The organism is Vibrio metschnikovii CIP 69.14 (assembly GCF_000176155.1).
GTDB classification, from domain to species: domain Bacteria; phylum Pseudomonadota; class Gammaproteobacteria; order Enterobacterales; family Vibrionaceae; genus Vibrio; species Vibrio metschnikovii.
Map to the genome: position 1 here is coordinate 1,614,804 of NZ_ACZO01000006.1, position 230,686 is coordinate 1,845,489.

Annotated in this window: 187 protein-coding genes, 20 tRNA genes, 2 rRNA genes, 1 other RNA gene, 8 pseudogenes and 1 riboswitch (3 of these 219 cut by a window edge); of the genes and pseudogenes, 71 read left to right on the forward strand and 147 right to left on the reverse strand. The window is 44.9% G+C overall.

What is annotated here, in order from left to right; all coding sequences use genetic code 11:
- Positions 1–24: the 3' portion of a LysR family transcriptional regulator gene (locus tag VIB_RS10620; RefSeq protein ID WP_040904675.1), read on the forward strand. It extends 837 nt beyond the left edge of the window; 24 of the gene's 861 nt are visible here — the last part of the coding sequence; the start codon falls outside the window, past its left edge; its stop codon occupies positions 22–24.
- Here VIB_RS10620 and VIB_RS10625 read toward each other — a convergent pair.
- The 22 genes from VIB_RS10625 to rsmI form a co-directional block, all read right to left on the reverse strand.
- Positions 1–739, reverse strand: partial view of a TSUP family transporter gene (locus VIB_RS10625; protein ID WP_040904676.1) — the 5' portion only. Its footprint begins 47 nt before the window's first position; the window shows 739 of its 786 coding nt (coding positions 1–739); it begins with the start codon at positions 737–739; the stop codon falls past the left edge of the window. The genes VIB_RS10620 and VIB_RS10625 overlap by 71 nt on opposite strands.
- A gap of 206 nt (positions 740–945) precedes the next feature.
- Positions 946–4,176, reverse strand: coding sequence for a carbamoyl-phosphate synthase large subunit (gene carB / locus VIB_RS10630; RefSeq protein WP_004395939.1), 3,231 nt, complete (start codon positions 4,174–4,176; stop codon positions 946–948).
- A gap of 16 nt (positions 4,177–4,192) precedes the next feature.
- Positions 4,193–5,332 carry a glutamine-hydrolyzing carbamoyl-phosphate synthase small subunit gene (gene carA, locus VIB_RS10635; protein ID WP_040904677.1) on the reverse strand — a complete coding sequence of 380 codons (1,140 nt, stop codon included), beginning with the start codon at positions 5,330–5,332 and terminating at the stop codon, positions 4,193–4,195.
- A 478-nt stretch (positions 5,333–5,810) separates the two neighbouring features.
- Positions 5,811–6,620, reverse strand: coding sequence for a 4-hydroxy-tetrahydrodipicolinate reductase (gene dapB, locus VIB_RS10645; RefSeq protein WP_040904912.1), 810 nt, complete (start codon positions 6,618–6,620; stop codon positions 5,811–5,813).
- 92 nt (positions 6,621–6,712) lie between these two features.
- Positions 6,713–7,111: an 8-oxo-dGTP diphosphatase MutT gene (gene mutT, locus VIB_RS10650; protein WP_004395942.1), complete on the reverse strand. Its 399-nt coding sequence runs from the start codon at positions 7,109–7,111 to the stop codon at positions 6,713–6,715.
- Positions 7,112–7,182: 71 nt separating this feature from the next.
- Positions 7,183–9,894 carry a preprotein translocase subunit SecA gene (gene secA, locus VIB_RS10655; protein WP_040904679.1) on the reverse strand — a complete coding sequence of 904 codons (2,712 nt, stop codon included), beginning with the start codon at positions 9,892–9,894 and terminating at the stop codon, positions 7,183–7,185.
- 449 nt (positions 9,895–10,343) lie between these two features.
- The gene (lpxC, locus tag VIB_RS10660; protein WP_004395944.1) at positions 10,344–11,261 is read right to left on the reverse strand and encodes a UDP-3-O-acyl-N-acetylglucosamine deacetylase; all 918 of its coding nucleotides are present in this window, start codon (positions 11,259–11,261) and stop codon (positions 10,344–10,346) included.
- Between the two features lie 95 nt (positions 11,262–11,356).
- On the reverse strand, positions 11,357–12,571 hold the full coding sequence (gene ftsZ / locus VIB_RS10665; RefSeq protein ID WP_004395945.1) for a cell division protein FtsZ: 1,215 nt from the start codon (positions 12,569–12,571) through the stop codon (positions 11,357–11,359).
- 30 nt (positions 12,572–12,601) lie between these two features.
- A complete protein-coding gene (gene ftsA / locus VIB_RS10670; RefSeq protein ID WP_004395946.1) occupies positions 12,602–13,864 on the reverse strand; it encodes a cell division protein FtsA in 1,263 nt (420 codons plus the stop codon).
- Between the two features lie 14 nt (positions 13,865–13,878).
- Entirely contained in the window at positions 13,879–14,637 is a 759-nt protein-coding gene (locus tag VIB_RS10675; protein ID WP_040904680.1) for a cell division protein FtsQ/DivIB, read from the reverse strand.
- A gap of 178 nt (positions 14,638–14,815) precedes the next feature.
- Entirely contained in the window at positions 14,816–16,279 is a 1,464-nt protein-coding gene (gene murC, locus VIB_RS10680; RefSeq protein WP_004395948.1) for a UDP-N-acetylmuramate--L-alanine ligase, read from the reverse strand.
- 3 nt (positions 16,280–16,282) lie between these two features.
- A complete protein-coding gene (gene murG, locus VIB_RS10685; protein ID WP_040904681.1) occupies positions 16,283–17,359 on the reverse strand; it encodes an undecaprenyldiphospho-muramoylpentapeptide beta-N-acetylglucosaminyltransferase in 1,077 nt (358 codons plus the stop codon).
- Positions 17,346–18,533 (reverse strand): cell division protein FtsW, encoded by a 1,188-nt coding sequence (gene ftsW / locus VIB_RS10690; RefSeq protein WP_004395950.1) that lies wholly within the window; start codon positions 18,531–18,533, stop codon positions 17,346–17,348. The genes murG and ftsW overlap by 14 nt, the downstream gene beginning before the upstream one ends.
- Before the next feature lie 5 nt (positions 18,534–18,538).
- The gene (murD, locus tag VIB_RS10695; RefSeq protein ID WP_004395951.1) at positions 18,539–19,870 is read right to left on the reverse strand and encodes a UDP-N-acetylmuramoyl-L-alanine--D-glutamate ligase; all 1,332 of its coding nucleotides are present in this window, start codon (positions 19,868–19,870) and stop codon (positions 18,539–18,541) included.
- 18 nt (positions 19,871–19,888) lie between these two features.
- The gene (gene mraY / locus VIB_RS10700; protein ID WP_004395952.1) at positions 19,889–20,971 is read right to left on the reverse strand and encodes a phospho-N-acetylmuramoyl-pentapeptide-transferase; all 1,083 of its coding nucleotides are present in this window, start codon (positions 20,969–20,971) and stop codon (positions 19,889–19,891) included.
- Complete coding sequence (locus VIB_RS10705) at positions 20,968–22,329, reverse strand: UDP-N-acetylmuramoyl-tripeptide--D-alanyl-D-alanine ligase (RefSeq protein ID WP_004395953.1); 1,362 nt, start codon at positions 22,327–22,329, stop codon at positions 20,968–20,970. Before VIB_RS10705 ends, mraY begins: the two co-directional genes overlap by 4 nt.
- A complete protein-coding gene (murE, locus tag VIB_RS10710; RefSeq protein ID WP_004395954.1) occupies positions 22,326–23,813 on the reverse strand; it encodes a UDP-N-acetylmuramoyl-L-alanyl-D-glutamate--2,6-diaminopimelate ligase in 1,488 nt (495 codons plus the stop codon). The genes VIB_RS10705 and murE overlap by 4 nt, the downstream gene beginning before the upstream one ends.
- Positions 23,814–23,849: 36 nt before the next feature.
- Entirely contained in the window at positions 23,850–25,583 is a 1,734-nt protein-coding gene (locus tag VIB_RS10715; RefSeq protein WP_004395955.1) for a peptidoglycan glycosyltransferase FtsI, read from the reverse strand.
- Entirely contained in the window at positions 25,580–25,897 is a 318-nt protein-coding gene (gene ftsL / locus VIB_RS10720; RefSeq protein ID WP_004395956.1) for a cell division protein FtsL, read from the reverse strand. Before ftsL ends, VIB_RS10715 begins: the two co-directional genes overlap by 4 nt.
- A gap of 9 nt (positions 25,898–25,906) precedes the next feature.
- Entirely contained in the window at positions 25,907–26,857 is a 951-nt protein-coding gene (gene rsmH, locus VIB_RS10725; protein ID WP_004395957.1) for a 16S rRNA (cytosine(1402)-N(4))-methyltransferase RsmH, read from the reverse strand.
- Between the two features lie 185 nt (positions 26,858–27,042).
- An RNA gene (gene rnpB, locus VIB_RS17065) (RNase P RNA component class A) lies at positions 27,043–27,436 on the reverse strand.
- Between the two features lie 90 nt (positions 27,437–27,526).
- Positions 27,527–28,390, reverse strand: coding sequence for a 16S rRNA (cytidine(1402)-2'-O)-methyltransferase (gene rsmI / locus VIB_RS10735; RefSeq protein WP_004395959.1), 864 nt, complete (start codon positions 28,388–28,390; stop codon positions 27,527–27,529).
- A gap of 69 nt (positions 28,391–28,459) precedes the next feature.
- Here rsmI and VIB_RS10740 point away from each other — a divergent pair, with 69 nt between their 5' ends.
- From VIB_RS10740 to VIB_RS10755, 4 genes are read left to right on the forward strand one after another with little or no spacing between them, the layout of a single operon-like run.
- A complete protein-coding gene (locus VIB_RS10740) occupies positions 28,460–30,265 on the forward strand; it encodes a penicillin-binding protein activator (protein ID WP_040904915.1) in 1,806 nt (601 codons plus the stop codon).
- Positions 30,252–30,620, forward strand: a complete 369-nt coding sequence (locus VIB_RS10745; protein WP_040904683.1) for a YraN family protein — start codon at positions 30,252–30,254, stop codon at positions 30,618–30,620. Before VIB_RS10740 ends, VIB_RS10745 begins: the two co-directional genes overlap by 14 nt.
- Before the next feature lie 7 nt (positions 30,621–30,627).
- On the forward strand, positions 30,628–31,218 hold the full coding sequence (locus VIB_RS10750) for a phosphoheptose isomerase (RefSeq protein WP_004395962.1): 591 nt from the start codon (positions 30,628–30,630) through the stop codon (positions 31,216–31,218).
- A 3-nt stretch (positions 31,219–31,221) separates the two neighbouring features.
- On the forward strand, positions 31,222–31,803 hold the full coding sequence (locus tag VIB_RS10755) for a BON domain-containing protein (RefSeq protein WP_004395963.1): 582 nt from the start codon (positions 31,222–31,224) through the stop codon (positions 31,801–31,803).
- Positions 31,804–31,886: 83 nt separating this feature from the next.
- Here VIB_RS10755 and sspB read toward each other — a convergent pair whose 3' ends face one another.
- The 5 genes from sspB to zapE all read right to left on the reverse strand — a co-directional run bounded on the left by sspB (position 31,887) and on the right by zapE (position 35,505).
- On the reverse strand, positions 31,887–32,342 hold the full coding sequence (gene sspB / locus VIB_RS10760; RefSeq protein ID WP_004395964.1) for a ClpXP protease specificity-enhancing factor: 456 nt from the start codon (positions 32,340–32,342) through the stop codon (positions 31,887–31,889).
- A 10-nt stretch (positions 32,343–32,352) separates the two neighbouring features.
- Entirely contained in the window at positions 32,353–32,988 is a 636-nt protein-coding gene (gene sspA / locus VIB_RS10765) for a stringent starvation protein SspA (protein ID WP_004395965.1), read from the reverse strand.
- A 244-nt stretch (positions 32,989–33,232) separates the two neighbouring features.
- Positions 33,233–33,625 carry a 30S ribosomal protein S9 gene (rpsI, locus tag VIB_RS10770; RefSeq protein WP_004395968.1) on the reverse strand — a complete coding sequence of 131 codons (393 nt, stop codon included), beginning with the start codon at positions 33,623–33,625 and terminating at the stop codon, positions 33,233–33,235.
- Positions 33,626–33,640: 15 nt separating this feature from the next.
- On the reverse strand, positions 33,641–34,069 hold the full coding sequence (rplM, locus tag VIB_RS10775; RefSeq protein WP_004395969.1) for a 50S ribosomal protein L13: 429 nt from the start codon (positions 34,067–34,069) through the stop codon (positions 33,641–33,643).
- A 332-nt stretch (positions 34,070–34,401) separates the two neighbouring features.
- Positions 34,402–35,505: a cell division protein ZapE gene (gene zapE, locus VIB_RS10780; protein WP_004395970.1), complete on the reverse strand. Its 1,104-nt coding sequence runs from the start codon at positions 35,503–35,505 to the stop codon at positions 34,402–34,404.
- A gap of 151 nt (positions 35,506–35,656) precedes the next feature.
- On the opposite strand from zapE, the gene zapG reads away from it, so the two are divergent.
- The 3 genes from zapG (at position 35,657) to degS (ending at position 38,996) form a co-directional block, all read left to right on the forward strand.
- Positions 35,657–36,097, forward strand: a complete 441-nt coding sequence (gene zapG, locus VIB_RS10785) for a Z-ring associated protein ZapG (RefSeq protein WP_004395971.1) — start codon at positions 35,657–35,659, stop codon at positions 36,095–36,097.
- Positions 36,098–36,280: 183 nt separating this feature from the next.
- Positions 36,281–37,648: a DegQ family serine endoprotease gene (locus tag VIB_RS10790; protein WP_004395972.1), complete on the forward strand. Its 1,368-nt coding sequence runs from the start codon at positions 36,281–36,283 to the stop codon at positions 37,646–37,648.
- A gap of 286 nt (positions 37,649–37,934) precedes the next feature.
- On the forward strand, positions 37,935–38,996 hold the full coding sequence (gene degS / locus VIB_RS10795; protein ID WP_004395973.1) for an outer membrane-stress sensor serine endopeptidase DegS: 1,062 nt from the start codon (positions 37,935–37,937) through the stop codon (positions 38,994–38,996).
- Positions 38,997–39,089: 93 nt separating this feature from the next.
- Here the strand turns inward: degS and rplS are convergent, their stop codons facing one another.
- From rplS to ffh, 5 genes are all read right to left on the reverse strand, one after another.
- The gene (rplS, locus tag VIB_RS10800; RefSeq protein ID WP_004395974.1) at positions 39,090–39,443 is read right to left on the reverse strand and encodes a 50S ribosomal protein L19; all 354 of its coding nucleotides are present in this window, start codon (positions 39,441–39,443) and stop codon (positions 39,090–39,092) included.
- 42 nt (positions 39,444–39,485) lie between these two features.
- On the reverse strand, positions 39,486–40,226 hold the full coding sequence (gene trmD / locus VIB_RS10805; protein ID WP_004395975.1) for a tRNA (guanosine(37)-N1)-methyltransferase TrmD: 741 nt from the start codon (positions 40,224–40,226) through the stop codon (positions 39,486–39,488).
- 26 nt (positions 40,227–40,252) lie between these two features.
- Positions 40,253–40,807 (reverse strand): ribosome maturation factor RimM, encoded by a 555-nt coding sequence (gene rimM, locus VIB_RS10810; RefSeq protein WP_040904685.1) that lies wholly within the window; start codon positions 40,805–40,807, stop codon positions 40,253–40,255.
- Positions 40,808–40,827: 20 nt separating this feature from the next.
- On the reverse strand, positions 40,828–41,076 hold the full coding sequence (rpsP, locus tag VIB_RS10815; RefSeq protein WP_004395977.1) for a 30S ribosomal protein S16: 249 nt from the start codon (positions 41,074–41,076) through the stop codon (positions 40,828–40,830).
- A 238-nt stretch (positions 41,077–41,314) separates the two neighbouring features.
- Entirely contained in the window at positions 41,315–42,685 is a 1,371-nt protein-coding gene (gene ffh, locus VIB_RS10820) for a signal recognition particle protein (protein ID WP_004395978.1), read from the reverse strand.
- Positions 42,686–42,897: 212 nt separating this feature from the next.
- Between ffh and VIB_RS10825 the strand changes: the two are divergent.
- A pseudogene (locus VIB_RS10825) lies at positions 42,898–43,395 on the forward strand (cytochrome C assembly family protein); the annotation flags it as partial.
- Between the two features lie 53 nt (positions 43,396–43,448).
- Here the strand turns inward: VIB_RS10825 and VIB_RS10830 are convergent.
- Entirely contained in the window at positions 43,449–44,369 is a 921-nt protein-coding gene (locus tag VIB_RS10830; protein ID WP_004393905.1) for an IS5 family transposase, read from the reverse strand.
- A gap of 79 nt (positions 44,370–44,448) precedes the next feature.
- Here VIB_RS10830 and VIB_RS10835 point away from each other — a divergent pair.
- A pseudogene (locus VIB_RS10835) lies at positions 44,449–44,754 on the forward strand (cytochrome C assembly family protein); the annotation flags it as partial.
- A gap of 306 nt (positions 44,755–45,060) precedes the next feature.
- Positions 45,061–46,335 carry an HlyC/CorC family transporter gene (locus tag VIB_RS10840; RefSeq protein ID WP_004395980.1) on the forward strand — a complete coding sequence of 425 codons (1,275 nt, stop codon included), beginning with the start codon at positions 45,061–45,063 and terminating at the stop codon, positions 46,333–46,335.
- A 93-nt stretch (positions 46,336–46,428) separates the two neighbouring features.
- Here the strand turns inward: VIB_RS10840 and luxS are convergent, their stop codons facing one another.
- The 26 genes and pseudogenes from luxS to cysP form a co-directional block, all read right to left on the reverse strand.
- Positions 46,429–46,947, reverse strand: a complete 519-nt coding sequence (gene luxS / locus VIB_RS10845) for an S-ribosylhomocysteine lyase (RefSeq protein WP_004395981.1) — start codon at positions 46,945–46,947, stop codon at positions 46,429–46,431.
- A gap of 116 nt (positions 46,948–47,063) precedes the next feature.
- The gene (gene gshA, locus VIB_RS10850; protein ID WP_004395982.1) at positions 47,064–48,632 is read right to left on the reverse strand and encodes a glutamate--cysteine ligase; all 1,569 of its coding nucleotides are present in this window, start codon (positions 48,630–48,632) and stop codon (positions 47,064–47,066) included.
- Between the two features lie 269 nt (positions 48,633–48,901).
- Entirely contained in the window at positions 48,902–51,754 is a 2,853-nt protein-coding gene (locus VIB_RS10855; protein ID WP_004395983.1) for a M16 family metallopeptidase, read from the reverse strand.
- A 9-nt stretch (positions 51,755–51,763) separates the two neighbouring features.
- Positions 51,764–52,225 (reverse strand): YqaA family protein, encoded by a 462-nt coding sequence (locus VIB_RS10860; protein WP_040904687.1) that lies wholly within the window; start codon positions 52,223–52,225, stop codon positions 51,764–51,766.
- The gene (locus VIB_RS10865; RefSeq protein WP_004395984.1) at positions 52,219–53,169 is read right to left on the reverse strand and encodes an NADP-dependent oxidoreductase; all 951 of its coding nucleotides are present in this window, start codon (positions 53,167–53,169) and stop codon (positions 52,219–52,221) included. Before VIB_RS10865 ends, VIB_RS10860 begins: the two co-directional genes overlap by 7 nt.
- 166 nt (positions 53,170–53,335) lie before the next feature.
- On the reverse strand, positions 53,336–54,466 hold the full coding sequence (locus VIB_RS10870; protein ID WP_004395985.1) for a sodium ion-translocating decarboxylase subunit beta: 1,131 nt from the start codon (positions 54,464–54,466) through the stop codon (positions 53,336–53,338).
- Positions 54,467–54,476: 10 nt separating this feature from the next.
- A pseudogene (oadA, locus tag VIB_RS10875) lies at positions 54,477–56,256 on the reverse strand (sodium-extruding oxaloacetate decarboxylase subunit alpha).
- Positions 56,257–56,278: 22 nt separating this feature from the next.
- Positions 56,279–56,536, reverse strand: coding sequence for an oxaloacetate decarboxylase subunit gamma (locus VIB_RS10880; protein ID WP_040904689.1), 258 nt, complete (start codon positions 56,534–56,536; stop codon positions 56,279–56,281).
- A gap of 464 nt (positions 56,537–57,000) precedes the next feature.
- Positions 57,001–57,077, reverse strand: a tRNA-Arg gene (locus VIB_RS10885).
- 64 nt (positions 57,078–57,141) lie between these two features.
- Positions 57,142–57,218, reverse strand: a tRNA-Arg gene (locus tag VIB_RS10890).
- A 33-nt stretch (positions 57,219–57,251) separates the two neighbouring features.
- Positions 57,252–57,328: transfer RNA gene (locus VIB_RS10895), tRNA-Arg, on the reverse strand.
- A 65-nt stretch (positions 57,329–57,393) separates the two neighbouring features.
- A tRNA-Arg gene (locus tag VIB_RS10900) sits at positions 57,394–57,470 on the reverse strand.
- A 34-nt stretch (positions 57,471–57,504) separates the two neighbouring features.
- Positions 57,505–57,581, reverse strand: a tRNA-Arg gene (locus VIB_RS10905).
- 65 nt (positions 57,582–57,646) lie between these two features.
- Positions 57,647–57,739: transfer RNA gene (locus VIB_RS10910), tRNA-Ser, on the reverse strand.
- A 25-nt stretch (positions 57,740–57,764) separates the two neighbouring features.
- Positions 57,765–57,841: transfer RNA gene (locus tag VIB_RS10915), tRNA-Arg, on the reverse strand.
- A gap of 48 nt (positions 57,842–57,889) precedes the next feature.
- Positions 57,890–57,982 (reverse strand) — tRNA-Ser (locus VIB_RS10920).
- Positions 57,983–58,247: 265 nt separating this feature from the next.
- Positions 58,248–58,445 carry a carbon storage regulator CsrA gene (gene csrA / locus VIB_RS10925; protein ID WP_004395986.1) on the reverse strand — a complete coding sequence of 66 codons (198 nt, stop codon included), beginning with the start codon at positions 58,443–58,445 and terminating at the stop codon, positions 58,248–58,250.
- A 90-nt stretch (positions 58,446–58,535) separates the two neighbouring features.
- Positions 58,536–59,723: an aspartate kinase gene (locus tag VIB_RS10930; protein WP_004395987.1), complete on the reverse strand. Its 1,188-nt coding sequence runs from the start codon at positions 59,721–59,723 to the stop codon at positions 58,536–58,538.
- A gap of 221 nt (positions 59,724–59,944) precedes the next feature.
- Positions 59,945–62,527 (reverse strand): alanine--tRNA ligase, encoded by a 2,583-nt coding sequence (gene alaS / locus VIB_RS10935; protein WP_004395988.1) that lies wholly within the window; start codon positions 62,525–62,527, stop codon positions 59,945–59,947.
- 131 nt (positions 62,528–62,658) lie between these two features.
- The gene (recX, locus tag VIB_RS10940) at positions 62,659–63,159 is read right to left on the reverse strand and encodes a recombination regulator RecX (protein WP_004395989.1); all 501 of its coding nucleotides are present in this window, start codon (positions 63,157–63,159) and stop codon (positions 62,659–62,661) included.
- 61 nt (positions 63,160–63,220) lie between these two features.
- A complete protein-coding gene (gene recA / locus VIB_RS10945) occupies positions 63,221–64,270 on the reverse strand; it encodes a recombinase RecA (protein WP_004395990.1) in 1,050 nt (349 codons plus the stop codon).
- A 131-nt stretch (positions 64,271–64,401) separates the two neighbouring features.
- Positions 64,402–64,893 carry a CinA family protein gene (locus tag VIB_RS10950; protein WP_004395991.1) on the reverse strand — a complete coding sequence of 164 codons (492 nt, stop codon included), beginning with the start codon at positions 64,891–64,893 and terminating at the stop codon, positions 64,402–64,404.
- 99 nt (positions 64,894–64,992) lie between these two features.
- A complete protein-coding gene (locus VIB_RS10955; RefSeq protein WP_004395992.1) occupies positions 64,993–66,120 on the reverse strand; it encodes a sulfate/molybdate ABC transporter ATP-binding protein in 1,128 nt (375 codons plus the stop codon).
- Positions 66,117–66,980, reverse strand: coding sequence for a sulfate ABC transporter permease subunit CysW (gene cysW / locus VIB_RS10960; RefSeq protein ID WP_004395993.1), 864 nt, complete (start codon positions 66,978–66,980; stop codon positions 66,117–66,119). The genes VIB_RS10955 and cysW overlap by 4 nt, the downstream gene beginning before the upstream one ends.
- A 10-nt stretch (positions 66,981–66,990) precedes the next feature.
- Entirely contained in the window at positions 66,991–67,836 is an 846-nt protein-coding gene (cysT, locus tag VIB_RS10965) for a sulfate/thiosulfate ABC transporter permease CysT (protein WP_004395994.1), read from the reverse strand.
- Positions 67,837–67,913: 77 nt separating this feature from the next.
- Positions 67,914–68,915: a thiosulfate ABC transporter substrate-binding protein CysP gene (gene cysP, locus VIB_RS10970; RefSeq protein WP_004395995.1), complete on the reverse strand. Its 1,002-nt coding sequence runs from the start codon at positions 68,913–68,915 to the stop codon at positions 67,914–67,916.
- Positions 68,916–69,183: 268 nt separating this feature from the next.
- Between cysP and cysM the strand changes: the two genes are divergently transcribed.
- Both cysM and mutS read left to right on the forward strand, forming a co-directional pair.
- Positions 69,184–70,074 (forward strand): cysteine synthase CysM, encoded by an 891-nt coding sequence (gene cysM / locus VIB_RS10975; protein WP_004395996.1) that lies wholly within the window; start codon positions 69,184–69,186, stop codon positions 70,072–70,074.
- A gap of 161 nt (positions 70,075–70,235) precedes the next feature.
- Positions 70,236–72,819 (forward strand): annotated as a pseudogene (gene mutS / locus VIB_RS10980) (DNA mismatch repair protein MutS).
- Positions 72,820–72,881: 62 nt separating this feature from the next.
- Here the strand turns inward: mutS and rpoS are convergent.
- From rpoS to folB, 11 genes and pseudogenes are all read right to left on the reverse strand, one after another.
- Positions 72,882–73,858, reverse strand: a pseudogene (gene rpoS / locus VIB_RS10985) (RNA polymerase sigma factor RpoS).
- A 72-nt stretch (positions 73,859–73,930) separates the two neighbouring features.
- Positions 73,931–74,899 carry a murein hydrolase activator NlpD gene (nlpD, locus tag VIB_RS10990; RefSeq protein ID WP_004395998.1) on the reverse strand — a complete coding sequence of 323 codons (969 nt, stop codon included), beginning with the start codon at positions 74,897–74,899 and terminating at the stop codon, positions 73,931–73,933.
- Positions 74,899–75,525 carry a protein-L-isoaspartate(D-aspartate) O-methyltransferase gene (locus VIB_RS10995; RefSeq protein WP_004395999.1) on the reverse strand — a complete coding sequence of 209 codons (627 nt, stop codon included), beginning with the start codon at positions 75,523–75,525 and terminating at the stop codon, positions 74,899–74,901. Before VIB_RS10995 ends, nlpD begins: the two co-directional genes overlap by 1 nt.
- A 3-nt stretch (positions 75,526–75,528) precedes the next feature.
- Positions 75,529–76,284, reverse strand: coding sequence for a 5'/3'-nucleotidase SurE (surE, locus tag VIB_RS11000; protein WP_004396000.1), 756 nt, complete (start codon positions 76,282–76,284; stop codon positions 75,529–75,531).
- Positions 76,277–77,323: a tRNA pseudouridine(13) synthase TruD gene (truD, locus tag VIB_RS11005; protein ID WP_004396001.1), complete on the reverse strand. Its 1,047-nt coding sequence runs from the start codon at positions 77,321–77,323 to the stop codon at positions 76,277–76,279. Before truD ends, surE begins: the two co-directional genes overlap by 8 nt.
- A gap of 162 nt (positions 77,324–77,485) precedes the next feature.
- Positions 77,486–77,962 (reverse strand): 2-C-methyl-D-erythritol 2,4-cyclodiphosphate synthase, encoded by a 477-nt coding sequence (ispF, locus tag VIB_RS11010; protein ID WP_004396002.1) that lies wholly within the window; start codon positions 77,960–77,962, stop codon positions 77,486–77,488.
- A complete protein-coding gene (gene ispD / locus VIB_RS11015; protein WP_040904921.1) occupies positions 77,959–78,648 on the reverse strand; it encodes a 2-C-methyl-D-erythritol 4-phosphate cytidylyltransferase in 690 nt (229 codons plus the stop codon). Before ispD ends, ispF begins: the two co-directional genes overlap by 4 nt.
- A gap of 11 nt (positions 78,649–78,659) precedes the next feature.
- Positions 78,660–78,941, reverse strand: a complete 282-nt coding sequence (ftsB, locus tag VIB_RS11020) for a cell division protein FtsB (RefSeq protein WP_040904691.1) — start codon at positions 78,939–78,941, stop codon at positions 78,660–78,662.
- A gap of 306 nt (positions 78,942–79,247) precedes the next feature.
- Positions 79,248–80,051, reverse strand: a complete 804-nt coding sequence (locus VIB_RS11025; RefSeq protein WP_004396005.1) for an undecaprenyl-diphosphate phosphatase — start codon at positions 80,049–80,051, stop codon at positions 79,248–79,250.
- A gap of 9 nt (positions 80,052–80,060) precedes the next feature.
- Positions 80,061–80,564, reverse strand: a complete 504-nt coding sequence (gene folK, locus VIB_RS11030; protein ID WP_040904692.1) for a 2-amino-4-hydroxy-6-hydroxymethyldihydropteridine diphosphokinase — start codon at positions 80,562–80,564, stop codon at positions 80,061–80,063.
- On the reverse strand, positions 80,561–80,914 hold the full coding sequence (gene folB, locus VIB_RS11035) for a bifunctional dihydroneopterin aldolase/7,8-dihydroneopterin epimerase (protein ID WP_004396006.1): 354 nt from the start codon (positions 80,912–80,914) through the stop codon (positions 80,561–80,563). Before folB ends, folK begins: the two co-directional genes overlap by 4 nt.
- Before the next feature lie 517 nt (positions 80,915–81,431).
- On the opposite strand from folB, the gene plsY reads away from it, so the two are divergent.
- Entirely contained in the window at positions 81,432–82,025 is a 594-nt protein-coding gene (gene plsY / locus VIB_RS11040) for a glycerol-3-phosphate 1-O-acyltransferase PlsY (protein WP_004396007.1), read from the forward strand.
- A gap of 54 nt (positions 82,026–82,079) precedes the next feature.
- Here the strand turns inward: plsY and tsaD are convergent, their stop codons facing one another.
- Positions 82,080–83,096, reverse strand: a complete 1,017-nt coding sequence (gene tsaD / locus VIB_RS11045; RefSeq protein ID WP_004396008.1) for a tRNA (adenosine(37)-N6)-threonylcarbamoyltransferase complex transferase subunit TsaD — start codon at positions 83,094–83,096, stop codon at positions 82,080–82,082.
- A gap of 74 nt (positions 83,097–83,170) precedes the next feature.
- On the opposite strand from tsaD, the pseudogene VIB_RS18360 reads away from it, so the two are divergent.
- The 6 genes and pseudogenes from VIB_RS18360 to VIB_RS11070 all read left to right on the forward strand — a co-directional run bounded on the left by VIB_RS18360 (position 83,171) and on the right by VIB_RS11070 (position 88,103).
- Positions 83,171–83,378 (forward strand): annotated as a pseudogene (locus VIB_RS18360) (hypothetical protein).
- Positions 83,369–83,584 carry a 30S ribosomal protein S21 gene (gene rpsU / locus VIB_RS11050; RefSeq protein ID WP_004396009.1) on the forward strand — a complete coding sequence of 72 codons (216 nt, stop codon included), beginning with the start codon at positions 83,369–83,371 and terminating at the stop codon, positions 83,582–83,584. The pseudogene VIB_RS18360 and the gene rpsU overlap by 10 nt, the downstream one beginning before the upstream one ends.
- 28 nt (positions 83,585–83,612) lie before the next feature.
- Positions 83,613–84,056 (forward strand): GatB/YqeY domain-containing protein, encoded by a 444-nt coding sequence (locus VIB_RS11055; RefSeq protein WP_004396010.1) that lies wholly within the window; start codon positions 83,613–83,615, stop codon positions 84,054–84,056.
- Between the two features lie 95 nt (positions 84,057–84,151).
- Positions 84,152–85,915, forward strand: coding sequence for a DNA primase (dnaG, locus tag VIB_RS11060; protein WP_004396011.1), 1,764 nt, complete (start codon positions 84,152–84,154; stop codon positions 85,913–85,915).
- Positions 85,916–86,012: 97 nt separating this feature from the next.
- Positions 86,013–87,884, forward strand: a complete 1,872-nt coding sequence (rpoD, locus tag VIB_RS11065) for an RNA polymerase sigma factor RpoD (protein WP_004396012.1) — start codon at positions 86,013–86,015, stop codon at positions 87,882–87,884.
- Positions 87,885–88,027: 143 nt separating this feature from the next.
- A tRNA-Ile gene (locus tag VIB_RS11070) sits at positions 88,028–88,103 on the forward strand.
- A 286-nt stretch (positions 88,104–88,389) separates the two neighbouring features.
- Here the strand turns inward: VIB_RS11070 and VIB_RS11075 are convergent.
- Complete coding sequence (locus VIB_RS11075) at positions 88,390–88,809, reverse strand: ACT domain-containing protein (protein ID WP_040904695.1); 420 nt, start codon at positions 88,807–88,809, stop codon at positions 88,390–88,392.
- A gap of 707 nt (positions 88,810–89,516) precedes the next feature.
- Between VIB_RS11075 and leuE the strand changes: the two genes are divergently transcribed.
- Positions 89,517–90,155, forward strand: a complete 639-nt coding sequence (leuE, locus tag VIB_RS11080; RefSeq protein WP_004396014.1) for a leucine efflux protein LeuE — start codon at positions 89,517–89,519, stop codon at positions 90,153–90,155.
- A gap of 90 nt (positions 90,156–90,245) precedes the next feature.
- The gene (locus tag VIB_RS11085) at positions 90,246–92,003 is read left to right on the forward strand and encodes a lysophospholipid acyltransferase family protein (protein WP_004396015.1); all 1,758 of its coding nucleotides are present in this window, start codon (positions 90,246–90,248) and stop codon (positions 92,001–92,003) included.
- Between the two features lie 90 nt (positions 92,004–92,093).
- Here the strand turns inward: VIB_RS11085 and VIB_RS11090 are convergent, their stop codons facing one another.
- From VIB_RS11090 to VIB_RS11115, 6 genes are all read right to left on the reverse strand, one after another.
- Positions 92,094–94,148: a BCCT family transporter gene (locus VIB_RS11090; protein WP_004396016.1), complete on the reverse strand. Its 2,055-nt coding sequence runs from the start codon at positions 94,146–94,148 to the stop codon at positions 92,094–92,096.
- A 231-nt stretch (positions 94,149–94,379) separates the two neighbouring features.
- On the reverse strand, positions 94,380–94,931 hold the full coding sequence (locus tag VIB_RS11095; protein ID WP_040904697.1) for a molecular chaperone TorD family protein: 552 nt from the start codon (positions 94,929–94,931) through the stop codon (positions 94,380–94,382).
- A 140-nt stretch (positions 94,932–95,071) separates the two neighbouring features.
- Complete coding sequence (locus tag VIB_RS11100; protein WP_004396017.1) at positions 95,072–95,884, reverse strand: dimethyl sulfoxide reductase anchor subunit family protein; 813 nt, start codon at positions 95,882–95,884, stop codon at positions 95,072–95,074.
- Positions 95,885–95,887: 3 nt separating this feature from the next.
- Entirely contained in the window at positions 95,888–96,505 is a 618-nt protein-coding gene (locus tag VIB_RS11105; RefSeq protein WP_040904699.1) for a DMSO/selenate family reductase complex B subunit, read from the reverse strand.
- A 12-nt stretch (positions 96,506–96,517) separates the two neighbouring features.
- Positions 96,518–98,956 (reverse strand): DMSO/selenate family reductase complex A subunit, encoded by a 2,439-nt coding sequence (locus VIB_RS11110; protein ID WP_004396019.1) that lies wholly within the window; start codon positions 98,954–98,956, stop codon positions 96,518–96,520.
- A gap of 130 nt (positions 98,957–99,086) precedes the next feature.
- Positions 99,087–99,611, reverse strand: coding sequence for a 4Fe-4S binding protein (locus VIB_RS11115; protein WP_040904923.1), 525 nt, complete (start codon positions 99,609–99,611; stop codon positions 99,087–99,089).
- 213 nt (positions 99,612–99,824) lie between these two features.
- On the opposite strand from VIB_RS11115, the gene VIB_RS11120 reads away from it, so the two are divergent.
- Complete coding sequence (locus VIB_RS11120; RefSeq protein ID WP_004396020.1) at positions 99,825–100,955, forward strand: glycerophosphodiester phosphodiesterase; 1,131 nt, start codon at positions 99,825–99,827, stop codon at positions 100,953–100,955.
- A 105-nt stretch (positions 100,956–101,060) separates the two neighbouring features.
- On the opposite strand, the gene VIB_RS11125 is transcribed toward VIB_RS11120, so the two are convergent.
- Positions 101,061–101,807, reverse strand: a complete 747-nt coding sequence (locus tag VIB_RS11125) for a glycerophosphoryl diester phosphodiesterase (RefSeq protein ID WP_004396021.1) — start codon at positions 101,805–101,807, stop codon at positions 101,061–101,063.
- A gap of 336 nt (positions 101,808–102,143) precedes the next feature.
- The gene (locus VIB_RS11130; RefSeq protein WP_004396022.1) at positions 102,144–103,778 is read right to left on the reverse strand and encodes a P-loop NTPase family protein; all 1,635 of its coding nucleotides are present in this window, start codon (positions 103,776–103,778) and stop codon (positions 102,144–102,146) included.
- Between the two features lie 460 nt (positions 103,779–104,238).
- On the opposite strand from VIB_RS11130, the gene VIB_RS11135 reads away from it, so the two are divergent.
- Together VIB_RS11135 and yidZ are read left to right on the forward strand one after the other, a co-directional pair.
- Entirely contained in the window at positions 104,239–105,447 is a 1,209-nt protein-coding gene (locus VIB_RS11135) for an MFS transporter (RefSeq protein WP_040904700.1), read from the forward strand.
- Complete coding sequence (gene yidZ / locus VIB_RS11140; RefSeq protein WP_004396024.1) at positions 105,422–106,378, forward strand: HTH-type transcriptional regulator YidZ; 957 nt, start codon at positions 105,422–105,424, stop codon at positions 106,376–106,378. Before VIB_RS11135 ends, yidZ begins: the two co-directional genes overlap by 26 nt.
- A 742-nt stretch (positions 106,379–107,120) precedes the next feature.
- Here yidZ and VIB_RS11145 read toward each other — a convergent pair.
- From VIB_RS11145 to VIB_RS11200, 12 genes are all read right to left on the reverse strand, one after another.
- Positions 107,121–107,984, reverse strand: a complete 864-nt coding sequence (locus tag VIB_RS11145; protein ID WP_004396025.1) for a hypothetical protein — start codon at positions 107,982–107,984, stop codon at positions 107,121–107,123.
- The gene (locus tag VIB_RS11150; protein ID WP_004396026.1) at positions 107,981–109,642 is read right to left on the reverse strand and encodes an AAA family ATPase; all 1,662 of its coding nucleotides are present in this window, start codon (positions 109,640–109,642) and stop codon (positions 107,981–107,983) included. Before VIB_RS11150 ends, VIB_RS11145 begins: the two co-directional genes overlap by 4 nt.
- Before the next feature lie 15 nt (positions 109,643–109,657).
- Positions 109,658–111,415, reverse strand: a complete 1,758-nt coding sequence (locus tag VIB_RS11155) for a restriction endonuclease subunit S (protein WP_004396027.1) — start codon at positions 111,413–111,415, stop codon at positions 109,658–109,660.
- Complete coding sequence (locus tag VIB_RS11160; protein ID WP_004396028.1) at positions 111,415–112,947, reverse strand: class I SAM-dependent DNA methyltransferase; 1,533 nt, start codon at positions 112,945–112,947, stop codon at positions 111,415–111,417. The genes VIB_RS11155 and VIB_RS11160 overlap by 1 nt, the downstream gene beginning before the upstream one ends.
- Before the next feature lie 28 nt (positions 112,948–112,975).
- Complete coding sequence (locus VIB_RS11165; protein WP_105977581.1) at positions 112,976–113,194, reverse strand: DUF6471 domain-containing protein; 219 nt, start codon at positions 113,192–113,194, stop codon at positions 112,976–112,978.
- A gap of 755 nt (positions 113,195–113,949) precedes the next feature.
- Positions 113,950–115,593: a hypothetical protein gene (locus VIB_RS11170; RefSeq protein WP_004396030.1), complete on the reverse strand. Its 1,644-nt coding sequence runs from the start codon at positions 115,591–115,593 to the stop codon at positions 113,950–113,952.
- On the reverse strand, positions 115,590–117,125 hold the full coding sequence (locus tag VIB_RS11175) for a TnsD family Tn7-like transposition protein (protein WP_004396031.1): 1,536 nt from the start codon (positions 117,123–117,125) through the stop codon (positions 115,590–115,592). Before VIB_RS11175 ends, VIB_RS11170 begins: the two co-directional genes overlap by 4 nt.
- Position 117,126: 1 nt before the next feature.
- Positions 117,127–118,776: an ATP-binding protein gene (locus VIB_RS11180; protein ID WP_004396032.1), complete on the reverse strand. Its 1,650-nt coding sequence runs from the start codon at positions 118,774–118,776 to the stop codon at positions 117,127–117,129.
- The gene (locus tag VIB_RS11185) at positions 118,769–120,874 is read right to left on the reverse strand and encodes a Mu transposase C-terminal domain-containing protein (protein ID WP_004396033.1); all 2,106 of its coding nucleotides are present in this window, start codon (positions 120,872–120,874) and stop codon (positions 118,769–118,771) included. The genes VIB_RS11180 and VIB_RS11185 overlap by 8 nt, the downstream gene beginning before the upstream one ends.
- Positions 120,861–121,727 (reverse strand): TnsA endonuclease N-terminal domain-containing protein, encoded by an 867-nt coding sequence (locus VIB_RS11190; protein ID WP_004396034.1) that lies wholly within the window; start codon positions 121,725–121,727, stop codon positions 120,861–120,863. Before VIB_RS11190 ends, VIB_RS11185 begins: the two co-directional genes overlap by 14 nt.
- Before the next feature lie 143 nt (positions 121,728–121,870).
- Positions 121,871–123,703, reverse strand: a complete 1,833-nt coding sequence (gene glmS / locus VIB_RS11195; RefSeq protein ID WP_004396035.1) for a glutamine--fructose-6-phosphate transaminase (isomerizing) — start codon at positions 123,701–123,703, stop codon at positions 121,871–121,873.
- Positions 123,704–123,786: 83 nt separating this feature from the next.
- Entirely contained in the window at positions 123,787–124,548 is a 762-nt protein-coding gene (locus VIB_RS11200) for a DeoR/GlpR family DNA-binding transcription regulator (protein WP_040904702.1), read from the reverse strand.
- 429 nt (positions 124,549–124,977) lie between these two features.
- Between VIB_RS11200 and pykF the strand changes: the two genes are divergently transcribed.
- A complete protein-coding gene (gene pykF / locus VIB_RS11205) occupies positions 124,978–126,390 on the forward strand; it encodes a pyruvate kinase PykF (protein ID WP_004396037.1) in 1,413 nt (470 codons plus the stop codon).
- A gap of 106 nt (positions 126,391–126,496) precedes the next feature.
- On the opposite strand, the gene VIB_RS11210 is transcribed toward pykF, so the two are convergent.
- The 3 genes from VIB_RS11210 to VIB_RS11220 all read right to left on the reverse strand — a co-directional run bounded on the left by VIB_RS11210 (position 126,497) and on the right by VIB_RS11220 (position 130,201).
- Positions 126,497–128,338, reverse strand: coding sequence for a sensor domain-containing diguanylate cyclase (locus VIB_RS11210; RefSeq protein WP_004396038.1), 1,842 nt, complete (start codon positions 128,336–128,338; stop codon positions 126,497–126,499).
- Positions 128,339–128,465: 127 nt separating this feature from the next.
- On the reverse strand, positions 128,466–129,164 hold the full coding sequence (locus VIB_RS11215; protein ID WP_004396039.1) for an oxidative stress defense protein: 699 nt from the start codon (positions 129,162–129,164) through the stop codon (positions 128,466–128,468).
- 140 nt (positions 129,165–129,304) lie between these two features.
- Complete coding sequence (locus VIB_RS11220; protein WP_004396040.1) at positions 129,305–130,201, reverse strand: LysR family transcriptional regulator ArgP; 897 nt, start codon at positions 130,199–130,201, stop codon at positions 129,305–129,307.
- A gap of 123 nt (positions 130,202–130,324) precedes the next feature.
- Between VIB_RS11220 and VIB_RS11225 the strand changes: the two genes are divergently transcribed.
- On the forward strand, positions 130,325–130,954 hold the full coding sequence (locus VIB_RS11225) for a LysE/ArgO family amino acid transporter (RefSeq protein ID WP_040904703.1): 630 nt from the start codon (positions 130,325–130,327) through the stop codon (positions 130,952–130,954).
- A 77-nt stretch (positions 130,955–131,031) separates the two neighbouring features.
- Here the strand turns inward: VIB_RS11225 and mscS are convergent, their stop codons facing one another.
- The 5 genes from mscS to VIB_RS11250 all read right to left on the reverse strand — a co-directional run bounded on the left by mscS (position 131,032) and on the right by VIB_RS11250 (position 137,756).
- Positions 131,032–131,895 (reverse strand): small-conductance mechanosensitive channel MscS, encoded by an 864-nt coding sequence (mscS, locus tag VIB_RS11230; RefSeq protein ID WP_004396042.1) that lies wholly within the window; start codon positions 131,893–131,895, stop codon positions 131,032–131,034.
- A 213-nt stretch (positions 131,896–132,108) separates the two neighbouring features.
- Positions 132,109–133,185 carry a class II fructose-bisphosphate aldolase gene (fbaA, locus tag VIB_RS11235; protein ID WP_004396043.1) on the reverse strand — a complete coding sequence of 359 codons (1,077 nt, stop codon included), beginning with the start codon at positions 133,183–133,185 and terminating at the stop codon, positions 132,109–132,111.
- Between the two features lie 152 nt (positions 133,186–133,337).
- Positions 133,338–134,501: a phosphoglycerate kinase gene (locus tag VIB_RS11240; RefSeq protein ID WP_040904704.1), complete on the reverse strand. Its 1,164-nt coding sequence runs from the start codon at positions 134,499–134,501 to the stop codon at positions 133,338–133,340.
- A gap of 147 nt (positions 134,502–134,648) precedes the next feature.
- Complete coding sequence (gene epd, locus VIB_RS11245; protein WP_004396045.1) at positions 134,649–135,674, reverse strand: erythrose-4-phosphate dehydrogenase; 1,026 nt, start codon at positions 135,672–135,674, stop codon at positions 134,649–134,651.
- 126 nt (positions 135,675–135,800) lie between these two features.
- On the reverse strand, positions 135,801–137,756 hold the full coding sequence (locus VIB_RS11250; RefSeq protein WP_004396046.1) for a TonB-dependent receptor domain-containing protein: 1,956 nt from the start codon (positions 137,754–137,756) through the stop codon (positions 135,801–135,803).
- A 142-nt stretch (positions 137,757–137,898) separates the two neighbouring features.
- On the opposite strand from VIB_RS11250, the gene VIB_RS11255 reads away from it, so the two are divergent.
- Positions 137,899–138,801: a LysR family transcriptional regulator gene (locus tag VIB_RS11255; protein WP_004396047.1), complete on the forward strand. Its 903-nt coding sequence runs from the start codon at positions 137,899–137,901 to the stop codon at positions 138,799–138,801.
- A 74-nt stretch (positions 138,802–138,875) separates the two neighbouring features.
- Here the strand turns inward: VIB_RS11255 and tkt are convergent, their stop codons facing one another.
- Entirely contained in the window at positions 138,876–140,870 is a 1,995-nt protein-coding gene (gene tkt / locus VIB_RS11260; protein ID WP_004396048.1) for a transketolase, read from the reverse strand.
- Between the two features lie 444 nt (positions 140,871–141,314).
- On the opposite strand from tkt, the gene metK reads away from it, so the two are divergent.
- The 7 genes from metK to ruvX all read left to right on the forward strand — a co-directional run bounded on the left by metK (position 141,315) and on the right by ruvX (position 146,942).
- Positions 141,315–142,469 carry a methionine adenosyltransferase gene (gene metK, locus VIB_RS11265; protein WP_004396049.1) on the forward strand — a complete coding sequence of 385 codons (1,155 nt, stop codon included), beginning with the start codon at positions 141,315–141,317 and terminating at the stop codon, positions 142,467–142,469.
- A 93-nt stretch (positions 142,470–142,562) separates the two neighbouring features.
- Entirely contained in the window at positions 142,563–143,051 is a 489-nt protein-coding gene (locus tag VIB_RS11270; protein ID WP_040904929.1) for a SprT family zinc-dependent metalloprotease, read from the forward strand.
- An 85-nt stretch (positions 143,052–143,136) separates the two neighbouring features.
- Positions 143,137–143,850 (forward strand): endonuclease, encoded by a 714-nt coding sequence (locus VIB_RS11275; RefSeq protein WP_040904705.1) that lies wholly within the window; start codon positions 143,137–143,139, stop codon positions 143,848–143,850.
- 300 nt (positions 143,851–144,150) lie between these two features.
- A complete protein-coding gene (rsmE, locus tag VIB_RS11280; protein WP_004396051.1) occupies positions 144,151–144,882 on the forward strand; it encodes a 16S rRNA (uracil(1498)-N(3))-methyltransferase in 732 nt (243 codons plus the stop codon).
- A gap of 14 nt (positions 144,883–144,896) precedes the next feature.
- Positions 144,897–145,853 (forward strand): glutathione synthase, encoded by a 957-nt coding sequence (gene gshB, locus VIB_RS11285; RefSeq protein ID WP_004396052.1) that lies wholly within the window; start codon positions 144,897–144,899, stop codon positions 145,851–145,853.
- Positions 145,854–145,892: 39 nt separating this feature from the next.
- A complete protein-coding gene (locus VIB_RS11290; RefSeq protein ID WP_040904706.1) occupies positions 145,893–146,456 on the forward strand; it encodes a YqgE/AlgH family protein in 564 nt (187 codons plus the stop codon).
- A 60-nt stretch (positions 146,457–146,516) separates the two neighbouring features.
- On the forward strand, positions 146,517–146,942 hold the full coding sequence (ruvX, locus tag VIB_RS11295; RefSeq protein WP_004396054.1) for a Holliday junction resolvase RuvX: 426 nt from the start codon (positions 146,517–146,519) through the stop codon (positions 146,940–146,942).
- Between the two features lie 2 nt (positions 146,943–146,944).
- On the opposite strand, the gene VIB_RS11300 is transcribed toward ruvX, so the two are convergent.
- Both VIB_RS11300 and VIB_RS11305 read right to left on the reverse strand, forming a co-directional pair.
- Positions 146,945–148,051 carry a PilT/PilU family type 4a pilus ATPase gene (locus VIB_RS11300; protein ID WP_004396055.1) on the reverse strand — a complete coding sequence of 369 codons (1,107 nt, stop codon included), beginning with the start codon at positions 148,049–148,051 and terminating at the stop codon, positions 146,945–146,947.
- A gap of 10 nt (positions 148,052–148,061) precedes the next feature.
- Positions 148,062–149,099: a type IV pilus twitching motility protein PilT gene (locus VIB_RS11305; protein WP_004396056.1), complete on the reverse strand. Its 1,038-nt coding sequence runs from the start codon at positions 149,097–149,099 to the stop codon at positions 148,062–148,064.
- Positions 149,100–149,125: 26 nt separating this feature from the next.
- Between VIB_RS11305 and VIB_RS11310 the strand changes: the two genes are divergently transcribed.
- From VIB_RS11310 to hemW, 6 genes are all read left to right on the forward strand, one after another.
- Positions 149,126–149,842 (forward strand): YggS family pyridoxal phosphate-dependent enzyme, encoded by a 717-nt coding sequence (locus VIB_RS11310; RefSeq protein WP_004396057.1) that lies wholly within the window; start codon positions 149,126–149,128, stop codon positions 149,840–149,842.
- An 82-nt stretch (positions 149,843–149,924) separates the two neighbouring features.
- Positions 149,925–150,743 (forward strand): pyrroline-5-carboxylate reductase, encoded by an 819-nt coding sequence (proC, locus tag VIB_RS11315; protein ID WP_004396058.1) that lies wholly within the window; start codon positions 149,925–149,927, stop codon positions 150,741–150,743.
- Positions 150,744–150,795: 52 nt separating this feature from the next.
- Entirely contained in the window at positions 150,796–151,353 is a 558-nt protein-coding gene (locus tag VIB_RS11320; RefSeq protein ID WP_040904707.1) for a YggT family protein, read from the forward strand.
- Positions 151,353–151,646, forward strand: coding sequence for a DUF167 family protein YggU (gene yggU, locus VIB_RS11325; protein ID WP_004396060.1), 294 nt, complete (start codon positions 151,353–151,355; stop codon positions 151,644–151,646). The genes VIB_RS11320 and yggU overlap by 1 nt, the downstream gene beginning before the upstream one ends.
- Before the next feature lie 92 nt (positions 151,647–151,738).
- Positions 151,739–152,344 (forward strand): XTP/dITP diphosphatase, encoded by a 606-nt coding sequence (locus tag VIB_RS11330; RefSeq protein ID WP_040904708.1) that lies wholly within the window; start codon positions 151,739–151,741, stop codon positions 152,342–152,344.
- Positions 152,338–153,507, forward strand: a complete 1,170-nt coding sequence (gene hemW, locus VIB_RS11335) for a radical SAM family heme chaperone HemW (protein WP_040904709.1) — start codon at positions 152,338–152,340, stop codon at positions 153,505–153,507. The genes VIB_RS11330 and hemW overlap by 7 nt, the downstream gene beginning before the upstream one ends.
- Before the next feature lie 56 nt (positions 153,508–153,563).
- Here hemW and glsB read toward each other — a convergent pair whose 3' ends face one another.
- Both glsB and trmB read right to left on the reverse strand, forming a co-directional pair.
- Positions 153,564–154,484, reverse strand: coding sequence for a glutaminase B (gene glsB, locus VIB_RS11340; RefSeq protein ID WP_004396063.1), 921 nt, complete (start codon positions 154,482–154,484; stop codon positions 153,564–153,566).
- Positions 154,485–154,675: 191 nt separating this feature from the next.
- The gene (gene trmB / locus VIB_RS11345; protein WP_004396064.1) at positions 154,676–155,395 is read right to left on the reverse strand and encodes a tRNA (guanosine(46)-N7)-methyltransferase TrmB; all 720 of its coding nucleotides are present in this window, start codon (positions 155,393–155,395) and stop codon (positions 154,676–154,678) included.
- Between the two features lie 209 nt (positions 155,396–155,604).
- Between trmB and mutY the strand changes: the two genes are divergently transcribed.
- The 12 genes from mutY (at position 155,605) to VIB_RS11405 (ending at position 159,603) form a co-directional block, all read left to right on the forward strand.
- A complete protein-coding gene (mutY, locus tag VIB_RS11350) occupies positions 155,605–156,660 on the forward strand; it encodes an A/G-specific adenine glycosylase (RefSeq protein ID WP_004396065.1) in 1,056 nt (351 codons plus the stop codon).
- A 20-nt stretch (positions 156,661–156,680) separates the two neighbouring features.
- The gene (locus VIB_RS11355) at positions 156,681–156,956 is read left to right on the forward strand and encodes an oxidative damage protection protein (protein WP_004396066.1); all 276 of its coding nucleotides are present in this window, start codon (positions 156,681–156,683) and stop codon (positions 156,954–156,956) included.
- Between the two features lie 95 nt (positions 156,957–157,051).
- Entirely contained in the window at positions 157,052–158,182 is a 1,131-nt protein-coding gene (gene mltC, locus VIB_RS11360; protein ID WP_004396067.1) for a membrane-bound lytic murein transglycosylase MltC, read from the forward strand.
- Between the two features lie 108 nt (positions 158,183–158,290).
- A tRNA-Phe gene (locus tag VIB_RS11365) sits at positions 158,291–158,366 on the forward strand.
- Between the two features lie 53 nt (positions 158,367–158,419).
- Positions 158,420–158,495 (forward strand) — tRNA-Thr (locus VIB_RS11370).
- 6 nt (positions 158,496–158,501) lie between these two features.
- A tRNA-Phe gene (locus VIB_RS11375) sits at positions 158,502–158,577 on the forward strand.
- Between the two features lie 12 nt (positions 158,578–158,589).
- Positions 158,590–158,665, forward strand: a tRNA-Asn gene (locus VIB_RS11380).
- Between the two features lie 438 nt (positions 158,666–159,103).
- A tRNA-Phe gene (locus VIB_RS11385) sits at positions 159,104–159,179 on the forward strand.
- A 53-nt stretch (positions 159,180–159,232) separates the two neighbouring features.
- Positions 159,233–159,308 (forward strand) — tRNA-Thr (locus VIB_RS11390).
- A 16-nt stretch (positions 159,309–159,324) separates the two neighbouring features.
- A tRNA-Asn gene (locus VIB_RS11395) sits at positions 159,325–159,400 on the forward strand.
- A gap of 36 nt (positions 159,401–159,436) precedes the next feature.
- A tRNA-Thr gene (locus VIB_RS11400) sits at positions 159,437–159,512 on the forward strand.
- Positions 159,513–159,527: 15 nt separating this feature from the next.
- A tRNA-Asn gene (locus VIB_RS11405) sits at positions 159,528–159,603 on the forward strand.
- A gap of 134 nt (positions 159,604–159,737) precedes the next feature.
- Here the strand turns inward: VIB_RS11405 and djlA are convergent.
- On the reverse strand, positions 159,738–160,586 hold the full coding sequence (gene djlA, locus VIB_RS11410; protein ID WP_004396068.1) for a co-chaperone DjlA: 849 nt from the start codon (positions 160,584–160,586) through the stop codon (positions 159,738–159,740).
- Positions 160,587–160,732: 146 nt separating this feature from the next.
- On the opposite strand from djlA, the gene lptD reads away from it, so the two are divergent.
- The 6 genes from lptD to apaH all read left to right on the forward strand — a co-directional run bounded on the left by lptD (position 160,733) and on the right by apaH (position 167,695).
- Positions 160,733–163,090, forward strand: coding sequence for an LPS assembly protein LptD (lptD, locus tag VIB_RS11415; RefSeq protein ID WP_004396069.1), 2,358 nt, complete (start codon positions 160,733–160,735; stop codon positions 163,088–163,090).
- A gap of 227 nt (positions 163,091–163,317) precedes the next feature.
- Positions 163,318–164,613, forward strand: coding sequence for a peptidylprolyl isomerase SurA (gene surA / locus VIB_RS11420; protein WP_004396070.1), 1,296 nt, complete (start codon positions 163,318–163,320; stop codon positions 164,611–164,613).
- Positions 164,603–165,592, forward strand: coding sequence for a 4-hydroxythreonine-4-phosphate dehydrogenase PdxA (pdxA, locus tag VIB_RS11425; RefSeq protein WP_004396071.1), 990 nt, complete (start codon positions 164,603–164,605; stop codon positions 165,590–165,592). Before surA ends, pdxA begins: the two co-directional genes overlap by 11 nt.
- 13 nt (positions 165,593–165,605) lie before the next feature.
- Positions 165,606–166,421 (forward strand): 16S rRNA (adenine(1518)-N(6)/adenine(1519)-N(6))-dimethyltransferase RsmA, encoded by an 816-nt coding sequence (rsmA, locus tag VIB_RS11430; protein ID WP_004396072.1) that lies wholly within the window; start codon positions 165,606–165,608, stop codon positions 166,419–166,421.
- Positions 166,422–166,488: 67 nt separating this feature from the next.
- Positions 166,489–166,869: a Co2+/Mg2+ efflux protein ApaG gene (gene apaG, locus VIB_RS11435; RefSeq protein ID WP_004396073.1), complete on the forward strand. Its 381-nt coding sequence runs from the start codon at positions 166,489–166,491 to the stop codon at positions 166,867–166,869.
- A 10-nt stretch (positions 166,870–166,879) separates the two neighbouring features.
- Positions 166,880–167,695 carry a bis(5'-nucleosyl)-tetraphosphatase (symmetrical) ApaH gene (gene apaH, locus VIB_RS11440; protein WP_004396074.1) on the forward strand — a complete coding sequence of 272 codons (816 nt, stop codon included), beginning with the start codon at positions 166,880–166,882 and terminating at the stop codon, positions 167,693–167,695.
- Between the two features lie 3 nt (positions 167,696–167,698).
- Here the strand turns inward: apaH and folA are convergent, their stop codons facing one another.
- The 6 genes from folA to rplU form a co-directional block, all read right to left on the reverse strand.
- On the reverse strand, positions 167,699–168,199 hold the full coding sequence (gene folA / locus VIB_RS11445) for a type 3 dihydrofolate reductase (protein ID WP_004396075.1): 501 nt from the start codon (positions 168,197–168,199) through the stop codon (positions 167,699–167,701).
- Between the two features lie 28 nt (positions 168,200–168,227).
- Entirely contained in the window at positions 168,228–168,701 is a 474-nt protein-coding gene (locus VIB_RS11450) for a threonine/serine exporter family protein (RefSeq protein ID WP_040904931.1), read from the reverse strand.
- A gap of 2 nt (positions 168,702–168,703) precedes the next feature.
- A complete protein-coding gene (locus VIB_RS11455) occupies positions 168,704–169,465 on the reverse strand; it encodes a threonine/serine exporter family protein (RefSeq protein ID WP_004396077.1) in 762 nt (253 codons plus the stop codon).
- Positions 169,466–169,596: 131 nt separating this feature from the next.
- Positions 169,597–170,766: an Obg family GTPase CgtA gene (cgtA, locus tag VIB_RS11460; protein ID WP_004396078.1), complete on the reverse strand. Its 1,170-nt coding sequence runs from the start codon at positions 170,764–170,766 to the stop codon at positions 169,597–169,599.
- Positions 170,767–170,973: 207 nt separating this feature from the next.
- Positions 170,974–171,231: a 50S ribosomal protein L27 gene (gene rpmA / locus VIB_RS11465; RefSeq protein WP_004396079.1), complete on the reverse strand. Its 258-nt coding sequence runs from the start codon at positions 171,229–171,231 to the stop codon at positions 170,974–170,976.
- A gap of 20 nt (positions 171,232–171,251) precedes the next feature.
- Entirely contained in the window at positions 171,252–171,563 is a 312-nt protein-coding gene (gene rplU / locus VIB_RS11470; RefSeq protein ID WP_004396080.1) for a 50S ribosomal protein L21, read from the reverse strand.
- 273 nt (positions 171,564–171,836) lie between these two features.
- Here rplU and ispB point away from each other — a divergent pair, with 273 nt between their 5' ends.
- Positions 171,837–172,808, forward strand: a complete 972-nt coding sequence (ispB, locus tag VIB_RS11475; RefSeq protein WP_004396081.1) for an octaprenyl diphosphate synthase — start codon at positions 171,837–171,839, stop codon at positions 172,806–172,808.
- A gap of 89 nt (positions 172,809–172,897) precedes the next feature.
- Here ispB and VIB_RS11480 read toward each other — a convergent pair whose 3' ends face one another.
- Together VIB_RS11480 and mdh are read right to left on the reverse strand one after the other, a co-directional pair.
- Positions 172,898–174,304 carry a basic amino acid/polyamine antiporter gene (locus VIB_RS11480; RefSeq protein WP_004396082.1) on the reverse strand — a complete coding sequence of 469 codons (1,407 nt, stop codon included), beginning with the start codon at positions 174,302–174,304 and terminating at the stop codon, positions 172,898–172,900.
- Positions 174,305–174,901: 597 nt separating this feature from the next.
- Entirely contained in the window at positions 174,902–175,834 is a 933-nt protein-coding gene (gene mdh, locus VIB_RS11485) for a malate dehydrogenase (protein WP_004396084.1), read from the reverse strand.
- A 439-nt stretch (positions 175,835–176,273) separates the two neighbouring features.
- On the opposite strand from mdh, the gene argR reads away from it, so the two are divergent.
- The 5 genes from argR to VIB_RS11510 all read left to right on the forward strand — a co-directional run bounded on the left by argR (position 176,274) and on the right by VIB_RS11510 (position 182,061).
- The gene (gene argR, locus VIB_RS11490) at positions 176,274–176,744 is read left to right on the forward strand and encodes a transcriptional regulator ArgR (RefSeq protein ID WP_004396085.1); all 471 of its coding nucleotides are present in this window, start codon (positions 176,274–176,276) and stop codon (positions 176,742–176,744) included.
- Between the two features lie 379 nt (positions 176,745–177,123).
- Complete coding sequence (locus VIB_RS11495; RefSeq protein ID WP_004396086.1) at positions 177,124–178,092, forward strand: TAXI family TRAP transporter solute-binding subunit; 969 nt, start codon at positions 177,124–177,126, stop codon at positions 178,090–178,092.
- A 360-nt stretch (positions 178,093–178,452) separates the two neighbouring features.
- A complete protein-coding gene (locus tag VIB_RS11500) occupies positions 178,453–181,035 on the forward strand; it encodes a TRAP transporter permease (protein ID WP_004396087.1) in 2,583 nt (860 codons plus the stop codon).
- Between the two features lie 68 nt (positions 181,036–181,103).
- A complete protein-coding gene (locus VIB_RS11505) occupies positions 181,104–181,541 on the forward strand; it encodes a universal stress protein (RefSeq protein ID WP_040904710.1) in 438 nt (145 codons plus the stop codon).
- Positions 181,542–181,659: 118 nt separating this feature from the next.
- Positions 181,660–182,061 (forward strand): DUF2061 domain-containing protein, encoded by a 402-nt coding sequence (locus tag VIB_RS11510; RefSeq protein WP_004396088.1) that lies wholly within the window; start codon positions 181,660–181,662, stop codon positions 182,059–182,061.
- A gap of 37 nt (positions 182,062–182,098) precedes the next feature.
- Here VIB_RS11510 and VIB_RS11515 read toward each other — a convergent pair whose 3' ends face one another.
- The 27 genes and pseudogenes from VIB_RS11515 to VIB_RS11645 form a co-directional block, all read right to left on the reverse strand.
- Complete coding sequence (locus VIB_RS11515) at positions 182,099–182,890, reverse strand: glycosyl hydrolase 2 galactose-binding domain-containing protein (protein ID WP_040904711.1); 792 nt, start codon at positions 182,888–182,890, stop codon at positions 182,099–182,101.
- Between the two features lie 139 nt (positions 182,891–183,029).
- Positions 183,030–183,452 carry a ribonuclease E inhibitor RraB gene (rraB, locus tag VIB_RS11520; protein ID WP_004396090.1) on the reverse strand — a complete coding sequence of 141 codons (423 nt, stop codon included), beginning with the start codon at positions 183,450–183,452 and terminating at the stop codon, positions 183,030–183,032.
- 132 nt (positions 183,453–183,584) lie between these two features.
- Positions 183,585–185,031 (reverse strand): annotated as a pseudogene (gene tldD, locus VIB_RS11525) (metalloprotease TldD).
- Positions 185,028–185,861 carry a carbon-nitrogen hydrolase family protein gene (locus VIB_RS11530; protein ID WP_004396091.1) on the reverse strand — a complete coding sequence of 278 codons (834 nt, stop codon included), beginning with the start codon at positions 185,859–185,861 and terminating at the stop codon, positions 185,028–185,030. The pseudogene tldD and the gene VIB_RS11530 overlap by 4 nt, the downstream one beginning before the upstream one ends.
- A 15-nt stretch (positions 185,862–185,876) precedes the next feature.
- On the reverse strand, positions 185,877–189,743 hold the full coding sequence (locus VIB_RS11535) for a YhdP family protein (RefSeq protein WP_004396092.1): 3,867 nt from the start codon (positions 189,741–189,743) through the stop codon (positions 185,877–185,879).
- 12 nt (positions 189,744–189,755) lie between these two features.
- On the reverse strand, positions 189,756–191,225 hold the full coding sequence (gene rng, locus VIB_RS11540) for a ribonuclease G (RefSeq protein WP_004396093.1): 1,470 nt from the start codon (positions 191,223–191,225) through the stop codon (positions 189,756–189,758).
- A 22-nt stretch (positions 191,226–191,247) separates the two neighbouring features.
- Positions 191,248–191,814 (reverse strand): Maf family protein, encoded by a 567-nt coding sequence (locus VIB_RS11545; protein WP_004396095.1) that lies wholly within the window; start codon positions 191,812–191,814, stop codon positions 191,248–191,250.
- A complete protein-coding gene (mreD, locus tag VIB_RS11550; protein ID WP_040904712.1) occupies positions 191,811–192,299 on the reverse strand; it encodes a rod shape-determining protein MreD in 489 nt (162 codons plus the stop codon). Before mreD ends, VIB_RS11545 begins: the two co-directional genes overlap by 4 nt.
- Positions 192,286–193,176: a rod shape-determining protein MreC gene (gene mreC, locus VIB_RS11555; protein WP_004396096.1), complete on the reverse strand. Its 891-nt coding sequence runs from the start codon at positions 193,174–193,176 to the stop codon at positions 192,286–192,288. The genes mreD and mreC overlap by 14 nt, the downstream gene beginning before the upstream one ends.
- Before the next feature lie 177 nt (positions 193,177–193,353).
- The gene (locus tag VIB_RS11560; RefSeq protein WP_004396098.1) at positions 193,354–194,397 is read right to left on the reverse strand and encodes a rod shape-determining protein; all 1,044 of its coding nucleotides are present in this window, start codon (positions 194,395–194,397) and stop codon (positions 193,354–193,356) included.
- 159 nt (positions 194,398–194,556) lie between these two features.
- The gene (locus VIB_RS11565; RefSeq protein WP_004396099.1) at positions 194,557–198,996 is read right to left on the reverse strand and encodes a DUF6701 domain-containing protein; all 4,440 of its coding nucleotides are present in this window, start codon (positions 198,994–198,996) and stop codon (positions 194,557–194,559) included.
- Complete coding sequence (locus VIB_RS11570) at positions 198,989–199,432, reverse strand: MSHA biogenesis protein MshP (RefSeq protein ID WP_083797770.1); 444 nt, start codon at positions 199,430–199,432, stop codon at positions 198,989–198,991. Before VIB_RS11570 ends, VIB_RS11565 begins: the two co-directional genes overlap by 8 nt.
- Positions 199,407–200,186 (reverse strand): PilW family protein, encoded by a 780-nt coding sequence (locus VIB_RS11575; protein ID WP_004396100.1) that lies wholly within the window; start codon positions 200,184–200,186, stop codon positions 199,407–199,409. The genes VIB_RS11570 and VIB_RS11575 overlap by 26 nt, the downstream gene beginning before the upstream one ends.
- Positions 200,186–200,758, reverse strand: coding sequence for a prepilin-type N-terminal cleavage/methylation domain-containing protein (locus VIB_RS11580; RefSeq protein ID WP_004396101.1), 573 nt, complete (start codon positions 200,756–200,758; stop codon positions 200,186–200,188). The genes VIB_RS11575 and VIB_RS11580 overlap by 1 nt, the downstream gene beginning before the upstream one ends.
- Positions 200,748–201,230, reverse strand: a complete 483-nt coding sequence (locus tag VIB_RS11585; RefSeq protein WP_004396102.1) for a type II secretion system protein — start codon at positions 201,228–201,230, stop codon at positions 200,748–200,750. The genes VIB_RS11580 and VIB_RS11585 overlap by 11 nt, the downstream gene beginning before the upstream one ends.
- A 126-nt stretch (positions 201,231–201,356) precedes the next feature.
- Positions 201,357–201,824: a prepilin-type N-terminal cleavage/methylation domain-containing protein gene (locus tag VIB_RS11590; protein WP_004396103.1), complete on the reverse strand. Its 468-nt coding sequence runs from the start codon at positions 201,822–201,824 to the stop codon at positions 201,357–201,359.
- A 47-nt stretch (positions 201,825–201,871) separates the two neighbouring features.
- Positions 201,872–202,474, reverse strand: a complete 603-nt coding sequence (locus VIB_RS11595; protein ID WP_050782740.1) for a prepilin-type N-terminal cleavage/methylation domain-containing protein — start codon at positions 202,472–202,474, stop codon at positions 201,872–201,874.
- Between the two features lie 168 nt (positions 202,475–202,642).
- Positions 202,643–203,863 carry a type II secretion system F family protein gene (locus VIB_RS11600; protein WP_004396105.1) on the reverse strand — a complete coding sequence of 407 codons (1,221 nt, stop codon included), beginning with the start codon at positions 203,861–203,863 and terminating at the stop codon, positions 202,643–202,645.
- Positions 203,864–203,878: 15 nt separating this feature from the next.
- Entirely contained in the window at positions 203,879–205,603 is a 1,725-nt protein-coding gene (locus VIB_RS11605) for a GspE/PulE family protein (protein WP_004396106.1), read from the reverse strand.
- Positions 205,593–206,726, reverse strand: a complete 1,134-nt coding sequence (locus VIB_RS11610) for a tetratricopeptide repeat protein (RefSeq protein ID WP_004396107.1) — start codon at positions 206,724–206,726, stop codon at positions 205,593–205,595. Before VIB_RS11610 ends, VIB_RS11605 begins: the two co-directional genes overlap by 11 nt.
- Positions 206,723–207,568: an ExeA family protein gene (locus tag VIB_RS11615; protein ID WP_004396108.1), complete on the reverse strand. Its 846-nt coding sequence runs from the start codon at positions 207,566–207,568 to the stop codon at positions 206,723–206,725. Before VIB_RS11615 ends, VIB_RS11610 begins: the two co-directional genes overlap by 4 nt.
- Before the next feature lie 45 nt (positions 207,569–207,613).
- Positions 207,614–209,224 carry a pilus (MSHA type) biogenesis protein MshL gene (gene mshL, locus VIB_RS11620; RefSeq protein ID WP_004396109.1) on the reverse strand — a complete coding sequence of 537 codons (1,611 nt, stop codon included), beginning with the start codon at positions 209,222–209,224 and terminating at the stop codon, positions 207,614–207,616.
- A gap of 12 nt (positions 209,225–209,236) precedes the next feature.
- Positions 209,237–209,554 (reverse strand): MSHA biogenesis protein MshK, encoded by a 318-nt coding sequence (locus VIB_RS11625; RefSeq protein WP_233268194.1) that lies wholly within the window; start codon positions 209,552–209,554, stop codon positions 209,237–209,239.
- Positions 209,547–210,197 (reverse strand): type 4a pilus biogenesis protein PilO, encoded by a 651-nt coding sequence (pilO, locus tag VIB_RS11630; RefSeq protein ID WP_004396111.1) that lies wholly within the window; start codon positions 210,195–210,197, stop codon positions 209,547–209,549. The genes VIB_RS11625 and pilO overlap by 8 nt, the downstream gene beginning before the upstream one ends.
- Positions 210,197–211,639, reverse strand: coding sequence for a hypothetical protein (locus tag VIB_RS11635; protein WP_040904713.1), 1,443 nt, complete (start codon positions 211,637–211,639; stop codon positions 210,197–210,199). Before VIB_RS11635 ends, pilO begins: the two co-directional genes overlap by 1 nt.
- A gap of 6 nt (positions 211,640–211,645) precedes the next feature.
- Positions 211,646–213,637, reverse strand: coding sequence for an RNase E specificity factor CsrD (gene csrD, locus VIB_RS11640; RefSeq protein WP_004396113.1), 1,992 nt, complete (start codon positions 213,635–213,637; stop codon positions 211,646–211,648).
- Positions 213,638–213,782: 145 nt separating this feature from the next.
- A complete protein-coding gene (locus VIB_RS11645) occupies positions 213,783–214,301 on the reverse strand; it encodes a single-stranded DNA-binding protein (RefSeq protein WP_004396114.1) in 519 nt (172 codons plus the stop codon).
- A 282-nt stretch (positions 214,302–214,583) separates the two neighbouring features.
- On the opposite strand from VIB_RS11645, the gene VIB_RS11650 reads away from it, so the two are divergent.
- The 4 genes and pseudogenes from VIB_RS11650 to VIB_RS11665 all read left to right on the forward strand — a co-directional run bounded on the left by VIB_RS11650 (position 214,584) and on the right by VIB_RS11665 (position 221,262).
- Complete coding sequence (locus VIB_RS11650; protein ID WP_004396115.1) at positions 214,584–215,234, forward strand: LuxR C-terminal-related transcriptional regulator; 651 nt, start codon at positions 214,584–214,586, stop codon at positions 215,232–215,234.
- A gap of 323 nt (positions 215,235–215,557) precedes the next feature.
- A complete protein-coding gene (gene galU / locus VIB_RS11655) occupies positions 215,558–216,427 on the forward strand; it encodes a UTP--glucose-1-phosphate uridylyltransferase GalU (protein WP_040904714.1) in 870 nt (289 codons plus the stop codon).
- A 144-nt stretch (positions 216,428–216,571) separates the two neighbouring features.
- Positions 216,572–219,397 (forward strand): excinuclease ABC subunit UvrA, encoded by a 2,826-nt coding sequence (gene uvrA, locus VIB_RS11660; RefSeq protein WP_040904715.1) that lies wholly within the window; start codon positions 216,572–216,574, stop codon positions 219,395–219,397.
- 108 nt (positions 219,398–219,505) lie between these two features.
- Positions 219,506–221,262: pseudogene (locus VIB_RS11665) on the forward strand (PglL family O-oligosaccharyltransferase).
- A gap of 136 nt (positions 221,263–221,398) precedes the next feature.
- Here VIB_RS11665 and VIB_RS11670 read toward each other — a convergent pair.
- Entirely contained in the window at positions 221,399–222,526 is a 1,128-nt protein-coding gene (locus tag VIB_RS11670; RefSeq protein WP_004396119.1) for a pyridoxal-phosphate-dependent aminotransferase family protein, read from the reverse strand.
- 228 nt (positions 222,527–222,754) lie between these two features.
- A riboswitch (Lysine riboswitch) is annotated at positions 222,755–222,931 on the forward strand.
- A gap of 110 nt (positions 222,932–223,041) precedes the next feature.
- Here VIB_RS11670 and lysC point away from each other — a divergent pair.
- Positions 223,042–224,391, forward strand: coding sequence for a lysine-sensitive aspartokinase 3 (gene lysC / locus VIB_RS11675; RefSeq protein WP_004396120.1), 1,350 nt, complete (start codon positions 223,042–223,044; stop codon positions 224,389–224,391).
- A gap of 53 nt (positions 224,392–224,444) precedes the next feature.
- On the opposite strand, the gene metH is transcribed toward lysC, so the two are convergent.
- A complete protein-coding gene (gene metH, locus VIB_RS11680) occupies positions 224,445–228,125 on the reverse strand; it encodes a methionine synthase (RefSeq protein WP_040904717.1) in 3,681 nt (1,226 codons plus the stop codon).
- A 192-nt stretch (positions 228,126–228,317) separates the two neighbouring features.
- On the opposite strand from metH, the gene VIB_RS11685 reads away from it, so the two are divergent.
- Entirely contained in the window at positions 228,318–229,604 is a 1,287-nt protein-coding gene (locus VIB_RS11685; RefSeq protein WP_004396122.1) for a cation:proton antiporter, read from the forward strand.
- Positions 229,605–229,883: 279 nt separating this feature from the next.
- Here the strand turns inward: VIB_RS11685 and VIB_RS11690 are convergent.
- The 4 genes from VIB_RS11690 to VIB_RS11705 all read right to left on the reverse strand — a co-directional run.
- Positions 229,884–229,960: transfer RNA gene (locus VIB_RS11690), tRNA-Trp, on the reverse strand.
- A 49-nt stretch (positions 229,961–230,009) separates the two neighbouring features.
- Positions 230,010–230,086, reverse strand: a tRNA-Asp gene (locus tag VIB_RS11695).
- A gap of 86 nt (positions 230,087–230,172) precedes the next feature.
- Positions 230,173–230,288: ribosomal RNA gene (gene rrf, locus VIB_RS11700) — 5S ribosomal RNA — on the reverse strand.
- A gap of 106 nt (positions 230,289–230,394) precedes the next feature.
- Positions 230,395–230,686 (reverse strand): 23S ribosomal RNA (locus tag VIB_RS11705); it runs 2,600 nt beyond the window's last position.

Genomic DNA, 230,686 nt, shown 5'->3' on the forward strand with positions numbered 1-230,686 from the left:
GCAGTTTTAGCGCCATCAGCATAGACATAGTGATCACCAGCGGGCGGATCCAACGCTGACCTTGGCTGATCACCACTTTTGCCCCCATACGGGCACCGATAAACCCGCCGACCGCCATGGTTAAACCTATCTGCCAAATCGGTAAACCAGCGATTAAGAAGAAGGTCAACGCGGCAATGTTGGAAGTGAAATTGAGTACTTTAGTGCGCGCGGTGGCTTCCACCAATCCAAAATGGCCTAAAGCGACAAAACAGACGGTAAAGATTGAACCGGTACCGGGGCCAAAAAAGCCATCATAAAACCCAACCCCAAACCCGATCGTGAAAGCAAAAGCCGTTTCCGATAAGGGAGCGGAACCGGTATGATTTTTTGTTGCTGGGGCAAGTAGGAAATAGAGCGAGATGGCAATCAATAACACGGGTATTAAACTGGTCAACAAAGAGGCATCAATATATTGCACCGCTTCTGCGCCAAGTGCCGCACCGACAAAAGTACACGCAATCGCCAGGCGCATCGCTTTTAGACTCACTAAGCCTTGGCGGACAAAATAGAAAGTGGCCGAAAAGCTTCCAAAGGAGCTTTGCAGTTTATTGGTCGCCAAGGCTTGAGTCGGAGGAACCCCAGCCGCCAGCAAGGCTGGTAACGTTAGCAAACCACCACCACCAGCCATGGCATCAATAAATCCCGCAACGCCCGCCACTAAAAACAGCAGGCCCAATACTTCCAGTGAAAGTTCCATTTCTAATCAACATCTTGAATGACAAAGCTTAACAGTATCACTACTCAAAATATCAAAACAGCGAAACACAAGACAACAACCTATTCCATTTATTCATCGATATAAGCTTGGGAGATCTCTGGGTATTGTAGCTGATAAAAAAGCCCGCTTAATTCAGCGGGCAATGAGGTTGTCTGATAAGTCTTAACGACTTACCTTAATTGTTATTAGGCTAAGCTGGCTTTGACTTGCTCGTGTAACTCTTGTACAGAGATGACCGATGCTTTCGCGTCAGCGGTATGTGACATACAGGTTGCAAATGCCGCATTTAACGTCGTGGTGTAGTTAACTTTTTCGGCTAGAGCACCACGGCGCAATACTTTTGAATCTTCAATCGCTTGACGACCTGCCGCCGTATTGACGATATAGGTGTACTCATTGTTTTTGATTCGATCCAAGATATGCGGACGCCCTTCATGCACCTTATTAACTAGGCGAGGGTTAATCCCAGCTTCACCGAGAATCACCGCGGTACCATGAGTTGCATCTAGCTGATAGCCAAGTTTGATCAACTTAGAAGCTAAATCGACCACGCGCTCTTTATCTTCTTCACGTACCGACAATAACGCACGACCACCATCAGGATATACATTACCACAGCCGAGTTCTGCTTTAGCGTAAGCTTCAGCAAACGTTGCTCCAACACCCATCACTTCGCCAGTGGAGCGCATTTCAGGGCCAAGCAATGGGTCAACACCAGGAAACTTATTAAAGGGCAACACGACTTCTTTGACTGAATAATAAGGAGGAATGATCTCTTTGGTAAAGCCTTGCGACTCAAGTGACTGACCAGCCATAACACGTGCGGCAATTTTTGCCAGCGGTGCGCCGGTAGCTTTGGATACAAACGGAACCGTTCGTGCAGCGCGAGGGTTAACTTCAATCAGATAAACTTGGTTATCTTTCACCGCAAATTGGGTGTTCATCAAACCGCGCACGCCCAATTCAAAGGCTAACTTCTCAACTTGTTCACGCATCACATCTTGGATTTCTTGGCTTAGCGTATAAGCCGGTAGTGAACACGCTGAGTCACCGGAGTGAACACCCGCTTGTTCAATGTGCTCCATGATGCCGCCAATCACGACTCGCTCGCCATCACAAATCGCATCGATATCCACTTCAACCGCATCGTCTAAAAAGCGATCGAGCAAAACAGGTGACTCATTCGATACGCTGACCGCTTCGTTAAAGTAACGACGCAAATCTTGCTCATCATAGACAATTTCCATCGCCCGACCACCAAGCACATAAGAAGGACGAACCACCAACGGGAAGCCAATCTCTCTTGATTTTTCAATTGCTTGTTCCATGGTGGTGACCGTGGCATTTTCTGGTTGCAGTAACCCTAAACGCTCTACCGCTTGCTGGAAGCGTTCACGATCTTCCGCGCGATCAATCGCATCTGGGCTAGTACCGATAATCGGCACTCCGGCCGCTTCCAAGGCGCGTGCCAGTTTTAACGGCGTTTGGCCGCCATATTGGACAATAACCCCTTTTGGTTTTTCGACGCGAACAATGGCTAACACATCTTCCAGTGTTACTGGCTCAAAGTAGAGGCGATCTGAGGTATCGTAGTCAGTAGATACGGTTTCAGGGTTACAGTTAACCATGATGGTTTCATAACCATCTTCACGCAGTGCAAGTGAAGCATGAACACAGCAGTAATCAAATTCGATACCTTGACCGATACGGTTTGGACCACCACCGAGCACCATGATTTTGTCTCTGTCGGTCGGCTGCGCTTCACACTCTTCATCATAGGTTGAGTACATATACGCGGTATCGGATGAGAATTCCGCGGCACAGGTGTCAACTCGTTTGTAGACCGGATGAATATTGTACTGATCGCGCAAGCGACGAATTTCACTTTCTGCCACGCCTAATAAAGCTGAGAGACGCGCATCTGCAAAACCTTTGCGTTTCATTTTACGCAGTACATCGGCGTTTAACCCAGCAAAACCGCCGGCTTTGACGTCTTGTTCCATCTTGACCAGTTCTTCAATTTGCACCAAGAACCAGCGGTCGATGTTGGTCAAGTTAAACACTCCGTCGACCGATAAACCAGCACGGAAAGCATCGGCGATGTACCAAATACGCTCAGCACCCGCTTCTTTCAGTTCATGGCGAATTTTGGTCAATGCGTCAGGCGCATCAAGATCGACCATTTCATCTAAGCCATTCACACCAACTTCTAAGCCACGCAATGCTTTTTGCAGCGATTCTTGTTGGTTACGACCAATCGCCATCACTTCACCTACCGACTTCATCTGTGTGGTTAAGCGATCATTAGCACCAGCGAATTTTTCAAAGTTAAAGCGTGGGATCTTGGTCACCACGTAGTCAATCGTCGGCTCAAACGAGGCAGGAGTCGCACCGCCAGTGATGTCGTTCATCAGCTCATCAAGCGTAAAGCCAACCGCCAATTTAGCCGCCACTTTAGCAATCGGAAACCCCGTCGCTTTTGAAGCCAGAGCCGAAGAACGAGAAACACGTGGGTTCATCTCGATGATCACCATACGACCATCTTTCGGGTTGATACCAAACTGTACGTTTGAACCACCGGTTTCGACACCGATTTCACGCAGTACGGCTAGCGATGCGTTACGCATCAATTGGTACTCTTTATCGGTCAGTGTTTGCGCGGGGGCTACTGTGATTGAATCACCAGTATGAATACCCATTGGATCGAAGTTTTCAATCGCACAAACGATGATGCAGTTATCGTTTTTATCACGCACCACTTCCATCTCGTACTCTTTCCAACCGATCAGAGATTCATCAATCAATAGCTCATTGGTTGGCGATAAGTCGAGGCCGCGGCGACAAATTTCTTCAAACTCTTCTTTATTGTACGCAATACCACCGCCCGTTCCGCCCATAGTAAATGAAGGGCGAATAATACAAGGAAAGCCGACCATCTCTTGTACTCGGTAGGCTTCTTCCATAGTTTTTGCCGTATCAGCGCGAGGACAAGCTAAACCGATCGATTTCATTGCTTTATCAAAACGAGAGCGATCTTCGGCTTTATCAATCGCATCAGCGGTTGCGCCAATCATTTCTACGCCGAATTCAGCTAATACGCCGTGTTTTTCTAGCTCCAGCGCACAATTCAATGCAGTTTGGCCCCCCATGGTGGGTAATACCGCATCTGGGCGCTCTTTTTCGATGATTTTACGTACCACTTCCCAGTGAATAGGCTCAATATAAGTCGCATCGGCCATATCTGGATCAGTCATGATCGTCGCCGGATTCGAGTTGACGAGAATCACTCGATAGCCTTCTTCACGTAACGCTTTACAAGCTTGGGCACCGGAGTAATCGAACTCACAAGCCTGACCAATGACAATCGGGCCTGCACCTAAAATTAGAATACTGTTAATGTCAGTACGTTTTGGCATTGTCTACTACTCCGAATTAGGCTGTGTGCTGTTTAATTAATTCAATGAAATGATCAAAGAGAGGTGCGGCATCGTGGGGACCGGGGCTTGCTTCTGGGTGACCTTGGAAGCTAAATGCAGGTTTATCAATACGATGAATGCCTTGTAAAGAACCATCAAACAGTGATTTGTGTGTTGCGCGCAGCGTATCTGGTAAGCTTGCTTCATCGACAGCAAAGCCATGATTTTGTGCAGTAATCATCACTACGTCACGCTGTAAGTCTTTAACTGGATGGTTGGCACCATGGTGGCCAAATTTCATTTTTACTGTCTGCGCACCAGAAGCCAAGGCTAGAATTTGGTGTCCTAAACAGATCCCAAATACCGGTAATCCTTTCTCTAAGAACACTTTAGTGGCTTCAATTGCATAAGTACACGGAGCTGGGTCACCAGGGCCATTTGATAAGAAAACACCATCAGGCTTCAGTGCCAATACTTCTTCGGCTGAAGTTTGAGCCGGTACAACGGTTAAGCGGCATCCGCGGTCAACCAGCATACGCAGGATGTTACGTTTGGCTCCGAAATCGTAGGCAACGACGTGATAAGGCAGTTCGCTGTGGTCTTTTGCTTCAGGAAGTCCACCTTCCAACGTCCACGAACCTTGTTGCCATGCATACGCTTCTTGTGTTGTAACCTCTTTCGCAAGATCCATTCCTTTTAAGCCAGGGAAATCTTTCGCTTTCGCTAACGCGAACGCTTCATCACAATGCTCACCAGCCATAATACAGCCATTTTGCGCACCTTTTTCACGTAGAATACGTGTCAGTTTACGCGTATCAATATCCGCAATACCGAGAATATTTTGTGATTTAAGATAGTCAGAGAGAGAAAGTTGATTACGGAAGTTAGAAGCGATAAGAGGAAGATCGCGAATCACAAGGCCTTGTGCATGAATAGAAGAGGATTCTTCGTCTTCAGAGTTGGTTCCGGTATTACCAATGTGGGGATAAGTGAGAGTAACAATTTGTTGAGAATAGGAAGGATCAGTGAGAATTTCTTGGTACCCCGTCATCGAAGTATTAAAAACAACTTCACCAACGGAAAAACCCTCTGCCCCAATGGACACTCCGTGGAACACTGTCCCATCTTCTAGGACCAACAGTGCTGGTTTACTCAAGACAACCTCCAGAATAAAAATGCATTAAATATAAATTAAATCGCAAATCTGCCTTCCTGTTCGCAGCGATACGTTGCTTGAGGCTATATTAGACAAATTGGCGGTATTCTAAAGTTCACACTAATCTCTGTCAACAATCGTTGATAAATTAAATTTTTATTTATCAGCTTGCCAACAAAACTAACACCAAAGCCATCAAAACAACACTTTTCTCTCCACTTTACTGCTAATAATGATGAAATAAATAAAAACCCTGGAAAACACGCCGTATAAAAAATCACTAAAAAACCAAAAACAAAAGCAAACGATAAACAAAGGACAAAACAAACAAAAATAGAGCTTACAAAACAAAAGCCCATCAAGACCTTCATTTTAATACACTAAAAATCGATAAAAAGGCTTTTAGAAAAAAGGAAACACGGGAGTTTAACTTGGGTAAAAAAAATGCGCCAACCTAAGTTAGCGCATAATTATGTAATTAAAGCTCATTCAAATTGAGCACATCGGTCATCGAATAAAGTCCAGCGGGCTTATCGGCTAACCAGATAGCCGCTTTGACGGCCCCATTAGCAAAGGTCATGCGATCGGTCGCTTTATGAGTGATTTCTACTCGCTCACCGATATCGGCAAACATTGCTGTATGTTCACCGACAATATCTCCGGCACGAATTGTGGCAAAACCGATTTCATGACGAGCCCTCTCGCCAGTGATCCCTTCACGTGCATAAACCGCAACATCACTGAGATTATTTCCCATCGCGTGAGCAATCGCTTCTCCCATACCAATCGCCGTTCCAGAGGGAGCATCCACTTTATAGCGATGATGAGCTTCAATGATCTCGATATCGCAATAATCCCCCATCACTTGCGCGGCTTTTTCCAATAACTTAAACACCAAGTTAACCCCAACGCTGTAGTTCGGAGCCATGACAATTGAGACCTGTTGCGCGGCAAGCTTAATTTGCGCTAACTGAGACTCATCAAATCCAGTTGTACCAATGACTAATTTTTTATGGTGTTTTTCGCACAGTTCAATATTGGCTAACGTACTAGAGGGAGCAGTAAAATCAATAATTACATCGAAATCATTCACGGCTTGCTCTAAGTTATCAACTAAAGCAACATCAAAGCGTCCTTCTCCACACAACTCTCCAATATCAACACCGACTAGTGAAGATTCTGGACGCTCAGAACCTGCACCGACGATAGTATTGGGGTTATAATAACTTGCCTTGACGAGATTGCGTCCCATACGACCAGCTGCACCTGCAATCGCAATTCTTATCATTGCTTCTTTCTCCATTTCTCATTCCATGGTTCGCGATAGACGATTTATCCATTGCCCTTAAACTAACAACTATCCTCGATGCTGGCTAGCACTTAGAGTAACTCTTTCATTACTCGCTCAACAATCACCACATTAGCCTCTGGGAAGGAATGGCGAGCTAATTCACTGATCGCTACCCATTTACCTTGTTGGCCTTCTTTACCAAAAGGCTGTCCCTCAAAATGGGTCACCAGCATAAAATCGAACATTAAGGCTTTATCAGGGTAATCAAACTCAAGGTGTTCAAACAAGGCCTGCTCGGTAACCGTGATACCAATCTCTTCATGCAATTCACGACCCAAGGCTTGCTCGATACTTTCACCGACTTCAACCTTTCCTCCAGGAAACTCCCATAAACCACCTTGATGTTTATCATCAGGACGTTTCGTTATATAAATCTGTGAGCCTTCAGAATTAACAATAATCCCAGCAACGATATGAATGCGTTTCATGCGTTTTCCCATACGATATAGATTTAAAAAAAGAGTCGCCTAAGCGACTCTTTTTACTGGATTAAATAAAATTAATCAATTTTACCGTGGCACTGTTTGTATTTTTTGCCACTGCCACAAGGACAAGGTTCGTTACGTCCTACTTTACGCTCTTCACGCACCATCGGATGATGCCCATCGTCTTTGTTTTGGTTATCGCTACTTGCATGTTGCGCTTGAGCACGACGAGCAACTTCTTCTGCTTGAGCAATACGTTGAGCTTCCATACGTTCCACTTCATCTTGCTGCTGCACGCGAACTTTCGACAAAATAGCAATCACATCGGATTTTAGCGAATCAAGCAAACCTTCAAACAGTTCAAACGATTCACGCTTATATTCCTGTTTTGGGTTTTTCTGCGCATAACCACGTAAATGGATCCCTTGACGTAGATGGTCCATGGCTGCAAGATGCTCTTTCCATAACGTGTCCAGTGTTTGCAACATGACCGATTTTTCAAAGTTACGCATGACTGAAACGCCAACCGCTTGCTCTTTCTCTTTGTACACGGTAGCCGCTTGTTCCAGAATCCGTTCACGCAACGCTTCTTCATAAAGCTTGTCATCTTCATCTAACCAAGTTTGAATCGGTAGAGAAAGATCAAAGTCATTTTTCAAGCGCTCTTGCAAACCTTCGATATCCCACATCTCTTCTAACGATTGTGGTGGGATGTAGGTATCAATCACCGAGTTAAACACATCAACACGATTGTGTTCAATCATGTCACTGATATCATCGACTTTCATTAGCTCATCACGAAGCTCATAAACCACTTTACGTTGATCATTGGCTACGTCATCGTATTCCAGTAGCTGTTTACGTATATCAAAGTTACGACCTTCAACTTTACGTTGTGCCTTTTCAATTGAGCGAGAGAGCATTTTGCTTTCAATCGCTTCGCCTTCATCCATACCACTCTGAATTAAACTCGCCATACGATCTGAGGTAAAGATGCGCAGCAAACTGTCTTCCATTGAGAGATAGAAACGCGAAGAACCCGCATCACCTTGACGCCCAGAACGACCACGCAACTGGTTATCAATGCGACGAGATTCATGACGCTCGGTACCAATAATATGCAAACCACCGGAGGCCAAGACTTGATCATGCACTTTTTTCCACTCAGCCTTGATTTGATCAATCTGCTCTTGAGTTGGGTTATCTAACATCTCAATGTGTGCTTGCCAGCTCCCACCGAGGACAATATCCGTACCTCGACCCGCCATGTTGGTTGCAATGGTGACCGCGCCAGGTTTACCTGCATCGGCAACAATTTCTGCTTCTTTCTCATGAAACTTCGCATTCAGCACGTTGTGCTTGATCTTAGCTTTTTTCAGCGCATTAGAAAGTAGCTCTGATTTTTCAATCGAGACCGTACCAACCAGTACTGGCTGACCTTTTTCTACTCGATATTTAATATCTTCAATGATCGCGGCAAACTTCTCTGCTTCGGTGCGATACACGACATCCGGCATATCGTCACGAACCATTGGTTTATTGGTTGGAATAACCACCGTTTCCAAACCATAAATCGACTGAAACTCGAAAGCTTCTGTGTCAGCGGTTCCCGTCATACCAGATAATTTTTCATAGAGGCGGAAGTAATTCTGGAAGGTAATAGAGGCTAAGGTTTGGTTCTCATTTTGAATTTTGACCCCTTCTTTCGCTTCAACCGCTTGATGTAAGCCATCAGACCAACGACGTCCTGGCATCGTTCGTCCGGTATGCTCATCAACAATAACTACTTCACCATCATCGGTAACAATATAATCGACGTTTTTCTCAAATAAGACATGTGCGCGCAGTGCCGCATTCACATGATGCAATAAGCTAATATTGGTCGGAGAATATAAGGTATCCCCTTCTTCCATCAAACCATTACGAATTAACAACTCCTCAACAAACTCCTGCCCAGTTTCGGTCAGGTAAACCTGCTTGGATTTTTCATCCACGGTATAGTGACCATCACCACGATAATCTTCAGAGTCTTCTTTATCTTGCTGTTGGAGATTGGGAATCAGTGTATTGATTCGTGTATATAATTCAGAGCTATCTTCAGCAGGGCCAGAGATAATCAATGGCGTACGCGCTTCATCGATTAAGATCGAGTCCACCTCATCCACTACCGCAAAAAAGCGTTCACGTTGAACTCGGTCTTCCATACGGAAAGCCATGTTATCGCGCAAGTAGTCAAAACCGAATTCGTTGTTGGTGCCGTAAAGAATATCAGCAAGATAGGCTTGTTTTTTCTCATGAGGTGGCATATTCGGAACGTTAATCCCAACGGTCATGCCCAAAAACTCGAATAAGGCACGGTTGGTTTCCGCATCACGTTTAGCTAAGTAGTCATTGACGGTAACGATATGTACGCCCTTACCCGCTAACGCATTAAGATAAGCGGGTAATGTTGCGGTGAGTGTTTTACCTTCACCAGTACGCATTTCGGCGATTTGCCCAGCATTGAGTACCATACCACCAATTAATTGCACATCGAAATGACGCATGCCAAACACACGCTTAGAGGCTTCACGTACCGTGGCAAAGGCTTCGGGTAACAGTTGATCCAACGATTCTCCCTGCTCAATACGCTGACGAAACTCGATAGTTTTCGCTTTTAGCTCATCATCAGAAAGCGCCGTAAATGCAGGTTCAAAGTTATTGATCTCTTTAACAATTTTTCTTAAACGGCGCAAGGTTCGGTCGTTGCGACTGCCAACCACCTTTGTCAGTAGCTTAGTTATCATCTTTTATATATCTCTCTTTACTTGGATCGTCCCGATCTGCTTTAAATATTTCCAGTCTATCTATCTTCAACTAAGGATACTGAGATAAATCATGTTCCTTCGATATTGTGCTGAAGATGTTTATTTTCAAGACACTAAGCCAATTAAGTCATGCTCAGTGTAAGGATTTTTCTCGATAATCATCAATGGTCATAGCACCAAAGGCGTAAGATACCATTTTACTTAATCAGAACGAAGTCTGTTATGGCAACTAAACGCCATTAACATGGTCATCGCGATTCCAATCTCAAGCGGCAAAATGTGATTAAGTACCCTAAGAGGCAACTTATTACCGCCGTTCTTCTAATAGATTGCCGCTTTAGATAACCATAAAATAGGTAGGATGCTGTTCAAGATGAGTAATAAATAAAAAAGCCAGACTGAGTCTGGCTTTTTTATTTATTCGTCGTTCATGCGATAACCATATTCGGCTCAGCGAAAGCAACCGGAGATCCTGCTTCTTCTTCGAATGTTGCCCATTCCCACGCTTCTTGGTCAGCCAATAGCGCACGAAGTAACTGGTTATTTAGACCATGTCCTGATTTGTAAGCTCTGAACTCACCGACAATCGCATGGCCACACATGTAAAGATCACCAATAGCATCCAACACTTTGTGAGTGACAAATTCGTTAGCAAAACGCAAACCTTCTTCGTTCAGAATACGGTAATCATCAAGCACGATAGCACAATCAAAACTCCCACCGAGGCAGAGGTTTTGAGATTGTAAATATTCAATGTCACGCATAAAACCAAACGTTCGAGCGCGAGAAATCTCTTTTACAAAACCTTGCGAAGAGAAATCAAACACCAGATGTTGCTCGTCACCATCAATCGCTGGATGATTAAACTCGATCTCAAAATCCATTTTAAAGCCATTGTGGGGACGTAACTCTGCCCATTTGTCTTCATCTTGGAAACGTATTGGTTTTTTGATACGAATGAAACGCTTAGGCGCATTCAGTTTTTCAATACCAGCCTGCTGCAGTAAATATACAAATGGGCTAGCACTGCCGTCCATAATAGGAATTTCCGGAGCATCTACTTCAACAATAACATTGTCGATTCCCATGCCAGCCAAAGCCGCATTGAGATGCTCAACGGTTGAGATACGAATACCATCGTCATTCACTAATGCTGTACATAGCATAGTATCTCGGACTGATGCCGGATCAGCAGGAAAATCAACAGGTGGATTAATATCAGTACGGCGATAAATAATACCCGTGTTTGCAGCAGCAGGGCGAAGAGTAAGCGTGACTTTACGACCAGAGTGAAGGCCCACTCCAGTTGTTTTCACTATTTCTTTCAGAGTACGTTGTCTGATCATCTACTTGCCTCTATTTCGATGCCACAAAGCTCGACCGATAAAAACCGACCGACATCTTACCAAAATTTTGAACGGTGTCAAATTGTGGCGCTATTTTAATCAGCCTGACGACGTAAAAAAGCCGGAATATCCAAATAACCGCTCTCTTTTTCTGGCTTAGGTGCCGTACTTTGGCCTGCAGAAGAAGCACTACTCGTCGTTGATGCTGACTGAGTTTTCACTTCTACCTTTTCCTGCAAAGGCTGTGCCATTCTCTCTTCCACTTTAGCCGCCGAAACAACGTTCTGTGGTTGAGCAATGGCGGTGGTTTTCGGTTTGCTACCACCAGCAACTAATGTGATATCTGGCTTTCTCTCGTTACCAATACCGGTTGCTACGACTGTTACACGAATTTCATCGGCCATATCTGGATCAAGTGAAGTACCAATCACGACTGTCGCATTGTCTGATGCAAAAGCTTTAACCGTGTTACCCACCGTTTCAAACTCATCAAGACGCATATCCAAGCCAGCCGTAATATTAACCAGTACGCCACGAGCTCCTGCTAGATCGATGTCTTCTAGAAGCGGACTTGAGATGGCCATTTCTGCCGCCTCTTCTGCTCTATCTTCACCTCTAGCCACACCGCTACCCATCATGGCATGACCCATTTCAGACATTACTGTTCTTACATCAGCAAAGTCGACGTTAATCATACCTGGACGAGTAATTAACTCAGCGATGCCTTGTACGGCATTTTTAAGTACGTCGTTCGCGCTGGCAAAGGCTTCAAGTAGGGTAATACCACGACCCAATACTTTGAGCAGCTTCTCGTTAGGGATGGTAATTAAAGAATCAACATGTTTCGATAGTTCTTCAATCCCTTGCTCCGCAAACGCGAGGCGCTTTTTACCTTCAAAGCTAAATGGCTTGGTCACTACAGCAACCGTTAGAATGCCGAGTTCTTTTGCCACTTCTGCAATCACCGGAGCAGCACCAGTTCCAGTACCACCACCCATACCAGCGGCGACAAATACCATATCGGCGCCAGAGAGAATTTCTTTAATTCTTTCTCGATCTTCAAGAGCAGCATCACGCCCCACCTGCGGGTTAGCACCCGCGCCGAGTCCTTTAGTAATGTCACCACCAATTTGGATAACCGTACTGACATTGCTTTTACGAAGTGCTTGCGCATCTGTATTGATACTGATGAATTCCACGCCTTCGATGGACTCACGCACCATGTGTTCTACAGCGTTACCGCCACCACCACCCACTCCAACGACTTTGATTACCGCATCGTCAGACATTTCCATCATCGGTTCAAACATGTGTTATCTCCGTTTTTCCTGCTTATCAGGTTAAAACTCTTTTTGTATCCAATTACGCAAGCGGCTGAATAAACTCGATACTGATTGGCGCTTAGGCTCTTGATAATCAGTATCATCACTTATTTGGCTATCTCTTGCGTAATGAAGTAAACCCACCGCCGTAGAATGATACGGCTCTTTTACATAATCGGTTAGACCACTCACTTCGAGCGGTTTCCCCACCCTAACTTGATTACGGAATACTCGCTCTGCACAGTCGACTAATCCTTCAATTTGCGCAGCACCGCCAGTCAATACCACTCCGGCAGCGAGATGGTGTTTAATACCATCTTTGCGCAACTTATCTTGCACCGTGTCGATGATCTGATTCACTAACCCCATTAACTCAGTGTAGCGAGGCTCTATCACTTCCGACAAGGTTTGTCTTTGTAAACTTCGTGAGGGACGTCCACCAACACTCGGAACGTTAACCGTATCATCCTTGCTCACCAGTTCACTTAATGCGCAACCATATTTTACTTTGATCTCTTCAGCATCGCTCACAGGCGTACCAAAAGCAAACGCAATGTCACTCGTCACCGCATTACCAGCATAAGAGAGCACTTCAGTATGTCGTAACGCCCCCCCCGTCCAGATAGCAATATCCATGGTACCGGCGCCAATATCGATCACACAGACACCAAGTTCACGCTCATCTTCGGTGATCACCGCATGACTAGCGGCTAATCCTGAATACACTAACTGTTCAACTTTCAGCCCACAACGTTCCACGGCTTTAATAATGTTTCGAGCCATATCGTTGTGACAGGTGATCAGGTGGACGCTCACTTCCATACGAACCCCTGATAATCCTAGTGGATTTTTAATCCCTTCTTGATAATCAATGGTAAATTCTTGAGGAATAACATGTAAAATCCGTTGTTCTTCGCCAATTTTAATCGATTTGGCAGTATGGATTGCTCGATCCATATCGTCTTGGGAGACTTCTTCATCAGAGATGGTTCCCATGCCTTTCTCTATACGGCTTGCAATATGTCGGCCAGATATAGATAAAAAAACGTGACTTATTTGGCATTCTGCCATTAATTCAGCTTGATCGACGGCGCGTTGTACCGATTTGACGACAGATTCCAGATCGTTAACGCCGCCTTTATCCATACCTCGTGATGGGCTACTGCCCGCACCGATGATATTAATTTGACCGTCAGGTAGGATCTCACCGACCAACGCGGACACCGTTGCGGTACCAATATCTAATCCAACTACAATGCTATCATTGGCCGATTTCGTCATTTAAACTCTCTTTGTCACTCTTGCTCTGAGAACCAACCTACTGCGGCACCTGTATCGTATCTGAGATCGATATAACTGACTCGCTCAGCATCTTGCCCTAATCGCTTATAAAGTAGGAAAAAACGGGCAATACGCTCATCTAATGACTCTTTACCTAATTCTAAGCGGATACCATTATCCAAAATAATTTGCCAAGCACGGCGCTCATTCAATAGTAGGGAAGAAATATTTAACCCTAACGCTTGAAACTGTGGATTATATTGTCGCCACACAGCGAGTACTTGCGGACCACTGTCATCGGGGCCATACAATTTAACATACTCTTGTTTTACCGCGGCGATATCGCCATTGAAAACCTTACCTTTATCGTTGAGCAGTGCATTACCATTCCAAATCGCAGCCACTTGATGTTCGGTTAAAAAAACCTTAATGGTGTCTGGCCATTGTTTACGAATAGAAGCATGCGCAACCCAAGGGATCGCTTGTGCTCGGCTCTGTAAAACATCAATATCTTGCGACATAAATGTGCCAATATGGTCTAACTCAGCAAAGGCGCGCTGGACATCGAGTGTCGAAACATAATGTAAATCGCCCTGCAAGACTAATTGGGAAAGGGGCAGACGATGCTCATCCCACATCCAACTGATCGTTGAGTACAACAAAGCGCCTATCAACAGCAGCACCATCAGGAAAAAGCACCCTGAAGCGGTATGCTGTTTCACTTGAGATGAAGTGGATAAGCGACGACTTTCGGTTAACACATGGTTAATCAAAGTCCGATGATCCTGATGTCGACTAGCAATGTGATTCCCTATATCGTTGCTCAATAAAGGTAAAAGCACTGACGTTAACCCTCGAATTATACTGAGCCGATGAAAAGTATCAAATACTCAAGTAAAGAAATCGGTGCTTAATGGTCATTTATTTGCCATAAGTGCTCAGTTATGCAACTTATAGACACTGTTGCATCTGCTCAATATCCAATTTCAGTGCAGCAAGTTGTTTGGCTATTTTACCAATATCACCCGCACCTTGCGTCAATACTAAGTCACCATCTTGCAGAATATTGGCTAAAACTGCAGGTAATGCTGCACTATCTGGAATAAAGATCGGATCTATTTTTCCACGGCGGCGAATCGTTCGGCACAATGAGCGTCCATCAGCTCCAGCGATCGGCTTCTCTCCTGCAGAATAGACATCCAACATCAGTAAAACATCGACCTGCTCAAGTACATGAGCAAAGTCATCGTACAGATCACGCGTACGGGTGTAACGATGAGGTTGGAAAATCATCACTAAACGTTTTTCTGTCCAACCATTACGAGCAGCCTTAATGGTTACATCAACTTCAGTAGGGTGATGACCATAATCATCCACTAACATAACATGGCCATTACCTGTGGCAAACTCACCTAAGTGGTCAAAACGACGCCCAGTGCCTTGAGTACTCGCCATCGCACGTAAAATCGCATCATCGTCAATATCATCTTCACTGGCAACGGCAATCGCGGCAGCCGCATTTAATGCATTATGTCGACCAGGAATATTTAAGGTAATCGCCAGATCCGCCTTATCTTGGCGCAGCACGGTAAAATGACCTTGCTGACCTTGTTGGTGGTAATCGGCAATCCGCACATCGGCATCCTCCGAAAATCCATAAGTAATCACATGGCGACTGATACGAGGGATAAGCTCTCTGACTACCGGATCGTCAATGCATAATACCGCTTGACCATAAAAGGGCAGATTATGTAAAAAATCGACAAACGTCTGCTTAAGAGTTTCAAAATCACCACCATAGGTATCCATATGGTCAGCTTCAATATTAGTAACAATCGTCACCATCGGTTGCAGATGTAAAAACGAAGCATCACTTTCATCCGCTTCAGCAATTAATATCCGGCTCGACCCCAAACGTGCATTAGTTCCTGCACTTTTTACCAATCCACCGTTGACAAAAGTCGGGTCCAGACCCGCTTCAGAGTAGATTTGCGTGACTAAAGCCGTCGTCGTGGTTTTGCCATGCGTTCCAGCCACAGCAATACCGTGTCGAAAACGCATTAATTCAGCGAGCATTTCTGCGCGTCGTACGACAGGAATTCGCTTTTCTCGAGCAGCAATGATTTCAGGGTTTTGCTCATTAATTGCCGTTGACACGACAACCACACTTGCTTGCGATACATGTTGTGCTTGGTGACCAAGATAAATCGTTGCCCCTTTGTTGGCTAAACGCTCAGTCACCGCATTACTCGATAAATCAGAACCAGTTATATGATAGCCTTCATTGAGTAGCACTTCTGCGATGCCACTCATTCCCGCGCCGCCAATGCCAATAAAATGAATACACTTTACTCGACGCATTTCTGGAACAAGGGCACGAATTTGCGCCAAGTCTTGAGTATGTTTAATTGTCATTGATCATTTCTCATGTTTATCTGCAGTGATGGCGATAATCGCCTCGGCAACCACTTTATCCGCATTCAGCTTAACCGCTTGTCTGGCTTGCTTAGCCATCGTCAACAATTGTGATCGGTCGAGATTGACGATGGTACTCGCTAATCGTTCGCTGGTCAGTTCAGGTTGTTCGATCATTAACGCCGCGCCACTTGAAACAAGATGATCCGCATTAAGCGCTTGCTGACGATCTTTATGCATAAAAGGAATAAAAATAGCCGCCACTCCCGCGGCTGACACTTCGGAAACAGTTAACGCACCAGAACGACAAACGACTAAATCAGCCCATTGATAGGCATCTGCGACATCATCAATAAATTCCGTCACCTCAAACTGAGTACAACCTAAATCTGTGTAAGCTTGCTCGACTTCAGAATGATGATGTTTACCCGCTTGATGGCGTATGTGGTAACCGTCACCCAAGATTGCCATGACCTCTGGCAGGGTTTGATTTAAGACCTGTGCACCTTGACTTCCACCCATGACCAAAATCCGAATCGGACCTTGTCGTTCCGCTAAGCGCTCTGTTGGTTCAGCAATTTGAGTGACATCCGTTCGCACAGGGTTACCCACTACCGAAGCATCACTGAACGCACCAGGAAAAGCTTGGAATACCTTAGTGGCTATTTTCGCTAGCCATTGATTGGTTAAGCCTGCGACAGCATTTTGTTCATGGAGAATCACCGGAATCCCCTGCAACCAAGCAGCAATCCCACCAGGTCCACTGACGTAGCCTCCCATTCCCAATACCGCATCAGGCTGCCACGCTTGCAAATGACGGCGCGCTTGGCAAACAGCATTTAAGATTTGCCATGGCGCTTTTAGTAAACGCAATACACCTTGGCCGCGTAACCCTTTAACGCGAATAAAGTCAATCGCAATGCCATGCTTGGGAACCAGTTCAGCTTCCATGCGATCAGCAGTACCTAACCAACGAATCTCCCAACCTTGCTGTTGGAGCTGTTTTGCCACCGCCAAGCCGGGGAACACATGTCCCCCAGTGCCACCAGCCATGACCATTAAACGTTTATTTTTCTTCATGATGTCTATCTTTTCTTCTATCTTGCAAACGACATTCGTGATCAATTCTTAATAAAATCGATACCGCGACGGACATAACAATCAAGCTTGAACCGCCGTAACTGATCAATGGTAGCGTTAGCCCTTTGGTAGGCACCATGCCTGAAGCGGCGCCGACGTTAACTAAGGTTTGAAAAGCAAACCAAATACCAATCCCAAACGCCAAATAACCACCAAATTGCTGATCATGTTCAAAGGCTTTTCGACCAATCAACATCGCCTTAAGTACCAAACTAAAAATCAACATCAGTACTAAGCTAACGCCAATAAATCCTAACTCTTCGCCCATTACCGCAAAAACAAAGTCAGTATGGGCTCCCGGTAAATATTCTAATTTTTGAATCGAGTTACCCAGACCTTGGCCCCACCATTCGCCACGACCAAAGGCCATTAAGGATTGAGTGAGCTGATAGCCACTGCCAAAAGGGTCTTCCCACGGGTCAAGAAACGAGGTAACACGACGAATACGATAAGGCTCTGCCGCAATCAAACCAACGACGACTAACACGCCTGCGACGACTAATGCCAAAAATTGAGATAATTTAGCACCAGCAATAAACAACATGCCAAATAACGTAACCAGCATGACAATCACTGTACCTAAATCTGGTTGCAACAGCAGCAGCACCGCTAACGCGGCAAAGACCATGATCGGTTTCATGAAGCCACCAAAAAAAGTGGCGCGCACTTCATCTTGTTTACGAACCAAATAGCTAGACATAAAAATAAATAGCGCTAGCTTAGCCACCTCTGCAGGCTGGAGATTAAACAAACCAAGTGGGATCCAACGTGAGGCCCCATTAACCGATTTACCCGCGACCAAAACCACAATCAGCAATACAAAGGCGAGGGCAAGAAACACCGAGCTATAACGCATCCAACGCTCAACCGGGATCTGCAAAATAATCGCCGATGTCCCCAGAGCTAAAATCAAAAAAATCCCATGCCGAAACATAAAGTGAAAGGGTTGATCGGTTAAACGAGAGCTGATCGGAAAAGAAGCCGACGTTACCATGACAAGGCCAATCAACATCAATCCTAACGCAAGCCAAACTAACTGCCGATCAAACAGCGCTGTCGGTGACGGTGTTTTTAGCCAATGAACGAAAGCGCTTAGCGTGCTTGAGATGGACACAGAGATTACCTTTTTGTATAGGCGTAGTGTTTAGCTAGCGCCGCGAAAGCGTCTCCCCTAGCCATAAAGTTGTTAAACTGATCAAAGCTGGCACAAGCCGGAGAGAGTAAAACCATATCCCCCGCTTTCAATTGCGGATGAATCTCTTCAAGGATCGCGGATAAACTTGGGTAATACCGCGCTGAAGGATGTAATGGCATAAATTGTTGCCCATCAACACCAAAACAGCATAATTTAACGGGTAACGTCGCCAAAACAGGCTTCAAAGGAGTGAAGTCCGCACCTTTTCCTACGCCACCAACCAGCAAATAAAGATCACCGTCTACCGCAAGGCCCGATAAGGCGGCCAAGGTACTGGCTAAATTAGTCGCTTTAGAATCATTGACCCAGCGAATGCCATCATACTCTACAACCAGTTGGCAACGGTGTGTCAATCCAGTGTAAGACTTTAACGCCTCTAATGCGTGGGTATACTCTATATTCAAGGCATCTAAGAGTGCGAGAGCCGTTAAGGCATTAGCGATATTATGTCGCCCAACAAGGCTCAGTTGAGAAACCGCCAGCACAGGCGTACCTTTAACCGATAAATATTCCTCACCCTGATGTATCTCTAGCGAGTAATCGGCAGCGCCGTTTAAACCAACGCTGAGTATTGGCCCTGAAAAATCATCCGGTAACGTTTGTCGATCATCAGCATTAATCACCGCGGTTTTAGCATGGTTAAAAATACGTAGCTTGGCTTGGCGATACTCTGCCATTCCAGAGTAGCGATCCATATGATCTTCGGACAAATTTAAAAATGCCGCCGCAGCTATTGATAAATGATCCGTCGTTTCCAACTGAAAGCTCGATAACTCTAAAACATAGAGATCAGCCGCTTCCGCTAATAGATCGAGCGCGGGCACACCAATGTTGCCCCCTACCGCCGCTTTCACGCCCGCCGCTTTCGCCATTACTCCAGTTAAGTCGGTCACCGTACTTTTACCGTTCGATCCAGTAATGGCAATCACTGGCTTATCAACATGCCAAGCAAATAGCTCAATATCACCAACAACAGGAATGCCAGCAGCAAGCGCTTGCTGTATTTCAGGCGTCGCCAATGCAATACCCGGATTGGTGACAATCAAATCCGCATCGAGTAGCCAGCCCATATGCCAGCCACCACAGTGCAAAGCGACGTCCGGTTGCAAAGACTCTTGACCTGGAGGCGAGAGTCGAGTGTCAATAACCTTAACCTGAAGCGCGGGGTGATAGCGATGTAAATAATTGACCACTGAAAGGCCAGTAATGCCTAGCCCAACCACCACAACTTGCTGAATGTCTTGCCAACGATCCATGACTCTTGCCTCTACGGATTAGCGTACTTTTAAGGTCGCTAGACCAATCAAAACTAGCACAATAGAAATAATCCAAAAACGCACAATCACTCGCGGCTCTGGCCAGCCTTTCAATTCATAGTGATGGTGAATGGGTGCCATTCTAAAAATACGCTGACCACGCAATTTATAGGAACCGACCTGCAAGATAACCGAGATGGTTTCCATCACAAATACCCCGCCCATGATCACCAATAACAGCTCTTGTCTGACCAAAACTGCGATAATACCGAGGGCCCCACCCAAAGCTAATGAGCCGACATCGCCCATAAAAACTTGCGCTGGATAAGTGTTAAACCATAAAAAGCCAAGGCCTGCGCCAACAATGGCGGTACAAACGACAACCAGCTCTGAGGTATAAGGAATATGGGGGATATGCAAATAATTGGCAAAATTGACATTACCGGTTGCCCAAGCAATGACCGCAAAAGCAGCAGCGACTAAGATGGTCGGCATAATAGCTAATCCATCTAATCCATCCGTTAAATTTACCGCGTTACTGGTACCAACAATCACAAAGTAAGTTAATACGATATACAGTAAGCCAAGCTGTGGCATCACATCTTTGAAGAAAGGCACAACTAACTGAGTGGCTGCGGTATCGTGACCATGGGCATAAAGAGCAAAAGCGACCACGAGAGCAATAACCGATTGCCAAAAATACTTCCAACGCGCAATCAAACCATCGCTATTTTTACGTACCACCTTACGATAATCATCAATAAAACCAATGACTCCAAAACCTAACAGTACCGCCAATACGGCCCAGACATAAGGATTACTTAAATTGGCCCACAGTAACACCGTGATACTGATCGAGGCTAGAATCATCACTCCGCCCATGGTTGGCGTACCACGTTTGCTAAAATGCGACTCAGGACCATCATTACGAACCACTTGACCAATTTGCAGCACCTGAAGACGCTTAATTAATCTTGGTCCCATCCAAAGAGATAAACTCAATGCGGTCAAAATACTTACAATGGCCCGAAAGGATAAATATTCAAACAAACGAAAGAATGAAAAATAGGGCTGGAGTAACTCCGCAAGCCAAATAATCATGAGAATTTCTCCTTAAGTGCAGCAACAATCTTACTCATACCTGAACTGTTCGCTCCTTTCACTAACAACACATGAGATTGAGAAGCGCGAACTTCGAGTTGCTGCTCAATAAACGTCAGCATGTCTTGATGCGTTGAGAAGTGCTGTCCCTGACACTGTTGGCTGATCACTCGCGCATCCTCTCCATACGTCAAAACATAGTCAAATTGGAATGGGGCAGCATGTTCACCGACTTGTTGGTGAAGTGCAAGACTTTCTGTGCCTAATTCCGCCATATTACCTAAAATTAACCAACGACAACCAGAGAAAGAAGCCAGCAGTTCAATGGCAGCTTTCATAGCCGGAACGCTTGCGTTATAGCTGTCGTCAATCAGGCGAATCATCGGTGTTAACTGGCTAACGTCAACTCGCCCCTTCACTGCAGATAACTGGGCAAGTCCAACGGCTACCTCTTCTATACTCGCGCCCATCTCCATCGCTAATGCGCTAGCAGCGAGTGCATTGCTGACATTATGTTGGCCTAAGATTCCTAATGTTACGGGCTGTTCACCTTGTGGTGTATGCAAGATAAAACTGGCTTCTCCCGCTTGATTTAACGCTATTTGCGAGGCAAAAAAGTCAGCGTTCTGCTGGTTAACGGAAAAGGTTTTGACGTGTTTATCGACCAGCACCTGACTCCATAACTCACCGCCATGGCTATCCAAGTTAACCAGTGCCGTTTTCCCTGGAGCGAGACCTTGATAAATCTCTCCTTTGGCTTGTTTCACGCCATCCATCGAGCCAAAACCTTCCAAATGAGCCGCAGCAACATTATTAACTAACGCCACATCTGGCTTAACCAACTGGGTCGTATAGGCAATTTCACCAATATGATTAGCACCCAGTTCAATCACCGCAAAATCATCTTTTTGGCTCGAGCGAAGTAAGGTAAGTGGTACACCAATATCATTATTGAAATTACCAGCGGTATACAACACCTGACCTTTAGCACTTAAAATACTGGCGACCATTTCTTTGACTGTGGTTTTTCCACAGCTTCCAGTAATCGCGATGGTTGGCGTTTGACACTGTTGATGAACCCAACACCCCAGTTTACCTAACGCTTGTTTGGTATTGCTGACGACAATTTGCGCAACATCCACATCGAGAGCTCGTTCAACCATTAATGCTTTAGCGCCAGCATCTATCGCTTGCTGCGCAAACTGATGAGCATCAAAACGTTCACCGACTAAGGCGATGAAAAGCCCTTCAGGCTCAATCCGACGCGTGTCGGTTGAAACAGACGAAATAATGCTATCCGCGCCCAGTAATTGACCTTGTACTACGTGGCTGATCGTCGATAATTGAGTGCTGATCATACGGTTAACCCTAAAAGTTGTTGAGCTGACTCTCTGTCCGAATAATGAACGGTTTGATCGGCCAGTACTTGGTAATCCTCATGCCCTTTACCCGCTAACAAAATAATATCATCGGCATTAGCATGAGCGAGGGCATACTGCAAGGCCTGATAACGATTATGTTCAACGTGCGCTTGCCGGTGGCTTAATCCTGCTAGCATATCTTGTACAATAGCGTGCGCAGACTCACTGCGTGGATTGTCGTCAGTAAAAATGATTTTATCGGCAAATTGTTCGGCGATCGCGGCCATCATCGGACGCTTACCAGTATCACGATCACCACCACAACCAAAAATCACCCACAATTGTCCCAGACAATGAACACGCAAAGCGCAAAGGGCTTTCTCTAACGCATCAGGCGTATGTGCATAATCGACAACCACTTTCGCTTTGCCCGGTACGCTAAATAGCTCCATTCGTCCTAAGACTGGCGTTAACTGCGCTGCAGTATCCAGCAAAGCTGGCTTGCTAAAGCCTAAACTTAATAACGTTGCCAACGAAAGTAGCAGATTACTGGCATTAAACTCACCGATTAAGGCGACGTGTAAGTGGCCTACGCCCCAACTGCCATCAAAGGCTAAGTGAATACCTTGCTCGGAATAGCTGACCGACGTCGCCCATAAGCAACGTTCTGTCTCCGGCTGTTGATACAATGATACACCAACTAGCCTGGGCCATTGATGAGTCGCCCATTGTGCACCGACCGGATCATCAACATTCAAGATCGCTTGCTGACAATCATGTTCAGTAAATAGTGATTGCTTCGCTTTGGCGTACTCTTGCATCGTACCGTGGTAATCAAGATGGTCGCGACTTAAATTAGAAAAAACCCCCGCAATAAAAGGGAGTGCTTTTATTCGTCCTTGAACCAAACCATGAGAAGAAACTTCCATTGCGGTATACCGGGCCCCTTGCTCCGCCAGTTGACGCAACGTAGCCTGTACTTCCAATGCATTGCCAGTGGTATTGAGCGCTGGCTGTAATTGATTTAAAAAACCATTGCCTGTGGTGCCCATCACGGCGGCACGCTCTCCCATCAATTCGAGCCATTGAGTGATTAATTGACTGATGGTCGTCTTACCATTGGTTCCGGTTACGGCGATCACTCGGTTAGTATGATCGGCATAGAAACGACCCGCTAATGCCGATAAATGCTCATCCAACGACGCTAAATAGATGATCGGTTTGCTATCGATATCGCTCACCGTACCATGAGGACGCTGTTCATCGGCTTGGGCTAATACGAGATTAGCGCCACGAGCCAACGCATCGGCGATGAACTGTCGCCCATCAACAGCATGTCCGGCAACCGCCACAAACGTATCGCCTGGTTGTATTTTCCGACTATCGAGCTGCAAGTGCTGAATGGTTAACGAATTGAGTTGCGGATCATCAATCTTCATCCATGGTGCAAGCAATGTGGGTAAACCTTGAGTTATCTTCATGTCGATTTCATTTTTTCATTTTGATTTGAATAAACATTAGCGTTGAAAACGATTCTCATCAGGTGCGACATTTAAGATTTGTAACGCCCCTTTGATTATTTCAGCAAACACTGGACCAGCAACAGCGCCACCATAGTAAGTATCCCCTTGCGGCTCATTAACCATGACCACTAGAGCAATACGAGGGTTACTGACCGGAGCGACCCCAGCGGTGTAAGCGAAATACTCGTCACTGTATCCTCCAGCGACGGCTTTACGTGATGTCCCCGATTTAGCGGCAATCCGATATCCCGGAACGGCAGAACGAACCGCGGTTCCTCCCGGTTGAGTGACGGTTTCCAGCATCTCTAATACTTGTCTGGCGTATTTTTCTTCTACGACTCGCTGAGATAAGTCTTGACGATTACTATCAATCAGATAAATCGGCTGATAGACACCAAGATTGCCTAATGTGGCATAGGCATGCGCCAATTGAATCGGCGTCACCGATAAGCCATAACCATAAGCTAATGTGGCAATTTCAAAAGGAGACCAGCGGCGGCGATTGGGGAAAATACCACTGCTTTCTCCGACAAGATTGAGCCCAGAAACTTCACCAAGCCCAACAGCACGATACATATCTAAGGTATCTTCCAAAGGCATATCCAGCGCCAGTTTAGCCACACCAATATTACTCGACTTTTGTAAAATCACCTGCAAACTGGCTTTTCCGACCCGAGAAACATCTCGCACTCGGCTCCCACCGACTTGCATAATCCCATTACCCGTATCGATAATCGTATTTTCATCGGCCGTTCCATTCGCTAACGCCGCAAGGACGACAAACGGTTTGACGGTTGACCCTGGCTCAAACGCATCCGTGATCACTCGATTACGCATTTGAAAGCTTTGCCAATCACTACGATTATTAGGGTTATAAGAAGGCGCATTCACCATCGCTAGCACCGCTCCGGTTTTTACATCAAGCATCACCGCAGAAGCAGAAGTGGCACGATAATCGGCCATTGCTTGTTTTACCGCACGAAACGCAATAGCTTGCAAACGCTGATCAATGGTCAATTGCAGGGGTTTGCCTTCTTCCCGCTGTTCAAGGGCAATATTTTCAACCACTCGACCATACCGATCTCGGCGAATGATGCTCTTGCCTGCCTCACCGGTCAGCCATTTATCATAGCTACGTTCAACCCCTTCCAAGCCATGACCATCAATTCCGGTCACGCCGATCAGATGCGCACTGACTTCTCCTGCCGGATAGTAACGACGTGATTCTGATTTAAGACCAACCCCTACCAGTTTAAGCTCACGAATGTACTTGGCCATCGCAGGACTGACTTGGCGCTGCAAGTAAACAAAACGTCGCGTGCTGTTATCTTGAATTTTTTGCAGCATGGCTTGCCTATCTAGCCCCAAGACATCGGCGAGTGCGTGCCAACGTTCAAGTTCGTTAAAGCCACCCTCTCTAAAAATCACTAACGGATCCGCCCAGACCGCTTCGACTGGTACGCTCACCGCAAGCGCCTCACCATTTCGATCAGAAATAATCCCACGTGCTGAATGTAAGGTCAGCGCACGAATCGAGCGTAAATCACCTTGCCGGATCAAATTGTCCGGTTCAATCACTTGAATAAACGCGAGCCGAGCGATCAATAAACCAAAAATCAGCACCACAAACGAGAGTAATAAATATAAACGCCAGTGGATCAAAACTGGCGGCGTTGACTTGGTCGGTGAGCTAGCGGCTAGCGCTTTTTTGGTCGGCTGTTTACTCATTTAAGCTTAATCACTACTTCTTTATCGGCATCTGGACGCTTCATCTCTAATTCACGACTGGCGACATCTTGCACTCGACTATGCTCAGACAGCGCGGTCTCTTCTAAAATCAAATTACGCCACTCATTATCCAGATAGTCACGTTGCTGCATGGCCTCATTTTTTTCGGCAATCGCTTGACGAGTATGATGAGTGGTAAATACCACGCCCATCGCGGTTGTAAAAATCATCAATAACAAACACAGAGGCCATCGACCAACCGTAAACAGGTCAATCACAATCAATTTGGCAAGGTTTGGCTTAGAGACAGACATAGTGAATGATTACAACTTTTCTGCAATCCGTAGCACTGAGCTACGAGAACGCGGATTAAGCGCCACTTCGTGATCGCTTGGCTTAATCGCTTTACCGATCGCTTTTAACTTCGCGCTACCTAAGGCTTTAATTTGATCTTGCGTGAGTGGTAAACCATGTGGCACATCGGGCCCTTTACTCTCTTTGCGGATAAAGCGCTTAACCATACGATCTTCTAATGAATGGAAACTGATCACCGATAAACGTCCTTGCGGTGCTAAAATCGAAGCGGCTCCTTGCAAAGCAATATCAATTTCTTCTAATTCACTGTTAATGTAAATACGGAAAGCTTGAAAAGTCCGGGTCGCGGGGTGTTTTTTTTCTTTAAAACTTTTTGGTGCCGCTTCCGAAATTAACTTCGCTAACTGACTGGTTCGAGTCAGAGGCTCGTTGTCTGGATTGTCACGATGAGCAACGATCGCTTTAGCAATCCGTCTTGCATGCTTATCTTCGCCAAATTCACGAATCACCCAAGTAATATCATCCAATTCTGCGGTTAATAGCCACTGCGCGACCGAAACTCCTGAATTGGGGTCCATTCGCATATCCAACGGACCATCTTTCATAAAACTGAATCCGCGTTCAGCATCATCGAGTTGTGGAGATGACACCCCTAAATCAAATAACACGCCATCAACCTGACCCTGCAGGTTATAACGCTGTGCGTATTCTGCAATACCAGAAAAAGGGCCATGAATAATCGTAAACCGTGGATCATCAATTTTACTCGCCTCAGCGATGGCCTGAGGATCACGATCAATACTGTATAAGCGCCCTTCTGGACCTAATTGAGCTAATATAGTGCGGCTATGACCACCTCGGCCAAAAGTCCCATCGATATAAATACCATCCGGTTTGATCGCTAACCCATCGATGGATTCATGAAGCAGTACAGATACGTGTTGGAAAGATTCAGTCATAATATTCTCGTTTCGCTGAACAAAGCGCGATTGATGCTTAGTTAGTGTACCGTTTTCACACTCGACCGCTACCCATAAGCATAGACAGGACGTGACATTGCGCTAAGTTTAATGGTTTTGCTATCAGCTAAGTCAATAAAAAGCAAAAAACCCATCATAACCGCGAAGCTATGATGGGCCTGAAAAGGTGGAGTCGACATATAAGCCGGGTTCTGTTCCGCTTGCGCGGCGGTAGCCATTCCTCTAGGCCAGCAATCGCTCACTGGCTCAAGCAACCTACCCGCCTCCTAACGCGAGCAACGTTATGTGGAAGCCTATTTGGTCTTGCTCCGGGTGGAGTTTACCTTGCTACGAACTGTTGCCAGACGCACGGTGCGCTCTTACCGCACCCTTTCACCCTTACCTGATCCCCAAAGGGCCATCGGCGGTCTTCTCTCTGTTGCACTTGTCGTAGGCTTGCGCCCCCCAGGCATTACCTGGCACCCTGCTCTATGGAGCCCGGACTTTCCTCCCCCTTATCAGTCTCCCTAACACAAGGTTAAGGGACGTCAATAAGGCAGCGGCTACCCAGTCAACTCCGGTCACGGATTCTATAGATAAGCGTAGAGGCTGTCTAGCAACAATCTCTAACCCGTCTATAATTCGACGCAACCGCTCAAAAAGCCAGCATTAACTTAAGTTTTCAAGGCCCCATTTGTACAAGGCATTTTTCTTGACGTTATAGATTTCAGCCGCCAAGGCCGCCGCTTTCTTTAAGGGTAACTCTTTACTTAAAATAGCTAAGCTTCTTAATGCCTCTTCCGGTAACGCTTGATTCGATGTTTCCCTCACACCATGAATCAATAGAACCATCTCTCCGCGTTTGCGGTTTTCATCTTGATTAATCCATTCAATTAACTCACCAAGTGGTAACCCTTGGATGGTTTCAAAGGTTTTGGTCAGTTCACGAGCCAAAACCACCTGGCGATCCGGACCTAAAATTTCCAGCATGTCCTGCAACGATTCGTTGATTCGATGCGGTGATTCATAAAAAATACACGTTCGCTCAACTTTGGCTATTTCTAAAAATTTATCTTTACGCCCTTTGCTTTTCGCCGGTAAAAAACCTTCAAAACTAAACCGATCTGAAGGTAAACCAGAAGCACTCAGTGCCGTAATAACCGCACAAGCACCAGGAAGAGGGACAACTTTAACACCCGCTTGACGACATTGATTGACTAAATGGTAACCTGGATCACTGATCAGCGGTGTGCCCGCATCTGAAACGAGCGCTATCGACTGACCCGATAATAATTTATCAACTAATGCTTGAGCTTTGTGCTGTTCATTGTGATCATGCAAAGCGAACGTTTTAGTTTGGATATTGAAGTGAGCAAGCAGTTTACCTGTGTGGCGTGTATCTTCAGCGGCGATAACATCGACCTGAGCAAGCACATCAAGGGCACGTTGGGTGATATCACCTAGATTGCCAATTGGCGTCGGGACAATATAGAGGGTTGCTCCCTCTGCGGACACGGTTTTGTTATCTGTCATTTGTTTACCATCACTTCAACGATTAATATAGAGACAATTTTACACGGAATAATGAAAGAACCCATGGCTATGAAAAACCATCAGAGATGCAGTGTAACACGCTTACTCACTCCCGTTGCATTGGCAATCATGCTAGCGGCTTGTTCAACCACACCGTCAGTACCAACGTCTGTACAGATCACCGATAAACCACAGCTATCGGCACAAACCTATTTAATGCGTGCAGATAGCAGCCAAGGCAGCTTACAAAATGATTGGCTCATTATGGCACTCAAAGCTGCCGTTGCCGACAATGATTCCGCACAGGCAGAATTATTGATTCGCCGTATCTCAAAACAAACCTTGAGTGAGACTCAACAGGCAGAGTGGCAACTTGCTCGCGCTCAGTTATCTTTTAATCAACAGCAATACCAAACGGTCTTATCGCGGCTCAGTTTCCCTACGGATTGGCGGTTAGACCCGCGACAATGGCAGAAGTACTATCAGCTGAGGGCTGACAGTTTGCTCGCGCTGGAACGTGCCTTTGACGCGAATCGAGAACTCGTTGGGTTGTATGAACATTCGACGCCTGACCAGCAATCGATGATTGCACAACAAATTTGGCAGAATTTTGATGGGTACTCTAGCTCAACCATTACAACGCTAAGTACTGGAGCGGATGAAGAGATTCTCGATGGTTGGTTACAACTGGCTATCTATGTCAAAACGCTCGGTAGCGATTTACCGCAATTAAAAAATACTTTAGAAAAATGGCTAAAAGAAAACGCCTCACATCCTGCGGCTCGTTACACCCCTCAAACGATCAGTGATATTTTAGCGTTAGATCTCGTTCAACCTACTCACACCGCCTTACTACTGCCACTCAGTGGTCGTTTTGCTAAGCAAGCAGAGCTGATTCGTGACGGCTTTATCATGGCAATGATGAACGATCCTCAGCGCGATCCTAACGCCACCCTGACCATTTTGGACACCAATACTGAAAGCTTAGAAAATGTTGATGCGATTTTGGCAGAAAAACAGGTCGATTTTGTCGTTGGCCCACTGATTAAAAGCGATATCGAAAAGTTACAAGCTTTTCAGAAAAAACGCGGCCAAGCGATCCCAACCTTAGCGCTGAATATTCCGGACAAGATTGAGCCGTCCAGTACAACTTGCTATCTCACACTCTCTCCTGAGCAAGAAGTTGCTCAAGCCGCCAAGTATTTGTTCAGTCAAGGCTACCGATACCCATTAATTTTAGCACCACAGGGTAGCTACGGAGATCGTGTGGTTGAAGCCTTCAATCAAGAATGGCGTCAATACAGTACCAATAAGGTCGCGGTGAACTTATTTGGTGACAAACGACAGTTACAACGCAATATCAACAACGTTTTCGGTCTTCAAGCAAGCCAACAGAATATTGCCCAAATGAACTCATTATTGGGTATCAGCTTAGAGAGCCAGCCTCGTAGCCGACGCGATATTGATGCGGTATACATTGCAGCGGGTATTGCTGACCTCACGTTGATCAAACCTTTTATTGAGGTCGCCATTAATCCAGATACCCGTCCTCCTAAGCTGTTTTCTAATTCAAACAGCAACAGCGGAGGTCGTCAATTTGAAGATCTCACCGGGATCACTTATAGCGATATTCCACTGTTGATCGAGTCAGCTAACCCAGTTGCCACTCAAGCGGCTGAACTTTGGCCACGAACGTCCAATGCCGATCGTCGTTTGCAAGCGCTCGGGATGGATGCCTATCAACTGATGTTGGAACTCCCACAGATGAAAGCCGTCAAAGGATATACCATTTCTGGCCAAACTGGTGTGCTTGGTATTGATCAAAACTGTATAGTACAGCGTGAAATTAGTTGGGCGGAGCATGGGGCTCTTTAGTCGCCGAAATACGGGACTGCATTATGAACAAGTGGCGGCAGATTACCTCAGCCGCCACGCACTACGTTTACTGGAAAAAAACTTTACCACTCGCGTTGGCGAAATTGATCTGGTGATGCGCGATGGCTCTTGCTTAGTCTTTGTTGAAGTAAAATATCGTAAAAATCAATCTTACGGCCATGCCGCAGAGATGGTCACTTCGCATAAAAAAACTCGCTTGATCAAAGCTGCGAATTGGTGGATGCTCAAGCACGGACTCAGTGTCGATAATACCGATTTTCGTTTCGATGTCGTGGCCATTCATGACAACGGTCAGCACATTGAGTGGATAAAAAACGCAATAACCCAAGGATAATCAATCAATGCTCGATAGCATTAAAGATAGCTTTACTGAAAGTATTCAAATTCAAATCGCCGCCGCCGAGGCCTTACCAGATGCGATTATGCATGCCGCGCAAGCGATGGTCGTCACGCTACTGAATGGTCAGAAAATCCTCTGCTGTGGTAATGGAGGATCGGCCGCCAATGCTCAGCAGTTTGTCTCTTGTTTACTGAATCGTTTTGAAACTGAGCGTCCCAGCTTACCCGCGATGGCACTCACCGCCGACAATACGACTTTGACCGCTGTCGCCAATGACTACCATTACCAAGAGATTTTCTCTAAACAAGTCCGAGCATTTGGTCAAGCGGGTGATGTACTGCTAGCCATATCTACCAGTGGTAATAGTAAAAACATCATCAAAGCGATGGAGGCCGCGGTGACACGCGATATGACCATTATTGCCTTAACGGGTAAAGATGGTGGAGAAATGGCAGGGTTACTTGGGGAGAATGATGTCGAGATTCGTATTCCTTCCCATCGCACCGCCCGTATTCACGAAGTGCACATGGTCACTTTACACTGTTTATGTGACTTAATTGACCAAGTGTTGTTTCCAGCTCACGAAGAGTAACCCATGAAAAACGCCCGGTTCAACTTATTCGCTCTACTTGCCCTACTGTTTATCTTACCGCTGTCTGGCTGTGCTGGTTTTTTAGTCGCAGGAGCGGCAGCAACGGTTAACATTGCGACAGATCCTCGTTCAACGACTGAACAATGGCAAGATAAAAACCTTGAATTAGAAATCACAGGGTTAAGTAATAAACCGCCTTTCCGTAGTCAAATGCGTATCACGGCCAGCTCATTTCGAGGCACGGTCGTCTTGATTGGTCAATCGCAAACCAATGAGTTACTCGAGCAATTTATTGGCCAAATCGAGCAACTTAAAGGGGTGAACCACTTACACAATCAAGTCAAAATACAAGCGCCGTTAACCGTCGGTCAAGTCAGTAATGACAGTTGGATCACCACCAAGGTCAAATCAGCCTTGTTGGCTAAATCAGAGCTGCGCGGCGTGAAAGTCTCAGTGATCACTGAAAATAGAGAAGTATTTTTGCTCGGTTACGTTACTCAAGAACATGCAGAAATAGCGACTGATGTTGCACGTCATGTATCAGGAGTTAAGCAAGTCATCAAAGCGTTTGAATACGCCGATTAAGCTTAATCAAATAATAAATCGCGCCAAATAAAAAAAGCAGCGTCATCGCTGCTTTTTTTATTATCGTATTTTATCATCGAAGGTTATTTGACTACTCGAAGGCTTGGTCTACCTTGAGGTTTTGATGGTTCAGTATCGGTAGGTTGCTCATCAGCACCACTGTCTTGAGCAGCAATAGCACTCTCAGTCACCTGAGTCAGCGTTTGCTGATAAGCCGGCTCTGGTTCAAACATGGTGCCTGCCCCGTTCTCACGGGCATAAATGGCTTGCACCGCATAAAGAGGAACAATCACTAAGTGAGGGCGTCCACCAAAGCGAGCACTGAACGTGACCTCATCATCACCTAACTCTAAATTACCCACCGCGCGAGGAGCGATATTGAGGATGATCTGTCCATCTTGGACGAACTCCATCGGTACTCGTACCCCTTGCAGAGTCGCATCAACCACAAGGTGTGGTGTTAATTCATTGTCTAACAACCAATCATAAAACGCACGTAGCATGAAAGGTCGACGAGGTGTCATTTTTTCAATATCCATAACACACCGATTAACGCGACAGGCGCATCTCACGCTCAGCTTCTGTCAAAGAGGCTAAGAATGAATCACGCTCAAATACACGATTCATGTAGACTTTTAATTCTTTAGAACCAGGACCAATTAATTCAATACCTAAGACTGGTAAACGCCATAGTAATGGCGCGAGATAGCAGTCAATTAAGCTGAACTCTTCGCTCATGAAGTATTCGTATTCGGCAAATACCGGCGCAAGCGTTAATAAGTCGTTACGCAGTTTATTACGAGCCGCTTCCGCTTCGCTAGCATTACCACGAATCACTTTATCCGCTAATGAATACCAGTTTCTTTCGATACGATAGATCATTAAACGACTATTACCACGAGCGACCGGATAAACTGGCATCAAAGGTGGATGAGGAAAACGCTCATCTAGGTATTCCATAATGATTTTTGAATCGTACAGCGCAAGCTCACGATCAATCAGCGTTGGGACCGACTTATAGGGATTCAGTTCGATAAGTTCAGCAGGCAGATTATCTTCATCAACCAGTTCAACTTCAACACTGACACCTTTTTCAGCCAGCACAATACGTACCTGATGGCTATACATATCAGACGCACTCGAAAATAGAGTCATCACAGAACGTTTATTGGCAGCTACAGCCATGGAGCCCTCCAGCACACACTTACAAGTATAAAAACAATGGAGGCTTAGCCTCCATTGATGATTCGAATAATCAAAAATTAGCATGGCATAATAGCATATTTCGTGCTCATCACGCTAATGTTCTTTCTTAAGCGTAATAACACTCGCCATGTAATCCGTTATTACCAATACAAAAAAGCCCAGCAAATGCTGAGCTTTTCGAACCACAATCCAGCCGAAGCTGAAGGATAATCTTTGAAAAAGATTAACGCTTAGAGAATTGAGGTTTACGACGTGCTTTACGTAGACCAACTTTCTTACGTTCAACGCAACGAGCGTCGCGAGTAACGTAGCCAGCAGCACGTAGTGCAGGACGTAGTGATTCATCGTACTCCATAAGAGCGCGAGTGATACCGTGACGGATAGCACCAGCTTGACCAGAAATACCACCACCTTTAACAGTGATGTATAGGTCAAATTTCTCTGTCATTTCAACAAGCTCAAGTGGCTGTTTAACCACCATGCGCGAAGTTGGACGACCGAAGTATTCATCAAGACTGCGCTTGTTGATTACGATGTTGCCGCTGCCTGGTTTAATAAAAACACGTGCAGCTGAGCTTTTGCGACGGCCAGTGCCGTAGTATTGATTCTCTGCCATTTCCGAAATCCCCAATTAGATGTCTAGTACTTTTGGTTGTTGAGCAGCATGGTTGTGCTCAGCGCCAGCGTAAACTTTCAGCTTACGGTACATAGCACGGCCTAGAGGACCACGTGGAAGCATACCTTTAACCGCTAGTTCAAGAACCATTTCTGGCTTACGATCGATCAGCTTTTCAAAGCTGATTGATTTCAGGCCGCCAGGGAACTCAGTGTGACGGTGGTAGATTTTACCTTTAGCCTTGTTACCAGTTACAGTAACTTTCTCCGCGTTTACAACGATGATGTAATCACCAGTGTCAACGTGTGGAGTATATTCAGCTTTATGTTTGCCACGTAGGCGAGATGCAATTTCACTTGCAAGACGGCCAAGAGTTTTACCTTCAGCGTCTACAACGTACCAGTCGCGTTTTACAGTTTCTGGTTTAGCAACGAAAGTTTTCATGCTAACAATAACCCGTTAATTAAAATTTACACTTAAAGGAGCATTTGCTCCCACTGTCTAAGAGCCCAGACATCACCCCTTCGAGTGGATGGCACTCTGGCCTAAAAGGCCGCAGTAACGGTGGGTTGCAGGATTATAGAGAAGAGAGCGGAAAAAATCACCTTTTTTTGCTTAAAATCACAAAAAACTCTGCCAATCACTATCTCGCTTCGAAAATCAGTCAATAAACAACAAATAGCATTACATAAAGTGAATTAATGAAGGTTCATCCGCATCGAGAATAGTCACCATCAATTTCAATCAACATAATCGCGCAGCGTTTTGGGCTCTTTTTAAGGTAAATGTGCTTTCGCCAAATACTCATGGGTTTGCATTTCAATCAATCTTGACTGACAGCGTTTAAACTCAAAACTTAACCGCTCTCCAGCATAGAGCTCTTCTAACTTCACCTGCGCCGAAATAATCAGTTTGACATGACGCTCATAAAACTCATCCACTAAAGCGATAAATCGACGAGCAGCATCCTCAGTGAGTGGCCCCATCTGAATTACCTCAGCCAGTAAGACGGTATGATAAACACGAGACAGTTCAATATAGTCATTTTGACTACGAGCCGTTTGGCACAATTGAGCAAACGTCGCATACAATACGCCATCACTGGCTTTGACCACTGTTAATTGGCGATGATTGATGGCAATTTGCGTCTGGAACTCTTTATCACTACTCACCAACTGAGCGTAATACTTGTCTAAATTATGCTGCGCTTGTTCATCTAATGGCGAATGATAAATTTCGGCTTGCTGTAGCGTTCGCAAGCGATAATCTACACCACTATCAACATTCAAAATGTGGCAATGCTGCTCAATCAGTGCAATAGCGGGTAAGAAACGAGCCCGCTGCAAACCATTACGATAGAGCTCTGCTGGCGGAATATTCGAGGTTGCAACCAAAACCACACCGCGAGCGAATAGTCCTTGCAATAAAGTGGCTAAGATCATCGCATCGGTAATGTCTGAGACAAAAAATTCATCAAAGCAGATCACGACGGCTTCTTGGCTAAATTTTTCAGCGACCGATTCAAGAGGATCGCTGATTTCGCCCAATTGCTTTAATTCATCATGCACACGATACATAAAACGATGGAAATGGACGCGCATTTTCTTCTCGGTCGGTAAAGCATCAAAAAAGGTATCCATAAGATAGGTTTTCCCTCGCCCGACGCCTCCCCAAAAATACAGTCCCTGAGGCACGGTCATCGTCGGTGATGTAATACCCAGCCATTTTTTCCAACGCGAAGGTCGAACCACCGGTTGATTAATAAATTCACATAACTGATGATGGAGCGCATCCAACGCCTCGACGGCGAGAGCTTGCGCGGCATCGTGTTGAAATCCTGAGCGTTTTAAATCTTGTTCGTATCGCTGTTTCGGTGTCATGATTACTTACTGTATCTCTAAGGAATAAAAACTGCCATCAGGCGCACATGCATTTTGCTTTATCGAATATCACTCTCATAGTAACATGTCACTACAGCATGTGTAACCAACCCGTAAAAAACATGTTAAATAACAACAATAAGGAGTCGTTATGCCTTGGATTTATGCCGTTGTAGGCCTAATAGTGGGGATGGTTGTCGGAGTCGTTATTGCACGCTTGACCGCTGACAACTACAAAAACCAAAAGTCTCTGCAAAAAGAGCTGGATAACGCAAAATTTGCCATGGACCAACAGCGCCAAGAGCTGGCTGATCATTTTGCTCAAACCGCAGAAATGCTTGATACACTCGGCAAAGATTATACCAAGCTCTATCAACATATGGCGAAAACAGCCACGGAGCTACAGCCTAATCTTCCAGAACAAGATAATCCGTTTATGAAAAAAATGGCTCAACATAAAGACAACGAGCCAAAACAAGAACTCGTTGAGCAGCCGCCTAAAGATTATGCACAAGGGGCGACCGGGTTATTAAAAAATGAACCGAAAACCATCCTACGTTCTTCAGATGTTATTCACAGTAAAGTGAATTAAACCTTTTGCTCCCTCCAATAGATTGATCAGGGAGCATGCAATGGGTACTGAAGACTCAATTCGCAACACAATGATGAACTTTGTAAAGGTTTTTAAGTCATAACTTTCACTCAGCCTATTGAAGTTTTTTTGTTCAAGACAAATATTACTTTCATGAAGCATTTATTTACGAGGATTGTTACGATGAAAAAACCTTTGCTTGTTTTAACGGCTCTCTCTTTAAGCTTAAGTTCCCTCATCACACCATTGCAGGTTAATGCGGCATTACCCATTGCAATACAAGGCCAAACACTGCCTAGCCTGGCTCCGATGCTAGAAACGGTGACACCCGCCGTAGTCAGTATCGCGGTAGAGGGGACTCAAGTTGCTCGCCAGCGTATCCCTGATCAATTTCGTTTCTTTTTTGGTCCTAATTTCCCAACGGAACAGTTTCAAGAACGCCCTTTTCGAGGGCTCGGTTCTGGGGTCATTATTAATGCCAGTAAAGGTTATATTGTTACCAACTATCACGTAATTAATGATGCAGAAAAAATTCGCGTCAAGTTGTATGACGGCAGAGAATTTAATGCAGAATTGGTTGGCGGTGATCAGATGTCTGATGTGGCTTTACTGAAAATCAACACCACCACAAATCTTACTGAGATGCCAATCGCCGATTCCGATCAATTACGCGTCGGTGACTTTGCGGTCGCGATTGGTAATCCCTTCGGTCTTGGACAAACGGTGACTTCTGGCATTATCTCGGCGCTGGGCCGTAGCGGCTTAAATTTAGAAAATTTTGAAAACTTTATTCAAACCGATGCAGCGATCAACAGTGGTAATTCTGGTGGTGCATTAGTGAATCTCAATGGCGAATTGATCGGTATTAATACCGCTATTTTAGGTCCTAATGGGGGTAATGTAGGGATTGGCTTTGCGATCCCATCCAATATGATGAAAAACCTCACCGATCAAATCATTGAGTTTGGAGAAGTCAAACGCGGCATGCTTGGTGTACAAGGGGGAGAGATTTCTTCTGAACTGGCGGAAGCTTTAGGCTATACCTCAAGCAAAGGAGCGTTTGTGAGTCAAGTCGTCGCAGACAGCGCAGCGGATAAAGCCGGAATTAAAGCTGGTGATATCATCGTCTCAATCAATGGCCGGAAAATCGATACTTTCTCCGAATTGCGAGCCAATGTCGCCACACTGGGACCGGGTAAAAAAGTGAAGCTAGGTGTGGTTCGTGATGGTAAAGACAAAACCTTCACCGTGACCTTAGAAGAGCAAGTGGTTAATAAAACCAAAGCGGATAATCTGCATCAAGGATTAACCGGTGCAGAACTGTCCAACACAACCGCAAGTGATAGTATTCAAGGGGTTAAAATCACTCAGGTAGAAAAAGGCTCGACCGCTGAAGCTTATCAACTACAACAAGATGACATCATCATTGGGGTTAACCGTAAACGAGTCAGAAATATCGCCGAGTTCAGAGCGGTATTAGAGCAATCACCAGCGATACTGGCGCTGAATATACAGCGCGGTGATAGAACACTCTATCTTGTTATACGTTAATCACTCAACAACGAGCATCTATCTTTCAAAGGCAGCGATCACTACGCTGCCTTTTGTTATTTCGGCTAGTGATGGTATCCTTAAAACACGCCTCTCATTACACCTCAACCCGCATTACAGGAAGGTACCAATCATCGGCAAATACTGTCAGCCTCTTGGGACTATCTCATTTGGTCTGATGAAGTTAATCAAGATAGTGCATCATTAATGCCGCATTGTCAGGTTTTTTAGTTAGCGACATCGTATCCATGTTAAGTTCAGTGGCATGAATATATTTGGGGAAAACATGCTGATTTATCTGATTCGCTCTATTGGGCTTGGGTTGGTTATCGCACTCGCGGTGATTGTAGTCACGCCTTCATTACGAGCTCATCTGGTCGTTAAACCGAGCGCTCAACCCGCTCATATTGCCTCGTTACAAATTTCATTTAATGATGCGGTACGCCGAGCGGCTCCAGCCGTAGTGAATATCTACAGTCGAAAATATTCAGAAAACGATCGCAGCAAATTATCGACACAAGGGCTCGGCTCCGGCGTTATTGTCAGTGAAAAAGGTTATATCATTACCAATTACCATGTGATCGCTCAGGCCGATCAAATTATTGTCGCCTTGCAAGATGGTCGAGTTGCGGCGGCACAATTGGTGGGCCAAGATCGACGCACCGATATCGCTATTTTACAAATTGAAGGCAATAACTTACCCGTCATTCCTCAAAACCCTAACTATCATGCCAAAGTGGGAGATGTGGTACTCGCCATTGGCAATCCCTATAACTTAGGCCAAACCACGACCTTCGGCATTATCTCTGCAACCGGTCGATCATCGATCAGTGCTGATGGCAGACAAGCCTTTATTCAAACCGATGCGGCAATTAATGAAGGTAATTCAGGGGGGGCTTTAGTCAACACGCAAGGTGAGTTAGTCGGCATTAATACCGCCTCTTTTCAACAGGCGACTGAATTAGAGACCTATGGAATTTCTTTTGCCATTCCGTTTGTTCTGGCTAATAAAATCATGGAAAAAATCATCGCCGATGGGCGAGTGATTCGGGGCTATATCGGCGTTGATGGACAAGATATTAATGCCGTGACTTCGCGTCTACTCGGTAGTGATCATATCGGCGGTATCGTGGTTCTCGGGGTTGATCCCAATGGACCTGCCGCCCAAGCGGGATTTATGGTTCGTGACATTATTTTAAAAATCGACGGGCAAAAAGTTAACGGTCGGCAGAGCGTCATGGATATGGTTACCGATCTGCGCCCTGGCAGTGTGATTGAGTTTACCCTGCTACGTAAAGGGCAAGAAGTGATTGTGCCAGTGACGATTGCCGAAGATAGCCGAGAATAAGCTCACTGTTTAATTGATTCTCCCACAGCAAAAACAGATAAAAAAACGGAGCCGTTAGGCTCCGTTTTTTCAATGAGAACGCGAGTTCTAGCATTATTTCTTAGTAAGCTTCTCTTTAATACGAGCTGCTTTACCAGATAGATCGCGTAGGTAGTACAATTTGGCACGACGTACTGCACCACGGCGCTTCACTTCAATGCTAGCGATGATTGGAGAGTGAGTTTGGAACGTACGCTCAACACCTTCACCGTTAGAAATCTTACGTACAGTGAAAGCTGAGTGTAGACCACGGTTACGGATAGCGATTACAATGCCTTCATAAGCCTGTAGACGCTCACGATCACCTTCTTTTACCTTAACTTGAACCACAACAGTGTCACCTGGTGCGAATTTAGGTAGGTCTTGTTTCATTTGCTCTTGTTCTAGAGCCTTGATGATATTACTCATGTTTTTAAATTCCTAGAATAAACTGATACTAAATTTAATAGGTTACTGTTGAGTCTCTTTAATGTACTCAGCCAGTAATTGTTCCTGTTCGTCAGTCAGAGCTAGGTTTTCCAGGAGCTCTGGTCTTCTTAGCCAAGTGCGGCCTAACGACTGTTTCAATCGCCAGCGACGAATTTCCTGATGATTACCAGACATCAATACCGCAGGTACGGTTTTTCCATCCAATACTTCAGGGCGCGTGTAGTGTGGGCAATCTAGTAAGCCATTAGCAAAAGAATCTTCTTCTGCTGACGCGAAATCACCTAATACACCCGGAATAAAACGGGAGACGGTATCAATCAACGTCATGGCTGGAATTTCACCCCCAGTCATTACAAAATCACCGATTGACCATTCTTCATCAACCTCTGATTGTATAACGCGCTCATCTATCCCTTCGTAGCGGCCACAAATGAGCAATAAATTGTCATTCTTCGCCAGCTCTTCTACCCCTTGCTGATCGAGTTTACGACCTTGAGGGGAGAGATAAATCACTTTCGTCTTGCCCGGTGCGGCTGCTTTGGCTGCATGTATGGCGTCACGCAAAGGTTGCACCATCATTAACATACCAGGACCACCACCGTAAGGCTTATCATCGACCGTATGACGTTTGTCGTGAGCGAAATCGCGTGGATTCCAGTTCTGTACGGATAATAACCCTTTTTTTACCGCTTGGCCTGTGACTCCAAAATCCGTTACGCTACGGAACATTTCAGGAAATAGGCTAATAATGCCAACCCACATGTGTTCTTCGCCTTATCGATTTAGAGTTAAAACGCAGGATCCCAGTCAACTTCGATCCGTTGAGCGGTGCGATCAATCTGTTTGATCACTTGCTCTTCAAGAAACGGAATTAATCGTTCCTTTTGCCCAAAAGCATCTTTAAGATTCGCTTTCACTACGAGAACATCGTTGGAGCCAGTTTCTAACATATCGACAACTTCACCAAGGTCATAACCTTGCGTTGTCACCACTCGCATTCCAAACAATTCACGCCAGTAGAATTCATCTTCTGACAGCTCAGGTAATGAAGCTGGGTCAATTGAAATTTCAAAGTTAGTCAATAGATGAGCATCTTCACGCACATCAAGACCTTCAAGTTTAGCCACCAAACCTTTGTTATGGCGCTTCCAACTTTCTACTTTGTACTCAACCCATTCACCATTTTGGTTTACCAACCAAGGGCTATAATCGAAAATGCTTTCAGCATTGTCTGTGTAGGACAAAACTTTAAGCCAGCCACGAATGCCATAAGAAGCACCAAACTTGCCTACAACAATTTTCTCGCCTTGCTCGCTCATTGTCTGTTTGCCTTTCATCGACATAAACTAGTTGCTACTGGTCATTAAGCCGCTTTTTGAGCGTCTTTAACTAGTTTAGCTACGCGATCAGATAGAGATGCGCCTTGTGATACCCAATGGTTCACGCGATCTAGATCAACACGTAGGCCTTCTTCTTTGCCCGCTGCTGTTGGGTTGAAGAAGCCAACTTTCTCAATGAAACGGCCAGTTGCTGAGTTGCGGCTATCAGCTACAACGATTTGATAAAATGGACGCTTTTTAGCGCCGTGACGTGCCAAACGAATGGTTACCATGTCGTCCTCTTTGCTTTCTCAAAAATAAAATTAACCCCAGAAACTATTTACTTAAAACAGTTTGGGGTCTCGTGCCAAAATAAAGCCTCGGAATTTTACTCTTATTCCGAGGCTTTGCAAGGGGTTTAGCTACTTTTTCACCAGCATAAATTGCATTTTAACTTTGTGATTTAGGTAACAGCTTTAAAAAGAGGCAAAAAAACAAACCGGCTTAAAGAAAACTCAAGCCTCGCTTTTTTTAGCGACCAAACGGGTTAAAACCACCGCCGCCCATCATGCCTTGCATATTACGCATCATGCCTTTCATGCCACCTTTTTGCATTTTTTTCATCATTTTTTGCATTTGGGTAAACTGTTTTAGTAACCGGTTAATATCTTGTACTTGTGTTCCTGAGCCTGCCGCAATGCGCTTTTTACGAGAGCCTTTGATTAGATCGGGATTTTGTCTCTCTTTCATGGTCATCGAATTGATGATGGCTTCCATTTGCTTGAACATGCGGTCATCGACTTTATCTTTTACCCCCGCAGGAAGCTGTGACATTCCGGGAAGCTTATCCAGCATTCCCATCATGCCACCCATATTTTTCATTTGACCTAATTGTTCGCGAAAATCTTCTAAATCAAAGCCTTTTTTCTCTTTGAATTTTTTGGCCAACTTCTCAGCTTTGTCTTGATCAACATTACGCTGCAAATCTTCAATTAATGATAAGACATCGCCCATACCTAGAATACGCGAGGCAACGCGATCCGGATGGAAAGCTTCAAGAGCATCGGTTTTTTCTCCGACCCCTAAAAACTTAATCGGTTTTCCGGTCACATGACGTACCGACAAAGCCGCACCGCCACGTGCATCACCATCAACCTTGGTTAAAATCACCCCGGTGAGTGGTAGAGTATCACCAAACGCTTTGGCGGTATTCGCGGCATCTTGTCCTGTCATTGCGTCAACGACGAACAACGTTTCTACCGGATTAATGGCGGAATGAAGGGCTTTGATTTCTGCCATCATCACTTCATCAACCGCTAATCGCCCCGCCGTATCGACAATCAAGACATCGTAAAATTTCTTCTTAGCGTGATCGACTGCAGCGTTAGCAATATCAATCGGCTTTTGATCCGCTGATGAAGGGAAGAAATCGACGCCTAAGTCATTGGCTAACGTTTCTAACTGTTTGATTGCCGCAGGACGGTAAACGTCTGCAGAAACCACCAGTACTTTTTTCTTATCACGCTCTTTAAGTAACTTAGAGAGTTTACCGACACTGGTCGTTTTACCTGCGCCTTGTAAACCCGCCATTAAAATGATCGCTGGAGGCTGCGCCGCGAGATTCAACGCTTCATTCGCGGCTCCCATAACGGTCTCAAGCTCATGACGAACAATTTTAATAAACTCTTGCCCAGGCGTTAAAGACTTGGAAACCTCAACCCCCACTGCACTCTCTTTTACTCGACTAACGAAGTCACGCACCACCGGCAAAGCAACATCAGCCTCGAGTAGCGCCATACGAACTTCGCGCAGGGTATCTTTTATATTGTCTTCGGTAAGACGACCTTTACCACTAATATTCTTTAGGGTTTTAGATAAACGATCGGTTAAATTTTCAAACATGTTTTTCTCTTCGCGATTAGGCGACCAATGCGCCTGAGTATACCTTAGCCAACCGCTTAGGCATACCCATTGCAAGCTAGCTGTCGAGTTTCTTTATTAGATTGGGTTATCTGTCGATATCTCAACTCTCAAAAACGATTGCGATCCAACGTAGCTCATTAAGGTTTGGCAAGGTATAATTCGCCAACTCAGCCACCAAATTTGTGACCAGCATGGATAACCTAATCGCTATTGTTGCCGCTACGCTTTATTTTTTATCGATTGCCACGATTATCCCTGGACTGCTTAACCAAACGGGTATTAAGGCAAAGACTGTTTTTATTAGCGCCACATTGGGGCTTTTTTTTCATGCCTGGTTACTCAGTGGCTTAATTTTTCACAGCAGTGGACAAAACCTCAGTATTCTTAATGTCGCATCACTGATCAGCTTTATCATTGCTTTGGTGATGAGCTTAGCGATGTTCAAGGTACGCTTATGGTTTTTACTGCCGGTGGTATACAGCTTCTCAGCGATCAATTTATTCTTGGCAACTTTTCTGCCGAGCACCTTTATCACTCATTTAGAGCGTGAGCCAGAGCTAATGGTCCATATCGCCTTAGCCCTTTTTTCTTATTCAACCTTATCCATTGGTGCATTATACGCTTTACAGCTCGCTTGGCTTGATTACAAATTGAAAAAAAAGAAAGGCTTATCCATCAACCCTAATTTAGGCTTTGTTGCTTAATTCAGAGAAAAGGCATACCAGCCCATAATGCTTCATTTTTAAACAACATACTGAGTTTCAGGCATACCTAGCCCCGTAAGCTTGTTCAGCGCTTTGATCATTGCGTAAGTCTCGCCAACCTGAGCGTTGTAATTTCTTAGGCTTAATTTCCCACCTAACAACTGTTTCACTCGATGCATGGCTGTCTCTGATAGAGAGCGCTTATGATAACCATACCGCTTTTTCCACTTTTTGTTTGAGCCGTAGAGCTTCTGACAACCTACCGCCAAATTGCGAGGATGTCCTTGCTCCCAGAAAGCTGCCCCTTCTCGTGGCGGGATGAGCGGAACTGCTCGCTTGATTCGTATAGCTTCATGGCAGCTTCTTGTGTCATAAGCTCCATCACCTGATACTTCAATGATTTTACGACGTGTCTGCTTAAGTAAGTTGGGAAGCACTTCAGCATCGGTTACGTTAGAGAAACTCAGTTCTGCTGCGACTATTTCGTGAGTGCTGGCATCTACTGCAATATGCAGTTTACGCCAAACTCTACGCTTCCCGTCAGTACCATGCTTCTTAACCTTCCATTCACCTTCGCCATAAACCTTGAGACCAGTGGAATCAATGGCTAGATGTTGTATCGCTCCTCTGGTTTTAGTTTTAAATGAAACATCAACTTCCTTAGCTCGACGACTTATGCAGGTGTAATGCGGACAAAATAGCGGGATATTAGCCAGTTTAAATACTGAGTCTATAAATCCTTGCAGCGCTCTCAATGGCATAGAGAATACTCGTTTCACCATTAATGCAGTCGTAATGGCTAAATCACTGAATTGGCGTGGTCTACCACGCTTGCCTTGTTTGCTTTGCTTCCACTCAGCTATCGCTTCCTCATCAACCCAAAAGGTCAGTGAACCACGATTAATTAAGGCTTTATTGTACTGCTTCCAGTTGGTTGTTTTGTAACGAGGTTTAGGCATTAGGCTACGACGATTAATGGATGTAGCCGATCAGATCGTAGCTTCTTGATTTAGTTCCATCGATTTAAGCAACAAAGCCCCTAATTTACCGCCCTTGATGATGGTCGAGCGCCAATTATTTAAAATTATTTTAATCGGCAATGTTCTGCTGACCGGGACATTATTAACCGGTGCTCTTTTTGTGCAAGATATGTTTGCTCAAGGTAAAGCACATAAAGGCATTTTATCGTTCATCGCTTGGATCATTTACTCGATTTTATTATGGGGTCATTATCAAAAAGGATGGCGAGGACGTAAAGTTACTTGGTTTGCCGTTGCTGGAGCGACATTACTTACCTTGGCTTACTTTGGCAGTCGATTTGTCAGAGAGATTATTCTGCGCTAAGGTCTGTTTATTCATGACTTCCTCAACCTATCATTATGGTAAATAACGCCTATTTAGATCTAACTATGGATGAAAACGGTGGACTTAATCCCCATATAAACTCAGAGTATTGTATTGCGAGATAAAAATTCATCCTCAAACCACTTGGAGTAACAGGTAGACAGCCTGTGAGTAAGCTGCCCTCACAAACAGAGATAACAATGTGAATGGGGTCAAGCCAACACGGCTAGCACCGATATAACTTCCAGTAGGAAGCGGATACTATCTTCTTTTTATTATTGATCATCTATAAGGAAACAAAGCGTTTTGGACGACATATCAACGGGTATCTTATTTGCGCTACTCGCGTGTCTTATCGTTATATCTGCCTACTTCTCCGGCTCAGAAACGGGCATGATGGCGCTTAACCGCTATCGTCTTAAGCATCTAGCGAGTACTGGTCATAAGGGCGCTAAACGCGTTGAACGGTTACTCAGTCGTCCAGACCGTTTAATCGGCCTGATCCTGATTGGCAATAACTTAGTCAATATCCTCGCCTCTGCGATTGCCACGATCATTGGTATGCGATTGTACGGTGACATTGGTGTCGCCATAGCAACCGGCGTATTAACTCTTGTGATTCTCGTCTTCGCGGAGGTGACCCCGAAAACGCTAGCTGCGATTTATCCTGAGCGGGTATCTTATACCAGCAGTGTTGTGCTGACCTTTCTAATGAAAGTGCTTTCTCCATTAGTGGTTTTTATCAATTTCATTACCAACGGTTTTATCCGCTTATTGGGTCTTAATGCCAAACACACACGCGATGACCCTCTCAGCTCTGAAGAACTACGCACCATTGTTAACGATGCTGGACGGCTTATTCCTCGTCGTCACCAAGATATGCTGTTATCCATTCTTGATTTAGAACATGTGACGGTGAATGACATCATGATTCCACGTAATGAAATTACGGGTATCAATATCAATGATGATTGGAAGTCGATCATTCGCCAACTGACCCACTCCCCTCACGGTCGAGTAGTGCTGTATCGAGACAATATTGATGAAGCCGTCGGTATGCTGCGCTTACGCGAAGCGGCACGATTAATGTTAGAAAAAAATGAATTCAATAAAGAAACGCTCTTTCGGGCCGCTGACGAAGTGTATTTTATTCCCGAAGGGACACCGCTTAATGTCCAGCTACTAAAATTCCAACGTAATAAGCAAAGAGTAGGCCTGATCGTCGATGAATATGGCGATATTATTGGTCTGATTACCTTGGAAGATATTCTGGAAGAGATTGTCGGTGAATTTACCACTTCAATGGCGCCAAGCTTAGCAGAGGAGATCACGCCACAAGGTGATGGCAGCTTCTTAATCGAAGGCAGTGCTAATATTCGCGATATTAATAAAAGCTTAAAATGGAAATTACCAACCGATGGACCAAGAACCCTGAACGGACTGATTTTAGAGCATTTAGAAGAAATCCCAGAAACCCACTTAAGTGTTAAAGTCGCTAATCATCCGATGGAAATTGTCCAATTAGAAGAAAACCGCATTAAACTGGTGCGAGTCTACCCGCGGAAAATCAAAAAATTTTAACCTCTGTTAACGTTAATAATCTCGATAATGGACCGATAAAAAATGGGCGGTATTGATTACCGCCCATTTTTATTGCCTTAACCTTTCAAGGGGTTAATTCACTTGTAGGTTTTTTAGCATCGACTCAGGTAAAGCAAGTTGATCATTTTTATTCACCCCAATACCGCTACTTAATACTTGCTGAGCAATCGCTTGTGCTTCCAATAAAGAGTGCATCGCTGCGGTACCACACTGGTACTCATTGAGTTCTGGAATATCCTTTTGATCCTGCACTTTCAAGACATCTTCCATCGCGGCTAACCACGCTGTAGCAACTTGCTGCTCCGTAGGTGCACCAATCAAACTCATATAAAACCCCGTACGGCAGCCCATTGGGGAAATATCAATAATTTCTACCTGTTCGCTATTAAGATGATTACGCATAAACCCCGCATAAAGGTGCTCTAGAGTATGAATTCCTTTTTCAGACAAAATAGCTTGATTAGGTAGAGTAAAACGCAGGTCAAACACAGTGATCGTATCACCTTTCGGTGTTTGCATGGTTTTCGCTACGCGTACAGCGGGAGCTTGCATACGAGTATGATCAACAGTAAAGCTATCTAATAATGGCATGAAACTTATCTCCTTGTTTAACCCTTAAAATACCGATTTGTACGCTGAGCCCAATTCACTAGCGATCTCAGTCTGCGTAGCAAACGAACGACATTTTCTTATTCATACGTCACTGATTATGACTCTAAATAGCTAAAATAGTCAGCTAAAAATGCATCGAAACTCAGCGTGTCTTGCTGCTCGATCTGTAACTGAGCTTCGCGTGAACGCATCACTTCTTGCTTCATTTTCTGTTCAGAATAGACTTGGTAAGCATGTTGTAAGTTATCATTACGGTAACGCTCACCAAGATAACGTCCAACTTTACCTAAACCGCCCAATTGCTGAGTTTTATCCAGTAAACGAGCCGATAAGGTGTGCTGAGGATTATCAATCCAGCTAGCAAGCTCTCGACACACCTCTTGATAGGCATTACCGCCACACGCGGCGTCCATTTGCTCAGCAATCAAACTCAGGTCAGCAAACACGCGTTTCGCCCATGCCGTCAGAGTCAATTTTTCACCATGACAGCCAATTTGCAATTCTAGCCCTGGTTTTCGTCCTTCAAGGACAACTTTACTCCAGTTATCGCGCCAACACTGTAACTCACAATTATCCATCGGGTCTGAATCGGATAACGCAGTCCATGTGAGGAACAAATCTAAAAAACGTACTTGCTGTTCAGTAATCCCGATCGGACTGAAAGGATTGACATCCAATGAGCGCACTTCAATGTATTCAACCCCGCCACGCGCCAGTGCTTCTGACGGCTTTTCACCATTGTTTGCGACACGTTTCGGACGAATCGGCGCATAGAGCTCATTTTCAATTTGTAAAATATTACTATTCAGTTGACGGTATTCACCATCAACCTTGACTCCAATATTAGCAAAAAGCTCAGAAGGCGTTCTGATCGCTTGATTTAAGCCAGTTAAATATTGCTCTAAGCTATTAAAGCCTATCTTGAGGCTACTTTGCGCATCATTGGTATAACCCAAATCACTCAATCTCAACGAGGTTGAATAAGGCAGATAGAGCGTTTTACCTATCGATTCGAAAGGTAACTGCGTTTCTCTTCCTTGGATAAATGAAGAGCACAGCGCCGGAGAGGCACCAAAAAAATAAGGGATTAGCCAACCAAAGCGGTAATAGTTACGGATTAAGCCAAAATAGGCTTGCGACTGGCTAGCTTGACGCTCTTGTTCCGTTTGCTGACCATATAAGGCATCCCAAAATGTGCTTGGAAATGAAAAATTAAAATGCACACCAGAGATGATCTGCATTAGGCTGCCATAACGCTGTTTTAATCCCGTGCGATATAAAGTTTTCATTCGTCCGGTATTAGAAGTACCGTATTGAGCAAGCTGAATGTCTGCTTCACTACCAACATAACAAGGCATAGAGAGTGGCCAGAGCTTTTCATCACCGATATTAGCTTGCGCAAAATGGTGAATGTCGGCTAATTGAGCCATTAAGGTATCGACGTTGTTCGACACTGGCGTAATAAATTCCAGTAATGATTCAGCAAAATCGGTGGTAATCCAAGCATTAGTTAATGCTGACCCCAAGGCTTCTGGGTGCGGTGTTTGGGCAATGCTGCCATCGACGGTATAACGTAAAGTTTCACGTTCAACACCGCGGCCAAACTGCTGAAATATTTCTGGTTGATTAGCAACTCGTGCTAGTCGCTCGGCAAAATTAGTCAAAATAAAATTCGCTTATAAATAGATGATGTTTTAGATATCGCTACCGTCGGCCCACTGAATCCCGATAGGGTCTGTTCAGAAGAAACAGACTCAATCCATTGATCATCACTTTGTCACAGCAACTAAGGCCACGTAATGTTTTTGTGGCCTTAGTTGCTCAAGTAACGATGTAGAACGCGATGCTTGATACGCGACATTAAGCCCCATGGCTCATCGAATCGGCTCAAAAGCCTTATTTTTTCTTCTACGTTGCGTTATATATGCATGCTCTACTGGATTATTTCAAGCTCTTCAATCGGAATTGATAATTTTTCTAATTGTGGCCTTAAGCTTTTAGCATCGCCAACCACAATAATTTGATAATCCTCTGGGACAAACCATTTCGCAGCCAATTCATTCAATGTCGACTTATTCACCGTTTTCAATAGGCGATTACGCTGCTGGAGATAATCTCGGTCTAGATTATTAGTCAACATTTGGCCAATCAATTGCGCTTTTTGCGAGGGGGTCTCGTAACTCAACGCCTCTTGCTGACCAACGGCAAGACGTAAAAAGGCCATTTCATCCGTAGTTAAACCATACTGACTAAAATGAGTCAGTTCTTGGATGATTTCTTGAATCGCCGGTAACGTTGCATTAGCTCGCACTTGTGCATTAAAGACTATCGCCCCAACTTCACGATTACTGGATAAGTAACCACTTGCACCGTAGGTATAGCCTTTATCTTCACGTAAATTTTGATTAATACGGCTATTAAAGTTACCCGCTAAATTAAAATTCGTTAATTGAGTGAGATACATTTCTCCCGTGGCATCGAAAGGCAGTCCACGACGAACAAAACGCACCACACTTTGCGGTGAATCGGGTTTATCGACCAAAAATAGACGCTGCTCAGTGAGCGTCGGGATCACTTGCGGACGGAGTATTGGCGCTGGTTGACCATGCCAATCGGTGAAAAATGCCAGTTGTTCACGTACCTGTTGAGGTTCAATATCACCGACGACAATCACTTGAGCACCGTGTGGTGTATAATGTTGCCGATAAAAGTCTTTAACCTCATCCAATGTCAGTGCAGCAATCGAGGCTTGTGTACCGTCACTCGAGCGAGCAAACACCGAGTCTCCAAACAACACTTGACGCATCGCTTGGCCAGCTAACCAACTTGGTTGTTGATGCTGATAAACGACACTTTGCAGCATTTGTTGCTGAAGACGCTCAAAATCTTCTTGTTTAAATCCCGGTGTTAATAACATCTCTTGAGCAATACGCAACGTTTCTGGCAGATGTTTGGTTAAGCTTGAGATAACAACATTGGTCGAATAAGCTCCAGTATTGAGACTGATTGTCGATCCCAGCTTATCGAGCTGAGCTTGAATATCTTCCACATTGCGTATCGCTGAGTCCTGCTTGATTAGAGCTGCCGTTAAGTTCGCTAAACCTTCTTTGCCCGCTTCAACATGTCGCTCTCCTGCCGGTAAACGGATCTCCACTTGTACGGTCGGAGTCTCACTGCTCACCGTTCCTATTAACTCCGCGCCATTATCAAAATGGATTTCATATAACTCAGGCATATTAATTTGCACAGCTTGCGCAACGGCTGGCATCACTGAACGATCAAAATTGTCCACTACTTGACGATACTCAAGCTGTTGTTCTGTTATTTTTTGATAAACGGGCAATAAACGCTCAGGAGTGACAAAGGTTGCTTGACGAACAGCGAGTGATGTACGGCCTCGTGGTACAACACTTAATATGACTTTGGGTTTACCGTGTAGATAAGTCTGAAAAACCTGAGTCACTGATTGTGGAGTAACCGCCCTTAACTGTGCTAACTGCGCCTCAATACGATCGGGTTGATCATAGAAAGTTTGATTACTTGCCAACTGGGTTACCTTACCTTGGACACTTTGTAGCGCAAAAATAGCATTCGCTTCAGCCATACCGGTGATTTGTGCTAAACGATCATCACTAACACCTTGCTGCTCAAACTGCGCCAACGTTCGCATGATTTCTTGATACAGCGGTGTCAGTTGAGCACGTTGTCCTGAGGGAGCCATGGCATAGATATAAAAAGTACACGCCAGTTCTGCGCAATCTTGAAAGGCACCAGCATCGACCGCTTTCTGGGTTCTGACTAGATTTTGATACAACAAACTATTACTACCACTACCGAGTACTTGCGCTAGAGCATCTAGTGAAGCTTGTTGTTCAGCACCTCGATAAGCCGTTGGGAAGCCAATTAATACCATCGGCTGCTGAATGCGATCTTCTAGAGTAATATAACGATCTTCCGCTAATGTAACGGGTTGCTTTTCAGCCTTATCAACCTCTGGACCTTTAGGAATGGAACCAAAATAGCGATTAACCCAAGCTAAAGTTTGTTTAACATCAATATCCCCACCAATGGTCAGAACAGCATTATTCGGTCCATACCAACGTAAGAAAAAAGCTTTCAAATCATTCACATCGACTCGGTCTAAATCTTCGACATAACCAATCGTCTGCCATGAATAAGGATGGTCTTGTGGATACAGCGCCTCAGCCATTCTTTCCCAAATTAATCCATAAGGACGATTATCATAATTTTGCGCTCGCTCATTTTTCACCGTATCGCGCTGTATTTCAAACTTACGCTGCGAAACAGCATCGAGTAAAAAGCCCATTCGATCGGCTTCTAACCACAAAACTTTTTCTAGTTGATTAGCAGGAACGGTTTGGAAATAATTGGTTCGATCACGATTGGTGGTGCCATTTAAACGTCCGCCTGCTTCGGTAATCAATCGAAAATGTTCTTGATCAGCGACATGCTTAGAACCTTGGAACATCATGTGTTCAAAAAAATGAGCGAACCCTGACTTACCAAGCTCCTCGCGAGCAGACCCCACGTGATAAGTCATATCTACATGCACCAAAGGATCGGAATGATCCGGTGATAAAATCACGGTTAACCCGTTATCTAAACGATATTTACTGTAGGGAATCATCACTTTATCAGGCTGTGCTTCGACCTCTTCCAGTAAAGTGACGCCTGAAGGTAAGGATGAAAAAAAAGATAACGCAGTAGGAGTAGAACAGCCAGAGAGAGCCAGCAGCGCGAGTGCGCCCAGCCAAATTTTCTTCATACCATCACCTTAAAAAAGACCGTAGAAAATCGCAGTTAACAAGCAGTAGCGAAGCATTTTCCCAACCAGAATCATGCAAAAGACCACGCTACCACGCATTCTTAACCACCCTGCAGCTAAACAAAGTGGATCACCAATAATCGGTAGCCAACTGAATAATAATGCCCAATAACCATGTTTGTTTAGCCACTTTAACGCATTATGACCCTGTTTTTCCTGTTGAGTTCGGTTTGGAAGCAATAAACCTAACCAATAATTCGTCATACCTCCGAGCGAATTACCAAGCGTTGCGATCAAAATGATCAACCATGGAGAGTGTTGACCAAGAGCAAGTGTTGCGATGAGTACGGCTTCAGAGCCACCAGGCAGTAAGGTAGCACTCAGAAAACTAACAACAAACAATACCCAAAGTGCAGAAGTAGAAAACAGCTCCGCCAAATAAGCAAAGCTGGTATTAAACAGTTCTAGCATTGCATATTAAGCAAGATTTTACCTCGCGTGTGTCCAGTCGCGATTTGCTCATGTGCTTGTTGTACTTCTTGCAGAGGATAAATACGCTGAATTTCTATTTTCAACAATCCAACCCCAACCATATATAGCATGGTATCTAACTGTTCAGGATTAGGATCAACCAACATACCGCAAGCGTCAAAACCCAGTAATTTGGCTTTTTCACAGATAAGTTCAGCGCTAAGTGTCGGCACTGTGACCACTCTGGCGGCATCTTTCAAACATTTAAGAGCATCGAGAGCAGCATCGCCACCAACAAGATCGATCAAGACATCAACCTCTTCCAAACGCTGAGAAACAGGAGCAAATTGATAGTTAATCGCATGGGCACCTAATGTGGCAAGATAATCTAGATTAGCTTCACTGCAAGTGGTATAAACTTCGGCTTTCGTAGCTAGCGCTATCTGTAAAGCAATATGCCCAACGCCTCCTGCACCGGCAAGGATCAAAACGCGATCGCTCTCTTTAATCTGGGCTTTACTTAAGGCTTGAGCCGCGGTTTGTCCAGCTAATGGTAATGCAGCGGCAGCTTCTAAAGTCACCGAGTCAGGTACGATACTAAGATCTTTTTCTGCAACACAGACATATTGACTATAACCGCCGCCTCGCAGTGGAAAACCAATAAAGCCGGCTACATTCATCCCTTGCCGCAACTCGTCAACTCCTGGGCCAACATTGACAATTCGTCCTGATATATCGTAACCCGGTACCCAAGGTAGCTTATCTTTATTTTGCTCTGCAGCCCAACCTAAACCGGCGCGAGTTTTGATATCAATAGGATTCACACTGGCAAAAGCAACTTTGACCAATACCTCCCCTTCTTGTGGCTCTGGAATGCTTGATGATTGAATCGCGAGCACTTCTGGCCCACCGAATTGGGTAATGACGATCTGCTTATTGTCCATGTCCTCGGTTCCTATTGCTAGCAAGTAAAAAGAGATGCCGAAGCATCCCTTTGAATATATATCATTTTATAACAGATTGTGAACTATATCTCCCCGAACGGCTTGGTGAGAGATGACCTCAACATTAGGGCTTAAGCGCTTCATGCTTAGGGTGAATGGTATGAGATCATCCAACCAAGGCGAGCAATACTCCAGCAGCAACGGCTGATCCTAGCACCCCTGCCACGTTCGGCCCCATCGCATGCATCAATAAAAAGTTTTGCGGGTTGGCCTCTAAACCAACTTTATTGACCACTCGAGCAGCCATGGGGACTGCAGAAACACCAGCAGCACCGATCAGGGGATTGATATCTTCTTTAGAAAATTTATTGAGCAATTTGGCCATCAATACACCGCCAGCAGTACCAATACTGAAAGCGACGGCACCAAGCAATAAAATCCCCAGCGTCGAAACATTAAGAAATTTATCCGCTTGCAGTTGAGACCCAACCCCCAAACCTAAGAAGATAGTCACGATATTAATCAGCTCATTTTGCGCTGTTTTTGATAATCGCTCCACCACTCCCGCTTCACGCATTAAGTTACCTAAGCAGAACATGCCAACTAAAGGCGTGGCAGCAGGAAGAAATAAGATTGCCATCAACAACACTAATAACGGAAAAACTATTTTTTCACGTTTACTGACGTGTCTCAGTTGTGCCATCTTAATTTGACGCTCTTTTTCCGTGGTCAACGCTCTCATGATCGGCGGTTGAATGATCGGCACCAGCGCCATATAGCTATAAGCAGCAACGGCAACGGCCCCTAATAAATCCGGAGAGAGTTTACTGGTCAAAAAAATCGCGGTTGGACCGTCAGCCCCACCAATGATCGAGATAGAAGCGGCATCTGCCATGGTAAAACTGATCCCCGGCACATAATTGAGTAGAATTGCCCCAAATAAGGTAGCAAAAATCCCAAACTGCGCCGCAGCACCCAGCCATAACGTTTTCGGGTTTGCAATTAAGGCACCAAAGTCGGTCATGGCTCCGACACCAAGGAAAATCAATAAAGGGAAAATCCCCGATGCAATACCAATGTTATAAACGTAATAGAGTAATCCGCCAGGATCGGTAAAACCAGCGTTAGGAATGTTGGCTAAAATCGCCCCAAAACCAATCGGGAGCAATAATAACGGTTCAAACCCCTTACGAATGGCTAAAAATAGCAATCCCACGCCAACCAAAATCATGATTAATTGGCTGAGTTCAAAATTGGCAATCCCGGTTTCATTCCATAGAGTCAATAATCCGTCCATGTGATAACCCTTATGCCAGACTTAAGATTGGCGTACCAACAGAGACGCTATCGCCTTCTTTGACATGCAGCACTTGAACAACCCCGTTACGTGCAGCACGCACTTCTGTCTCCATTTTCATTGCTTCTAAAATGACTAATACATCACCTTCAACCACTTCACTTCCCGGCTGAACTTGAACTTTAAAAATATTACCCGCGAGCGGCGCTGGCACCGCCTCAGCCGTTGATGCCAAAGCAGCCGCTTGAGGAGAAGCTTGAGTCGCCACGGAGGTCAGTTGTCCCTGAGGGCCAACTTCGACTTGATAAATCTGACCATCAACTTTAACGCTGTAAGTCTCGACACCTTTTTGCATGACCTCACTAGGTCGATTGTCTGTCGATACAGAAGGCTGAGACTCAACGCTTGGTGCGGGTTCAAACGCTGACGCATCGCCACGATGTTTTAAAAACTTCAAACCTACCTGAGGGAAAAGGGCATAAGTCAGTACATCATCGACGGTATCCTCAGCGAGAGATATCCCCTCAACCTTCGCCTTCTCTAATAACTCGCTCGTTAAGTTAACCATCTCGGCTTGTAAAAGATCCGCAGGGCGACAAGTGATCGGTTGCTCACCAGCGAGTACTTGTTGCTGCAGTTGATGATTAACCTCGGCAGGTGTCGCGCCATATTCCCCTTTCAACACTCCAGCCGTTTCTTTGGTAATACTTTTATAACGTTCCCCAGTTAAAACGTTAATCACCGCTTGAGTGCCGACAATTTGTGAGGTAGGAGTGACCAAAGGGATATAACCGAGATCATGGCGTACTCTTGGGATCTCTTGCAGAACTTCATCAAGACGATCAGCCGCCCCTTGCTCTTTTAACTGACTCTCCATATTGGTCAACATACCACCGGGAACCTGAGCAATCAGGATCCGTGAATCAACCCCTTTTAATTGCCCCTCAAATTGAGCGTACTTTTTACGTACTTCACGGAAATAGGCAGCAATTGGCGCTAATTGCTCGAGATTAAGCTGTGTATCACGCTCTGTCCCTTGCAGCATCGCAACAACGGTTTCCCGTAGGTGTATGACCATAGGTTTGACTCATCGACGAAATCGCGGTATCCAGAATATCTACCCCAGCTTCAACCGCTTTAATTGCGGTTGCCGTCGACAGCCCAGTGGTTGCATGACAATGCAAGGCTAGAGGCACTGCGCAAGACGCCTTAATCCGCGAAATCAGTTCTTCCGCTTCATAAGGTTTCAGTAGCCCAGACATATCTTTAATACATAAAGAGTGACAGCCGAGATCTTCTAAACGTTTCGCAAGATCGACCCATGTCTGAGTATTGTGAACTGGGCTAGTAGTATAAGAAAGTGTCCCCTGAGCATGAGCCCCGACGTCAATCGTTGCTTTGACTGCTTGTTGAAAATTACGTACATCGTTCATCGCATCAAAAATACGAAATACGTCCATACCATTGGCATGGGCACGCTCAACAAATTTCGCTACGACATCATCGGCATAATGACGATACCCCAACAGATTTTGACCGCGTAGTAACATCTGCATCGGCGTATTAGGCATCGCTTTTTTTAATGCTCGTAAACGATGCCAAGGGTCCTCACCAAGAAAACGAATGCACGCATCAAATGTCGCACCACCCCATGTTTCCAGTGACCAGTAACCGATCTTATCTAACTCTGCCGCAATCGGCAGCATATCTTCCAAGCGCATACGAGTCGCAAATAATGACTGATGCGCGTCACGTAGGACCACATCGGTAATAGCAAGTGGTTTAGACATGCTGATTAACTCCTTTTAATTCTTACTGTTGGATTGCTGAGTGTCGGTATTGGTGCACCGCAGCAGAAATCGCCGCAACCACCTGAGGGCTTGGAGTTGTGACTGAAGAGGCACTTTTATTAACGGGAACTGGCGTCGTTGCTGGCAATGCTTCATCGCGAAGACATGTCGACATCAGTCGAACCAGATAGACTAAAATAGTTAAAAAAATAAAGACCACCGCCATTCCTGTACCCATTAAGGTTGCGGCATCGATAAGCAGGCTTCCAATATCAATCATCTTGCTTCCTTTCTCTGTCATCCTGACAATCTGCTTGAGAAATTATATTGACGGCTACAGCGTCTTGGCCTCACTTAGAGCATTATCATTGGTGATAAAAATGCCTATCAGCGATTGAGATGACTTACTCAAAGCTTAGATACAAGTGAGGTGAATAAGGATTATCTCGACTGGTGGAAAATTGTCAATTTGCTTTAAACATCTTTGACCTAATCGAGACGTTCAAGTCATAGAAGCGTCACATGAATCACATAAACGAGTGTAATATTCGCTAAAAACGGCAGGGATTATGATCAAAATTGCGAACTTGGCGAGTTTTCATCGCTCAATAGGCGATATTGACATCAATTGCATAAAGCACTTATTGAAAACAAAGAGTTGTAAATTAAAACAATAAAAATTGTTAATAAAAAGTTAAAAATAGAGACAATAAAAAACCCCGCTTAAGCGAGGTTTTCATAATATGGCGCGCTCAGGAGGATTCGAACCTCCGACCGCCTGGTTCGTAGCCAGGTACTCTATCCAGCTGAGCTATGAGCGCGCAGATTTTTACTTATTCATTCGCATGGTTATTCCATGAAAATCGGTGATTACTCACCGTAATGTGGCGCGTCCTGGAGGATTCGAACCTCCGACCGCCTGGTTCGTAGCCAGGTACTCTATCCAGCTGAGCTAAGGACGCAGACTAATGATTATTATCACCAGTTTAATAATATGGCGCGCTCAGGAGGATTCGAACCTCCGACCGCCTGGTTCGTAGCCAGGTACTCTATCCAGCTGAGCTATGAGCGCGCAGATTTTTACTTTATTCATTCGCATGGCTAGCCAATGAAAATCGGTGATTACTCACCGTAATATGGCGCGTCCTGGAGGATTCGAACCTCCGACCGCCTGGTTCGTAGCCAGGTACTCTATCCAGCTGAGCTAAGGACGCAAGACTAATGATTATTATCACCAGTTTAATAATATGGCGCGCTCAGGAGGATTCGAACCTCCGACCGCCTGGTTCGTAGCCAGGTACTCTATCCAGCTGAGCTATGAGCGCGCAAAAGTGATTTTCACCACTAACTACTTCTTTTAAAACAAAAATGTTGACCCGAGGTCAACAAATGGCGATGAGGGAGGGATTCGAACCCTCGATACGGCTACAAACCGTATACTCCCTTAGCAGGGGAGCGCCTTCAGCCTCTCGGCCACCTCACCACATGTTCACATTCCAAAAGAAATATGGCGCGTCCTGGAGGATTCGAACCTCCGACCGCCTGGTTCGTAGCCAGGTACTCTATCCAGCTGAGCTAAGGACGCGCTGTCGCTTATTGTATAAATTTCTTTATATTCTTAAGCACCACAATATGGCGATGAGGGAGGGATTCGAACCCTCGATACGGCTACAAACCGTATACTCCCTTAGCAGGGGAGCGCCTTCAGCCTCTCGGCCACCTCACCGTCTTGCGGAGGCACATATTACGATTTACCCAAAATATGTCAAACACTTTCTTGGTAAAAAAAACAAAAACCACATCAACCGTTGGCAATTTAACCAAAGCGTCGAGAATTTGCGCTTTAGAAAAACTCTAGGTAAAAACAAACACCTAAATAATATCATCCACGAATTACGGAATCGTAGTCAAAAACACACGACTCTAATTACCATTCCAGTCCGTCAAAAACCAGAAAGGCTGACATTAGTCAGCCTTTCTCAGTTCAATAATTAGTAGTTGCCAGGTGTGGCAGTACTATTACCTTTTTCAGCTTGAATGCGCATGTAGATTTCTTCACGGTGCACAGACTCCTCTTTCGGAGCATTCACACCAATACGTACTTGGTTACCTTTTACGCCCAGAACTGTTACGGTTACTTCATCACCGATCATCAGTGTTTCGCCAACGCGGCGAGCCAAAATTAGCATTCTTTGCTCCTTGAGTATTCTCTGTATTATCTTGCAACAACACTATTATCTACTAAAAGTTATATTTTCGTAAACTCTCTACTCTCTAAATCAGCCTAAAAAGGCTTGTTTAGCCTGAAACTGCAATAAAGTATCCGAATGAATATAAGCTTCGTGCAAAATATTAGCCGCACTATCAACCTTGTCCGGCGCAAGCATTAACATTAACGAGTGTGAGGTGTTAGAAACATAATGCACATTAATACCGTTTTCGGCTAATAATGTACAGGCATGATCCATCAAAGCAGGGGCTTGCAAACCAACTGTCGTTAGTAAACTCACCTGCTCACTATTACGGATTTTATCGCGGAACACCAGATCCAACTTCGCATAAGCATCGCGTTTTATGACTACGCCTGCCCATTCTGTCTCCTCGATCACATTCCACAGTTCAATCGCTAGCATCTGACACTGTTTAATTAAGCCAGCTAAGCTATCGTGAGGAACAGTGACTAAAGCCATATCGCGCTGTATTGCTACGCCACAGACCTTTTGTGTCCCGACCTCACCCTTAATTAAACTGCCATGATTAACATCGAACGTCGATAACACTCGTAAAGGCACTTGATGCTTCCATGCATATTGTACGCAAGGTAAATGCAACACTTTAGCGCCTTTACGCGCCATCTCTTCCATAGATGGGAAATCTATCACGTCTAGTTTTTTAGCAGTAGGTACCACTCGTGGATCACAAGTGTACACACCATCAACATCCGTGAATATTTGACACTCATCAGCTCTCAGTGCTCCCGCGAGTGTTACTGCACTCGTATCGGAGCCTCCTCGTCCTAAAGTGGTGATATCCCCATTATCATTAATACCTTGAAAACCAGCCACTATCACAATCTGATCTTGCTCTAGTAGCTCTGTAATCGTTTGAGTATCAATGTTCTTAATCGTTGCGTCATTGTGTTGATTATCCGTCACAATCTTCGCCTGAGCTCCGGTTAGTGAGCGTGCTGCATAACCCAATTTATTTAAGGTCATTGCCAGCAGTGCCATCGACACTTGCTCACCAGCAGAGAGCAAAACATCAAGTTCTCGAGCAGTAGGAACGCTATCGATTTGTTGGGCGAGACCCAATAAACGATTGGTTTCTCCTGACATTGCCGAAACGACAACAACAACTTGATTACCATCATTCTTCGCTTTAATGATGTGCTCGGCTACGGTATGCATTCTTTCAATTGAACCAACCGACGTTCCGCCGAACTTTTGCACGATAAGAGGCTTTTTCACCAGTATTCACCTTCCCAAGACCAAAGTCTCATTAGGTCCAAACAATATCATAATCAACCAGTACACTAATCAACCTATTGATTATTCGTTTGGAGAGTATAAACAACAAAACCAAGTGAGTAATTGGTTACGGTTAAAATAACGTCAATTACACCACTTGGTTAACCAGATAAAGTTACGCTCAATCAAAAAATAGTGATTGAGCGTAAGTTATCATTACTTTATAAACGCTCAGCAATCCAAGCGTCTACCGACTCTAAAGCCAATGGCAATGCCTGTGCATCGCTCCCTCCAGCTTGTGCCATGTCGGGACGACCACCACCTTTACCACCGACTTGCTGGGCAACGAGATTAACCAGCTCCCCCGCTTTGACTTTGGCGGTCAGATCGTTAGTCACGCCAGCAATTAAACCAACTTTGTCGTCAGCAACATTACCAAGCAAAATAATCCCGCTACCTAATTGGTTTTTAAGCTCATCCACCATACCACGTAAGGCTTTATTATCCGCGCCATTCAATTGCGCCACGAGGACTTTGACACCGGCGATTAATTTAACTTGATCGATCAAGTTGGCACTGGCTTGTGAAGCTAACTTATCTTTCAGTTGCTGGATTTCTTTTTCCAGCTGCTTAGTTTTTTGCATCGCTTCCGATAATTTCTCTTCGTACTTGTGCTGCTGAGTTTCCAATGCATCCAGTGCGGCTTCACCCGTTACAGCTTCAATGCGACGAATCCCTGCAGCAACCCCCCCTTCAGAGAGAATCTTAAATAGGCCAATATCACCGGTATGTGACGCATGAATACCACCACATAATTCGGTCGAAAAATCACCCATCGACAAGACACGAACTTGTTCATCGTATTTCTCGCCAAACAGCGCCATCGCGCCTTTTTGCTTAGCGGACTCGATGTCCATCACATGAGTTTCAATTACATGATTCAAGCGAATTTGCGCGTTGACTAAACGTTCAACTTGCTTAATTTCTGCTGCGGTCATGGCTTCTAAATGAGAGAAATCGAAGCGCAAATTTTCGGCTCTAACCAGTGAACCTTTTTGGGTCACATGCTCACCGAGTACTTGACGTAACGCAGCATGCAATAAGTGTGTCGCTGAGTGATTGAGTGAAATCGCATTGCGACGTTTTTCATCCACCAGAGCTTCAACATGATCGCTACTCGCTAATACGCCTTCTTGCATCACACCATAATGGGCAATGGCATTACCCAATTTCTGGGTATCTTCTACTTTAAACACACCCGAAGCGGTTCTCAGTAAGCCAGCATCACCGCATTGACCACCGGATTCAGCATAAAACGGCGTCGTTTCCAAAACCACAATCGCTTTATCACCCGCTGATAGCGCCGAAACTTCTTGTCCATCGACAAACAAGGCAGATACCGGACTCATTTTCTGGGTCGCGCTATAACCACAAAATTCCGTTTCTCCATCAACCTTAATCAGGCTGTTGTAATCGGTGCCAAAATTGCCTGCATCGCGCGCACGCTGACGCTGCTCTTCCATCGCAGCTTCAAAGCCTTCTTCATCAATGGTGAAACCACGCTCACGCGCGACATCATTGGTTAAATCCGCCGGAAAGCCGTAAGTATCATAGAGTTTGAATACGGTATCACCGTCTAAAACCGAACCTTCAACCGCATCCAATGCATCGTTGAGAATCGCCATACCGCGCTCTAGTGTACGACCAAAGTTTTCTTCTTCGATACGCAGTACTTTTTCCACTAAAGCGTGCTGTCTTTTCAACTCTTCGCCAGCACTGCCCATCACCTCGGCTAACGGTGCCACAAGCTTATGGAAGAAAGCCCCTTGTGCTCCTAATTTGTTACCATGACGAACTGCACGGCGAATGATGCGGCGCAGCACATAACCACGACCTTCATTCGACGGCATCACACCATCAACAATCAAAAAGGCACAAGAGCGAATATGGTCAGCGACAACGCGTAATGATTGATTAGCGAGATCTTGGTAACCAATCACTTCTGCCGCGGCTTTGATTAACGTTTGGAAGACGTCAATCTCATAGTTGGAATGAACCCCCTGAGTAATCGCCGAAATACGCTCAATACCCATTCCAGTGTCAACCGAAGGCTTAGGCAGCGGTTCCATTTTTCCGTCAGCGTGGCGATTAAACTGCATAAAGACTACGTTCCAGATTTCAATAAAACGATCGCCGTCTTCTTCAGCTGAACCTGGAGGACCACCCCAAATATGCTCACCATGATCGTAGAAAATTTCCGTACAAGGACCACAAGGTCCGGTGTCACCCATTTGCCAGAAGTTATCCGACTCGTAAGCTTTACCACCTGGCTTGTCGCCAATACGAATAATACGATCTTGTGGAATGCCAATTTGCTGATGCCAAATATTAAACGCTTCATCGTCGGTTTGATAAACGGTGACCAATAGACGCTCTTTAGGAAGCTTAACCACTTCGGTTAAAAACTCCCACGCATACTGAATGGCATCTTCTTTGAAATAATCGCCAAAACTGAAGTTGCCTAGCATTTCAAAAAAAGTGTGGTGACGAGCAGTAAAGCCAACGTTTTCTAGATCGTTGTGTTTACCACCAGCACGAACGCAGCGCTGAGCTGTCGTTGCGCGAGTATAGGCGCGTTTTTCTAGGCCTAAAAAGCAGTCTTTAAATTGGTTCATCCCAGCATTAGTGAATAGCAGGGTCGGATCGTTTGCAGGCACCAATGACGAACTGTCAACGATTTGGTGTCCTTTACTTTCAAAGAATGAGAGGAACGCGCGGCGAACCTCATCGGTGCTCATAAACATGCAGCTCTTCCTGAATGACTCAAGTTAGAATTTTGCGTATTGTAAAGCATGGATAAGGCTTCGCCTAGTTTTCTTAAATAAAAGCCGCTGATGACAATAAAAAAGAGGCGTGATAGACGATTAATTAACGTTTAGTTTGTCTCTTCTTGATCACTCAAAGCGTAGTGAATCTGTTCAAAACTGAATCCTCGAGACTGTAAAAATCGCACCCGCTTTGCCTGTTCTTTGGCTTCAATCGCAGGTTGAGCTTTAAACTTCTTCTCTGCTAGCTGTTTGGCTAGCTCAAACCAATCGGGGACAAGCTGCTCTAACGCGATATTGACCACGTCATCGGCAACTCGATTTTGCTGCAATAACTGACGAATTCTCCGCTCACCATGGCCTTTGTTCATGCCTTGGCGAATAGCACTCAAGGCATAACGTAAATCATCAAGATAACCATAATCTTGGCAATACATCATCACCGGTTGTATCTCTTCACGGCTAAAACCTTTAAGGAGTAATTTTTGAATAAGCTCGTATTCGCTGTGATCTCGACGCGACAATATCCGAAGAGCGGTTTCTTTAAGATGACTCGGTGATGAGGCACGTTTATTTCGATTGGGGTAGCGCGAGGATGAAGGGCAATGCATCGATTTAGCTCCAATAAGAAAGCCCTGCAAAGCAGGGCTTAAAGATAGGTCAGGGATTAGGTTACAGCTCTTCTTCCTGCTCAGGTATGACACCAAATTCAGGCTCATCGAGCGGAACTTGTTCAGGGCTGAGCAGCATCTCACGCAATTTGCTATCAATCGCCTTGCTGGCTTCAGGATGCTCACGCAAGAACTTACAAGCATTGGCTTTACCTTGGCCAATTTTATCGCCATTGTAGCTGTACCAAGCACCGGATTTTTCAATCAGCTTATGTTTAACCCCTAAATCGACCAACTCACCCTCACGGTTAAACCCTTGTCCGTACATGATTTGAGTATTGGCTTCTTTAAACGGGGCGGCGATTTTATTTTTAACGACTTTAATGCGAGTTTCATTACCGACCACTTCATCGCCTTCTTTAATCGCGCCTGTACGACGAATATCTAAGCGAACCGAAGCGTAGAACTTCAGCGCGTTACCACCCGTTGTGGTTTCTGGGTTGCCAAACATCACACCAATTTTCATCCGAATTTGGTTGATGAAAATACACATACAGTTCGACTGCTTCAAGTTACCCGTCAGCTTACGCATCGCTTGAGAAAGCATACGAGCTTGGAGGCCCATGTGGCTATCACCCATTTCACCTTCAATTTCGGCTTTCGGTGTTAGCGCAGCCACAGAGTCAACAACGATAACGTCGACCGCACCAGAACGCGCCAGTGCATCACAAATTTCTAGTGCTTGTTCACCAGTATCTGGCTGAGAGACGAGTAGATCGTTAATCTTCACACCCAGCTTCTGAGCATAAATAGGATCAAGAGCGTGTTCAGCATCAATAAACGCACAAGTTTTACCTTCGCGTTGCGCAGAAGCAATTAACTCAAGAGTTAAGGTTGTTTTACCCGAAGATTCAGGACCGTAAACTTCAACAATCCGCCCCATCGGTAGACCGCCAGCACCCAAGGCGATATCGAGAGAAAGAGAACCGGTTGAAATCGTCTCGACGTCCATCGTGCGGTTATCACCCAGCAGCATGATAGAGCCTTTACCGAATTGCTTTTCAATTTGACCAAGCGCTGCGGCTAAGGCTTTTTGTTTATTCTCGTCCATTACTTTCTCCAGACTGTCACCTTACGGTGAAAGGTTTCGCGATTGAGTGCGACGTTATCGTCAACTTGCCACTTATTATACTGTTGATTCATACAGTGTCCAGAGCTGTATGAAGATTTTTGCGCCTCAGCTCAAATCATTGAAGATAAATGGTCACTGATGATTTGCAATGCATGGATGATCGCTTGCTCGCGAACACTCGCCCTATCTCCTTGAAAATAAAATGTTTCCACTCTCTGCCAACCTTGATTGCTCGCCCAAGCAAAACACACGGTGCCGACGGGCTTGTCCTCCGTCGCCCCTGATGGCCCAGCGATACCACTGATCGCTACTCCGATGGTCGCTTGTGAATGCAACAGTGCTCCGTGGACCATTTCCACCACTACCGGTTCAGAAACCGCGCCATATTCAAGCAACGTTTGTGAACGTACACCGAGCATCTCTTGCTTAGCTTGATTACTGTAAGTGACAAAAGCGCGATCAAACCAAGCCGAGCTGCCTGCTGTCTCAGTGATAGCATAGGCTACCCCACCTCCCGTACATGATTCTGCGCTAGTCATCATTTGCTGAGCAGCCAATAACTGCTGTCCGACTTGTTGGCTTAGTGCGACGATGTGGTTCATGCTACCCCCTACTTATTTTCAATCCAATCATCCAACATCATAAAACATAATGGGCACCATTCGGTACCCATTGATTCACACCACACACCCTAATGATCGTTAAATCTCAAACATCAAACTGTCTGCATCGAGGAACGGCCAGCGAATCACATGAGGAGACTGGCTCTGTTCGTCAAAAAAATACCCCACCTGTGGCGTAGCAAACACTTTGTCACCGCGAGCAATAGGCTGCTCATTTAAAGCACGATGAGTCAGTTTCGCTTCCCATGGTTCAGGGCTTTGCCAACCGATAGGTGCAAGCTCGACTCGTACCTCCGCACCAACAGGATTAATCGACAAGACTTCACAAGGTAAACACGCTTGACTGTTTTCTTTGAGAGAAACACTCAACTCATGACTACGGACGTAAAGCGTCCCAGCTTGTTGAATCGCTCTCTGCTGAGGCGGCAAAATAAAAGCCTGCTCATTTTGCCAATGGGGATCCTGCCACTGAGCAGGAAAAACATTTACATTACCAAAAAAGTCGAACACAAAACGACTGTTTGGCTCAGCGTATAACTGAACAGGGGTATCGACTTGCTCAATTCGACCATTACTCATCACCACCACACGATCCGAAAGCTCCAAGGCTTCATCTTGATCGTGGGTGACGAAAACGCTGGTAAAGCCGAGCTCATCATGCAAACTACGTAGCCAGCGACGCAGCTCTTTACGAACTTTGGCATCGAGCGCACCAAACGGCTCATCCAATAACAACACTTCTGGTTGAGTGGCCAATGCTCGAGCTAATGCGATACGCTGTTTTTGTCCACCTGACAACTGCTCTGGATAGCGATCGGCCAAATGACCAAGTTGAACAATCTCAAGCAGTTGTTTGACTCGTCGAGCGATTTCAGTCGACGTTGGACGTTGACGACGATCCATCACTTGTAAACCAAAGGCCACATTATCCGCAACCGTCATATGCCGAAACAGGGCGTAATTTTGAAACACAAACCCAACTCGGCGTTCACGAACATGAACATGGGTCACGTCACGATCACGAAAATGAATGTGTCCAGTGTCCGCCCCTTCCAAGCCAGCGATAATACGCAATAAGGTGGTTTTTCCTGAGCCAGATGGGCCTAATAAGCCTATCATTTCGCCATCATCGATGTGTAAAGAGAGCGGTGATAAAGCCTGAAAGGCTCCAAAGTTTTTGGAAATATTATCTAAACGAATACTCATACCGTCTCTTGCTCACTCTTGGTTTTGCTTTGATTATGTTCTTGTCGCCACTCAACAATCGCTTTTAATACTAATGTTAACAAGGCGATAAATGCCAATAATGACGCACTCGCGAACGCCGCTTGTGATTGGTAATCTTCATACAAGACTTGGACATGTAAAGGAAGCGTATTGGTCTCACCACGGATATTGCCAGACACCACCGCCACTGCACCAAATTCGCCAATCGCTCTGGCGTTGGTTAATATCACCCCGTAAATAAGGGCCCATTTTATGTTCGGCAACGTCACTCGACGAAACAGTTGCCACCACGATGCGCCCAAAATCACCGCCGCTTCTTCATCCGAACGGCCTTGCTGTTGCATCAGAGGAATCAGCTCTCGGGCAACAAATGGGCAGGTAACAAACACCGTGACCAATACGATACCCGGCCAGGCAAACATCACTTGTAAATCACGTTCAAACAGCCATTCACCTAACCAGCCGTTGCTGCCATAGAGCAGTAAATACAACAAACCGGCAACGACGGGAGAAACGGCAAAGGGAATATCAATGATCGTGGTCAGTACTTTACGTCCTGGAAATTCAAAACGCGTGACCGCCCAAGCGAGCAACACCCCAAACACTAAATTAATCGGCACCGTCAACAGGGCAACCAATAACGTCAAACTGATCGCATGGCGCGTATCGGGTTCGAGTAAATGACCAATATAAGCCGATAACCCACTTGCGAACGCTTGCTGAAAAATACTGACTAATGGGATCACTAAAAGTAAAGTGACCCAAAATAGCGCCAATCCAATCAGGCTCCATTTCACCCAAGGCGTTTCACCGACTCGTTTCGGCTGTAATCCTTTCATCGCCTTTTCCTTAACGCCCATGAATACGACGTAAATAAGCACCTTGCCATACATTGATCGTCAACAGTAATAACAAAGAAGCAAGTAGCACTACAGAAGCAATCGCGCTCGCCGCAGGAAAATCAAATTCTTGCAAACGCACAAAAATCATTAATGACGTAATTTCACTCACATAAGGCATGTTGCCAGCAATGAAGATCACCGCGCCAAACTCTCCTAAACTGCGCGTAAATGAAAGCGCAACGCCAACCAGCAGAGCGGGCTTTAACGACGGCATGATCACTCGCCAAAATACCGCTCGATCCGTCGCACCAAGGGTCATACCAGCTTCTTCCTCCTCTTTAGAAATCTCTTCTAACACAGGCTGAACCGTACGAACCACAAAAGGCAAACTGGTAAACACCATTGCTAATACAATCCCTAAAGGGGTGTAAGCGACCTTGATCCCGAGTTCACTAAGCACACTTCCTACCCATCCATTGGTTGAGTACAGCGTCGCTAAGGTTATTCCTGCCACTGCCGTGGGGAGCGCAAAGGGTAAGTCGACTAACGCATCCAGGATCCGTTTGCCATAAAAGTCATAACGAACCAAAACCCACGCCAGCAATAGTCCTAGCAAGCCATTAAATAACGAGGCAATCAACGCGGCTCCAATGGTAACTTTATAACTGGCCACCACTCTTGGGTCGGCGATCACCTGCCAATATTCTGCCCAAGACATATTGCTGGTTTGGATAATTAAGCCACTCGCCGGCAGTAATAAAATTAAACTGATAAAAAATAGCGAGGTCCCGAGACTGACCCCAAAACCGGGCAATACTCGTTTATGACGTGGTCGCGTGAGAGAACGGCTCATAAACCCTCTGCAAAAACTTAAGCGTAAGTAAAATAGCCACTGAGTTAGATTAGTGAAACTAAGTGGCGAATAATCGGTTAACGACGTTGTAACTGATCCATTTTAGCGCCATTGGCAAAATGATCTTGCATGGCTTTTTCCCAACCACCCGCGATAGTCTCTACCGTTAATAGTTCGACATCAGGAAAACGATCGGCAAACTCGGCTTTCACTTTTTCATCATGAATTCGATAGCTGAAACCAGCTAATAAACGCTGTGCCTCTTCACTGTACAAATGAGAAAGGTATTCGTGAGCAACCTCATAAGTACCTTTACGTTTAGCGGTACGCTCGACAACCGCTACCGGAAATTCAGCCAAAATAGAAGTTTTAGGCACCACGACTTGATAATCATCCATACCGTACTGCTGACGAATATTATTAACTTCAGATTCAAAGGTAATCAATACGTCCCCAAGACCACGCTCAACAAAAGAAGTGGTTGCCCCTCGACCTCCGGTATCAAATACCGCGACATTAGCAAGAAACTGTCTTAAAAATCGGTCTTGTTCCGCTTGATTATCAATACCAAATTCTTGCTGGGCAAAACCTAACGCGGCCAAATAGGTGTAACGCGCATTACCGGAAGTTTTCGGATTCGGGAATACGGATGACACATCGTCGCGAGCCAAATCATCCCAGTTCTGAATATTTTTCGGGTTACCTTTGCGAACTAAAAATGCGGTTGTTGAATAATAAGGTGAGCTCGCATTAGGAAATTTATCTTGCCAATTAGCGTCGATTAATTTTCCCCGATCATGCAGAACTTGGACGTCGGTAACTTGGTTGAAAGTCACCACATCCGCTGCAAGCCCTTGTAAAATAGAACGAGCTTGAGCGGAAGAACCGCCATGAGATTGGCGTATTTCTACCGTTTGCCCAGTTTTTTCTTGCCAATGCTTAACAAATAGCGGGTTATAAGCATTGAAAAGCTCACGAGCGATATCATACGATGAGTTAAGAATGGTTTGATCGGCGGCTGAAACATTCAATGATCCAACCATGAGTAATGTGGCTAACGCCGACTTAATAAACTTCATATTTGATACTCCACAATTCCCGTTGCCAGCATGGCTTCCTATTGCTTAGAGTATTAGGTAAATGAATTATAACAAAGCTTATTAATAGAACTTTTTGGAATAAAATCTAGCAATAAATTGTATGTCGATTAAACCGTGAGTTTTATAATAGACAGATGACCGAAGTATGATAAAACAGCTTAGTCTGAACGATACCTCCATCACTCAGACAACCAGACAACCTGCGGTGTACTGCTTAATCAAAAGATAAATGACTAAGGATAAACATGTGACTGATTTTCCAACCATTGAAGCGTATGTCGGACAAACGCCATTAGTTCGTTTACAAAGATTAGCTCAAGATAGCTCGAGCACCGTTTTAGTCAAACTGGAAGGCAACAATCCGGCAGGTTCAGTCAAAGACCGTCCGGCGTTGAATATGATTGTTCAGGCTGAGAAGCGCGGTGATATTCATCCTGGAGATAGGATCATCGAAGCCACCAGTGGTAATACAGGTATCGCGTTAGCCATGGCTGCAGCCATCAAAGGCTACAAAATGACCCTAATCATGCCTGATAACGCAACCCAAGAGCGTAAAGACTCCATGCGTGCCTATGGCTGTGAATTAATTCTGGTCAGTAAAGAACAAGGCATGGAAGGCGCTCGTGATTTAGCTCTGCAAATGCAAGCCCAAGGTCAAGGCAAAGTGCTGGATCAATTTAATAATCCAGATAATCCTTTGGCGCACTTTCAGTCAACCGGACCTGAAATTTGGCAGCAAAGCCAAGGACTGATTACTCATTTTGTCTCTAGCATGGGGACAACCGGCACCATCATGGGTACGTCACGTTATCTTAAACAGCAAAACTCACAAATCCAAATCATCGGCCTGCAACCGTCTGAAGGCAGCTCGATTCCTGGAATTCGCCGCTGGCCAAAGGAGTATCTACCGGGGATTTTTGAACAGTCTCGGGTCGATGTGGTGATGGACATCAGTGAACAGGATGCTGTTCAAACGGCGCGAGCATTAGCAACTCAAGAAGGGATCTGCGCTGGTGTAAGCTCTGGTGGCTCCGTATTTGCCGCGTTACAAATCGCTAAACAGAACCCTGGTTCGGTGGTTGTCGCTATCGTGTGTGATCGCGGCGATCGTTATCTCTCTTCTGGTCTATTTTCTTGAAACCAAAAGAGTATTTTTAAATGACATGATGAGCCTGTTCATCATGTCATTCACTACCTGCCCCATCGGTTGATTGCTCATTAATAGTGAAGTTTGTTATCCTCTGCGGCTGAGTTATTGACGCTCAGAACAAACAACTGGCTAACCGAGTAACTAATACCATGAGTACATCCAACGCTTCTTGCATCGAGTCTTCCTCATCTCATACCCCGATGATGAGACAGTATCTTAAACTCAAAGCAGAAAACCCCGATATTTTGCTGTTTTATCGCATGGGTGATTTTTATGAACTGTTTTATGATGATGCAAAACGTGCCTCGCAATTATTAGATATCTCTCTCACCAAACGCGGCGCTTCTGCCGGTGAACCTATCCCCATGGCCGGCGTACCTTACCATGCTGTGGAAGGCTACTTAGCCAAACTAGTGCAGCTGGGAGAATCCATCGCTATTTGCGAGCAAATAGGCGATCCGGCAACCAGTAAAGGGCCGGTTGAACGCAAAGTGGTACGCATTATTACCCCTGGCACCATCACTGACGAAGCCTTATTGTCTGAGCGTAGCGATAACTTGATTGCGGCGATTTATCATCAGGGCGGTAAATTTGGTTATGCGACCTTGGATATCACCTCTGGCCGTTTTCAACTCTCTGAACCAGATTCGGTAGAATCAATGTGTGCTGAACTGCAACGCACCGCACCGCGCGAATTGCTCTTTCCTGAAGATTTTAGCCCTGTACAGGTTCTAGCCAACCGCAAAGGTAACCGCCGCCGCCCGATTTGGGAATTCGAACTCGACACCGCAAAACAACAGTTGAATCAACAATTTGGCACTCGTGACTTGGTAGGTTTTGGTGTAGAAAAAGCCAAACTCGGTTTATGTGCAGCAGGCTGCTTAATTCAATACGTAAAAGATACTCAGCGCACTGCCCTACCCCATATTCGTGCTCTGACTTTTGATCGCCAAGATCAATCGGTTATTTTAGATGCTGCCACTCGTCGTAACTTAGAATTAACCCAAAATTTAGCGGGCGGACAAGAGCACACCTTAGCGGAAGTCTTAGATCACTGTGCAACCGCGATGGGCAGCCGTATGCTCAAACGTTGGATTCACCAACCTACGCGTCATATCGACACCATCAATCAACGTTTGGGATGGGATAACCGAGCTCAAACAAGACGCGCTATTTGCTGAACTTTCCCCAATATTAAAACAAATTGGCGATATCGAGCGTATTTTGGCTCGTTTAGCACTGCGCTCTGCTCGCCCACGTGATTTAGCTCGCCTGCGAAATGCACTGCAGCAGTTACCTGAGCTCAACCAGCAAATGGCATCACTGAAACACCCGTATTTATGTCAACTACGTCAAGATGCTCAGCCAATTGAAGTACTCTCTCAACTGCTGGAGCGAGCGATAAAAGACAACCCTCCAGTGGTGATCCGTGATGGTGGCGTGATTGCTGATGGTTATGATGCGGAACTGGACGAGTGGCGTAAATTGGCCGCTGGTGCTACCGAGTATCTCGATCAATTAGAAGCCGATGAACGTGAACGTCACGGTATTGACAGCTTGAAAGTCGGTTACAACAATGTGCACGGCTTTTATATCCAAGTCAGCCGCGGACAAAGCCAACTGGTGCCTCCGCACTATGTTCGTCGCCAAACCTTAAAAAATGCTGAGCGCTATATTATTCCTGAGCTCAAAGCACATGAAGACAAAGTATTAAATTCCAAATCAAAAGCTTTAGCATTAGAGAAACAGCTTTGGGAACAATTATTTGATCTGTTACTGCCTCATTTAGAGCGTTTGCAGGCGTTAGCTTCAGCCCTTTCACAGTTGGATGTACTACAAAATTTAGCCGAAAGAGCAGAAAGTTTAGATTATTGTCGGCCAACCTTAACTGAGAATATTGGTTTACAGATTCAAGCTGGTCGCCATCCGGTGGTTGAGCAAGTGATGAAAGATCCCTTTATTGCCAACCCAATCACGCTCCACCAGCAACGTAAAATGTTGATCATTACCGGGCCGAACATGGGGGGTAAATCGACTTATATGCGCCAAACCGCCTTGATCGCCTTGATGGCACATATGGGCAGTTATGTGCCAGCGCAATCGGCGACAATTGGTTTGTTAGATCGGATTTTCACTCGGATTGGTGCCTCTGATGATCTGGCTTCAGGTCGTTCCACGTTTATGGTTGAAATGACCGAAACCGCGAATATCCTGCATAATGCAACGCAGCATAGTTTGGTATTGATGGATGAGATTGGCCGAGGCACCAGTACTTATGATGGACTCTCTTTAGCATGGGCCAGTGCCGAATGGTTAGCCACTAAAATTGGGGCGATGACTCTGTTTGCTACTCACTATTTTGAGTTAACTGAACTGCCCAGCACTTTACCGCACTTGGCGAATGTTCATCTCGATGCGGTTGAGCATGGTGAAAACATCGCCTTCATGCACGCCGTACAAGAAGGGGCGGCCAGTAAATCCTACGGTTTAGCCGTCGCGAGCTTAGCGGGCGTACCTAAGGCTGTGATTACCAATGCCAAAAACAAACTCGCACAGCTTGAGCAACAGCGAGAGACGACGAAGAAACCATCAGCATCACTGGCTATAACTGATCAAATGAGCTTAATTCCTGAACCAAGTGAAGTTGAACAGCTACTCGCCGGTATTGATCCCGATGAGCTGACGCCACGTCAAGCATTAGAAGCCCTATATCGCTTAAAAAAATGCTTATAGATGCAGCAGTATTAAAGCAAAAAGGCACCGTCGAGGTGCCTTTTCTACATCATTAAAGCCAATTAATTGTCGTTATCGACATTAAACAACGCTTCCATATTCAGCCCTTGTTTAACGAGGATCTCGCGTAGGCGACGTAAGCCTTCTACTTGGATCTGTCTGACTCGCTCACGGGTAAGATTAATTTCTCGCCCGACTTCTTCCAGCGTTGAAGGTTCATAACCCAGTAATCCAAACGGCGCGCCAAGACTTCTTTTTGCTTTGGATTGAGCTCATCGAGCCAATTAAGCAAAGATAAGCGAATATCTTCATCTTGAGTCGACACTTCTGGATCCGAGTGATTAGAGTCAGGCAGAATATCCAATAATGCTTTATCACCATCGCCACCAATCGGAGTATCAACAGAACTGATTCGCTCATTCAAACGTAGCATTTTATTGACATCTTCAACTGGCTTGTCCAGCTCAGCGGCAATTTCTTCTGCCGTAGGTTCATGGTCCAAACGCTGTGAAAGTTCACGAGCTGTGCGCAAATAGATATTGAGCTCTTTGACGACATGAATCGGTAGACGAATGGTACGAGTTTGATTCATCAGCGCCCGTTCGATGGTTTGACGAATCCACCACGTGGCATAAGTCGAAAAACGAAAGCCTCGTTCTGGGTCAAACTTCTCAACCGCTCTGATCAAACCTAGATTGCCTTCTTCAATCAAATCGAGCAACGCTAGACCACGGTTACTGTAACGGCGAGAGATTTTCACCACCAAGCGTAGGTTACTTTCAATCATTCGCTTGCGCGCGGCCTCATCGCCACGTAATGCACGTCGAGCGTAGAGAACTTCTTCTTCGGCGGTTAAAAGGGGTGAAAAACCAATTTCACTCAAATACATCTGTGTTGCATCTAAGCTTTTGCTCGATGCATCGTATTCTTCTTTGAGGTTAATGGCGGATAGTTGCTCAACGTCAGACTCCGCTGCGTTGATAACTTCAGGATCAAAATCAAAATCTTCGACTTTAGTGACTGAATTGCTGATACTCATAACGCCTCCCCTGGCGAGCTAGCAAGACATTACAACTTCAAATGTCGGCTACATAACTCATCACAAGCATGTTTATGGTAAGTAGCGTTGTGGATTCACTGGCTTACCTTGGTAACGAATTTCAAAATGTAAGCGAACACTGGTGGTTCCTGAGCTGCCCATGGTCGCAATTTTTTGACCGGCAGTTACATTCTGACCTTCTTGAACCAGCAGTTGATCATTGTGAGCATAGGCACTTAGATAGTCATCATTGTGCTTAATAATGATCAAATTGCCGTAGCCGCGTAGCGCATTACCTGAATACACCACCGTCCCAGCCGCGGTAGAAACAATCGATTGACCTCGCTGACCTGCAATATCAATACCTTTGTTTCCTTGATCTCCTGCGGAGAAACCTTTAATTACTCTCCCTTTGGTTGGCCATAGCCACTTAGCGATTTTATCGTTATTTTGTGTCGGTTTAGTGACAGGCTGATTAGTAACATTCACTTTAGGTGTAGATTCAACATACCTGTTTGTTTTCGGTTGTTCAATAGCCGTTGTAGGCGATTTGCTGACCGTTGTAGGGAGTTTCTTACTGTTTTGAGAGATCGATACAGGATTAGAGTCTTTGCTCTTCACGGACACCGAGGGAGCGATAACAACAGGCGTTGGCACAACCACAGGAGTCGATGCTGAAGCAACGCTACCAACCGAACTGACATTCGCTTTAGGCCGAGGACCAGCGCCCGTTCCAGCATAAGCAGGAGGCGTATAAGCCGGCCCCCATAAACGCAACTTTTGCCCAGGATGGATCACATAAGGTGCTTGCAGGCGATTAAAACGGATAATATCGTTAACATCTTTATCGGTGATGTAAGAGATAAAATATAAAGTATCGCCTTTTTTTACCTCATAGTAACTGCCTCGATAACTGCCACGAGGTATTGAGTTATAGTCTTTGTTCAGCCCCGAAACTGGCGCAGGAGTGTTAACCGCACAGCCAAGCAGTAAGCAGCACAAACCAATCAGCCATCCATTTCGACACTGCCGCTTCTTCATTAAGCTAATTCACCTGCCACTAAAGGTACAAAACGTACCGTTTCTACGCTTTGAGTTATCCACTCATCACCTTGACGAATAATGCACAGCAATTGCTGCTCTTCCTCTCCGACTGGAATCACTAAACGGCCACCATCGGTTAACTGCTCAAGTAAAGCTTGCGGAACTATCGGAGCAGCCGCAGTGACGATAATCGCATCAAAAGGCGCTTTAGCCGCCCACCCTTGCCAGCCATCGCCATGTTTAGTTGAGACATTATAAATATCCAATTGTTTCAAACGGCGTTTCGCTTCCCATTGTAAAAATTTAATACGTTCAATCGAAAAAACGTGATCAACCAATTGAGCAAGTACGGCCGTTTGATACCCCGATCCGGTGCCAACTTCTAAAACTCGGCTATGTGGCTTTAAAGACAATATTTGAGTCATTTTGGCCACAATGTAAGGTTGTGAGATCGTTTGTCCAAGACCAATCGGTAACGCATGGTTATCATAAGCTTGATGCATCATCGCTTGTGACACAAACCGCTCTCTCGGTAAAGCGTGGATGGCAGATAATACCGCTTGATCATCAATTCCTTGCCGCACTAAATACTCAATCAGTTTATCCGCCTTAGGATTACTCATCTTTTATACCTTTAACCACGTCGCCATTACACCGAGCGACTCATGAGCAGTTAAATCAACCAGTATCGGCGTCACTGACACACATTTTTGCTCAACCGCATAAAAGTCGGTGCCTTCTCCCGCGTCTTGCTCTCTTCCTGGAGGTCCGAGCCAGTAGATCTCATGCCCTCGTGGATCTTTTTGTTTGATCATATTTTCAGCATGATGACGAGCGCCAAGTCGGGTGACTTGCGTTCCGGTTAATTGATCAAAAGGAACATCTGGAATATTTATATTAATCAATCGATTCGTTGGAATGGGTGAGGATAAGTGCTGCAAGACGATTTGACGAGCAATCTTACCTGCTGTCGCGAAATGGGTATTACCGACCAAAGAGAAGGCAATCGACTGTACGCCCAGAAAATGCCCTTCCATGGCCGCAGCAACCGTCCCAGAATAAAGCACATCATCCCCTAAGTTAGCTCCATGATTAATCCCGCTTAATACTAAATCGGGTAAATCATGTTTGAGTAATTCGTTAAGAGCAAAATGAACGCAGTCGGTTGGCGTACCTTGTACAGAATAGGTATTCGGCTCAATTTTTGTTACTCGTAATGGTTGCTCTAAAGTCAGAGAATTTGAGGCACCTGAGCGATTTCTATCCGGAGCAACAATGATAATCTCAGCCAAATCGGCTAATGCATAAGCCAGCGCCCGAATACCTTCGGCATAGACACCATCATCATTACTCAATAAAATTTTTAATTTTTTATTAGTCATAAACTCGTTCAACTGGAATTTCTTCAATTAATTCACGGACGACAGAGGTCGCAAAGCTGCCCGCATCCAAAGTAAAGCTAAGCAATATATTATTATTGTCGACTTGCCACTGAAGTTGCTGAGGATGTAAAGCAATCACTCGTCTGTCGTGACGCATCCGGTTGCCGCGAATCAGTTTCATTAGATCCGGCTCTGCATCGAGTGCTTGTTGCTCCAAGGCTTGCGCAGTACCTTGAGTGGGCAAAGCATTATCTCCCGCCAGTGCCGCGGTAATTTGGACTTTCTGATCAGCTAACTGTTGATTGAATTCCGTCAGTTGTTCGTCGCTAACCAGTTCAGAGACTCCGTCTTTTAATGCTATATCACCCTCAATAAAAGACTCAAAACATCCAGACTGAATTCGAGCTGAGACAATATGATTAAAAATCCACGAACGGGCAGCAGATAAATACAGACTACGTTGATTTTGATTACGAGAGCGCACATTGTCACGCCCCCAGCGCCGCGCTTCATGGAGATTGTTGCCATCTTTACCAAAGCGCTGTTGACCAAAATAATTAGGTACGCCCTGCTCAGCAAGCACCTGCAAACGCTGCACAACATTATCGATATCGGTCACTTCGCTGAGTGTCAATTCAAAGTGATTTCCCTGCAAATCACCGGGACGCAACTTTTTATGATGACGAGTCATCGCCAGCACTTGAATACTTGGGTATTGCTTTTCAAATGCGGTCAAATTCGGTAATTTTCCATCCGGGAGATAGACACTAAGCCACTGTTCCGTCACAGCATGTCGGTCTTTGAGCCCTGCCCAACCGATATCTTTGGATTTAACACCACACGCCTTGGCCAGTTCATTCGCAACAAAACTGGTATTTTCTCCGGTTTTCCTAATACACACCATGACGTGCTCGCCTTCACCAGAAAAGGAATACCCCAAATCTTCGGTGACTTTAAAGTGTTCTGGTCGTGCTTTAATTTTTGCTTTCGCCGTTGGCTGACCACATAAGTACGCCAGAGAAGAGAGAAGATCAGTCATTTTTTATTCCAATATCTGCCTACTCAACGCTCGTTAACGAAAACCTGAATTCATGGTAGGCAGTGAATGTATCCCATCGCTATCGTTAGATAACAATCTAGGAGTAAGATAAACAGACGGTATACGACTCCACATTCCATCATGCGGAGCGTTCACCAAGTCTTAAGCTTTTATTAATAATACCACGGCTTCGCAAGCGATCCCTTCTTTACGGCCAGTAAAGCCTAACCGTTCGGTGGTGGTTGCTTTGACATTAATGTTACTCGTTGCTGTTTGTAAGTCCTCAGCGATCACTTGACACATCGATTCAATATAAGGCGCCATTTTCGGCGCTTGAGCAATCAGCGTAATATCGGCATTGCCCAACTGATACCCCTGTTTGAGAACACGTTGATACACATCGCGCAGTAAAGCTCGACTATCAGCACCTTTCCATTGCTCATCCGTATCGGGGAAATGACGGCCAATATCACCGGCGGCAATCGCGCCTAAAAGCGCATCACACAAAGCATGCAACGCCACATCACCATCAGAGTGAGCAATCAGGCCCTGCTCATAAGGGATAGAAACACCACCAATTATCACCGGGCCTTCACCGCCAAATTTATGCACATCAAAACCGTGGCCAATACGTATCATGCTGTTTCCTTTTTTCGACTTAAATAGAACTCAGCCAATGCCAGATCTTCTGGCTGAGTAATTTTAATATTATCCGCTCGCCCGCTCACTAAACCTGGAGATAAACCTTGCCACTCAAAAGCAGAGGCTTCATCGGTAATGATCGCTTTTTGTTCTAAGGCTTGTTGTAGCGCCTGTAATAAAGGCTGGCAACGAAACATCTGCGGCGTTAGCGCATGCCATAACGCTTGACGTTCAACGGTATGCAAAATATTACCGTCCCCGTCACCACGCTTCATCGTATCGCGGACAGGGCTAGCAAGTATCGCCCCTACCGGATGAGATAATGCACGCTGAATTAACTGCGTAATATCACGCTCAGTGACGCAGGGTCTTGCCGCATCATGCGCCATCACCCATTCGCCTAATTGCTGTTCATCCACCAAACGTAGCGCGTTGAGTACCGACTCTGCACGCTCTTTTCCGCCATTGACCACCTTCACTCGGGGATGACTTGCTAATGATAAGGAAGAAAAGTAAGGGTCTTGCTGACTGATAGCAATAACAACCTGTCCTATCTGTGGGTGAGCCAATAACTGCTCAACCGTATGCTCTAATACCGTTTTTCCATTAAGCAGGAGATATTGCTTAGGACGATCAGCCTGCATTCGACTGCCAATCCCAGCGGCGGGAACAATGGCGGTAATTAATGGAACGTTCAAGGCGTTACCTCACCGATAATCCGATAAAAGGTTTCATTGTCTTTGACCATTCCTAACTCATGGCGGGCGCGCTCTTCAATCGCATCAAGCCCCTGCCGTAAATCATCGATTTCAGCAAACATCTCTTGGTTTCGTTGGTGCAAATTACTGTTCACTTGTTCTTGTACGTTAATTTCACTCGAGACCATTCGAAAGTCTACGATGCCATTTTTACTTAACCATAAATGGTATTGTAGCCAGCCAAATAGCAAAAATAAGGCTATCGCCAATACTCGCATCTTTTTCACCTTACTGATGGGAGCGGTACCTAATGAGAAGTACCGTCTACATTGACTGTTTACTTGCCCGCTTACTTATATCATAAGCGCCAAAATCAGGCGAGTAAGCTCACGCTTTAAGTCGTTGTCAATGAACAACTATCTCGAACGATTTAACCGACAATCTCCAAACGACTTAGATCTGAAGCGAGACGACAAGTTAGGCAATCACTACTCACATGAAAACCCTATCTGAGTAGCATTAACGATCCTAGCTCCTAGCCAACACCACCGCGCTTAATACGGATGGCTGCTGACTAAAAAGTATTAATTCATCGATAAAAACAGAAGTAATCCAAAACCTAAAATTAAACGATAAATCACAAAAGGAGTCATCCCCATTCGAGAAATGAGCTTTAAGAAAAAGAAAATACACAAATAGGCGCTAATAAACGAGGTGATCACGCCAGTAATTAAGAAATTAATCTGAATCGGTTCACCGCTCGTGATTAACTTAAGACCTAGGTATCCACCAGCTAAAGTAATAATTGGAATCGACATTAAAAATGAAAATCGCGCCGCAGCCTCGCGGGTAAAACCTAAATACAGCGCAGCCGTAATGGTTGCACCTGAGCGTGATGTACCGGGAATAATCGCTAACGCTTGTGCGACACCAACAAAAAGAGCCTGCTTCCATCCCGCTTGATACTCATCTTGGGCAAGACGAGCGTGCCTATCCACATACAAAAGCAGTAAGCCAAAAATGATCGTCGTTGTGGCAATCACCCACGCACTACGCAGATACAGCTCAACAATATCTTTCATTAATAAACCAAAAATACACGCGGGAATGGTCGCGAGAATGATCAACCAAGCCAGTTTTGCTTCTTTGCTGCGATCACCTTTGAAAATGGACGCAAAAAATGCTCGTAATAAGCTCACCACTTCATGGCGAAAATAAATGATCACCGCAGCTAAGGTGCCAACATGCACTGCCACATCAAAAGCTAAACCTTGATCTTCCCAGCCTAAAATAGCCGAAGGCAAAATAAGATGAGCAGAGCTAGAGATGGGTAAGAATTCAGTTAAGCCTTGGATCAACGCCAATATAAACGCTTCAAAATAAGTCATGATTATTCTCTAATTAACGGATTTACGGATGGAAAACCACAAAGGAATGGGGGTTAAAGAATCGAGATCTGGCGTTGCTTGCCACACCTCTTGAACCGTTTGCTCGCTGCCAGGAATCAGCAACTGGGGCGACAATTCGTACAAAGGTTGGATAACAAAAGGATAATGATAAATATCCCGTCTTGGCAAGACGGGCGCTTCGCTCGAGACTTGCTCACCATAAAGTAGTAAATCCAAATCTAACGTTCGATCTTGAAACTTCTTTGCGTTAATCTCTCTTCCCCAACGCCGTTCTATATCCCGTAATTTCTCTAGCAAAACGGGTAAAGAGAGCGTGGTAGTGATCTCCGCAACCAGATTATAAAAAGCATGGCTATCAAAGCCGACAGATGGGCACTCATAAACCGACGATAAGCGCAGTCGATCCGTTAACGTCGCTAATTCACGACATCCAGCTTCAATATGTCGATGGCGTTGAACATTGGAACCAATACCAACATAGCAAGTTATCATGCCTGTCCTCGTTCAATCACCACACCAACCCCTTTTGCTTGTGCCACCGCTCCCGGCTTGGTTAAACGGACCTTAACCCAAGGCACAGAAAAACGCTGCATAATCAGCTCTGCCACTTCTTCGGCAACTCGCTCTACCAATAAAAAACGTCCCTGCTCAATATGCTCAATCACCGCTTGACTGACTTGGGCATAATCCAATGCATCAGCCACATCATCGCTTTTGCCAGCAGGTTGATTATTATGAGCCATCTCCAAATCAAGCACTAATTTTTGCTTAATGGTCTGCTCCCAGTCATAAACACCAATGGTTGTGATCACAGTTAACTGCTCGATAAAAACTTTATCCATGGCAATATTGCCTCCTTTTTGCTGGTCGGATATCCAAATTGAGTAAAAAAACGGACTATTGGGGTTTATCACGATATCATATACCCAAACCACCTATTGATGCGAAACTCTCAAGATTTTTTGTTTCTTCATTGCCTTAATGACTATTTTTCAGGCTATTTAACAATTGCTTGCAATGATAACCGGCAACGCATGCCATTATTAAAAAACCGTCAGGTTGTCATTTTTTATCAGCAGGAAAAGTTAACGTGATGACCGCATCCAAGACAACTTTTATCAGGTTTGGGTCACGTTAAAAATAAAGAAATCCTGAGACTATACCCAAACGACTTGGGGTTGCACGCCGTCGGCAAGTGAGTACATCGCCATGATATGTGATTGGGATAAACGAACGCAGCCAACACCGCTGTAGCTTCAATTAAGAAGGGGATATTCGTCGCATTAGAGAGAGTCCCCCGCTAAACATTGGCTTACCTTACAAACAATACGTAGCCAAACAACGACGGTAGAGGCCGCTATGACGCCACTAGCACTGATCATGATTATTTGCGCCTATTTACTGGGGTCAATTTCCAGTGCGGTATTGATCTGCCGATTACTGCGTTTGCCTGATCCTCGCGGCGTAGGCTCTCATAATCCCGGAGCCACCAATGTACTGCGCATTGCCGGTAAGAAAACCGCCTTGGCAGTACTGATTTGTGACATGCTCAAAGGAACGATTCCTGTCTGGGGCGGCTATTACCTCAACATTGATCCTCTCATGCTCGGCTTAATCGGTATCGCGGCCTGCCTTGGCCACATGTATCCCCTATTTTTCCATTTCAAAGGCGGTAAGGGCGTGGCGACAGCACTAGGCGCCATTGCACCAATAGGCTTAGAATTAACCGCCATGGTCATTGTAACTTGGTTAGTGGTGGTCTTTATTTTCCGTTATTCCTCCCTTGCCGCACTGGTCACCGTTTTATTGACGCCTTTTTATACCTGGATGATCAAACCACACTATACATTGCCCGTCGCGATGCTCTGCTGCTTAATCGTGCTTCGTCATCAAGAGAACATTAAGCGCCTTTTTATCGGCACAGAGCCGAAAGTGGGCGAGAAAAAACCATAAAAAAACGGCCATGGCTATGACCGTTTCCAATGAGAACCGTTACTGCTTGATTGATTAAGCAATCGGAGTGAGTTGGTCAATCGGCCAACGAGGCCGCGCTTGAACGCTGAGCTCTGTAACATCACCATTTTTTAAGCGTTGCATACCCGCATACGCAATCATCGCGCCATTATCGGTACAAAATTCGGTACGTGGATAAAACACCTCACCGCCAATTTTCTCGGCTAGCTTCGCTAAATCGGCACGTAACTGCTTATTCGCACTCACCCCACCAGCAATCACAATACGCTTCATTCCCGTTTGCTCGAGTGCACGTCGACATTTGATCACCAAAGTATCACACACTGCATCTTGGAAAGCATAAGCAATATCAGCTCGAGTTTGCTCATCGTCACCATTGGCAGCAATGGTATTGGCAGTAAAGGTTTTTAAACCTGAAAAACTCATGTCTAAGCCTGGGCGATCCGTCATAGGGCGAGGAAACTTAAAGCGTCCAGGCGTGCCTTTTTCTGCCAAGCGAGCCAGCATCGGTCCTCCTGGATAATCGAGCCCCATCAACTTAGCCGTTTTATCAAACGCTTCGCCTGCAGCATCATCAATCGATTCACCCAAAATCGTATAATCGCCAATTCCCTTAACTTCTACCATCATCGAGTGGCCACCAGAAACCAATACCGCAACAAAGGGAAACGGCGGTGGATTATCTTCCAGCATTGGCGCCAACAAATGCCCTTCCATATGATGAACCGCCACCGCAGGGATATTCCAAGCATACGCCAAACTACGACCAATCGTCGCTCCGACCAATAAAGCGCCCACCAAACCGGGGCCAGCAGTATAAGCTATGCCGTCGATATCGGCGGGAGTCAGCTTAGCCTCCGCCATGGCGGCTTTAATCAGTGGAATGGTTTTTTTCACGTGATCACGCGAAGCCAGCTCCGGTACCACACCACCATAATCGGCGTGCAGTTTTACTTGGCTATACAATTGATGAGATAAAAGACCTTTCTCATCATCATAAATCGCGATTCCAGTTTCATCGCAAGAGGTTTCAATTCCAATAATGCGCATAGTATTCTCAGCATGCTGTCTGCTAGAAGCTGTTGACCGTGGTCGAACAGCCGCCAATAATCAAAATTCCGCTCATGTTACCTCGGCTTGGCATGACAAACAAACTTTGTACAGACAGTAAACAACAAAGTACTTTACAAAGCGGTCACGATAGGATTAAAATTCCGCACCATTTTTGATCAAGCTGGTTATCGCTCTAGTCGACAAGCTATCTTGTTACTTTGGCCACAAAATACCAGCGTTAACGAATTAACCCCTGAGGTGAAAGGCATATGCCAATAGTTAAAGTACGTGAAAACGAACCGTTCGACGTAGCACTACGTCGTTTCAAGCGCTCTTGCGAAAAAGCAGGTATCCTTTCTGAAGTGCGTCGTCGTGAGCACTACGAAAAGCCAACTACTGTTCGCAAACGTGCTAAAGCAGCAGCTCAAAAGCGTCACGCTAAGAAGCTAGCTCGCGAAAACGCTCGTCGCGTTCGCCTGTACTAATAACTGATTCCAAAAAAGGAATAAAGTTATGGCTCTGATTGACACTCTCAAAGAAGAGCAAAAATTAGCGATGAAAGCCAAGGACAAAGCGCGCCTTGGCACTATTCGTTTGGCCTTAGCCGCCATTAAGCAACGTGAAGTTGACGAACAGATTACTCTGAACGACGACGACATTTTGGCTGTGCTGGTGAAAATGGTTAAACAACGTCGCGACTCTGTTACGCAATATGAAGCCGCTAATCGTCAAGATTTAGCAGATGTGGAAAAAGCGGAAATCACCGTTCTTGAGGAATTTATGCCTCAACCATTGAGTGAAGAAGACGTTATCGCCCTGATTGACAGTGCGGTGGCCGAATCTCAAGCCAGTGGCATGCAAGACATGGGTAAAGTGATGGCGCTGATCAAACCACATATTCAAGGGCGTGCAGATATGGGTAGAGTAAGCAGTTTAGTTCGCGCTAAACTCGTTTAATCCCACACCCAAATGCATCAAGCCGTGCTATCCTCTGGTAGGCACGGCTTGTTCGTATCTACACTTTTGGTTTTTCTCTCTTTCTTTTAGGTTGTATGGCAGGACAAATTCCTCGTAGTTTCATTGATGATCTCCTTGCTCGACTCGATATTGTCGACATCATCGACGCACGTGTAAAACTTAAAAAAAAGGGCAAAAACTACGGCGCTTGCTGTCCATTTCATAATGAGAAAACCCCTTCGTTTAGCGTCAGCCAGGAAAAGCAGTTTTATCACTGCTTTGGTTGTGGTGTGCATGGCAACGCGATTGATTTCCTTATGGAATACGAGCGACTGGAATTCCCTGAAGCCATTGAAGAGCTTGCTTCTTATCTAGGATTAGAGGTTCCACGCGAAGAGCGCTACAACAACAGTCAGTCGGCATCAAATTCAACACCGCGCGTTAATAACGATGAAAAACGCACGCTGTATGATTTACTGAGTAACATCGCACAGTTTTATCGTCAGCAATTAAAAACCCCAGCCGGGCGAGGCGCAATCGAGTATCTCAAAGATCGAGGCTTATCCGGTGACATTGCACAACAGTTTGGCATTGGTTATGTACCTGACGAGTGGGACTTAATACGTCGTAATTTTGGCCAACACCCGCAAGCTCAAGAGATGCTGGTGACTGGCGGAATGCTGATAGAGAACGAGAGTGGCAAACGCTACGACCGTTTTCGTGGTCGAGTCATGTTTCCGATTAGAGATCGCCGAGGTCGCGTGATTGGCTTTGGTGGTCGAGTGATTGGTAATGGCACACCTAAATACCTTAACTCGCCAGAAACACCGATCTTCCATAAAGGTAAAGAGCTTTACGGCCTGTATGAAGTGATGCAAGCCCATCGCGATCCAGTACAGATACTGGTCGTTGAGGGCTATATGGATGTGGTCGCTTTAGCCCAATATGGTGTTGATTATGCGGTTGCCTCACTGGGTACCGCGACCACTGGCGACCACTTACAACTGCTGTTTCGTCAAACCAATACCGTGGTCTGTTGCTATGATGGTGACCGAGCCGGTAGAGAAGCGGCCTGGCGAGCTTTAGAAAATGCGCTAAGCTATCTTAAAAGTGGCAATATTCTTAAGTTTCTTTTCTTGCCCGATGGTGAGGATCCTGACAGCTACATCAGAAAGCACGGTAAAGAAAATTTTGAACACGCTGTACAGCATGCGAAGCCTCTCTCGAGTTATCTTTTTGAAAACCTGATTGAGACCCACAAACTCAACTTAGGTACCGTAGAAGGGAAATCAACCCTGCGCACCTTAGCGAATGAGTTGATTAATAAAATCCCAGATATTGGCTTTCAACAAGAGTTGGATGAAAAGCTCGATAAACTCACGGGCTTTATGAGCCATGGAAAACAACGTCGAACTCAACCAACAAGCGAGCGACCACAACCGCACAAAGAGCTAAAACGCACCCCAATGCGTGAAGTTATCGCTTTGCTTGTGCAAAATCCGAGCTATGCTGAAATGGTGCCGGAACTGTCGAGTGTCAAACACTTAGCCATTCCCGGTTTAAGTTTGCTGGTCAATGTGGTTGAAAATTGTCAGCAACACCCCCATATCACTACCGGTCAATTGCTCGAGCATTGGCGTAATAATGAACATGAAGCACTGCTGTCTCGTCTGGCAAGTTGGGAAATCCCCCTTGTCGAAGACAACCAAGAAGAACTATTTTTAGACTCATTGGACAAAATTCTTGCCCAGTGTGTAGAAAAACAAATTGAAAACTTGCAGGCGAAAGAAAGAAGCGTCGGTTTATCAACCGATGAAAAAAGGGAGCTCATAGCATTAATGCTAGAATTGAAAGCGTAACCCAGTTTAAATAGTCAGCAACGAATAAATTTGTTAATATACATGGTTTGCATTTCGCACACTATTCTTTCACCAGATACGAAGTTGGATACCGTCTATGGATCAAAATCCGCAGTCACAGCTAAAATTACTTGTCATCAAGGGCAAGGAACAAGGCTATCTGACCTACGCCGAAGTAAATGACCACCTACCTGCTGAGATCGTCGATTCTGAGCAAGTGGAAGATATTATTCAGATGATCAACGACATGGGTATCAAGGTAGTAGAAACTGCTCCTGATGCCGATGATCTCGCTTTAAGCGACGATAACACGATCACTGATGAAGATGCCGCTGAAGCCGCTGCCGCAGCGCTTTCAAGCGTAGAAAGCGAGATTGGTCGAACTACCGATCCTGTACGCATGTATATGCGTGAAATGGGAACCGTAGAGCTGCTAACTCGTGAAGGTGAAATTGATATCGCTAAACGCATTGAAGAAGGTATTAACCAAGTTCAAAGCGCCGTTGCTGAATATCCCGGTACGATTCCTTATATTCTTGAGCAGTTCGATAAAGTTCAAGCAGAAGAGTTACGCCTAACCGATCTGATTTCCGGTTTTGTTGACCCGAATGAAGATGAAACTACTGCGCCAACGGCGACGCACATCGGCTCAGAGCTGACTGGTGCTGATCTCGATGACGAAGATAGTAAAGACATCGATGAAGACGAAGATGAAGACGAAGATGGTGACAGCACCGACGATGCCGAAGAAGATACTGGTATCGATCCTGAACTGGCACTAGAAAAATTCACTGAGTTACGTAATAAATATCAAAACTTACAGTTAGCGATCAACGAACACGGTAATGACAGCTCAACAACTCAGCAAGCTTCTGAGTTAGTACTGGATATCTTCCGCGAGTTTCGTCTAACGCCTAAGCAGTTTGATCATTTAGTCACTACACTGCGTAACTCAATGGAACGTGTTCGTACTCAAGAACGCTTGATCATGAAGACTGTGGTCGAAGTCGCTAAAATGCCGAAAAAGTCATTCATCGCCCTATTTACTGGTAATGAATCGAGTGAAGCATGGCTAGATCAAGTCCTTGCGACCGATAAGCCTTACGTTGAAAAAATTCGCGCCAATGAAGAAATGATCCGTCGTTCTATTCAAAAGCTGCGTATTATCGAACAAGAAACCTCACTTGATGTGAATCGCATCAAAGACATTAGCCGTCGCATGTCAATTGGTGAAGCGAAAGCTCGCCGAGCGAAAAAAGAGATGGTAGAAGCCAACCTACGTTTGGTTATTTCGATTGCTAAGAAATACACCAACCGTGGTCTACAATTTTTGGATCTGATCCAAGAAGGTAACATTGGCCTAATGAAAGCGGTGGATAAATTTGAATATCGCCGTGGTTATAAGTTCTCAACCTATGCAACGTGGTGGATTCGCCAAGCAATCACTCGTTCTATTGCTGATCAAGCGCGCACCATTCGTATTCCAGTTCACATGATCGAAACGATCAATAAACTGAACCGAATTTCGCGCCAGATGCTACAAGAGATGGGTCGTGAGCCTCTGCCTGAAGAATTAGCGGAACGCATGCAAATGCCGGAAGATAAAATTCGCAAAGTGCTCAAAATCGCCAAAGAGCCAATCTCAATGGAAACGCCAATAGGTGATGATGAAGATTCACATCTAGGTGATTTTATTGAAGATACTACGCTTGAACTGCCTCTAGACTCAGCCACGGCAACGAGCCTAAGAGCCGCAACAAGAGACGCTCTGGCTGGCTTAACACCACGTGAAGCTAAAGTTTTACGGATGCGTTTTGGTATTGATATGAATACAGACCACACTCTTGAAGAAGTGGGCAAACAGTTCGATGTTACTCGCGAACGTATTCGTCAAATCGAAGCCAAAGCACTGCGTAAACTTCGTCACCCAAGCCGCTCAGAAACTCTACGCAGCTTCCTTGATGAATAACTAAAAACCAACGTGTTTAAAAGGTGAGCAAATGCTCGCCTTTTTTTATTACCCCAAATGCTAAGTGAATAAAAACTAAGCGCTATTACCCTATTTTCCGGCTAGACAGACACCCAGCCTTCCCCTATAATCACACACCTATCGGCCCCTTAGCTCAGTGGTTAGAGCAGTCGACTCATAATCGATTGGTCCGCAGTTCAAGTCTGCGAGGGGCCACCAAATTCCAGAAGGTTAGTAAGCGTAGTGTTTACTAACCTTTTTTTATACCTGACGATTTTGGGTCAGGTAAGCCCCGCTCACACACTCTTCTCTTTCTCACTCAAGCTACTTTTTAGTACTCTGTATCATTACCGATGAGAGCGGAGATTGTGCTTATTGATAACCGCAAGAGAGAAAGGTTTTGCGCCAGATTCAAGAGCTTGTGCCAATTCTGAGACCTTTCGGTAATAAGTTACTCTTCGCCCCGATAAAGTGGTGAGCTTTAGTGCTACTGGTTGATGTGCTTTCATTGTGTGTTCTCATTACCTGTTTGCTGAGTAAATTCTTGCAAGGCCTGTAGCGCCTTTTCAGCCAGAGTGCTTTGCACAAAAATATGGTCATGATAATAACCAGCAATCACATTAGCACTGATCCCATAAGACGCTAACTTAGTCGCGAACGCAGCGGTTAAACCTACCGCCTCTAAACTAGAATGCACGGTAAGTGTGATTAAGCTAAAAACACTATCAAACTTGAGTTGGGCAGCTTTGGCTTGTTGTTCTAATAACACTAAGGTTAACCCCTCTTGCTCTCGACATGTTGCGATTGGATCTAAGTGCCAATACTCAGATAACGGCCCCTTCACGGTACAAAATACGTAATTGCCCTCGATGATCTGTGGTGACATCGACTTTAGTAATACCTCTAACTCGCTAATTGCTGACATTTTCTAACCTTATCTACTACCTACAAACGTGAAGAATATACGGTGAAATAAAATAAGTTTAATTCATAATATTAATCAAACATTAGGAAAGATAATATCCAGCACCCAATAGGAGAAAGAGAGGAATAGATTGCTGTTACATGGTTGCTTTAACGTTTGGCTACGACAAAAAACTTACTTATCATCATTACAATCATTCACTCAACAATGGATTCCAACAGGATAAAAAACTGAAAAATACAGATTAAATAGCATTTAAAATAAAGAATACTTCACAAAACAAACGCCCACCAAATCCAGGTTAATTCTTGAAATTAAGATTCAAAATAAAATCAATAATCAGACTTTAATTTCAATTAAAAACAAAAAACCAGATAAAAACACCAATAACAACAAATCAAGCAGTCACATATTCCAAATTTTTAAAAGCGCGTTATGATACACGAAAATGACCTAGAAATGAGCCATCTCCAAGGGCACCTAGCCACTCCTTCAGGGCCTTTTGAACAATAAAATCTATTTTTATTAAATGGTTATATACCCAAACGACTTGAAATTGCAGGTAGGCGGCCAGTGTGTGAATCCCCATGAGCATAGACAAACTATGTGATTGTGGGGTGAACGAGCACAGCCAACACCGCTTTAGCTTCAACAAGTAGGAAGGGTATACCGATGTACTTTGATTGAAATTATTGGGTAAGAATCATATGTTGGAAAGCATTGGCATCGTCAACCTTTGGGCCTATTTGGTCGGCGTTTTTTTAATTGTTATTGTTCCAGGGCCAAATTCTATTTTCGTGCTAACGGCTAGCGCAAAGTATGGTGTGCGTGGCGGATATAAAGCAGCAATGGGCGTCTTTACTGGTGACGCACTGCTGATTTTTTTAGCCTTTTTGGGCGTGGCTACCGTGGTCAAAAACTCACCGGCCCTGTTTCATGCCATTCAATATTTGGGTGCGGCCTACCTACTTTATCTCGGTATAAAAACCATTACCCAGAGTTTACGAGTTAAAGAATCTCAGCCTGAAGTGAAATCAGTTCAAAGCAGTAAAGGGATCTATTTTAAAGCGTTAGGACTGAGTATCCTCAATCCTAAGATGATTATTTTTTATGTCTCATTTTTTATTCAATTCATTGATTTTAATGCGCAAAGTACCGGTCTATCGTTTTTAGTTTTGGGCGCAATTTTGCAGCTGTGTAGCATGCTTTATCTCTCGCTACTGATTTTTGCTGGTTTTGGGATCACGAATAAAGTTAAACAACATAAAAAACTAGCGACGCTATCCAATACTTTTATTGGCTCACTGTTTGTTATGTTTGCGCTAAGACTGGCTTTAACCGCTTAATCTTTCGCCATAAAAACTTCATCACAATGCCGCCTCGCTGACACAAACCCCACTTAGCATAACGTCAACATCACAGTTTGTGAGGACGTTATGCTATCTACGAGCCCTTTTAAATTACCCCGAAAAACCCCTTTTGGACTGGCTGAACACTTTGCAGAATGGGCAACAGGATTAAGTCAACTCGATAAATTTTATCATCAGCGTCCCGCACAGTGCTCCAGCGCGGAATTTTTACGTTTTACCTTAGAGATATTAGGGATTGATTATCGCGTCACTAAGGGCTGTGTATCACAGATACCAACAACGGGCACGACCATTGTTGTCGCTAATCATCCTCTCGGATGTGTTGAAGGCATTATCCTTGCTGAACTGCTGCTATCGGTTCGTAATGACGTCAAAATTCTCGCCAATCACTATTTAAAAACGGTGCCAGAGATCGATGAGCTGTTTATTGGTATCGATGTATTTGCCAGCGAGAATGCCAGTCATGCCAATCTCTCTGCGTTACGTCAAGCTCATCAGCATCTTGCCAATGGGGGCGTTTTATTGATGTTTCCTGCTGGGGAAGTCTCACGGTGGGTAAACAATAAACCGCAGCGAGTCGAGGATAAAGAGTGGAGCCAATCAGTCAGCCGTTTAGTGAAAAAACATCAAGCCACCGTCTTACCAATCTATATTGATGGCCAAAACTCAAAACGATTCTATATGGCTGGAAAAATACACCCATTACTTCGCACACTCTTACTGGGTAGAGAGCTACTCAACAAACAACAAAGTTGTATTGAAATAGCGATTGGAGAGACCATTGCTTGCTCAGAAATCGCTACCTTAGATGATCAACAACTGGTTAATTATTTACGCTTAAACACCTATTTACTACAAAACCAACGCTGGATAACTCGTGATAAAACGCAGCAAGATCGAAGCCTACCGCCTATCGTTGAACGGCTAAGTCTCGAGATGTTACAACAAGATATTGATACCCTGCCTCAAGAATGTCATTTGTTGGATCATCAAAACTTTGCCGTATATTGTGCCAGTGCCGAGCAAATTCCGGCAATCTTGCATGAAATTGGTCGAGTCAGAGAATTGAATTTTCGCCACGTCGGTGAAGGAACTGGACTGGCCTTAGATATTGATCACTTTGATCGCGATTACCTGCATCTTTTTATTTGGGATCGGACAGCACATGCGTTAGTTGGCGCTTATCGTCTCGGATTGGTCGATAAATTAGTCGAGCGACACGGTATGCATGGCTTATACACACGCACTTTGTTTCATTACGATCAGAGTTTTATCGATAACATGGGTAAATCTATTGAGATGGGGCGTTCGGTGATCGACAGAACTTATCAAAAAAGCGTCGCGCCATTACTGCTGCTCTGGAAAGGCATTGCAACCTATATTGATCGCCACCCTGAATACACACACCTTTTTGGCCCAGTCAGCATCAGTAGCGATTACAGTGAACTTGCGCGTCAACTATTAGCTGACACCATGACACTGCACTACTACGATCAAGAGCAGGCCAATTTAGTCAGTGCCAGCCACCCGCTATCAAGTACCCATCAGCTATGGAATGCCAGCTTACTATCAGCCTTAGCTGATCTTCAGCTTTTATCACGAGTGATCGCGCGTATTGATGATGGTAAAGGGATTCCTGTATTGCTGCGCCAATATTTAGGCTTAAATGGTCGCTTAGTTTGCTTTAACGTTGACCCTGATTTTAATGACTCATTAGATGGGTTAATTATGGTCGATTTACGTCAAGTTCCGGTAAGAACGCTCGCCCGTTATATGGGGGTTGAAGCCGCTCATCGCTATTTAACGCGATATAAAATGGATTAAAAAACAGGCACGCCTATAAAATGGCGTGCCTGATTATTATATTTTTAATCTATAGTAGCTCTTTGCTAGCATGACCAACCGACACTCTCATTAGGTGGACGATGTCGCTGTACTAGGATCTTCGCTTTGTAAATCATCATCATGCTCTTCCATTCGCCAAGGCAAACTCCCCGGTGAAATATGTAAAAAGTGCAGATACTTCTCAAATTGATCCAAAATATCATTGATGATGTCGCGCTCTTCATAACCGTAGACATCGTAAGCTTGGCCTCCGCGACGAAGAAACACTTCCGCTCGATAATAGTAATCATCATCGATTTGTTTCTCTTGCTCGGAAGCAAACTCGGGCATCTCATAAGCACGCAGGCGAATCTCATAAATAAACTCCACTTCGCCCGCTTTCTCAACATCAATAATGCAGCGAGTATTGAGATCATCAAAGGTCACTTTTGCTTGCCAACCTTTATTTTCAAGCTCCTGCTTAACCGTATTCATTGCGGTAAGGCCAGTCTGCTCAATAAATTTCTCCACACTGGTTTTAGATGGGAAATCAATAAGATGCGACAGTCGCTTTTTCCAATTGGTTTTACCTTGTAGATGCACAGGTAACTTCATATCGTGCTGTAAACTGGTCTCATGATGCCCTTCAATCACTAACGCTCGCCACATACCAATGCCACCGATTAACATGATAATTGCAAATGGTAAGGCACTCACGATTGATGCCGTTTGCAAAGCGCTGAGCCCTCCTGCCAGTAGTAGCACCGAGGCAACCAGTCCTTGCGTCACTACCCAAAATGTACGCTGCCAGACTGGCGTATGCATTGCACCACCCGATGCAAGTGAATCAATCACCAATGAACCGGAATCTGAAGAGGTGACAAAGAAAGTGATGATCAGTAATACCGTAATAAAAGACACTACGGAAGAGAGAGGCAACAGCTCAAATAACTGAAAAAGCGCGACAGCATGATCGGCCTGAACATAGGTAATCAGCGAGCTATAGCCTTCAACCATAATTAAATGCAGTGCGGTATCGCCAAAAATAGAGAACCAAAGAAAGGTAAAGATAGACGGAACCAACATGACTCCAACCACAAATTGTCGAATCGTTCGACCGCGACTTATTTTGGCAATAAATAAGCCGACAAATGGAGCCCAAGCTATCGTCCAGCCAAAAATAAATAGGGTCCAGTTACCAATCCAGTCACTCGATTCATAAGCTTGCAAACTAAATGTTCGTTCAACAATATTACTTAAATAACTTCCCGTATTTTCTAAAAAGGTCTCTAATATAAAGATGGTCGGTCCAACGACAAATACAAATAGCATCAAACTGATTGCTAACAGCATATTAATAATCGATAAACGCTTAACACCTTTATCCATACCTGCGAGCACTGAAAATAAAGCTAAGCAAGTAATCACCGCAATCGCACCAATTTGGAAAGGTACTCCCACTTCGACACTTGGCCATAAATAATTGACTCCGGCATTAATTTGGGCAACCGATAAACCTAATGTCGTAGCAATACCAAATAAGGTACCAAGAATAGCGAAGATATCGACAATATGACCAATTGGACCATGAATACGTTCACCAATCAAAGGATATAAGGTTGATCGCATTGATAAAGGCAAACCATGCCGGAAAGCAAAATAGGCTAAACACAAGCCGACCAAACCATAAATAGCCCAAATATGAAATCCCCAATGGAAATAGGCAATTTGCATGGCTTGTTTAGCCGCTTCAATGGTTTCACCGCTGCCTGTCGGTGGTGAGGCATAATGCAATACTGGCTCGGCGACACCAAAGAAAAGTAAAGCAATACCGTATCCTGCGGAGAAGAGCATCGCGAACCAAGCTGGAAAGCTATATTCAGGCTCCGCATGATCGGGACCAAGTTTTATATTTCCCCAGCGCGTAAAAGCTAACGAGACAATAAAAATTAAAAATAGGGCCACCGCTAACATATAGAACCAACCAAAGGTTTCGGTTATATAGGCTAGCGTCGTCGAAAAAACGTTACCCGCGAGACTAGGATTTGATATGGTTCCTACTACCATTAGTGCTATGACAATTACCGCCGGAATAAAAACCGGAATAAGCACTGTCGAGTTAGATTTCTCTAACTTATCTATCATAAAGCCTCCTGCTTTATTAGTTCTTATTGAAAAAAAACCTCCTCATCATATAACATTTTGCCTCTCACTGCGAATAACACTATCAATTCAATAAAAATAACCATCATAAAAACAAGCATCAACAACAATTAAATTCTTTTTAAAACAGTGGGTTAAACAAAATTAGCGTGTCATTTTAAAATAATCAAACTCAGGCAATAAATAGCTATATTTACAGGTAATATTATGCAATTACTCGGAATTATCACTCGATAACTCCGCTACAAAATATTCCGCTAACACTGCTAAATAATAATAAAAATCATCTTCATCACAGGTGGATTTTAAGCGTTGTAAATAGAGTGTCGCCCAAGGAAAAAGATGATCCGTTAATAACTCAATAACCGCAGATTCTTGACCTTGTTCGAGGAAATGAGCAAGGGCTAATAACATTAATCCAAATTGATCTTCTGGTTCCTGACGGGCGAGTTGCACCGCTAAACCATGACGCTGAAGAAATTGACGATAAGCCAAGGTACTTTCGCCCATCACGATATGCTCAGGATCTAAGTATACCGATCCCCAAGGCGGAGCGGGCATATCCCCTAGCCCTTCAAATAGTACACTAAAGCGCTCAGGTTGTGGTTCCGGTAGACGATGACACAGGGTTTCGATCGCCTTAGGATCGCTCCAAGAGAAATAATGGGCTAATTGAGGCAGATCGTGTAACGCATACTGCGCAGGCTCACTCTGCGGTGGATAGTAAAATAAACTACCAAGGATTCGAGGAACAATGGCTAACATTGGCTTTCCTTTCTGTTGTAAAAAGTGCTCAGCCCGTGAGCCAACTCCCAGCGTATTCGCTTAAGGTCGCCGCTCTCACAGGCTGAACGGTACATGCTGTTTAGGAGAAGAATACGCTCAAAGTATCCTCCCAACTGCCACTACATGGTTATCCACCATAAGTTATAGAAGGTAATACGTGAAGCCAGCTCGCCAAGGATCATCAGTGCCGCACCGCTAAAAAGCAAAGGTTTAACGGCTTGTTTTTTCAGTAAGACCCACAAAGCAAGTACCAGCGCGATAGCCATCGCGAACAAATAGGTGTACCAAAACATCGTTTGTGCATTCACTAAATGCGGTACTTGCTCGGTTAAAAACGCCATATAACCGGTACGAGTCGCAAACGAAATCGCTGCCCCAACGATGACCGCTAACGCACCGAGTCGTTTAGCACCGAGTGCTAAAGCACACATCCCACCAGAGATAGCAACGGTTAGCCACAAATGTAGCGACGTATAATGGCTATTCCAAGCCGGGACGGTGGCCAATTGATAAACCTGCGTAATCGACCAAGCAAACGCAAGGCCTAATAATACCGCAATCCCATTCAACCATTGGTGCAATGTATCGGTAACGGTAACGTTAAACTTGGTTTTCAGTATATCGCGTAGGCGAGGTGCACTGAGTGCTACCGTTAAAAAAGCACAACCAAAATAGAGACCACTTAAAACAATTTCATTACTCATCGGTGAACGGAATAAACCAAACAGCAAGTTAAACGCACGCTGAGGTTGTCCCATATGTAAGCCACCAATTGCCATGCCTACAGCAAATAAAATTACGGCAACCAGATTGATTTTATGACGCTGAGCATTGGTAATTTGTCCAACAAGACCAGCAAGAAAAGCCAATAACATCATACCAACCGCGGTTTGGCCTAACACCGTAAAAAAGACTAAAGGTAATTCATGCATCTTTTACACCTCTGAAGGGTTTTGAACAGCACCGGTTTTATCACCAGTCATACGGGCATCCGCGTGCGCTTTGATGACTAAACTGGGTTTGGTCAGCTGCGGATCCGGTAAGGGTGCGACCGCATTGGTATCGCCATATTTGGCGCGTAATGTGGCTATCTCATCAAAATCAAGCGCGCGCTGTGGGCAAGACTCGACACACACGGGTTTTAAACCTTGAGCCACTCGCTCATAACAGCCATCGCACTTCGACATCACTTTCTTTTGTTCATCAAACTGCGGCGCACCATAAGGACAACGCATTTCACAATAGCGACAACCAATGCATTTATCTTGATCAACCACCACTAAACCATCTTGTTTCCGCTTATGCATCGCTCCTGTCGGGCAACCTTTCACACACGTTGGTTCAGCACAGTGATTACAGGAGATGGATAAGTAGTAGTTGAAGGTATTTTGCTGCCAAGCATTGCCTACTTTCTGCCACTCACCACCACCATACTCGTATACTCGGCGATATTTGGGGCCTACCTCTTGCGCCTTCTCATCTTTACAACTGATTTGGCACGTTTTGCAGCCAGTACATTTGGATGAGTCGACAAAAAAGCCATATTGTTTCATTTAAAAATCTCCTCAGATGCGCTTAACGTCGACCAAATTGGTGTGTTGTGGGTTACCTTTAGCTAACGCCGTTGGCCGTAGCGAGGTGAGGCGGTTGATACAGCCACCAACATCAACACCTTGTTTATTAGTCTGCGCCCATGCGCCCTCTGGCATCGCCGTTACACCGGGCATGATTCGTGGTGATACCTTCGCTTTAATTCGCACTCTTCCTCTGTCATTAAAGACTTCGACAAAGTCATCATTGTGAATACCTCTCGCTTGTGCATCGATGGGGTTGATCCACAAAACATCCGGCGCAACTTCTTTCAATTGAGCAACGGACGAATACGTTGAGTGGCAATGGCCTTTGGTATGAAACCCTGTCAATTGCAACGGATATTTATTCAGCATCGGTTTATCTTCGATACCTTCGACGGCTGGCCAGTATTCTGGGATCGCCGAAATTTTATCTCCGGGCAGTAATTGCCATTGAGTCGCCAATTCTGCTAACTGCTCTGAATAAATCTCAACTTTTCCTGATGGCGTTTTCAACGGATGTTGCAAAGGATCATCACGAAAATCTTTCAACGCAATATGTTTACTGCTATCTGCGATCCGGCGATCAATCACGCCCATACCATCGGTTTGCTCAAACGGAGGCAAATGCGGTTCTTGTTTACGCACTTGGTTATAAGCGTGTTCAATCCACTCTTGGTAGGTGCGACCTTCGGTAAACGCCTCTTTCAAACCCATTTTATCGGCGATTTCTGCCAAGACATCGTAAGTCGGCCGATTTTCCCACATCGGCTCAATCGCTTTTTGTAAGCGAACCAAATAATGATAAGAGCCTGATTGATAAGAGTTATTAATTAACTCATCGGATTCTAAGGTTGAAACATCGGGCAATAATAAGTCGGCATATTTAGCGCTGGCTGTCATGTGGTTATCCCATACCAGAATAAATTCACACAAAGACTCATCACGCAGCACTTTATCGACTTGGTTAAGATCCGAATGCTGATTAGCGGTGATATTAGACGCGTAATTCCATAGAAACTTCACATTGGTCGTTAAACGATCACGACCTTTGATGTAATCTTTTTCTGGTGTCATCTCGGTGCCGCGAGTAATCGCATCGACCCAGCTAAAACATGGAATCGACACTTTGACTGGGTTTGGTATCGCCAGACCCGCTAGTGGATAATTGACACTGCCTCCCCAAGTACCAATATTGGTTCCAGGACGACCAAACTGCCCGGTCATAATTGGTAGCATCATGATCGCGCGCGCAGCATGCTCACCGTTTTGTGTGCGTTGCACTCCCCAACCTTGAGAAATCCACGCCGCTTTAGCGCTAGCAATTTCACGAGCCAACTGACGAATACGTTGCGCGGGAATTTCGGTCAATGCTTCCGCCCATTCTGGCGTTTTTTCAATCTTGTCTTCCCCAAGACCGAGAATATAAGCTTTATATGATGAGTTCGCTGGCGCACTGGCGGGTAAGGTTTCTTCACTCCACCCTACCGTATATTGGTTAAGCATAGCCTCATCGAGCAGATTTTCTTTGATTAAGGTATGGCCAATTGCCGCGACTAACGCCGCATCGGTTCCCGGGCGAATCGGTAACCATTCGGCATTAAATGCCGTCACGCTATCGGTGCGGCGAGGATCTATCAAAATAACCTTCGCGCCGCTTTGTTCGAGAGCATGATAAATTTCCGCAATTTGTCCGCCCCCTGACATGCGTGTTTCTGCCAAGTTTTGACCAAACATCACCACTAAATCAGAGTTTTTGATCTCAGCAAAAAGCGTTTGTTGCTCAGTGCCGTAAATATTCCCTGCTTGTCCAAAAACAAACGGCTGAATCCGGTTAAGTTGAGCTTCTGAATAGGTATTGTGCATATCTAAGAAGCCACCAGCTAAATTAAGCAGGCGCTTACACGTATTACGGCCTTGTAAATTCGCCCCTGTCGTTCCACTACCATATTGATAGTAAATGGCTTCATTACCATAAGTGTTGATCACTCGTTGCAATTGCTCAGCCACAATGGTGGTGGCTTCATCCCAACTGATGCGCTTGAATTTACCTTCACCACGTTCACCGACCCGCTTCATTGGGTACTTTAAACGGTCAGGGTTATAGGTACGAAAACGAGCTGAGCGCCCCCGTAAACAAGGGCGAATTTGATGCTGACCAAAAATAGCTTCATTGACCCCATCTTCTGGAGAGATCTTAACGGCCACACCATCGCGCACATGAACTTTAAATGGACAACGACTGCCACAGTTCACTAAACAAGCGCTATAACGGATCTGTTCTGGGCTCAGCGAGGATGATGGTGTTGGTGCAGCCAGCGCATTAAATGGCAAGCTGATCGAACTGGCAGCAATCGCTGCGCCAGAAGCAACCGCAGAGCTTTGTATAAACTCACGGCGCGTAAATAGTTTTTTGATTATTGATGTGGACATAGACCCTCCAATGTATCGGCCTATTATCCAAACCTTGCATGATCTTCCCTATGATCACTATCAATGAAAATGTAATTAGCGGTTACACTTTTAAACATTTACTACCAAATAGTAACAATAATAGTTATCATTATTTTTCTGTTGATTTACGAAATTGCCACTCAATCGCATTAGCAGGACAAATCGGACGGCATTGACCGCACCCATTGCATAAGTCCTCATTCACTACGGGTTGTTGATTCGGCTCGCACTGAATCGCTTGAGTTGGGCACTGCTCAATACACAATTCACAATAACCCAATAAACGATTATGACACTGATAAGCAAAGGTCGGTAAGAGCTCAGTTTTCGTGGCAGGCAGCAGCGCCCCGGTTGGACACACTTGCGCGCACTGAGTACACAATTGGCAATGATTGTAATCTAGACATAACTCAGGCCACTGGCCTGTTAACTGGATAACGGAGCTTGGGCACGCTTCAACACACAGACCACAGCCATCACATAACTGCCTGAACGTTGCCTCTGCTAATGCCCCCGGTGGACGAGGTATGGCGCGTTTCGGCTGATCATCCACCTCATGATAAGCGGCCTTACCTCTGGCAACTAAACCACGAAAAAGATCACGGCGACTAAAATTACGGGGACTCTGACTCATCATCACCAAGCTACGATAAACAACACTCTTCAATCATAGCGCGAAAAGACGTAAAGCTAAAAGTCTTGTTCATGTTCAAAAAGCAGATGACCTTGCTTGCGCTTACTGACTTGCGACAATTTTGAATATTTGCTCTATTTATGTTAAAAAACAAGTCAAAGCATACACCAAAACTAGGTTATTTAGCCTCATTCAACTAAAAGGAGTATTACGTTGAATCTTTCTTCGCAGCACCATACCGCTCGTAGCGCATTAACGAGCCTGACAACACCATTTATCTACACCACATTAGGCGTTATTGGCGCACTCTCATTATCAGGCTGCTCAAGCACATCATCGACACTGTCAGCACCGCTTTCTATTCCAGACAACGCGATTATTGCTCATCGCGGCGATTCTTATAACGCACCAGAAGCGACCTTACCGGCTTATCAATTAGCCTGTGAATTTGGGGCAGACTACCTTGAAGTCGATCTACAACGCAGTAAAGATGGCGTTTTAATTGCCGTACATGATAATAATTTACGCAATAAAACCAATATTGCGGAGATTTACCCAGGACGAGCCGATAGTCCAGTAAGCAGTTTTACTTGGGCTGAATTAGAGAAATTAGATGCGGGATCTTGGTTCAATAGCGCCTATCCAGAACGCGCAAGAGAAAGTTATCGTGGCTTGCAATTAATGACCTTAGATCAAGTCAGAGAGGTTGCTGAAAATTGCTCACATCAACCTGGCCTTTATATCGAAACCAAATTACCTGAACTGTTTCCAGGTATCGAAGCGGATCTGAGAGCGAACTTGCAACAGCACGGCTGGCTAGATAAGGAAATGAAAGGTAAGGTTATTTTGCAAACTTTTGAAAAAGAGAGCTTAATTCAACTGCAAGCGGAAATGCCTGATATCCCTAAAGTCCTTCTGCTATGGACTGGCGACGGTTATATCGATATGAAACCCACAGAGCCAAAACAAGATGATGAAAGCTGGGCGGCTTACTACGCACGAGTGCAAGTCGCATCAAAATCGGCTTATGAAGAATGGATAGATTTTGCTAAAGACAATGGCGCGATTGGCGTTGGCCCATCAGGAACTCAAACCAACTTTGCTGACTCGTGGTCGAGTAATTTTAGTTATATGGATCTCGCTAAACCTTGGATGATAGAGATGAATCAGCAAAAAGGGTTAGTGACTCATATTTACACCTTAGATGATGCTGAAGATCTTATCCGCTATCGCGATCGAGGAGTCACCGGCTTTTTCACTAACCGTCCTAATCTCGCCGTCGAAGTGTTAACTGGACGTCCAGCGAAAAACGTTACCGCAACGCTAGTGAAACTTGGTTATTAATCTCAATCAACGTTGATGGTTTCTATAAAAAAATCCCGTATCAATACGGGATTTTTTATTTATCTGGCAATAACTTGCTTCACTCAAGCTACCGATTTAACGCGGCTAATTGGTCGCAGAGAAGAATGAACGAGGGAATGTCTGAGCGATATCGGTAAAGACACCATCCACGCCCCAGTTAAATAATTGGTTGGCTCTTAGTAGGCTATTGACGGTATAAACGTTCACTTTGTAGCCTTTGGCTTTAAAAGCAGCAACCTGCTCACGAGACAATCCTTCATTTTCTGGGTGAATATATTCAGCTTGGCATGCCTGTAAAATGGATTCCCAATCTTCCGACAGTGTCTCTTTAGTAAATAAACAAGCGGTCGGATAGTGCGGCGCACGCCGTTTAAATTCATAGAGAGCAATATGATTAAAACTCGAAATGATCACTTTTCTGTCACTATCAAGCTGTTTTAGTCCCTCAATCACGCCCTCAATTAATTTGAGCGTTTTCTCCCACCCTGCCGTACAGGATTTTATCTCAATATTAGCGTCGAGTTTTAGCTCATTAAGCAGTTCAATAAATTGGCGAAAGGTCGGGATCGGCTCACCAGCAAACGCATCAGAGAACCAGCCACCAGCATCAATATTCGCTAGATCCTGTTGACTCAATTCATACAGGCTACCACTGCGATTGGTGCAACGATCTAATGTGTCATCGTGAGAGATCACTATCGTATCATCACCAAGGATATCAACATCACATTCCAGCCACTGCACCTTATGTGTATGGCAAAGACGAAAAGCAGCTAAGGTATTTTCAGGGGCTAACGATGACATGCCACGATGGGCAAAAAGTGTGTTCATTTTCAATCAACTCTCTGTGAATTGTTGCATTTCGAGCGCAGATAATCGCTCGTTCGAGCTTGAAATGCACTATACCGGAGTCAAATTGTTAACAATAGAGTGGACGGTTCAGAAATGTGATTAGCCGTTGAAAATCAGCCAATACACAACGCAACCTAAGCTGTAGGACAGAAATAAAGTATCATACTGATTGTCTTGAGCATCACAATTGATCATCCACTGCCTTGGCACGTTTCTGGACAAAAGTGAGTCAGTGAAATACCTAATTTAGATAGTTCAGGATTAGCTAAATTATGGAGTAGTAAAGCTCGAATAGCTCTCCAAAAGTTATCGAATTCAGAATTTACCGATTCGGAGATCGTTCAATGGGCTAGACTTTCCTATTTCATTTATAGCCCCACCAATCTTCTCAGCTAGCTCTTGGCTACCAGAGGATAGTAACTTACAGGCTCTGATATATAATGTTAGGTCTTCCCCCTTAAATCCTTTGAATAGCTCAACAAACTGCTCCTGAGAAAGCTTATTCAGCACTTCAACTTCTGACGAGTTATAGCTATTAGTGCCTTTCCTCAACTCAAGAATTTCCATAACCATTGGTTCAGGTTTTAACTTTAGGTACTGCTCCCTTAGCTTTTCTTCGAACTTCTTATCTTCAATACCAAAAGGATTTGCATCTATGCTATCAACATTAAACACTTCTGGATTATCTTTTCTAGATTCGATGAAGAATTTAATAAGCTCATCAGCTTTATCGTTTCGCCCAATAGTTCGTAAGACCGTCAATCCAGAGCTATATTGAGAGACCGAAGCATTAGGTCCTATATCTCGCATTCCATCTTCAAAAGCTAAAGCAATATCGTTTTCGTTATTGTCAAAAGAACCGTGAAATAGCTTCCAAGCCTCATCCCACTTAGCACTAGCATGTTGAATTTCAAACTCTTTCTGCTTATGCTTACAAAGAGGAATCAACTTTTCTTTGTCAAGAAAACCTTGCTCAATACCACGAGCAACAGCCAAGTCGATTTCATCGGTATATACGTAACCATATCGATTTAACGTCATATTCCAACGAACGGTTTTTTCTGGCGTCCATCCCAATTTTTCGTTTTCCTTTCTAGTCCCTGATTGGTTTACAAACGCAAAATCTGGAATGTACGCCTCATCAGCACCATGGCAGTAGTAACACCAACTGAGCACTATAGTGGAGTGAATCACTTTCTTCTTGATACTTTCATCGAAGCCATCAACAAGCTCCAAAAACTCATTTGTGTGCTCGACTATTTTTCTGATGACTCGTTTGTTTTTGATGTTCAATCCAATACAGCAATCACGAACATAATCTCTAAACTCGAAGTTTTCAGCACACATTATATCGAAGCACTGTTCAGCGGTTGGTTCGAAGTGAAGTTGTCTATCTACGATTTTCTCTTTGTACTTCCTGTAATCTTTGAAAGTATTGTCACCAGCATCCTCATTAAGCAACAAGACAACCTTGCAACCTTTTTGCTCCTTGAAGAAAGAAACTAACCCCATGAAGTCTTTGATAGTGATTCCCTCGCTATGACGCTCTAAGTCATCAAAGCAAATTATTGTCTTGTTCATCGCCAGCTGAGAAATTGAATTAATAAGACTGCCAATACCCCCAACATACTTACTCACATAGGGAATTTTTGTATCCTTCACCAAGTCAGCAACTTTCTTTGAATAGCCTTTGATGTTAGGCGCTTCTCCAATTCGATTTGTATCAATCGTGTTTAAGAACGTAGTTTGCTTTAGCTCAGCAATAGAATTAATCCCAAACAATGAAACGTAGGAGTATGATTTTAAAGCGCATTCAATTTTGAACTCTTCGATGTACTGTTCCCAACTATAAGTCTTACCGACCCCCCAATCGCCTTTGATAGCAAGTACTTCGGGAGTATCGGTGGAAAGAAACCTTCGTACTTGCTCTTTAACTAATTCAACTGACATGTATGCAAATTTCCTTACAAAACAGAATGGTACTCCGACAACTATAAGCCTGTTAATCAATATATTGAATAGAAAAAGGTGTGTTCATAGGCATTTATCAAAAAAGCGCAGGGGAGCAGATCTTTTGTTTGTCCATTATTTTTAGTATGGAAAAAACCGACAAGCAGAATAAGGTGTATTATCGTTCTAACTCACTTTGGGGCAAAAGTGTTTTTGAATTTTTAACAAATTAGCAACCCCGTATTAGGTTGATTATAGCAATCGCATAGTAGCTCAAGGAAAAATCAAGCATGTATGAAAAACAGGCTCACAGGAGCCTTATCAACGTTAACTCCTGAGATACCCATACATTTCATTTACTAATGTCGTAAATGGAAATACCTGTTGTCATAAAGGTAACGCGCCAAGTTCAGATATGTCTCATATTATCCTCGTAACCCCAACCACTTATGAGACCACCATGAAACCTGCGGCTAATGTATCCCGATATCTGCTATGCAGCTTTGCCTTTGTGCTGCTCTATCCCACAGCCATCGATCTCTATTTGGTTGCCTTGCCACAAATTGCCAACGATCTTTCTGCAAGTGAATCCCAACTTCATATCGCCTTTTCTGTTTATCTTGCGGGTATGGCTTCTACTATGATGTTTGTAGGACGAGCTGCTGACCGTTTTGGCCGTAAACCTGTCGCCATGTGTGGGGCAGTGATCTTCTCGCTTGCTTCGACGTTGGCGGGTTCAGCTGAAACCAGTGATAGCTTCCTAGTTATGCGATTCTTCCAAGGCGTTGGAGCGGCATGTTGCTATGTTGTGGCCTTCGCTATTTTGCGTGATACCTTAGATGATCAAAAGCGCGCTAAAGTGCTTTCAATGCTTAATGGCATAACTTGTTCTATTCCCGTGCTAGCACCTGTTATCGGTAATCTGATCATGATTAAGTTTCCGTGGCCCGTGTTATTCACCGCCATGACGATGATGGGTGTTGCGATAGGTTTAATTGCTTGCTTTGTCTTGAAAGAAACCTTGCCGAAAGCCAAATGCACCGTTTTAGTTGTTAGTGAAGGCTCGAACGAATCTCTGTGTAACCGCTTTTTTATCTCGCGCGTTATTTATACTTCTTTAGGCGTCACCGCGATTCTCTCTTATGTAAATACATCACCAATGATCATAATGGATTTACTTGGCTTTACTCGAAGTGAATACTCAACGGCAATGGCACTACTCGCGATAGTAGGTATGACAACATCGTTTTCAGTGCCATTTGCTCTGTCTTACTTCAAACAAACCACATTAATGTTCGCAGCACAAATCTCCAGTTTGCTGTCGGCTATCGTTATTCTTGCGGCTCACTTGAATAGCGATAGTTCGACACTCTATATGGTAGGATTTATTTTGGTCAGCATGAGTTTTTCAATGGGATTTGGCGTGGCGATGAGTCAGGCGTTAAGTCAGTTCTCTCGCAAAACTGGACTGGCAAGCTCTATGCTTGGCATAGGACAGGTTTCTTGGTCTGCATTTTACATTTGGTTCATGGCAACATTAGGTGTGTCGGCCGTGATGATGTTAATGATAGCGTTGGTTGCGAGTGGAGTTATTGGACTCTCTATAATATTATTATTTCCAAATCATAACGTTAGTGAGCTTCATGAAGAAATCTCTTGCCCGACTTGATCTCAATTTATTGCTCACTCTGCAGTTGCTCTTGCAAGAGCAAAGTGTCACGAAAACGGCGAAAAAACTGAATGTAACCCCCTCATCGGTGAGTAAGTCACTGGCTAAATTACGTGATTGGTTTGACGACCCTTTATTTGTGAACACACCGCTGGGACTTAAACCAACAACGCTTGCAACGAGCATGCAAGAAAGCTTGTCAGACTGGATGCAAATCGGTAATCAGATTGCATCGCGACGCGGTGATGATGCGCCGAGTGGTGTGAAGTTTCACCTTGGCGTCGAGTCGCCATTGTCACTCATTATGGTGGATGAACTGACTAAACGAATTCATGACACGTATCCCGATTCTAAAGTGAAGTATCACAATTGGGATTACGATTCATTAGACGCGATTACGCGCGGTGAAGTGGATATCGGTTTTACGGGGCGTGAGAGCCATCCTCGCTCTAAGGAGTCGCTAGAACTGCTGCCATATTTCATCAATTTTGAAGTTCTATTTTCCGACCTGCCTATGGTGTATATCCGAAAAGACCATCCAGCGCTCAAGCAAGAGTGGAATTTAGATACTTTCTTAAGCTATGCCCATATCAATGTTACATGGGAGAAAAATGACAGTTGGGCATTGGATGAGATCTTGGCTGAGCAGGGGTACACCCGAAATGTTAGATTAACAATGGCGAGTTTCGAACAAGCTTTGTTTGTTGCCGAAAAGCCCGACCATCAAATGTTAACTACGGCACCAAAGTATTGTCAGCGGTACTGCGAGCAGATTCACCCTAATTTGCTGGCGTTGCCTATCCCAATTACGGAAGATTGTCAGCATAAACTACTGATCCCGTTTACTATGATTTGGCACAAACGTAATAATCAGAATCCTAAAATCGTATGGTTGAGGGAGACGATTAAGAACCTATATGGCACAAGTTAAACTATTAATTTTGAAGTAAAGTAATGAACAGCCTCCCACCTTGATGCTATCAATAGCCGTAGGAGTGAGGTCTTGCCTTCCATTAGATTAAGTATTTTAAAATCTTGAACTCCATTATCCACTTCGACGTTGGTCTCAGCTCATTTTGGGGGCATAAACGTTTTAAAAATGGCAGCGTACCGATGTGAACGCTGCCATTTTTGTATGATACGTGAATACTCAGTATGAGACTTTATTCCTCTCCTACATCAGCTGTAAACACACAAAAAAGTATCATACTTTTTTGTGTCATAACTCATTGATTTATAATGATGGGATTTTCGAGTCAATTTAAAAAGTATCATACTTTCATTCTCGATTCATACTAACACCAAATAAACTTATGACAAAAAAGTATCACACTTTTTTATCACATTGTATTCGAACAGAATTAGAGCGAATGGTTGTCTTACATCGGAGAAGGATAAATTGTCCTTAACACTTCAAGCATATTATGCATACTATTCGTTACTAACTAGTCAACAAAATACTGGTCTCACTGTTGAATACTCCATCCAACTCTCGAACCACACGCAGTATAGAATCAAAGCTCTGCAGATCGCTGGTGCGAATTAAATCCCTAAGATCAGTACTGAATCCACTTGAGTTTTTTCAAATAAATTGCATGTGCCCATGAACTGAGACTTTTCAATAGGTGAGGCAGGATAGGCAAAAATCGATTGTAAATTAAATTGCTTGGAATTTATAAATAAACTGCATCAAGTACGCCTTCATATTCGGGTTTATGCATGAATTCATCCATGTAAGCTATACAAAAACTGGAAAATGGAGCTTCTTTGCTGCGCATTTTGCACAAGCGGTAAATTGCTTGCTCATACGCGAGGTCATTGTCTGCGTCGCCAGTCTCTAATTTGTTGAAGTACCTCTTTGCAGCACTAACGTCCTTATCAATTTTGTTACGTAATTCAATGCGGCAACGAACGAAATCTGAGTGATTGAGGTTATAAAATACAATCGATTGGTCTGCACGCATAAACTTACGAGCATGTTTTTCTTTAGAAAACCGGGGCATAGCTTCACCATCAGGCTTAAATTGTAGCAACTGCACATCGGTAGCTTTCAGAGGATCAAGCAGTACGGCTTGTTCATCCTCTAAATCGCAGTCAGGAGTCTGAGCTCGCTTGCTTTCATCGCAAAGCGGGAAGTGGTCGGCTTTGCCGCCAGTCACGCCAGTTACCACATCGGTTCGGCGCCGATTTGCAACTATACAGCTGTATCGATAATTTTGAAGGCAGAATGCTAACCACCAGTAACCCTCATGAGGTGTTACTGTCGATAGTGTTTCTTGCACACGCTTCTTAGGACGAAAATGGTCGACATCAACATCTGTCCCCTGCTGAGGTGCTTCTGTGTACCAGCATTTATAGTTGAACAGGGAGGCTAATAATGGTTTAACCACTTTCCAGTGATCCTGATTCTTATTTATAATATCAGATCGTTGTTTTTCATTTTTTGCATCTCTCAGTGAGTCTGAAAGCTGCTGAGCTTTATCTCTCCAGCCTTGCGGAAGTTCGAGCTGGCTGAAATCAATGTCTAAGTGCCTCATTTGCTGTCTTCTTCCTCTTCGGCAGCCAGCATCCGCTGAACAATCGCTTTGGCTCGCTCCTTTCGAATCTGTTTAAGTTCTGGCGTTTCAGTAACGACTTCAGATTCCCGTTCCACTTCTCTGCGCATACGCAAATATTGTGCATATTCTTCATCCCAGTGGGCAGTGGTGAAACCTAAACCTTCTATTGCTTTGTCGATCTTCCTCAAACGCCCTGCCTGAATAGGTGATAATTCAGTCTTTTCGGTAAAACGTCGACGTAAGCGAAGTAATCGCTCTGTTGAATTATCCAGCGTTGTACGCAAACCAAACATATCACTAGTGAGTATTCCGCCGTATCCCATACCTCTGGGGCTTTCTTCGGGTTCTTGAGCATATACCTGAAGGCTAGAATCACGCCACATGACCTGCACTTGCTCCTTCTTTAATTCAGCAATAGCAAGTGGGTGATGTGTCACCATCAGCAAATGGCTGGTTTCGTGGTTAGGCACAAACTCGCTCAGAAATTTAAGATATTTCACTGCCCATGAGGGGTTGAGATGAGTGTCCGGCTCGTCAAGTAAAAACAAGGAGTCTTTTCCTCCAGTAAACTTGAGCAAACCTAATACGGTAAGAAGTTGTTGCTCACCTTCACTGAGCTCTCGGAAAGTGAGTGGCTCTTTGCTACTAGATACCTTCACCCTAATACTTACTTCAGAGATGATTTCGGAAAGTAGTGTACTTTCGAGCATTTTAAACAGTTCATCAGGGCTAAGGTCTTTGGCAAACTCTCTGAGTGCGTTTACATCGGACAAAAACAGGTGAAAGAACTCATTGCGAATATTGCTGCCAGTCAAAGAGGTGTCTTCTTGGCGCGTGACCTTAACGGGTGACAGCGTGTACTTTATCAGCTCATCTAAAAAGCGACGAACAACGCCTCGTGCACCCCAGAACAATTCACCTTTCTGTTTGGCCCAACCGGGTTGGCGCATCACAAAATGAATACTATCTAGGCCTTCGATATCTAGGTGCTCGCGCAAAAAGGCTTTTTCTGCGCTGTCTTGCTCAGACAAGAAAAAAGCTAATAGAACAAATTGACTGTGATGGGGTTTGGCATAGAACAGCGGACGTATATCACCTTTAAGGTCAAGTTCATCTTTTAATAAACGACGGTAAAAATCGGTGCGATGTTTCTTAAAATGGTTTTCCAAACGATCACTGGGGCCTGAATAGTAGGCAAATACATAATTTGGCAAATACGGAGCTTTACCTTCTTTGTCGCGCTTCACTTTTGAAAACGGAATGGCGCTGCCTGAAGGTTTCTCACCAAACATGTCATCATCTGTGTCATCTGCTAATAAGTCGCGCACATGTACTTGGTACTGCTTGGCGGTTGTGCCACGTGTTGGGTCGGCATCAATCGTTATTTCCAGCCAGCGCTCACTGGGCTGCTTGGGTTTGTGGGGTTCGCCAAGCCGATAAACTAACTCGTATGAAAACGGTGGTACTTCCCCCAAATCGAGGTTACGAAATATCGCGACCAAGGCTTCCAGCACGTTGGATTTACCCGAGCCATTACGGCCTACCACAACAGTCATCAGGTGGTCTTCGTCAAAGTCCACAGTTACGTTTTCAAGGTTTTTAAAACGGGAGCGAATATGTAATTTATCGACTTTCATGGGCGGTCCTTAGCGCTAAGCCTTGTTCATTTCTTCTGTTTCAGCTAAAGCAAACCAATCTTGGCCATTGTCACTGCGCTCAAGCTTGACAATAGACTTTTCGATAGCAAGAGCGTTACGAATATCTAGAAAGAACGATTCAAGTTGATCGGTGCTGCTGTCGCTGGGGTAGCCAGCTGCCGCTAACAATTGCTGGCCACTAAGCGGCTTTCCAGTTTGTTTTAATGCTTCAACTACTTTTATAATCTGTTTGTTCATGCGGTTACCTGCCTTCTTTTTTGCAGTGGTTCGTTTCAGCTTAGGTTGCTTTTCGATAGCTCCACGTTCGGCTTTTATTTTTTCTAACAAGGCCTTAGCGCTATTTTTACCGCTGATCAACTCTGGGTTAGCGCTACGCCAATCGGCGGTTAGGTCCCCGCGAAAGGCTTTGGTGAAAATGGATTGAGGAAGATTATTCACTAGCTCTGTAGCCATATTGACTTTTTGCTCAATATTGTCAGCACAAGCAAAAAGCTCTTCAACTCGACGGACGATTTCAACCTGTTCGTCAATTGGAGGAATAATTGCGAACAATGAGTAGTGCGCCGTAATAGGAACAAAGTCTCTTGTTGTTTGGGACTTTATAGCATCTACTTGTGATGTAAATGCATTAGACTTGAGCATTAGTGCATAATATTGATTCAAAACATATTTTTGGTTTAATCTTATGTATGTAGTTTGAGGGTTTAAAACAGATGCTCTGTCTGCGATACCTACTTTACCTATAGTTCCTTTATGAGAATAAATGACATCTTCAGCCTCAGAAAAACCTACTTTTAACTTCTCTAAAGGTTTTCCAGAAACCTTCGGGGCTCCATCATAATCAATCTTGCCATTGTCGCTCATCTGAGCCGCGGTAATAAAAGGAAGCCCTTTTTCAGTAAACTCTAATGATTTTGGATGGTTGGACCCATGATTGCCATCTTTAAGGTCTATTATTACGCCCTTACGTAACAATGATGCTACTGAAAGAATACTCCAACTTTCAGGGAACCTAGATTCTTTTAGTGCATCAGGTAACGCAACACTATCTGGCAATCCTCTTCTCGTTTTATTGTTTTCTGGTAGTTCACGAACAGTCCAAGCCGATTTTAAACTAGAAGCTCGCCAATTCCCTGTCAACTTGCCACTCACCGCAGCAGTGAGGATAGATTGGCGAAAGGTTTTTAGAATGTTGGGAATGCGTTCGAGACGAACTTTGGTGGTCGCCACCTGTGCCAGCATGAGGTCGAGTTTGTCGGCGATGGCTTTTTGTTCGGCTAAAGGGGGGAGTAGGAACGGTAACGTTTTTGCTACGGCACCGGAGATTTCCTTAAAGGTAGTACCTGTTCCTAAACTCTCTGCTAAATCCCTTATACTTCTTAGGTAGTAATACGCATAGTCCGAATCAACCCCACAGGGAAAAACGAAGTTCTTAAACCCTTGATTGGTTGATATATCATTTTGTGCGATAGCAACATATCCAATCGGCGCACGGCTGCTGAACAGTAGGCTACCTTTCGGCAATATTTTCGCAGAGCTTGAATTGTATCCTTGGTGGCTCAAGTCTCTGGCACCCAAACTAATATATTTTCTTGTATAACCACTCAAGTCCGCTGGTGTTAACCAAGCAATTCCGGTCCCAGGTGTTTTAAAGTTATCAGGGTTACCTGCTTTCGGAGTGCCACCTGCTACAACTTCCGCGACTTCGCCAATTTTTAGCTCGATCCAGTTGTATGAATTGACTGAACTCATCAATTCATCTCCAAAGCGGTTAGCAATCCGTCGAGCTCCCTCAGAGCTGCTTCCAATTCTTCTTTTGCCTCTTGCGCCAATACGTCCGGCTCTGACAAACCGGTTACATCAATACTGTTTTTATCTTTCAACCAACTGATATCTAGCGAGTCGCCTTTGGTGTTGGCAATCCACTTGCGGCTAAAGCAACGCCAGCGGGAATGAGCGAGTCGGTCATCGCCCCTCTGGTTTTCTTCCACGGCATCTTTATCGACCTCGATCTCCTGTGCGCCGAAGCTGAATTCACCTTCGGTGCGTTTGCTAGTGCCGTCAGGCTTATCACCAAACACTTTCTCAAAGGCCCCCATGTGTGGGTCTGTGCCCAACTCTTCTGGCGTAAAGCCAATATCAGAATTGCCAAAGGGGGTTCGCTTGCCAAAGCTTGGCATATTGGTACGTAGATCGTAGACCCAGACATTCTGAGTGCAGCTTTCTTCCTGATATTTGTCTTTGACTGATCCCTTGGTGAAAAACAGCACATTGGTATTTACGCCCTGAGCGTAAAAGATACCGGTGGGCAAGCGCAAAATAGTGTGCAGGTTGCACTTGTTCATCAGGTCGCGGCGCACCTCGGTGCCGACACCGGCTTCAAATAACACGTTGTCAGGCAATACTACGGCAGCACGGCCACCGGGTTTGAGCCCCAAATAAATATGCTGTAAAAAAGCAAGTTGCTTGTTCACATTCGGGAATGGAATATCGTTACGCAAAGGACGTTGCCCCCCAGCTTTATTACCAAAAGGAGGGTTAGCTATGATTACATCTGCTTCTGCCAATTCAGCCACGTCATCAGTCAGTGCATCACCATAAATAATATTTGCATCTAATTCATGTAGGAATGTATTCATTAAGCAAATTCGACGAGTATTTTTCTCTATTTCCACCCCTTGATATTTAGGAGGATTAGCTTTGTATTTTTCTCGTAAATATTTGTTTCTAATATAGCTGTCAGCAGAAACCAAGAAGCCACCGCTTCCGGTTGCAGGGTCTTGAATTAATTCACCAAGGTTGGGCTGTATTAATCTCACTATAGTGTTAACTAAAGAGCGTGGAGTGAAGTACTGACCAGCTCCAGAACGAGTATCCTGAGCACTCTTATCAATTAACCCGCTGTATACGTCACCAAACCCATCTTTTCCTACTTGGTGCCACTCTATTTTTGAAATGCCATCTATTACAGCTTTTAAATTCTCGGAGTGTGAAAAAACTGTTGTAGGAAAAGCATAAATTGCCTTTACAACTTCATTTTCAACAGAAGCACCTAAGTGAGTAAGCATTTCTTGATAAAACCCTAATAGCCCATCTCCTTTATAAGATTCCAGATCTACCCAGCGATAACCTTTAGGTATCAACTTTTCTGAACCATTTTCCTGAGCAATTTTAAGAAACAGCAGATAACTTAGTTCAGATACATACTGGTAATAAGTGATCCCATCGCCACGAAGTATGTTACAGAGGCTCCATATCTTTTGAATGATGTTATCTTGCTTCATTAGCAACTCCAATCTATTAATATTCGATTTATAGTCGAAATTCTTTTACATCAAGAACCTTCATGCATTGCATAAAAAAAACGAAGCTAAATGTTCCTCTATTAATTTTATTAGCCACACCTTTATAACTCTCATTAACACCAATAATTGCTAAACGTCGGCATAATTCGGCATAACCGACACCCGCGCGTCGCAACTCTGCTTTGAGCAAATTTGAAGCTCGAATATTCAATGCATCCTTATCCATCGTCATTACATAATGTACAATAATGACCTCAATATACCACATATATGTAGATATATCAACGTAAAAATACAATAAATCTACATATATGTGGATTTATTGTAACCATTTTGTGAGTAGACTTTGCTGAACAAATAGAATGAATTTATGCCACAACAGCTGATCAGATCCCGAGACAATGGTCTTGCTCATATCCAAGAAGCTTGCCAAAACGCAACTGAAAGAGAAACCAAAGTACAAGGAATTCAACTAGCCAGTGTATAAAAGAGCTTTCTAATACATAGGCTTGGTAACCTTCTGGCTGGATGAACAGGCACTGTCCAATTGGTGATATACACAACCTAACGGCAAACGTGGGTGGGACTTATACCTACTGTGATTTAGCAAATCAGACCTTTCTGACGCTTTAGGGAGTGATGCTGAAAAGCCCCGATTACAGTACGTCAGCAAACAAGTGGGTATCAAGCCCCAAAATTCAAAAGTACGGTTACTCACCTCGTGTTGGATGTCACCGACCTAATGGTTTTTGGCGAAGGGGAATGCAAGGTGCGTAAAAATGGCAAAGAAAGGCACCGTACATCGCGCAAAGCACACTTGGCTGTAGATGCTGCTAGCCAGCAAATTCTTTGAGCCAAGATGTCTTTGGATAATATCGGCAACAACTGCAAAAAAATTGGCAAAGTATCCGACGACGTTACCTATAATACCAAAGCCTGCTATCAAAACGAGCAGCGCAAAGGAGCAACAACTAATACAATTTATAACACTAATATTTTTTCTGCAGACCTAGCCACCCAGGACTCAAGCGCTTCATTTTCACTCTTTACCTTATTATCCGGATGCCCAAGATAAGAGCATACTTTGGTATTTGCTGAATTAAATTGTCGCTTCCAGCTCATAGCATTGAGCCCTTTGTCTTTATCTCGGCTCATCAATTCTTCAAGTATATTTTGGCAGCCAGTTCCGGAATTTTTCGTTCGGAAGAACAGAGTTGATAAACTTTCATCTTTGGTTAACTCAATTTCCAAAATTTGAACGGTTGTCGTGTCATCACGTTGGATAGTTGCGTGACAAAACTGCCGGGGCCGACCGTCAATCAAATGAGCACTACGACAACTCTGCTTCGGTACATCACCCATTTGATAATCAATCTTCCAACTATATTTGGATTCAAGTTGCTCAAGCATAACTTGGAAAAATGCTATTTTCTCAGGCGATTCGATTAACTTGGGAGGTTCTAGATTATCAACATCGGCACGTACGCCTTTACCGGTATCTTTCCCTTCTTGTAAACTCGCTAACTCTTCCTCTGACTGCTCCTGATTATCATCCAATTCAGGTTTCGTATATGGTGGTAATGCTCTTACATGGCGAGGGCTTCTTCTATAATCAGGCTCAACATCAAAGTTCAAACCAGATCTTCCCAGTTTGACAAGATACCGTTTTTTACTCGCTTTAGGATTGCCATCCGGATCAAGTTCTTTGATATTAACAAGTGGTTTATTCGGTTTTCGGGGCTTATCTCCATTATCAGGCTCTTCCGAATCAGATTCGATATAAAGAACATCATCAGGATGTGAGAATACTACGGTATATAATTCTGGGGATTGTAGACCCGAAATGGAGCGGATTTCACGGATATAAATGTGCTCGTTTGACTCACCGCCAGTAAATCCAGCATACGAAATTTCACAATTCCCTAGGTCAGGAGGTGAAAAATCAAACGTCCACCTTTCTCCGTTATCAATATCTCTTGCTGTTCGGTTTATTTGTGCAAAGATAGAGCAAAAACTTTCCTCGGCTTCAGGAACAAAGAATAACCAAGTGAAAAACTTTCTAAACTGCAAGCTATTCAGATATCTAATAGGTATATTAGAGGACAACTCAACCTCCCCAATCCAATCCTGAGCGGATGACTTACCTAATTGCCAAGTATTTCCCTGATACACAGAAGCTCTTGCCACTTCTGCTGAATGGAAAAATAGCATTCGCGCCAATTCAATAGCAGGTAGCCAATAAGTTCGTCCCGCTGAATCAAGGCGATAAACAACCAAATCATCAACTTGTTCCGAATACTGTCCGGCCCGGTGTAAAGAACTGGGAATATCCCCATATCGGAATTTTTTCCAGTGACTGATACCGGGGACTTGAAATGTCCCACTCCATCCCTGAGCGACATTCTCAATTGACTCTCTTGGGAATTTAGTGCCGGCCGTTAGGGTTGGCAGCATATCAATCGGTAACGGTTTACGAATCGTATGCTTTTCATCATGCCAAAAATAGCAGACGACCTGCCAGTCATGCCCAGATTTTCGATACCAATCACCGAGTAATACAAGCTTTGAACCTCTGGGAATGCTACGAATTCCAACCTCATCCAACTCACTCATTTCTGACGTCATCTTATCCCCAACATTTCCAACGCGATAATTTCTAGTTCAATTCTTTCAGTAACTAATTCTTCTCTAATGTTCGCTGCTCTAATCAGTTTCCAGCGTTTGATTGTTTGATTCTGTTCGAGCAAATGATGAAAAGCCGATTTAAGCCTAATTATTTGATAGTCTTCTAATGATTCAGAATGTAAATCCAACCACTGCTTAGTCAAAGGTAAATCGACCAAATGTTTCTGAACTGAATTTGCTCTTGGCAACTGCTGAATCAAATGACTTGCAGTCAAACGTGGTCGTCCTTCAACTTGAAATAAATGTTCATAAATGACCGTCAATGCCTTTACATTTTTTCTGTCCCAACCAGGATAGTCGACGTTTCTAAATAATTCAAAAGCGGGGTATTTTTCAGGATGATGGCACATTAACCATGTATAGTCGTTGCGGTATAACCACGCATAAACACGGCCACCTGAATTAAGTTTACGTAATTTCTTCACCCCAAAATCAGAATGTTCGGCCATCAATTTAACCCATGCATTTCTATGTACTTTAATTTCTGCCGAAGACTTACCAGTAGCGATGAACACTGGTGTAAATCGTTCTTGCTCAGCAGGAAACTGTTTCACCTGCTTTAATATTTTGGACAAACTTTTATCCGGGGTTAATGCAGCTATAACCATAAGATGACGGAGCGGATTAAATGATTTTCGATGCTTACGAAACAGATTGATGAGCCAACTTTTTTCGTTCATTTCAGGTAAAAATGAATCCAAGAATGAGTTTTCCCAAACTTGTTTTAGGCTCTGATGAATGTCTTGATGTTGAACACGACTTTTATGAGTAAACCCAAGATCGTTAGCAAGTTGTTGGTAATATAGTGACCAACGGTTTACCCCTAAACCTTCCAAAGAAGATGTATTCAGTAGTTCTTGGTGATATTCAATGACCCGTTTTTCCGAATGTGTGAGATCAACACCTAGCGTCTGGCGCGAATGGCATTCAATAATAGCGGCGTGATAATGGTGCTTTTCTTGGGGATGAAAGGGAGCTGTGGTATCTTCAAGTTTACAGTGATGATCAATACAAACATCAATACCAGGCAATTGATGCATACGCCTCCAATAAGGTTCTCCCAATTCAACTAATTGCTCTTCGAAACATTGTGGACAATATCGAAAATAGGCAGGTATCGGCACACGACTCGCCACTATACCCACACGCGTATGAATTCCCCCCCCATCCTCAGACCCCATTGAGGAAATAACACCTCTTGTCTGCTGATCAGATAAGAATGGAAAATACAACGGTGCTAACGTAAATTGAGTAATCAGCTCTTTGATACTGATTTGCCAAACAGCTCCAGCATTATCAATGAAATATTGTAAATGGCTAGGCAAATCAGGAATAGCCACTGCACTATCAGTTCCCCAAACATCTCTGACTACAGCTTTTTGGTTATGCGCTTGCCCGGTATGACACCCATAACGGGCAATACAGCTATAAAGCAGCTCATCTTCATATGGTACGGGGAAATAAGTTAGCATCTTAACCAGCCAGCAATTCGTCGATCGGATAAATCAACTGTCGCTCTAATAATGCTTCGTACTGCGATCCTGTTTTATCAATATAAATTTTCCTTAAATCATGATCGGATAATTGCCCCCAATCACTTGAACTCGTATAGACAGGTTTCTCTTTCTTTTTCTTCGCGTTAACTGGTTGATGAGCATCTTGAGTTAAAGAAGTCGTCACCAATTGCATTAAATGAAGAAGTTGGAGGTCTGGGTTTCTGGCCAAGGCATCGGTAACTAAAGGGCGAGCAATATCTTCTGCAACTCCCATAGAAACGATTGCACTAATCGCTGAGTTAGCCACATTATTTTCAGAGGAATCACCAAGCTCGACGGGTTTCGGTTTTGGTAATGGTTGAGAGACAAGTCTATCAAAAGCACCGATTATGCTTTCTTCCAATTTAGGAAAAACAAGATCATTGCACTCTTCAACTTTCTTCTTATTCCCACTTCTTAACGCTTCCAACATCGGTCGGACAATTGAAAATTCCTCTTCAAACACATCATTGAATAGTTCAACAGACAACATCTCGTCTTCGGCGCTGCCTGCTAACAAAATGGCACGCGCCTGAGCCAAACAAAACAGTTTTACAACAATATCCGGGATGCCCTGACTCAGTTCATAAAGCTTATTGGTTAAGGGTTCTGTTCTTTCTACTTTGTTGTTCAGCCATTGATAGGGCCAGAGTTCGGTCAGAAAGTCCTCCCAGCTTTCATCAAATGGCAATCGGTCCCAAACAATACTTCCATCACCGCTCGCTCGGCGGGCTTGGCGAAACTCACTGGTAAAGAGCCTCAACGCTTTGGGAGTGCCAATTAGAACCACTGAAACCTCAACAACGTTAACCAATGTGACCAGAAAATTAATCATTTTCTTTTCACCGCCACTCTTAGCAAGATTCATGTGCTGAAACTCATCAATAACGAGCAAGCCAATCGCATGGATCAGGCAAAGGTCTGCAACATCTGCCATCATTTTACCGATAGTTGGTCGGCCAGAAGCATATTTAGCCCGATAATCAATATTTAGGCGTCGCCCTAAAGCGATAAAGAAGCTCAGACAAAAATCCGAAAGTGATCCGTCGTGTGGGCAATCAATTTTTAACCATGGAACCTGAAGTAAATGATACTCAGGATGATAAATTACTCGATCGTAAGTATTAAGTACCAGATTTACAGTAGTCGATTTACCCGCTCCTGATATACCAGCAATAGCCATAGAAGATGCAGGAGAGTCGACTTCATCATGAATATAAGCGGTTAAATCTTCACGTTGAACTAAATCTCTGATCGTATTGAGCTTACGTTTAAAAGTGGCCGTATTCGGATTTCTGTTCAGGTAGCTGGAGCGAATTAACTTAGACAGTTTTTGCTCCACAACAATATGATTGGTCTGCGGTACAAAAAACGACCTAGTCAACCGGTTAATCGCATGCGTTCGAATATGGCTTTCCAAATTCAATTCAGCAGAATGATAGTCAGGTCGTTTCCTTAGAGTTTTAGCTACATCAACGGGACTCATAATTATCGGCAAAGCAGCAATAAGCGGATTATCATTGTATTCTGGTAATCCTTGATCTTTATAATCAGCTTCAGGATAACGAGTGTTATTATAGTTATTCATCTGAGTCATCCTCTTTAAGCAAATCTTTTAATCTCGTTGGCAACTTAAAGCTTTTCTGAGCTGGTTTTGCTCCATGAATCGGTGTAACCGTTGCTAATGAATCACCAGATTCCTGATCATTCTTGGCCGACTTTTTGTCTCGCTCATATTGTCTTTCGCTACTTTTATTACCCGAGATACCTTTCGCTCTTTGTGCTTTTTCTGCTTTGGTGTACTTAGGTTGCTTTGCTTTTGCTTCATCAGCAATTTGTTCAAGATCAGTCACCAGGTTAACGGAACCAGCTCGGGCTTTTAATCTAGATGTCGCCGCTGCCGTGTTTTGCTCATCACGAGTAGTCCAAAGCTCCCACATTGTCATGTTGGCAAATGCTCGGCTCCGCTCAGTAAGGTGTGCAGGAATAAAATCAGCATAAGAGTCAGATGGTCTCAAATAAATCGTATTTGTGGTATACAAGTCATACGCCACTGTAACTGATTTGGGGCCTAGATAATTACCTTCGAACCATCCCCAATCTAACGCCTCTTTACAACTGTAGTAACAACCAAAAAGCTTTAGTCCATGTTCAGTGATAGTCGCCGTAGTATGCGGTAGCAGATTTACGTTAACTAACTTCGGATCTGGTCTACGAAGTAAGCCGGTCCGATATTCAATCCCCCAGTTCCACAGAGTAAGAGGATTTGCCGGCAGATCTTTAGGAATGCCAGAATCAATATCGTAAGTACTAATCACATGCTCATTGTTGTAGAAAAGAACAATCTTAATCATCATCTTAGTGAATTCTTTCAGGGTAAGAATTCCATCCTGACGATAGTCGTTGCCATGCCGTTTTTTACCTATCGGATTTTTTGTCACATACCCTTCAACAAACGGCTTCATCTTGGTTTGAGTGGTCCGGAAATATCGTTCAACAGACCCTTTCCAATCTGCGCGAAAAGACGGAGTATTTTGAATATCTACATGAAAAGCTTTACTGAGCACTTCTACATGCCGTCCCAGTATTTCACCTTTATCACCAATAAGATTTTCAGGTAGTCCTTGCATCGGCCACATATCTGGAGTGATCTCGATATCAAACTGGGCGCAATATTCGACCTTGTCGGCCATCGACGCACTGAGTGCCTCCATAGCCGCAACCCACGATGGATTCTCCAAACCGATATACATTCCAACGATAGCGCGACTGAAAACATCCACAACAAAATAGAGAGTTGGACGACCTATTATTTCTTCACGATTTAGCTCTGAAACCAGATAGACATCAGCAATAGTCGCATCAATTTGATATAAATATCCCGGACCGGGAACTTCCGCTGTTGATGTACTGAGAACAGGCCGATGATCTTTTAGGTAACTAATTTCTCCTTCTCTTTTTCTAGTCACTTCGATAGATGTGTACTCTTTTTTATAAAAGTAACCAAATTGCCTTTCAGTCGGTACATCAATTAAATCTTCTGGCTTACAAGGTAACTTTATACCGTAAGCAATAAGTAATTGATTGTACGCGTAATCAAATTCATATTTACCCTGATTTAGCAGGCACTTTTCAATCACAACTCTAAAAAGCGACTTCATTTGCTCGGTAACTGGCACCCCCTCCCCAGAGGCTCTAGTACGACGACGACCGTTACGTTTATCTTGAAATTTTTTAGATTTACCAAGGCCACCACAGAGATAATACCGCCCACTTAATGCATTTTTGCACATGCCAAACTGCCAGTAACGTCTAAGCCACCGATATATCGTCTGCTTAGTTGCCCCTGATTGCTCCAGTACTTGATTGAAAAGTTCGCCTCTGGTTTTTCTCTGATATATAGCTGGCTCAGCTTTAATCACCAAGCCAATAGCATTCCAGGCTTTTTCCTGAACAGCTTCAGCCTTTGAACCTGTTTTCGGGGAAGTCATACTGAATTTGATATAAGGATCGGCTATGGACAGCAGTTCTCTCCTTGCCATAAAATGTTCAAAATCAGATTTTGACGCAATCTGTGGAAGGGCACGGTCATCGTCAATGTCTATCCAGAAGATAGCTTGCTGATTACTCCACAAAATTCGGATTCTTTTTTCATCCCAGGCGTAGACATCGTTAGGCATGAACATATTGAGCATCCTTTCCTAACCAATACTCTGAAGCAATGATATTTTTAGCTTTTAAGCTTGTGTGCAGGTAATTCTGCATGTCCCACTGGAAAGCGTTTTGTGCGGCAAGATGCCTGAAATATTTTAGGTTTGTACCGCGCTCAAGTCCTTGTTTTTGATCCAACTCGCTAAGCACCACTGGGAGCTTTTCTTCCCGGTTGGCATCCAGCATCTGAAGGATACTCTCAAATACGAACATTCTTCGAGAGTCATCAAGATCATAGCTGTGCATGTGGGGAGCCAGCCAACGGATATTTTTCACAAAATGAACTGGCACTTCATGTTCAGTGAAGATAAACCATTCGATGCCTTCTCCCTCCCAAAATCGCCGTTCCAATTCTAGCTTCTCAATTGTCCGTTCATCTTCAAGATCCTGCGCATACTTGACCGATATTGCTTTGCTCAGCTGCTGCTCATCTGAATTGAAATCAACAAGTAAGTCAGTTGTCATTACTTGGATAACACCTTGATAGGCTGGGTGTTTAATCCCCAACCGTTTTGCTATAGAAATCGTTGCTTCAGGATTAAGAGGGAATTGCTCTCGGATATCGATAACCGAGTGTTGCCAGTCGAAGATAAGAAATGCTGCTAATTCAAGATCAGAAAGTAAATGAACAATACGATTATGAGTAAGAGCTGGTCGTCGATGAACCCTTCCTTTACTGGGAACATCCCGAACGGTAAGGAACGGCTTGTAATGTTTGCCAACTCCCTGACCTAGCTTCTCTTTTTGTAAACGCTTGAGAATAGCAGGTTCGAGTAGATTAGTGATTTCCCGAGGATGAGGGGTAAGAAACGAAGTGTCTTGTTTCATCTTATAGTATCCGAGCTATGCTTATTTATTAAGCATAGCTCGGAAAGACTAAAGTATGATAATTTTTTGTTCAGTGTGATACTTTTTTGTAAGTATGATAATTTTTTGTATATCTACATCAGCTCAGCATCATCGAAGCATGATTATTCCACCGTCACCGCTTTGGCGAGGTTACGTGGCTGATCAACATCTGTCCCTTTGATCAAGGCGACGTGATAAGACAATAACTGCATCGGAATCGTGTAATAGATCGGCGCAGTAATGGTACTAACAGGCGGCATAGTAATGATTTTCATCGTCGCATCTTCAGCAAAACCAGCGTCTTGATCGGCAAAGACATACAACAAACCACCACGCGCTCGCACTTCTTCGATGTTTGATTTGAGCTTTTCAAGTAAATCATTACTTGGAGCCACAACAACGACTGGCATATCAGCATCAATCAGCGCGAGTGGCCCATGTTTTAACTCACCCGCCGCATAAGCTTCTGCGTGAATGTAAGAGATTTCTTTGAGTTTTAATGACGCTTCAACGGCAATAGGGTAAAACTCACCACGGCCTAAAAATAGCGTGTGGTGTTTATCGGCAAACTCTTCGGCAATCGCTTCAATCTGTTTTTCACAGCCAAGGGCTTGCTCTATTTGTCTTGGTAGAGCATGGAGAGCTTGGACAATCTCCGTCTCTAGTACACGATCTATCACTTGCTTTTGTTTGCCCAATGCTGTGACTAACATTAATAGAGCGGCGAGCTGAGTGGTAAAGGCTTTGGTTGATGCAACACCAATTTCCGTTCCGGCACGAGTCATAAAGGCAAAATCAGACTCGCGCACTAAAGATGAACCCGCGACGTTACAAATCGTCATCGCCGCCATGTAACCTTTCTCTTTCGCTAGACGCAGTGCTGCCAGTGTATCGGCGGTTTCGCCTGATTGAGATAAGGTGATTAATAGGCTATTGGGGCGAGTAACAAATTTACGGTAGCGAAATTCAGAGGCAATTTCCACATCGCAGCTCACGCCGGATAAAGCTTCAAACCAGTAACGAGCCGTCATACCTGCGTTGTACGACGTACCACAGGCGACAATTTGGATATGCTCAACTTGCGCTAAAATTTCCGCGGCATTGACACCAATACTCTCGGTGATCACGCTATCGTGAGTGATGCGCCCTTCCATGGTATTGATCAACGCTGTGGGTTGCTCGAAAATTTCTTTTTGCATAAAGTGGCGAAACTTACCTTTATCACCAGCATCGTGTTCAGCGTTCGACTCAATCACTTCACGCATTACCTGCTCGCCATTGGCAGCAAAAATATTCACCTCACGGCGCGTCACTTCAGCAACATCGCCCTCTTCAAGGAACATAAAACGGCGAGTCACATTGAGTAACGCCAATTGATCAGAAGCTAAGAAGTTTTCACCCACACCTAAACCAATCACAATTGGGCTGCCTGAACGAGCCACGACAACTCGGCTAGGATCGGTACAATCGAGCACGACGGTACCGTACGCGCCTTCCAGCTGTTTAACTGTTTTTTGTACCGCTTCAAGCAAAGTGCTTGCAGAGCGACGCTCCCACTCAACCAAATGAGCAATAACTTCGGTATCGGTTTGTGATTCAAAGACATAGCCACGGTCTTGTAATACGGTTCGCAGTGATGCGTGGTTTTCAATAATGCCATTATGGACCACGGTAATCGTGCCCGAGAGATGTGGATGAGCATTAATTTCTGACGGTTCACCATGAGTCGCCCAGCGAGTATGAGCAATACCTGTACCGCCAATGACTTTTTGCTGCTCGACCGCATCCGCTAATTCTTGCACTTTTCCTAAGCGACGTACGCGAGTAAGCGTATTCTCACTATCCACCACCGCAACGCCGGCAGAATCATAGCCTCGATATTCCAAACGACGTAAACCTTCGACTAAAATTTCCGCCACATCACGCTGCGCAACTGCGCCAACAATTCCACACATTTTCACACTCCATTTATTTCGATCTTTTTTCCACCAGTAGATCGCCCGTTAACAGCCATATACTGATGAGTAGATAATCATGCTTACGCTCGAATCACTCGCACACGATGCGATTCAATTTGTTTGAGATAGGCGTCGCTGAGATCGCTGTCCGTCACTAAGACATCAATACAATCCCAAGCCAGCTCTAAGTTGGGGATTTTTCGGCCAATCTTTTCTGATTCAATCATCACGATCACTTCACGTGACACTTCTGCCATGACTTTACTTAACCCGGTTAACTCATTGAACGTGGTCGTGCCGCGTTCAAGATCAACACCATCAGCGCCGATAAATAACTGATCAAAGTCGTAAGAACGCAAGACAGACTCCGCCACTTGACCCTGGAAAGATTCAGAATGAGTATCCCAAGTGCCACCGGTCATCAGTAGTGTCGGCTCACTTTCTAGCTCATTGAGGGCATTGGCGACATGCAATGAATTGGTCATAACCACCAAACCACGTTTATCGTTCAACTGCTGGATCAGTGCTGCCGTGGTACTGCCACTATCAATAACAATTCGATTATGATCTCTGATCAGCTTAGCGGCTTGTTTGGCTAGTGCTACCTTTCGAACCGAAACTTTTTCATTCAATTCATCTGCCATCACTTCTTTTGGCAAAGCGATCGCTCCACCATAACGCCTAAGTAATAGACCATTGGTTTCTAATGAGGCAAGATCCTTTCTAATCGTGACTTCTGAGGTAGAAAACTGCTGAGAAAGTGCTTCGACACTTACCTCGCCTTGTTGATTGACTAAACTGGCGATCGCGTGTCTTCGTAGCTGGGTATTTCGTTTCGACATGAGGTTTGATTTTTTAAGTTTCGATTCGAAATCAATTATAATCACTTCGAAACATTTCAGTCTATTTATTTCGATACAAAAAATTAATAATTAGCGCTAAAACCTTGTTCTAAGACAAGTCTTAAATCGTGATATTGGCAGCATTAGATGATAGAATTCGCATCCGAAAAGAAAAAAAATTACAGAACTTGACGTAAATTTTTAACCACAATGGCTATTTGTAGACGTTGTGGCTTTGTTTGTGAAATTTCACCTCAGATAAGCAGTCATAAAATGACTAAATCTGTTGAAAGACTTTCAGCTTTAGAGTGAAACAGACTCGTGAAACCTAAGAGGCAAACGGAGACGCTTGCCATTACCGAGAACACTTTAAGGCTAAGCATTACCCTTTAAATTCATCTTAAATTTATTTACCGGAGAGCACTTTCCATGAAAAAGACCAAAATCGTTTGTACGATTGGCCCTAAAACTGAATCTGTAGAAAAACTGACTGAGCTAGTCAATGCGGGCATGAACGTCATGCGTCTTAACTTCTCTCACGGTGACTTCGTTGAGCACGGTACACGTATCGCGAACTTCCGCAAGGTAATGGAAAACACCGGTAAGCAACTCGCGATTCTATTGGATACTAAAGGTCCTGAAATTCGCACCATCAAACTAGAAAATGGTGATGATGTTGATCTCGTTGCTGGTCAAGAGTTCACGTTTACTACTGATACCTCAGTTGTCGGTAACAAAGACATCGTTGCTGTGACTTATGCAGGTTTTGCTAAAGATCTTGCCGCAGGCAACACTATTTTAGTCGATGATGGCCTAATCGAAATGAAAGTGATTGCCACCACTGAGACTGAAGTAAAATGTAAAGTCCTTAATAACGGCGCACTGGGTGAGAACAAAGGCGTTAACCTACCTAACGTTTCAGTTAACCTACCCGCTCTGTCTGAAAAAGATAAAGCAGACCTTAAATTTGGTTGTGAGCAAGGCGTTGATTTCGTTGCGGCTTCTTTCATTCGTAAAGCAGATGACGTACGTGAAATTCGCGAATTACTGACTGCCAACGGCGGCGCAGATATCCAAATTATCTCTAAAATTGAAAACCAAGAAGGCGTGGATAACTTCGACGAAATTCTTGAGCTTTCTGACGGTATCATGGTTGCTCGTGGCGACCTAGGTGTTGAGATCCCTGCTGAAGAAGTTATCTTTGCACAGAAGATGATGATCGAAAAATGTAACCGCGCACGTAAAGTGGTTATCACCGCAACGCAAATGCTTGATTCAATGATCAAGAACCCACGTCCAACGCGCGCAGAAGCTGGCGACGTAGCCAACGCGGTAATGGATGGTACAGATGCAGTGATGCTTTCTGGCGAAACAGCAAAAGGTAAATACCCTGTTGAAGCGGTCACTATCATGGCGCAAATCTGTGCTCGCACTGACCGCGTTCTACAAGCGGAGTTGGGTTCTCGTCTAGACAGCCCACGCCTACGCATTACTGAAGCCGTTTGTAAAGGTGCGGTAGATACTGCTGAGAAATTGGCGGCTCCACTTATCGTGGTCGCAACTGAAGCGGGTAAATCAGCTCGTTCAGTGCGTAAGTACTTCCCAACTGCGAACATCATTGCGGTAACAACCAACAAGAAAACGGCCGCTCAACTCGTTCTGACTAAAGGTGTAACACCTGTTGTTGTTGATGCGATTGAAAGCACCGATGATTTCTACCGTCTAGGTAAAGAGATTGCTTTAGAATCGGGTTTAGGTAAGAAAGGCGACATCGCCGTGATGGTTTCAGGTGCATTGGTTGCATCAGGTACAACCAATACCGCTTCTGTTCACGTTCTATAATCGTTGCTCGATACCGAGAAAGTGATCAACTAAACGCAAAACGGGGCTGAAAAGCCCCGTTTTTTTATCTCGCTAATACCGACGCCAAGATTATCTTAACCGATGATTAGCTCTCTTGACTTAAAAAAGTCGACACCTGATTGCGCCCCGACTTTTTCGATTCATACAGAGCGATATCGGCACACTTATAGGAACGTGTTGCATCAAGGGTTAAGTCCGTAATGCCAGCACTGACGGTCACGGATAAATGCGGTTCGGCTTCCACCGCCCCTCTTAATCGCTCAATAATCTGCTGCGCTTGCTCAATGCGGGTCGAGGGCATAATAACAGCGAACTCTTCACCACCAATTCGTGCGATAAAGTCATAACGGCGAAGGTGTTGAGTCAGTAAACGAGCCACGTCAATGATCACACGATCGCCCTGATCGTGACCTTGTTCATCATTAACACGCTTAAAGAAATCAATATCTAATAACACCAAACAGACGGGATAAGCATTGCCCTCAGCTTGAATACGCTCCACCTGATGAGTAAGCTCTAATTCAAACTTACGTCGATTCCATAACTGAGTCAGGCTATCTTTCTCACTTAATTCACGCAACTTATTCTCTAATTGCTTACGTTCGGTAATATCAACTATCGACGTAATATAATAACTCACTCGCCCTGACTCTATAATTCCTTGAATACGCATCAACGTAGTCAACATATCACCTTGCGCAGTGGCGAACTCGACTTCCCCTTGCCAATAATGCTCGCTGGTAATTCGCTCTAAGACACTTAATATAAATGGCATGCCGTTATGATAAAGCAAGGTTTTCAGTCCGTTACGGCCGATCGCCCACGCTTTTGGTAACCCCGTCATACGTTCGAACTCATTATTAACCATCATGATTTGATGGTGTTTATCGGCAATCATTACTGCTGTCATACCATTTAGTGCTGCGCGTGCAAGCTTACTTTCTATATCGCGTCGATGGTAATGCAACACCATCGATAAGGTCGGCAAAGTAAAAAGCATCACCATGAGCAATACAAATAACCCTTCTTTGACTAGGTCATTTAAATCACGTTCGGCGCGCTGTGCTAATTCTTCCGGAGTTAAATGGACAATCAAATACATCGATTGATCATCGGTTAATGAAATAGATGCAAAGGCAATTAAATGCCCCTGTTCAAGCTGATACCCCGTATTTTCGGTCTGCATACGTTGCCACGTCAGCGGAAAACGGTGTGCGAGATTATCTTCCAGTATAAAAGGCTTCATTAACGCATGTTGTGATAACTTATGGCTCAAGACAACCCCTTGGTCGGTGACGATTTCGGGTTGTAAATCACGTTGTAAGCTATAACTGACTCGATCTGCTAAACGCCAAAGATTAATATCCATCATGATATAGCCGTAACGCAGTCCAAATACCTTAACGGGCGTGATGAGCTGCATCGATGGTATCGGATGGTGATCATTCCATCCCCAAATACCAATTTGCTCGTCACTGAGCTGCTCAGCAAGTGCAAGTCGTGCACTACTGAGTTGATTGTCCGGTGCATGGCTGATCACTTTGCTCGACTCTGTAGCCGAGTACATCACCCCGACATTGGCTTGGCCTTCATTATCAAAAAAGACGATTGAGTTATACCATTTTTGGTAATGAGCAACGGACGCAAACGCTTCTTCGAGTAAGCGCTGATTGTTCGGCTCAGGCGAGAAGGCGTAATCGCAGGTCGTCTGACTATGACTGAGTAGATGAATGATAGAAAAAAGTTGATCTTGGATATTGGCGTACTCTCTCACACCATAAGAGAGTTGATGGAGCGCTTGCTGAGCGGCGTGATTAATATGATTTTGTTTCACTTTTTGATGGCGCTGAGCGTAATAGAAAACGATGATTGAGGTGGTCAAAGCGCAGGCAATGAGAAGAAAAGTAATCGCTCTAGAAAATCTCATAGCCCTAATTATATACACTCAGTCGTCTCAGAATGCGCATTATAACAGCATTTTCTTATTGCTGAACAAAAAACTAGCGCATAGCACTAAAGCGCCCCCACGCAACGGAGTGCGCTTTAAGTCAAATTTAATGGGTCAATTTATAAATCACATCGACTCGATCACGGATAACAATCGTTGAATCTTGATAGCTCTGACTCACTTCTGCGCTATCGGCCATGCTGACTGAACGCATCATCACCGGCTGAGGGGTGATTGAACTGTATTCAATACGCCATACAGGCCCCAACTTGCTTTGAAAACCAGCCGCTAATGAATGGGCTTTTTGTTTGGCATCTTCAATCGCTGCCATTCTCGCTTGCTGTTGGTATTTGGCTTGTTCACTGACTTTTAATTGAACGTTATCGACCTGATTAATACCCAAAGCCAACGCTAAGTCTAAGTACTGATTCAAAGCACTGAGTTTTTCCACATCAACGGTGACACTTCTCTGTGCTCGATAGCCAACTAACTCAGGCTGTCCAGACTTTGGATAATGATATTGAGGAGTGAGATACAAATTTGAACTGGAGATATCTTCACTTTTCACACCGGACTGCTTGAGGCTATCGACAAAATCCGCAACCACTTTATCCACCGTGGCTTTCGCTTGCTCAGCATTCATCGTAGTTTCAACCACCTTCACGGAAAACTGCGCTCTGTCTGGTTGAGCAATGACTTCACCATAACCAGAAGTCACGATATGAGGAAAGTTCATTTGCTGAGCTTGCGCACTCACCGCCGTAAGACTGCATAAGACTATAAGCCATTGACGTAGCGATTTCATATTACTCATCCTTTATGTTGGAAAATGTTGTGATAGATAAATCACGTTAACTCGTTATATCATCATAAACCAATATAGAGTGATTCACTTGGCATTGCTGATAAACTGACACCGTTTTAACTTATTGAACCCACTCAAACTTACTGTGGTAAGTGCGTCCTAGCATAGTCAACGATCCCTGTTGATAGCTGAGCTAAAATCCCCGTTTCTAATAGCCAATGATGCCAATAGATCACATTGGTTACGGTTTGCCCAGGCGTCACCTCAACCAACTCACCTTGTGCCAACTCCTCTGCAATTTGTAAACGTGGAATTAAACAATAAGCCAATCCTGCTTTTGCAAGGGCAACGAAAGCCTCAGAGCTACCGACTTTATGATTGATCCGCATCTCACTCTGCACCGCAAAGTGCTGTTTTAAAAATTGTTTATGTTGGCTATCTTGCATATCAAATGATACCGATGGGGCATGGAGCAGAGTGTGCGCATTAACACCATTCGAAAAATAGCGCGTCATAAAGCTGGGGCTGGCGACACATACGTAATCCATTTTGCCCAAGTATTCCGCTCGACAACCCGGTAACGGTTGATCATCTAAACTGATCGCTCCCACCACTTCGCCATTCTTCATTTTTTCTATCGAACGGGATTCATCAAGAATAGAGAATTGAAAAGCGACGTTTTCTTTACTCATGATCGGCCGTAAAGCAGGAATAACCCAACTGGCTAAACTGTCAGCATTGGTAGCAATTGATAAGGTGACCGGACGTGCTGAGGTATCGTTTAATAACTCTGGCATGGTTTCTTGCTCCAGCAGGAGAACCCGCCGATACAACCCAAGCAATTTCTTGCCTATCAGAGTCGGCTTCGGGGGAGCGCTACGCACCAGTGCTGGCTGCGCGATGAATTTCTCCAGCTGTTTGATACGCTGCGAAACGGCAGATTGAGAAATACACAACTTTTCAGCCGCACGCTCAAAGCCTCCATATTGTAAAACCGCATCCAGAGCTTCTATCCATTTGTAATCTAAGCCACGCACTCTTGTATCCCTCCACAGCAAAAATAAGCCAAGCTTATTTGATATTAAAATTATTAATTATACTAATCAAATAACTCTGGGTATCTTGCGCTCATTATTTTCTATCACACAAATGAGACAACAGTGAATTTCTGGATCTTACTACAAGGTTTTGGCCTTGGAGCAACGATGATCATTCCGATCGGTGCTCAAAACGCTTACGTGTTAAATCAAGGCATTAAGCGTCATCACCACCTAACTACAGCAACCATCTGTAGCATATTAGATGTTATCTTTATCTCCTTGGGAATATTTGGCGGCGGCGCATTGCTGTCACAAAATGAAAGTTTATTGATTGCGGTTACTTTAGGTGGGATCGCCTTTTTAACTGGCTACGGCTTATTGGCATTAAAAACGGCTTTTAAACCGTCACAACAACAAGAGTCTTCCTCTGAGATCACGGCGCGAGGTAAACGAACAGTGATTCTTGGTGCATTAGCGGTCACCGTGCTTAACCCGCATTTATACTTAGATACCGTGGTGATTTTAGGATCGATTGGTGGTCAATTTGAAGGTCATGATCGGCTTTCATTTGCCTTAGGAACGATGATCGCTTCCTTTGTATGGTTTTATTCATTATCGATAGGCGCAGCCAAATTAGGGCCAACCTTATCCAAACCCGCCGTCAAAAAAGGCATCGATATAGTGATCGCGGCAATGATGTTTACCATTGCTTTTCTATTGGCGAATAACCTTCAGCAGTATTGGAACTAAAATAACAACGGAGGCCAACACCTCCGTTTTTATTTTCTACTGTTCATCTATTTACTCAGCTCAACCAATAACGTCCGTTAGCTGATTTTATTCAAATGAACATCCATTTGTGGGAATGGAATTTCAATACCATTTTCATCGAGCGCTTCTTTAATTTTATGCGTCAACTCCCAATAAACAGGCCAGTAATCTGCACTCTCCACCCAAGGGCGAACAATAAAATTAATCGATGAATCACCGAGTTGATGTACTTCAACTCTCACCGCAGGATCTTTTAACACCCGAGGATCGCGCTCAACCACATCACGCAGTACCTGCTTAGTTTTATTCAGATCCGATTTATAAGATACGCCTATCAGTAAATCAACACGACGTGTGGCGTGGCGTGAATAATTGACAATTGCGCCATTCACTACCGTAGAGTTAGGTAATACCACCATTTTGTTATCGGGTGTTTTTAAAATCGTCTGGAAAATATGAATCGAATCAACCGATCCCGCGGTTCCAGCCACTTCGATATAGTCACCCGATTTAAACGGACGGAAAGCAACGATTAAAACGCCAGCGGCAAAGTTGGATAAAGAGCCTTGCAGCGCTAAACCTACCGCTAAACCCGCAGCACCAATAATTGCCACGACGGAAGCAGTTTGGACTCCGATACGACTTAACGCGGCGACCAATACAATAATAAATAGCGTATAACGTACGATGCCTTGGATAAAATCAACAACCGCCTTATCCATCTCTTTTTTCATCAACACGTTTGCTAAGCTACCCGCAATCGTTTTGACAATGATGTTACCAATAAACAAAATCAAAATAGCGGAAATAATATTCACACCGTATTGAATAAATAAATCTGAGTTATTGGTTAACCAACTATTGACCTGATGTAAGCTTTCAACGCCAGGAACTTCTATTCCCACTGACTCATTCGCCATATTGTATATCCTCTACAATCAATGATATCGATATTGTTTTTTTGATGTATACAAAGGAGTGACAACTGCCCTATGTAATATCCCACGCAAAGTATACTTATTTAAATCTCAGCAAACATAAGATTATTCTTTAAACTAGCAGATCTATTTCCTAATCACTAGCCATAAAAAAGCCGCCCTAACAAGGACGGCTAATGACTAACTAGACACTAATTACAGTACGTTAACAGCGTTAAGGTCTGCAAAAGCTTTCTCTAGACGAGCCACCATTGAGGTTTGGCCTGCACGTAGCCATACGCGTGGATCGTAGTATTTTTTGTTTGGTGCAGCTTCACCAGTTGGGTTACCGATTTGACCTTGTAGGTAATCGTGGTTTTCCGCTTCATATTTACGGATACCATCCCATGTTGCCCACTGAGTATCAGTATCGATGTTCATTTTGATAACACCGTAGCTGATTGACTCTTTGATTTCCGCTTCAGAAGAACCAGAACCACCGTGGAAAACAAAGTTTAGAGAGTTAGCTGGAAGGCCAAATTTCTCAGAAACGTACGCTTGAGAATCACGTAGAATGGTTGGAGTCAATACCACGTTACCCGCTTGATAAACACCGTGTACGTTACCGAAAGAAGCAGCGATAGTGAAACGATGGCTGACTGCGCTTAGTTTTTCATAAGCGTAAGCCACGTCTTCTGGAGAAGTATACAGCTCAGATGAATCCATATGAGAGTTATCAACGCCGTCTTCTTCACCGCCAGTACAACCCAGTTCGATTTCGATGGTCATACCCATTTTCGCCATACGCTCTAGGTATTTCGCGCACGTTTCGACGTTTTCTTCTAAAGACTCTTCAGAAAGATCTAGCATGTGAGAAGAGAACAGAGGCTTACCTGTTTGAGCAAAGAACTCTTCGCCAGCATCAAGTAGACCATCGATCCAAGGCAGCAATTTCTTCGCAGCGTGGTCAGTGTGTAGAATCACTGGCACACCGTAAGTTTCAGCAACAGCGTGAACGTATTTTGCACCAGCTACTGCACCAAGGATTTGAGCACCTTGGCCTTCAAGTTTAACGCCTTTACCAGCAAAGAAAGCAGCGCCACCGTTAGAGAATTGCACCACGACTGGCGCTTTCACTTTGGCTGCAGCTTCTAGTACCGCGTTGATAGAGTCAGTATTGACAACGTTAACAGCAGGTAGAGCAAAGTTATGCTCTTTCGCTACTGCAAATACTTTCTGTACGTCATCACCAGAAATCACACCAGGTTTTACGAAATCGAAGATCTTAGACATGGATTTGATCCTATTTTTTCTGTCGTTTAAAAATAAAACAGTTAAGTTTACATTCTTGCAAACGTTTGCTCACAACTGGCGCTATTCTAGCAGAATAAATACCCTCGTGCAGCAAACAAGAAAGCGGGAGTTGCCCCCCGCTCTCATCGTCATTATGCTTTCGCGCGTGCTTCTAGCATTTCTACTGCTGGTAGAACTTTACCTTCAACAAATTCAAGGAAAGCACCGCCACCGGTTGAAATATAAGATACGTCAGCTTTGATACCAAACTTATCGATCGCTGCTAGTGTGTCACCGCCACCCGCTACTGAGAAACCTGCCGATTTGGCGATCGCTTCAGAGATACCTTTGGTACCGGCTTCGAAATTTTTGAATTCAAATACACCGACTGGGCCATTCCACAAAATCGTTTTTGCGTTAGCGATGATTTCAGCCAATGCTGCGGTTGAATCTGGGCCTAGGTCGAAAATCATATCGTCATCTTGCACTTCAGAAACGTGCTTGATTTCCGCTGCGGCGTTTTCATCAAACGCTTTCGCACAAGCAACATCAGTCGCAAGAGGAATAGAGCACTCTTTCATTAACTTTTTCGCTGTATCAAGCAAGTCGGCTTCATAAAGAGACTTACCGACATTGTGACCCGCAGCGGCAATAAAAGTATTCGCGATACCACCGCCAACAACCAGTTGGTCAGCAATTTTAGAAAGGGATTCGAGTACGGTGAGTTTTGTTGATACTTTTGAACCACCAACGATAGCCACTAATGGACGCTCTGGGTTATCCATCGCTTTACCCAATGCTTCAAGTTCTGCCGCCAATAGTGGGCCAGCACAAGCGATCGGAGCGAACATACCAACGCCATGAGTCGACGCTTGAGCACGGTGAGCCGTACCAAACGCATCCATCACAAACACGTCACATAACGCTGCGTATTTTTTCGATAATTCTTCTTCGTTTTTCTTCTCGCCTTTGTTAAAGCGAACGTTTTCAAGAACGACCAATTCGCCAGCGTTCAATTCCAAACCATCAAGGTAATCTTTAGCCAGTTTAACTTCGCAATCTAACGCGTCTTTTAAGTAGTTAACGACGGGTAATAGAGAGAACTCTTCCGTGTATTCGCCTTCCGTTGGACGACCGAGGTGAGAAGTCACCATTACTTTAGCGCCAGCCGCTATGCAGTGCTGAATGGTTGGTAAAGACGCAAGAATACGTGCATCCGAAGTCACTTTGCCATCTTTCACTGGTACGTTTAGGTCAGCACGGATAAATACGCGTTTACCTGCTAGATCCAGGTCGGTCATCTTGATTACAGACATGGTTTGTCCTCTCAAATATTAATAAATAAAGTTTTTGGAAACCCGGCAACCTTGCCGAGCTTAGTTATTCTTCAAACTGGTTATTGATATGGAGACCGTCACGATGTATTTCAAGTTCAATACTCAGCCATCCCCATCATCCTGCTCCTACTCGGATGCTTGCATTGCGAGCGCCGTATCCAGCATGCGGTTCGCAAAGCCCCATTCGTTATCGCACCAAACCAACATTTTAACCAGTTGCCCGTTACTGACTCGGGTTTGTGAACCATCCACAATCGCACTGTGTGGATCATGGTTAAAATCGATGGATACCAATGGAGCTTCAGTATAGTCAACAATGCCATCTAATGTACACCGAGATGCGTGTATGATGGTTTGATTTACGTCATTAACTTTCACATTTGTATTTAATGTGACACTTAAATCCATCGCTGTGACGTTAACTGTTGGCACGCGCACTGAAATTGCCTCAAATTTGTTAGAAAATTTCGGAAAAATTCTTTCAATACCTTTATGCAATTTAGTATCAACGGGAATGATCGATTGGCTGGCTGAGCGTGTACGACGCAGATCGGTATGGTAAGCATCAATCACGGGCTGATCATTCATCGCTGAATGAATGGTGGTGATGGTACCAGAGTCAATACCAAAGGCTTCATCCAAGACTTTTATGATCGGTACAATGCAGTTGGTGGTACAAGAGCCATTGGAAACCACGCGGTGCTCAGCAGTCAGCGTTTGATGGTTAACACCATAAATGATGGTGTTATCGAGATCATGACTCCCGGGATGGGAAAAGAGCACTTTCTTAGCACCCGCGGTAATATGGGCTAGACCATCGGCTTTTGAGCCATAGACTCCGGTACAATCGAGAACAATATCAACCGCAAGATCGCGCCAAGGCAGTAGTTTGATTTCGCTAAGATGAAGAATCCGAATCGAATCATAGACACCCGCCTCATGATGCACATAGATATGTTCTTGATCATTGGTAATTTTTTTACCAAATCGGCCATGACTCGTATCGTATTGCAGAAGGTGAGCCATCGCATCGGGTAATGCCAGTTCATTGACTGCCACTACTTTGATTTGCTGATTTTTTCCACTCTCATATATCGCTCGCAAGACATTGCGCCCGATACGCCCAAACCCATTGATCGCGACTTTAAGCATCATTCCATCGTCTTAATTGTTTTCGAGAGGAGGATAGTAACTGATAGCCTTTAAGAGCAACACCCCCACTCATCCATCGACGATAAAAAAAGGCTCACTAAATAAAGTGAGCCCGGTATAACGCTTTTAGAAACTGATATCCGCCCCTATCCAGTAGCTGCGTCCATCCAGCACTTTGCCATGTTTATCTTGTGAAATATCGGTATCAGTGAGGTTATAGATACCAAACAGTAAACGTGTCTCTTTGTTGACTTGATAATTACCACCAATATCTAAGGTTTGGTAAGCATCGTATTTATCTCCAACAGCCCCGCCTCGCACAATCGCATATTCACTGCCTTTGTATTTGGCATGTGTCCAAAACGTTAGCTGCTCACTGGCATCCCAATCTAAATTGATCGATGCTTGATGGCGTGGAGTTCGACTTAATGGATCGCCACGATTCGCCCCACTGCGCTGCTCTGAGTCCGTAAAGGTATAGTTGGCCGATAGAGCGAGTTGTTCCATGACTGGTATTTTAAAACTGGTTTCTATCCCTTGAATCCGTGCTTTATCGACATTTTCTCGTTGCTGAATAAAATCATGCTGACTGCCTGAAGGTGAAACACATCCTCCACCGTTGCTGGCATCATCACATAGAGTGGTAATCAACACTTTATCTTTAAAGTCGGTATTAAATAAGCTGAGTGATGCCTGAAACCCTGTTGGTAGCTGATAGAAGATCGCAATTTCTTGGTTCAACGTTTTTTCAGGTTTGAGATCAGGGTTGCCTAAAATCACCCCATTACGACGCCCACCACCCGTCACTTGTCCCCAATCGCTAGAGACTTCACGCAACCCTGGAGCACTGAAGCCATTAGTCACGCCACCTTTTACCGTCCAGTGATCACTTAATTGCCAAACAGCATAGGCACGGGGGGTAATTTCATTGCCATAATGCTGATCGCGATTAAAACGTGCTCCAAGTGTTAAGGCAAAGTCTTGTGTCATTTGCCACTCATCTTCAATGAAAAAGGCACCGCGCCAACGTTCTAATGAATTTACGCTAGGATTGTATTTGTTACCGGCATCATCCAACGATTCGTTAAAGTATTGTCCACCAACAGTCACGAAATGATCGTCAAACGCACGTTGTAAACTGGCGTCAACCACTTGGTTAGTGATCGTCATTTGACGGCTTTCATTGTCTGTTTTTTCGTGACTATAGCTCAATTGGCTGGTTGCAAACTCCCAACGTCCTTCATGAGAAAGGGCATAATACGAACGTTCATAATCCCCTTGTGATGGACGTTCGGCACTTTTTTTAGAACTGTCCCGCTGTTGACGACTTTGATTAATATCGATGCGAATATCTTGCGTGTCGGTCGGGGTGAAATCAAAACGGACATTGGCACTGTTCATCTCTTGTTCTGGGTAATAACCGATTTTATCATCTTCAGCACGCCGAGAAACGGAACCAGAAAGCTGAACCCCAAGTAAACCATCAATCAGAGGACCAGCAATGGTCGCACTGGCTTGCTGGCTATCACCGGCATAACCACGATCGCGCAGTTGGCTTTCTAGACGGAGTGAACCATTCCAAGTATCAGACACTTTTTTAGTGATAATATTAATGACCCCTCCCATCGCATCAGAACCATACAACGAAGACATTGGGCCACGTACGACCTCGATTCTTTCTATCATATTGAGTGGCGGGATCCAGCCTTGCTCGATTCCTGGTCCATCGCTGTTAGGGCGTGTCTGACGGCTACCTTGTCTTTTTCCATCGACTAAAATCAGCGTATATTTAGCATCTAAGCCACGAATACTAATGTCTTGACTGGCGCCGCCACCAGAAATATAAATGCCTTGTACCGAGCGCAACGCATCGGTTAAATCTCTGAATGAACCCTTGGCCATCTCTTCAGCACTGATCACCGTGATACTGGCCGGCGCATTTCTCACTACTTGCTCAAAACCTGACGCGGTCACGACCAGTGTTTCGTCAACTTGACGCTCTTGCTGAGCACTCACTGGTACCGATGCAAATAGACCAAACGCTACGGCAAAAGCCACTCGGGTTGGATTTAATCTAGACATTCACCACTCCATAAATGATAATGATTATTAATTTCGAAGTGGAATTATTCACAATTTGAATCATTGAGATAGACCGACAGATGGAATAGTCAGTCCCAGATATGGAACAACACGATTATTGAATAACGAGGCCACTGTTATCATGCATGATTTAAGTGCTATCAAAGCCTTCCATGCACTCTGTCAGCACAAAAGTCTGACCGCTGCCGCTAAAGCGCTTGAACAACCAAAATCGACACTAAGTCGACGGCTTGCTATGCTCGAAAGTGATTTAGGGCAAGCGCTGATCACTCGTCAAGGCAACCGGCTCACATTAACTAAGGCCGGACAAGTGTTTGCCGTTTATACGGAACAATTGCTTGAATTGGCATCAAGAGGTATTGAAGCTCTTCAAGAGCTGAACAATCAAATCAGCGGTAATCTGACGTTAGTCGTTCATCCCAACTTGGTCCGAGGGTGGATAAGTCACGTACTCGATGAATTTATGCTGGCACACCCCGAAGTAACCATTCGAGTACACAGTCACTATGTGGCCGAAAATAGCTTGTTAGAACCTGATTTGATGATTTGGATCGGGGCTATCACCCCCTCTGGATGGCGGCGCGAGCTTCTCGGCAATTGGCATTATTCACCGTATGCTTCTCCGAATTATTTAGCCACTCACCCCAAGCCCGAACATCCTGAGCAGCTTATAAATCATACTTGGATAGATTTTATCGCCTGTCGCCAAGAAGGATTAACCCTAACTCATCCGACTCAAGGAGACTGGGTATTACCAGCACTGAAAAGTCGTTTACAAAGTGATAGCTTAGCCATGCAAGCCGACGCGATAGCCAAAGGGCGAGGAATTGGCTTGCTACCAACTTGGTTTGCAGAAGGCTTTGAACGTGCTCATCCTGGGAGCCTTGCTGCTTGCTTACCTGAATGGTTATCTCCACCCAGTGAGGTGGCTTGTTACTATCCAGCGGGGCGTCACCCTTTGCGTTTACGCTTATTTATTGATGCTTTGCGTCACGCTTGCCCTAATGAATGGAAAACGGCCTAGCAGCATAGAAAAAGCCCAGCAAATAAGCTGGGCTCAGTTAGAACTCAATATCAACCATTAAGCCAATAGTTCGTTTAAGCCAACAGTTCGTTAGCGGTTTTCACCACATTTTCAGTCGTAAAACCAAACATTTTGAACAGTTGATCCGCTGGTGCCGATTCACCGAACGTCGTCATGCCGATGATCTTGCCGCCAAAACCAACGTACTTGTGCCAGAAATCCGCAATGCCTGCTTCGATCGCGATACGCTTGGTCACGTCTGCAGGTAATACCGCTTCACGATACGCTGCATCTTGCTTGTCGAAAGCATCGGTCGATGGCATTGAAACCACGCGAACGTGCTTACCTTCAGCGGTTAGCTGCTCTGCCGCTTTCACCGCGAGCTCCACTTCAGAGCCGGTCGCAATCAAGATAAGCTCTGGTTTGCCAGCGCAATCTTTAAGGATATAACCACCTTTGGCGATATCAGCCACTTGCGCTGCCGTACGAGGCTGCTGAGCGAGGTTTTGACGTGAGAAGATCAGCGCTGATGGCGCCTCTTTACGTTCAATCGCCAGTTTCCATGCTACTGCAGATTCCACTTGGTCACAGGGACGCCATGTGCTCATGTTTGGTGTTAAGCGTAGAGAAGCAACTTGCTCAACCGGTTGGTGAGTCGGACCATCTTCACCCAGACCGATAGAGTCGTGAGTGTAGACTTGGATATTTTGGATTTTCATCAGCGCCGCCATACGCAGTGCGTTACGGGCGTATTCCATAAACATTAAGAAGGTCGCGCCGTAAGGGACAAAGCCACCGTGCAACGCGATACCGTTCATAATGGCGGTCATACCAAATTCACGCACACCGTAATGAATGTAGTTACCAGAGAAATCTTCAGCGGTGAGTGATTTTGAGCCAGACCACATGGTCAGGTTTGACGGTGCTAGGTCTGCAGAGCCGCCCATAAATTCTGGTAATAATTTACCGAACGCTTCAAGGGCATTTTGTGATGCTTTACGTGAAGCAATGTTGGCCGGGTTAGCTTGTAATTCAGCAATGATAGCATTGGCTTGCTCTTCCCACTGCGCTGGAAGATCGCCATTAACGCGGCGTTTAAACTCAGCCGCTTCTGCTGGGTACTCGGCGGCGTAAGCAGCGAACTTCTCATCCCAAGCCGCTTCTTTAGCTTGACCTGCTTCTTTAGCGTCCCACTGAGCGTAAATATCAGCAGGAATTTCAAATGGGCCATATTGCCAACCCAGGAATTCACGAGCCGCTTTAATTTCATCATGGCCTAATGGCGCGCCATGGCAGTCATGCGAGCCAGCTTTATTTGGCGAGCCAAAACCAATAATGGTTTTGGTACAGATCAATGTTGGACGAGGATCGGCTTTGGCCGCTTCAATCGCCGCGTTGATCGCCTCTGCATCATGGCCATCAACCGCTGGGATCACATGCCAGCCATAAGCTTCAAAACGCTTAGGCGTGTCATCAGAGAACCAACCTTCAACATGGCCGTCAATCGAGATGCCGTTGTCATCCCAAAACGCGATAAGCTTACCAAGGCCAAGCGTGCCTGCCAGTGAGCAGGCTTCGTGAGAAATGCCTTCCATCAAGCAGCCATCACCCATAAACACATAAGTAAAGTGATCAACGATGTCGTGACCTGGCTTGTTGAACTGAGCCGCGAGCGCTTTTTCAGCCATCGCCATGCCCACCGCATTGGTAATCCCCTGACCGAGAGGACCGGTCGTGGTTTCAATACCTGGCGCGTAACCGTATTCTGGATGGCCTGGAGTTTTAGAATGCAGTTGACGGAAGTTCTTTAGGTCGTCGATAGAAAGTTCGTAACCACTTAAGTGCAGCAGTGAGTAAATCAGCATTGAGCCATGGCCGTTAGACAGCACAAAACGGTCGCGGTCAGCCCACTGAGGATTTTGTGGGTTGTGATTGAGATGTGAGCGCCACAGCACTTCAGCGATATCCGCCATGCCCATTGGGGCTCCCGGATGCCCAGAGTTAGCTTGTTGAACACCATCCATGCTTAACGCACGAATCGCGTTAGCCAGTTGTTTACGCGAAGACATATCAGCTCCTAAAAAGCGATGAAATAAAAAGCGATCTCCCAAACCAATCAAAGTTGCAAATCAACGATGAGTGCTCTCGCTCCTACCAGTAACACTATTGCTCTGAATAGAAGGCAAACCAAATCACTGAACCGCCGCCGCTTAAAGTGGGAAGGGTATAGAAAAAGTGCTCAATATTGTCGCAAAGCCCCTTACGCTCTGCAAACCTTTTACTGCCTCTTGGGCTGATTTTTGCAATCGGTTACATGAAATTTCATCGTAATTATAAAAACATCACAAAACCAAGCAAACGTTTGGCCATAAGATAAACTAAAAAAGAGCTTGTAATTTGAGCATTGAAAACTAGAATAGACGTCTAGATGTAGAAACGCCTACATATTGAACAATTTTACCGACGCGTTTATCGAATAACGGGTCGCTACTAATATGAAAATTGGAGCTATCATGGCTAAACATTTGTTTACTTCTGAATCTGTATCAGAAGGTCATCCTGATAAAATTGCCGACCAAATCTCTGACGCGGTTCTTGATGCCATTTTAGAACAAGATCCAAAAGCTCGTGTCGCGTGTGAAACCTATGTCAAAACCGGAATGGTCATGGTTGGCGGTGAAGTAACCACGTCAGCGTGGGTGGATATTGAAGAGCTGACTCGCCAGACCGTACGTGAAATTGGTTATGTTAACTCTGAGATGGGCTTTGATGCCAACTCGTGTGCGGTACTCAATACCATTGGTAAACAGTCGCCAGATATCAACCAAGGCGTTGATAAAGCCGATCCTAAAGATCAAGGCGCAGGTGACCAAGGCATCATGTTTGGTTACGCTTGTAATGAAACCGAAGTGCTGATGCCAGCACCCATTACCTATGCACACCGTTTAATGCAGCGTCAAGCTGAAGTGCGTAAAAATGGTAGCCTAGCTTGGTTGCGTCCGGATGCAAAATCTCAGGTCACTTTCCAATATGACCAAGGTAAGATCGTTGGCATTGATGCTGTGGTACTTTCTACTCAGCATTGTGATTCCGTCTCTACCGCTGATCTGCGCGAAGGCGTGATGGAAGAAATTATCAAGCCAGTGTTACCTGCTGAATGGCTAACCAAAGACACCAAATACTTCATTAACCCAACTGGTCGTTTCGTGATTGGTGGTCCAATGGGTGACTGTGGCTTAACGGGTCGTAAAATTATCGTCGATACCTACGGCGGCGCAGCACGTCATGGTGGTGGTGCTTTTTCTGGTAAAGATCCATCCAAAGTTGACCGCTCTGCGGCTTATGCCGCGCGCTATGTTGCGAAAAACATTGTGGCTGCCGGTCTTGCGGATCGCTGTGAGATTCAACTTTCTTACGCCATTGGTGTCGCCGATCCAACGTCGATCATGGTAGAAACCTTCGGTAGCGAGAAAGTATCGCACGATATTATCATTGAAGCGGTCCGTCAGTTCTTCGACTTACGTCCTTACGGTTTACAAGAAATGCTCAGCTTACTACAGCCGATCTACAAGAAGACTGCCGCGTATGGTCACTTTGGTCGCGAAGAATTCCCTTGGGAAGCCACCGATAAAGCCGCCCTACTGCGTGACTTTGCCGGTTTAAAATAATTATCCATAGCCGAAATGGCTTACTCTCCAAGGAGTGGTAAGCCATGATTGGATAAACCTCAGATCCGTCTGAGGTTTTTTATTGGAGGTCCTTTGATCAATTTTGAATTGCATGACCGTGCCCAGCAGCAAATACAACGCTGTATTGAGCGGGCCTCAGAATACTTTAATACCCCTTTCTCCCTACCGAACCTCAGCCTAAAGCTACGCGGCAAAACCGCAGGTAAAGCCTATTTACAACGCTGGGAAGTTCGCTTAAATCCGATTTTATTGGCTGAAAATCCGCAAGCTTTTATCGATGAAGTGATCCCCCATGAAATTGCTCACCTGATCACTTATCAACGTTATGGACGAGTACGTCCTCACGGTCGTGAATGGCAATCCGTTATGTCACAGGTGTTTAATCTGCCACCCAGAACCACTCACAGCTTCGATGTTGGCTCTGTCCAGGGTAAAACCTTTGCTTATCGCTGCGCGTGTCAAGTTCACTCATTATCAATTCGTCGTCATAACAAGGTGTTGCGTCAACAAAGCAGCTATCATTGCCGCCACTGTCAAACACCTCTGGTCTTTACTGGATAAACCGGCTCCTCATTCATCTATCAATAGGCAAGTCATTTTTTGAGTGATAGACTGCGGAAAATCATACTTATCTCAGTCTTTTGCCATGTTTTATTTACGTTTGCTGTCCATTTTAGGTTTATTTTTTTTTACTACCAGTAGCCTCGCTTCTGCCCCAACTTCTTTTGCTCAAGCCAAACGTATCGCCGTTAAACTTTATCAAGATCATCCGGTTAGCTTCTACTGTGGCTGTGAGATTAGCTGGCAAGGCCAACGAGGTATTCCTGATCTTGAAGGCTGTGGCTATGAAGTTCGCAAACAAGCCACACGCGCCAATCGAATTGAATGGGAGCACGTGGTTCCTGCTTGGCAGTTTGGTCATCAGTTACAATGTTGGCAAGAAGGCGGACGCAAACACTGTGCACGCCACGATGAGCAATTTCGCCAAATGGAGGCCGATTTACACAACCTCACTCCCGCGATTGGTGAAGTGAATGGCGATCGCTCTAACTTCAATTTTAGTCAATGGAATGGGATTGATGGCGCGACGTATGGTCGCTGTGAAATGCAAATTAACTTTGCGCAGCGTAAAGCGATGCCACCAGAAAGAGCACGAGGCGCAATCGCAAGAACTTACTTATACATGAGCCAACACTATGGCTTTAAGCTCTCCAAACAACAAGCTCAACTGATGCAAGTTTGGGATACTCAATACCCAGCTGATGAGTGGGAGTGTGAACGTAACCGACGCATTACCACCATTCAAGGTCACTCCAATCCGTTTGTTGATACACAGTGTTCTCGTCGCCACCGTGAATAGAGCTAAGATCGTCATCAACAACAATGACTAAAACTTCAAGCTGAGCGCTTAAACGACTAGGGACAGTGTCATTGCATCTTGAACGGTGACCGTCCCTCAAACGCCGAAGAAGAAGATATTTCCCTTCAACGCAGTGATCAGGTGAGCTATCATCACTAGATTGTGGTTATCAAGACATAGGTCGGGTAACACGGATACTCCATGACTTGAACCCGCCACTTAACGTACCAATATTATCCATACTGTGCGATCTTCAAGTCACCAAAGTATCGCTTTGTCATCAATTATTAGGAACTTGGCATGCGTATTCCTCGAATTTATCATCCCTCCCCTATCCACCAATTGGGCACGCTTGCCCTCAGTGACGACGCCGCCAATCATATCGGTAAAGTCCTGCGTATGCAGCCCGGTCAATCGGTGACGTTGTTTGATGGGAGTGATGCTGAATTTCCTGCGGTGATCAGTGAGATCAGCAAAAAACAGCTGACCGTTGACATTCAGCAACGCATTGAAAAAAGCATTGAATCGCCGCTCAATTTACATCTTGGGCAAGTCATTTCTCGCGGTGATAAAATGGAGTTTACTATTCAAAAATCGGTCGAACTTGGCGTGAATACTATTACGCCTTTATTATCAGAGCGTTGTGGGGTAAAACTGGACCCGAAACGCTTTGAGAAAAAGCTGCAGCAATGGCAAAAAATCGCGATTGCCGCTTGTGAACAATGTGGCCGAAATATCGTTCCAGTTATCCGCCCAGTGATGGAATTAGAAGCCTGGTGCGCAGAGCCTAGTCAGGCACTCAAACTCAATTTACACCCTCGCGCCTCCTATTCGATCAATACTTTACCTGAGCCGGTAAACAAAGTCCGTTTATTGATAGGCCCAGAAGGTGGCCTATCTGAGCAAGAAATTGCCATGACCGAACAATACCACTTTGCAGAAACGCTGCTCGGTCCTCGCGTACTGCGCACCGAAACCGCAGCACTGACTGCTATTACAGCGCTACAAGTTCGTTTCGGCGATCTTGGCTAACTCGGAGAAATTCAATGATTAAACTTGGCATCGTGATGGATCCCATTTCATCAATTAATATTAAAAAAGATTCCAGCTTTGCCATGATGCTTGAAGCACAGCGTCGTGGTTATCAAATTCATTATATGGAAATGGCTGATCTGCACTTAGAACAAGGTGTGGCTCTGGCGGATACTAAAGTGGTCAGCGTCAAAGAAGATCCCGCGGCTTGGTATCAATTTCAGTCAGAGCAAACCATTCGTCTCGCGGATCTTGATGCCGTATTGATGCGCAAAGATCCCCCTTTTGATACCGAATATATTTACGCAACGTATATTCTGGAAAGAGCGGAAGAAGAAGGCACACTGATCGTCAATAAACCGCAAAGCCTGCGTGATTGTAATGAAAAATTATTTACCGCTTGGTTTCCAGAATTAACCCCTACCACGATGGTGACTCGTAAAGCGGAAAAAATTAAAGCCTTTCGCGAGCAACACGGCGATGTGATTTTAAAACCGCTCGATGGTATGGGTGGCTCATCGATTTTTCGCATTAAACAAGGCGATCCTAACGTGTCGGTGATCATCGAAACGCTGACCAATCACGGACAAACCTACTGCATGGCACAAACCTTTGTCCCCGATATCAGTAACGGTGACAAACGGATCCTAGTCGTCGATGGTGAGCCAATGCCATACTGCTTAGCACGTATTCCTGCTCAAGGTGAGACCCGTGGTAACTTAGCGGCTGGAGGAAGGGGAGAAGCTCGACCACTGAGTGAAACCGATAAAGCGATTGCGTTAGCCGTGGCTCCAACATTAAAAGAAAAAGGCTTGATCTTTGTCGGTCTTGATGTGATTGGTGATAAACTCACCGAAATCAATGTCACTAGCCCAACCTGTATTCGTGAAATCGAAGCCGCTTTTGATATCTCGATTACCGGCAAGCTGATGGATGCGATTGAACGTCGTATTAAGGCCTTATCTATGTAGGAGCTTAGCGCTCCTCAATACCAAAGGATTGAAGATTAGATGAATCTGACTAATCATTTTCTCGTTGCCATGCCCAGTATGCAAGATCCTTACTTCAAACGCAGCGTGATCTACGTCTGTGAACATAATGAAGAGGGTGCAATGGGGCTAATGATCAATGCTCCGATCGATATTACGGTCAGTGGGATGCTAAAACAGGTCGAGATCGAGCCCGCTTACCCGCACTCTCGCGAGCAAAGCCTAAAGAAACCGGTCTTTAACGGTGGGCCGATTTCCGAAGATCGTGGATTTGTTCTGCATCGAATGAAAGATCATTATGAGTCGACGATGAAGATGACCGACGATATTGCGGTGACCACTTCGAAAGATATCCTCTGTGTACTCGGTACTGAGGCGGAACCGAATGGTTATATTGTCGCATTAGGTTACTCTGGTTGGTCTCCAGGCCAATTAGAACAAGAGTTAACCGAAAACTCTTGGCTAACCATTGAAGCGGATGCCGATTTAATCTTTGATACGCCAGTCCATGAAAAATGGCAAAAAGCGATTCAAAAATTAGGCATTAATCCCGCCCAACTGGCCCCTCAATCAGGTCATGCCTAACTTAACCTTTAAGGCGCATTAACCATCGAGTTAATGCGCCACAGCAATGAGACGTTTATTATGTCGCGTACCATTATGGCCTTTGATTTCGGCACTAAAAGTATCGGTAGTGCTATCGGTCAAGAAATTACCGGAACGGCCTCGCCATTAAAAGCCTTTAAAGCCAATGATGGCATCCCCAATTGGGATGAGATAGAAAAACAAATCAAAGAGTGGCAGCCCAATCTATTAGTGGTTGGCTTACCCACTGACTTACATGGCAAAGATTTAGATACCATCACTCCGCGGGCGAAAAAATTTGCTAACCGCTTACACGGACGCTTTGGCTTACCCGTTGAGCTGCACGATGAACGCCTATCGACGGCAGAGGCTCGCTCCGAGCTGTTTGCTCATGGCGGCTACAAGGCACTCAGTAAAGGCAATATAGACTGCCAATCAGCGGTCGTGATCTTAGAAAGCTGGTTTGAAAGACAATGGGCAAACTAGCCTCACTCCATATCAATCTTTATATTATCCAAGGCACCAGAAGAGTAGCCCTCTCCACGCTGGGTTTTGAGCATAAGGCGTAAATCATTAGCTGAATCGGCGCTGTGTAGCGCATCTTGCTCAGTGATTTTGTCGTCAATTACCAATTGATACAGCGCTTGATCGAAGGTTTGCATTCCCACTTCTTTCGATTTAGCCATGGTTGCTTTTAATTCATGCAAATCGCCACGGCGGATCAAATCCGCCATTCTTGGACTATTGAGCAAAATCTCGAACACGCCATGACGCCCTTTACCTTGTTTATCACGCAGCAGTTGCTGACCAATCACTCCTTTTAAGTTCATCGATAAATCAAACAGAAACTGTTCTTTTTTCTCTTTCGGCATCAAATGTAAAATACGCTCTAAGGCTTGGTTGGCATTGTTGGCGTGTAAGGTTGCCATACATAAATGCCCGGTTTCGGCAAAGGTCATCGCGTATTCCATGGTTTCACGACTGCGTATTTCACCAATCAGAATCATATCCGGCGCTTGGCGAAGTGAGTTTTTCAATGCCACTTCATAGCTCTCAGTATCTAAGCCGACTTCACGCTGAGTCACAATACAGCCTTGATGAGGATGAACAAATTCAATCGGATCCTCGACAGTAAGAATGTGCCCGCGGGTTTTCAAATTACGATAACCGGTCATCGCGGCCATGGTGGTTGATTTTCCCGATCCTGTCGCGCCTACCACTAACACTAAACCCCGCTTGGTTAGCGCCAGATCTTTAAGCACCTCCGGCAACTGCAAGTCATCAAAACTAGGAATTTGCGTTTCGATCCGGCGAATGACGGCACCCGGTAGCTCACGCTGGAAAAAGGCACTGACTCGGAAACGGCCAAAATCACGCACAATCGCAAAATTGGCCTCGCGTGTTTGGTTAAACTCCGTTTGTCGGTCGCTATCCATCATCCGTAATAGCAACCCTTTGACCTGAGCTTCACTTAACGCTTCCCCTTGAGGTTGGAGATCGCCATTAACGCGATACAAAATTGGAGCCGCGACGGTGATGTAGAGATCGGACGCCCCTTGGGTGAGCATCTCTTGTAGTATTTGATCCAATTGCATGATGTGTTCCTTAGAATGATGAATTATCTAGACCCAGTTTTTGTTGTACCTCTGGTAAATCCACAACCCCTTGAGCCACCAACTGCTTAGCATGCTGCTCCATGGTTTGCATCCCATGCGCAGCGCCCGTTTGGATGATCGAATACATCTGTGCGACTTTATCTTCCCGGATCAAGTTACGGATCGCAGGAGTGGCTAACATAATTTCGTGACACGCCACACGCCCTCCTCCGACTCGCTTAAACAGTTTTTGCGCAATCACCGCACGCAGCGATTCCGATAACATCGAACGCACCATGTCTTTATCGCTACCCGGGAATACATCGATAATCCGATCAATGGTTTTTGCGGCAGAGCTAGTGTGTAGCGTACCAAACACTAAATGTCCCGTTTCAGCGGCGGTTAACGCTAAACTGATTGTCTCTTGATCACGCAGCTCACCGACTAAGATCACATCAGGGTCTTCTCGCAGCGCCGAACGTAACGCATTTTTAAAACTATGCGTATCGCGATGAACTTCACGCTGGTTAATCAAACACTTATTATTGCTATGCACAAATTCTATCGGATCTTCAATGGTCAAAATGTGTTTATTATGATGAGTATTGATATAATCAACCATTGCCGCCAACGTTGTCGATTTACCGGATCCAGTGGGGCCAGTAACAAGGACTAACCCTTTCTCATAATTGGATATTTTTCGAAAGATCTCCGGAGCATTCAACTGATCCAAAGTTGGGATCACTGTAGGAATCGTTCGAAATACGGCGGAGCTGCCGCGCGACTGATGAAAGGCATTAACCCGAAAACGTCCCACATTCGGTAGCTCAAAGGAAAAATCGACTTCGAGGCGCTCTTCATATTCACTGCGCTGGGCATCATTCATGATGGCAAAGATTAATCGATGCACGTCAGCATGACTAAAAGCGGGCACTCCCAGCTTACGGACTTCACCATCAATCCGGACCATGGGCGGAACACCTGCAGAAAGATGTAGATCTGACGCATTATGCTTTACACTAAAATCCAGTAACTCTGAGATATCCATTTATTTTTCCTTAATAAAGTCGAGCCATGAGTAGTATTCAACAAAACATTGAACAGATCACCTCACAGATGAAGAGCGCACAACAAAAGTGTGGTCGCTCTCCAAGCTCTGTGCAACTTTTAGCGGTCAGTAAAACCAAACCTGTCGAGGCAATTCTCGAAGCAGCCCTTGCTGGGCAACTTGCTTTTGGAGAAAACTATGTTCAGGAAGGGGTGAATAAAATTCGCTATTTTGCTGAGCATCATCCACAACTCGATTTAGAATGGCATTTTATTGGTCCATTGCAATCCAATAAAACTCGTCTTATTGCCGAACATTTTGACTGGATGCACACCCTAGATAGAGCAAAAATCGCTCAGCGACTGAGTGAGCAACGCCCGGCTCACAAAGCACCGTTACAGGTCTTGATTCAGGTAAACACCAGTGGTGAAACCTCAAAATCCGGTATTAGTGAGCAAGCGTTGTTTCCCTTAGCAGAGTTGATTTCTGAACTACCGAACCTCACATTAAGAGGGTTGATGTCCATCCCTGAGAACGTCGCTGATTATGCTGAGCAATTGGTTGCTTTTCAGCGCTTAGCTGACCTGCAAGCACGCTTAACGGAACGCTATCCAGCACTGGATACTCTATCAATGGGGATGAGTGGTGATATGCAAGCGGCCATCGAAGCCGGCAGTACAATGGTACGCATAGGAACGGCGATTTTTGGCCAGCGCGATTATCCAACCTCAACGAAACCATGATCCTTGCTCAAAGCAGGTTTACTTTTCGTCGAACAATGACCCGCTACCACCAGAGTAGCCAACTGTAGGATAGAACATCATTATGGAACAAAGAACGATTGCTTTTATTGGCGCAGGAAATATGGCTCATGCGATCATCGCTGGCCTGATTGCCAGTGGTTATCCAGCGCAGCGGATCATTGCCAGCGCGCCGTCCCAAGCCAACTTAGCCTCGTTACATACTCAGTATGCGATTAAAACCACCAGCGATAATCTCGCCGCCGCTCAGCAAGCGGATGTCGTGGTGCTGGCGGTAAAACCTCAATTAATGGCTGAAGTATGTCAACCGATGCAAGCTATTGATTGGTCAAATAAATTAGTTATTTCTATCGCCGCGGGGATTTCGGTAGCGCGCTTGCAACAATTGCTCAATACTCAACCTGCGTTAGTACGGGTGATGCCAAACACCCCCTCATTGGTTAATCAAGGCATGGCAGGGTTATTTGCCGCACCAGAGGCAAGTGAAAGTGACAAAAACTTCACTGAGCAGTTGATGAGTTCGGTGGGAAAAACTTGCTGGGTGAGTGAAGAATCAGCAATCAATAGTGTCATCGCCGCCGCAGGTAGCGCACCGGCCTACTTTTTCTTGTTTATGGAAGCCATGCAAGCCGAGGCAATCGCTCAGGGATTTGATAAGCAAACCGCACGCTTATTGGTGGAGCAGTCGGCGTTAGGCGCAGCGCAGATGGTTGCAGCAAACCCGCAGCTAGAGCTAGCAACCTTACGTGAGCAAGTGACATCCAAAGGAGGCACGACAGCACAAGCTATCGCAACCTTTGAGCAGCATCAGCTATCGGATATCGTTGCTAAGGCCATGCGTGCCGCAGTCCATCGTGCGCAAGAGATGGAAAAACTATTTTAAATAGACCGCCATTTCAGTACTCTATTCATTAATTTATCATAAGGGCTTTCTCATGAATGCTATGAGCTTTTTAATCTCCACCTTGTTTGATATCTATATCATGGTGGTTATTCTGCGTGTTTGGCTACAAGCCGCTCGCGCCGATTTTTATAATCCGTTTTCACAATTTATTGTCAAAACCACTCAACCCGTGGTTGCGCCATTACGTCGAATGATCCCCTCGGTGGGTAATCTGGACCTTGCCACCATCCTCTTTGCTTATGTGTTATCGGTGCTCAAATTCGTCGTCCTGATCCTGATGGTCTCTAAGGGTGCGATGGTCTTCAGTCTCGATTTCTTATGGTTTGGCTTATTGTCTTTAGTCAAAGCAGCCGGTGGATTACTGTTTTGGATCTTACTGATCCGGGCGATTTTGAGCTGGGTCAGCCAAGGACGTAGCCCAATAGAGTTTGTTTTCCATCAATTAACCGAACCTATGCTAAGCCCTATTCGCCGGATCATCCCAGCGATGGGTGGTTTCGATTTAAGCATTTTAGTGCTGTTTATTATTCTACAATTCGCTAACTTTTTAATGGGTGATTTCATTGGCCCCATTTGGTATCAGTTGTAATGTCAATCGCTTGGCTTGATGGGCAAGATCTTTGCCTGCGGATTTATGTCCAACCTAAAGCCAGCCGCGATAGTTTAGTGGGGCAGCACGGTGATGAGCTCAAAATAGCCATCACTGCGCCACCTGTTGATGGAAAAGCGAATGCCCATTTAAGCCGCTATCTTGCCAAACTGTGTAAAGTATCGAAAAGCGCGGTTGAAATAGAAAAAGGCCAGCTAGGGCGGCATAAACAAGTACGCATCCTCTCACCTACGGTGATCCCTGCCGAAATTCAAGCTCTGTTCCCCACTTAATGTGGGGAATTTTTTTCTCCGAACTGTTGTACAATAACCGTTAGCGATGACGACAAGTCTCATCGAGCTCCCCATTCAGACGTGAGAGATTTATGAATAAGATTGTTTTAGCCACTGGTAACCGAGGAAAAGTCGCGGAAATGGCCGATTTATTAGCCGATTTCGGTTTTGAGGTTATCGCACAAAGTGAATTAAATGTGCCAGATGCTGATGAAACAGGCTTAACCTTTATTGAAAATGCCATCATCAAAGCACGTCATGCCGCTGCCCTTACTGGTCTACCAGCGATTGCCGATGATTCTGGACTCGAGGTTGACTATCTTGATGGCGCACCGGGCATTTATTCTGCGCGCTATGCCGGAGCTAATGCTTCAGATAACGATAACCTGCAAAAGTTATTGACCACCTTAGAAGGAGTGCCGAGTGAACAGAGAACCGCTCGCTTTCACTGTGTTTTAGTCTATCTGCGCCATGCTAACGACCCAACACCTCTGGTTTGTCATGGTCAGTGGCAAGGTGAAATCTTAACTGAGCCTCGCGGTGAGCATGGCTTTGGTTACGATCCCATTTTCTGGGTTCCCGAAGAAAACTGCGCTTCTGCCCAGTTACCTGCCGCCCGTAAAAAGCAGCTCTCTCATCGCGCTAAGGCTCTACAATTACTGTTCCAAGCCTTAAAAGAGCAACGCGCCTCATGCTAACACCGCCCAAGTTGAGCTTGTACGCCCATATCCCGTGGTGCGTACAAAAATGCCCTTATTGCGATTTTAACTCTCACGCCTTAAAAGAAGAGATCCCTGAAACGCAATATATCGCAGCACTACTGGAAGATCTGGATCGTGATATTGAGCGCTATCAGCTTGCTAACGATCCAAGGCGATTGCATTCGATCTTTATCGGCGGGGGGACGCCGAGCTTAATTTCACCACAAGGCATCGAAGATTTGATTGACGGCATCGCCGCGCGCATTCCGTTTCAACCAGAGATTGAGATCACCATGGAAGCCAACCCCGGTACGATTGAAGCTGAGCGTTTCGCGGCTTATCGCATCGCAGGCGTCACTCGAATCTCGATTGGCGTACAAAGCTTTGCCGCCGAGAAGTTAGCCCACTTAGGTCGTATTCATGGCCAACAAGAGGCAGTACGTGCGGCAAAACTGGCGCATACCATTGGTTTAAAAAGCTTTAATTTGGATTTAATGCACGGCCTGCCCGATCAAAGCCTAGCGCAAGCCTTGGATGATTTAGACCAAGCGATAACGTTAAATCCTCCTCACCTGTCTTGGTATCAATTAACCATTGAACCCAATACGCTGTTTTATTCCAAACCGCCAACTCTACCCGATGATGATGCGCTGTGGGATATTTTTGAACTTGGCCATCAAAAACTCACTGAGGCAGGTTATGTACAGTATGAAATCTCTGGCTACAGCAAGCCTGGTTATCAATGCCAACATAACCTCAATTACTGGCGATTTGGTGACTATCTGGGCATTGGCTGTGGAGCGCACGGCAAATTGAGCTTTGCTGATGGCCGAATTATTCGCACCACTAAAATCAAGCATCCACGTGGTTACTTAGCGGCTTATCAAAATATGGTGAAGCCTTATTTGAGTGATGAACAGCTCGTTGCCGAAAGCGATCGTCCTTTTGAATTTTTCATGAACCGATTTCGTCTGCTCGAAGCGTGTCCAAAACAAGATTTCATCACCACAACAGGGCTAGCGTTAAGTGTAATTGAGCCAACCATCCAATGGGCGTGTGAGATGAATTATCTAACCCAAGATGCCACCTCGTGGCAGATCACTGAACACGGTAAGCTATTTTTGAATGATTTACTGGCGGCATTTATGGCTGAAGAGTAACTCAATAACAACTCGCTACTGACAATCGAATGATTGCCAGTAGCCATTTTAATCAGCTAGAAAATGGAACGGCCAATACGCTCAGATAGCAGCTCCAGCGCTTTAGTGCCCGCTAACGAATTACCTGATTGATCAAGCTCAGGAGACCAAACCGCAATGGTCATCTCACCGGGTACAATAGCAATGATGCCACCACCGACCCCCGATTTACCCGGCATGCCCACTCGATAAGCAAATTCACCCGCACCATCATAAAGACCACAGGTAGCTAATAACGCATTGATTTGCTTACTTTGCGTCACACTAACCACGCGCTGACCCGTGTGTACCGATACCCCTTTGTTGGCCAAATAGCTGAATGTTTTGGCTAATTCAACACAGCTCATTTTTAGTGCACAAGCGTGAAAATAGTTATTTAAGACCGGAATCACTTCGTTTTCAAAATTACCAAACGAGCGCATTAAATAAGCAATCGAAGCATTACGATCACTGTGCATCATTTCCGACGCTGCCACCACTTTGTCATAGATGATCTGCTCTTCACCACTTAACTGACGCACAAATTCCAGCAAACGCTGGCGAGGGGCGGATAAGCGGCTATAAAGCATATCCGCGATCACAATCGCTCCGGCATTAATAAATGGATTACGCGGGATGCCCTGCTCCATTTCCAGCTGAATCAATGAATTAAAAGCTTGTCCAGAAGGCTCTTTGCCAACCCGCTGCCACAGCTCCTCTGGCTGATATAAACCCATCGCCAAGGTTAAACTTAACGCTTTGGAAATGGATTGGATGGAAAATCCCTCCTGCGCATCACCAGCAGCAAAGATCTCGCCTTGGTTAGTGTAAACCGCGATACCGAGTTTATCGCTCGCCACTTGGGCCAGCGCGGGAATGTAGTTAGCCACTTTGCCTTGTCCAATCAATGGACGAACTTCATCGAGAATGGTCGCTAAAATAGCGGAGCTTGGTTTCATAGTCTGAGTTTACTTTTATTATTATTGCCGCTGAAAACAATGGAACGGCCAAATGAGTTACCGTCTCATCGCCCAACAGATTTTTAATGTAGGGAGAGTCAAAAAAGCCAACACGATAAACCATGTTGGCTAAGTTCTAAGCAGTATCTTGCCGAGCTTGATACTTGTCCAGCATAAACTGGTAGGACAGGTTAATTCACTCGTTGGAATTTAATATCCCATACGCCATGGCCTAGGCGATGGCCGCGCTGTTCAAACTTGGTTAACGGACGCTCTTCTGGACGTGGAATATAATCCCCTTCCTGCGCGAGATTACGATAACCAGGTGCTTGATTCATCACTTCAATCATATGCTCAGCGTAATTTTCCCAGTCCGTTGCCATATGAAACACCCCTTCGCCAACGATCAGTTTTTGTCGCACCATTTCTGCAAACTCTAACTGCACAATACGGCGCTTATGGTGACGTTTTTTATGCCAAGGATCAGGAAAAAACAGTTGTAGCGTCGCCAAGCTATTATCAGGGATCATGTTAGCAAAAACTTCAACCGCATCGTGGCACATCACTCGTAAGTTAGTCACACCAGCATCGCGGGCGGAAGCCAAACAAGCGCCAACACCAGGGCTATGCACTTCAATACCAATGAAATTTTTATGTGGGGCATTTTTTGCCATTTCAACCAATGAGGCTCCCATGCCAAACCCAATTTCTAACACCACTGGATTTTGGTTACCAAACACCTGAGCCCAATCCAGTAACTCGGTTTGATAATCAATCCCCATGGTTGGCCAGCAGGCTTTCATCGCCGCTTCTTGACCTTTGGTTAGTCGACCTTCACGACGCACAAAACTACGGATTCTACGTAGCACTTTGCCATCTTCTGTCAATTGATTGGTGGTAACTTCACTCATTGCGATTGCCTGTCTATTTTTTCGTCTTCACTCAAAGGGAGTGTGATTATCCAAAGAATTGCTTGCCATGCAAGTGTTATTATAGTCTAGCGCTTCACTAGAACGATCACCTGAAACCTTAAAGATACCCTTATAATTTATCGGTTGTACTCGACGGGCATTCTGTGGTGCAATTTTGATTCATTATTTTTATTATTACAGAGCATGTCGTGACTCCATTCGCTTCCGCAATTTTGACTTGGTATGACGCCTATGGGCGAAAGCATCTGCCTTGGCAGCAAAATAAAACGGCCTATACGGTATGGTTATCAGAAATCATGCTGCAACAAACCCAAGTAACCACAGTGATCCCTTATTACCAGCGCTTTGTTGAACGTTTTCCTAGTGTTGCTGACTTAGCGGCGGCTCAACAAGACGAAGTGCTACACCATTGGACCGGCCTTGGTTACTACGCTCGGGCGAGGAACTTACATAAAACTGCAAAGATCATTGTCGATCAGTATCAAGGCCAGTTTCCAACCGAGCTGGAGGCGATGAATGCGTTACCTGGTGTTGGTCGCTCGACAGCAGCGGCAGTGCTCTCTTCAGTGTTTAAAAAGCCGCATGCTATTTTAGATGGCAACGTTAAACGGACCCTAGCTCGCTGCTTTGCTGTTGAAGGATGGCCGGGAAAGAAAATCGTTGAAAACCAGCTTTGGCTGCATGCGGAGCAACAGACCCCAAGCGTCGATGTCGATAAATACAATCAAGCGATGATGGACATGGGAGCGATGATCTGTACCCGTAGCAAGCCAAAATGTACACTGTGTCCAGTGGAATCCTTATGTATTGCCAAGCAACAAGGTAACCCCTTAGATTATCCTGGTAAAAAACCGAAAAGCGACAAACCAGTCAAGCAAACGTGGTTTGTCATTCTTTATCATCAGGGTCAAGTCTGGCTTGAACAACGCCCACAAGTCGGGATTTGGGGCGGATTATACTGTTTTCCACAACATATCGATCAGCAGATTGAAACAACGTTAGCGCATCGTGCTGTACAAGATAACCACATTCAATCTCAGCGCACATTAATTGCCTTTCGGCATACTTTTAGTCATTACCATTTAGATATTACCCCGATTCTATTGGAACTGACTCATAAACCAGACATCATCATGGAAGGAACGAAAGGTCTTTGGTATAACTTACAACAGCCTGAAGAAATCGGCTTAGCAGCCCCTGTGAAGCAGTTGTTGCACAGCTTACCCTTTGAAATTCATCCGTAAACGATTAAGAGGAAGTCATTATGAGCCGCACGGTATTTTGTGCTCGATTACAGAAAGAAGCTGACGGTTTGGATTTTCAGCTCTACCCCGGAGAGCTGGGTAAACGTATTTTTGATCATATTTGTAAGCAAGCTTGGGCAGAGTGGCAAACCAAACAAACTATGCTGATCAATGAAAAAAAACTCAATATGATGGATCCTGAACACCGCAAATTTCTCGAAAATGAAATGGTCAATTTCCTCTTCGAAGGTAAAGAGGTCCATATTGAAGGTTATACTCCACCAAGCCAAGCTTGAGTTTCACAGATAATCTCTAGATAATTTGATCTTGCAGCTGTTTATTTTCGCTGCAAGATCAAATCAGCAGGGAAATTGATTTGCCTAGGAAAGCGATGAAAAAATCACTGTACTGTTTAACCACACTCTTACTCTTAGTCGGCTGCAGTCGTGAGTTTGTTGAACGTTTCTATGCGGTGGATTATGAGCCAACCAACCGTTTTGCAAAAAATCTCGCTCAATTACCCGGGCAATTTGAAAAAGACACCGCCGCATTAGATAGCTTGATCCTCAGTTTCTCTGGCAATATCGAACGTCGCTGGGGTAGCCGAGAAATCAAAATTGCTGGTAAAAGTAATTACGTAAAATACATCGATAATTACCTTAGCCGAACGGAAGTCAATTTTAGTGATGGTAAAATATTGGTTGAAACCATCTCACCCACGGATCCTCAAGGACACTTAAAAAGAGCGATCATCACCACGTTATTAACGCCTGACGATCCGGCTAGCGTCGATCTTTTTTCATCACAAAACATTGAGCTAAAAGGACAACCTTTCTTATACCAACAAGTTGTCGACCAAGATAAGCAACCCATTCAGTGGCGCTGGCGTGCCAACCGCTACGCCGATTACCTGATTGCTCATCACCTCAAAGTCAAACAAGTTGATTTTAAGAAAGCCTATTATGTTGAAATTCCGATGGTCGCGGATCAAATGCAGATCCGTAGCTACCAATACGCCGACATTGTTCGCCGAGCTTCCCGTAAATATGGTATTCCGGAAGATCTTATTTACGCGATCATCAAAACAGAAAGTAGCTTCAACCCTTATGCGGTCAGCTGGGCTAACGCTTATGGCTTAATGCAAGTAGTGCCGAAAACTGCGGGACGGGATGTGTTTAACTTGGTAAAAAATAAACCCGGTGAGCCAACACCTGAATACCTCTTTAATCCAGAAAATAACATAGATACCGGTACCGCCTATTTTTATCTACTCAAAAACCGTTATTTGAAAGATGTCCGTCATCCTCTTTCTCTTGAGTACAGCATGATTTCTGCTTACAACGGAGGCGCTGGCGGTGTTCTGCGAACATTCCATCAAGATCGACAGCGAGCCATGAATAATTTAAATAGCCTACAACCTAATCAGGTGTATTGGGCTTTGACCAACCGTCATCCTAATGCGGAAGCACGGCGCTACTTAGAAAAAGTAACTCAATTTAAACGAGAATTTAACGCGAAGTAATCTTTCACGCCCTACTTGCCTAAAATAGCGACACTTAAACCGGTTTTCTATTTTTTTTAAAATAGTGGTTGACGTACAGAGGGAAAATCCGTTTAATAGCGCTCCGTTGCCCGGATAGCTCAGTCGGTAGAGCAGAGGATTGAAAATCCTCGTGTCGGTGGTTCGATTCCGCCTCCGGGCACCACAAATTTTATTGTTGGTGCTGTAGTCAGTAACAACAAGCAATAAATTAAGTGCGCCGACTTAGCTCAGTAGGTAGAGCAACTGACTTGTAATCAGTAGGTCACCAGTTCGATTCCGGTAGTCGGCACCATTTATTGCCTCGATAGCTCAGTCGGTAGAGCAGAGGATTGAAAATCCTCGTGTCGGTGGTTCGATTCCGCCTCGAGGCACCATATTAAAGCTGTTCCTCCTTAGCTCAGTTGGTAGAGCGACGGACTGTTAATCCGCAGGTCGCTGGTTCGAGCCCAGCAGGAGGAGCCACTTTTCAAAGCCCAGTCATTGACTGGGCTTTTCTTTATCTAGCCATCACTGGCGATCACCCTATTCCCCCCTGCCACATTCAATGGTACGCAAACTGTTTGAACTAATCCGTCGATACTCTGTTCTACACCTTACCGAGAAGACAAGGTGATTTCTTTTTCAGCGCGATTAAAAAACTTTTATCGCGGACAACGTTTAACCACAAACCATTCACTCATCCTAGCTTGAGCTTAATCAAACGATTCTTCCCCATCCGATTAACGACACGATAAAGACGTTAAGTCTCAGGAGATATAAGAATTTACCGCTGTTTCTGTTAGCTTTTCTAAACAAAAATGGATAAAAACAGCCCACTAAGTATAGAAAATCAGCAAACGAGTTTTTTTTTGCATTTTACTGTTGACGAAGGATCGGAAAACTCGTTTAATACACCCCGTTGCCTCGATAGCTCAGTCGGTAGAGCAGAGGATTGAAAATCCTCGTGTCGGTGGTTCGATTCCGCCTCGAGGCACCATATTCTGATAGAGATTGGTGCAAGCGCAACCAGTATCTTAACTGATAAAGTGAGCCGGCTTAGCTCAGTTGGTAGAGCAACTGACTTGTAATCAGTAGGTCGCCAGTTCGACTCCGGCAGCCGGCACCATTATCAAAAAATCTGTTCCTCCTTAGCTCAGTTGGTAGAGCGACGGACTGTTAATCCGCAGGTCGCTGGTTCGAGCCCAGCAGGAGGAGCCACTATTATTAACCGATGACACGTCATCCGTTATTAATGCCGACTTAGCTCAGTAGGTAGAGCAACTGACTTGTAATCAGTAGGTCACCAGTTCGATTCCGGTAGTCGGCACCATTTTAAAAAATCTGTTCCTCCTTAGCTCAGTTGGTAGAGCGACGGACTGTTAATCCGCAGGTCGCTGGTTCGAGCCCAGCAGGAGGAGCCAAATTTTAAAGCCCAGTCATTGACTGGGCTTTTTTTATGGCAATTCAATGGTGATTAAAAAGGCTTATCCCTCTCAGAGATAAGCCTTGCGATGTCGAACCGTCACTGGACTTTAATCACCATACATAAACCGTTTCACTTAAACCCCTGCTCTTTCTTTATCAAATCATAAGCATGTTGGATCTCTTGTGATTTCTCTTTTGCCATGTTCATCATCTCAGGGGGTAAGCCTTTAGCCATCAATTTATCTGGGTGATGCTCATTCATCAATTTACGATAGGCCCGTTTAATGGTTTGTACATCCGCATCTTGATTAACACCCAGAACGGAAAAGGCATCGGCCAATCTATCTCGATTAGAGGGTTGCTGCCATTGACTCGACCCCGAACTTTGCTGTCCGGTAAAACCACCACTTTGCTGAAAACGAAACGCGGCTTCTTGCATACGTAAACGGCGCTCTAGTTGATCCGATGAGAATCCAAGTCCCTGAGCAATTTTATGTAAAACCTGACGTTCGCTTGGGTGTAAATCACCATCAGCAAAGGCAGCAGAAACTTGTAATTCAAGGAAGAATTGCATTAAATCAAATCGGCCACCCGTAAAAAAACGGACATTTTCTAATGTTTGTTGCAAAGGAAAGTCCGCTTCTTTACCTTCGCGAAAAGCATCTTGTGCAGCGCGGCGCTGGTCACCATGCAAGTTCATTCTGTCCATCATAATACTGGCCAATTGAATTTCTTGCTGGGTGACTTGACCTTTAGCTTTGGCAACGTGTCCCATCACAGCGAAAGCGGATTTAAAGAATTCTTCCTGTCTTTCGGTTTGTGTTGGTCCTGAACTGAATTGTCCATTTGTAAACGGGTTTTGGCTTCGATAACGAGCCTTATCAAACTGGTGGCCAAGAAATAGACCAAAGATTGCGCCCAATGGGCCGCCAAATAGCAGGCCAAAGAAAGCGCCAAGAATTTTGCCAAAAATATGCATTATGTGCTCTCAATCTATGAATTTTTTAGGTGTGCTGTGGTCTGATAGTGCCGGGAGCGTTATTTTCCTTTATGATAAGGAAGCATTTTATTGACTTAACACTCTTAAAGTCGGAATCAAACAGAACAACAGGATAGTACAACTCGATGTCACGTTTTTCCCGCACATTTTTAGCCGCTTCGATCAGCGCCGCGCTCTTTGCGCCACAGACTCAAGCAGAAGCAACGGTGGATAACAGTGTGCAGGAACTGCCCACTCTTGATCAATGCTTAGTGAATGAACCCGAGTCGGAAAATCCGAATCCACAGCCTATCAAGGTCAAAGCGGATAAGCTAGAAGCAATTAGTGGTCAGCGCGCCACTTATTCTGGCGATGTCGTCGTTCTACAAGGACAAAAACAGATCCGCGCTAATAATGTGACACTCCATCAACAAGAAAATATTGTTGTGGCCGAAGGTAATGTGACCTTTAGTGATGGTCAAGTCAAAGCAACCTCAGATAGAGTGACCAATCAACTCAATATTGATCAAATCACATTAGAGAACACCCAATATCAGTTTTTATGTCAACCGGGTCGCGGTCATGCCGCTTATATCGCCAAAACTGGTAAAACCATTTATGAGATTGAAGATGGCTCAATCACTTCTTGTCCAGAAGGTGATAGCGCTTGGCGTTTGCGTGCCTCAAGTATTGACGTTGACCAAGACGCTGAACAAGCGACGTTTTACAATCCTCGTTTAGAGATCCAAAACGTCCCCGTGTTCTATTTACCTTATCTCACGGTACCGATTGGCGATACTCGTAAAACGGGTTTCCTCTATCCAGATATTTCCTATGGTTCACGTGATGGTTTTGAAATCTCAGTTCCTTTTTATTGGAACTTAGCGCCTAACTACGATTTAGAAACCACTCTGCGTTATATGGATAATCGTGGGACTCAGTTAAATACCGTGTTTCGTTATCTCACCGAATTTGGTTCTGGTAGCCTCAAAGGTGAATTTTTACCTGATGATGAATTACATCCAGAACAAGGGAAACGTTGGGGTTTCCAATATCGCCACGATGGTATTTATCAACAAGCATGGAAACTGGATCTGGATTACTCCCGTGTCAGTGATGTCGAGTATTTTTCAGATTTAAGCTCAGGGATTGGTAATCGAGAAGATGGCCAACTGATGCAGCAAGCACGAGTGACTTACCGCTCTTCCGCATGGGATACCTCATTGTTGGCAAGAGACTTTCAAGTATTAACCGATAAAGATAACCTCCCCTATCGATTAATGCCGCAAGTCGCTTTTAACTACTATGCACCAGAGCTGCTGCGCTATCTAGATGTAGACATTAAAAGCCACATTTCACGTTTTGAAACCGATGCAATCGGTAAACCGTCGGCAACTCGTGCCCATATCGAACCCGGTATTAGCATCCCGCTAGGAAACACATGGGGAACATGGACCACAGAAGCAAGGCTGTTAGCGACCTATTACCAACAAGATTTATCTGGCGTGATCAGTAGTGATTACCAAGAATTAGAAGAAAGTGTATCAAGGGTTATTCCTGAATTCAGAACGCATGCCGGTATCGTCTTAGAACGAGACACCACGCTATTTAATGGCTATACCCAAACGCTTGAACCACAAGTTCAGTACTTGTATGTTCCAAAAGAAAACCAACAAAATATCGCACGTTATGATACGACATTATTACAAACCGATTACTACGGCCTATTCAGAAGTAGAAAGTACAGCGGCGTAGATTTTATCTCTGCCGCCAACCAAGTCAGCTACGGCGCATCAACGCGGTTTTTTGATGACCAATACAAAGAACGACTAAACATCGCGTTTGGACAAATTTTCTATATCGATAAAGGCTTAAAATCGAGTAATACCGATACGAGCCAAGTGGAAGATACGCAATCGAACTATTCCGCTTGGGCGGTAGAAATGGATTTTAATTACGATGATTTTCTCTTTTATCACGGCGGCATTCAGTACGACATCGACACCAGTGCGATGCAATTGGCCAACAGTACCTTGGAATACCGATTTAACGGCGGCTATCTACAAACCAATTATCGTTACGTTACCAAAGAGTATATCGAAGATACGGTGGGTGACAGTATTCCGGTGAGCAGTATTACTCGACGAGGGATATCTCAAGCAGGCCTACTTGGCGGCTATCAGCTTTCTCATAAATGGCATGTTACTGGACAATATTTTTACGACATGACCACCAATGAAGCACTGGAATGGCTGGTGGGCATTCGCTATACCTCTGATTGCTGGTACATGGGTTTCTCTTACAGTAATCAGTTAAAAGATTGGAATAGAACCCCAAATGGCGATTATCTGGGTTTCGAAGATCCAAACTATGAAAATAACTTTAGTTTTAACATTGGTATTATCGGCTTTGGCACCAAAGTGAGCTCCAGTGAAAGCATGGCTGGAATTAAAAGTTCTGATAATTCCTTGGGTTATGGACGCCCGTTTTTCTTAAATAATTAGGGCAGTAAATTTGGGCATCTAAGCCTAAAAACTCTGAATTTTCCGAATATCCCCAAACTACTTGGAGTTGTAGGTAGGCGATAAGTGAGTGAGTCCCAATGAACATAGACAGACTATGTGATTGCGGCGAACGAACATAGCCAACATCGCTGTAGCTTCATCAAGTAGAAAGGGGATAATGACCGTGAGCAACAACGATTAACGCTCGATAATGAATAGGATTTCTAATGAAACTGTGGACATTGGCTTTATATACGTTAACCAGCTTAGTGAGTATTGCGACGGTGCAAGCTCAACCCGTCGAGCTTGATCGCGTAGCCGTGATTGTGAATAGTGGTGTGATTTTGCAAAGCGATATAGACAGCGCACTACTAACAGTAAGAGCGAATGCAAAAACAAACCAGCAAACACTCCCTCCTGAAAACATTTTGCGTGAACAAATCATCGAAAAACTGATTGTCGATACTTTGCAACAGCAAGAAGCCGATCGTATTGGGGTACGTATTGATGACAATACCCTAAATGACGCGATTACCGAGATTGCTCACAATAACCAACAAACACCAGAACAACTTCGCTTATCGATTGCTGAACAAGGATTAACCTACCCAGAATTTCGTGAACAAATCAGAAAAGAGATCGCCGCCAGCGAAGCACGTAACGCATTAGTACGCCGCCGTATTAATATTATTCCAGCCGAAGTCGATACCTTGGCGGAGTTGCTCGCTCAAGAAACCAGCGCGACAGTACAGTATAAAATCAGCCATATTCAACTGCGTTTTAACGACGGACAAGACAAATCCGAGGTTGAAGCACAAGCCAATAAATTAGTCGCTGAACTCAACCAAGGCGCAGACTTTAGCACCATGGCCATCACCTATTCAAAAGGCCCACGGGCACTACAAGGGGGAGATTGGGGATGGATGCGTAAAGAAGAAATGCCGACGATTTTCGCCGACCAAATTAAAATGCAAAATAAAGGCAGTATTATTGGCCCATTTCGCAGTGGTGTCGGTTTCCACATTCTAAAAATTGATGATATCAAAGGCTTAGAAACGGTTGCAGTGACAGAAGTCAATGCACGTCACATTCTGATTAAACCAACGATTATTTTGAGCGATGAAGGTGCCAAAAATCAACTTAATGATTTAGTACGTCGCATCAATGCTGGCGAAGCCAGCTTTGCTGAATTAGCTCAGCAATATAGCCAAGACCCAGGCTCTGCAGCGCAAAATGGCGAATTAGGTTATCAAACGCCTGAATTGTATGTTCCTGAGTTTAAACATCAAATCGAGACACTTCCGGTTGGAACCATTAGTGAACCCTTTAAAACCGTACACGGCTGGCATATTGTCGAAGTCCTGGATCGCCGCGAAGTTGACCGTACTGATGCCGCGATGAAAAATCGGGCTTATCGCATTTTGTTTAACCGTAAATTCAATGAAGAAGCCAGTACTTGGTTACAAGAGCTGCGCGCTGGTGCTTTTGTTGAGATCCTACAGGATGATCAAGATGACGATTAAACGCATCGTAGTCACCGCCGGCGAGCCTGCCGGTATCGGCCCTGATTTAGTACTGGCACTATCGCAAAATGATTGGCCACATCAACTGGTGATTTGCGCCGATAAACAGATGCTCGCAGAACGCGCCAAAGCACTGGGAATTGCAGTAAAGCTACTTGATTATCAGCCCGATCAAAAAGCCACACCGCAGAAAGCGGGGTATTTGCTGGTTGACTCAATTGCCGTATCAGAAAAGGTCATTGCTGGGCAGCTCGATTCCGCGAACGGTCATTATGTATTAAAAACTCTAGAAAGAGCGGCATTAGGCTGTATGAATGGTGAATTTGATGCTATTGTCACCGGCCCAGTGCATAAGGGCGTGATCAATCGCGCAGGCGTCGCTTTTAGTGGTCATACGGAGTTTTTTGCCGAGCTATCCAATACCCCATTAGTGGTAATGATGCTGGCAACGGAAGGACTACGCGTCGCTCTCGTGACCACACACATACCATTGGCAACGGTCTCTGCCGCGGTAACGGCTGAACGTCTAGAAAGCATCATTCGTATTCTTCACCATGATTTGGTCGAGAAATTTGCGATTGCTCAGCCGACAATTTATGTTTGCGGTCTTAATCCTCACGCAGGAGAAGAAGGGGTATTGGGTCATGAAGAGATAGATACCATCACCCCAAGTTTAGAAAAACTTCGCCAACAAGGTATCGATTTAGTGGGCCCTTTACCAGCAGATACGATCTTTAGCGAAAAATATTTGCAAAAAGCGGATGCCGTTTTAGGAATGTATCACGATCAAGTTCTCCCTGTACTAAAATACAAAGGCTTTGGTCGTTCAGTCAACATTACCTTGGGCTTGCCCTTTATTCGAACCTCGGTAGACCATGGAACAGCGCTCGATTTAGCCGCAACGGGATTAGCCGATGTGGGCAGTTTTAAAACCGCTCTCGATCAAGCAATTGAATTAGTTGATAAAAAAACGCAATAACTTTGAGAACACTATGAGAAATGATGTCCATTTAGGGCACAAAGCGCGTAAACGTTTTGGTCAAAACTTTTTAAACGATCCTTATATTATTGATGGGATCGTATCCGCTATTAATCCTTTACCAGGTCAAAATTTGGTAGAAATTGGTCCAGGTTTAGGGGCCATTACAGAGCCCGTAGGCCGTGAAGTTGATAAGTTTACGGTGATCGAGCTCGATCGTGATCTAGCCGAGCGTTTACGCAACCATCCTGAATTATCGAGCAAGTTGACGATTCACGAAGGTGACGCCATGCGTTTTGACTTTCAGCAATTGGTTAAACCGAATAATAAACTGCGTATTTTTGGTAACTTGCCTTATAACATCTCGACACCGCTGATGTTTCATTTATTTGAATTTCACAAAGAAATTCAAGATATGCACTTTATGCTGCAAAAAGAGGTCGTCAACCGTTTAGCGGCAGGACCGGGTAGCAAAGCGTACGGTCGATTAACCGTCATGGCACAATACTACTGTAAAGTTGTTCCGGTATTAGAAGTCCCACCGAGTGCCTTTGTTCCGCCACCTAAAGTTGATTCGGCGGTGGTTCGTTTATTGCCTTACGAAGAACTACCGCACCCTGCAACGAGTTTAAAATGGTTGGATCGTGTCGTACGTGAAGGATTCAATCAACGCCGTAAAACGGTACGTAACTGCTATAAAGGGTTATTGGATGATGAGACCTTTGCACAGCTTGCGATTGACTCAACGATGCGTCCAGAGAACCTGACCTTGCAGCAGTTTGTATCGATGGCAAATTGGCTTGATGCTCAGAATGCTCAACCCGCATAAATAGACTAGGATGGCCAATGTGCCATCCTATATTTTCTTCGTTTTGTCATCCGAATCAGGAGTATTTATGGATATTACTCATCCTTGTATCAAGATTCAGGTTCAAACTAAGTACGTGCCAGAACAATCCCATCCTGAAGCGCACCGTTACGTTTTTGCTTATCTTATTACCATAAAAAATCTCAGCACCGAAACCGTGCAACTCATCAGTCGCTCTTGGTTAGTGACCGACGCTAACGGAAAACAGATGCGGATTGAAGGTGAAGGCGTCGTTGGAGAACAACCCGTTATTGCCGCCAATGATGAGTATACCTACACCAGTGGCACGGCATTAGAAACGCCCGTTGGCGTCATGCAAGGTCATTATGGAATGATCAACAGCCTCGGTGAACCTTTTCTAGCTGAAATAGACCCCTTTCGCCTAGCCGTTCCCAACGTACTGAATTAACGGAGTTTGTGTGGCAAATTACATTGTCGGCGATATTCAAGGCTGTTTAGATGAACTGCAGCTATTGCTCAAACAAGTCAACTTTCATCCTATTAGCGACACCTTATGGCTCGCCGGTGATTTGGTCGCGCGTGGCCCAAAATCACTAGAAACACTGCGCTTTATTCGTGACTTAGGACCCGCTGCAAAAACGGTGCTCGGCAATCATGATTTACATCTATTAGCCGTATCACTGGGCATTCACCCAGCCAAAAACAAAGATAAAACATTGGCCATTTTTGCTGCGCCTGACGCTGATGAGCTACTAGATTGGGTTCGCCAATGGCCACTCTTGTTAGAACACCCCGAGTTTGTCCTCACTCATGCGGGCATCTCACCCCAATGGAATTTACAGACCGCTCGAAAAGCTGCCCACGAGGTAGAAACGGTATTACGTAGCCAACGATGGCCATGGTTACTCACCAATATGTATTCCAATACTCCGGACTTATGGAATGACGATTTACAAGGGATTGAGCGTTATCGCTATATCATTAATGCCTTTACTCGCATGCGCTTTTGCTTTTTTGATGGGCGTCTTGATATGGCGTGTAAACTTCCTCCCGCTCAAGTGAGTAGCCACGAGCTAATGCCTTGGTTTGCCCTACCCCAAAGGATTGAATTAGAAAAAACGGTGATTTTTGGCCACTGGGCAGCGCTAGAGGGCTACTTCAGTCCAAACGTAATTGGCTTAGACACTGGCTGCGTATGGGGCGGGCCGCTGACCATGTTACGTTGGGAAGATAAACAGGTCTTTAAGCAGCCAGCATTAGAGTCTAAGTCATAGGTTCTAGGTTCTAGGTTTTTCAGTCTCGCGTTCTAAGATGATAAAGTCCATTGAATAGGCATTTTTGTCATCCGCCGAGTAATGTTCACGGTAACATTCATGCCAATTCGTTCCCCAATTGGGGAAATGAGTATCGCCAATGAACTGAGCATCAATCAGCGTGATGTACAGTTTATCGGCTTGAGGTAAACACTCCGTGTAAATACTGCCACCACCAATGATCATCACCTCAGGGACCGCCCCCGCCTTAAGCAAGGCAGCGTCCAGTGAAGAGACAACATCAACCCCATCGATCACCAATTCGGGATCTCGGCTGATAACAATATTGTGACGCCCAGGCAAAGGACGTCCAATCGATTGATAAGTTTTGCGTCCCATGATCACCGGTTTGCCGATAGTACACCGTTTGAACCAAGCAAAGTCAGCGGGTAAATGCCACGGCATTTGGTTGTCTTTACCTATCACTCTTTCGTTTGCCATCGCGGCAATCATACTGATGATCATCTTTCTATTCCTACTTTTGCTTAAGCTTCTAGACAATGGGTTTGCGACGATAGAATAACAGCCCAGGTATTGCTAAGCCAACCGCTAATCCCGCAATGATAAACATCGCTTTTAAGAAATTTTCCATTAAACTCGCAAACAGCTCCGGTTTAAAGCCTAAGTGGTGAATTTCTACCATAGCAATCATTGCCTTATAAGCAAATACACCGGGAACCATAGGAATTAATGCTGCTACGGTAAAGACTTTAGGATGAGCCAAAAATCGTCTCGACCACTGAACACCAATCATACCCACAATCCCTGCCGCAAACAGACTCGCCCACTCAATCGGAATACCAAAATGCAGCATCAAATAACGCGAGCCATGACCGATGGCTCCTCCTAAAGCGCAATACTTTAATGCTGGGACTGGGACATTAAAGATCAACGCAAACCCAACAGCCGGAATCGAGGCAAACAACATATCGTTGATTAACCTTAGCAATAAATCCCAATTCACCAGCTCTACCATCCCCACACTCCCGTAACGCTCATCGCGGCAATAATCCCTAAACTGGTTGCTAAGGTCAGTAAGCTTGCCATCACAAAGCGAGCGATGCCCATATTAATGTAACCTTTCAGCATATCAGAAACCGAGTTGATCAATGGAAAGCCCGGTACCAGCATTAATACTGAAGACGCCATTACGATGGTTGGTTTATTACCAAGCTGATAGATCACCGCTTGAGTAGAAATGAGTGACGTAACAAACGCTGTCGCCGCAAAATTAAGTAAAGGGTTAAATTGGCGATGGCCAATCTCTTGACGGACCATCATACCTATCGCCGAAGCGATAAAAGTCATTAGAAATACGATTCCATCACCACCAGCCAAACGGCTGAATGCCGCGCATGACAAACCGATCATCACCACCACTAACCATCGGTTATAACGCTCTGGCGTTATTCGTTCAAGTTTGTGCTGTGCCATCGAGTAATCGAGTAAGCCTCGCTCCATCAAAATACAAATACGCTGGATCTGGGTCACTACTCGCATGTTAATGCCACGATCAGCACAACGTCGAGCGGTGGTAATACAATGCTGATGATAAACGGTAGTCACCACTAATGAGCTCGCAGAGAGCGAGACTTCCACTTCATCCATGCCAGAAGCCAGCCCCATACGTCGCATAATATCGCCAACCAAAGTACTTTCTGCACCATGTGCGAGTAACATTTGACCTGCTTGAGCAATCAAACGTGAAATTGCTCGTTGTTTGGATGTCATGATTCCATTCCTAACTGCCTCGATTTATCGAAGGCCTAGTTTGCAACAAAATGTGTCGTGACGATATGATTTAGAATATAAAAAAAGCCGCAATCAATATTGCGGCTTATTAACTTTAGAGATCAAATCGATCATTCACGCACATAAATAACATGGCCGTCATCTTCTTCATCATCCCAATCATCATCGTCGTCATCTTCGTCAATGATCGGTTGATTAGCAATGGCATCTTTGTGGTAATCATTCCACATAAATTCCACTTTTTGCTCTTCAGAAATCTCTTCTTGCTGACGAGGTAAGGTTTCCATAAAGTCAGCTAACTTCATGCACAACTCTTTGGTACCCTGACGATTGATAGCAGAAATCTTAAAGTATTGATCTTCCCATCCCAGTGCGTCCAAAACGTTTTGAATCACTTCATTGGCTTCTTGCTCTGGCATGAGATCGGTTTTATTGAACACTAACCAACGTGGTTTTTGAGCCAATTTCTCACTGTATTGCTCAAGCTCATCAAGGATCGTTAATGCATTTTGAACAGGATCGCTTTGATCTGCAGGCATGATATCGATCATGTGCAGCAATACTCGACAACGCTCTAGGTGTTTCAGGAATCGAATACCTAGCCCAGCACCTTCCGCAGCACCTTCAATCAACCCGGGAATATCAGCAACCACAAAACTCTTTTCTGGGACGACACTCACAACACCTAAACTTGGGATCAAGGTGGTAAAAGGATAATCAGCCACTTTAGGTTTTGCTGCCGATACAGCACGAATAAAGGTTGATTTACCGGCATTAGGCAAGCCAAGCATACCGACATCAGCGAGCAGAAGTAGCTCTAAACGCACTTCTCTCACTTCACCTTTAGTACCCATACTTTTCTGGCGCGGAGCACGGTTTACCGAAGATTTAAAACGAGCATTGCCTAAACCGTGCCAACCACCTTTAGCAATCATCACCTTTTTGCCATGCTCAGCGACTTCAGCGATCACTTCATTAGTATGGATATCAACAGCACGTGTACCAACAGGAACGCGCAATACTTTGTCTTTACCACGCTTACCAGTACAGTTCGCACCACGCCCATTTTCTCCGCGCTCAGCGTCGTAAAAACGCTGAAAACGGTAGTCAATCAATGTATTTAGGTTTTCATCAGCCAGTATATAAACATCACCACCGTCACCGCCGTCACCACCATCTGGACCGCCTTTGGTAATGAATTTTTCACGCCAGAAACTGACCACGCCGTTGCCGCCGTCACCAGCCTGAACTTTTATTACCGCTTCATCAACGAATTTCATTTGTTACTCCGCACAATTTGCGCTGCAATACCATTGCTTATTAATAGTATCAATTTTAGCAGAAGACATTAATCAGCGTCTCATCTCTGCTTTAGAACACATAACGAGTCAACCCAAACAATAGGGATCACTAGTTATAAGCACTTTGCCGATAAATAAAAAACCCCACCAAACGGCAGGGTTTTTAAATTCAGCGAGAAACTAAACTTATTCAGCTTCGATGCTAACGAATTTACGGTTCTTAGGACCTTTCACTTCGAATTTTACTTTGCCATCAGACAGAGCAAAAAGAGTGTGGTCTTTACCGATACCAACGTTATTACCAGCGTGGAACTTAGTACCACGTTGACGAACGATGATGTTACCTGCTAATACAGCTTCACCACCGAAACGCTTAACACCAAGACGTTTACTTTCTGAATCGCGGCCGTTACGAGTAGAACCACCAGCTTTTTTGTGTGCCATTGTTAAACTCTCCTAATAACTTAAGCGTTGATACCAGTGATTTTCACTTCCGTGAACCACTGACGGTGACCTTGTTGCTTACGAGAGTGTTTACGACGACGGAACTTAACGATTTTGATTTTATCGCCACGACCATGTTGTACCACTTCAGCAGTCACTTTACCGCCCTCAACCAGAGGAGCACCAACTTGAATTGCTTCACCATTAGCGATCAGAAGAACTTTATCAAATTCTACTGTTGCGCCAGTTTCAACGTCTAATTTCTCTAAGCGAAGAGTTTGACCTTCACTTACACGGTGTTGTTTACCACCAGATTGGAAAACAGCGTACATATTTTACTCCGCTCTTTCCGCACAGCCTATGCTAACATTTTTGAGCAAAAAGGGTGTGCGCTAAACTAATCATCAATAGGGCGCAGATTCTACGTGAATGGCGTCCCCATGACAAGCCATATTTAAAAAAAATTGGCGAAAAGCTAATCGCCAAACAAAAGTGCGGCAATCATGCCTTTAAGCCATGTATTAATCAATATTTTTTTAGTGTATTATTCACTAACTCAAGCAGAACATAATGCCTTACAAGCTCTAACTTCAGCCGGATTTATGATGGATTTTAAAGCTATCCAAGCGCTTACTGCCGATGACATGGCAAAAGTGGATAAAACGATACTTGCTCAACTCAATTCTGACGTTTCCCTTATCAATCAACTGGGGTTTTATATCGTCAGTGGTGGCGGTAAACGCCTACGTCCATTACTGGCCATTTTGTCAGCCAAAGCCTTAGGTTATCAAGGTGAGGGACACACCATGGCTGCTGCGTTTATTGAATTTATTCATACGGCAACCTTGCTACATGATGATGTGGTGGATGAATCCGATATGCGGCGGGGCAAAGCTACCGCCAATGCGACGTTTGGTAACGCCGCTAGCGTACTGGTGGGCGATTTTATCTACACCCGCTCTTTCCAAATGATGACCGAACTCGGTTCGATGAAGATCCTCAAGCTGATGAGCCATTCCGTCAACATTATCGCTGAAGGTGAAGTGCTGCAATTAATGAACTGTAACGATCCCGAGACTACGGAAGAGAGTTATATGCAGGTCATTTACTCAAAAACCGCGCGATTATTCGAAGCCGCTACTCAAATTGGAGCGATGTTATGTGATGCCTCCCCCGAAGTTGAACGGGCGATGCAAAACTACGGTAAATATTTAGGTACCGCCTTCCAATTGATTGACGATGTGATGGATTACACTGCCGACGGCAAAGAAATGGGCAAGAATGTCGGTGATGATCTCGCAGAAGGTAAACCCACGCTTCCTTTGCTGCATGCAATGCGCAATAGCCAAGGAGAGCAATCGGCGATGATTCGTGAGGCGATTGAAAAAGCCAATGGGATGGAGAAATTAACGGCGATTTTAGCAACGATGCAGCAAGCAGGCTCATTAGAATACACCACCGCTAAAGCGCAACAAGAAGCCGATAAAGCGATTGCCGAATTGGCTATTCTACCCGAAAGTGACTACAAACAAGCATTGATCGCTTTGGCTCATATGGCGGTCAAACGCACTAAGTAATAAGACATCGTAAGCGAACTCAGTCTTATTACTTCATTCACTTGTCGCCCCGACTCAAGTAAGGCGACAAGTGAGTCTTTGCTTGTTAACTAAAACCACCCTTGCCAGATTAAACCAAAGGCAAACAAAGCACACAGGGTTAAAGTGCCAGCACCGAGTTTCTCTCGCCCCAAAAAAGGCTGCACTCCCTGCTCTCGTTTGGCTTTAATATAAAAAGCAATACCAGGCAGATACAACAGGCTTGAAAGCAATAAATAATGCAATCCAGAGGCATACAACAACCAAGCACCGTAAAGCGTTGCTCCACATCCTATTAGTAATATTTTGCCTTGTTTAGACTCACTAAGCGCCAACTTCAGCGTGTAAGCGCCGACCAAAAAGTACGGCACTAAGATCATTTCCGAAGCAAAAATCAGCAAGGTGTCGTAGGTACTACCAGCAAACATCACGACGATTAATGACACTTGGATACAAACGTTGGTTAACGTCAATGCACTCGCCGGGCTACCTGCCGCGTTTTGTTTCGCCAACCGTGCTGGAAACATACCGTCTTTTGCCCCTAAAAATGGCGCTTCCGAAGCCAACACTGTCCAGCTTAAAAATGCGCCACAAACAGAGATAATTAAACCAATCGCAATAATATACTGCCCCCAAGGACCCAATATCTCGGTTAGTACTCTCGCCATCGACGGATTCTGATAGCTGGCCAGCTCGACGGGGACAATCACGCCCATCGATAGCAATGTCACTAAGACATAAATGGCTAACGCGGTCAGTAAACCAAAGATCGTCGCTCGTCCAATATCGCGTCGCACCCGAGCTCGGTTAGAGACCACCACCGCTCCCTCGACCCCAATAAACACCCAAACTGTAATCAACATGGTGGCTTTGACTTGCGACCATAAATCGTGCTCAGCTCCAAAGTGGAGTCCGGAAAAGTCGACCGTAAACGTCTGCCACCGAAAAGCGACCATGGCACATCCAATAAACAGTACCAACGGGATCATTTTCGCGCAGGTGGTCACCAAATTGATCAACGCTGCCGTTTGCACGCCACGTAAAACCAGCCAATGCACTAACCAAAGGAGTACCGAGGCACCCGCAATCGAAATCAACGTATTACCATCACCAAAAATAACCCGATCAGGCGTATCAAACAACATGCCGAAAGTACTAAAGACAATCACTAGATAGGAAACATTAGCGACCATCGCACTGAACCAGTATCCCCAGGCCGAACAAAATCCGGCAAAATCACCAAAGCCAGCACGGGCATAACCAAACACACCGCTATTGATCTCTGGTTTATGGATCGCTAATTGCTGAAATGATAGGGCAAGGAAGATCATACCGATCCCAGTAATACACCAGCCAATCATCACCGCCAAAGGACTCGCCACTGCTGCCATATTTTGCGGCAGACTGAATACCCCAGCCCCGATCATAGAACCGATAACCAAGGCGGTTAAAGAGCCTAAACCTAATTTGTTATCCATGATTATTTCCAACCTTGCTTCTGGAAAACGCTATAGTAGTCAGAAATAGCATTCAATAGCAGACTCAACGTGATCCACTTCACTAACAAAGCCAACGTTTTTACACATTCATTGCCAACGATCAAATCTATGTCAGATTGCGCCATAAAATAGCCTTAGCTACCATAAAAAAGGCCAGATAATACTATTTTTCCAGAATTAATGAATAAAAATTTAATCTAATGCCACTTTTATGACTACTGGTATAGATAAAAAATTCAAACAATCAAAAGCTTAATCATCAGTTAAAACTGAGAAAAATACACTCGAATAACATCGATCTACAACACAACCGATGCCGTGGGGCTTGCTAAAGGATGATGAATACAAGTACTCAAGAGAACCTCAAGAATGGACGATCAATTCTTGATCTTTTAGGCAAGATAAGAAGGATGGTTGATACGGGTTTTAGATCATAAGATCATCGCAAAAAAATGCCGCGAAGTCGAAACCTGCGGCATTATTCTTAGTTTTTATGCTTTACCATAACGACTGCCAATACGCACGCAGGGTGAGCGAACGAAATAGCGAGTCAAATGAGCTTACGTCTAATGATCGTTATTTAACGAACTCAACGCCGATCTCAATGTCTTTATTAAGCGTTTCTAACATGCCATCGAGCGCTGCTTTTTCAAAGTCACTCAATGGTCCGTAGCTCAGCACTTCCTCGACACCATTTTTACCCAGTTTAATTGGTTGAGCAAAGAAAGGAGCGTGTTCGCTACCACCTTCAACATAAGCGTATTCAATCACTGATTCGCCTTGTAATGCTTTCACTAAAGAGAGGCCAAAACGGCAAGCAGCCTGCCCCATCGATAGTGTTGCCGAGCCGCCACCCGCTTTGGCTTCCACGACTTCAGTGCCCGCGTTTTGAATGCGTTTAGTCAGTGCCGCAATTTCCTGCTCGGTAAACTCAACACCATCAACTTGTGATAGTAAAGGTAGAATCGTTACCCCAGAATGGCCACCAATCACAGGAACATGGACTTCGCTAGGATTTTTGCCTTTTAATTCCGCAACAAAAGTTTCAGAACGAATAACGTCCAGTGTCGTGACACCAAATAGCTTACGCTTGTCGTAAACACCTGCTTTTTTCAATACTTCAGCCGCAATAGGGACGGTTGTATTAACCGGGTTAGTGATGATCCCAATACAAGCTGTTGGACAAACGTTGGCAATTCGTTCAGCGAGTGATTTAACGATTCCAGCGTTAACATTGAAGAGATCAGCACGATCCATTCCCGGCTTACGTGCCACACCTGCTGAAATCAGCACGACATCCGCGCCTTCTAATGCTGGCGTTGGATCTTCACCGCAATAACCTTTGATCGACACTGGCGTTGGAATATGACTCAAATCAGCAGCCACGCCAGGCGTCACTGGAGCGATATCATACAAAGCAAGATCTGAACCAGCAGGAAGATGATTTTTTAATAACAGAGCTAGGGCTTGACCGATGCCGCCAGCGGCACCAATAACAGCGACTTTCATCGTAGTTCTCCTTGAGAGTGAATCTTTTATATGTTTTGGTAGGGTATCTTTTTATCCGATGTCAAAAAGCTATAGCAACTACATCTTGATTACAATCAATTAACCTCAGCTTTGCGACTTTGCGCAATTCCTCATTAAGACGCGACCGCTCGTTAGGCATTATGAGGGGATTTATCAGTTATGACAAAGCATTAGCCCCCATTGATAAGCAAACGACTGAGCGTTACAGATAGGCGACAAGTGAGAGAATCCCCATGAGCATCGATAACGCTATGATGAGCGTAACCAATCCCACTGTAGCGACAAGTAAGAAGGATATAAACGTAAATACGGTATTTTTACAGTGACCATTTAGACAGTTTTCGACGATAATTTGCCTCTCTATCGTGAGCTATGTGACAATAGTCATTAATGGTTGAACAGCAAAAGAAAATCCACAATGCGCCCTACAGATAAACAAGATAACTTAGTTCGTGTTTTTAAAGCCCTATTGAAAGAAGAACGCTTTGGCTCACAAAGCGATATTGTTGATGCTTTAAAGAATGAAGGATTTGATAACATCAATCAGTCTAAAGTATCGCGTATGCTAACCAAGTTTGGTGCCGTTCGTACTCGCAATGCCAAAATGGAGATGGTGTATTGCTTACCCGCTGAGCTCGGAGTGCCAACGGTATCCAGCTCACTAAGAGAGCTTGTCCTCGATGTCGATCATAATAACGCTTTAGTTGTGATACACACCGGCCCAGGTGCCGCGCAGTTAATTGCTCGTTTACTCGACTCTCTTGGTAAATCAGAAGGTATTTTAGGTGTTGTCGCTGGTGATGATACTATTTTCATTACTCCAACCATGAATATTACGACTAAACAGCTATTTACTTCTGTCTGCGAGCTATTTGAATACGCTGGCTAAAGCGCATTAATGACGGGTTACATTGTTAAACAAATGTGACCCAATTCACATCTCGCGTATCTTGCTATAGCCAATAAAAAAGACGTTAAATTAATACTTATCAAATAATTAGCCTCATTCAATAACATTACCTATCGCTCAATACCACAGTGCTACCGATGATAATTTTTTACAATTCTATAATTTATTGAGTATTTTTTGTTATTATCATTCGGCACTTTTTCTGTTTTTCAGCAGAACCAGCGCCAATTTCTAGAACCAAACGACTTGCCGAGGGCGCTAACCGCGCAATAACCTCAAGTCATCAGGGGAAAGGAATCATACCCCTCGACAACCGTACAAGCTCTTTGGGAATAATAAATAAAAGGAAGGGATATTCATGTTATTGAACAAGATCATTAAAGTGGGTGCTATCGCTGCGGCTGTCATGGGAGCGAGTGCGGTTCACGCTCAGGAATTTATTACTATTGGTACTGGAGCCGTAACCGGCGTTTACTATCCAACTGGCGGTGCCATTTGTCGCTTAGTGAATCGAGACCGTCAAGAGCACAATATTCGTTGCTCTGTGGAATCAACCGGTGGTTCGATTTACAACGTCAATACCATGCGTAATGGCGAGCTCGATTTTGCTATCGTTCAATCTGACTGGCAATACCACGGTTATAATGGCACCAGTCAGTTTTCTGAACTCGGCCCTTACAAAAAGCTACGCGCGATGTTCTCTTTGCATACTGAACCTTTTAACATCATCACTCGCGCAGACTCGGGCATCAATAATGTAAAAGATCTTGAAGGAAAACGCGTTAATATCGGAAACCCAGGCTCCGGTGATCGCGCCACCATGCAAGTGGTAATGGACGCCTTTGGCTGGACCAATAGCAGTTTCAGACTGGCCTCTGAACTAAGAGGTTCTGAGCGCTCACAAGCGTTATGTGATAATCGTATTGATGCCTTTATCTATATGGTCGGACATCCCAATGGAGCCATCCAAGAGGCGACGACTTCTTGTAATGCTAAATTAGTCTCAGCAACTGGACCTGAAGTAACAAAAATTGTAGCCGAACGTCCTTACTACGCTTACAGCACCATTCCTGCGGGCATGTATCGTGGGACCGATAACGAAGTGACAAGCTTTGGGGTTGCCGCCACACTGGTAACCAGTGCCGATGTCTCCGATGAAGTTGCTTATAATGTTGCTAAAGCGGTATTTGAAAACTTTGATACCTTTACTCGTCTTCATCCCGCCTTTGCAACCTTGAAAAAAGAAGACATGGTCAAAGCCGGTCTTTCTATTCCGCTCCACCCTGGTGCTGAAAAATATTACAAAGAGGTTGGTTTACTAAAATAAATCGCGATTCGTTGTAGGTAGTCGACCCATCCTCCAATCCCCATGCCCAGCATACGGCGCGTGGGGATTGATTGGCGGTCTCTACTCAAAGTACTTTGTTTTATGGCTATCTATTTCTTCTCCTGACAACCATGGCTGACACAGTAAAGTGACTGAACATCCGCATTTTTAGGGAGAGGCATAGAATGATTATTTATTTGCACAGCACCCTCTTCTATTGAGCCTTCAGCGAACACCATACAGCCTAACGCTCAGCGTTATGTTGTGAGTCTCCATGTACTTGAGAGTATCAATACCGTTCACTGACTATCGGCTGCACAATAGAAAAGGGATAAACCATCAATATTAAGGATAACGTACATGACGCAGGCAACAACTCCGTCGCAGGATGTGCAAGAGATGGTTGCACAGGCAGATACTGGCGCAAGAAATCCACAGGGTTTCTCTGGGCGCATTTTGTGGTTTGTACCACTGTGCTGGTCTCTTTTCCAACTTTGGTATGCTTCACCCCTGCCATTTATTTTTAACTTTGCGATTTTAAATGATACCGAAGCTCGCGCTATCCATTTAAGCTTTGCGGTTTTTCTCGCTTTTACTGCTTATCCCGCGTTAAAACATTCTCCCCGTGACCGCATACCAGCCGTGGATTGGGTCTTAGCTCTTGCGGGCAGTTTCTCGGCTGCTTATATCTATCTTTTTTATACTTCTTTATCCGGTCGCTCAGGCGCCCCCACCGATACTGACATCATTGTCGCTGGTATGGGTATGCTGTTGCTACTGGAAGCTACGCGTCGTGCATTAGGTCCGCCGTTAATGTGTGTGGCAGGGCTATTTTTGCTCTACACCTTTGCTGGGCCACATATGCCCGACGTCATCGCACACAAAGGGGCAAGCTTTAATAAGGCCATGTCCCATCTCTGGCTGACTACTGAAGGCGTATTTGGTATCGCTTTAGGGGTTTCGACTTCTTTTGTGTTCTTATTCGTGCTCTTTGGTGCGATGCTAGAACGGGCTGGTGCTGGTGCTTATTTTATCAAAGTCGCGTTTTCTTTACTCGGTCACATGCGTGGCGGACCGGCGAAAGCAGCCGTTGTCGCCTCAGGACTGTCCGGTTTAGTCTCAGGGTCGTCGATAGCCAACGTGGTCACAACCGGAACCTTTACTATTCCGCTCATGAAGCGAGTGGGCTTTTCTGGTACGAAAGCTGGAGCCATCGAAGTTGCCGCTTCAACCAATGGCCAGCTTACGCCACCAATCATGGGCGCTGCGGCCTTTTTGATGGTCGAATACGTGGGTATCTCTTATGTCGAAGTGATACGAGCGGCACTGCTGCCTGCGCTTATCTCGTACATAGCGCTTATCTATATTGTCCACCTCGAAGCCTGTAAAGCAGGGATGACCGGCCTACCTCGCCGTCGCCCTTCAACATTACTCAACAGTTTGCTCTCTTTCACTGGCACCATTTTAGGGTTATGTGTAGTGAGTGCAGTGGTCTATTACGGGGTCGGTTGGACAAAAGATGTGTTTGGCGCGGCAGCGACACCGATCGTCACGCTGGCACTGTTAATCTGTTATTTTTTGCTGTTGAAAATCTCCGCTCAATACACTCACGAGCGTGAATTTAGTTTGGATGAAAACATTCAGGAAATCCCAGACGTTGGCCCTACAGTTAAATCTGGACTGCATTACTTACTGCCGATCGTTGTCTTAGTCTGGTGTTTGACCGTTGAGCGTTTCTCCCCCGGATTGTCGGCTTTCTGGGCCAGTGTGTTTATGATTTTTATTCTCTTAACGCAAAGACCGATCATTGCTTGGTTTAATCGCACTAACGATGCCGCTCAACAAGCCAAAGCTGGCATTACAGACTTACTCGAAAGTTTAGTGTCTGGTGCACGCAATATGATAGGGATTGGTGTCGCGACTGCAGCCGCTGGGACCGTGGTTGGTGTAGTCACCTTAACGGGCATTGGCTTAGTGATGACCGACTTTGTCGAATTTATCTCTGGCGGTAACATTATGCTGATGTTGCTGTTCACCGCTGTGATCAGCTTACTTTTAGGCATGGGATTACCGACAACTGCCAACTACATTGTGGTATCAACGTTGATGGCTCCGGTGATCGTCACCTTAGGCGCACAGAGTGGATTGATCATTCCATTAATTGCCGTACACCTGTTTGTATTTTATTTCGGTATTTTAGCCGATGATACGCCCCCTGTCGGCCTGGCTGCTTTTGCTGCTGCCGCGATAGCAAAATCGGACCCCATTCGTACCGGTATTCAAGGCTTCACCTACGACATACGAACCGCTATTCTGCCATTTATGTTTATCTTTAATACCCAGTTATTACTGATGGGCATTGAATCATGGTGGCACTTAGCCTTAACTGTCGGCTCCTCGATCATCGCCATGCTGTTATTTTCAGCCGCGACTCAAGGCTGGTGGTTTACCAAAGCAAAATGGTGGGAAGTCCTGTTGCTATTGTTGCTGACCTTTAGCTTTTTACGACCTGGATTTTGGTGGGACAAAATTTATCCGGCTAAGTATCAATACCCAGGTACGGACTTAGCCTATATCGTCGATAAAGCGCCAGTGGGTCAACCAATTGTGATGATCGTCGCCGGAGAAACCTTAATGGGCGACTATGTGTCGAAAACCGTGCAACTGCCGTTTGATGATCGAGCGCTAACGGCCGAAGAACGGATTCGTTCGATGGGGCTTACCGTTAATAAGATCAATAATCGAATGTTGATCGACGCTGTTGAGTTTCGTAGTCCAGCTGAAGCGGCCGGGATCGATTTTGATTGGGAAGTCCGTACGGTAGTCGTGGATAGTGATCGTCCAATGAAAGAATGGGTCTTTGTCCCTGCACTGTTGCTGACCTTACTGCTTGGCTGGAACCAAAGACGCCGCGCCCTCAAAAAAACGACGATACAACCTTAACCCATTGTGACTTTGCTTTCCCCTGCCTGTCGAATCTGCGGGGGAAAGCCATACAGAGATCAGAAACCATGTATAAACATATCTTAGTCCCCGTCGATTTAAATGAACAAGGCTTTGCTGATAAAGCCGCACAAAGTGCGGTATGGCAAGCAAGACACAGTGGTGCTCAACTGCATCTTTTAACGGTACTGCCGGGTATTCACATGTCGATGGTCGCAACTTATTTCCCGCGTGACGCTGCCAATAAAATGAAACAAGACGTTGGGCAACGTTTACAAGCGTTTGCTCAGCAGTATCTGCCAGAGGACATTCACTATCAGTTGCATGTCGCTGAAGGAAAGCCCTATACGACCATTCTGGAGTATGCAGCCAAGCTCAAGGCAGAGTTAATTATTATGCCCAGCCATAAACGCTCACGAATGGACAAAGTGATGCTCGGTTCGGTAGCCAGCAAGGTCGTCGAGAACGCCCCCATCCCCGTTTTAGTCATCAAACCGCAAGGTTAATTAGCAAACGGAAGGTTCATCGATTTTACCGATGAGATTAATTGTTCGATTCTCCTTTTCTTTTTGAGAATAATTATCAATAATGTTTACATCAAAAAGAAATAGGTGGGACCGGATCATGAAAAAAACACTCAGCTTCGCTGCTATTCACTTTACCATCGCTTTTACTATCGCTTATCTACTGACAGGCGATATCATTCTCGGTAGTTTAATCGCTATGCTGGAACCGATGGTCAATACTGTCGCTTTTTATTTCCATGAACGGGTATGGACTCAGCATCCAGCACTGCAACGTTACGCGGGCAAGACTCGGATAAAAACCGCCAGCTTCGCCGTCATCCACTTTAGCGTTGCTTTTGGTATTGCTTATTTACTCACTGGAAGTTGGTTAATTGGCGGCATCATGGCGATGATTGAACCCAGCTTTAATACCTGTGCTTACTACTTTCATGAAAAAGTATGGCAAAGTTTGCATCCACAGAAAAAAGGCACCGACAAACACTTTGGCTGTGCACACTAGGTAAGATGAGCCAAAATGATCGGATCCACCCGCCGCGTTATAACGGAAAATGAGTGACACATAAAGTGTCACTCAATGCGAGTTTAACCGAGGCTTGTTGTCCGTCTAACTCAACATCAATCGTATAAAGATCTTCAGGATTCGGTTTTTCTGCGTCGTAATAGCGAGGCGCATCGACTTGGAAAATAGCCGTCACATGATCACTGCGTACATCTATCGGTAAATGGTAAGTCATACCATCAAAACGAACCGCAGCAGATACTAAACCACTCGCGTAGGTGGTGAAGTAAAGATTCACTAACAGCTCACAGCCACCACCATGATGCCAGATTTGCTCTGTCGTCAGATGTTCAAGACGTAAGTGAGAAATAGCCTGTAAATAAGGCGCTCGCCAAATCCCCATCCTCGAGTCGTATGCGACTCGCTTTTCTTCACCAAGCGGACAAATTGGCTCTTCAATCAACCAATCGTCTTCCTGATTTAAGAATAAAATTTCAAACCGATTTCGACCTAACTTAAGCAGCAAGCGGATCTCTTTTTTATAACGATGTTGCGTCCCATCACAATCAAAAATAGCGGCACCATTAAGACGCACTTCGGCTGGATAATCGATGCCTTCTATCACGACATCAATAGCAGCAAACGCTAAGAGATGGTCATCGACTTCAATATCATGCATTAAATGCCATTCTTGCTGCGCGAGATCATGCTCGGCCAATTCACTTGGCAAGGCGCAACTGAATGGATTGGGAAAATAAAGATCAACTTGAGGAATGGATACGTCTGTCAGAGGCGAAAGCTGCCATGGACCAGAGAGAGAAAGCTGCATTGTCATTGATTATCTTGAGCAAATTTATCTCATATATACCTGAGCGGGATCAAAAATACCAGCCGGCTGACTGGTATTTACTGTGACAAATTAATTGCTCACTGTGGCCGCGTTAATCGATAACGGCAACCACTGAAGGTTAGGCTTGCTCTTCGTCTTCGTCATCTTCTTCTGGATAAAGGGCATCTTCACCTTCGTAATACGTGCCCCACCCATCGTAGATAACATCAAACTTTTCAGCTAACTCGACCAATTTTGCGACTTGCTGATCGATCGCTTGCGGGTCCAAAACCGATTGCATCGTCGCATCAAAACAGAACAGTTTATGACCATCTTCATCTTCAGTCTCTTCCGCTTCCAATACTTCAAAACCCAGTTTGAAAGCTTCAACGGCCGCTTTCTCTAAAATTTCAAAATCTTCAGCAAACAAGTGATGCTCGATATCGTACAAGGCTTCTGGATCACTGCCGTCGTCGAGTAGTGCTTGGATAATATCGCGAGTCTCTTCTTTTTGCATTTCGATAAAGGCTTCAACAGAGAGATATTCATCTTCATGAGACATAATGGTGACTCCAGAGTTTATAAACAGGCTCAAAAATTAGCGCGAAATATCGCACGGATCGTCAATAATTACTACCGAGAAAAGCCGCTTTACACTAACTTCTCGTGTAAGCGGCCGATTTTATTCCGTCAATTATTCTGTCCCACCCACAGTTAACGCATCCAACTTCAACGTTGGTTGGCCAACACCGACCGGAACACTTTGTCCCGCTTTACCACAGACACCAACACCGCGATCAATACTCAGATCATTACCGACCATTGAGACTTGCTGCATCGCTTCAATGCCAGAGCCAATTAATGTCGCTCCCTTGATAGGGCGTGTCACTTTACCATTTTCAATCAAATACGCCTCTGAGGCCGAGAAAACAAATTTTCCAGAAGTAATATCCACTTGCCCCCCCCCCAAAATTAGGCGCGTAAATCCCTTTCTTAACACTGGCAATGATCTCTTCTGGAGTATGCTCGCCGGGTAACATATAGGTATTGGTCATGCGAGGCATCGGCAAATGAGCATAGGATTCACGACGACCATTTCCCGTTGGGGCAACGCCCATTAAATGCGCATTGTGCTTATCTTGCATGTAACCTTTAAGCACACCTTTTTCAATCAGCACATTGTATTGACCGTGGACCCCTTCATCATCGACATTCAATGAACCACGTAAATCCTTTAACGTTCCATCATCGACAATCGTGCACAGCTTAGAGGTCACTTGCTGACCGATTTTTCCAGAGAAAACAGAAGACCCTTTACGATTGAAATCACCTTCCAAGCCATGCCCTACCGCTTCATGCAATAAGACACCAGGCCATCCAGAACCCAATACTACTGGCATGGTACCCGCAGGAGCTGCCACCGCTTCTAAATTCACCAACGCTTGGCGAATCGCTTCATCGGCGTAGGCAAAAGCAATTTTTTGGCCATTTTCTTCATTTAAAAAGTAATCATAATTAAATCGGCCGCCGCCTCCTGCGCTGCCGCGCTCACGACGATCGCCTTTTTTAGCCAACACGGAGATCGATAAACGCACCAACGGACGAATATCACCAGCATAAGTCCCATCAGTTGCCGCAACCAGCATCTGTTCATGAACCCCACTCAGGCTCACCGAGACTTCTTGAATCAAAGGCTCTTTGGTTCGAATATAAGCATCGAGCTGTTGTAGTAGCTCAGTTTTTTTCTGTTTTTGCCAATTCTCTAATGGGTTATCCGCCGCATAATATGCTTGGTTATCACTGCGTCGAAACGCCTGAACCTGACCATTTTTGGCTTGAGTCGCAATGCCTCGTGCGGCAATCGCACTTTGCTTTAATCCATCAAGCTGAATTTGATCCGAGTAAGCAAAACCGGTTTTTTCACCGCTGATCGCCCGTACACCAACCCCACAGTCGATATTAAATGAACCATCTTTAATAATGCTATCTTCTAAAACCAGCGATTCATGCCAACTCGATTGAAAATAGAGATCAGCATAATCAATATCGCGAGTCATGATACTGGCTAGCGTGTCAGCAATATCCTGTTCAGTCAGGCCGGTTGGGGCGAGTAACGCTTGTTCAATACGGGTAATACTCATAGCGGATTCTTTTTCTCTATAAATTGATGATGAAAACGTGTGTGCTCAAGCACGGGCATGTTTTGACGAATAGTTTGCAGCGAGCGTAAATCAATATCGACCAAGAGATTATCGGCTTCACAACCGAGAGCGGCAGTGATCTCTCCCCAAGGGTTGATCACCATCGAATGTCCCCAAGTCTGCCTTCCCCCTGAGTGCTGCCCTGTTTGTCCAACGGCGACGACCCAACACTGAGTTTCAATCGCTCTCGCCCGTAATAACAACTCCCAGTGGGCTTGACCAGTCACCGCGGTAAACGCAGCAGGGACCAGTAAAATTTGTGCACCTTTTCGGCGTAGCTCACTGTATAAGGTAGCAAAACGCAGATCATAACAAATCGATAAGCCTAAATTAGCCAATCCCGTGTTCGCTACCACTACGCGCTGCCCCGCACAGAATAACGACGATTCACGATAACAGCGATGCTGATCAGCGACATCAACATCGAACAAGTGTAGCTTATCATAGTCTGCTAGCCATTCGCCCTGAGGTCCGAATAAAATCGAGGTGCTGGTGATCCCCGTTGTGCGCCGAATGGGTAAGCTCCCCAGCAGTAAATAAACCTGATGCTGTTTAGCCAATAGAGCGAACCGCTGCTGAATAGGTCCTACATTCAATGGCTCTGCATTTTGCTGGTATTGCATATGGCTAGCAAATAGGGTCGCGTTTTCTGGCGTGACTATCAATTGTGCGCCTTGGCTCGCCAGCTGGGCGACCTGCTGTTCAATGTAGCTTAGGTTATCATTTACGACGTCACTTGACGTCATTTGCACCAATCCTATTCGCAGCATGATTCTCTCCTTGGCTTATTTTTTTAGCCGCTCAGGCAACTTAAATTCCCCTTTACGACGTGATATTTCACGTACATTCGGCGAGTTCAAAGGCCCTTTAACCTCATAATTAACTTGAGTAAACACCTCAACGACCGGTGAAATAACCGTAGTGATCGCTAACACATATAAGGCGGTAACTGGAGTAACGGCAAACGCTGTCATCACAGGGATCCCAGAGGTAAGATCAGGAACAAAGTTCACTTGTGCATCCACCATCTGGGTATTGAGATCCGCCATACCACGGATGGTCATTTCACCAGCAATCGCATCCATTTTAATATTATTGGTCACAAAAATACCTTGCTCGATATCTCCACTACCCGTTATACGGCTGAACGCCATCCCTTTGTCAAAAATATCGCTAAAATCGAGCTGCATTTTACGAATGATCGAATCGAGACTGAATAATCCAAGCAGATTCGCCGCCCCACTGACATTAGAAATAACCCCTTTACCTAATTCCGTTTCTACCGAACCCCGTAAGGTATTAATCCGCATCGACCATGGCGCACCGTCCCATTCGCTATGACTTTTCAGCGAAAACGGGGCTCGTTGTATCCCTGAGGTGATCCCAAAACGTTCCATAAGATCACTGTTATTCTCGCCTTGCATATCGATATTCATCAGGGTATGACTGTGATCTTCAGTTAGTGTCCACTCACCACTAATATTGATTTGATTGGTACCGCTGACAATATCAATTTTTTTCCAAGCTAAAGTATCGCCCTGACGCTGAAAGTCCATACTCAGCTTACCGACGCTGTATCCTTGTAGCCAAAAATCATCAATCACGAGAGTGAGATTCGGCATTAACTGATGAAAACGTCGCTCAAACTCGGAGATCAGTGGCGCATCTTGCTTTTCTCTATCAATCAACAGACTGTGACCTTGATGTTGATCGAGCTGTGGAAGATAGAGGTGGAGACGTTGTAAAGCCACCGTCAGATCATAAGGTTGAATATAACTGGCTTGGCCTTGCATCTCTTGGCTATTGACCGTTACTGACCATCCAAGATTTTTTTGGCGTGCACTGAAGGCAACATCATGCCACTCTAAACCAGCGAAAGTGAGCTCTTGGACATCAACGTCGACTCGCTCAGGAATCGGCAGACTTGGCGTTTGCAATTCAGCTAACACACTGACCGCTTGGCTATCCGGTTGCTGATCAAGAATATCCAACCATTGATCAAGATTAAATCTCTCACTGCGAATCTGAACATCATGCCCGGCGACAGGGCTCATTTTAAAACTGCCTTGCCCCAGCAACAAATAGCTTGCCGTTAAGTGTGGCACTGGCTGAGTAATATCAATCTCAGTTTGGTACTTCGCATCAGGCAGTTGTAAACGAGCGGACACCGTTTGCTGGTTACCTGAGGCTTGCAAACGTGCCGTGCCTTGACGGTTGGCAGGTTTACCCAAAGGATATGGATAGTCACTCGCGATAGACTGTAAATTAGCCTGTGCATCGATTTGATAAGTAAAGCCAACATCATTGAGCTGAATATTGACCCCCATTTGCCAAGGCGCATGACCAGTGACCGGCGCTATCCAGTGCTCACCGACATAAGGCGCTAGCGGCAAGATATCCCAGTCACCGACTAAATCGATTCCGACATGATAACCTTGCGCGGCACTCTCACCTTTAAAATCAAAGGAAATCGGTTGTGTGAGCAGCTCGCCGGTTAGCCCTGCGGCCGAGACCTGATCATTATCAAAATGAATTCGTCCCGAAACACCATTTAACGTCATTGGTGGCGTGTTGATCTCAACCTGATTATTCATCAAATCGGCCCACCCCCACGCTCGAACATCATGACCATGCGCAAAAGGAATCGCTAATTGGAACTGAGAATTGACCAGCCCACGTACGTCAATCGCGGTTAATGCAGCGCCAACGGAATCGACTAATGGGCTTGCGGTCATATAATCTCGCACTGCATTACCTTGAGCTTTCACCGTGGCACTGAGTTCTAACCAACCATCTTCAGACAAGTGAGCAATTTGCCCAACAATCCGCTCCGCCTCGACATCCATTAATGTCGCTGACCGAGAATCAAGGTACATGGATTCATTTTCAAACAGTAGATCAAGCTGTAGATCGGTGATCGCTGGCCAGGCGGTATCAAAGCTGAATTTCGCGTTTTTTAAACCGACCCAAGCTTGGAAAATACCGTTGTTATCCTGATAAGGAAACGCGGCTAGTTCGCCATACCAAAGTAATTTAGCAGTATCAACGTTACCGCCCTGAATCGATGTCGATAAGTAATCGGTAAGAGACTGGCCCAGTGCTCTCGTAGGTAAATAACGCCACGTTTCGCCCGCATTGTAGAGATCGGCTTCGGCATAAAAAGATAAGAAGGGCTCTCCTTGCGCCGGAAAATCAAGCCGAAATGCACCTAATACTTGAAGATCATCGGTCGCAGCGCTTACCTTATCGGCCCATAAACGCCAACCGTTTTCATCACGCTGCCACACCAGATCAACCGCGCCTTGACGCAGAGACAGCGGCGCTTGAAACACATCACCATAAGGCAGAGTTTCATCAGTCAAGCTCGCATGTATCACGGCGCTCTCTGCCGTCCCTCGGATAGTGGCTTGCAGATGCTCGATCCCGGGCAACAAATCCCACTGCTTAATCCCGCCTTGATTCAGTCGAACAGAATACTGGATATCATCGTCTTGATTCACTGACAGCCGTACATCATCCAACAAACCATGGGGTTCTAAATGTGTAAGCCAGCTTTGTGCCGTTTGTGAATTTGGTATCAGTCTGACTAATGGCGTTAGGGTTGGTAGCGCCAGTTGAGAGACATTCAAACGCCAACCTTGTGGCTGCCAGTCTAAAGCGAAATCCAATTCCGGCCATGGATTATCATCGGTTCGCAACTTGAGTGAGTGAGCGCTAACTTGCCAACCATCTTCGGTGGGAAAGAGTTGAACAATCCCCGACTCTAGCAGTAACTCATGCCGTTCCGTATCATGCCACGCGAGCTCTGAAGGTTTGAGCTCAACATAACCATCAATAGGCTGGTTATGTTGCAACGTGATCCAAGCATTAAAACTGATCAAACCACGCTCAATGCCCGTGGCATCAGCCAAATAACGCGTCAACCATGGACGAACTCGCAGTTTATCGGCGCTGATATAAAATTGCCCCGAAACATCACGCAATGAACCATGATCTTTAAAGTGAGCACTTACTTTTAATGAGTTAATTTCGCTATCGGCTAAACTGATGATCCCTTCCGCGATGTGTTGACGTCCACGATTCTTCCAATGCAGTTTTTCGACATCTAATTGACGAAAGTCGCCTGCCATCGTTTGATAGAGGATGGTCGAATCTTGGATAGAAAAATCATCGAGCTGACGTAGGAATAAATCGTCTAAGCGCTGTAGAATTCGTCCTTGATCACCGGTTTGGCTTGACGGCTCATCCGATGCTTGGTTAATTGCCAACCAATCGACAGAACGAACATCGAGATTTAATTGATGAATAACGAGATTGGCCACCACAGGCGCCCGCTGTCTGAAGCTTTCTAATAAATCAAACTCGACATCAATCCGCGCGGTTTCAAGTTGTATTTGACTGCCATCAGGCAGGTTCGCCTGAACCCCTTGCAGAGCAAGCGAAGGATGGGTATTACGCCAAAAGCCACGCACATCGGCAATGGTAATTTGAATTTGGGTTTGTTCACCAACCCACTGTTGAATCTCGTCTTTAAAACGATTCATTTCTGGTAAGACGATACGTAAAGTGGTGATGACCAAGGCCAACACCACCAACAGACTTACCAGTAACCACAACACTATCCGCCTAAGGCGAGTTAATATCGAAAGCACTCACAATCCTACTTACATCATGACAACATCAAATTGCTCTTGTACATATAAAGGTTCCGCTTGAATACGAACTTGCTTACCGATAAACACCTCTAATTCAGCAAGTGAGTGAGACTCATCCCCTTGTAAGGTATCCGCGACGGCCGGTGAGGCATACACGACAAATTTATCAGCGTCATAAGCACGATTCACTCGGGTAATCTCACGTAAAATTTCAAAACAGACCGTCTCAACGGTTTTTACGCTGCCACGCCCTTCACAAGTTGGACAAGTCGAACACAGAACATGTTCAATACTTTCGCGAGTTCGTTTACGGGTCATTTCCACTAAGCCTAATTGAGTAAAACCATTGATATTGGTTTTTACTCGATCTTTGCTTAACGCCGCTTCAAGAGAAACCAATACACGCTTACGATGGTCATCTGAAATCATATCGATAAAATCAATGATGATGATCCCGCCAAGATTACGCAATCTCAGCTGACGCGCAATGGCTTGAGTGGCTTCGACATTGGTATTAAAAATCGTTTCTTCGAGATTTCGACGCCCAACAAAAGCTCCGGTATTGATGTCCACGGTGGTCATTGCTTCCGTTTGATCAATGATCAAGTAGCCACCCGATTTCAACTCAACTTTTCGTTCTAACGAGCGCTGAATCTCATTCTCGGTGTCATACATATCAAAAATCGGCTTATCGCCTTCATACAAGCTTAATTTATCGGTCAGTTCAGGGACGTATTCAGAGGTAAACTCAAGCAAATTATCGAATTCTGTTCGCGAATCGACCAAAATCTTGGTTAACTCAGTACCAACAAAATCACGTAAAATTCGCTGCGCTAGACCCAGCTCACCATACAACGTGGTACGCGTTTTGTATTTCGCGCGCCGCTCCATGATTTTGGTCCATAGCCGTTTTAAAAACGCAGCATCTTGTGCTAACTCTTTTTCATTCGCCCCTTCAGCTGCGGTGCGAATAATAAAGCCGCCATGTTCATCACAATATTGACCGACGACACTTTTTAAACGATTTCGCTCTCGCTCACTTTCAATGCGTTGCGAAACACCGACATGAATGGCACCCGGCATATAAACCAAATAGCGAGAAGGAAGCGTGATATCCGTGGTTAAGCGAGCGCCTTTGGTGCCTAATGGATCTTTCACCACTTGCACCACAATATCTTGCCCTTGACGCACTAGCTCAGAAATATCGCGCACCTTAAACTGTTGCTTCTCATTTTCAGCAACGCATTCTGTGTGGGGCACAATATCAGAGGCGTGCAAAAATGCCGCTTTATCTAAACCAATATCAACAAACGCCGCCTGCATACCGGGTAAGACACGACTGACTTTGCCTTTATAAATATTCCCGACAATACCCCGTTTGGCTTCACGTTCTATGTGGATCTCTTGCAGTACTCCACCTTCAATCATCGCTACCCGAGTTTCACTTGGGGTAACGTTTAACAACAACTCCGCACTCATGAGCGCACCTCAATGATGTAAGTTATAAAAATTCGTGCAAGAGCTGGTCCGTTTCATAAAGAGGCAAGCCGACCACAGCGTAATAACTGCCTTCTATTCGAGTGACAAAGCGTCCCCCTAATCCTTGAATGGCATAACTGCCCGCTTTATCGCAAGGCTCACCCGTTTGCCAATAATGCTCAATCTCTGGTTCAGATAATGCTTTAAACCACACCTCGGTAGTGACCAGTATCGAGCGCTGGCGATCAGCACTGACTACCGTTACCGCGGTCATCACTTGATGGCTAGTATTAGAGAGCTGTAACAGCATGCGTCGAGCATCAGCAAAATCTTGCGGTTTTTCCAGCACTTGTTCATTCAAGACAACAATCGTATCCGACCCGAGTACAACCGCGTCTGAGTTAGCCATAGCCAACCCTGCGCGAGCTTTATCCTCAGAGAGACGTAACACATAATCTTGGGCAGATTCTTCTGTTTGACGCTGTTCTTGCACATTAGGCACGACAATATCAAAATCGTATCCCAACTGAGCCAATAGCTCACGTCGCCTCGGAGAACCTGAGGCGAGCAGTAATTTTTTATGGTTCATTTTATATTCCAATGGCGACGAATACGGCGCAGTAATAAAAACATCCATGGCCAAAGTATACAGCTAATCACGCCACTCCAGAGTGACAAAGGGTTAAAAGTGACATCTTGTATTAAAAACTCACCACAAAAAATCAGTACCTCTAACCCCATCGCTAATAAAGCAATCACAATCGCTTGCTGCCAGAGTGCCATATTACGCAGTAATAAAAAGTTAACGGCAACAAGGTAAATCACGATAGACATCATCATGCCACGAATGCCGAGCGTGGAGCCGAGTAAAAGATCCCACAACAAGCCCATGATAAATGCAGTACCGACATTAACCCGATGAGGTAAGGCCATTACCCAATAGCAGATCACTAACAGCAACCAAGAAGGACGCAGTAGATCTAATGTCCCCGGCCAAGGGATCGTTTGTACAATTAGCGCTAATAAAAATGAGCCCCAAATCACTAAGCGGCTTGACCAATCATTGCGAGCCATGTCGTGCCTCCTTAAGCATATGTTGAGGCGTGGCTTGTAATACCTTTTGCTGCCGATCTTCATTCGGCCAAATCAACAGTAAATAACGCAAACGGGTAAAATCAACTACCGGAGTGGCTTTGATCACGGCAAATTCACGTCGAGTATCTTTATCTACCTCAGCAATATAAGCCACCGGATAACCTTCTGGGTAAATCCCTCCCAATCCAGACGTCACTAACATATCTCCTACGTTCATATCCGTACTGGTGGCAATGTGCTCAAGTTGAATCTCATCCGTTTGTCCATTACCGGAAGCAATCACACGAATATCGTTACGAATATTTTGCACGGGTATGGCGCTATTAGGGTCGATTAATAGTAGAACTCGGCTATTATGTGCGGCGACAAACGTCACCTGACCGACAATCCCTTTTTCATTAATGACTGGTTGACCTTCATAAACGCCATCCACTCGACCTTTATCGATCACGACTTGATGACGATAAGGTGAGGTATCGACCCCCATCACCTCAGCAACCACTTTTTTCTCATCACGGACAAAAGACGACCCAAGTAACTTACGCAGACGTTGGTTCTCTTCACGATATTGATCCAACAAAATGAGATCACTTTTCAAGATCAATACTTCACGTTTTAAACCATGATTACTCTCCATCAGTTGCTGACGAGAGCTGAATCGATCATAGAAACCATCAAACATACTGCGCGGTAAATCAGCAGCGTATTGAATCGGCGCCACAGCACTGTTTAAGAGAAAACGGACCTGAGAGAAGGCATCTAAACGACTGTCAGCCAGCATTAAGCTGGCTGAAGCGATCACTGCGAAAAAGAGACGTTGCTGTAAAGAGGGTCCTCGACCAAATATAGGCTTCATGTTAAATAATCCCAAATGTTGATTCAGGCATCAGGCGACACCTGTACCCAAACAACTTGGCGTTGCAGTAAGGCGACAGGTAGACAAACCCCAACGCATAGGTAAACACTATGTGTTGGGGTCTACTAACTTAGCCAATACCACTAACGCTGCAAGCAGATAGGGCATTATTCGCCATTACTCATCACTGAACAGATCGCCGCCGTGCATATCAATCATTTCTAATGCTTTACCGCCACCACGAGCAACACAGGTCAACGGATCATCAGCGATCACCACAGGAATACCCGTCTCTTCGGTCAATAAACGATCGAGCTCTTTCAGTAGTGCGCCACCACCGGTCAGTACCATGCCATTCTCAGAGATATCTGAAGCCAGCTCTGGTGGACACTGCTCTAAAGCGACCATTACCGCAGAAACAATTCCACTTAGTGGTTCTTGTAGGGCTTCGAGAATTTCATTGGAATTAAGGGTAAAACTCCGTGGAACCCCTTCCGCTAAGTTTCGACCACGCACTTCAATTTCAAGCACTTGATCGCCAGGATAGGCAGAACCAATCTCATGTTTGATTCTTTCTGCGGTTGCTTCACCAATCAAACTGCCGTAATTACGACGCACATAATTAATGATCGCTTCATCAAAACGATCACCACCAATCCGCACAGAAGAGGAGTAAACCACACCATTAAGCGAGATAACCGCGACTTCGGTAGTACCACCACCGATATCGATCACCATTGAACCTGTTGGCTCAGAAACACGAAGGCCAGCACCGATCGCCGCCGCCATTGGCTCATCAATCAAATAGACTTCACGAGCACCAGCGCCAAGCGCTGATTCACGAATCGCGCGGCGCTCAACTTGAGTCGACCCACAAGGCACACAAACCAAAACGCGAGGGCTTGGTTTTAATACGCTGTTGTCATGCACTTGACGAATAAAATGCTGTAGCATTTTCTCGGTTACATAAAAATCAGCAATTACGCCATCTTTCATTGGACGAATGGCAGAGATATTACCCGGCGTACGGCCAAGCATTTGTTTAGCAGCATGGCCGACAGCAGCCACAGTTTTACCACCGCGCCCTTTATCTTGGCGGATAGCAACAACAGAAGGTTCATTAAGGACAATCCCTTGACCTTTTACATAAATAAGCGTGTTGGCAGTACCTAAATCTATTGATAGGTCATTGGAAAACATGCCACGAAGTTTCTTAAACATAATCTTCGTTCGTCCTGCAAGGTGAATAAAATGAAAATTGCACTAAATGTACCAACGCCTTGCAATCACAGCAAGGCGTTGATCCATAAACATGAAGGAAAACCCATAATTTCTGACCATTCCCTAACTTAAGCATCGATCTGAGCGACAATAAGTCGCTTAATTGGTCTCACGCCACCAAATAACTCGGTTACTACCACTATAGATTCCAAACTGAACCTGCCCAGCGACACTATCATCCCAAGTTCCGCTTTGAGGATTATAACGGCGTAACCAAGGCAGTCCATGCTGTTCTAAATCGAGTAACGCTTTGATCACACCGCGATTGCCTACCCCCGGCTCGGTATAGTCTAACCTTCTCACCCCTTGCACTAAAATAAATGGGCTTGTATCTGGTTGCATGCTTACGGTAACGAGAGGGGGGATTGGCCCACCTTGGTTAACACTAAAATCGTCCGATTGGAACTCAAAAGCACTTAGCTGAGGTAATTCAGTACAACTATCATGGCTATTAATCACAAATCCGGCTGAGGTAAAATACTCACTGAGTATTTTTTGCTGTAATCCTTGCGTTTCTGGGCCATCAACATTTTCAATGGTTAAACGTCCCCAATACAGTGACATGCTTCCATCTACATCATCAAAGCTAATGCCTTGACAGTCGCTCTCTTGATCTGAATCAGCCGTTTTGAAGCAAACGCCATCTGAGTCTTTGAGATCATTTTTGTCCAAAACAAGTTGGAAACTAGCCGTAAACGGATTAATTGGCGTAGCTGGTTTGTCGTAGACCATCACTTCGTTGTTTAGTGCAATAGCACTCGAATCTGACTGCACTCTTACAACAGTGGGAGCGGGATTACTCGTCGTATCTAAACTTATGTTTATACCATTGGCATCAAGATAGTCTCTATTTCCCCAATCATTGTTATAACGCCACCAATCGCCAATTAAATAATTAAGCGTATCAGAACCACTACCTGATTTGGGCTGTAAATAGAGGCCTGGATTGTTCGCATAACCAAACGGTTGGCCTAGATAGGTAAAAGGTTGACCGCCTGTCGAACACGCAGCAGTCAATGTGACCGTCATCGGTGAGACAGCAAAATATGCCGGGATAAAGCGGCCTATCGGCCCTGTTGAAGCAACAGCTATCGGCAAACTAGCTTCAATTAAATCTAGGCCAAGATAAGAAGTAGGTGGCACTAATGAAAAATCAAACACTCCGACTTCGCTCACACTCTGCTGGATCGTAGTAGAACTGCCCAATTCGTGACGGTAATCGAGTGTGCCTATCGACCCCTCAGAACCATTGGAAGGTTCAACGAGCGTATGATTGAGAATAATCGACGATTGCTGATAATTAATTACTCCCAAGTTATTGGTAAAGTCATTATCTTCATTCGGTTCAGCCGCTACCGCTTTGATATAGAGATCAAATGCCTCTCCTGATTTAGCAAATGGGGCACACTCAGTAATAGGATCTAAAGTCTCACATGCACCATCTACTGGAGACATATCGAATCGACTATCGGTTCTAAGCACCAATGCTCTTGGCACCCGAATAAAATTCGCTTGTCCCTCCAAAAGCAGGTCTTGCTCATCGCCAGTGCCAGTAAAGCGAGCGTGTAATAACAGTTCGCCAACCTCACGGTATGAGAGTTCGAAAGTGGCCTCGCCATCTTGATTAAAGCTCAAATTAATCGGTATAGCATTGTTAGATGATTGACCAATTAAGTTACTGTTAATTCCCACTGACATATCACTATTATTTGGATTGATATAACTACTCCAAAAATCCACTGATTTAACTACATCGCCAAAACTGGGCACACATTGCTGTGAAGCGTCATCTTTACGTACCGCTTTAATCGTGGCGGGAACAGATTGATTGGCATAAGCATGGGGGACATCAAGTACAAACCCGCTGTCAACAAATTCCACCACACAATTAGCTTCAGAAAAATCGCTACCGTTGTAACTGCACTTGGTGTTATTAAAAGCTACTGCGGTAGGGTTTGAGCCTAAAACGCCAACTTCGACAGGTCCCGCTTGATTTCGCCTTAATTGAGCCTGTCCAATCCCGTTATTAAAACTTAATGTTGAGCCATTAACCCATCCTCCTGTCGCACCTGGTAATGAGTTAGGTTTTAAGTTAGCCGTAACAGGTTCAGTAAAAGAGCTACTGCAGTCACCATTAGCACAGGCTTTTACCGATACTTCTGCCACATCACAGGTTAACGCTTGCTGTGGAAGTGTGATACGGAAATGATTAATTTGCTCCCCCACAGGACGAGAGTTTAGTGCGCAGACACGAAAATTATCGATTTCATGATGGTTTACTGAAGCACCTGTTGAGCCAGCAAGAGATAAGAAAAAATCCTCCGGTATAGCACCTTGCTCAGCCAAATTTATCTGATACTGATTGAGAACGGTCGTTGTAGAATTATTGTTAGTGCGACGAATGGAAAGTAAAACTTGGTTCGCATTGCGCGAGTCAATTTCAATCAAGTAACGATCGCCCGGCCCCGGTGTATTGGTTGGACGAAGATCAATCTTAGGGCTCACCGTCTGATGAGTGATATAGCGATAATTATTAGCCTCTGAACCTCTGACGGTAATAGACTGAGGGGTGAACCCAACACCACCCACACGCCCTTCGGTAGGATTAGCAAAATTACCCCATTCATCTAAGCCAATACCCAGCCAACCACCAGCAAACCCAGGTACAGCTGGAGTGGTAGACGTTGGATTACGAGGCGCATAACCAAGTGAACCGCCAAACCCACCGGTACGTGGCGTAACGGTTGCATCAGAAAAAATCAGTGAAATTCCATCGGCACCATTACCCGTTAAGTTGGCCCATGCGTAATAATCCAGTTCTACTTGCACTAAGTTATTTGCAGCAGGAAAAATTCGTTGATAGGTAACTGCAGTGGCTTGATTACCAATAGCCTCGGTAAGCCGCAAGCGATTACCGACTATTCTCGGAGTAAAGTCACCTATACTTTTAAAAGCAACCCAATCTTGGCCTAGTTCGGGGCGATTAAAGTTATCAGTAAAACACTGTGGAATCTCACCACCACAAGGGTGGCGTTGATGATACAAAGCCATAATTTGCGCATCGGTTAGCGCCGACCCATAAATCGCCACCTCATCGATACGGCCATCAAAACTACGGCTATTAAAGCTGTAATCACGACCAATTTCTAAATTGCGAGTGTTAGGCCTTAGTGACCTTGAATCATCACTTGATGCAACCGAGACACCGTTAATATAGATCCGTTGTCGTTGATTTTCTGGCAAAGTACGATCATAACGAATAGTAATATGTGACCATGTATTTAATGGAATACTTTGATTAGTTCTTAGTGAGTTATTACTATTATTACTCGTGGCCCAATACCAAAATACTCTACCTTGAGAGTCTAAGTGGAATTCATAGTTATCATCTTTGGCAACAATCGTATGTAAACCATTACCCGTCGGCCGACTCACCGGATAAACCCAAGCAGAAACGGTTAATCTCTCGCTAAATGATAATTGTTGATTATGAGGAATCTCTACATATTGATTTTGGTTACCTATGAATACCCCATAACCACAAGTGCCCATATTATTTAAATCGACAGGGAGTGCTGGACTCGTGTTATTGGTTGTCGCACCGTTTATTGCTCGCCCATGCAAGGTATTACTTACCGCATTTTTGACTTCACCAACTTGCCCTGTCCACTGCGCTTCCTCAAAGCGGTATAATGCGACAGCTGCAGGCATACAGGCATTGAGTGGATTTGTACTAGGTAAACAACTACCGATAACGGAACTATTATTGACATTCACTACTCCTCCCTGATTATTTACCGCCGAAGTCAGATTGCCATAAACAGTCGAGTTAGTAATGGTGATCTCATTTGAGTTTGTGGTTACCGAAATAGGAGTAGATAATGAACCTAAGGTGCTGTTTGAAGCATGGAAGCGATTAGCTCCTGAAACACTGCCGCTTGTCATCGTAACTGAATTAAACGTCACTGGATTATTAGCCGACATGGTAATATTCCCGCTGTAAGTGCCACCGGTTATATTTACCGCATCATTAGCACGAATATTCCCACTAAATTGTATATTGCTTATATTAACTGACTTATTCTGGCTGGTCACATGCCCCTCTACCACACCATGATTTAGGGTAATAATTCCACCAGAAGTGATATTACCCACCAAAGACAGATAACTCAGGTTGATATTAGAGCTAGTAGCAGTGATGTTTCCATATATGGTTGTTGTTTGTGTTGTAAAGGTTTGAACCTGTCCATAGTCAGCTTGTAGATTAATTTTATTTGCTTGACTACCAATAACATTTCCACGCAGTTCGAAACCATTATTAGCCACAAGCGTCGACTCAGCATTAGCAATAATAATATCACCACTACTCAGTGTAACTTTCCCATTTCCAGAGCAGGTGTAGGTATTTCCGCTCACCAGCCATGTGGTATTACATGGTGGATACTGCCCATGCGATAAATTATATTGCTGAGCAGCGGCCTTAAAAGACGATAACAGGACAGCCAACGTTAATAGAAGTAGACCTAACGATTTATTCACCCCTTACCCCCACTTGAATTGTCCGTTGCCATGGCCAGTCGCCACTGCTGCATTGTCCGATGCTGGTAATTTGCAGCACCGTTTGCTGATTATCTAATACACCAATATATTCACAGCTAACTTGCGCCGCACATTGCGCTAAACCATCCCCTTGAAATGTTATAGGACCGATGTCAGAAGTACCGGTTCGATCTTCAGCTTGGCGACAACTACTTTGTTGATTATTTTCTTGATAATAGCGGCTAATCTCGATCTCCGCCGCCGAGCGGGCGGCCATTTCGGCGCGAGTGCCCATCACCATAGACACCAACTGCTGACTATTACGTTGCTGATTACGATTAGCGACCGCGGCGACAAAGCCGACCACGACGATGATAAAAATAACGATCACCAAGCCGCTGCCTTGCTGACTACGGCGCATTATAGATAAGTGCATTATGAACAAACTCCACCTTTTCACCGCGATCTTCAAAGGTTAATTCAATTTTAATTAAACCGTTGCGCTGCAACTCGGGCTCTGCCACCTCAAAGCTGGCTTGGCTGAGGTTTTCTGCCATCAATACCTTGGCATTGGGTTGCTGTGGGGGACGTTGATTGAGCGTTAATAGGTGACCTTGATAACGGTAGATTTTTTTTTCAGCCTTGAGATAGCAGTACGCAACCGGTTCTCGATAGACATAGACGCGTCGTGCTGGCGATTGCAGAGGAAATAAGGTTTGACGGGTAAGTGGTACTTCAATTTCCGCTCTGTTTTCAGTAGTGATTAATACGTTATCATCTAACTGAGCGACTTGCCTTGGCGGGGCAGGATCGCTTAACGACTGGCGTAGCGGCTGTGCTTGGGTTGGAAACACCACGAGTCGATCCCCTTGCAGCAAATTCTGTTTTTTGAGAGGTAAAAATTTCAGCTGGTTAGTGTTATTGGCTAATTGGCTATAAATGCCGCTATTAATGATCGGCAAAAACTCAATGCAGTTATTCTCGACGATGACACTATTGGGCACCGCCTCACGAATTTCTCGGCTCAACCGCTCTGTAATAAATCGCCCTTGCTGAATTAACGCTTCACGAGACGAACTGGTCGCCGCGATCCCCATCGCTTGACCGGCGACATTGCCCAAAAACAGGCCAACAATGCCGAGTAAAATAATCGCAATCACCATTTCCATTAAGGTAAAACCACGCGCCATCAGTAGTTCCCCTTAATCGCGGCAAACGGGTAGCGATTGCCTTGTGAATCAATAATCACCACCTCGATGCGTTTATAATGGCTGAGCTGATTAGCATTAACGCCAGTAAACTGACCGCTATTATCCTGCTCATAGAAAACATCAATCACGACTTTAAAATTACGATAACTGCTATCAAGAGTTTCACCGAGCACGTCTTGAATCGGTCTAGGTTGATCCCCCGTGATAAAATCATCGACGTCGTTAAACAATGTTCGATCGTTTTCAGCTGCATTAGGCCCAAGTGAGGTAGGAACTGTGCACTGCGCGCGGCCAGTAGTCGCGACTAACACGCACTCCGGCAAGCCACCATTGGGGCCTGAATTGCGATCAAACTGACGACCTAAAATTTCATCCAATACTGCTCTGCCTAGCTCAGCGGCTTTGACTGCAATCACCTGCTCGGCGCTCTGCTGCGAACGCGGGTAAAGCGCCGCTGCCAAGCCAGTAATCGCAATCGCGGTGATGGTGATGACAATGATCATTTCCACCAGGGTAAAACCACGCGTTCGGTTAATTAAGTTAACAGGCATAGATATAGCCCTCAGTATTAATGCATACTTGGCGCTGATCGCTTGCACTGGAAATCATTACTGTACAGGGTGAAGCGGTGCATTGAGCGGCGCGGCCTAGAGAGTCAAAATCAAGATAACCGTTAGGTGTAGAAAGGCTTAACGTTACACCACTTGGCGCCTCAACCCGAGAAATGTCGTTATCAACAGCAGCAAAAGCAGTTCCGCAATTACCTGCTTCAGCCTGTGGTGATATTTGACCAGCTTGGTTAGCGGTGACTAACCAGCGATTACAATAACCCGTGCGCTGCATGGCGCGGTTTTGGGTTAAACGCAGTGAAGCAAGAATTTCTTGTTGAGTGGTGAGCGCAGCGACCGAGCTGGTACCCGAATAGCGGCTCGCCGCATAGGCAGACAGAATACCGAGCAAGAGAATAACCACGATCAGCTCGACTAAGGTAAAGCCCAATGTTCGACGAAGGGATTTGCGCATCGTTGTCTCACTGAATCGGGATCTTACAGAAAACGAGATTCCATTATAAATAACACGGATAAAGACAAGTGACTTAAACGGTCACCTGTCTCCCTTCTATACTCATAAACCGTTTATTTTCTATGGTTAACAACCAGAGAATACTAGGGTAGATGCAGCCTGTGATACAGTAGCTTGAGTATAAATAACATTACAAGCAGTACTAGTTGTGCCCCACTTTTCATTACCTATAAATGAATAACGTATCGATGGAGGAGTGGTAACGACAGCTGGCGACTGAGCCTCCCAGTCTGAATCAAGTCCAATAACAGCTCTACCAATCCCTGTAGGCGTTGCTGCTGGATAACCATAAACAATAGCTATATTGCCATCTGTTAGGGTAGCAGCCGCTGAAGTTTCTAAGCCCGCTAACGCTGCCTTACCATATACAATTCCACTTGCACCATCAATCGCACCTTTGAGACCTTGCAGAGAAGCTTTACGTGCATCGCCTTGAAAATTTAAAAATCGTGGAGCTGCCGTCACGGCGAGGATGCCCAAAATTACGATCACCACCACCAATTCAATTAGGGTAAAACCGCCTTGTTTTTTCATTATGACTCTCTCTCTATTCTTGATTTAATTAACAATTCATGATCGGGTTAATTTAAGGTCACCGTCACTCGTCCGGTAGTAATTTCATACACAAATTGGTGTGCGGTTTTTCCCTCTTGCTGGATATAAACGCACTGCCACTCTGCACTATTCGCTCGCGCGAGATAACGCAAATTATTACTTTCCCCCGCCTGAGACGCACTGGCCACTGGCGGTGGGTTTTGTAATAAATTTTCCATCAAATCGACACAGATTTGATCGGTTAAGCCGGAAGGAAAGCTGCCGTTATTATTGACCGCGATCGGATAACCATCTCGAAACCCCGTTGCATTGCCACTGCTGTCTTGGGCACGCGTGAGCCAAAACTGCACGCCATCGTAATCAATACTGTTTTGATTTTGCTCACCGGAGGCGACACTCGGTCGCGATTTCGCTTCCCATTGTGCTCTGGCAGATAACACCCCAGTCGCAAAGCCACCGGCAACGCCTTCAATACTGGCTTTTTTCGCTTCATCAGTGACATCAAGAAATTTCGGTAATGCCGCGACGGCTAATAGGCCAATGATCACAATGACGATCACTAACTCAACCAGAGAAAACCCCTGCTCTGATGGTTGCGTTATATGATGCCGATGAGACAAATTAGGCATCGTCGTGAAAGTGGTAATTTGCATCCATGACCTCTGTAATACTTTACCTATGATGATGATTATAGAATGAAATACAGTAATAAACTGTGCTGAGCAGATAAATTTTTACATCGTCTTAAAAATAAGACTAATGATAACGCACGTTAATTTCATCACCGCTGCATAACATTAACCTTTCAAAGCATCGAGCATGCCCCACATTGGTAAGAAAATGCCAAGGGCAAGCACCAACACCATGCCTGCGACCAAGGTTAATAAAATTGGTTCAATTCGTGCGGTGAGGGTTTTTAATTCATAATCGACTTCGCGATCATAAAAATCAGCCACTTCAAGTAATAACTCATCAATCCGTCCCGTTTCTTCACCCACCGCAATCATCTGCAGCACTAACGGAGTAAAAATATTGGCATTGGCCGCGGTCACTGAGACACTGGTCCCCGCTTCGATTTCGCTTTTCATTTTTAGAATTCGATTCTCTAAAAACTTATTTTCCAACGCTTCAGCCGATAAAGAGAGCGACTGGTTGAGCGGCACTCCCGCTTTAAGCATTAAGGAAAAAGTGCGTGAAAAACGGGCTAATTGCGCGCGATTAACAATTCCACCAACAATCGGCATCCGTAAACGAAATTTATCCCACGTTTCAGCGCCACGACGAGTATTAATCCACGTCCGGAATGCAAACAGTAAAGCAACCATCGCTCCTATCATCACCATCCAGTAATTAACAAAAAAATTCGACATACCAATTAAAATTCGTGTCGGTAAGGGCAGCTCAACCCCGAAACGACTGAACATGGTAGTAAATTGTGGGATCACTTTTAGGTTGAGGATAAACATCGCCAAGGTGATAAAACTGATCACAAAGGTTGGATAACGCATGGCGGTTTTAATTCGTTTACGGGTTTCAACTTCTTGCTCATAGTAATTCGCCAACTGCAGCAAAGCCTGATCCAGACGACCGGTATTTTCCCCAACATTGATCATTGAGACAAACAGCGGGCTGAAAACTCGACTGTGCATTTGCATTGCCGCCGATAAACTGCGGCCATTCGTCAGTTCTCGGCCAACGTCTTCTAATGCTCGTTGTAACTGCTTATTGGAACAATTTTGAGTTAAGCCACGCATCGAGCGTAAAATCGGCACTCCCGCTTTTGTTAAGCTATAAAGCTGACGACAGAAAATCACCAGAACCTCAAGCGGCAGCGAAGGCATAAACCACGCTTGCCAATCAATCGACGGAGTTTGACTGGATGATTTAGCAGTGATCGCTGTTGGAATAATGCCTTTATTGAGCAAGCTTTCGGCGGCCAAATTTTCTGTCGCTGCCTCAACAGATCCAGACGCCTTACTACCATCAGCATGTCGTCCAGTATAGTGGTATCTCGGCATAGTCTATTCGCTCTCCTAGAGATGAATCGGCTGATTAAGGCCAGAAATATCCCCCTCACCCAGCGCCATCACTTCATCTAAACTCACAATGCCTTGTAAAGCCAGATCCATCGCGGAAGCCAATAAAGGCTTATATCCCGCTGAAGCGCGAGCCGCTTCCGCAAACCCGACTGCATCGTTTGACCGCAAGGCATCCATCATATGCGCTTCGAGTTCCAACATTTCAAACACCCCGATCCGTCCTCGGTATCCGGTTAGGTTGCAGCTTTGACAGCCTCTCCCACGCATAAAGGTTGCCGACACTTGGTTAGGAAAACGTACATTCAACCATTGCTGGCGAGCATCATCGAGTGTCTCTTCGGTTTTGCAATCTGGGCAAACTTTACGGATCAGACGCTGCGCGACCACGGCACGCACGGCACTGGCGACGAGATAACCGGGAGCGCCCATATCAATCAAGCGTAATGCACTATCGATCGCATCATTGGTATGCAGTGTGCTTAACACTAAGTGACCGGTTAACGAGGCACGTAAACCGATTTCAACCGTTTCTTGGTCGCGCATCTCACCGACCAAAATAATGTCTGGGTCTTGGCGTAAAAACGTTCGCAGTAAGGTTGAAAAATCTAAGCCAATTTTGGGATTCACTTGCACTTGATTCAGACGAGGAATGCGATACTCAACGGGATCTTCTGCCGTGAGGATCTTTTTACCCGCTTCATTGAGTTCTGATAATGCACCATACAAAGTGGTGGTTTTACCCGACCCCGTGGGTCCGGTGACTAAAATCATTCCGTAAGAGCGTTTGAGTTGCTTACGTAAGCGCAGAAGTAAATCCTCTGGTAAACCAGATTCTTCCAATTTACGTACGCCACTGGTTTGGTTAAGCAAACGCATCACCACCGATTCACCATATTGCACAGGCATAGTCGATAAGCGGATATCCACCGATTGCCCCTTGGCACGAATATTAAATCGCCCATCTTGCGGTAGGCGTTTTTCGGAGATATCTAAATTGGCCATCAGTTTAAGACGTAGAACTAAGGCTGAGGCGATATTGACTTCATTAAGCAGCGTTTCATGTAATACCCCATCAATTCGCTGCCGAATGCGCAAAATATTGGCATCTGGCTCAATATGAATATCGGATGCGCCAACTTGAATCGCATCTTCAAACAGTGAATTGATCAGTTTAACCACCGTGACATCTTCGGTTTCCTCACCGGAAATGGCGTAATCAAACGCGTCATTTTCTTGATGTTCTGCTTGCAAACGTTCAGCAAATGAAGCGATTTCTTTGGTACGGCGATAGTAGCGATCAAACGCTTCAACCAATTGCTTTTCTGGCGCAATCGCAAACTCAAATTGATAGTCAGACAATTGATTGAGTAATGATTCTTGTGCAAAGAGATCCGCAGGATCACTCATGACCACTCGCAATAGATTGCCTTGCCTGCTCATCACCAAGGCTCGTAGACGCCGCGCATGAACTTCAGGGAGAATTTGTACTGCATCAATGTCAACATGAGCGCGATTAAGATCAATCAGTGGAATAAACAGTTGCTGAGATAAAAAGCTGAGCATTTGTTGCTCGGAAACAAAACCCAGCTCAATTAAGGTTGCGCCTAATTTACTGCCTGTCTGCTTTTGGGCCGCCAGTGCTTGTTGCACTTGTTGCTCAGTAATGATCCCTTCTTCAACCAGGAGATCCCCAAGGCGCTTTCTAAGTTTAATTTGCAAGATTCATCTCCTCGCTATGGGCCAGCGCTTGTAAACGTTCACGAATAAACAGGTGAGACTGAGAGGATAGCCCGACATGGTTCAATGCTTGTTGATAAGCGTACTTCGCTTCGCTCCATTGCGCTAAACGCTCTTGAGTAATCGCCAAGCCTAACCACCAGCGTCCATTACTCGGTTCTTGCTCCGCCAACAATCGATAACTCTGCAAAGCGATATCATCAACTCGATTGCGCTGAGCAACCGCCGCTCGTAACGATAAATACTCAATCGATGGGTTGACGGGTAAATACGCGAGTGGAGTCAGCGCCGCTTGACTTTGCTCTTCTTTGAGTAGCATTCGAGCAAGCGCAATTCGTAACGTTTCTCCTTCATGATTGAGTTGCATCCCACGCTGCAACAAATCAAAGGCTTTTCTTAATTCACCTTTGCCATAATACAGTGCAGCCAACTGTTGACGCACCCCTTCATCTAAAGGGGTATGACGTAACGCTTCACTGTAACCCGTCACGGCTTGATTAAAATCATTGTGTGCCAGTGCTCGCTCCGCACGAGCCATGGCTTTATGAGCTAATTGTTCTGGCGTTAGCTGTACCGATTCAATCGACATCTGAGCAACAGCGATGTCGGGAACATTCGTCACCGTCGTGGCTGGCGCTTGTGCTGTTTTTACTCTACTCAGTGCGGGCACATTTTGCTCTTGCAAAGCCGGTAAAGGAGCCATTGGAGCAGAAACCGTCTGCGGCGCAGAATGACTAGCCGCTGTATGAGATTGAGAAACCTCTGCCGATACCGTTCGCGTAGCCGAAGCCACCCGATACACAGGAACCGCTGGCATCTGAGTATTTTGAGTTGGTGAACGCGGCGTAGAGACTTCAAGATGATTATCAGCCAGCCTAGAGGAAGCGGTGACCGACAGCGAATGTTGGCCATAAGAAGCATCTAACGAGGTCGCTTGCCAAGAAACGGCCCACCCACCGACAGCAACACTCACCGCAAAGCCAGCCAATGCCCATACCCAAGCTGGACGAGCAGCGACAGGAACGACCTTAGCTCGCTCTATACCCGCTAAACCATTCGGTTGCTTAGTCACCAATTGCGATAACGCTTTATTAATCACACTCATTGCTGACTCCATCCCCAAAACAGCGGGGTTTTAAATTTAGGTTTACAAGTATCAAACGTATCATGAATCGCATCAAATACATGGCCATTGGAAACCGAGGGTTGCTGAGCATAAAACGCTAATAATAACGCCTTATGGCATACCTGATTTAATAAACGAGGAATGCCGTGACAGGCTTTCCATAACGCTTTTTTCTGTCGGCGAGAAAATAATGGCTGCTGGCAACCCGATTTTAATAAACGGTTATCAATATAAGCCATTGACTCGGCCAACGATAACGCTCGCAAGTGAGCACTAAAGGTGATCCGCTGACGAAATTGCCTTAAGTGATGTTCTGCCAATCGACGATCTAGTTCGGGTTGTCCCAGTAAGACAATTTGTAACAGCTTACTCTGCTCAGTTTCTAGATTGCCAAGCAACCTTAAGGTTTCGAGCCCTTCATCTTGCAAAGCCTGAGCTTCATCGACAATAACCACTACTCGTTGCCCTTGCTGATGGCACGTCAATAATCGAGTTTGGATAGCTTCAATCAGTTGCAACTCTGGCACGTCAGGCAATTGCAATTCATTGGCAATAGCGCGGCGTAATTCCGCGCCGGTTAACAACGGATTCGGCAAATAGAGCCACAGAATATCATCACCCATATGGGTCAATAGCATCCGACAAACCATGGTCTTTCCTGTGCCGACCTCTCCGGTCACTTTGACGATCCCCTCTCCCATCGTCAACGCACCACTGACGGTTTGAATCGCTTCATAGTGAGGAGCCAGCCCCAAAAACAACTGCGTATCTGGGGTGAGATGAAACGGTAGCTGCTCAAAACCAAAGTGTGCTAAATACACGGCTGATTTATCCCCCCGATGAAGACGACGTGTTACGACCAACCACTATTGGGAATCAGGAAACCATTCTTGCAATAAGTCTCGTGAACGCTCCAACTCTTTTTGCCACGTGTTGACCCCAACTACCGTCGGCTTGAGTAAAATCACCAACTCCGTTTTTTGGGTCACATTGGAGGTTTGACGGAACAGATGCCCCAACAGTGGAATATCACCAAAAAACGGCACTTTAGAGGTTTGATTCATGGTATTCGATTTCATTAACCCACCAATCACGACCACATCGCCATCTTGCGCTCGAATCACCGAATCAGACTCACGAATTGAGCTACGCGCTAACGGTAAAGTAATGATTCGATCGTTAAATTGCACCGATTTCTTCTGCTCTTCCACTTCAATCACCGAAGGGTGAACATGCAGAAAGACATACCCATCATCGTCAATTTGTGGCGTCACATCGAGTGAGATACCCGAGAAAAATGGGGTTAATTGAATATTGGGAGCGACGTTAGCATTATCACCAGTACCGACTTCACTAGTCAGGTCAGTCACATAATATTCATCGGTGCCGACTTTAATCACCGCTTTTTGGTTATTGGCAGCCGTGACTCGCGGGCTAGACAGGACATTAAGATCGCCTTGCGTCGACATAAAACTTAGCACTGCATCAAAGCTGCCACTTTTGACAACCAGATTAGTCTGTCCTCCCAATAAAGTACCAATCGCATCCATCCCCGGTAAGCTAGAGACTGGATTAGATATAACCCCCTGACCTAACTGGTAATCATTGCCATTAGATGAAAAGGTTTTTGACCAATTGATCCCTTGTTGGAAACCATCATTTAATGTCACTTCAAGAATTTTCGCTTCAAGGATCACTTGACGCTGAATCCGTAAATGAGACATATCGAGAAACTGGCGAACCTCACGAATTTCGTCTGGGTAAGCGCGCACGGTGATCACTGACGCTTGTGGTGTGACCATCACACTCTGACCACTGCCCGACCCAATTAATCGACCAATGGTACTTTCTAATTGCTGCCAAAAATTACTTTCACTGATGGTTTCAATTTCCGTTCCCCCACGGGAAGCATTATTATTGCTTGAACCGGTATTATTACTTGAATTGTTGGATGAAGTCGGGTTAGTCACCGTTCCGGTACTGATTGACGTAATGGAGCGTCCACTACGCTGAAATTGCAAATAATCCACCGGTATAGTGACCGTTCTTAATCCAGCAGGATAGACTTGTAGCACTCTGCCGACTTTTTCGACTTCAAAACCATACAAATCTCGCACCACCGCCAGCACTTCATCTAAAGTCACATTGCTTAGGTTCAAGGTAATCTGCCCAGAAACCGCAGGATGAATGGCGACGCTGTAGTCACTGCCTTTAACCAAACTAGTGAAAAAAGCGGCGGCATCAACTTGGTTAGCTTGCACTCGAAAACGAGCAATATGCAGCGGCTGCTCACGGCTTCTGTCGACTAACTCAGGCATTAAATCTGCTTCAACAGAGGCGGGTAACTGTTGTAGTTGGCGACTATTGGCCTCATTAATTGCTTCGTTCAAGGCTTGCTTTATTTCCACCGGATCTCGGTGCCCCATAGCGCAACCCGCTAAAGTGGTAACCATTACTGCGATAACAACTTGACGCATCATTTTTATACCCTACTCTTTGATATCCAGCGAAAATAACTGCAGTTGCCAAGTCTGCTGCCCTTTAGTTAACGTCACCTGCTCCTCACTGACTTGCTTAACCCGATAGCCATCGATCTCATCGCCTGTAGACAATACTTGTTGATTAAGCGTTGCGTAACAAGCTTGCTGGCAAACAATGCTCTGCAATTCAGGCAATGCCGTTGTCACCGATGATACCGCACCAGCGTTAGAGGAACGTCCTCCGAGAGGCGCTGTCGGATCTTGGGCGGCGATGGCACAAGAGCTCATCAACACCATCAGTATTGCGCTATATTGAATGTTAGCCACCGATGAACTCCTTCTGCGTACCGAGCGTGTACACTTCAAGTAACAGTCTCGCTTGTGGATGCTCGCCTACTTGATAGTGAAAACGTCGCCAATAATAACGAACCGGTAAGTTCTCTAACGCCTGTAAATAATCACGAATCGCAAAATAGCTACCTGTTAGTTCGATACGCACCGGATGAACAAAGTAGCGTTCGGCCCCCACCACAGGCTCTTGGAGAGCAATCGGCTCTGCGGGTAATGAAATTAAACTTTCCAATTTCAATCGCTGGCTTTTTTCTAACACTTCTTGCAATAGTGAGGCCATTTGTGACGGAGAAACTAAGCTGCCGACTTTTTCCGCTAACTGCTCTGTTAATTGATGGTGATAAGCTTGTAATTGAGCGAGCTCAATGTCGATATCCGCATCCGGATTGGTACTGAGTTGATGTTGTAACTGTTGGATAGTGTTTTGCATACTTTGCTGATGAGTTTGCAAACTCATCAAACGATTGGTTTGCATTTGATGCTGAGCAAGCAAAGGATCAACCAGCCAAGTTTGTATCGATAATACAATGATCACCAATCCACACAGACTGATAAGTCCCTTTTCGCTGTTTTTTCGCTCAGCAAATAGATGACTGAGCGTTTGCCAATATTGACTCATTATCTCGCTCCTTGCTGAGTTTTCAGTTCAAATGTCACCAGATCTTGCTCATTGCGCCCCATGGTTAAACGTTCAAAATTACGGCCGACTAACGGCGTTTGCTGCTTAAATTTACCGATCCAGTACGGGATAACTTTAGCTTCGGTAGCTAAGCCTTGAATATCTAACCGATTGGGAGAAATTTCGATATGAGTCAGCGAAATATCACGATGAGCGACGCTCGCTAATGCGTTCATGATTCCTGAGTAACCTTCTTGCTGGCTGTGTGTAAATTGATCCATTGCGCTTAGCGAAGCTTGCTGACCTGCAATCTGCCGTTTTATACGTTCGATGGCCGCAACTTTTCCTGCCGAAGGACGATGTTTGGCTTGTTGTTGCTGAAGCTCTGCCAACTGTTGATTCAAACGATCCGTCTGTTGCTGAGCCAACGCGACCTGCTGATCCAATTGAGTCGTTTGATAAGCGTAAAAACCAGCAACCGCCAACATGACTAGCGTGACACCACTTAGTGCTACGATAACATTACGTAGAGAAAAGTGATCGGTCTTAGGATGCAAGTGCCGCGGATAAAAGTTTAATGTAGGCCGAGTCATTAAAGGCAGATAATGAGCTAATACCTGCCCAGATAACGGCGGTTGTTGCTCTTCAGATAAAGGGCTCGCTTTAACGTTCAGCCGTTCATTCAGTGCCGCCACTAATTGGGTATGATCTTCATCATCACAGCACACTTTAAGCTGATGGAGCGCGACACCTTTTAATTGCGAAGAGAGGTAATCAATTGAGCGTTGGAGTTCAAGCGCTAAGCCATCCAATTGCAATGCAGGGCTCGTTTCCCCAGTCACTGGCGCGACCACACCACGTAAAGTGCGCTGAAAATAACAACGCTGGTCAACAAAGGCATCTAACTTAAATTGGCCTTCTCTGCTGCGTTGTAATAATAAAAAGTGTGGCGTTTGAACGCTGTTAGCCCAAATCTCTTGCTCAGGGATCACTTGCCCTAATTGGTAGCCAATGCTTTGTAATGCTTGGGCAAGCTCTAGAATAACCTTAATACTGATCACATAAGCTTGGATTTTGTTACTGCCACTTAACTCATAAGCATCAGCGACAATCTCAGTGGGTTTTTCACTGATCAAATCTTTGAGCAAAAAAGGCAGCGCACCAGACCACTCTTCGCGTGGCACTGCTGGCTTATCCATTTGATAACATTGGTATAGTTGAGCGTGTAACACCACGTCCACGACATCACCCTTAACGGGATTGGCTTGCAGCGCTTGACACAGAGAAGTTAACCAAGCCCCGTCTCTGAGCGGATAACGCGTCGCAAGAGGGGAGTCTTGAGTAGCAGAGAAATAAATCGCGTCCGGCTGTACAACCGCAAATAATTTGCGGTCTTGCTGCGCTCGACGAGTGATTTTATGAAACAGCGTATTCATCTTCATTTTTCTCTACTTAGTCCGCCATCGATTTCTTTTGCCCGGCTTGACAGAGGGCTGTTCAGTACTGGGAGCCACAATCCAAGGCTGCTCTGCAGCAAACCATCGACCTTGTCCACCATGAATGCCAAGGGCAATTAACATTTGCCATTCGGCTTGCGTTTCCACTCCCACAGCGATCACTTGGGTACTGGTTCCCCCGCACACTCCGATCATACTGCGCACAAACAGTTGATTCTCGTGCCGTTGATCAATATTTTTAATTAAGCTGCGGTGTAATTTAAGGTAATTAATTCGTAAATCTTTAATGTAATGAGTCGCAACGATCGTTCGTCCCGCTTGACCAACCACCAATTTACATCCCAACCCCGCAATCATTCTTAGCACTGGACGCATATAATCTAAATGTTGCACTAAACGCCCCTCAGCAAACTCAAAAGACAACCGAGTGCGTAAAGCATAAGGTAACTGCATGATTTCATGACGAAACCAACGCCAATAGTGTTTATCGGCAAAGGGAACAACATGTAAATTAATCGAGTAATGCTCTGTCGATACTTGGTTTTTCAATAATTGTAGTACACGGACGAAGACTGCGCGATCAAGCATCGCTTCGTAACCAACGGTTTCTAAAGCAGAATTAAAACGTGAGGCCTTGAGCATGCCTTGGACAGGATCATAAATGCGGACAAACAGCTCATCGTGAATCAATGTTAATTGATTCTCTTCGCTAATTAAATAACACGGCTGCCGGAATAAACGAATTTTCTCAGGAATGAGACTTTGTTCGAACAAGGTTCGCCAGCGTACGCTACCGCGCTCGTCATCCACCGTAACCAACTTCTTAAACCGGCTCCACGCATTACAGCCTTGCATCTGCGCACTACGTAACGCGGTTTCTGTTTCATCAATGATTCGTCCACGTCGTTCGCCCTCTTGGTACATACTCATTCCAATATGGAACCAGTTTTCTCGTTCTAAAGGATAAGGCGGGCTTAGGCGCTCAAGCAATTTTAGACATTGGCTCGCCACATGACTGACATCTTTAGAGGTTTGGTGAGGCATAAAAATCGCGAAGACCGATTCATAATAGCGTGACAGAACCACATCGGGATAGCGGGCAATGACATTTGCAATACATTCACCCACTTCAACGATAAAATCATCAATGATGACTTTTCCTTGCTGCTCACGCGCGGTATCCAGTTCATCGAGCCGGATCATAATGACCCCACCACGAGCACCACTTTCCAGTAAAGCTGATTCTAATTTGCTATCAAACAGAACTCGATTAGCGGCGCCAGTCAATTGATCAAGAAAGGTTTGACTACGAATAAAGCTATCAAATCGACTTCGCTCTTGACGAGCATCTTGTAGCTCTTCAATCAGTACATCGATAGCTTCACTCGCCGTATAAGGCCACTCTCGTTCATCTCCTTTGGCATACTGCTCAACACGTCCGGCTAAAATCATCCGTCCGCGCTCTTCCAATAACTCAGACCCTAATAACTGTTCACGCAACCATTTTGTCGCTCGGACCAAACAAAAAATGACCAGTCCAATCGCTAAAGTGATCGACCACATGGCACCAAAAGAGTAGTTATACCCTAGATAGGGTGGTACTGCTTTAAAATGAATGACGTAACTGGGATGACTCGGTAATGGGAAGGTCATCTGAGTTAAGCGATCGGCTGTGATTCTCGATGTGTTATCATAAAAACGATAGACAATCTCGGATGACGTGGTGAGTTCGAGCTCAACAATACTCGATGCCTGAAGTATTTTTGGCATCCAATCCGGCATTGAGTTTGCCGCTTGCGGATCGTGTAACTCTTGATCGACAACGTCAACAATCCCACTTAAATAGTGTTTGAGATAATCTTGTCCCATACGCTGAAACGAGAGTGCACCACCAATAAATAAGATGAACATGGCACTGGTGACAATTAAGGTCACAAAAGCGACTAAACGTGTGCTCAATTTAAGCGTTGGCGTATACCGCATGAAGCTGAATTCCCTTCTTAATTCATCGGCTATAAAAGTAAGATTAGTGAGCCCTGAATTTCTTGAAGTCACTCAATGATTTGGGCTTATCCTTAACTATATAAAAAAGCCGCGAACTTCGCGGCTTTTTTTGAAAATCAAATGGCTAGAACGGGATATCGTCATCAAAATCCATCGGCGGCTCATTATATTGTGGCTGAGCTTGCTGAGGTGCTGACTGCTTCGGTGATTGCTGCGCTGAAGGTTGTTGTGGCTGTCCCCAGTTACTTTGTTGACCTTGAGGAGCCCCCTGTCCAGGCGCTGCACCTTGCTGACGACCACCCAACATTTGCATAATGCCATTATAACCTTGCACCACAACTTCCGTGGTATAACGATCTTGGCCGCTCTGATCTTGCCATTTACGCGTTTGTAATTGACCTTCGATATAAACCTGCGATCCCTTACGTAAATATTCGCCCGCAACTTCAGCGAGTTTGCCATATAAGGCTACGCGGTGCCATTCCGTTCTTTCACGTTGCTCGCCGGTGGTTTTATCACGCCAGCTTTCTGAGGTTGCCAGAGTGATATTTGCTACCGCAGCACCACTTGCCATATAGCGAACTTCAGGGTCAGCCCCTAAGTTACCGACCAAAATTACTTTATTTACGCCACGGGTTGCCATGTTCTGCTCCGTCATCAAATTTGGTTTTTTAATATTGTGCTAAAGAATAACACGCTTTGTGACTACTACCAATCTCCGCTCTTAATCTGTTATCAGCAAAAGAGAAAATCCAGACACGCTGATCATTTTTTCGATCCTTGTCGTTATTTCAGGTTTTGACAATAGTATCATTTACTTAGCTCATGGATATGTTACGCAAAGTGTTGATTAACCGTTCGTATCGTACCTCATCTTTCGGCATGCTGAACAAACCGTGTTTGTACATCAATCAGGATGAACCCTATGCCCAAATCGAGTTACGCGCGTACCATCTACTATCTGACCACAGACGTAAATCAATCGACTCCGAGTCGGTTACAAAAAGCATTTCATCTACTCGCGATCCCTATCGAAAAAGTGGAGCCTGAACCGTTAGTACAACAATACCGACACAGTAAACACAAGATACTGCTGCTCGATTATCAAGATCATCGCACTATCCGTCATCGACTTGGCCCTTTAAAGCTGACCACTCACTATCTGGAAACCATTTTGTTCAATGTTGATAAACGATTACCGACCGATCTATTAATCAGCTTTGGGAATTTAAAGGGGCTCTTTTACCAAACCGATAGCGCGGAGCAACTTTCCCATGGCTTAGCACAGATCATTAATGGCCAAAATTGGTTGCCTCGTCATGTTTCGAACCAATTACTGCATCATTTTCGTTACGCCTTTCATGAGCAACATACCAAAGCCACTCTCGATCTTACGGTTCGAGAAATACAGATTTTACGCTGTTTGCAAGCGCAAGCTTCCAACGATGATATTGCGAAGAACTTATTTATCAGCGAACTAACCGTAAAATCTCATTTGTACCAAATTTATAAAAAACTCGCGGTGAAAAACCGCGCCCAAGCGATATCTTGGGCCAATCACCATCTTTTTCAGTAATGATATCGGGCTGTTAGGATGTTATCGAGAATAGGTAGAATGGCACATTTTCGATACCCCAATACAGAATGTGCTCAATCACACGATCAGAACATGATAAAGTTAGCCTATTGTTGCGCATTAAGCTTATACCCAAACAACGTGGAGTTGCAGGTAGGCAGTAAGTGAGTGACTCCCCATGAGCATAGATAGACTCTATGATTGGGGTGAACGAACGTAGCCAACACCCCTGCAGCTTCAAGTAGGAAGGGGATATCAACCAAGATCAACAACCTTTATGGGCTTACAGCGACTGCACTTTAATAACAATAGGGTTCTGACTAATGATTAATAAATGCCTTTTTCCTGCGGCCGGCTATGGTACTCGTTTTTTACCCGCGACCAAATCAATGCCAAAAGAGATGATGCCAGTGGTGAATAAACCATTGATCGAGTATGGGGTTGAAGAAGCGATTCAAGCCGGTATGACTGGAATGTGTATTGTTACCGGACGGGGCAAACACGCAATCATGGATCACTTTGATATGAACTATGAGTTGGAACACCAAATTCGTGGTACCAACAAAGAAGAACTGCTGATCGATATTCGACAAATTATTGATACTGCTCACTTTACCTACATTCGTCAACGTGAAATGAAAGGCTTAGGGCATGCCATTTTAACGGGCCGCGAGCTTGTCGGTGATGAACCTTTTGCTGTGGTTCTTGCCGATGATTTATGTGTCAATGCTCGGCAAGGAGTCTTAGCACAAATGGTCGCGCTGTATAAACAATTCCGCTGCTCGATTGTTGCGGTGCAAGAAGTGCCTGCAGAAGAAACACATAAGTACGGTGTGATTGCTGGTGAGATGATCAAAGACGATCTGTTCCGTGTCGATAACATGGTTGAAAAACCAGAACCGGGCACAGCGCCGAGTAATTTAGCGATCATTGGGCGCTATATTTTAACTCCTGATATTTTTGATTTGATTGAGCAAACCGAACCTGGCAAGGGTGGCGAGATTCAAATCACCGATGCGCTACTCAAACAAGCCCAGTCTGGCTGTGTATTGGCTTATAAATTTAAAGGTCAACGTTTTGATTGCGGTAGCGTCGAAGGCTATATCCAAGCAACCAATTACTGCTTTGAGCATTTATACCAACAGAATGAACAAAAAGTAGCACTCGCGAAACAATCAACCACTAAAGGCTAATCATTCAGGGTTAGTCAGCACTTTATTGACGGAGCCCTCTGGATAACGGCTCCGTTTTTACTGTTTTTTTATCCAGTGAATATTTGCACAAATCGCACTCTATGTAATACTGACCCTACTTGGTATTACAGTAGACTTTATCGGATGGACAACATTGAAGTACGTGGGGCGCGTACCCACAACCTGAAAAACATTAATCTAACGATTCCCCGTGACAAACTGATTGTGATCACCGGTCTTTCCGGCTCTGGGAAATCTTCGCTGGCGTTCGATACCCTTTATGCTGAGGGGCAACGTCGTTATGTCGAATCGTTATCCGCTTATGCTCGGCAATTTCTCTCATTGATGGAGAAACCCGATGTTGATCATATTGAAGGCTTATCCCCTGCTATCTCGATTGAACAAAAATCCACCTCGCATAACCCTCGCTCTACTGTCGGTACCATTACCGAAGTGTATGATTATCTACGTCTACTCTATGCACGAGTTGGCGAGCCGCGTTGCCCTGAACATCAAGTCCCATTAACGGCACAAACCATCAGTCAGATGGTCGATAAGGTGCTCGAAATGCCGGAAGGCAGTAAATTGATGCTGCTTGCGCCTATCATTAAAGAGCGTAAAGGTGAACACGTTAAAACGCTGGAAAATCTCGCTGCGCAAGGTTTTATTCGTGCCCGAATTGACGGCGAAACCTGTGATCTTTCCGATCCACCAACGTTAGAACTGCATAAAAAACACACCATTGAAGTGGTGGTGGATCGGTTTAAGGTACGCAGCGATCTTCAACAACGCTTAGCCGAATCGTTCGAAACTGCCTTAGAGCTTTCGGGAGGGATTGTCGTCATCGCGCCGATGGATCAACCGGGTGAAGAACAAATATTTTCCGCTAACTTCGCTTGTCCGCACTGTGGATATAGCATGCGAGAGTTAGAACCACGAATGTTCTCATTTAATAATCCAGCAGGCGCTTGCCCAACGTGTGATGGTTTAGGGGTGCAGCAGTATTTTGACCCAAGCCGAGTGATCCAAGATGCTAATTTAAGTTTAGCGCAAGGTGCCATCCGTGGTTGGGACCAGAAAAACTATTACTATTTTCAAATGCTGAATGCGTTAGCAGAACACTACGATTTTGATCTCCATCGCCCATTTAATCAACTACCCAAACGCATTCAAGAAGTTGTATTACATGGCTCAGGACGAAGTGAAATCGAGTTTAAATACATCAATGATCGCGGCGACATTCGTGTTAAACGCCATCCTTTTGAAGGTATCTTGCATAATTTAGAACGCCGCTATCGTGATACCGAATCGAACTCCGTGCGTGAAGAACTGGTGAAATACATCTCAACCAAACCTTGCAGCAGCTGTAACGGCACTCGCTTACGTTTGGAATCTCGCCATGTGTTTATCAATAACACCACTCTGCCGGAGATCGTTGAGTTAAGTATCGCCGACGCCTTAGACTTTTTTGCCACTATGCAGCTCGAAGGTCAGCGAGCACAAATTGCTGACAAGGTCATGAAAGAAATTAATGACCGTTTGCAGTTTTTAGTCAACGTCGGACTCAATTATCTAAACTTATCACGCAGTGCCGAAACGCTCTCTGGCGGTGAAGCACAGCGTATTCGCTTAGCCAGTCAAATTGGTGCTGGACTGGTTGGCGTGATGTATGTACTGGATGAACCATCGATTGGTTTACATCAACGAGACAATGAACGATTACTGAAAACCCTGACTCATTTACGTGATTTAGGTAATACCGTGCTGGTTGTCGAGCATGATGAAGATGCCATTCGTATGGCGGATCATGTGATTGATATCGGCCCCGGTGCTGGTGTACATGGTGGGACCATCGTTGCTGAAGGCCATGTAGAGCAGATCATCGCTAATCCACATTCATTGACCGGCCAATATCTCAGTGGAGCCAAGAAGATTGCCATTCCGACTCAGCGAGTGCCTCGTGATCCGAATAAAACGGTCGAGCTGCTTGGTGCGTCTGGCAATAACCTAAAAAGTGTCGATCTTTCTTTGCCTGTCGGGCTCTTTACCTGCGTCACTGGTGTTTCTGGCTCTGGTAAATCAACGTTAATCAACGATACTTTCTTCAGCATTGCCCATACTGCTTTAAATGGCGCGACGACAGCAACACCAGCGCCTTATAAGGCGATTAAAGGTCTTGAACATTTTGATAAGGTGATCGATATTGATCAAAGCCCAATCGGTAGAACACCACGCTCTAACCCCGCGACCTATACTGGTATTTTTACGCCTATCCGTGAGCTGTTTGCTGGCACTCAAGAATCTCGTTCTCGAGGTTATAAGCCCGGCCGATTCAGTTTTAACGTCCGTGGCGGGCGCTGTGAGGCGTGTCAGGGAGATGGGGTTATCAAAGTTGAGATGCATTTCCTACCCGATGTTTATGTGCCTTGTGATGCATGTAAGGGCAAACGCTATAACCGTGAAACCTTAGAAGTCCATTACAAGGGCAAAAGCATTGATGAAGTATTGCAAATGACCATCGAAGAAGCCCATGCGTTTTTTGAGCCTGTCCCTGTGATTGCACGTAAGCTGCAAACGCTGATCGATGTCGGTTTATCCTATATTCGCTTGGGCCAATCAGCCACAACTCTATCCGGAGGTGAAGCACAACGCGTTAAGCTTGCGCGTGAGTTATCCAAACGTGATACCGGTAAAACACTCTATATTCTTGATGAACCGACTACTGGACTCCATTTCCATGATATTCAGCAATTGCTGATCGTGCTACATCGCTTGCGTGATCGCGGCAATACCGTCGTCGTTATCGAACACAACCTTGATGTGATTAAAACGGCTGACTGGATCGTCGATTTGGGTCCAGAAGGTGGGCAAGGGGGTGGGCTAATTATTGCCGAAGGTACCCCAGAAGAGGTCGCACAAGTCGCAGGCTCACATACTGCTCGCTTTTTAAAACCACTGCTCATTCAATAAGGCTATATTGCCGCGCGAAAAAACGCTAAAGTAACGCAACCAGTCACTTATGACTGGTTGCGTTTCAAAAAATAATGGATTGATGTTCAACAATAGATTGTGAGATTTATGGCGACTTTGCTACTCAGCGGCACTCAACTGCAACCGACTGTTCCAAAAGCCCCTTTAAATAAGGCTTTCCTGATTGCCCTTGGCGCTGTTTATTTGCTTGCGATGCATTTCTTTATGCCTAATCCAGGTGGTGCAGGATTAGCCTTATCGTTTAACCCCACGACATGGATAGCCGTCAGTATCACCATCGCCATCGGTTGGTATCAAATTACCCTCAACCAAAGCCTGCGTTATTCAAAATTAACGGTCGTGTTTTTTGTCAGTTGCTGCATTTTAAGCACACCACTCTTGTATGGAAACGCTTATCTCACTGGTGCTATCGGACGGTTAACGGGGTTATGGGCTGGCTTAGCGCTGTTCATCTGCTTACAACAGTTCTATTTGAGCAATAAGCATAAACAGCGCTTACTATGGTATATCTTGCTGGCGGTTCTTATTCAGGCATCATTTGGGCTGTATCAATACTTACTGTTAAGCCCCAATAACTGGTTTGGTTATAATACGTTAGCTAATCGTCCCTACGGTATTTTCCAACAACCGAATGTGATGGCGAGTTTTATGGCAACGGGATTGATCGTATCAGGCTATTTATTGGCTCGCCAACCTAAAAAATATGACACCAAACTGTTTGAAATTGGTCTGCTCTATCTTACACCGCTGCTAACTCTGCCTTTGTTAGTCGTGTTAGCGTCACGTACTGGCTGGTTATCTGCCGTGTTAGGAACGATGATGATTTTACCTTATCTTTATCGTTTTGCTCCGCGTCGCCGATTGGTTTACTGGATCAGCGCCAGTCTTAGCGGTGTGTTACTGGGGTTTGTGGCCATGTACAGCCAGAGCACCAGCGATATGGTGACCAGTAAAGCGGACCTTGATAGCCCAAGACGCTATACCTTTCCACAAACCGTAGACATGTTGATTGAAAAGCCGTTTACCGGTTATGGCTATGGGAATTTTGAAACCGAATATTTGCTGTACACTGCCCGCCAACATCAACTGAACCCTAATTATCCTGCAGGATTACCTGCTATGGATCATCCACATAATGAACTGCTTTTTTGGGGCGTCGAAGGCGGACTATTACCCCTACTGGGAATTGCGATTGCTGCTGGGTTTGTATTACTGAAAATCCGGACAGCGAAAAAAGGGACTCGCCTCGCTATGCTTGCACTTCTCGTGCCGATTGTTGTGCATAGTCAATTGGAGTACCCGTTTTATCATTCAGCCATTCACTGGATTAGCTTTATCGTTCTGCTGTATTGGATTGATCAGCGAGTTACCCGATATCGCACCTTCTCTTTTAGCCATCTCAGTGGTTCATTACTACGCATCCTGAGCTTAGTGCTACCGATTATCACTAGCCTATATATGTTAACGTCACTGCACAGTAATTATGTGCTTACTCAATTCGAAAAATCGAATCCACCCAATCCTGATATTTTACATAAGGTCACCAATCCATTGGTATGGCGAGATCGTTTCGACTGGAATATTTACAGCACCTACCTCAATCTAGGCTTGCATCAGCAACGAACTGACTACATCCAGCCTTATATCGATTGGTCATTATCGGTTATTCAGCATAAACCAAGACCCGCTTTTTATCGTAACCTCATCTTGGCTTAGGCGATGAGAGCCGAGCGGCGCAAATCCGTTCAGAAGCGGAGTTCCTCTTCCCGACGCTCGATTTCACGCCGCCGAGTTCTTCTTTTCCGTCATCGGACAGCACCATCGTTCCGGCGTCTAGTGAGTGATGATGCTTAACCAGCAACGATACGCCTTTCCAACAACACGTGTCGTCAAAAGAGGCTAAGAATCCCCTAACCAGACAATAAACATTCATCAATGAATTAGGGGAATACCGCCGTTTAACACGTCATCGATACGGCGTTATCGCTGTAAGGCAAGTCCGTCTTGCAACGCTTTCAGACATAAGGCGATGTTTTCTGGGCGCGCCGCGTATCCCATCAACCCAATTCGCCATGCTTTGCCTGCTAATGATCCTAATCCAGCACCTATCTCTAAGTTGTAATGATTAAGCAAATAGTCACGCAGGGCTGCATCATCTACGCCTTGAGGAATATACACCGTATTCAGTTGCGGTAGACGACTGGCTTCATCAACCACAAAGGTTAATCCCAGCGCCTCTAAACCTTGTTTCAATATATTGTGCATTCGGCGATGGCGATCCCACGCGTTGTCTAGTCCCTCTTGTTGCAGTAGCAGTAACGCTTCGTGTAAAGCGTACAAGCTATTCACAGGAGCCGTATGGTGGTAACTGCGTTTGCTTGCCCCACTCCAATACCCGAGGACTAAGCTTTGGTCTAGGAACCAACTTTGAATCGGTGTGGTACGCGCGTGTATTTTATCAATCGCAGCGGGAGAAAAAGTTAATGGTGATAAACCGGGCACACAAGATAGGCATTTCTGACTTCCAGAATACACCGCATCCAGTTGCCACTCATCGACCAATAGCGGTACACCACCAAGCGATGTCACGGCATCCACGATTGTCAACATGCCATACTGTTTTGCTAATTGACTGAGGGCTTGCGCATCACTGCAAGCACCCGTTGAGGTCTCGGCATGTACAAAAGCCAAAATTTTCGCATCGCTATGTTCAGCTAACGTAGCGGCTACTTTTTCGATTGAAACTGGCTTTCCCCATTCATCATCAATCACAACCACTTGTCCGCCACAGCGAACGGCATTTTCTCGCATTCGCTCCCCAAACACCCCATTACGACAGACAATCACTTTGTCACCAGGTTCGACCAAATTGACAAAACAGGCCTCCATACCCGCACTCCCTGGTGCTGAAACCGCAATCGTGAATTCGTTTTGGGTTTGAAAAGCATATTGTAGTAACTGTTTCAGTTCATCCATCATGCGAATAAATAATGGATCAAGATGACCAACGGTCGGTCGGCTTAAAGCCTGTAATACTTGCGGTGAAATATCTGAAGGTCCAGGCCCCATCAAGATCCGACGAGGTGGAATAAAACTGCTAATAGCCATAATTGCTCCTTGCTTTTTCGATGGCGTGAATGGTTGAGGTTAATGCAAATTATCTCCCACCACAATCCGACCGAAGTCTAGGGGTCCAACCACTTTCACATTCTGATCATTTTTATTTGCATTAGTAGCAACATTTGCAATTGACATTAATGAAACAAAACCGTTCAATGAATGCGCTATCTATACCGAAGAGACGAAACCTAACAACACCACGTTAAATCTTGACGGTATAGCAGAAGAGGAGCACTGCCCAGGCAGATCATTTGTGGAGCCTCAACTCCAATACAAACGATCCATGGGGAGCAGTGCCGAGGTAAAACAAAGGTGAGGCTTTGATTTACCGGTTGCATGGGCTGAATCCCTGTGACTGTCATCAGACGAGACTGGTGAAGAGCTTCTGAGGACATCGCTTAACCGTTATCCCTCTTTATTTGCTCTCAGTTCACACTCTTCAAAACATTGGACGTTGGATTACCAACTATTTTTTATTTATAGGAAGTCTTGGGAGACATACTGTGAACGCATTCAATGTCGCTAAATTTGGCGGAACAAGTGTTGCTAATTTTCAAGCGATGAGCGGCTGTGCCGCGATCATCGAAAATAATCCGACGACGAAGTTAGTGGTGATCAGTGCCTGTTCAGGAGTAACCAATCTACTGGTTGAATTGGCAAACGGAGTACAAGAGAGCCAACAGCGAGCGATGATTATTCAGCAATTAGCGGATATTCACTACACGATTATCGAGTCTTTAACCGCACCGCAAACGGTCAGCGCTGAGATAGAAACCATTTTAGACACGGTACGCCGAGCCGCAGAGGCCGCCGCGTTTGAAGTCAGTAAAAAGTTAACCGACCATCTTGTGGCTTGTGGCGAGTTAATGTCCACTTATTTACTTACCCAAATCCTTCGTGAACGTGGCGTCGATGCCGTACGCTTTGATGCTCGTCAAGTGATGCGTACTGATGATCACTATGGCCGAGCCGAACCACAGCTGGCCGCCGTACAATCTTTAGTGACTGAAAAATTACACCCACTGTGCCAACAACACGTCGTGATTACTCAAGGTTTTATTGGTGCCGATCAAGAAGGTAATACCACGACCCTTGGTCGAGGAGGCAGTGATTATTCAGCGGCATTATTTGCCGAAGCAATGCAAGCCTGTGGCCTAGAAATTTGGACCGATGTACCGGGTATTTACACCACCGATCCACGGATTGTTGCCAAAGCCGCTCCAATTTCCGAAATCAGTTTTAGTGAAGCATCAGAAATGGCCAATTTTGGTGCTAAAATTCTTCACCCTTCAACACTAGTACCTGCGATTCGTCATGGTATTCCTGTTTTTGTGGGCTCGTCCAAAGCACCACAAGAGGGAGGCACTTGGATCCGCCAACAGGTCGACAGTACCCCGCTGTTTCGAGCCCTTGCACTGCGCTGTAATCAAACCATGGTAACGCTACGCAGTGCTAACATGTTTCATGCTTATGGTTTTTTAGCCAAAGTGTTTGAGATTTTGGCAAAACATAAGATTTCCGTTGATCTGATCACGACTTCAGAAATTAGCGTATCGCTAACCTTAGATAAAACCGATACATCGGGCGGAAATCCAGAATTACCGCAGCACGTTCGCCAAGAGTTAGAAGCGTTATGTACGGTAGAAGTCGAACACGATCTCTGCTTAGTTGCGCTGATTGGTAATAAGATGAAAGATAGACCCGGCTACGCCAAACAGGTCTTCGGTGTGTTGGATGAATTTAATCTACGTATGATTTGTTATGGTGCCAGCGCCCATAATCTCTGCTTTTTAGTCAATAGCCACGTCTCTAAATCGGTCATTCAAAAGCTGCATCAAGAGTTATTTGAATAACACTAAACTCAAACAGGCAGGTCGTCATGATGCGACCTGCCGAGCTTGAAGTGTTAACCGTTAATATTGGGGCCAAGCCACTTTTCGGCGGTTAATTTATCCCAGCCTTTACGCTCAGCATAACTTTGAACTTGATCTTCTTGGATCTGAGCTATGGCAAAATAGCGTGAATCTGGATGAGAAAAATACCATCCCGAGACCGATGATCCCGGCCACATCGCGTAACTACTGGTTAACGACATGCCTATATTTTCTTCAACCGATAGCAATTGCCATAGCGTGCCTTTTTCAGTGTGCTCAGGACAAGCCGGATAACCGGGTGCCGGGCGAATCCCCTGATACTTTTCGCGGATCAAATCATCACAAGCCAGATCTTCCTCTACCGCATAGCCCCAGATTTCTTTACGCACTCGATCATGTAAGTACTCAGCAAAGGCTTCCGCTAAACGATCCGCCACCGCTTGAATCATGATCGCATTATAATCATCCCCTTGTGCTTTATAGGCATCGGCAAGCTCCCTTTCTCCAATCCCACCCGTCACGGCAAAAGCGCCAATCCAATCTCGCTTAGCTGACGATTTCGGAGCAATGTAATCGGCAAGACAATAGTTCGCCCCTTTCGGTTTTTCAGTCTGTTGGCGTAAATGGTGTAAAACATGCACAACCTCAGTGCGTGTTTCATCGGCATAGACCTCAATATCATCGCCCACACTAGCAGCAGGAAACAAACCACAAATACCTTTCGCTTGCAGTAATCCTTCTCGCTCCACCCTATCTAAGAGTGTATTAGCATCGTGAAATAAACGCTGCGCTTCTTCACCGACTTCTTCGTGCTGCAAAATGGCTGGGTATTTACCCATCAAAGACCACGTCATAAAGAAAGGGGTCCAATCGATATACTGGCGTAATACGGCAATTGAGCAGTTATCAAAGACATGGATACCAGGTTTAGCTGGCGTTGGCGGTGTATAGGTTTGCCAATCAATAGCGACTTTATTAGCACGCGCTTTATCTAAACTGATGGGCCGTGTCTTCGGCGTTTTGCGCGCATGCTGCTCTCTGGTACGTTGATAATCGAGATCCAACTTTTCAACAAATGCGGGCCGTAATTCATCCGACAACAAAGCACTGCACACTCCAACCGCGCGTGACGCGTTATTCACATAGACGACAGGATGACGATAATTTTGTTCAATTTTGACCGCGGTATGCGCCTTAGACGTTGTTGCCCCCCCAATCAACAACGGCAGATTGAATCCCTGTCTCTCCATCTCTTTCGCAACATGGACCATTTCATCTAGTGAAGGGGTAATCAAACCGGATAAACCGATAATATCCACTTGCTGCTCTTTGGCGACTTTCAGGATTTGTTCACACGGTACCATCACACCCAGATCAATTATTTCGTAGTTATTGCACTGCAGTACCACACCAACAATATTTTTACCGATATCGTGTACATCCCCTTTCACCGTAGCGAGTAAAATTTTTCCATTAGCAGAGCTGGCCTGTTTGAGCGCATTAATATACGGCTCAAGATAAGCCACCGCCTGTTTCATCACTCGCGCCGATTTAACCACTTGCGGTAAAAACATTTTACCTTCACCAAATAAGTCACCAACAACGTTCATGCCATCCATCAACGGTCCTTCAATCACATCCAATGGTCTTGAGGACTGCTGGCGAGCGTCTTCGGTATCTTCAATAATAAATTCAGTAATTCCTTTCACCAAAGCATGCTCTAAACGCTTTGCTACTGGCCAACTACGCCACTCGAGTAAGGCCGGATCGTCAACTTTACCAACCGCATTGTCACGGTACTGCTCTGCCATCTCAAGTAAGCGCTCTGTGGCATCAGGTCGGCGATTTAAGACCACATCTTCTACTGCTTCACGCAAACTGACTGGCACATTGTCATAAATTTCCAACTGACCTGCGTTAACGATCCCCATGTCCATACCGTGCTTAAAACAGTGATAGAGGAATACGGCATGAATCGCCTCTCGAACGTAGTTATTACCTCGAAATGAAAAAGAAACGTTAGATACCCCACCGGAAATCATCGCATAAGGTAAGTCACGCTTGATATCTGCAATCGCTTCAATAAAATCGACCGCATAGTTATTGTGTTCATCAATCCCTGTGGCAATCGCAAAAATATTGGGATCAAAGATAATATCTTCCGGTGGAAAACCGACTTCATCGACTAAGATTCGATACGCATTGCTGCAGATCGCTACTTTACGCTCGCGGGTATCCGCTTGACCCACTTCATCAAATGCCATCACAATCACGGCCGCGCCATAACGGCGAACCAGCTTTGCTTGTTCAATAAATTTCGCTTTACCTTCTTTTAAAGAGATCGAGTTAACAATTCCTTTACCTTGAATGCACTTTAACCCCGCTTCAATGACTTCCCACTTCGACGAGTCAACCATGATCGGTACTTTAGAAATCTCTGGTTCGGAAGCACATAACTGTAAAAAACGCACCATACAGGCTTTGGCATCGAGCATGCCTTCATCCATATTGATATCGATGATTTGTGCGCCATTAGCCACTTGTTCACGGGCTACGTCTAACGCTTCATCGTAAAGCTCTTCACGAATCAAGCGTTTGAAGCGTGCAGAGCCGGTGACATTAGTCCGCTCACCAACATTAACAAACAACGTTCCCTTGGCAATTGTGAGTGGCTCTAAGCCAGAGAGACGACAAGCAACGTTAAGCTCAGGTAAACGACGAGGTACCACGCCCTCGACCGCTTTAGCCATCGCAGCAATGTGCTCTGGCGTCGTACCACAGCAACCGCCAACCAGATTCAAGAATCCGGCTTGTGCCCATTCAGCAATATGCTCAGCCATCTCTTCTGGACCGAGATCATAGTCACCAAACGCATTCGGTAAGCCCGCATTAGGATGAGCAGAGACATAGCTTTCTGATATTCTCGATAATTCAGCGACGTATGGGCGCAGCTCATCTGGGCCAAGCGCACAGTTAAGACCGAAAGAGAGTGGTCGAACATGGCGCAAAGAATGATAGAAGGCTTCCGTTGTCTGGCCTGAAAGGGTTCTTCCGGACGCATCGGTGATCGTGCCTGAGATCATCACAGGTAATGCGTAACCTAATTCATCAAAGATACAATCAACCGCAAAAGCACAGGCTTTCGCATTAAGCGTATCAAATACCGTTTCAATCATGATCAGATCGCACCCGCCTTCAATCAACGCACGAGTAGATTCTGAATAGGCGTCAACCAGTTGATCAAAGCTGACATTGCGGTAACCGGGATCATTCACATCGGGGGAGATCGAACAAGTCCGGTTGGTCGGACCGAGTACACCCGCAACATAGCGTGGTTTATCGGGCGTTTTTTCAGTCCATTCATCAGCAACTTGTCGTGCTAGTTGCGCAGCAACATAATTAATTTCTGCGCTTAATGACTGCATATCGTAATCAGCCATCGCAATGGTGGTCGAGTTGAAAGTATTCGTTTCTAAAATATCAGCGCCAGCGGCTAAATAAGCATGATGGATCTCTTTGATCAATGATGGTTGAGATAGAACCAAGAGATCATTATTACCTTTAAGGTCACAATGCCAATCAGCAAACCTGTTACCTCGGTAGTCTTGCTCTTGTAACTGATAACTCTGAATCATGGTGCCCATGCCACCATCAATCAGTAAAATTCTGTGTTTGAGTTGCTGCTCAATTTGCTTGGATACCTGACTTCCCACTGTAAAACCTCACTCCCTTGTATTTATTCCTCATCCTATCACAGTTTAGTTAGAAATCTAGACGTCTAAAAAACAGATTAATGACACCGAAAATCCTGCGATTAACAAAACCTAATTGTTAGAAAATGTTTGCTATTTGTTATCTATACAACGAAAATTTTAATCACACCTTGTTACATAATGAGAAAGAGAATGTCGGTCTACTACACCCTATGCTTTTTATCTGCCGCGGCGATGCTGATTGCTTTTATCAACAGTAAAATAATCAAGATGCAAACCACCATTGCTATTACCGCTGGTTCAATGATGCTTTCGATATTAATCATCATTGCTGGACAAAATGATTGGTTTTATCTCGCACAAATTGCCACTGATACCGTGACGAGAATTAATTTTGAAAGCTTTTTGTTAAAAGGCATATTAGGGTTTCTACTATTTGCAGGTGGCTTGGGGATCAAACTACCTAATCTAAAAGAACAAAAGTGGGAGATTACCGTACTTGCTCTAGGAGCAACACTCTTCTCTACCTTCTTCATCGGCCTAGTGTTATATGCCTTTTGTCAGTTTATTGGTATTCAACTTGACCTGATTTATTGTTTACTATTTGGCTCCCTTATCTCCCCCACGGACCCGATTGCCGTGCTTGCGATTGTAAAAAAACTCAATGCACCCAAGCGTATTTCGACCCAAATTGAAGGAGAATCGTTATTCAATGACGGCTTCGGATTGGTTATTTTTGTCACGCTATTCACGATCGCTTTTGGTCATGAAACACCAACGATTGGCAGTGTTACTGTACTGTTTGCTCAAGAAGCATTAGGCGGAATTGCTTACGGCTTTTTACTTGGCCTACTCTTTCATTACTTGATCAGTGCTACTGATGACCATTCTATGGAGCTCTTACTCACTATCGGTATCCCAACAGCAGGGTATGTTTTTGCTGATGTCATCCATGTCTCCGGTCCCTTAGCGATGGTGGTCTCTGGCATTATGATCGGTAACTGGACTCGCTTCATTGGGTTTTCTAAAGAGAGTGAAGAACACCTAGATCATTTCTGGGAGCTCGTAGATGAATTTTTAAATGGTGTACTATTTTTGTTGATCGGTATGTCAATGTTGCTGTTTGAATTTCATCAAGAAGATTGGATTCTAATGGCATTTGCCATTCCACTTGTATTATGTGCACGCTATCTGAGTGTGTGGGTATCTTATTTGGGCTTTAAACGCTTTCGTCATTACAACCCATGGTCAGTGAGAATTCTGACTTGGGGAGGATTACGAGGTGGATTGGCGTTAGCCATGGCGCTCTCTATCCCCGCCGGGGTAATGGTCATTCCAGATAAATTAATTGATGTGAAAGAATTGGTAATGGTAATGACCTATGCTGTAGTTGTGTTTTCCATCTTAGTGCAAGGTTCTACCATTACTCCAATGATTGAAAAAGCGAAGCAGGCCGAGCCAGACAATACTAAAGACTGAGATGAAAATAGCCCTATAAAGCGAATACTATAGGGCTATTTTTTGCCTTATTTTCCACTTTCAGATATCAATCTTTGTGTTCGAATAAGGCAAATAGCCAAAAAATTAAGCCCTAACGTTAGTTAAGGCTTAATTTTTTTAAAGAGATGATGACGCTCAATACCAGCATTTATCAGGGAGCAGTAGAATACTCAGCTTCGGAACCAACCAAGCTAACAACAAAGATATGGCTCTTAGATCAAAAAAGGTCTTAGTCAAGCGACTAAGACCTTTTGAATCTGGCAGGGGTGGAGAGATTCGAACTCCCAACACGCGGATTTGGAATCCGCTGCTCTACCAATTGGAGCTACACCCCTAAATAATCTTACAACTAAAGCCTTGCCGTTTAGCAAAGCTCTTTATCAGTGGCGGAGCGGACGGGACTCGAACCCGCGACCCCCGGCGTGACAGGCCGGTATTCTAACCAACTGAACTACCGCTCCACATTGTCTTGTTACTCGATAAAGTCTGATTAGCTGCTTTATTGAGTTTGTGTCTTCAGACCTTAAGTCTAAAAACCACGATTAAAGCCTGGCGATGTTCTACTCTCACATGGGGAGACCCCACACTACCATCGACGCTGTTTCGTTTCACTTCTGAGTTCGGCATGGAGTCAGGTGGGTCCAAAACGCTATGGTCGCCAAGCAAAATTTGTTTCTCTAATCTCTAGAGAATAATCTGGAAAGCTGTTTTTCGTTCTCTACACATTCAATGCACTTCTTTGAGTCCACCAAAACCCCTTGGGTGTTGTATGGTTAAGCCTCACGGGCAATTAGTACAGGTTAGCTCAACGCCTCACAGCGCTTACACACCCTGCCTATCAACGTTCTAGTCTCGAACAACCCTTTAGGACACTTATAGTGCCAGGGAGAACTCATCTCAGGGCTCGCTTCGCGCTTAGATGCTTTCAGCGCTTATCAATTCCGAACTTAGCTACCGGGCAATGCCACTGGCGTGACAACCCGAACACCAGAGGTTCGTCCACTCCGGTCCTCTCGTACTAGGAGCAGCCCCCTTCAATTCTCCAACGCCCACGGCAGATA

Excerpts from the sequence above, each read along its gene's own strand:
- carB (WP_004395939.1), bottom strand. The coding sequence starts at position 4,176 with ATGCCAAAACGTACTGACATTAACAGTATTCTAATTTTAGGTGCAGGC.
- dapB (WP_040904912.1), bottom strand. The coding sequence starts at position 6,620 with ATGATAAGAATTGCGATTGCAGGTGCAGCTGGTCGTATGGGACGCAAT.
- mutT (WP_004395942.1), bottom strand. The coding sequence starts at position 7,111 with ATGAAACGCATTCATATCGTTGCTGGGATTATTGTTAATTCTGAAGGC.
- secA (WP_040904679.1), bottom strand. The coding sequence starts at position 9,894 with ATGATAACTAAGCTACTGACAAAGGTGGTTGGCAGTCGCAACGACCGA.
- lpxC (WP_004395944.1), bottom strand. The coding sequence starts at position 11,261 with ATGATCAGACAACGTACTCTGAAAGAAATAGTGAAAACAACTGGAGTG.
- ftsZ (WP_004395945.1), bottom strand. The coding sequence starts at position 12,571 with ATGTTTGAACCGATGATGGAAATGTCTGACGATGCGGTAATCAAAGTC.
- ftsA (WP_004395946.1), bottom strand. The coding sequence starts at position 13,864 with ATGACGAAATCGGCCAATGATAGCATTGTAGTTGGATTAGATATTGGT.
- murC (WP_004395948.1), bottom strand. The coding sequence starts at position 16,279 with ATGACAATTAAACATACTCAAGACTTGGCGCAAATTCGTGCCCTTGTT.
- murG (WP_040904681.1), bottom strand. The coding sequence starts at position 17,359 with ATGAAGAAAAATAAACGTTTAATGGTCATGGCTGGTGGCACTGGGGGA.
- murD (WP_004395951.1), bottom strand. The coding sequence starts at position 19,870 with ATGGATCGTTGGCAAGACATTCAGCAAGTTGTGGTGGTTGGGCTAGGC.
- mraY (WP_004395952.1), bottom strand. The coding sequence starts at position 20,971 with ATGATTATTTGGCTTGCGGAGTTACTCCAGCCCTATTTTTCATTCTTT.
- VIB_RS10705 (WP_004395953.1), bottom strand. The coding sequence starts at position 22,329 with ATGATCAGCACTCAATTATCGACGATCAGCCACGTAGTACAAGGTCAA.
- murE (WP_004395954.1), bottom strand. The coding sequence starts at position 23,813 with ATGAAGATAACTCAAGGTTTACCCACATTGCTTGCACCATGGATGAAG.
- VIB_RS10715 (WP_004395955.1), bottom strand. The coding sequence starts at position 25,583 with ATGAGTAAACAGCCGACCAAAAAAGCGCTAGCCGCTAGCTCACCGACC.
- ftsL (WP_004395956.1), bottom strand. The coding sequence starts at position 25,897 with ATGTCTGTCTCTAAGCCAAACCTTGCCAAATTGATTGTGATTGACCTG.
- rsmH (WP_004395957.1), bottom strand. The coding sequence starts at position 26,857 with ATGACTGAATCTTTCCAACACGTATCTGTACTGCTTCATGAATCCATC.
- rsmI (WP_004395959.1), bottom strand. The coding sequence starts at position 28,390 with ATGACAGATAACAAAACCGTGTCCGCAGAGGGAGCAACCCTCTATATT.
- VIB_RS10740 (WP_040904915.1), top strand. The coding sequence starts at position 28,460 with ATGAAAAACCATCAGAGATGCAGTGTAACACGCTTACTCACTCCCGTT.
- VIB_RS10745 (WP_040904683.1), top strand. The coding sequence starts at position 30,252 with ATGGGGCTCTTTAGTCGCCGAAATACGGGACTGCATTATGAACAAGTG.
- VIB_RS10750 (WP_004395962.1), top strand. The coding sequence starts at position 30,628 with ATGCTCGATAGCATTAAAGATAGCTTTACTGAAAGTATTCAAATTCAA.
- VIB_RS10755 (WP_004395963.1), top strand. The coding sequence starts at position 31,222 with ATGAAAAACGCCCGGTTCAACTTATTCGCTCTACTTGCCCTACTGTTT.
- sspB (WP_004395964.1), bottom strand. The coding sequence starts at position 32,342 with ATGGATATTGAAAAAATGACACCTCGTCGACCTTTCATGCTACGTGCG.
- sspA (WP_004395965.1), bottom strand. The coding sequence starts at position 32,988 with ATGGCTGTAGCTGCCAATAAACGTTCTGTGATGACTCTATTTTCGAGT.
- rpsI (WP_004395968.1), bottom strand. The coding sequence starts at position 33,625 with ATGGCAGAGAATCAATACTACGGCACTGGCCGTCGCAAAAGCTCAGCT.
- rplM (WP_004395969.1), bottom strand. The coding sequence starts at position 34,069 with ATGAAAACTTTCGTTGCTAAACCAGAAACTGTAAAACGCGACTGGTAC.
- zapE (WP_004395970.1), bottom strand. The coding sequence starts at position 35,505 with ATGACACCGAAACAGCGATACGAACAAGATTTAAAACGCTCAGGATTT.
- zapG (WP_004395971.1), top strand. The coding sequence starts at position 35,657 with ATGCCTTGGATTTATGCCGTTGTAGGCCTAATAGTGGGGATGGTTGTC.
- VIB_RS10790 (WP_004395972.1), top strand. The coding sequence starts at position 36,281 with ATGAAAAAACCTTTGCTTGTTTTAACGGCTCTCTCTTTAAGCTTAAGT.
- degS (WP_004395973.1), top strand. The coding sequence starts at position 37,935 with ATGCTGATTTATCTGATTCGCTCTATTGGGCTTGGGTTGGTTATCGCA.
- rplS (WP_004395974.1), bottom strand. The coding sequence starts at position 39,443 with ATGAGTAATATCATCAAGGCTCTAGAACAAGAGCAAATGAAACAAGAC.
- trmD (WP_004395975.1), bottom strand. The coding sequence starts at position 40,226 with ATGTGGGTTGGCATTATTAGCCTATTTCCTGAAATGTTCCGTAGCGTA.
- rimM (WP_040904685.1), bottom strand. The coding sequence starts at position 40,807 with ATGTCGATGAAAGGCAAACAGACAATGAGCGAGCAAGGCGAGAAAATT.
- rpsP (WP_004395977.1), bottom strand. The coding sequence starts at position 41,076 with ATGGTAACCATTCGTTTGGCACGTCACGGCGCTAAAAAGCGTCCATTT.
- ffh (WP_004395978.1), bottom strand. The coding sequence starts at position 42,685 with ATGTTTGAAAATTTAACCGATCGTTTATCTAAAACCCTAAAGAATATT.
- VIB_RS10830 (WP_004393905.1), bottom strand. The coding sequence starts at position 44,369 with ATGCCTAAACCTCGTTACAAAACAACCAACTGGAAGCAGTACAATAAA.
- luxS (WP_004395981.1), bottom strand. The coding sequence starts at position 46,947 with ATGCCATTATTAGATAGCTTTACTGTTGATCATACTCGTATGCAAGCT.
- VIB_RS10855 (WP_004395983.1), bottom strand. The coding sequence starts at position 51,754 with ATGAAGAAAATTTGGCTGGGCGCACTCGCGCTGCTGGCTCTCTCTGGC.
- VIB_RS10860 (WP_040904687.1), bottom strand. The coding sequence starts at position 52,225 with ATGCTAGAACTGTTTAATACCAGCTTTGCTTATTTGGCGGAGCTGTTT.
- VIB_RS10865 (WP_004395984.1), bottom strand. The coding sequence starts at position 53,169 with ATGGACAATAAGCAGATCGTCATTACCCAATTCGGTGGGCCAGAAGTG.
- VIB_RS10870 (WP_004395985.1), bottom strand. The coding sequence starts at position 54,466 with ATGGACGGATTATTGACTCTATGGAATGAAACCGGGATTGCCAATTTT.
- VIB_RS10880 (WP_040904689.1), bottom strand. The coding sequence starts at position 56,536 with ATGATTGATATTGGAAGCCTGCTTATCGATGCCGCAACCTTAATGGGT.
- csrA (WP_004395986.1), bottom strand. The coding sequence starts at position 58,445 with ATGCTAATTTTGGCTCGCCGCGTTGGCGAAACACTGATGATCGGTGAT.
- alaS (WP_004395988.1), bottom strand. The coding sequence starts at position 62,527 with ATGTTTATGAGCACCGATGAGGTTCGCCGCGCGTTCCTCTCATTCTTT.
- recX (WP_004395989.1), bottom strand. The coding sequence starts at position 63,159 with ATGCATTGCCCTTCATCCTCGCGCTACCCCAATCGAAATAAACGTGCC.
- recA (WP_004395990.1), bottom strand. The coding sequence starts at position 64,270 with ATGGACGAGAATAAACAAAAAGCCTTAGCCGCAGCGCTTGGTCAAATT.
- VIB_RS10950 (WP_004395991.1), bottom strand. The coding sequence starts at position 64,893 with ATGAACCACATCGTCGCACTAAGCCAACAAGTCGGACAGCAGTTATTG.
- VIB_RS10955 (WP_004395992.1), bottom strand. The coding sequence starts at position 66,120 with ATGAGTATTCGTTTAGATAATATTTCCAAAAACTTTGGAGCCTTTCAG.
- cysW (WP_004395993.1), bottom strand. The coding sequence starts at position 66,980 with ATGAAAGGATTACAGCCGAAACGAGTCGGTGAAACGCCTTGGGTGAAA.
- cysT (WP_004395994.1), bottom strand. The coding sequence starts at position 67,836 with ATGAGCCGTTCTCTCACGCGACCACGTCATAAACGAGTATTGCCCGGT.
- cysP (WP_004395995.1), bottom strand. The coding sequence starts at position 68,915 with ATGAAGTTTATTAAGTCGGCGTTAGCCACATTACTCATGGTTGGATCA.
- nlpD (WP_004395998.1), bottom strand. The coding sequence starts at position 74,899 with ATGAAGAAGCGGCAGTGTCGAAATGGATGGCTGATTGGTTTGTGCTGC.
- VIB_RS10995 (WP_004395999.1), bottom strand. The coding sequence starts at position 75,525 with ATGAGTAATCCTAAGGCGGATAAACTGATTGAGTATTTAGTGCGGCAA.
- surE (WP_004396000.1), bottom strand. The coding sequence starts at position 76,284 with ATGACTAATAAAAAATTAAAAATTTTATTGAGTAATGATGATGGTGTC.
- truD (WP_004396001.1), bottom strand. The coding sequence starts at position 77,323 with ATGACTGATCTTCTCTCTTCTCTGGCGTACTTATGTGGTCAGCCAACG.
- ispF (WP_004396002.1), bottom strand. The coding sequence starts at position 77,962 with ATGATACGTATTGGCCACGGTTTTGATGTGCATAAATTTGGCGGTGAA.
- ftsB (WP_040904691.1), bottom strand. The coding sequence starts at position 78,941 with ATGCGAGTATTGGCGATAGCCTTATTTTTGCTATTTGGCTGGCTACAA.
- VIB_RS11025 (WP_004396005.1), bottom strand. The coding sequence starts at position 80,051 with ATGACTTATTTTGAAGCGTTTATATTGGCGTTGATCCAAGGCTTAACT.
- folK (WP_040904692.1), bottom strand. The coding sequence starts at position 80,564 with ATGATAACTTGCTATGTTGGTATTGGTTCCAATGTTCAACGCCATCGA.
- folB (WP_004396006.1), bottom strand. The coding sequence starts at position 80,914 with ATGGATAAAGTTTTTATCGAGCAGTTAACTGTGATCACAACCATTGGT.
- plsY (WP_004396007.1), top strand. The coding sequence starts at position 81,432 with ATGACGCCACTAGCACTGATCATGATTATTTGCGCCTATTTACTGGGG.
- tsaD (WP_004396008.1), bottom strand. The coding sequence starts at position 83,096 with ATGCGCATTATTGGAATTGAAACCTCTTGCGATGAAACTGGAATCGCG.
- rpsU (WP_004396009.1), top strand. The coding sequence starts at position 83,369 with ATGCCAATAGTTAAAGTACGTGAAAACGAACCGTTCGACGTAGCACTA.
- VIB_RS11055 (WP_004396010.1), top strand. The coding sequence starts at position 83,613 with ATGGCTCTGATTGACACTCTCAAAGAAGAGCAAAAATTAGCGATGAAA.
- dnaG (WP_004396011.1), top strand. The coding sequence starts at position 84,152 with ATGGCAGGACAAATTCCTCGTAGTTTCATTGATGATCTCCTTGCTCGA.
- rpoD (WP_004396012.1), top strand. The coding sequence starts at position 86,013 with ATGGATCAAAATCCGCAGTCACAGCTAAAATTACTTGTCATCAAGGGC.
- VIB_RS11075 (WP_040904695.1), bottom strand. The coding sequence starts at position 88,809 with ATGTCAGCAATTAGCGAGTTAGAGGTATTACTAAAGTCGATGTCACCA.
- leuE (WP_004396014.1), top strand. The coding sequence starts at position 89,517 with ATGTTGGAAAGCATTGGCATCGTCAACCTTTGGGCCTATTTGGTCGGC.
- VIB_RS11085 (WP_004396015.1), top strand. The coding sequence starts at position 90,246 with ATGCTATCTACGAGCCCTTTTAAATTACCCCGAAAAACCCCTTTTGGA.
- VIB_RS11090 (WP_004396016.1), bottom strand. The coding sequence starts at position 94,148 with ATGATAGATAAGTTAGAGAAATCTAACTCGACAGTGCTTATTCCGGTT.
- VIB_RS11095 (WP_040904697.1), bottom strand. The coding sequence starts at position 94,931 with ATGTTAGCCATTGTTCCTCGAATCCTTGGTAGTTTATTTTACTATCCA.
- VIB_RS11100 (WP_004396017.1), bottom strand. The coding sequence starts at position 95,884 with ATGCATGAATTACCTTTAGTCTTTTTTACGGTGTTAGGCCAAACCGCG.
- VIB_RS11105 (WP_040904699.1), bottom strand. The coding sequence starts at position 96,505 with ATGAAACAATATGGCTTTTTTGTCGACTCATCCAAATGTACTGGCTGC.
- VIB_RS11110 (WP_004396019.1), bottom strand. The coding sequence starts at position 98,956 with ATGTCCACATCAATAATCAAAAAACTATTTACGCGCCGTGAGTTTATA.
- VIB_RS11115 (WP_040904923.1), bottom strand. The coding sequence starts at position 99,611 with ATGAGTCAGAGTCCCCGTAATTTTAGTCGCCGTGATCTTTTTCGTGGT.
- VIB_RS11125 (WP_004396021.1), bottom strand. The coding sequence starts at position 101,807 with ATGAACACACTTTTTGCCCATCGTGGCATGTCATCGTTAGCCCCTGAA.
- VIB_RS11130 (WP_004396022.1), bottom strand. The coding sequence starts at position 103,778 with ATGTCAGTTGAATTAGTTAAAGAGCAAGTACGAAGGTTTCTTTCCACC.
- VIB_RS11135 (WP_040904700.1), top strand. The coding sequence starts at position 104,239 with ATGAAACCTGCGGCTAATGTATCCCGATATCTGCTATGCAGCTTTGCC.
- yidZ (WP_004396024.1), top strand. The coding sequence starts at position 105,422 with ATGAAGAAATCTCTTGCCCGACTTGATCTCAATTTATTGCTCACTCTG.
- VIB_RS11145 (WP_004396025.1), bottom strand. The coding sequence starts at position 107,984 with ATGAGGCACTTAGACATTGATTTCAGCCAGCTCGAACTTCCGCAAGGC.
- VIB_RS11150 (WP_004396026.1), bottom strand. The coding sequence starts at position 109,642 with ATGAAAGTCGATAAATTACATATTCGCTCCCGTTTTAAAAACCTTGAA.
- VIB_RS11155 (WP_004396027.1), bottom strand. The coding sequence starts at position 111,415 with ATGAGTTCAGTCAATTCATACAACTGGATCGAGCTAAAAATTGGCGAA.
- VIB_RS11160 (WP_004396028.1), bottom strand. The coding sequence starts at position 112,947 with ATGAAGCAAGATAACATCATTCAAAAGATATGGAGCCTCTGTAACATA.
- VIB_RS11165 (WP_105977581.1), bottom strand. The coding sequence starts at position 113,194 with ATGGATAAGGATGCATTGAATATTCGAGCTTCAAATTTGCTCAAAGCA.
- VIB_RS11170 (WP_004396030.1), bottom strand. The coding sequence starts at position 115,593 with ATGACGTCAGAAATGAGTGAGTTGGATGAGGTTGGAATTCGTAGCATT.
- VIB_RS11175 (WP_004396031.1), bottom strand. The coding sequence starts at position 117,125 with ATGCTAACTTATTTCCCCGTACCATATGAAGATGAGCTGCTTTATAGC.
- VIB_RS11180 (WP_004396032.1), bottom strand. The coding sequence starts at position 118,776 with ATGAATAACTATAATAACACTCGTTATCCTGAAGCTGATTATAAAGAT.
- VIB_RS11185 (WP_004396033.1), bottom strand. The coding sequence starts at position 120,874 with ATGTTCATGCCTAACGATGTCTACGCCTGGGATGAAAAAAGAATCCGA.
- VIB_RS11190 (WP_004396034.1), bottom strand. The coding sequence starts at position 121,727 with ATGAAACAAGACACTTCGTTTCTTACCCCTCATCCTCGGGAAATCACT.
- glmS (WP_004396035.1), bottom strand. The coding sequence starts at position 123,703 with ATGTGTGGAATTGTTGGCGCAGTTGCGCAGCGTGATGTGGCGGAAATT.
- VIB_RS11200 (WP_040904702.1), bottom strand. The coding sequence starts at position 124,548 with ATGTCGAAACGAAATACCCAGCTACGAAGACACGCGATCGCCAGTTTA.
- pykF (WP_004396037.1), top strand. The coding sequence starts at position 124,978 with ATGAAAAAGACCAAAATCGTTTGTACGATTGGCCCTAAAACTGAATCT.
- VIB_RS11210 (WP_004396038.1), bottom strand. The coding sequence starts at position 128,338 with ATGAGATTTTCTAGAGCGATTACTTTTCTTCTCATTGCCTGCGCTTTG.
- VIB_RS11215 (WP_004396039.1), bottom strand. The coding sequence starts at position 129,164 with ATGAAATCGCTACGTCAATGGCTTATAGTCTTATGCAGTCTTACGGCG.
- mscS (WP_004396042.1), bottom strand. The coding sequence starts at position 131,895 with ATGGCGAATGAGTCAGTGGGAATAGAAGTTCCTGGCGTTGAAAGCTTA.
- fbaA (WP_004396043.1), bottom strand. The coding sequence starts at position 133,185 with ATGTCTAAGATCTTCGATTTCGTAAAACCTGGTGTGATTTCTGGTGAT.
- VIB_RS11240 (WP_040904704.1), bottom strand. The coding sequence starts at position 134,501 with ATGTCTGTAATCAAGATGACCGACCTGGATCTAGCAGGTAAACGCGTA.
- epd (WP_004396045.1), bottom strand. The coding sequence starts at position 135,674 with ATGCTTAAAGTCGCGATCAATGGGTTTGGGCGTATCGGGCGCAATGTC.
- VIB_RS11250 (WP_004396046.1), bottom strand. The coding sequence starts at position 137,756 with ATGTCTAGATTAAATCCAACCCGAGTGGCTTTTGCCGTAGCGTTTGGT.
- VIB_RS11255 (WP_004396047.1), top strand. The coding sequence starts at position 137,899 with ATGCATGATTTAAGTGCTATCAAAGCCTTCCATGCACTCTGTCAGCAC.
- tkt (WP_004396048.1), bottom strand. The coding sequence starts at position 140,870 with ATGTCTTCGCGTAAACAACTGGCTAACGCGATTCGTGCGTTAAGCATG.
- metK (WP_004396049.1), top strand. The coding sequence starts at position 141,315 with ATGGCTAAACATTTGTTTACTTCTGAATCTGTATCAGAAGGTCATCCT.
- VIB_RS11275 (WP_040904705.1), top strand. The coding sequence starts at position 143,137 with ATGTTTTATTTACGTTTGCTGTCCATTTTAGGTTTATTTTTTTTTACT.
- rsmE (WP_004396051.1), top strand. The coding sequence starts at position 144,151 with ATGCGTATTCCTCGAATTTATCATCCCTCCCCTATCCACCAATTGGGC.
- gshB (WP_004396052.1), top strand. The coding sequence starts at position 144,897 with ATGATTAAACTTGGCATCGTGATGGATCCCATTTCATCAATTAATATT.
- VIB_RS11290 (WP_040904706.1), top strand. The coding sequence starts at position 145,893 with ATGAATCTGACTAATCATTTTCTCGTTGCCATGCCCAGTATGCAAGAT.
- ruvX (WP_004396054.1), top strand. The coding sequence starts at position 146,517 with ATGTCGCGTACCATTATGGCCTTTGATTTCGGCACTAAAAGTATCGGT.
- VIB_RS11300 (WP_004396055.1), bottom strand. The coding sequence starts at position 148,051 with ATGCAATTGGATCAAATACTACAAGAGATGCTCACCCAAGGGGCGTCC.
- VIB_RS11305 (WP_004396056.1), bottom strand. The coding sequence starts at position 149,099 with ATGGATATCTCAGAGTTACTGGATTTTAGTGTAAAGCATAATGCGTCA.
- VIB_RS11310 (WP_004396057.1), top strand. The coding sequence starts at position 149,126 with ATGAGTAGTATTCAACAAAACATTGAACAGATCACCTCACAGATGAAG.
- proC (WP_004396058.1), top strand. The coding sequence starts at position 149,925 with ATGGAACAAAGAACGATTGCTTTTATTGGCGCAGGAAATATGGCTCAT.
- VIB_RS11320 (WP_040904707.1), top strand. The coding sequence starts at position 150,796 with ATGAATGCTATGAGCTTTTTAATCTCCACCTTGTTTGATATCTATATC.
- yggU (WP_004396060.1), top strand. The coding sequence starts at position 151,353 with ATGTCAATCGCTTGGCTTGATGGGCAAGATCTTTGCCTGCGGATTTAT.
- VIB_RS11330 (WP_040904708.1), top strand. The coding sequence starts at position 151,739 with ATGAATAAGATTGTTTTAGCCACTGGTAACCGAGGAAAAGTCGCGGAA.
- hemW (WP_040904709.1), top strand. The coding sequence starts at position 152,338 with ATGCTAACACCGCCCAAGTTGAGCTTGTACGCCCATATCCCGTGGTGC.
- glsB (WP_004396063.1), bottom strand. The coding sequence starts at position 154,484 with ATGAAACCAAGCTCCGCTATTTTAGCGACCATTCTCGATGAAGTTCGT.
- trmB (WP_004396064.1), bottom strand. The coding sequence starts at position 155,395 with ATGAGTGAAGTTACCACCAATCAATTGACAGAAGATGGCAAAGTGCTA.
- VIB_RS11355 (WP_004396066.1), top strand. The coding sequence starts at position 156,681 with ATGAGCCGCACGGTATTTTGTGCTCGATTACAGAAAGAAGCTGACGGT.
- mltC (WP_004396067.1), top strand. The coding sequence starts at position 157,052 with ATGAAAAAATCACTGTACTGTTTAACCACACTCTTACTCTTAGTCGGC.
- djlA (WP_004396068.1), bottom strand. The coding sequence starts at position 160,586 with ATGCATATTTTTGGCAAAATTCTTGGCGCTTTCTTTGGCCTGCTATTT.
- lptD (WP_004396069.1), top strand. The coding sequence starts at position 160,733 with ATGTCACGTTTTTCCCGCACATTTTTAGCCGCTTCGATCAGCGCCGCG.
- surA (WP_004396070.1), top strand. The coding sequence starts at position 163,318 with ATGAAACTGTGGACATTGGCTTTATATACGTTAACCAGCTTAGTGAGT.
- pdxA (WP_004396071.1), top strand. The coding sequence starts at position 164,603 with ATGACGATTAAACGCATCGTAGTCACCGCCGGCGAGCCTGCCGGTATC.
- rsmA (WP_004396072.1), top strand. The coding sequence starts at position 165,606 with ATGAGAAATGATGTCCATTTAGGGCACAAAGCGCGTAAACGTTTTGGT.
- apaG (WP_004396073.1), top strand. The coding sequence starts at position 166,489 with ATGGATATTACTCATCCTTGTATCAAGATTCAGGTTCAAACTAAGTAC.
- folA (WP_004396075.1), bottom strand. The coding sequence starts at position 168,199 with ATGATCATCAGTATGATTGCCGCGATGGCAAACGAAAGAGTGATAGGT.
- VIB_RS11455 (WP_004396077.1), bottom strand. The coding sequence starts at position 169,465 with ATGACATCCAAACAACGAGCAATTTCACGTTTGATTGCTCAAGCAGGT.
- cgtA (WP_004396078.1), bottom strand. The coding sequence starts at position 170,766 with ATGAAATTCGTTGATGAAGCGGTAATAAAAGTTCAGGCTGGTGACGGC.
- rpmA (WP_004396079.1), bottom strand. The coding sequence starts at position 171,231 with ATGGCACACAAAAAAGCTGGTGGTTCTACTCGTAACGGCCGCGATTCA.
- rplU (WP_004396080.1), bottom strand. The coding sequence starts at position 171,563 with ATGTACGCTGTTTTCCAATCTGGTGGTAAACAACACCGTGTAAGTGAA.
- ispB (WP_004396081.1), top strand. The coding sequence starts at position 171,837 with ATGGATTTTAAAGCTATCCAAGCGCTTACTGCCGATGACATGGCAAAA.
- VIB_RS11480 (WP_004396082.1), bottom strand. The coding sequence starts at position 174,304 with ATGGATAACAAATTAGGTTTAGGCTCTTTAACCGCCTTGGTTATCGGT.
- mdh (WP_004396084.1), bottom strand. The coding sequence starts at position 175,834 with ATGAAAGTCGCTGTTATTGGTGCCGCTGGCGGCATCGGTCAAGCCCTA.
- argR (WP_004396085.1), top strand. The coding sequence starts at position 176,274 with ATGCGCCCTACAGATAAACAAGATAACTTAGTTCGTGTTTTTAAAGCC.
- VIB_RS11495 (WP_004396086.1), top strand. The coding sequence starts at position 177,124 with ATGTTATTGAACAAGATCATTAAAGTGGGTGCTATCGCTGCGGCTGTC.
- VIB_RS11500 (WP_004396087.1), top strand. The coding sequence starts at position 178,453 with ATGACGCAGGCAACAACTCCGTCGCAGGATGTGCAAGAGATGGTTGCA.
- VIB_RS11505 (WP_040904710.1), top strand. The coding sequence starts at position 181,104 with ATGTATAAACATATCTTAGTCCCCGTCGATTTAAATGAACAAGGCTTT.
- VIB_RS11510 (WP_004396088.1), top strand. The coding sequence starts at position 181,660 with ATGAAAAAAACACTCAGCTTCGCTGCTATTCACTTTACCATCGCTTTT.
- VIB_RS11515 (WP_040904711.1), bottom strand. The coding sequence starts at position 182,890 with ATGCAGCTTTCTCTCTCTGGTCCATGGCAGCTTTCGCCTCTGACAGAC.
- rraB (WP_004396090.1), bottom strand. The coding sequence starts at position 183,452 with ATGTCTCATGAAGATGAATATCTCTCTGTTGAAGCCTTTATCGAAATG.
- VIB_RS11530 (WP_004396091.1), bottom strand. The coding sequence starts at position 185,861 with ATGCTGCGAATAGGATTGGTGCAAATGACGTCAAGTGACGTCGTAAAT.
- rng (WP_004396093.1), bottom strand. The coding sequence starts at position 191,225 with ATGAGTGCGGAGTTGTTGTTAAACGTTACCCCAAGTGAAACTCGGGTA.
- VIB_RS11545 (WP_004396095.1), bottom strand. The coding sequence starts at position 191,814 with ATGAACCATAAAAAATTACTGCTCGCCTCAGGTTCTCCGAGGCGACGT.
- mreD (WP_040904712.1), bottom strand. The coding sequence starts at position 192,299 with ATGGCTCGCAATGATTGGTCAAGCCGCTTAGTGATTTGGGGCTCATTT.
- mreC (WP_004396096.1), bottom strand. The coding sequence starts at position 193,176 with ATGAAGCCTATATTTGGTCGAGGACCCTCTTTACAGCAACGTCTCTTT.
- VIB_RS11560 (WP_004396098.1), bottom strand. The coding sequence starts at position 194,397 with ATGTTTAAGAAACTTCGTGGCATGTTTTCCAATGACCTATCAATAGAT.
- VIB_RS11570 (WP_083797770.1), bottom strand. The coding sequence starts at position 199,432 with ATGCACTTATCTATAATGCGCCGTAGTCAGCAAGGCAGCGGCTTGGTG.
- VIB_RS11575 (WP_004396100.1), bottom strand. The coding sequence starts at position 200,186 with ATGGCGCGTGGTTTTACCTTAATGGAAATGGTGATTGCGATTATTTTA.
- VIB_RS11580 (WP_004396101.1), bottom strand. The coding sequence starts at position 200,758 with ATGCCTGTTAACTTAATTAACCGAACGCGTGGTTTTACCCTGGTGGAA.
- VIB_RS11585 (WP_004396102.1), bottom strand. The coding sequence starts at position 201,230 with ATGCGCAAATCCCTTCGTCGAACATTGGGCTTTACCTTAGTCGAGCTG.
- VIB_RS11590 (WP_004396103.1), bottom strand. The coding sequence starts at position 201,824 with ATGAAAAAACAAGGCGGTTTTACCCTAATTGAATTGGTGGTGGTGATC.
- VIB_RS11595 (WP_050782740.1), bottom strand. The coding sequence starts at position 202,474 with ATGCCTAATTTGTCTCATCGGCATCATATAACGCAACCATCAGAGCAG.
- VIB_RS11600 (WP_004396105.1), bottom strand. The coding sequence starts at position 203,863 with ATGCCGAGATACCACTATACTGGACGACATGCTGATGGTAGTAAGGCG.
- VIB_RS11610 (WP_004396107.1), bottom strand. The coding sequence starts at position 206,726 with ATGAGTGTGATTAATAAAGCGTTATCGCAATTGGTGACTAAGCAACCG.
- mshL (WP_004396109.1), bottom strand. The coding sequence starts at position 209,224 with ATGCGTCAAGTTGTTATCGCAGTAATGGTTACCACTTTAGCGGGTTGC.
- pilO (WP_004396111.1), bottom strand. The coding sequence starts at position 210,197 with ATGAGTCAATATTGGCAAACGCTCAGTCATCTATTTGCTGAGCGAAAA.
- VIB_RS11635 (WP_040904713.1), bottom strand. The coding sequence starts at position 211,639 with ATGAAGATGAATACGCTGTTTCATAAAATCACTCGTCGAGCGCAGCAA.
- csrD (WP_004396113.1), bottom strand. The coding sequence starts at position 213,637 with ATGCGGTATACGCCAACGCTTAAATTGAGCACACGTTTAGTCGCTTTT.
- VIB_RS11645 (WP_004396114.1), bottom strand. The coding sequence starts at position 214,301 with ATGGCAACCCGTGGCGTAAATAAAGTAATTTTGGTCGGTAACTTAGGG.
- VIB_RS11650 (WP_004396115.1), top strand. The coding sequence starts at position 214,584 with ATGCCCAAATCGAGTTACGCGCGTACCATCTACTATCTGACCACAGAC.
- galU (WP_040904714.1), top strand. The coding sequence starts at position 215,558 with ATGATTAATAAATGCCTTTTTCCTGCGGCCGGCTATGGTACTCGTTTT.
- uvrA (WP_040904715.1), top strand. The coding sequence starts at position 216,572 with ATGGACAACATTGAAGTACGTGGGGCGCGTACCCACAACCTGAAAAAC.
- VIB_RS11670 (WP_004396119.1), bottom strand. The coding sequence starts at position 222,526 with ATGGCTATTAGCAGTTTTATTCCACCTCGTCGGATCTTGATGGGGCCT.
- VIB_RS11685 (WP_004396122.1), top strand. The coding sequence starts at position 228,318 with ATGTCGGTCTACTACACCCTATGCTTTTTATCTGCCGCGGCGATGCTG.